Genomic DNA, 230,686 nt, shown 5'->3' with positions numbered 1-230,686 from the left:
TGAATGCGGGTGTTCATTTCGATGAAATAGAACTCGCCGTCCTCGTAGAGGAATTCGATGGTACCAACGCCGACATACTTCATCTCGCGCATCGCCTTGGCGCAGATCTCACCGATCCGCGCGCGGGCCTGCTTCGAAATGATCGGCGAGGGGCTTTCCTCCCAGACCTTCTGGTGGCGGCGCTGCAGCGAGCAGTCGCGCTCGCCGAGATGGATCGCGCCGCCGCGGCCGTCGCCAAGAATCTGGATTTCGATGTGGCGGGGCTTTGCGAGATACTTTTCCAGATAGACCGAGCCGTCGCCGAACGCGGCCTTGGCTTCGTTGCTCGCGGTGGTGAGCGCCATCATCAGGTCGGCCTCGGTGTGGGCGACCTTCATGCCGCGTCCGCCGCCACCGGCCGCCGCCTTCACGAGAACCGGGAAGCCGATCTTCTTGGCGATCGCCATCGCCTCGTCGTTCGGGGTGACGCTGCCGTCAGAGCCCGGCACCACGGGAATGCCGAGGCGCTTGGCGGTCTTCTTGGCTTCGATCTTGTCGCCCATGGTGCGGATGTGCTCCGCCTTGGGGCCGATGAAGTCGACGCCGTGCTCGGTGAGGATTTCGGCGAAGCGGGCGTTCTCGGAGAGAAAGCCGTAGCCGGGATGCACCGCGTCCGCGCCGGTGATCTCGCAGGCCGCAAGCAGCGCCGGAATGTTGAGGTAGCTGTCCTTCGCCGCCGGCGGGCCGATGCACACGCTCTCGTCGGCGAGGCGCACATGCATCGCGTTGGCATCGGCGGTGGAGTGGACCGCCACGGTGGCGATGCCGAGTTCCTTGCAGGCGCGCAATACGCGCAAGGCGATCTCGCCACGGTTGGCAATCAGAATCTTGTCGAACATCGTGCCTGCCTTCTCGTCACCTCAAGGTGCCCTGCGGCTGTCGCCTGGAAGGTGAGGCCGCTGCCTTCGGCGCGGACCTTGCCGCGCAACGAGGAGCGACGCCGTTGTTTATTCAATAATGACGAGAGGCTCGCCGAACTCGATCGGCTGGCCGTCCTCGACGAGAATCTGGGTGACCGTGCCGGTGCGCGGCGAGGGGATCTGGTTCATCGTCTTCATCGCCTCGATGATGAGGAGCGTGTCGCCGGCCTTCACCTTGGCGCCGACATCGATGAAGGGCTTTGCGCCGGGCTCGGCCGCGAGATAGGCGGTGCCGACCATCGGCGAGGGCACCATGCCGGGGTGCTTCGCGACATCGATCACCGGAGCGGCCGCCGGTGCTGCCGCAGCATTCGCCGCCGGAGCAGCAGACGCCACCGCGACGGGCGCCATCGGTACGCTTGCGGCGACCGTGACGTTACGCGCGATGCGCACGCGCAGGCCCGCACGCTCGACCTCGATTTCGGTCAGGTTGGATTCGTCCAGCAGCGTTGCGAGATCGCGGATGAGCTTGCGCTCATCGGTATGCTCGGTGCTGGGGCTGGCTTTGTCTTGCGGCTCACGCGCCATGTTGTCGGATTCCAGAGATGATTTGAGAACAGTCGATGTCAGGTTTTCGCGGCAAGACCGATCCGGGCTGCGAGACCCAGGATCGCGAGCCTGTAGCCCTCGATTCCGAACCCGCACAACGTCGCGAAAGCGGCTTTTGCGATAAAGGATTGGTGGCGGAAACGCTCGCGTGCATAGACGTTCGAGACGTGGACTTCAACCGTCGGAATTTGCACGCCGACGATGGCGTCGTGGATCGCGACCGAGGTGTGCGAGTAGCCGCCGCCGTTGATGATGAGGCCTGCCGCCTGCTTCTTCGCCGCCTCATGGATGAGGTCGACGATTTCGCCTTCGCGGTTGGTCTGGTGACAAACCGCTTCGAGGCCGAAGCGCGCAGCGGTTTCGCGGCACAGTGCCTCGACATCGGCGAGCGTGTGGTGGCCGTAGATGTCGGGTTCGCGTGTGCCGAGTAGATTGAGGTTCGGACCGTTGAGAACGTAAATGGTCTTGGTCATCCGAATGTCGATCCCTGAAACGGCCCTGTACGCCAAAAAAGCGAAGCGGTGTCAGGGGTTATAGGTAATAAGGGGAAGTGAGGGAAGCCCTCGATGCAGACTGTGCACCCTCTAATGCCCCTGAAAACGAGCAAAAATATGCGGGAATCCCGTGAAAACCGTTGGTTAACCAACACGGGGAATGACCTGCGGCCCGTTCGGCGGGAAAGTGCCGTCACGGGGCGGGTCGTCCCGTGACAGCGAGTCGGAAGAGGGGATGCGGCCGGGTCGGCCCGGCGGCATCGTTGAAACAGGAAGGGCTCAGCAGCTTTCCTTGCCGCAGCGGGCCATCGAGACCTTCTTGGTCAGTTCTGCCAACCCGACCGCACCGACCACGACCTCCTTGCCGATCACGTAGCTCGGCGTGCCGGTGAGGCCCATATCCTCGGCGATCTTGAAGTTTTCCTTCAGCGTCTCGTTGATCTGCGGGCTTGCCATATCCTTCTCGATCCGGGCCACGTCGAGTCCGACATCCTTGGCAGCGGCAAGCGCACGTGCCTTGTCGGCCTGACCGTGACCGCCGAGCAGCTTGCGGTGGAAGTCGAGATACTTCTTGCCCGTGGGGTCCTGCATCTTCACGGCGATCGCGACGCGCGCGGCTTCGACCGAACCGGGGCTCAGCACAGGGAAGTCCTTCAGCGTCACGCGCAGGTTCGGATCGAAGTTCATGAGATCGAGCATGTCGGTCATGGCGCGCTTGCAGTAGCCGCAGTTGTAATCGAAGAACTCGACGAAATTGACGTCGCCCTTCGGATTTCCGAGCACCACGCTGTTGGGCGAGTTGAAGAGCGCCTTGGCGTGCTTGTCGACGGCGGCCTTCTGCTTCTGCGTTTCGGCGACGGCCTGGCGCTTGCCGAGTTCGGCGGACACTTCTTCCAGCACTTCAGGGTGCGCGAGCAGGTAGTTGCGAACGATGGATTCGATGTCCTTCCGCTGGGCATCGGTGAACGACTGCGCCGAAGCGGCGACGGGAAGGCTCACGGCAAACGCGAGAGCGAGCGGTACGAGCAGACGAAGAGGGCGCATGAAAACTCCTTTGGGCCGGTGACGGACCGGCATCAGTTCTTGACCGGCTTGGTGTTGACGATGTCGTCGGCGCGCACCCAGCCGGGCGAGCCGATCGGAAAACGGGTCTTGGCGCGCGAGGCGAGGTCGCGGGCAGTCTTGTGGTCGCCGCGCAGATAGGCGGCCTGTGCGGAGGCGAGGTCGGCCTGCGCGAGGTCGCCCTTGCGGCCATAGGCCATCGCGATCTGCATGTAGCCGAGAGGAACTTCAGGCTCGCGCGCCAGCGCACCCTTGAGAATCGTAATGGCCTCGTCTGCGTAGGCCTTATTATCGGAGGCGACCAGCGCCTGACCAAGTAACATCTCAATGAGCGGCGAACGTTGCGACAATTGGACGGCCTTGCGCAGCGGCGGGATGGCCTCCGCCGGCCGGCCGCCCTCCAGCAATGCCTGACCCTTCAGTTCGTAGAAATAAGGATTGGCGGGCTCCACCTTGATCAGGCCGTCGATCTGGGGGATCGCGTTGTTCAGGTTGCCGTGGCGATAGGCGGCGATGGCACGCGCGTAGCGGGCGGGCAGGCTGTTGTCGGAGGCGGGATAGCGGCGATAGACCGTTTCCGGCCGCTCCATGAAGCCGGAGACCTTTGCCCGCATCATCTCATGGCGATGCATCAGCGCGGGCGCATCTTTCTTGTCCCAGTAGGGGCTCGACCTGGCGAGGCCCGCGAGCGCCTCGACGCGTTCGGCCGGCATCGGGTGCGACTGCATGTAGGGATCGGCGCCGTAGGCCGAGAACAGGCTGTCGCTCTGGAAGCGCTTGAAGGTCTCGTACATGCCCTTGGCCGACTGACCGGTGGCGTTGAGGAATTTGACGCCGGCCTTGTCGGCGCTTTCTTCCTGCTGGCGTTGATAGGACAGCAACGTGCGCATGATCATGCTCTGTGGGGCGGCGACAGCGGCCGCGCCACCGGCACCGATGCCGGAGCGTCCGCCCGCAACCGCGGCGCCGATGCCGAGCAGCATCGCGACGATCATCTGGGTCTGCGCGTTGGCGAGCTGCTGGCGCATTTTCGCGAGATGTCCGCCCGCGAGATGGCCGGTCTCGTGCGCGAGCACGCCGATGATCTGGTTCGGCGTCTCCGATTTTAAGAGCGCACCGTAGTTGACGAAGATGCGGCGTCCGTCGGCGACGAAGGCGTTGAAGCCCGCGTCGTTGATAATGACGACCTGGATGTTCTGCTTCTCGAGGCCTGCCGCGCGCAGGATCGGCCGCGAGTAATCGCGCAGCAACTGCTCGGTCTCGGCGTCGCGCAGCAGAGGCGGCCCCTTCTGCTTCGCCGACTGCGCGAAGGCGGGAGCTGCCGGCCAGCTCGCGAGCAGAAGCGCAGCCGACGCGAGCGTCGCGATCGTACGGCGGGTGCGGCTTGCCCGAAACGGCTCGGTGCGGAGGGAAAGGCTAAGTTCCGTCATGGCGCGGTGGCTGGCAGTCCGGTTTTAGAGGCTGTCGCGGGAGCGTTGGAGCCCGGCGGCGGCGCGTGATAAGACCCCGTTCAACGGACGGAATGCGGCGGGAGCACGGCGGGTGAAGGAACCCCTGCGCGGACCGCTTTTCCGTCTTTTCGATAATGGGCATAGCAGATTCATGCGGGATGGGAGAGTGCGGCCGGCGGCGGAGCTTTTGACGGCCTCGCGCCGTGGCGACGTTCCGCCATTCATGGTGATGGACGTGATGGCGGCGGCGGCCCGGATCGAGGCTGCGGGCGGCCATGTGATCCATATGGAAGTCGGCCAGCCGGCGTCACCGGCGCCTGCCACGGCGCGGGCGGCAGCCAGGGCGGCGATCGATGCCGGGCGGCTCGATTACACCTCTGCGCTCGGTCTGCTGTCGCTGCGCCAGCGCATCGCGCGCTACTATCGCGACAGCCATGAACTCGACGTCGACCCCGAGCGGATCGTCGTCACCACCGGCTCGTCGAACGCCTTCATCCTCGCCTTCCTCACGCTGTTCGAACCGGGTGACCGCGTGGCGGTGACGTTGCCGGGCTATCCGCCGTATCGCCATATCCTGAGCGCGCTCGGCTGCGAGGTGGTGCCGATCGAGACCACGGCCGCAACACGACACGCGCTCAGCGGTGAGATGCTGTTGGCTGCGCACCGCAAGACACCCTTGAAAGGTGTGCTGGTTGCAAGCCCCGCCAATCCGACCGGCACGATGATGAGCCGCGAAGCAATGGCCGAGCTGATGGATGCGGCGGCGAGCGAGAACATTCGCTTCATCTCCGACGAGATTTATCACGGTCTCGATTATGCATTCCCGGCAACGACCGCGGCGGCGCTGTCGGACGATGCGCTCGTCATCAATTCATTCTCGAAGTATTTCTGCATGACCGGCTGGCGCGTCGGCTGGATGGTGGTGCCCGCGCCGCTGGTGCGGGCGGTCGAGCGTCTGCAGCAGAACCTCGCGATCTCCGTGCCGACGCTGTCGCAGATCGCGGCCGAGGCGGCGTTCGACGGCACCGCCGAGATGGACGCGATCAAGCACGGCTATCAGGACAACCGCCGCCTTCTGATAGAGGGCCTGCCGCGCGCGGGTCTCGACAGTTTTCTGCCCGCCGACGGCGCGTTCTATCTTTATGCGGACGTCTCGCGTTTCACCGATGACAGCTTCGATTTCGCACGGCGCATGCTGGAAGAGGCGCATGTCGCGGCAACGCCCGGCATCGATTTCGATCCGGTGCACGGCAAGTCGTTCCTGCGCTTCTGCTACGCAGGTTCACGGGCGGAAACGGAAGAGGCGATCGCGCGCATCACGCAGTGGCTGAGGCGCTGAGTTCACCTCTCCCCGTCGGGGAGAAGTGAGGAGCAGGGCGGCTCACAAGAAAAACCCGGCTCAAGGAAGCTGTCCTTGGCCGGGTTTTATTTGTGTGATGCGGTGCGCGGTTATTCCGACCGGCGTGACCACCAGCCCCTACGGCGCGGCGCGGAGGGAGCGGGCTCCGGCTCGGCAGGCGGCATCTCGTTGCTTGAGGCTAGCTCGTTTGATGCGGACTCGCTCGGCGTAGTCTCAACCGGCGCAGGCGCTGCAGCCTGTTCTTCAGTTGCGGCAGCAGCCGGAGCAGCCTCCGTTGCAGGTGCGGTGTCGGCTACGGGCGGCTCGCCGAAGAAGAAGCTCACCTTCTCGCGCACGGTGGAGCGGCGCGGGGCCTTGTCTTCCTCATGCGCGGGGGCGTCAGCCTCCGGTGCGGCGGCTGTCGGCGCGGTGGCTGCCGGTGCGGGCGTGCTTTCGTTTTCCGTTGCGATCGGCACGGAGATGTCGGGCTGCGGCGCATCGAAGGACGGCATGCTGAGATTGTGCGGCGTGCCTTCGTCTGCGGATGCTTCACCGGCCTCTGTATCTGCCTCGCCTGCGGTAGCAGTCGCCTCGTCACCATTGCCGTTTCCATTGCCACGACGGCGGCGACCACCACGGCGGCCACGGCGGCGCGGACGGCGCTCGCCATTCTCCTCGCCGCGCGCGGAAGCGGCTTCGGAATCCTCCTCGCCATCTTCGCTGGCCTCAGCCTGCGTATCCTCGCCGGTGGATGCTTCGCCCTCGGCGGACTGCGCGGATGCCTCGCGGCCTTCACCACGTCCGCGGCCACGACGGCGACGACGCCGGCGGCGATTGCCGTCCTCGTTTTCGCCCTGAGCATCAGCCGTCTCGGTGTCGCCGTTCTCGGCGCTTTCGGTTTCAGTCTCTTCCTCGAAGAACTCTTCCTCGGCGTCGAACTCCTCGACCTCGACGGGCTGCGCGGCAACGCGCGCGGCCAGAAGTGCCTTGGCGGCTTCGACGGTGTGGACCTGCTCGCCGCGCTCGATGACGAATGCCTGCTGGCCGCCCACGGTCGGATCGGCGATCACCGCGAGCGTGACCTGGAAGGCTTCCTCGAGGTCGCGCAGGTGGCCGCGCTTGTGGTTCAGAACGTAGAGCGCGACGTCGGTGCGGGTGCGCACCGTGTAATTGTGCGTGCCGCTCTTCATCAGTTGCTCTTCGAGGCTGCGCAGCAATTGCAGCGCGACCGAAGCGACGGAGCGGACGTGGCCGATGCCGCCACAGGTCGGGCAGGGCTCGGTCGAGCTTTCCAGCACGCTGGCGCGGATGCGCTGGCGCGACATTTCCAGAAGGCCGAAATGCGAGATGCGGCCGACCTGGATGCGGGCGCGATCCTGCCGCAAGCAGTCGGAGAGCTTGCGTTCGACCGCGCGGTTGTTGCGCTTCTCGTCCATGTCGATGAAGTCGATGACGATGAGGCCCGCGAGATCGCGCAGCCGCAACTGCCGCGCGACTTCCTCGGCGGCTTCGAGATTGGTCTTGAGCGCGGTGTCCTCGATGTGATGCTCACGCGTCGAGCGGCCGGAGTTGACGTCGATCGAAACCAACGCTTCGGTCTGATTGATGACGAGGTAGCCGCCGGAGCGCAGTGTTACGACCGGCGAGAACATCGCGTCCAACTGGCTCTCGACGCCCATGCGCGAGAACAGCGGCTGGTTGTCGCGATAGAGCTTCACCGCCCGCACGTTGGAAGGCATCAGCATCTTCATGAAGTCGCGCGCTTCATGGTAGCCCTCTTCGCCGGACACCAGAACTTCGTCGATCTCCTTGTTGTAGAGATCGCGCAGCGAGCGCTTGATGAGCGAGCCTTCCTCGTAGACGAGGGTGGGGGCCTGCGACTTCAGCGTGAGGTCGCGCACCGTCTCCCACATGCGGATGAGGTATTCGAAGTCGCGCTTGATTTCCGGCTTGGTGCGCGAGGCGCCTGCCGTGCGCAGGATGATGCCCATGCCTTCCGGCACGTCGAGGTCCTGCACCACGTCCTTGAGGCGGTTGCGGTCCTGCGCCGAGGTGATCTTGCGGCTGATGCCGCCGCCACGCGCGGTGTTCGGCATCAACACGGCATAGCGGCCGGCGAGCGAAAGATAGGTCGTGAGCGCCGCGCCCTTGTTGCCGCGCTCTTCCTTGACGACCTGCACCAGCATCACCTGGCGGCGCTTGATGACTTCCTGAATCTTGTACTGGCGGCGCGGGCGGAAGGTGCGCTCCGGCACTTCCTCAAGCGCATCGTCGCCACCGACGGATTCGACCTGCTCGTCTTCCTCGCCGTCGCTGTCGTCGTCCTCGTCGCTGTCGGAGGCCGCATCCTCGCTGGCGTGCTCGGCGTCGGCGTGCTCCTCATGGGTCTCACCGGCGTGCTCGCCATTGTCGTCATCGTGATCATGATCGTCGTTGTGGTCGTGGTCATGCGCGTCGTCATGACCATGATCGTCATGACCGTGATCGTCGTGATGGTCTTCCGCCGTCGCAGGCGCGTCGTCGACCGTCTCCGGATAGTCGAAGGTGGGATCGTCGATGCCTTCGTCGGCCTGATCGCCGTAATCATTGCCCTCGATCGAGGGCAGGGGGCGGCCCGGTGCGCTCGGCACCACGGAGGGCGCAACGGTCGCGGGCGTCACCGTCTCGTCGGTGGGCTCGTCGTCGTAGCCGTAGCCGCCGAACGGCTGCGGCTCGGTGGAATCGTGCGGGAACGCCGGCGGCGCCTCGGTCGCGGGCGCGCTGTCCTCAACGATGGCGCTGCGCACGCGCTCGCCATGGCTGCGGCGGCGCGAGCTGCGGTGGCGCGAGCGGCGGCGGCTGGCGCGGTTTTCGTTTTCTTCCTCGGCCTCGCGGTGCGCGCGCTCGTCGGCCTCGATCAACGCCTGCCGGTCGGCGACGGGGATCTGGTAGTAGTCGGGATGGATTTCGCTGAAGGCGAGGAACCCGTGGCGATTGCCACCGTACTCGATGAACGCGGCCTGGAGCGAAGGCTCCACGCGCGTGACCTTGGCGAGATAGATGTTGCCGCGAAGCTGCTTGCGTTGCGCGGATTCGAAATCAAACTCTTCGACGCGGTTGCCGCGGACCACAACGACCCGGGTCTCCTCCGGGTGGGTGGCGTCGATCAACATTTTGTTCGGCATTTCGGAACTCATGACGGCGGACGCCAGGCGTGGCGGCGAGCGCTGGGCGCGCGGCCGGACGGCAGAACGGTCCACCTGATTCGGGGGTGAGGGGAAGGCCAAACCGCCTGGCGATGCCCCGCGCCGAATCCAGGGCAGACGTTTTCCGTCGCGCAAGATCGTCGCGTCGGATTGTCGGGAGACCTGGAAGGACCTCGCTGGAGGAGGTCCGGATCGGCGTAACAGTGTGGCGCATCTAAGCGGCGGCCCGTCTAAATCATGCGGCAGCGACGTGCTGCCTGTCTGCCAACGGACCCAGCAGGAGCTGGGTTCACTCAAAGCCGATAAGGCGTTGCGGGCGCCGCTGGGGCGGTTCGCGTCCTTGCGGCCGCGAGCCCGTTGCCGTCTGGCTTCCTGTTCTCCCGGGCCTCAATCGGCCGTCCCTGAAACCCGGCCGCGCGCTGCGCTGGCTGGAGAGGGGTCGATCAATACACCGAACCCTGAAGCGCTAAGCCATTATGGCCTTCAAGCTTTTCGGGGAGAGTGCCGGACCGGGAGCTGAACGCGATACAACCGGAAGTTCAAAACCGTTAGCATGCAAAACATACGGACATCGGAGCCTTCTGGCAAGGGAGCGTCAAGCGAGCGTCACGTCCCTGCAACAGAGGGCGGTAATCGTGAGGAGGCGGGTAAGGTCTGGTTAACCGTCCAGTCCTATTGGGATAGAAGGTAAGTCCGGAGGCGGGGAACTCTTTGAAACGCCGGACAAGAATCCGTGTTTTGCAGGCAATCGCCGGCCTTATGGCCGTAGCGGTCTATGCCGGTGTGCCGTCCGCCCAGGCGGTCGAGACCGTGCCGCCACGCCCGGAAGTTGCAGCCGTCCTTCCTGTCGCCTCCGACGCGCGGGTCGCGGGTGACGAGCGAGCCGCCCGGTTCATCCTCGACCTCGACCGCAAGATCGAGGCCCGCAGCTTCATCCTCACCGACCCGTATCGCGTGGTGCTCGATCTGCCCCAGGTGGCGTTCCGCCTTCCGGAGGGGACCGGCAAGAGCGGCCGCGGGCTCGTGCGGGCGTTCCGCTACGGCATGGTGATGCCCGGCGCCTCCCGCATCGTCATGGACCTCGCGGGCCCGGCCAGGATCGAAAAGGCCTATGCGCTCGATGCGGCGAACGGCCAGCCGGCGCGGTTCGTCGTCGAGGTTGCCGCCTCTGATGCGGCAACCGCCAAGCGCGAGGCGCGCGAGAACGCCGCTCCTGCGTTGCGCCCGACGATTGTTGCCAATGCAAGCCCCGATGCGCCGATCCCGCCGCAGGAGGATAAAGTCACCGACAGCCGCCCCGTGATCGTGCTCGATCCGGGCCATGGCGGCATCGACAACGGCACCGCCGCGGCGAGCGGGGAGAACGAGAAGGACATCGTCCTGTCGTTCGCCATGGCGTTGCGCGAGCGCATCGAGAAGTCCGGCAAGTATCGGGTGGTGATGACGCGCGACGACGATACCTTCGTGGCGCTCGCCGATCGGGTGAAGGTCGCCCGCAACCACACTGCCGCGCTGTTCGTCTCGATCCACGCCGACGCATTACCGAAGCGGGAAGGCGATGCGCAGGGCGCCACGATCTACACGCTCTCGGATCGCGCCTCCGACGCCGAGGCCGAGCGGCTCGCCGAATCGGAAAACAAGGCCGACGCCATTGCCGGTATCGACCTCACCGAGGAGCCGACCGAGGTCGCGGATATCCTGATCGACCTCACTCAGCGCGAAACCCGAGCCTTTTCAACGCGCTTTGCCAAAACCCTGATGCGCGAGATGAAGGCGGTGGCGCGGATGCACAAGCACCCGCTGAAGTCCGCCGGGTTCCGGGTTCTCAAGGCGCATGACGTACCTTCGGTGCTGATCGAACTCGGCTACGTCTCGAACCGGGGCGACCTGCACAATCTCGTTTCCGCAAGCTGGCGCGAGAAGATGGCCGGTTCCGTTGCCTCAGCGATTGATGCTTTCTTCGGCGAAAGCCGTGGCAAGGATACCACCCGAATCAACGCAAGTGCCTCCGCAGCCGCGAAGCGGTGAGCGAGCCCTAGTTTGGCCACAGCGTCCGCTTTATAGAGAGCGTCAGAACAATGAGGCGTGCGCGGGTGCCGTCATGATATGGTCCCGCCGCGATCCGCCCGCGGACCGACATTGCCCCGGCGCGAAGGCTTTTAACTGAAAACGGATTGAGAATGCGGTTCTTCGTGCGCTTTCTGGGGTTCCTGTTCGCCGCCGGAACGATCCTGTTTCTGGTCGGCGTCAGCGCGGTCGCGGGCCTGTTGTGGCACTATTCCAAGGACCTGCCGGACTACACCCAGCTCAAGAACTATGAGCCGCCGGTGATGACGCGCGTCCACGCGGCCGATGGCTCGCTGCTCGCCGAATACGCCAAGGAGCGCCGTCTCTATCTGCCGATCCAGGCGATCCCGAAGCGGGTCATCAATGCGTTCCTCGCGGCCGAGGACAAGAACTTCTACGAGCACGGCGGCATCGACTTCACCGGCATGGCGCGTGCAGCGATTCTCTACGCGCAGAACTACGGCTCGAACCGCCGCCCGCAGGGCGCGTCCACCATCACCCAGCAGGTCGCGAAGAACTTCCTGCTGACGAACGAGGTCTCCTTCACCCGCAAGATCAAGGAAGCCTTGCTGGCAATGCGCATCGAGCGCACCTACAGCAAGGAGAAGATCCTCGAGCTTTACCTCAACGAGATCTATCTCGGCCTTGGCGCCTATGGCATCGCCGCCGCCTCGCTCGTCTACTTCGACAAGTCGGTGAACGAGCTCACGGTGTCGGAGGCGGCCTATCTCGCCGCGCTGCCGAAGGCGCCCGCGCTGCTTCACCCGGTCCGCAACCACGATCGCGCGATTGAGCGCCGCAATTACGTGATCGACCGGTTGGTCGAGAACGGCTGGATCAAGCAGTCGGAAGCCGCCACCGCGCGCAAGGACCCGCTCGCCGTCACGAGCCGCAGCAGTGCCGCGCACATCTTCGCGGGCGAATACTTCGCCGAGGAAATCCGCCGCGACATCTTCGAGCGCTACGGCGAGAAGAAGCTGTACGAAGGCGGTCTGTCGGTGCGCGCGACGCTCGACCCCAAACTGCAGGTCGCAGCCCGTCGCGCGATGGTGAAGGGCCTCGTCAATTACGACGAGTCGGTCGGCTGGCGCGGGCCGGTGAACAAGATCGATCTGTCCGGCGATTGGGGCGTGAAGCTCGCCGAGGTGAAGGCGCTCTCCGACGTCTCGCCGTGGCGGATGGCGGTGGTGCTGGAGGCCAACGACCAGTCCGCCCGCATCGGCTTCCAGCCGGGCCGCGAATTGGGCGGCGCGATCTCCAAGGTCCGCGACACCGGCCTCATCACCATGGACGGTGTGCGTTGGGCCAAGCCCGCGACAGGCCCGAACCGCTACAAGGCGCCGACCAAGCTGACGCAGGTGCTTGCTCCGGGTGACGTCATTTATGTCGACCCGCTGCTCGCCAAGGACGGCAAGGTGGTGGAGGGGCAGTATCGACTCCGCCAGATTCCGGACGTCTCGGGCGGCCTCGTCGTCATGGATCCGAACACCGGCCGCGTGCTGGCGATGACCGGTGGCTTCTCGTTCGACCAGAGCCAGTTCAACCGCGCGACGCAGGCCTATCGTCAGCCGGGCTCGTCCTTCAAGCCGATCGTCTATTCGACCGCGCTCGACAACGGCTACACGCCGTCGAGCATCGTGGTCGACGCGCCGATCGAGATCGATCAGGGTTCGGGCAATGTCTGGCGGCCGGAGAACTATTCGACCGGCAAGTATTACGGCCCGCAGACGCTGCGCTTCGGTCTCGAGCGCTCCGTCAACAACATGACGGTACGGCTCGCGCAGGATATCGGCATGCCGATCATCGGCGAGTACGCCAAGCGCTTCGGCGTCTATGATGAACTGCCGAACTATCTTTCCTATGCGCTCGGTGCCGGCGAGACGACGGTCATGCGTATGGTCGCGGCCTATTCGATGATCGCCAACGGCGGCAAGCGCGTGAAGCCGACACTGATCGACCGCATTCAGGACCGCTTCGGCCACACCATCTACAAGCACGACCAGCGCGAATGTCGTGGCTGCGACGCGCCGGAAGGTTGGCACAACCAGCCCGAGCCGACGCTTGTCGACCGCCGCGAGCAGGTGCTCGACCCGATGACGGCCTACCAGATCACCTCGATGATGGAAGGCGTGGTCCAGCGCGGCACCGCGACCATCGTGCGTGAGGTCGGCAAGCCGATTGCGGGCAAGACCGGCACCACCAACGACGAGAAAGATGCCTGGTTCATCGGCTTCTCACCCGACATCGTGGTTGGCCTCTACATCGGTTACGACAAGCCGCGCGGCCTCGGGCGCGGCGGCACCGGCGGCCATCTCGCGGCGCCGGTCGCGAAGGATTTCCTGAAAGTCGTGCTGGCCGACAAGCCTGCCGTACCGTTCCGCGTTCCCGCCGGTATCAAGCTGATCCGCGTCGATCTCAAGAGCGGCATGCGCGCCGGACCGGGCGAGGGCGGCCGCACCATCCTCGAGGCCTTCAAGCCGGGCACCGCGCCGCCTGACAACTACGCCGCGATCGGCGTCGTCGACGGCAGCGGGCAGGTGCTCACCGTGTCGCCCGATGCAGATCGCGCCATCATGCGGCCCGGCACCGGCGGCCTCTACTGACCCCGGATTGCATCGCGAGAGCGCAGCGGTTAAGTCCTGCCCGGACTTGGCGCTGCGCGCGCCGAATCGTTGCCGTTTGAGTTTGAGAAAAGAAAACAGAGCTCCCGATGCGTCCTGAAATCGAACGCCTTGTCGAAGAGATCAAGCAGTCAGTCGGGCTGCTGAGGAGGCATCTTTGACGTCGATGCCGCAACCGCGCGCCTTGCCGAACTGAACAACCTCGCCGAGGATCCGAATCTCTGGGACGATCCGCAGAAGGCCCAGAAGCTGATGCAGGAGCGCACTTCGCTCGAAAATCAGCTTGGCGGCATCGGGCGGACCGAGCGCGAACTCGAAGACCAGATCGGGCTGATCGAACTCGGCGAAGCGGAGAACGACGCCGCCGTCGTTGCTGAAGCCGAGGCGGCGCTTGCGGCGCTCAAGAAGGACGTCGCGCGTCAGGAGCTTGAAGCGCTGCTTTCCGGCGAAGCCGACAGGTTCGACACCTATCTCGAAGTCCATGCCGGTGCGGGTGGCACCGAGAGCCAGGACTGGGCCTCGATGCTGCTGCGCATGTATACGCGCTGGGCCGAGCGCAAGGGCTTCAAGGTCGAGTTTCTCGAAGAGACCCAGGGCGAAGAAGCGGGCATCAAGTCCGCGACGATCCAGATCAGCGGCCACAACGCCTATGGCTGGCTCAAGACCGAGGCGGGCGTGCATCGTCTCGTGCGTATCTCGCCCTACGATTCAAACGCGCGGCGGCACACGTCGTTTTCGAGCATCGCGATTTTCCCGGTGGTCGATAACTCGATCAAGATCGACATCAACGAATCCGATGTGCGCGTCGACACCATGCGTTCGGGCGGCGCGGGCGGCCAGCACGTCAACAAGACCGAATCCGCGGTGCGCCTCACGCATATCCCGACCGGTGTTGCCGTGGTCTGTCAGGCTGGCCGTTCGCAGCACAAGAACCGCGCGCAGGCGTGGGACATGCTGCGTGCGCGCCTCTACGAGATCGAGCTGAAGAAGCGCGAGGAGCAGGCTGCTGCCGATCAGGCCGCCAAGACCGATATCGGCTGGGGCCACCAGATTCGCTCCTATGTGCTGCAGCCCTATCAGATGGTGAAGGACCTGCGCACCGGCGTGCAGACCTCGGACACCTCAGGCGTGCTCGACGGCGACCTCGACGAGTTCATGGCCGCGACGCTCGCGCAGAAAGCATTCGGCACCGCGCCCGGCGAGATCGAGGACGTGGACTAATCTGCGCGATGCGCGGAGCCGAGATCGAAGGCTAACGGGCGCGATGCGCGCCCGTCACATTGGCCGGTGCTCCTAATATTTGGCGCGATCCGGCATCTTGCGAAACTCCAGCCATACCTTCTGGGCTTCGGCCTGCATCATCTGCTGAGGATGCAGCGTGCGCTGGGCGTAGGGCTTCTTCATATCGATGCTGATATTTGAATCGTCGAACAGGTCCGCATAATCGGTCCACGCGGCCGCATAATAGATTTTGTCGATGCGCGCCCAGTAGGCGGTTGCGTAGCACATCGGGCAACATTCGCAGCTCGTGAAAAGCGTTGCGCCGCGCAGGTTGGGCGCACCGATCTTCTTGCACGCAATGCGGATGGCATTGACTTCGGCATGCGCCGACGGGTCGTTGTCGCGCAAGACGCTGTTGCCGCTCGCGGCAAGCACCTCTCCGTCACGGACGACGACGGCCCCGAACGGCCCGCCGGTTTTGTCGACAATGCCGGCCTGCCGCATGGTCTGGATCGCCAGCGCCATGTGCTTGCGATCCTGCTCCGTGATTTTCGATTTCGCGCGAGCCTTCGCAGGCTTGGCGATCGCCTCGTTGCCGACCATCGTTGCGGCGGCAAGGCCGGCGCCGGCGGCCAGAAAATTCCGGCGGTGAACCACGCGGGCGGACGAAAACAGCGCATCAATCGATTTGTCTACACTCATTTCCGCTCCGGTGATTCGAGATATCTCGCTCGTCGTTTCGACGACTCGAAGCATTCGCAATTTTCCAAAACGAGTCAATTGAAGGCGGCTCTTGCACTCCGCCGACACCGGCGTGCCGTAGCAACCAGACCGCCGACACCGCCAGGCATCCCCTTTTCGCGGGGTACCGTGCTCCCCAAACGCTGTTTAGCGTGATGACGAATTAGGCCCGGCGCTGCTGCCCGGGCGCCATTCATGTTGGGGGATCATTGCGATATGACGGGCAACATCCGGAAATCTCGGACGCAATCTCGGATCTGGCTACTGGCCGGTTTAATCGCCCTGTCGGCGGTCGCCGCCGCGCAGGCACAGCCCCACACCGCATCGGCCGTGGACATCACGCCGTTCAAGGCGGTCTACAAACTCGACTTCGGCCCGTCGAACGACAAGTCTCCGTTCAAGAGCGGGCAGGGCCGCCTCACCATCGAATTCACCGGCAGCCGTTGCACGGACTATCGGCTGATCCGCATCGTGAATGCCAGGCTGAATACCATCGGCGAACCGCTCACCATTCAGTCGGAGGCGACGTTTGCTGAAAACGCCGCCAGCAGCCAACTCGCCTTCAGCATGGTGGAGAGAAACAACGGCAAGGTCTCGCGGCAGTACAATTTGATCGCCCGCAAGAACGACAGTGGCGGGGCTACCGTCAGGTCCGGCAGCTTGCCCGGCGGCAAGGCCGATCTGCCGAGAGGCACGCTGTTTCCGATCGAGCATGAGCGTGCGGTGATCGCCGCGGCGTCGGCGGGCAACAAGACGCTGGCGACAACCTTCTACAATCCCGAAGAGTCGATCGGGAATATCGAGCAGATGTCCTACACGTTCGGTCCTGAAAGCAAGAACGCCCTGCCGAAGGGCCATCCCGCCGATATCGAGGCGCTGCGAAACCAGACGCGGCAGCGTGTTCAGGCGATCTTCCGGACCCAGAAGACCGGAAAAATCCGGGTCCGCGAAAGCATGACCTCGTTCAACAACGGCATTCTCACCGTCTCGGACGCACTCTTCGAGCAATTGCGGATCAAGGCCAGCCTGCAGTCGCTGACGATGCTGCCAAAGCAGGCCTGCTCATAAAGCAGTTCTGCGTAAACATCGTATCTGACCGAGTGGGCGAGGCGCCTAGCCCTGTCCGAAGCGGGCACCGGCGCGCAGGAAGCGCTGCGGGTCGACGGCTTCGCCATCGATCCGGGTCTCGTAGTGCAGATGCGGGCCTGTTGAGCGGCCGGTGGAGCCGACTTCGCCGACAACATCACCGATGCGCACCGTCTCACCGACCTTCACCTTGATCGCGGAGAGGTGTCCGTAGCGGGTCGACAGCCCGTTGCCGTGATCGATCTCGACCATGCGGCCATAGCCGCCGGACCAGCTTGCATTGATGACCTTGCCGTTCGCGGTAGCGCGGACCGGATCGCCGGTCGAGCCGCGGAAATCGAGGCCGCTGTGCATCGCGGGCCGTCCCATGAAGGGATCGTTGCGCACGCCGAAGCCGGAGGAGAGTTCGATCGCGCCGACCACCGGTTTGCGATAGGGGACCATCGCCAGCGTGTAGTTGAGCTTGTCGGCTTGCGCGCGGGACTGCGCCACACGATAAAGTTGCTTGTCGAAGTCGCTGGCGTTCGCGGCAGGCGCGCGGACCGGAATATAGGGGCCGCCGACATGGCCCCTTGGAGTGGCGGCTTCGAGCTTGGCGAGATTGAGCCCGAGGTCGGAGATCAGCCCGCGCACGCGCTTGATGCGGCCGTCGTATCGGCCCTCGGCGGCGTTGAGGCTCGCGGTCTGGCGATGCTCGATCTTGTCGAGCGAGGCTTCGAGTTTTCGCACCATCGCCTCCGGCACGCGCTGGCGGCCGTTGCGTGCATGGGCGCTGCCGAACATCGACCAGCGTGACCCGAGGCTTGCTTCACGTTCCGCTGGAACTGTCGAAGGCGGTGCGATGTCGTTGATTGGAGATGGCTTCGGCGTCCCGCGCGTGGTGCGGGACGGACGGATCGAGCCGGTCGCGGCATTGTCGGGCAGCGCCATCAGCGCATTGGTGCGGGATTCCAGCGCACTCTGCCGCTGCAGGATGCGGGCGAGCTTCTGGTCGTATTCCTCCTGATCGAGCAACTGCCGGCTGGTGGTGCGGTCGATCCGCGACCGCAGCTCGGCGATGCGATCTTCATAGGCGTATTGCATCTCGGCCTGCCGCGCGATCAGGCGCGTCAGCACGTCGTCGCGGAAGGCGAAATAGGTCGCGGTCGCGGCCGACCACGCGCCCATCAGGATGATGGAGCCGGTGATGATCCAGAACACGACCGGCCCGATGCGGACCTGCTTGCCGCCATGGACGAGCGCATAGCCGCGCGACTGGCCCCGCTGCGGAGGCGGTGGGGCATTGCGGGCAGGCGGAGGTGGCCGCCGGGGCATTCCCCGCCCATCGTCATGAGGGTGATGATGAGGGGCGTATTCGTAGGAACGGTAGGGCGGCGACATCGGAACTCCTGAGCCGGCCAAACGAGAGGCACGGCTGCCGGGAGCGATCTGACATCGTCATGGTTAAAATTCAGGAAAGCGCATCGCGAATGGTTGAAAGAACAGCCTCCGCATGGCCCGGCACTTTGACGTTGCGCCAGACCCGCACGACCCGGCCGTTCTCGTCGATCAGAACCGTTGTCCGAACAACGCCCATGAAGGTCTTTCCGTACAAGGACTTTTCAGCCCACACGCCATACGCCTCGAGCATCGCCAGCGTCTCGTCGGAGGCGAGCGCCACCTTGAGGTTGTTCTTGGCGCGGAAGCGCTGCAGCGCCGCCTGCGGATCGGCGGAGACGCCGAGGACCGCGGCGCCCTGCCGCTCGAACTGCGGCGCGAGACGGCTGAAGTCGTTGGCCTCGATGGTGCAGCCAGGCGTTCCGGCGCGCGGGTAGAAGAACAGGACAAGCTTGCGGCCGGCAAAGTCCTTCAGCGCGACGGTGCTGCCGTCATCCCGGGGAATGCGGAACGCGGGTGCGCGCTTGCCCTCGACAAGGACCGGATCGGCGGCTTTGGCGGCTGCGCCGGTGGCGCGTGCGGGTGCCTTGCGGGGTGCGACAGGGCTGCGCGCGGCAGCCTTTGTCACCCCGGTTTTGGAGGCGGCTGTCTTGCGCGACACCGTAGCCGCGGCCTTGGGTGTTTTCTTGATTGTTTTCTTGGGCATACGCCTTCCTTTCGTCGTTTTCGACCGTCAATTGAGGATGCAGGGCACGCTGCAGGATCGGACATGCCGGTCTGTGCGCGAGGCGATTTGCCGCCGGACACTGCCAGCCCATTTTGCCAGCCCAATTCCGCTGGCGCTGAGATACACTGACACGGGATTCTCCGCGCCCGCGTTGGACGGGACAGATAACACACGGGATTCGCCGCATGCCGCGCTCTGAGCCTCCCTTTCCGGTGACTCGGACCGTCGTGGCAGCCGATCGATGTTCAACGCCCAAATGTTCAACGCCTAAGTGAGGCAATGCAAGACTTCCAGCCTCAGAAAGCATCGCGATCTCAAGCGGACCAGTCGGATGCGGCTCAGGCGAAGGCAGGCCGGGCGGGCGCTCCGGGCTGGCAGGACGAGTGTTGCGATGAGGCAAGGCGGCTTCTGAAGCGCCGCCGTGTCGGCATGCGCGTCGGTGCGCCGTTCGTGAGGTTCGGGCACCGCATTCTCGATACCGTCTGGCTGCGGCGGACGCTGGCGACGTTCGGTGTGCTCGCGCTGGTGTTCGGCGTCGGCTTCTTCGGCCTGTGGCTGCGCCTCGGCGCCGGGCCGATCAACCTCGATTTTGTCACCCCGTGGCTCGCCTCTGCCATCGAGGAGAACCTCGGCCGCAATCATACCGTCGAAGTCGGCGGTACCCAGATCGAGCGCGCGGGGCGCATCCGCGTCGCGGTGCGGCTGCGCGACATCGTGGTGCGTGACGCCAACAAGGCGATCGTCGCGACCGCGCCGAAGGCTGAGGTGCGGCTCTCCGGCATGGCGCTCCTGTTCGGCACGCTGCGTGCCGAGACGCTGCGGCTCGTCGATGCCGGGCTGGCGGTACGGATTACGCCGGACGGCGAGATCATCGTCTCGACCGCGGGCACCATGCAGCCGCTCGCAACCGGCCGGGTGCCGGTGAAACCGCTGGTGATCGCACCCTCGGAGAGTACACCCGCACCAGCAAGCGCGCCGGACGAGACCGGCCAGCCGCAGGTCGCAGTGGCGTCCGCGCCCGGGCTGCTCGCGGTGATGGACTGGCTCGACACGCTTGGCTCCAAGGGGCTCGACGGCCAGAGCCTCAACGAGATCGGCCTGCGCAACGGCTCGCTGATCGTCGACGACCAGCAGAGCAAGACCGAATTTTCCTTCGAGCACATCAACCTCAGCCTGCGCCGGCCGTCGTCCGGCGGCGTAACGCTCACCGTCGGTGAGGACGGCCCGGACGCGTGGTCGCTGCGGGTCGGTGTCGGCGCGCCGGAGAATGGCGTGCGGCCGGTCCACTTCGTCGCCAACAAGGTGCCGACCCAGAACCTCATTCTGGCGGCGCGGCTCAAGGACTTCACCTACACCACCGCCGGGATGCCGCTCAGCGGCGAGATCAAGGGCGAGGTCGGCCGCGACGGCCTGCCGACCTATCTCGCCGGCACGCTCTCGATCGGCAAGGGCGACATCATCGACCGCAGCACGCCCGACTATCCGATGCCGATCGACCGTTTCGACGTGCGGCTTGATTGGGACGCGAGCCGCCGCGTTATGGTCGCGCCATTCCAGGTCACCTCGGGCGCGAACCGCGTTACCTCGCTGGCGCATCTCGAAGCGCCGAACGGCCACACACCGAACTGGCAGCTCGGCCTGTCAGGCGGCACCATCGTGCTGGCCGGGCCGAAGGGCGAGAACCCGGTGATCTTCAATCGCATCGCGGTCAGGCTGCGCTTCGACACCGAGCATCGCCGCGTGCTGATGACCCAATGCGATATCAGCAACGGCGAGGTCGGCGTCGCGGGCTCCGGTGCGGTCGATTATTCGATGCCGGCTGCGCAGGTGCAGCTTGGCCTTGCGACCACGGCCATGCCAGCCTCGACGCTGAAGAACATCTGGCCGATCCTGATCGCGCCGGAGGTGCGCGAATGGCTGATCGACCGCGTCAACAACGGCACACTTCAGCATCTCGACATCGCGGTGAATGCGCCGATCCGAACGCTCGCGCGTGGCGGTCCGCCGATCCCGGACGAGGGGCTGTCGGTCGATTTCTCCGCATCAGGTGTCGAACTCTATCCGCTCGATGAATTGCCTGTGGTCCACAACGCCGATCTGAAGGGCCATGTCAGCGGCCGCACAGTGAAGGTGACGATCGGGCAGGGCAGCGTCGATACGCCCGCGGGCCGCAAGCTCGCCGTCTCCGATGTTCTGTTCCAGGTCCCGGATCTGGTGCCGAAGCCCGCACCTGCGAGCGTGCGCTTCCGCCTCGACGGCCCGGTGCCGGCGGCCGCCGAGATCCTGCAGTCGGATCGGCTGAAGGACGTCAGCGGCGATGCGATCGATCCCGCCACCAGCAAGGGCAACATCGCGGCGGTGATCACGCTCAACATGCCGTTGAAGACCGCGCTCACCAAGGAGGAGACGAAATACTCCGTCAGCGTCGATCTCGGCGGCGTATCGATCGACAAGCTCGCGATGAACCAGAAGCTCGAGGCGAATGCGCTGAAGCTTGTCGCCGACAATCAGGGCTATCGCGTCAAGGGCGACGTCAAGATCGCGGGCCAGCCCGCTTCGCTCGACTATCACAAGAGCACCGAGGGCGACGCGGACATCCGCCTTGCGGCGACGCTCGATGACAATGCACGCGCGCGGCTCGGCATCGATCTCGGCGCCAGCGTGTCGGGGCCGATCCCGGTGAAGATCATCGGCAAGATCGGCGGCGACAACAACAGCAAGCTCGGTGTCGAGGCCGACCTCACGCCCGCCAAGATCGACAACATCCTGCCGGGCTGGACCAAACTCGCGGGCAAGACGACCCGCATGACCTTTAACGTGGTGCAGAAGCCGCAAGGCACGCGCTTCGAGGACGTGGTGGTCGAGGGCAGCGGCACCTCGATCAAGGGCACGGTTGAGGTCGATCAGAACAACGATCTCGTCAGCGCGGTCTTTCCGACCTTCTCGCCGTCTGAGGGCGACAAGGCCTCGCTCAGGGCCGAGCGCGGCAACGACGGCGTGTTGAAGGTCACTTTCCGCGGCGAGGTGTTCGATGGCCGCAGTTTCATCAAGAGCGCGCTGTCGGGCAGTTCCAGCAGCAGCAAGAGCAAGTCGAGCGTGAAGCTCGACGATTTCGATGTCGACGCCAGGCTCGGTGCGATTGCAGGCTTCTACGGCGAGGCGCTGCGCAGCGTCGATCTCAAGCTCTCGCGCCGTGGCGGCACGATCCGCACTTTCGCACTGTCCGGTAAGCTCGGACGCGACACGGCGCTCAGCGGCAGTCTGCGCTCGCGCGGGCAGGGGCGTGACGTGCTCTATGTCGAGACCAAGGACGCAGGCGCGCTGTTCCGCTTCTCCGACACCTATTCCAAGATGGTCGGCGGTCAGATGTGGGTTGCGATGGACACGCCTTCGGCCGACTCCGCGCCGCAGGAAGGCCTCCTCAACGTCACAGACTTTGTAGTGAAAGGTGAGGCCGCGTTGGACCGCGTCGTCAACAATGGCGGCGCTGCCAACTCGCGGGGCATTCAGTTTTCGCGCATGCGCACCGAGTTCACCCGCCAGACCGGCCAGCTTCGGATCAAGGATGGTGTGGTGCGCGGGCCCGCGGTGGGCGCGACCATCGAGGGCGATATCAACTACGCCGCGAACCAGGTGCGCATGAGCGGCACCTTTGTGCCGATGTACGGGCTCAACAATATGTTCGGGCAGATTCCGATCGTCGGCCTCGTGCTCGGCGGCGGCAGCAACGAAGGCCTGATCGGCGTGACCTATGAAGTCGTGGGCACGCCGGGCGCGCCGGTGCTGCGCGTCAACCCGATCTCGGCGCTGGCGCCGGGCCTCACGCGCAAGATCTTCGAGTTCGGCACCGGGCGGCAGAATGGCCCGCCCGATTTCCCGGAATAAATCTCAGACTGATTTCGTATTAATCCCGTCACTGCTGTGCGAATTGATTTATCCGCTGATTGATCCCGCAGCGGGGACCTCCTTCACCTCTCCCCAACGGGGAGAGGGAGCGCGGTGCGTTCCCATCGCAACACGAGCGGCTTCAAAGACTAATTTCAGACCGGCTTCAGCAGAATATGACGCTTCTTGCCGAGCGAGAGCTTGATGACGCCCTCCGGTGTCAGCGCAGCCGGGGTGAGAGCCATCTTGTCATCGGTCACCGGCTTGTCGTTGACGCGCAGGCCGCCGCCCTTGATCTGACGCCGCGCCTCGCCGTTGGAGGCGACAAGGCCGGCCTTCACGAACAGAGCAACCACGCCCGCGCCAGCCTCGAGTTCGGCTTGCGGAATCTCGAACGTCGGCAGGTTCTCCGCAATCGCGCCTTCCTCGAACGTGCGCCGCGCGGTTTCGGCCGCTTCCTCGGCCGCTTCGCGGCCGTGCACGACGGCGGTCGCCTCCGTGGCGAGGATCTTCTTCGCCTCGTTGATTTCGGCTCCGCCGAGCTTTTCCAGCTTGGCGATTTCGTCGAGCGGCAGGCGCGTGAACACCTTGAGGAAGCGGCCGACATCGGCGTCCTCGGTGTTGCGGAAGTACTGCCAGAAATCATACGGGCTGAAGAGTTCGCCGTTGAGCCACACCGCACCCTTCGCGCTCTTGCCCATCTTCGCGCCGGAGGCGGTGGTGAGAAGCGGCGTGGTCAGCGCGTAAAGCTGCGGGCCGCCCATGCGGTGACTGAGGTCGACACCGTTGATGATGTTGCCCCACTGATCGGAGCCGCCCATCTGCAGGATGCAACCGTAACGGCGGTTGATCTCGACGAAGTCGTAGCCCTGCATGATCATGTAGTTGAATTCCAGAAACGACAGCGACTGCTCGCGGTCGAGCCGCAGCTTCACGCTGTCGAACGAGAGCATGCGATTGACGGAGAAGTAGCGGCCGACGTCGCGCAGGAACGAGACGTAGTTGAGCTTCAGCAGCCAGTCGGCGTTGTTGATCATCAGGGCGTCGGTCGGCCCGTCGCCATACCGCAGGATGCGGCCGAAGATTTTCTTGATGCCCTCGATGTTGGAGGCAATGGTCGCCTCGTCGAGCAGTTTGCGCTGGTCGTCGCGGAACGAAGGATCGCCCACCATCGAGGTGCCGCCGCCCATCAGCGTGATCGGCCGGTGCCCGGTCTGCTGCAGCCAGTAGAGCATCGTCACCGAGATCAGGTTGCCGATGTGCAGACTGGTCGCGGTGGCGTCATAGCCGACATAGGCGGTGATCGGCCCCTTGGTGCAGGCGTCGTCGAGGCCCTCGGCATCGGAAATCTGGTGAATCAGCCCGCGCTGTTCCAGGACATTGAGAAAATCGGACTTGTAGACGGTCATGCGCGGCTCTTCGACGATTGGCGAGTTGGGGATTTAGCGATTTTTAGCGGCTCCGTGGTGTATCAGGTCCGGGACTCAATTCAACCGGAGGCGCGCCATGCAGAACGCGATCGGCCTGATGAGCGGCACCTCGCTCGACGGCGTCGATGTTGCCTGGCTGCGGACCGACGGCGAGCGGATCGGCGAGTTCGGCCCCACCGGCTATCGGCCTTATACCGAGGCGGAGCGGGCGGTGTTACGCGCGGCACTCGACGATGCGCCGCGGATCAGGGAGCGGCATGAGCGGCCCGACGCGGTGGCTGAGGCCGATGATCTCGTCACCCGCGCCCATGCCGAGGCGGTGGAGGCTTTTCTCACCGAGCATGGAATCGACCGCGGCAGCGTCGATGTCGTCGGCTTTCACGGCCAGACCGTTCTGCATCGTCCGCACGAGTGCCTTACGGTTCAGATCGGCGATGGCCGGGCACTTGCGAAGGCGTTGAGGCTGCCGGTGGTGTATGACTTCCGCGCGGCCGACGTGGCTTCCGGCGGGCAGGGGGCGCCGCTGGTGCCGGTCTATCATCGCGCGCTGCTACGGCTTGCCGATTGCGCGATGCCGGCCGCCATCGTCAATATCGGCGGCGTCGCCAACATCACCTATGACGACGGTGAAAACCTCGTCGCCTGCGACACCGGCCCCGGCAATGCGCTGCTCGACGATTACCTGTTGCGGCACACCGGACAGGCGATGGACCGTGACGGCGCGCTCGCCGCGCAAGGTGAGGTCGATGCCGTCTGGATTGCGCGGGCGCTGACGCGGCCATTCTTTGCGGCGTCGTTGCCGAAGTCGCTCGACCGCAACGACTTCGCTGCGTTGAATGTCGAAGGCATGACACTTGAGGATGGCGCAGCGACGCTCACCGCTTTCACCGCGGCTGCGATCGCGCGGATCGTGCCGCTGCTGCCGGGGAGGCCAGTGACATGGATCGTGGTCGGCGGCGGTGCCAACAATCCGACCCTGATGCGGATGCTCGCGGAGCAGATCGCACCGAGTCCGGTGATGACCGGGCACGATCTCGGCTGGCAGAACGATGCGATCGAGGCGCAGGCTTTCGCTTACCTCGCGGTGCGCAGCCTCAAGAAATTGCCGCTGACTTATCCCGGAACGACGGGCATTTCCTCGCCGCTGTCAGGTGGCGTACTGGCGCTGCCTTCGTGAATTCGACGAGACTGGATTTTACCGGACGTTCGCAAGCCGCATGTCGAGATAGGACGTGATCGTCTCCATCAGCGGCTCGAGCCGATCCTGGAAGAAGTGGTTGGCGCCGGGGATGACCTGCTGCTCGATCACGATGCCCTTCTGGGTCTTCAGCTTCTCGACCAGCGTGTTGACGTCCTTCGCGGGCGCGACGATGTCCTTGTCGCCGTGCACGATCAGGCCCGACGAGGGACAGGGCGCGAGGAACGAGAAGTCGTAGCGGTTCGGCTCCGGTGCGATCGAGATGAAGCCTTCGACCTCTGGTCGGCGCATCAGGAGTTGCATGCCGATCCACGCGCCGAACGAGAAGCCCGCGACCCAGCAGGCGCGTGCTTCGGGATTGATGGTCTGTGCCCAGTCGAGCGCCGCCGCCGCATCGGAGAGTTCGCCGGTGCCGTGATCGAACGAGCCCTGGCTGCGGCCGACGCCGCGGAAGTTGAATCGCAGAACCGAGAAGCCGCGCGCGACGAAAGAGTAATACACCTGATAAACGATCGGGTGATTCATGTTACCCTGGAACTGCGGATGCGGATGCAGCACCATCGCGATCGGAGCGTTCTTCTGCTTCGCGGGATGGTAGCGTCCCTCAAGGCGGCCTGCGGGGCCGGTGAAAATAACTTCAGGCATCTTTGTCCCTAGATATGCTCGTTCAGCGCTGTACCCGCCAAACCCCTCATCGCAGCCCGATGACACAATGCTGCCATGCTAACGGAAGCCACTCGATTGCGAGGCCGACTTCTAACATGGGTGGCAGGTGAAAAAGCAAGCAGATTGCGCCGCGCCCGGCTGCGTCGGGCCGGAAAATGACGACAGAGCAATGAGTTGATGTGATGGTTGGTGCGGCTGGACGACAAATGGCAAAAACACGCGTCTATCTCGACTGGAACGCCACAGCGCCGATGCGTCCGCAGGCCAAGGCAGCGATGCTGCAGGCCATGGACCTGCAGGGGAATCCATCCTCGGTTCACGCCGAAGGCCGCGCTGCGCGGAAGATCATCGAAGATGCCCGCGCCAACATTGCCAAAGCAGTTGGCGCACGCAGTGCCGATGTGGTCTTCACCTCCGGGGGAACCGAGGCCAATGCGCTTGCGCTGGTGCCCGGCCTGCGCCGCAATGGCGATGTGGCGACGCGACTTATTGTCTCCGCCATCGAGCATTCGTCCGTGCGATCCGGCGGCCGATTCCCGGTCGAGGATGTCCAAACCGCTCCGGTGACGTCTTCCGGTGTAGTCGATCTTGAGCGGCTGAGGACTTTGCTCGCGGACGGCGCGCCGGCGCTGGTCTCGGTGATGCTTGCTAATAACGAGACCGGAGCGATCCAGCCGATCGCGGAGATCGCGGAACTCGTCCATGCCGCCCATGGCATCCTGCATGTCGATGCGGTTCAGGGATTTGGGAAGATCGATATTGATATCAATGCATTGAACATCGATCTTCTATCGATTTCTGCACATAAAATCGGTGGTTCCAAGGGCACCGGAGCGCTGATCCTGACCGAGCGCCTTGCCGGTTATGAGCCGTTGATCGCCGCCGGAGGTCAGGAGAAGGGTCGCAGGGGCGGAACCGAGAATCTGCCTGGGATTGCAGCGTTTGGCGCCGCTGTGGCCGCTCATCTTGACGCTGGCGCCGCCGCAATGGCGCGAATGCAGAAGCTCCGGGCGAAGCTCGAAACGGGCCTTCAGGCGGTAACGCCTGAAATGACTGTCTTTTCCAGCGATGTTCCGCGGCTGCCGAACACCACCTTGTTCTCGGCCCCCGGCATGAAGGCGGAAACCGCTGTGATCGCCTTCGATCTGGAGGGCATGGCGGTGTCCTCCGGTTCGGCTTGTTCCTCCGGAAAGGTCCATGCCTCGCCCGTTCTGACGGCAATGGGCGTGGCGCCCGAGACAGCGCAGGGAGCCGTGCGTCTTAGTCTGGGCTGGGACACCACGGAAGCAGAGATTCAATACCTTCTGGAGGCTTGGAGATCGCTCTCGAACGTATTAGTTAGAAGTTCAGATGTGGTTGGTTGAACCGTTCTAAAAAATGGGTAATAACAGGAACGGAAGATATTAGCGACATCAAGTCGTCCACTGCGGTCCTTGAAACCGCGAGCGGAGAAGTAAAATGCCAGCCGTTCAGGAGACGGTCGATCGGGTTCGCCAGATCGACGTCGACCAGTACCGTTATGGGTTTGAGACCCAGATCGAATCGGAAAAGGCCGCTCGAGGCCTGACTGAAGACACTATCCGGTTCATCTCAGCGAAAAAGGACGAACCCGATTGGATGCTGCAGTGGCGGCTGGATGCGTTCCGCCGCTGGCAGACCATGGAAGAGCCGACCTGGGCGCGTGTCGACTACCCGAAGATCGACTACCAATCGCTCTACTACTACGCCGCGCCGAAGCAGAAGAAGGCGATCGCCTCGCTCGACGAGATCGATCCGGAGATTCTCAAGACCTATGAGAAGCTCGGTATTCCGCTGCGCGAAGTCGAAATCCTCGAAGGCGTGGTGCGCAAGGATGAAGAGGGCAACGAGGTTGCCGAGCGTCGCGTCGCGGTCGACGCGGTGTTCGACTCGGTCTCGGTTGCGACCACTTTCCAGGCCGAGCTGAAGAAGGCCGGCGTGATCTTCATGCCGATCTCGCACGCGATCCGCGAGCACCCTGAATTGGTGAAGAAATATCTCGGCAGTGTGGTGCCGACCTCCGACAACTACTTCGCGACGCTGAACTCGGCCGTGTTCTCCGACGGCTCGTTCGTGTACGTGCCGCCGGGCGTGCGTTGCCCGATGGAGCTGTCGACCTATTTCCGCATCAACGAGAAGAACACCGGCCAGTTCGAGCGCACGCTGATCATTGCCGACAAGGGTTCTTACGTCAGCTACCTCGAAGGCTGCACCGCGCCGCAGCGCGACGAGAACCAGTTGCATGCCGCGGTCGTTGAATTGATCGCGCATGATGACGCCGAGATCAAATACTCGACGGTGCAGAACTGGTATCCGGGCGACTCGGAAGGCAAGGGCGGCATCTACAACTTCGTCACCAAGCGTGGCGACTGCCGCGGCAAGAACTCCAAGATTTCGTGGACGCAGGTGGAGACCGGCTCCGCGATCACCTGGAAGTATCCGAGCTGCATCCTGCGTGGCGACAACTCGCGCGGCGAGTTCTATTCGATCGCGATTTCCAACGGATATCAGCAGGTCGACTCCGGCACCAAGATGATCCATCTCGGCAAGAACACCACGAGCCGGATCATCTCGAAGGGCATCGCGGCGGGCGTGTCGCAGAACACCTACCGTGGCCTCGTCACCGCACATCGCAAGGCGACGGGTGCGCGCAACTTCACCGCCTGTGACTCGCTTCTGATCGGCGATCGATGTGGTGCGCACACCGTGCCGTATATCGAGTCGAAGAATTCATCGACGCAGTTCGAGCATGAGGCGACCACCTCGAAGATCTCCGAGGACATGCTGTTCTATTGCGTGCAGCGCGGCCTCTCTCAGGAGGAGGCGGTGGCACTCGTCGTCAACGGCTTCGTACGCGACGTGCTGCAGCAGTTGCCGATGGAATTCGCCGTGGAAGCACAGAAACTGATTTCGATCTCGCTGGAAGGAAGTGTGGGATGACCGCGTTGTTGCAAGTCAAGGGCCTCAAGGTTCAGGTCGAGGACAACGAGATTCTGCATGGTCTCGATCTCACGGTGAACGCGGGCGAAGTCCACGCGATCATGGGGCCGAATGGCTCGGGCAAATCGACGCTCTCCCACGTCATCGCCGGCAAGCCGGGCTATGAAGTGACGGGCGGCGAAATCCTGTTCAAGGGCGAAGATCTTCTCGCGATGGAGCCGGACGAGCGCGCCGCCAAGGGCGTGTTTCTCGCGTTCCAGTATCCGATGGAAATTCCGGGCGTCGCCACCATGACGTTCCTGCGCACGGCGCTGAATGCGCAGCGCAAGGCGCGCGGCGAGGCCGAGCTTTCAACGCCGGAATTTCTGAAGAAGGTGCGTGAGGTGTCGGCGCGGCTCAACGTGCCGCAGGACATGCTCAAGCGCGGCGTCAATGTCGGCTTCTCCGGCGGTGAGAAGAAGCGCAACGAAGTGCTGCAGATGGCGCTGTTTGAGCCGAGCCTGTGCATCCTCGACGAGATGGATTCGGGTCTCGATATCGACGCGCTGCGTGTTGCGGCCGATGGCGTTAACGCGCTGCGCTCGAAAGACCGCGCCATGGTCGTCATCACCCACTATCAGCGGCTACTCAATTACATCGTCCCCGACTTTGTGCACGTGATGTCGAAGGGGCGCGTCGTGAAGAGCGGCAGCAAGGATCTCGCCCTGGAGCTTGAGAAGTCTGGCTATGCGCAGTTCGAAGAGAAGGCGGCATAAGTGAGCATCATGATGAACATTGCAGCGACGGCGGCGGCGGGAACACCGCCGGCTGACGTGTTTGCTGCCGCACGCGATCGCTTGCCGGGCGAGGGCCCGGTCGCGACCGCGCGGAAGGCGGCCTTCGAGGATTTCACCTCGCGCGGCCTGCCGCATCGCCGGATCGAAGAGTGGAAGTATACAGACCTGCGTGCACTGCTGCGCGCCGTCGCGCCGCTTGCACCGGTGCCCGGTGATGCAGCTTTGGCGCTTGCTGCAAAGGCGCAGGCGGCGATCGGCATCGAGAATGCCACCCGGCTGACGCTGGTTGATGGTGTGCTCGCGCCGAAGCTCTCCGACCTCGCATTGCTTCCCAAGGGTGTTCGCGTTCGCTCGCTGCGTGAGTCGCTTGCGGCCGGTGCCGTCGATCTTCTCAAGACGACGTTCGCGGCTGACGCAATGATTTCGTTCAACGGCGCGATGGCCACGGATGGCGTGCTCGTCGAGGTTGACGATGGTGTCATCCTCGAACGGCCGCTTTATATCGCGCATGTCGCGACTGCATCGTCTGCATCGTCTGTGACTCGCTCAAAGATTGCGATCGGCAAGAAGGCGTGCGTCACGCTCGTCGAGAGTTTTGTCGCGGCCGGCGCTACCGCCTATCAGGTCCACGATCAGGTCGACATCTCGGTCGGCGATGATTCCGAGCTGCAGCACATCCGCCTGATGGAGGATGCGCGCGACGCGGCGAATATCACGACGGCGGCCTTCACGCTCGGTGCTCGCGTCAAGCTCAACACCTTCGGTCTCAATCAGGGCGCTGCAGTAAGCCGCTATCAGGGCTTCATCAGCTTCCTCGGGGAAGACAGCGAGCTCTCGACCAACGGCGTCAACCTTCTCGGGGGCCGCCGTCACGCCGACACGACTCTCGTCGTCAACCACGCTGTGCCGAATTGCACCAGCCGCGAGATTTTCCGCGCTGTGCTCGACGATCAGTCCCGCTCCGTGTTTCAAGGGCGGATCATCGTGCAGCAGGACGCACAGAAGACCGACGGCAAGATGATGACGCGGGCGCTTCTCCTGTCCGACGAGGCCGAAGCCGACAACAAGCCGGAACTGGAGATTTTCGCTGACGACGTGGCCTGCGGCCATGGTGCGACGGCGGGCGCGCTCGACGAGGAACTGTTGTTCTATCTGCGCGCGCGCGGTCTGCCTGAGAACGAGGCGCAGTCGCTGTTGATCTCCGCCTTCGTTGGCGAGGCGATTGAATCCATTGTCGACGACGGTTTGCGAGAGCTTGCGATCACAACCGCCGAGCGTTGGCTCGCGGCGCGAGGCTGATGATGCATCCGGCGGTGACCAACGGCTCCTACGACGTCGACCGGATTCGCGCGGACTTCCCGGCGCTCGCGACCAAAGTGTACGGCAAGCCGCTCATCTATCTCGACAACGCGGCCTCCGCGCAGAAGCCGAATGCCGTTCTGGACCGGATGACGCAGGCGTATCATTCTGAGTACGCCAACGTGCATCGCGGGCTGCACTATCTCGCCAATGCTGCGACGGATGCTTATGAGGGCGGCCGCACCAAGGTTGCTGCCTTCCTCAACGCCGCGCGTCGGGAAGAGATCATCTTTACCCGCAACGCGACCGAGGCGATCAACCTCGTTGCGTCCTCGTGGGGCGAGCCGAATATCAAGGAGGGCGATGAAATCGTCCTCTCGATCATGGAGCATCACTCCAACATCATCCCGTGGCATTTCCTGCGCGAGCGCCAGGGTGCGGTGCTGAAGTGGGCGCCGGTCGATGACGAAGGTAACTTCCTGATCGAGGAGTTCGAGAAGCTTCTCACAGCGAAGACCAAGCTTGTCGCCATCACCCAGATGTCGAACGCGCTCGGCACCGTGGTGCCGGTGAAAGAGGTCGTGCGGATCGCGCATGCGCGCGGCATTCCGGTGCTGGTCGATGGCAGCCAGGCCGCGGTGCACATGACGGTCGACGTGCAGGACATCGATTGCGACTTCTACGTCTGCACAGGCCACAAGATTTACGGCCCCACCGGGATCGGCGCGCTCTACGCCAAATACGATCACCTCGTTGCGATGCGCCCCTATAACGGCGGCGGCGAAATGATCCGTGAGGTGGCGCAGGATTGGGTCACCTATGGTGATCCGCCTCACAAGTTCGAGGCCGGCACGCCGGCGATCGTCGAGGCGATCGGGTTTGGCGCCGCCATCGACTACGTCAACTCCATCGGCAAGGAGCGGATCGCCGCGCACGAGCACGACCTTCTGACCTATGCAACCGGGCGGCTGCGGGAGATCAACTCGCTGCGGCTGATCGGGACTGCGAGGAACAAGGGGCCGGTGATCTCGTTCGAGATGAAGGGCGCGCACCCGCATGATGTCGCGACCGTGATCGACCGCTCGGGCATTGCCGTGCGGGCCGGCACGCATTGCGTGATGCCGCTTCTGGAGCGATTCAACGTGACGGCGACCTGCCGCGCCTCGTTCGGGATGTATAATACCCGGGCAGAGGTCGACCAATTGGCGCAGGCGCTGGTCAAGGCAGGAGAGCTATTCTCATGAGCGAAGCGGATTCAACGGAGAAGCCGGCTCAGGACACGACGGATGTCCGCGTCGACACCACCTCGGCCTTGTCGCCGGAGGAAACTGAGCGACTCGGCGCCGATATCGTGGCGGCGCTGAAGACGGTGTATGACCCGGAAATTCCGGCCGACATCTATGAGCTCGGCCTCATCTACAAGGTCGACATCAAGGATGACCGCGCCGTCTCCGTGCAGATGACGCTGACGACGCCGAATTGCCCTGCGGCGGGCGAACTGCCGACCTTTGTAGAGAACGCGTTGGCGAGCGTGCCGGGTGTCGGCGCCGTCAACGTCAGCGTGATCTGGGAGCCGCCGTGGACGCCTGACCGGATGTCGGACGAGGCACGCCTCGTCCTCAACATGTGGTGAATTGGACGAATCGGGAATTTCTGGCGTGATCACCAGGTCACGCTTGGTATCGTGAGCATTGAAATGCGGAGGGACGTCGCCAAATGACGGGTATGAGCCCTGACACTCCCGCAACGGGCGCCAAGCCGATCCGGCCGCGCCCACAAGTGATGCGCCTCACCGAGGCTGCTGCGAGCCGCGTTCGCGAACTTGCCTCGCGTGCGGACTCGGAGATCATCGGCCTGCGGGTCGGTATCAAGAACGGTGGCTGCGCCGGGATGGAATACACCGTCGAGTACGCTCACGACGTTCGCCCGACCGACGAAGTGGTCGAGGACAAGGGCGTGAAGATCCTCGTCGATCCGAAGGCCGTGCTGTTCCTGCTCGGCACCGAGATGGACTTCAAGGTCGACAAGATGGCGGCGCAGTTCGTGTTCAACAACCCGAACCAGACGGGCGCCTGCGGCTGCGGGGAATCCGTGCAGCTTACGCCAGCGAAGGCCGACGGCTAGAGCATTCCACTAGACGGCTCGACGCATTATCTCGTCAGGCCACCTGAATCCGGACATTCGGTGTGAATTCGGGGTCTGCTTCGCAGATCACGCGATTGCGGCCGTGCCGCTTGGCGGCATAGAGGCAGGCGTCGGCGCGGTCGATCAGAGCGGGGGCGTCGTCGCCGGGCCGGAAGGTCGAAACGCCGGCGGAGATTGTGACGCGACCGAGGATTTCGCCGGTCGACTTCTTCTTGAGCTGCTTTGACATCACGGCGCGGCGGATGTTGTCGGCAACAGCCAAAGCCTGACGCATCGAGGTGTTCGGTAAGATGACCACGAACTCCTCGCCGCCATAGCGCGCGGTCAGGTCCTGACCCTTGATGTTGGCTTTCAATGCGAGCGCCACCAGGCGAAGCACCTGGTCGCCGGTGAGGTGGCCGTAATTGTCGTTGAACGACTTGAAGTGATCGATGTCGACCATCAGCAGCGACAGCGGCTCGTCATGATGGCTTGCGTGCTCCACCGCGGATTCCAGCGCGCGATCGAAATATTTGCGATTGCCGAGAGACGTGAGAGGGTCGGTCAGGCTCTCGGTGCGGATCGCTTCAAGGCTGTCCTGCAGGCTGGCGATCTCGAGGCGTGACGTGGCGAGCCGCGCCTCCAGCGCCTTGTTGGTGAGGCTCATCTCCCGCGTCGATTGAAGAAGCGCGTGAACGATCAGATTGATCTGCGCCTTGTCCTTCGCCTTGACGAGACGCTTGCTTGCGCTGTCGAGGTCCTCGCTGAAAGAACCCGTCATACCGACCGCGTCGGTGATGAGACTCATCACGTCGTCGATCTCGTTGATGACGCGTGATCCGACCTTGTCGATGCGGTCGGTCATTCGGGTCGGCGACAGATAGGTTTCGTGGATCTGTTCGAGATCGGCCTCGGTCAGCCGGCCGTTGTGCTGCAACGTCTCGTTGATGACCTTGTTGAGCTCGATGTTGTAGCCGGTCGCGTAGACGTACCAGATTTCGTAATTGCGAGGGATCGCACTCTGGCGCAGGGACTTGATCTGGCCCAACGCCACTTCGGCGAACGCGAGGGTGCGCTCGTGTTCTTCAAGAAGACTGATCACGCGTCCGCATCCCTCGGCAGCTTTCTGCAGCCGGCAAAGTCATAAAAGAATGCCGGCACGATAGGGGACGTTCGTGAAGGAGGCGTAAACACGCCTCGTAACTTATCTTGCGCGGGCGCGGATAGGGCGGAGCAGAAATGCCGGAAGGTGCGAGTGATCGGCTGGCTCCGACTGATGATCTTGCACTGCAGCAGCCATGGGGATGCGTCCGAGCGAGGGAGGCTGCGCCGCAGGTGCCTTGGCAGCGGGCCGCGGCGAACCATTGGCAGGCTTGGAAGCGGTCTTCTCGCGCTGCCGCGTACGCTGGCCGCCGCGCCGTGATTTGCGCGGAGCGGAGCGGGACTCGCTCGCCTGTTCACCATCCTCGTGCGATGAGGCTGACGACGGGGCACTGCCTTCCGCGTGCGGGATCGACTGGCCGATCAGCTTCTCGATCGCGAGGATCGATTTCTGGTCGGTGGGCGATACGATCGAGATCGCGGTGCCGAGCCGGCCGGCGCGGCCGGTGCGGCCGATGCGGTGAACGTAGTCGTCGGGATGATAGGGGACGTCGAAGTTGAAGACGTGGCTCACTTCCGGAATGTCGAGGCCGCGGGCGGCAACGTCGGAAGCGACAAGAAGCGGCAACTCACCTTTGCGGAACTGATCGAGCGCAGTCATGCGCGCGCTCTGGTCCATGTCGCCGTGCAGCGCGGCGGCGCCGAAGCCGTGCTTCTGCAGCGACTTGTGCAGGATCGCGACGTCGCGCTTGCGGTTGCAGAAGATGATGGCGTTCTTCAAATCCTTGGCATCGCGCAGAAGCTGGCGAAGGAGTTCGCGCTTTGCATGCGCGTCGCTGCCGATGCCGATCTGGGACTGGGTGACCGTGGTTGCGGTCGAAGCGGGGCGCGAAATCTCGACCTTCTCGGGATTGTGCAGGAAGGTCTCGGTGATGCGGCGGATTTCCGGCGGCATCGTCGCGGTGAAGAACAGGGTCTGGCGGGTGAACGGGACGAGCTTGCAGATGCGCTCGATGTCCGGGATGAAGCCCATGTCGAGCATGCGGTCGGCTTCGTCGATCACCAGCATTTCGACGCCGGTCAGCAACAGCTTGCCGCGCTCGGTATGGTCGAGCAGGCGGCCCGGCGTCGCGATCAGGATATCGACGCCGCGCATCAGCTTGGCATCCTGGTCGCCGAACGACATGCCGCCGATCAGGAGCGCGATGTTGAGTTTCTGGCCGGCGCAATAGTGATCGATGTTCTCCTGCACCTGTGCGGCGAGTTCGCGCGTGGGCTCGAGAATGAGCGTGCGGGGCATGCGGGCGCGGGCGCGGCCCTTTTCCAGCATCGTCAGCATCGGCAGCACGAACGCCGCCGTCTTGCCGGTGCCGGTCTGGGCGATGCCGAGAACGTCGCGCCGGGCGAGGACGTGGGGAATAGCTTGTTCTTGAATGGGGGTGGGGGTGGTGTAGCCGGTGGCGGCAACCGCAGCGAGGACCTTTTCGGAAAGGCCGAGATGAGAAAAGGACATTGAGCCTCTACACGAGATCGCCGTTCGGACTTCTCGGGGATACTGCCGCGCTCAACCCCGGAACGGCATGCAGTCATGCACGGGGATGATCGTCTCGCGGACAAGCGGCAAATCAGGTCGCGTTTTCGACTCTGGCCGCATGCCCGGAACATAGGGGGGAATCGTTCAAAGTCAATAAATTTGGCGGGAAACAGCCTGAAACCCTTAATATTTATTGTTTTTGGGCCATTCTGGCGCCTCTTGCGTTGTCCGGGATGACCGGTTCCTGAGGGAGAAACCAGGCTATGAGCGAGGAACTTCCCCAAGTGTCCGAAGGGCTATCATCCCCTGTAACCGAACAGCATGTGCAGTGCTGCGTCGTAGGCGGCGGCCCGGCCGGGATGATGCTCGGCTATCTCCTCGGCCGCGCCGGCATCAAAACCCTCGTTTTGGAGAAACATGCCGATTTCTTCCGCGATTTTCGCGGTGACACCGTGCATCCGTCGACGCTGGAGGTGATGGACGAACTCGGGCTGCTGGATGACTTTCTCAAGGTCCCGCATGACGAGGTGAGGCAGCTCGAAGCGCAGGTTGGGACAACGTCTATCCGCATGGCGGACCTGACGCGGATCGAGACGCGTTGCCCGTTCATCGCCTTCATGCCGCAATGGGATTTTCTGAATTTCATCGACACGCAGGGCCGGCGCTATCCCGCGCTTGAGGTGCGCAAGAATGCTGAGGCGACTGACCTGCTGTTTGATGGCGATCGCGTGAGTGGTGTCGTCGCGCGGACGCCGCAGGGCGATCTGCGCCTTACGGCTGACCTTACGGTTGCTTGCGACGGGCGGCATTCGCGCATGCGCGAGCAGGCCGGGATGACGGTCGAGAACATCGGCGCGCCGATGGACGTGCTCTGGTTCAAGGCAGGCAAGGCCGAGCGGGCTGGCGGGAGTGTCTTCGCCCGCATTCAGGCCGGCCAGATGATGGTGATGCTCGACCGCGGCGATTACTGGCAGTGTGCCTATGTGATCGCCAAGAACGGCTATGAGGCGGTGAAGGCGAAAGGGCTCGATGCGTTTCGTGGGAATATCGTGCGCCTCGCGCCGATCCTGCGCGAGAGCGTCGGCGACGTCAGGAGTTGGGACGACGTCAAGCTTCTGTCGGTGAGGATCGATCGCCTGACCCAGTGGGCTCGGAACGGTTTTCTATGCATCGGCGATGCCGCGCATGCGATGTCGCCGGTCGGCGGTGTCGGCGTTAATCTTGCCGTGCAGGATGCGGTCGCCGCGGCGAACCTGTTGCACGATAAGTTCGGCGCCAGTGGTCCATCGCTCGACGATCTCAACAGTGTGCAGGCGCGACGCTCGTTCCCGGTGAAGGTGACGCAGGCGGTTCAGGTGATGGTGCAGAACCGGTTGATTGATCGCGCCATCTCCGAGCAGGATTTCTCGCCGCCTTTGATGATGCGGATCATCGGCCGTTCACCCTGGCTTCAGAGACTCATTGCGCGTGGCGTCGGCATCGGCGTCCGGCCTGAGCATGTTCACTCGCCGGAAAGAGCGCCCGCGTCGTCGGTTTCTGATTAGACGTCGAGCAGTTCTTCTGGCGCGAACTCTGCACGTTCGGTGATGAACTCGAAGCGTGCTTCAGCCTTGCTGCCCATCAGCCGCTCCACCGATTTGGCGGTGCTGTCGCGCTCTTCGGTGGCAAGCACGACGCGCAAGAGCGTGCGCTTGGCGGGCGCCATCGTCGTTTCCTTGAGCTGATTGGGCATCATCTCGCCAAGGCCTTTAAATCGGCCGATCTCGACCTTGGCGTTGGCGTGGAATTCCTTTTTCAGAAGTTCATCGCGATGCGCTTCATCGCGTGCGTAGAGCGTCTTGCTGCCGTGCGTCAGGCGATAGAGCGGCGGCACGGCGAGATAAAGGTGTCCGTTGTCGATTAGTTTCGGCATCTGCCGGTAGAAGAAGGTGATGAGCAGCGATGCGATGTGCGCGCCGTCGACGTCGGCGTCGGTCATGATGATGATGCGCGAATAGCGCAAATCCTCTTCGCGATAGTTCGCACCGGTGCCGGCGCCGATCGCCTGGATCAGATCGGAGAGCTGTGCGTTGGCAGCCATCTTGTCGCGCGTGGCCGAGGCGACGTTGAGGATCTTGCCGCGCAACGGCAGGATGGCCTGCGTTTTGCGATCACGCGCCTGCTTGGCGCTGCCGCCTGCGGAATCGCCCTCGACGATGAAGAGCTCCGAGCCTTCGGCTGCTGTGTTGGTGCAGTCGGCGAGCTTGCCCGGCAGGCGCAGCTTCTTCACCGCGGTCTTGCGCGAGATTTCCTTCTCGGCGCGACGGCGCAGCCGCTCATCGGCGCGCTCGATGATGAATTCGAGAAGCTTGTTGGCCTGCGTCGGATTGCCGGACAGCCAGTGGTCGAACGGGTCCTTCACCGCCTGCTCGACGATGCGCTGCGCTTCGGCGGTCGCGAGGCGGTCCTTGGTCTGTCCCTGAAATTCCGGCTCGCGCACGAATACCGACAGCATCACGGCCGCGCCGACCATCACGTCTTCCGAGGTGATGGAGGAGGCTTTCTTGCCTTGGCCGGTGCGCTCGGCGTGATCGCGAATGCCACGCAGCAGTGCGCTGCGCATGCCGGTTTCATGCGTGCCGCCGTCGGGCGTCGGCACGGTGTTGGTGTAGGACGACATGAAGCCGTCGGCGTCGGCGGTCCATGCCACCGCCCATTCGCAGGCGCCATGCGCGCCGTTGCGACCTGTCTTGCCGGCGAAAATGTCGGGATGCACCAGCGTGTCGGCATGAACGGCGGCGGCGAGATAATCCTTCAGGCCGCCGGGGAAGTGGAACGTGTCCTCAGCCGGCACGCTGTCGAGGCCCTTGAGAAGTTCGGGTGCGCAGCGCCAGCGGATTTCGACGCCACCGAACAGATAGGCTTTCGAGCGTGCCATCTGGAATAGGCGCTGTGGCTTGAAGACCGCCTTGTTGCCGAAGATCTCCGTGTCGGGCTTGAAGCGCACCGACGTGCCACGGCGGTTATGGACCTTGCCAAGCTCCTCGAGCTTGCCCTTCGGCTTGCCGCGCTCGAAAGTCATCCGATAAAGCTTCTGATTGCGCGCGACCTCGACGATGAGTTCGGAGGAGAGTGCGTTCACCACCGACACACCGACGCCGTGCAGGCCCCCCGAGGTCTCGTAGACCTTGGAGTCGAACTTGCCGCCCGCGTGGAGCGTGCACATGATGATTTCGAGTGCCGACTTGTTCTTGAACTTTGGATGCGGATCGACCGGAATGCCGCGACCGTTGTCGACGACGGTGAGATAGCCGTCCGCGCCGAGCGAAACCTCGATGAAGCTCGCATGGCCAGCGAGCGCTTCGTCCATCGAGTTGTCGATCACCTCTGCAAAGAGATGGTGAAGCGCCTTCTCATCGGTTCCACCGATGTACATTCCGGGCCGGCGACGGACCGGTTCCAGCCCTTCCAAGACTTCGATATCGGCTGCGGTGTAACCGCCCTCAGCACTCGTTGTGCGCGCGGGGGGTGCGGCGGAGCCGCGCGGCGCGCGGCCGCCCGAGCCAAACAGATCACTGTCAGGTTTCGCGGAGGATGAAGATTTTTCGTTTTTTTTCAGAGGCTTCGACATTGGTGACAAGTTGGATGGCGTGCAGGGGCACGAATCATTGATACGCACTATGACATGAAGGACGTGACAATGTGGCGGGCAACCCTCATCTAGGCAGAGGTGCGCCGCATAGGGCAGAGGTCCCCGGTGTCGGGCCCCAGCTATATCCATTGGCGCGGGGCGCGCGAAAGAGGGACGTGAATGGCACTGGAAGCGATGGTTCGGGACGTCGTCGAATTCGTCCGCGAACATCAGGTCTGGGCTGCGCCGATCGTCGGCGCGCTGGCATTCGGTGAATCGCTCGCCTTCGTTTCTCTCGTCATTCCCGCCTGGAGCGCGCTGATCGGTATCGGCGCGATGGTCGGCGCAAGCGACATCAAATTCTGGCCGGTCTGGGTCGCGGCCGCGCTCGGGGCGGCGCTTGGTGACTGGCTGTCATATTGGTTCGGCTATACCTTCAAAGGCAGCGTCAAGCGGATGTGGCCGCTGTCGCGCTATCCGGAGATGCTGCCGCGCGCCGAGCGGTTCGTCAGCAAATGGGGCGTGCCGGGAATTTTCATCGGCAGGTTCTTCGGGCCGCTGCGCGCCGCCGTGCCGCTAGTCGCCGGTATCTTCGAGATGCCGTATTGGCATTTCCAGATTGCGAACTTCTCGTCCGCCTTCGTCTGGTCGGCGACGCTGCTCCTGTTCGGGGATGCGCTCTCGCGCATTGCCGCCTGGTTCTTTGCGATGATCTGAGCGGCAGGCGCGCCTGCCGGATCCGGCGAAGGGCGGGCGCCCACTTGACCCTGTACCACGGGGGTTTTATATGCGCGGCCATGATCAACGTTGCCACCAGAACCATCCGTCGTCGCCGCTTCGCAATCTAGCGGCGGGTCGCGTTTGTTGATCCTCATGCCGCAGGAAATGTTCGCGGCGTCTTGTCTCTTTCCTCAAATCGCCGTACCGCCTTTCCCGCGCACTGTCGGATAAGGACTATCGTCATGGCTGAAAAGAAGAAGATCGGCATTCTCGGTGCTTCCGGTTACACCGGTGCGGAGCTCGTGCGCCTCCTGCTGCGCCACCCGCGTGTCGAAATCGTCCTTCTGACGGCCGACCGTCGCGCCGGGCACAAGATGGGCGACGTGTTTCCGCAATTCGCACCCTATGATCTGCCGCAGCTCGTCTCGATCGACAGCGTCGATTGGGCGGCGGCGAAGCTCGACCTCGTGTTCTGCGCACTTCCGCACGCGACGACGCAGACGGTCCTGAAAGATCTGCTCTCCAAGGCACCGGAGACGAAAGTGGTGGACCTGTCCGCCGACTTCCGCCTGCAGGACCCTGCCGTCTATGCGAAGTGGTACGGGCACGAGCATCACGCGCTCGATCTCCAGCAGGAGGCGGTCTACGGCCTTACTGAGATTTATCGGCGCGACGTGAAGAAGGCGCGGCTCGTCGCCAACCCCGGCTGCTATACGACCTGTGCGCAGTTGCCGCTCATTCCGCTTCTCAAGGCCAAGGCGATCGAGAGCGACGAGATCGTGATCGACGCGAAGTCCGGCATGACCGGAGCCGGGCGCTCGGCCAAGGAAGAGATGCTGTTCTCGGAAGTCTCGGAGGGCTTTCACGCCTATGGCGTTGGTCACCATCGCCATATGTCTGAGCTCGATCAGGAGTTCTCCAAGGCGGCTGGCAAGGACGTACTGGTGACGTTCACGCCGCACCTCACGCCAATGAACCGCGGCATCTATTCGACGATCTATGTGCGCGGTCGGCGCGGCAAGACCGCGCGAGACCTTCATGAGACGCTGTCCAAGCAGTACGAGAAGGACCCGTTCGTCTACGTGCTGCCGTTCGGCAAGACACCGAATTCCCGCCATGTGCGCGGCTCGAACATGACGTTCATCGGCGTGGCCGAGGATCGCAAGCCGGGCCGCGCGATCATCGTCTCGACCCTCGACAACCTCACCAAGGGCGCGTCGGGGCAGGCGGTGCAGAACATGAATGTCATGCTCGGCTTTGCCGAGACACTCGGTCTCGACCAGCCGGCACTATCGTCGTGATGTGAAAAGAGCCGCTTAAGCGGCTCTTTTTTATTCTCAGAAGATGCGGAAGATCGCGAGCGCGAGAACCGCCTGCGCAAGGAAGCCGACCACGAAGGTCAGCGTCCGCAGCACCGGCACGCCGAGCGCGTAGATGATGGCGTGGGCAAGCCGCGACCAGAAATAGACTGCACAGGCGAGCACCGTCCATTTGCTCGAATAATCGATCGCGTTCAGGATCAGCACCAGCGGCGCGAAGATCGCCAGATTTTCGACTGCGTTGTCGTGGGCGAAGATCAGGCGGTTCGCCCATTCGGCGTGTGGCTTGTCGTTGCGTGCGGGGTTGGCCATCGCGCCGCCGAGGCCGCGTATCTGGCAGCGGTTGATGATGTAGGGGACCCACAACAGGCCGGTCAAAATCACCGTCAGTGTCAGCCAGAACAGCTCGCGCGTCATCGCTTCATCCTTTCCTGCCGTTGCGGAGGGTCTCCGCCGGCGCCGATCCTAGCTGAGCGGCTGGGCCGGGCAACTAAACGACAGGTGAGGGTGATCGGCGGGATGGTCAGATCCGCATGCGGACGTAGCTGCCGGGCGCATCTTCGAGGACGGGAAGGGACTCACCAGGGACGCGGGCCGGCGCGGTTTCCGCGTCCAGGCTTTCGATCCAGGCGCGCCAGTCTGGCCACCACGATCCCGAATGTTCGGTCGCGCCCTTGAGCCAGTCGTCGACCGTCTCGGTGTCGATCCTGTCATTGGTCCAGTACTGATACTTGCCGGAGGCGGGTGGATTGACGACGCCGGCGATGTGGCCCGAGCCGCTGAGCACGAAGCGGACCGGGCCGCCGAAGAACTGCGAGCCGTACAGCACTGATTGCGCCGGGGCGATATGATCGTCCTTCGTCGCGAGATTGTAGATCGGCGTCTTGATCTTCGACAAATCGAGCCGGGTATTGTCGAGCACCATGGTGCCGGCCGACAGCCGGTTTTCCAGATAGCAGTTGCGCAAATAGAACGAATGGTTCGCGGCCGGCATGCGCGTCGCGTCGGAATTCCAGAACAGAAGGTCGAAGCTCGAAGGCTCCTTGCCCTTCAGGTAATTGGAAATGACGTAGGGCCAGATCAGGTCGTTTGAGCGCAGCATGTTGAAGGCCATCGCCATGCGCGTACCGTGCAGGACACCGGTCTGCTGCATGTCGCGGTCGAGCGCGGCCAACTGACTCTCGTCGATATAGACCATGAGGTCGCCGGCATGGGTGAAGTCGACCTGCGCCGCCATGAAGGTCGCGGATGCGGTGCGCACCCGCCGCTTCTCCGCAAGCCAGGCGAGCGTCGAGGCGAGCAGGGTGCCGCCGATGCAATAGCCGATGGCATGGACCTTCATCTCGCCGGTCGCTTTCTCGATCACGTCCATTGCGGCGAGTGGGCCCTCCCGCATGTAGTCCTCGAAGGTCTTGCCGCCGAGCGATCGGTCCGGGTTGATCCAGGAGATCACGAACACGGTGAGCCCCTGCTCGACCAGCCACTTGATCATCGACTTCTGTGGCGTGAGATCGAGGATGTAGTACTTGTTGATCCACGGTGGCACGATCAGCACCGGCGTGCGCAACACCTGCTCGGTTGCAGGCTCATACTGGATGAGCTGCATCACCTCGTTCTGAAAGATCACCTTGCCGGGCGTCCGCGCGAGATCCTTGCCGATTTCGAATGTGCCGCCCGATTGCCGGATCTTCAGCGTGCCGCCGCCGGCCTCGATGTCCTCGGCGAGCATTCGCATGCCGCGGAATAGATTGTCGCCGCTGCTTGCAATGGTTTCCCGCAACACTTCCGGGTTGGTCAGCACGAAGTTCGACGGTGCAAAGGCATTGGTGAGCACCTGAACGTAGAACTCTGCCTTCTTGCGGGTATGCGGGTCGAGGCCCTCAGCATCCTCGACGAGTTCGTTCGCCCATTTCGTGGTGAGCAGATAAAGCTGCAGGATGAAATCGAAGAAGTGATTCGATTTCCATTCCGGGTCCTGAAAGCGCTTGTCTTTTGGGGCTGGCGTAATCGCCGGCTCTTCCTCGGCGCCAGCGAGCCTGCGGGAAAATTGCCCCCACAGTTCGAGATAGGATTTGCCGAGCCGCATCTGCATGTCGCCGGCGCGCTCGGCATCCGCGAGCCAATACTCCGCGACCTCGGCGAAGGTCTTGATGACCTCGCCCATCTCGCCCGGTGCGCGATTGTTGATGTCGCCGCTCTCGCGCGGTTTCAGGAAGGCCGCGAGGGCCTTGCCGCCGCTTTCCATGGCGCGGGCGACATTGAAGGCAAAGGCGTCAGCGTCGAAGGGCTTCGTCGTCGGGGCGTCGGGGAGTTGCTCGCTCATTCGCGCGACATATCCGTTTGGCGAAGCAGAAGGGCCTGCTTCGTTGTCAGTTAATCGGGCTTTCTTTCCAATAGCTATATGCGTTGCAACACGTCTTGGTTCGGACATATTCGCGCGGCATTGCGCCCTCTCAAGGCCGCCGGAAATTTAACGTTTTTTCGGGGAGAGTGTTCGCTGGTTAGTAGCGGGACTTATGCCTTGCGCAGATAACGAGGTTGGAGCGAGTGCGATTGCAGCGACGCCATGGAAGGCGCCTTGGGGTAGGCGCAACCCTCGCGCTGGGCCTGTTGCTCGGAGCCTGCGCGGGCCATGTGGGTGACATGCCTGTGGTCGGCCTGCCGGCCAACACGCCCGCACGGCCGGCTGTCGCGCCGGACTATCTGCCGGTCAACGATACGCCGCCGCCGCGCGAGCAGGGCGTGCTGTCGGTGGAGGAGCGGGCGCAGCTCACGCGGGACCTGACGGCGGCGCGAGAGCGGCAGCATGGGACGCGGGCGACCCCTTCGAAGGCCCGCCCTTCAAAATTGCCATCAGATTGAATTTCCGGGCCTTCGGGCGGTGGCGTGGGGCATGGTTCGTGTTAGAAGATGTGATCGCGTCCTCAGCTGATTTGCCGCCTGGGGGCCCTTAACCGGGGCTCGGAGCCTTGAATCCATGGAAGAATTCTACCGCATTCGCCGTTTGCCACCCTACGTCTTCGAGCAGGTGAATCGGGCCAAGGCCGCCGCGCGCAACGCAGGCGCCGACATCATCGATCTGGGTATGGGGAACCCGGATCTTTCAGCTCCGCCGCATGTGCTGGAGAAGCTGAAGGAAACGCTCGGCAAGCCCCGGACCGACCGCTATTCCGCCTCGAAGGGCATCCCCGGCCTGCGCCGCGCTCAGGCCGCCTATTACGAGCGCCGCTTCGGGGTGAAGCTCAATCCCGAGACCCAGATCGTTGCGACGCTGGGCTCGAAAGAGGGCTTTGCCAACATGGCGCAGGCGATCACCTCGCCGGGCGACGTGGTGCTGGTGCCAAACCCCAGCTATCCGATTCATGCCTTCGGCTTCCTGATGGCGGGCGGGGTGATCCGCTCGGTCCCGGCCGAGCCGACGCCGGAGCTTTTCCGTCACCTCGAGCGCGCCATCATCCATTCGATCCCGAAGCCGATCGCGATGGTGGTCTGCTATCCGTCGAACCCGACGGCCTATGTCGCCTCGCTCGATTTCTATCGTGACCTCGTTGCGTTCGCGAAGAAGCACGAGGTCTTCATCCTCTCCGACCTCGCTTACTCGGAATTGTATTACGACGGCGAGCCGCCGCCCTCGGTGCTGCAGGTGCCGGGTGCGATCGACATCACCGTCGAATTCACCTCGATGTCGAAGACGTTCTCTATGGCCGGCTGGCGCATGGGTTTTGCGGTCGGCAACGATCGCCTGATCGCGGCGCTGACGCGGGTGAAGTCATATCTCGACTACGGGGCGTTCACGCCGATTCAGGTCGCGGCGGTCGCGGCGCTGAACGGCCCGCAGGACTGCATCCAGGAGATGCGTGACACCTATCATCGGCGACGCGATGCGATGGTCGAAGCCTTCGGCCGCGCCGGCTGGGACATCCCGCCACCGGCGGCGTCGATGTTCGCCTGGGCGCCGCTGCCGGAGAAATTCCGCAACATCGGCAGCATGGATTTTGCCACCCTGATGGTCGAGAAGTCGGGCGTCGTGGTCTCGCCCGGCGTCGCCTTCGGCGAGCATGGCGAAGGCTATGTCCGCATCGCCATGGTCGAGAATGAGCAGCGCATCCGGCAGGCAGCGCGGAATATCCGCCGCTTTCTTGAAGCCGGCGTTGAAACATTGCACAACGTGGTTCCTCTCGCCAACCGGCGCTAACTCATCCGGCAGGTTTTATAGATATGGTCGCTCCGCTTAGAGTGGGGATTGCGGGGCTCGGCACTGTGGGCGCCGAGGTCGTGGGTCTGATCGAACGGCAGAAACGCACGTTGTCGCTGCGTTGCGGGCGCTCGGTGCGCGTCGTTGCCGTCTCCGCCCGCTCGAAAGCGAAGAAGCGCAACGTCGATCTTTCCGGCATTGCCTGGGCGAAGAACGCGCTTGCGATCGCGACTGATCCGAAGGTTGATGTGTTTGTCGAACTGATGGGCGGGGTGGGCGATCCCGCGCTGTCCGCAATCGAGGCGGCGCTGCGAAGCGGCAAGTCGGTCGTGACCGCCAACAAGGCGCTGATTGCGAAACATGGCTCGCGCCTTGCCATGCTTGCGGAAAAGCATGGCGGCGCACTGAACTATGAGGCGGCCGTCGGCGCCGCCATTCCCATCGTCAAGACATTGCGCGAAGGCCTTGCCGGCACCGGCATCGATCGCGTCTACGGCATCCTCAACGGCACCTGCAATTACATCCTGACGCGGATGGAGCAGGAGGGGCTGTCGTTTGCAGAATGTTTGAAGGATGCGCAGCGGCTCGGCTACGCCGAAGCCAATCCGTCGTTCGACGTCGATGGTCACGATACGGCGCAGAAGCTTGCGATCCTTGCGAGCCTCGCGTTCGGCACCAAGGTCAACCAGAGCGCGGTGTATGTCGAAGGCATCTCGTCGATTGCGCCGGAAGATCTACGGGCCGCGCAAGAACTCGGCTATCGTGTCAAGCTGCTCGGCGTTGCGGTCAAGACCGAAACCGGCATCGAACAGCGCGTGCATCCGACCATGGTGCCGCGCATCTCTTCTATCGCGCAGGTAATGGACGTCACCAATGCTGTCACAATTGACGGCGAAGGTATTCCGCCGATCACGCTGGTAGGTCCCGGCGCAGGTGGCGCTGCGACCGCTTCGGCGGTGGTGGCCGATATCGCCGACATCGCGCGCGGTGTGCGGGCGTTGCCGTTCGGCCGTCCGGTTGCAAAGCTGAAGGCGACGGCGAAGGCGCCGATGCGGCGGCACGAGGGCGGCTACTACATCCGTCTGATGGCGCGCGACTTGACCGGAACCGCGGCAACGATCGCCAAGCGGCTTGCCGAGCAGAAGATTTCGATCGAGTCGATCGTGCAGCGGCACCCCAATGGTGGCGCGGCGTCGGTAAACGGCAAGTCGCAGCCGGTACCGGTGATCCTGATCACCTATGCGACGACGGAAGACGCCGTGCGCCGCGCCTTGCAGGCTGTGAAGCAGGACCGCGTCATCACTGGCCGGCCGCAGGTGATCCGGATCGAGAAGAATTGAGATTTGAGAGTATCAGAGACATGCTGCCGTGAAGCGGCATACGATTGAGGAGCTTAACTGATGTCGACCATTTCCGTTCCGCCGCAGCTCTTGCTTGAACGCATCCTGACGCTGGAAATCGTGCGTGTGACGGAGCGCGCGGCGGTGTCGGCGGCGCGCCTGCGCGGCCACGGCAACGAGAAGGGCGCCGATCAGGCCGCGGTTGACGCGATGCGGCGCGAACTCAACAAGATTCCGATCAAGGGCACTGTGGTGATCGGCGAGGGCGAGCGCGACGAGGCGCCGATGCTGTTCATCGGCGAGAAGGTCGGCGCGGAATTCGGACCCGATGTCGATATCGCCGTCGACCCGCTGGAAGGCACCACGCTGTGCGCCAAGAACATGCCGGGCTCGATCGCCACGATGGCGATGGCCGAGGGCGGCACGCTTCTCAACGCGCCTGATGTCTACATGCAGAAGATTGCGATCGGCCCCGGCTACGCCAAGAACGTGATCGATATCGACGCACCGCCAGCCGAAAACATTCGCCGCCTCGCGCGCGCCAAGGACGTGCATCCCTCCGCGATCACCGCGCTGGTGCTGGACCGCCCGCGCCATGCCGAAATCATCAATGCGATCCGCTCGACCGGCGCTGCCGTGCGCCTCATCACCGACGGTGACGTCGCAGGCGTGATCCACACCGCAGACCCGGAGAACACCGGGGTCGATATTTATATCGGTACCGGTGGCGCGCCGGAGGGCGTGCTTGCGGCCTCGGCGCTGCGTTGCATCGGCGGCCAGATGCAGTGCCGCCTCATCCTCGACACCGACGAGAAGCGCGAACGCGCCGCCAAGATGGGGATCAAGGACCCGTCCATGATCTACGGTATCGAAGACATGGTGAAGGGCGACTGCCTGTTCTCGGCAACCGGCGTAACCGACGGTTCGCTGCTGTCGGGTGTCAAATTCCGCAAGAACACCATCGAGACCGAAACCGTGGTGATGCGCTCCGTCACCGGCACGGTGCGCTACATCAAGGCCGAGCACCGCCAACTCGAGAAATTCCACCTCGACTGATCGTGAAGGGACACAGCGATGCCTGACGTGAAAGCTCTGCTGTTCGACACGTTCGGCACGCTCGTTGATTGGCGTGGCAGCCTGATCGCCGACTTCACGGCGTGGGGTAAAGAACGGGGCATCAATGCCGACTGGGCGGCGTTGGTTGATGGCTGGCGCGGCGCTTACCGCCCGTCGATGGACGAGGTGCGCCGCCATCCCGAGCGCGGCTTTCTCACCCTCGATGAGTTGCAGCGCCGCTCCATTGAGCCGCTTGCTGCAAGCCTTGGCATCACAGGCTTGACCGCTGCCGACTACGATCATCTCACGCTCGGCTGGCATCGCTTGAAGCCGTGGCCGGACAGTGTGTCCGGGCTTACACGGCTGAAGACCAAGTTCATCATTTCACCGTTGTCGAACGGCAACGTCGCGCTGATGACGAATTTGTCCAAGCACGCCGGTCTGCCATGGGACGTGATCCTGTGCGCCGAAATCTTCCAGCGCTACAAGCCGGACCCGGAGGTTTATCGTGGTGCGGTGAAGCTGCTCGGGCTGGAGCCGCAACAGGTCATGCTGGTCGCGGCGCACAACTACGATCTGATTGCCGCACGCGCCTGCGGGCTCAAAACCGGCTTCGTGCCGCGCGTCACCGAATACGGCCCGCACCAGAAAGAGGATTTCGAGGCCGCCAGTGACTGGGACTATGTGGTCACGGATATCAACGATCTTGCGGGCAGACTGGGTTGCTGACGAGGCAATTTTCGCGAATCATTGCATCGCCTTCGCGTGGTTCCTATCTGCCTTCAACACATGACACCTCCCGCCACCGCATTGCCCATTGAGACGCCGCACGCCTTTCTCGGCGTGAAGCGCTCGGCCACGGGTAAGCTGTGGCGTGACCGGTTAGACGTGCGCGGTGCCGCGCAGGCATTGGCTATCGCGCAACGTCATCAGTTGCCGGAGATGCTGGCGCGGATCATTGCGGGCCGCGGCATCGACATCGATGCGGTGGAGGATTTTCTCGATCCGACCATTCGCAAGCTGTTGCCCGATCCCTCGACCGTCACGCAGATGGAAGCTGCGGCCAAGCGCCTCGCAGACGCGGTGATGCGCGGCGAGATGGTCGCGATCTTCGGCGACTACGACGTTGATGGCGCAACGTCGTCGGCGCTGCTCGCCTGGCATCTGCGCCATTGCGGGCTCGATCCGTTAATCCACATTCCGGATCGCATTTTCGAAGGCTACGGCCCGAACGTCGACGCGATCCGTATGCTGTCGTCACGCGGCGCGAAGCTTCTCGTCACGGTCGATTGCGGCACCACGAGCCTTGAGCCGCTCGCGGAAGCACGCAAGCTCGGCATGGACGTGGTGGTGATCGATCATCATCAATGCAACGATGAATTGCCGACCGTCAACGCGATCGTCAATCCGAACCGGCCGGATGATTTGTCCGGGCTCGGTCATCTTGCGGCGGTCGGCCTTGTCTTCGTCACGCTCGTTGCCGTGAACCGCGAATTGCGTGTGCGTAATTTCTGGACGGCGGAGCGGCCGGAGCCGAACCTTCTCGACATGCTGCATCATGTGGCGCTTGGTACCGTGGCCGACGTGGCGCCGCTGGTTGGGCTCAACCGCGCCTTCGTCGCCAAGGGGCTGATCGCGATGCGGCGGCGTGACCATGTCGGCCACACCGCCTTGATGGATGTGGCGCGGCTGAACGGGCCGCCGGAAGCCTGGCATCTCGGCTTCATGCTCGGCCCGCGCATCAATGCCGGCGGGCGTATCGGCCGGGCCGATCTCGGCGTGCAACTGCTTCTCGAAGGCGACGTATCGGAGGCGGCGCGGATCGCGGCGGAACTCGATCGCCTCAATGTCGAGCGGCGTTTGATCGAACAGGCGGCGGAGCAGCAGGCGGAAGCGGAGGCGCTTGCCGCTCTCGGGCTGGAGGACAAAGGCGCGGTGATTGTCACTGCCGCCGAAGGGTGGCACCCGGGCGTCGTAGGCCTCGTCGCCTCGCGTCTGAAGGAGAAGTTTTCGCGCCCTGCGTTTGCCGTGGCGCTGGAGCCGGGGGGGATCGGCACCGGCTCGGGCCGTTCGATTGCAGGCGTCGATCTCGGCAAGGCGGTGCGTGGTGCCGTCTCTGAAGGCTTGCTGATGAAGGGCGGAGGTCACGCCATGGCGGCGGGCGTCACGCTGAAGAAAGACCGGCTTGCGGAATTCCGCGCCTATCTCGAGGGCGTGCTGGCAGAGGATGTCGCGCGGGCGCGGCATCTCGATGAGTTATTTGTCGACGGCGCTGTGAGTGCGCGCGCTGTTACCACCGATTTTGTCGCAACACTCAATCGTGCGGGGCCGTTCGGCACCGGCAATCCGGAACCGATGATGGCGCTGCCGTCACATCAGTTGGTCTATGCCGACGAGGTTGGCGGCGCACATCTGCGGGTGCGGCTGAAGTCCGGCGACGGTGCGTTCGTCAACGGCATCGCGTTTCGCGCGGTCGGCCAGAAGCTCGGCAACGCGCTCACCGACAATCGCGGACAGGTCGTCCACGTTGCGGGCTCGCTCAGCATCGATCGCTGGCAGGGCGCCGAGCGCGTGCAGTTTCGGATTTGCGATGTCGCCGTGCCAGAGCGCGAGCCAGTCGCGATCCGCTGACGTTGTCATTGCGAGGAGCGTTAGCGAAGCAATCCAGCTCTTTCTAGCGGTTCTGGATTGCTTCGCTCCGCTCGCAATGACGGAATCTTTGCGGTTACAGCCCCTGCCGCAGCCGCGCCAGCACTTTCAGTCCGGCATAGCCGTCGGGCGTAAGACCGGCACGGGTCTGAAAATCCTTCACCGCCTTCATGGTGTCGTTGCCGACACGGCCATCGGTGCCGCCGGTGTCGAACCCGGCTTTGGTCAGGCGTGTCTGTACTTCCTGGATTTCGGCAAGTGTCAGCGCGCGCTCCGAACCAGGGAAGGGTTGCCGGAACGGGCCTGCGCCCAATATGCGGTCGCCGAGATGGACGATGGCGAGCGCGTAGTTCATCGACGGATTGTAGCTTCTCACCGCAAAGAAATTCGGCCCGATCAGAAATGACGGGCCACCCGCGACCGGTGTCCACAGCCGCGCCTTGTCGTTCGGGCGCTGAAACGGCAGACCATCGGCGCGCGTCACGCCTGCGGCCGCCCACTGCGCATAGCTGCGGTTTTCCTGTCCGGAGCCACCGTTGCTGCCGGTGACCTCATAACCCCAATGCTCGTTGCGGTGATACTTGCCGCGCTTGACGAGGTAGCGTGCGGTCGAGCCCAGCGCATCGTCCGGTCTGCCAAACGGTGAGACGCGGCCGTCGCCATCATAATCGAAGCCGACATTGAGCCAGACTTCCGGCATCCATTGCGTGTGACCCATCGCGCCAGCCCACGAGCCGCGCATTTCCTCCGGCGTGCTCCAGCCACGCTCGACGATGCGCAGCGCGTTGATGAGCTCGGTCTCCCAATAGGCCTTGCGGCGTGGCTCTCGCCATGCGAGCGCGGCGAGCGAAGGAAAAATCGGCCGCATGTGGTTCTTCTGCACGAGCGGATCGCCATAGGCACTCTCGACGCCCCAGAGCGCGAGCAATGTGCCGCGCTCGACGCCGAAGTCGCGTTCGATGCGAGAGAACAGCGCACCATGCTGGCGCAGCGCGTCCTTGCCGTTCGTCACGCGCCAGTCGGAGACACGGCGGTTGATGTATTGCCAGAGCTGCTCCTTGAACTCGGGTTGATTGCGCAGCTTGGCGAACACGCTCATGTCGGGCTCGATCCGGCCCATGACGCGTGAATAGGTCGTGTTCGAGACGCCCTTGGCTGCAGCCTTGGCGTGGAACGCATCCCGCCACTGCTCGAAACCTTGCGGCGCGGCGCGGCCGGGCAAAGGCGTGAATGCGACTGCTCCCGCGCCAAGCAGCAAGCTGCGGCGGGTCAGTGCAAGTGGCAACAGGGAATCGTCATCAGCCATCTACCCAGTCTAACCGAGCAATGCCCAAGCCCAAACCGTATCAGGTGAGGCGGTGGGACGGGGGAACCTTGGTCGCCTCACTGAGCATTGTCTGCTGTGACGCTCTTCCGGAGCGCCGGAGCGAGCGTGAAGGCCGCATGATGAACCTGCGGCGAATAATATCGCAGCCTGCTGTTGATGGGCGCAAACCGCTCATCGAGCGTTGCCAGCGGCGGGCACAGGGCAGCAGCCGATGGGCCTGCGGCAATCAGCGCGAGTTGGCCGTGGGCGTAGGTCGGGACCGGGGCGAGGAAAGGCTTTGCCGCACCGAAATGCACGCCGAGCCGCCGGCAAATTTGATCGAGGTCGGCGGGCCGGAAAAACGGCGTGCCGCTTTGCAGAACCACCAGCCCACCCGCGCGCAGCAAGGCGCGGCAGTTGGCATAGAACGCATCGGAGAACAGCGCCTCACCGGGGCCCACCGGGTCGGTTGAATCGATGATCACCACATCGAATTGCCGGTCGGCATTGGCGACGTATTTGAGTCCGTCCTCGATCCGCACCGAGACGCGCGGATCATCGAATGCGCCTGCCGACACGGCGGGAAAATAGCGCTTCGACAATTCGATGACCTGCGGGTCGATCTCGACCAGCACCGCATTGTCGACCGGTTGCTTGAGAACCTCCTTCAACGTTCCGCCGTCGCCGCCGCCGATGACCAGCACGTCTTTCGCGGCACCATGTGCGGTCAGCGGCACATGAGCCATCATCTCGTGATAGACGTGATTGTCGAGATCGGTCAGTTGCACGACGCCATCGAGCGCCATGACATTGCCGAACGTCTCGTTCCTGAAGATCAGAACGTCCTGATAGTCGGTGCGGCCCTGATACAAGGTCTCCTCGACGGTGAGAGCCTGCGCATGACCTTGATACATCGTCTCCTGAAAAATGGTCACGGCATCAGTCCTCGTTTGTGCTCGGCCAGAACCAGCTTGCCCGGCGTGAAGGCGAGGCGCAGCACATCGATCGCCTTGTGGGGACTCGCCTTGCCGCACATGAAGATATCGAGTGCGGCATAGGCGTGTTCCGGCCATGTGTGGATCGAGATGTGGCTTTCCGCGAGGATCCCAACACCTGTGATGCCGCCGGTCGGTGTGAAGCTATGGAGATCGATGCTCAGGAGCGTGGCGCCGGCGGCTTCGGTTGCTTGCCGCAGCGCGTTTTCGACGATCTCGAGATTGTCGAGGTTCGATGCCTGCCAAAGATCGAGAATGAGGTGGGTGCCTGCAAAGCGTAGACCCTCGCGCTCGACGAAACCGTCGTAATCGGCGTTGTCGTTGAACGCGATGCTGGTCTTCGCGGTAGGGTGTGCCTCGCTCTTGTCCACGCAAGGCTTGTGCTCCACGCTGGACTCGCGCGCATGCGTCCATCCGTTCGGATGGGTTTCGGTGCCATGAGAATGGCTATTCCGGCGCGCGTCCGAGTTGCGCAGAGCGATTTTCTTCATTCAGTTCTCCATTTTTGACAGAACGGAGCCGGCTTGCGCCGGCGCAATAGGCGATAAAGCGGCTCGCCGCGCTGAGCACGGCGCCACCACTGAAAGGGATTGCGGGAATTCGGGCTGCATGGCCGCAAGCGCGCCGTTGCACGAACGCGCGCTTTAACGCGGGGATTTCAGCCTGGCGTGGTTGCTGGCTTTAGCCGCCGCAACCAACTTGCCGTGTCAGGCAGCGCTCGGCCCGGGATCGTCGCCGCCACTGAAATCCTCCCGTCCGTGTATCGGCGGTTTTTTCGGCACGGCCGGAGATTTCGTCGGAGGTGTTTGCGAAGTGCGCGGAAATAGCCGATGGACATTGTCCTTTTGAACCTTGCCGTTCGAGGTGGCGTTTGCGGTCAAAGGATCTTTGCCGGGATGAACTGACATGGCTCGTACCTCCTTGAGCGGGTGAAGGGACCTCAACTGTCCATGGGGGCACGCGAAGTAGGGTGATGCGGTGCATCCTCCGCGTAGTGAAGCGGTGCAGCGCTGGCGCTGCGTTCGCTTTTCAACCCTAGCCTGTAAAGGCAGGCACATCGGCCTATCGGGCGATTTTGGGTCCGGCGTAACGTGTTGCCTGACCCGCGCGCATAGGTTCGCGATCCCGCGAATGTCTGCGCAAGTCAAAGCTATGCATTTTATCGGTGATGTCAAACACCTGCGCGGCCGCCGCGAGACATGCGCGCCGGCCGTGTTTTTATCAGGCGAATTTAGTCCTTCGCGCGCTCGACGTAGGAGCCGTCTTCCGTCATCACCACGATACGGGTGCCGACGCCGATATGCGGCGGCACAGCGGAGCGCACGCCATTCGACAGCACGGCGGGCTTGTAGGACGACGATGCAGTCTGTCCCTTCGTCACCGGCTCGGTTTCCACAACCTCAAGCGTAATGCGCTGGGGCAGGGTGATCGCCACCGCGACGCCCTCGTGAATTGCGAGCTTCACGGTGAGATTTTCGGAGAGATACGGCGCGGCAGTGCCGACGACGTCCTTCGGCACCATGAGCTGCTCGTAGCTCTCGTTGTTCATGAAGTGGAAGCCGTCATCGTCCGCGTAGAGGAAGTTGTAATCGTGATCCTCGACATGAGCGCGCTCGACCTGATCGGTGGTCTTGTAGCGCTCCGAGATCTTCACACCGTCGCTGATTCGACGCATTTCGATCTGGCTCACCGGCGTGCCCTTACCGGGATGGATATTCTCCGCGCTCAGGACCACGTATAGCTTGCCGTCCTGGTCGATGATATTGCCTTTGCGGATTGAGCTTGCGATGACTCTCACGGATCGGTTCCCTAATGTCAGAAGGCGGCGCCGGGCCCGTTGCGGGCTGCGGCCGGCCAAAAAGGCCATTTCGGGCCGCAACATACTGATTTGGACCGCTGATACCAGCCCCAAGAGCCCCATAGGCGCCCTCAGGGGCCAATTTTGCTGATGATGGTTCCCTCAAAAGCCTCGCCCTGGTGGGACCGGGAGCGCCACCAGGATCGCCAGCCGTTCCTGCGCCAGCGTGCGGCCATCACCCGCACGGTACGGGATTGGTTTGCGGCGGAGGGCTTTGTCGAGGTCGAGACCGGGATTCTGCAGGTCTCACCGGGGAACGAGACCCACCTTCACGCTTTGCGCGCCGAGGGGCTGGGCGGCAGCGGGCAGACCTCGCTCTACATGCGGACGTCGCCCGAATTCGCCTGCAAGAAGCTGCTCGCGGCCGGCGAGGAGAGAATCGTCGAGTTTGCCAAAGTCTTCCGTGGCCGCGAGGATAGTCCTCTGCATTTGACCGAATTCACGATGCTCGAATGGTACCGGGCGGGTGCGCCGTATGCGACGATCACGGACGATTGCGCGGCTGTGGTTGCACGCGCTGCAGAGGCGGCTTGCACGCGGCGCTTTGCGTTTCGCGGCAAGACGCTCGACCCGTTCGCGCCGCCCGAGCGGCTGACGGTTGCGGAGGCGTTCCAGCGCTTCGCCAGCCTTGATCTTCTCGCCACCGTCGAGGGCAATCGCGGTAATCGCGATGCGCTGGCGGCGATGGCTGCCTCCATCACGCGGGTCAGCAATGACGACGACTGGTCGGATATTTTCAGCAAGGTGCTGACCGAGCATGTCGAGCCGAAGCTAGGCGAGGGGCGGCTGACGATCCTGTTTGATTATCCCTCGCCCGAGGCCGCGCTGGCGCGAACCTCGCCGCAGGATGCACGCGTCGCGGAGCGGTTCGAGGTCTATGGCTGCGGCGTCGAACTCGCGAATGGATTCGGTGAGCTGAACGATGCCGCTGAGCAGCGCCGCCGTTTTGCGGGCGCGATGGACGAGAAGGAGCGCCGCTATGGCGAACGCTATCCGCTCGATGAGGATTTTCTCGCAGCGCTTGCACAGATGCCGGAAGCTTCCGGCGTCGCGCTTGGTTTCGACCGGCTGGTGATGCTGGCGAGCGGCGCAACGCGGCTCGATCAGGTCGTATGGGCGCCGCTGTCGTGAAGCCTGCAACCACATTGCGCCAGCCGGCCGAACTCGCCGCGCATAACCTCGTGTCACAGGACGCGTTACAGGGCCTCGAAGCGGTCGCAAAGCGCTATGCGATTGCGATTACGCCTGCGGTTGCGGAATTGATAGACCCCAACGATCCGAACGATCCGATCGCGCGGCAGTATGTGCCAAGTCCGCAGGAATTGCAGTCCGAGACGATCGAGCGCGTCGATCCGATCGGCGACCGCGCGCATTCGCCGGTCGAAGGCATTGTGCATCGCTATCCCGACCGTGTGCTGCTCAAGCTCGTGCATGTCTGCGCGGTCTATTGCCGTTTCTGCTTCCGCCGCGAAATGGTGGGTCCGGGGAAAGAGACGGCATTGTCGGATGCCGCTTACACCAAGGCGATCGATTACATCCGCACGCATCCGGAAATCTGGGAGGTGATCCTCACCGGCGGCGATCCACTGATGCTCTCCGCGCGGCGGCTGAAAGAGATCACGGCCGACCTCGCAGCAATCCCGCATGTGCGGATCGTGCGCTTTCATACCCGCGTGCCGATCGCGGACCCAGAGCGCGTGACGGATGAGGTGGCGGACGCCTTGCGTCACCCCGATGTCACGACATGGGTCGCGGTCCATGCCAATCATCCGCGCGAACTGACGCCGACGGCTCGCGCGGCCTGCGCGCGGTTGATCGATCGCGGCATTCCTCTGGTCAGCCAGTCGGTGTTGCTGCGAGGCGTCAACGATACGGTCGAGACGCTGACGGCGCTGATGCGCGCCTTCGTCGAGTGCCGGATCAAGCCTTATTACCTGCATCATGGCGATCTCGCGCCCGGCACCGCGCACCTGCGCACGTCTCTGGAGGAGGGCGAGGCGCTGATGCGAAAATTGCGAGGATACGTCTCTGGCCTGTGCCAGCCGGACTATGTGCTCGATATTCCGGGCGGCTTTGGCAAGATTCCGGTCGGGCCGGTCTATCTATCGCCCGAGGGTGCTGGACCTACGCAGCGAAGGCGGCTGCTGGATTATTGCGGTGAGGTCCATGTCTACCCGCCGGAATAGCTTTGCTAATTCTCAGCTATGGCGAGGCTACCGCCAAGCCCGTCCATCTGTCGCACCAGTGTGAAGTAAGTGGCTGCAACCCGAGCGGCTTGTGGACTATTGTAGAAGTGTGCACTTTTTCTATCTGTCGGCGTAATCTGGCCGGCGGAGGAAAGAAAGGAGTCGCCATGCGGACATCGATGATAACGGCTGGGTCGTTCTCTGCGGTGGTGATGGCTCTCGCTTTAGCCACGGCGCCCGGCTCGTTTGCGCAAAGCAACGCGGCGGGAGGGGGAGCCGGTTCGGGCCTCAATGCGCCCGCCAACCCCACGGTTCCACCCTCGCTCGGCAGTGGCGTCATGCAGGCGCCGGTCGGCCATCTGCAGCCGCGGCGCGATCCCAACGCCGTCGAGGCGCCTTATCAGGCGACCGCCGAGGAAAAGGCGCTCGATCGCAAGATCAAGAGCATCTGCCGGGGCTGCTGAACGGCCTTTCAGAACGAAGCTGAGCAGGGTGCTTGCCGCTGCGGCGAAACGCCATTATACGTTCCGAGCCTCGCGCCGGGCCGCTACTCCGGTCTTGGCAAAAGCGCACGGATCGGCCTGCCTAACCTGTTGATCCTGTAAGAGTTTCCAGCGAACCCGGCCGCATCTGCCTTGCGGACAAGGACCGCGGGATTCGCTCCCTTCGTCTATCGGTTAGGACGCCACCCTTTCACGGTGGAGAGAGCGGTTCGATTCCGCTAGGGAGCGCCACTTTTCCATTTCCAGATCATGAACGTTTGGCCGACGGCTCGCGCGTAGGCGATCCTGACTGTGCGAGGTGCGTGATTGCCTTGCGACGGAATTTAAGCACCGCCGCCGTGGCGTGATCACGATCAAATCCGGACTGATGCGATCTGGTTATCATGAAAGCTGTCGTGGCGGCTCATGTAGAGCCGCTCACGCATTTTCGAATGCGCTGCTCAAGGCAGAGAAACTATGCGCCGTGCATCGTGAAAGCGAGCAACGTTTTGATCGTGCGGTCAGCAGAAAAACAAAATGGCCTTGAACTCAGCAATGTCTGATCGCAAACGGCCGAGGCTCGTTGTCGGCATCACAGGCGCGTCGGGTGCAATTTACGGCGTGCGTCTTCTCGAATTGCTGAAAGACAACGGGATTGAGACGCATCTCATTATCTCCAGGGCCGCCACGATCACGATCCCCTATGAGACCAATTTGAAGATCTCCGAGATTGAATCGCTCGCCACGGTTGTTCATCCGATCGACGATGTTGGGGCTACCTGTTCGAGCGGTTCATTCCGTACTTTGGGCATGATCGTTGCGCCGTGCTCGATCAAGACGATGTCCGAAATCGCCACGGGCACGACCGGCAATCTGATTGCCCGCGCCGCGGATGTTGCGTTGAAGGAGCGGCGGCGCGTGGTCTTGCTGTTGCGGGAAACGCCGCTACACCTTGGCCACATCCGCTCGATGGCGGCTGTGACGGAAGCCGGTGCGATCGTCTATCCGCCGGTGCCCGCATTCTATGCCCGGCCTCGAACGCTCGAGGAGATGGTCGACCACACCCTCGGCCGGGTGCTCGATCTCTTCGATCTCGATGTGGGGGCCGTCAAGGCGTGGGCCGGCGGAAAATCCCGGCCGGATGCCTCATCACCCTGACGCCTCATCGGCCTGACGCGGCTCTTATTCATCGAACGGCTGGTTTCGGAGGAGTTGCCTTTTTGGTCGCCGCTTTGATAAGCGAAAAGGCATGTCGCAGCCTGTCGCTTTCAGAAAGTCTCTTTGCCTCGCGTTGCTCGTGCCGGCCATCCTTTTGGCGGCAGTCAGCCTGTCACGGGCCGAGCCGGCGACGGTGCGTTGTGTGATGGCGCCCGATGCCACCTCGGCTCGTATCGTGGTCACCAACCCGCTCGCGACGGAAGCCTCGTGTCAGGCGACATGCACCTTCGAGACAGCGATCCACGACGACAAGCCGCGGATCGTTTGCACCGGCCCGGTCGCGGCGAAGCAGGAGACCGAGCTTTGCGTCATGCGGGCAAAAACGAACCCGCTTTTGCGGCTCATCGAAAGCTCGGCCGACTGCCGCAAGCTGTAACGAAAAGCCCCGCCAAAGCGGGGCTTTTGTTTACCGTCCGAAGAACAGCCATAAAAGAATGATAATCGGAATCGGCACTCCCAAGAGCCATAGCAATAGTCCGCGAGCCATACTGTCCTCCTCGTTGCTGTTTGCTGGCAGACGAACGTGGAGGTGAAGTGCAAGTTCCGGCGTCGGTGCGTTGCGCTTACCAGTGACCGATATTTTTCATCGACGCCCACGGCTCCTGAGGCGGCAATGGATCGCCCTTCTGCAGCAGCTCGATCGACTGCAGATCGGGTGAGCGGATAAAGGCCATCTGGCCGTCACGCGGCGGGCGGTTGATGACAATGCCGAGCTTGGAGATGCGCTCGCAGGTCGCGTAGATATCATCGACCTCGTAGGCGAGATGCCCGAAGAAGCGATCCTCGCCATAGGTTTCCTCATCCCAGTTGTAAGTGAGCTCGATCGTCGGCGCGACGCGTCCCTTCGACTGCTTCACGAGATCTTCATCTTCGGGTGCGCAGAGGAAGACGAGGGTGAAGCGGCCGGCTTCGTTCTCCGTGCGGCGGACTTCCTTCATGTCCAGCGCGCCGCAGAAGAACTTCAGCGCGGTGTCGAGATTGCGGACACGAAGCATGGTGTGCAGATAGCGCATCTTGAATATTCCGGTTGAGGTCGGGAGGAAGCGAAGAACGCCTGATGTATAGCCTCGGCGCGTCCGATTGAAGAGCGCCGGCGGCGGGGCGACGATGAAAAGCCCTGCCAGCGGGGGGACTGGGCAGGGCTCTTCTGAGAACGAAGCCTGGGGGAGCTTCTGGCACAACAACACGCGTATCGCGGGTTGGTTCCGCCAGTTTCGCCTAAAGTGATAAAATTATGTTCTTCGCAAATGGAGCGGATTTACCGGCGGGATGACCGGGCGTGTGCCCGGTGCAGCCGGGCCGGTCGCGCATCGTCCTGGTGGACAGGCTTGCGGGTGGGGGCGCTGCCTTCGGCGGGCTGATCGGGCGGGCACGGCTCGATGCGGTAGTCTTCATCGAGAACCTGCTTCGGCTCGTCCTTTTCCTCGTCCGCGGGCAACTCGATCACAAGGCCCGCTTCTTCGGCTTCCTTCCAGACCTCCTGTGGGGTGCTGTAGGCTTTGCTGATCTGTTCTCCGTTGGTGAATAACGCATAAGGCATGATCGGTCCTCCGCGGGCACTAACGCAGTCGCTTTTTCGCAGTTCCGCCAGCAAGGCTGTCGTGCCTGCGCTGCATGCGGGGCACCTCTGATATCCGCGAAGATCTGAGTTCGATGCAGGCAAGCTGTTCACAGCTTCGGCCGAACCGGTTTTTGGGCTTTCCCGCATAAGCTGGAATGTTATCGTTCCAACACACGAATCGCTGCGCTTTGTCGGTGAATCACATCGATCGGCGCAATCCAGCCGGGTCTGTCACGCAGGGCCGGTAGAGTGGGGCCCGGGGTCATGGGGACGGACAATTTCGAGTCCAAACGGCTTGCCGAGCAACAGCTCGGAGTCGGGTCGAATTCTAAACCCACCTCGAACGAATTTGCCATGCCGCATAGTCGGGATGCAGCCGATGCGTTCGCTGCACTCGGCGATGGCGTCGGTGCCAATCTCGTTGAGCTGAGCGGCGTCATCAAATGGTTCGACGCCTCGAAGGGCTACGGCTTCATCGTCCCGGACAACGGCCTGCCGGACATCCTTCTGCACGTCACCGTCCTGCGGCGCGACGGCTACCAGACCGCCTATGAGGGCGCGCGCCTCATCTGCGAGTGCGTGCAGCGGCAGAAGGGCTATCAGGCCTTCCGCATTCTCTCGATGGACGAGTCGACGGCCATCCACCCGGCGCAGATGCTGCCGCCGCGTACCCATGTCAGCGTCACGCCGACGAGCGGGCTCGAGCGGGCCCAGGTGAAGTGGTTCAACCGGCTGCGCGGGTTCGGCTTCGTCTCCTGCGGCGAGGGGACACCGGACATCTTCGTCCACATGGAAACGCTGCGCCGCTACGGCATGACCGAGCTTCGCCCCGGCCAGTATGTGCTGGTCCGCTATGGGCCGGGCTCCAAGGGCCTGATGGCGGCGGAGATTCAGCCTGAGCTTGGCGCGGGCGGTCTGTCGTCCCACTGACGTATCCTCGATCTGACTTTCGGGCAGGCTGGCGTGCCGTGAGCTGGCGCGAGGTGATGGCGTGACACGCTGCTGTCGCGCGCCGGCAACTTATCCCTTCGATTTCGCCCCCAAGCTACGCCACGCCAACGTGATGGCGAGACGGCTGACGTTCGGCTGCCGATTTGCTATGGCCCCGCGGGACTGGAAGCGAGGCAGGCGATGGCGTTTGGATTGTCGAAGGCACGGGCAGGGCGGACGGCTACGGTTCTAGTTGCGGTCTCGGCCGCCTTCGGTCTTGTGCTTGGCCTAGGCCTGGACTTTGGGCCCACCCTCGATCGCGGCTCGGTGCCCGGCATGAGGACCGCTGAGGCCGCCGGCACCGAGACGCTCGAGATCGTCACCAAATCGGGGGTGAAGGTCTACAGCGTCGAGGTCGCAAGGACCGTGGCCGAGCGGGAGAAGGGCCTCATGTTCCGCAAGGAACTGCCGCAGGGCCGGGGCATGCTGTTTGATTTTTCGCCGCAACAGCACGTTTCGATGTGGATGAAGAACACCTATGTCTCGCTGGACATGATCTTCATTCAGGAGGATGGCCGGATCCTGCGGATCGCCGAGAACACCGAGCCGTTATCGGAGCGGATTATTTCGTCCGGCGGGCCGGTGAAGGCCGTGCTGGAATTGGTGGCGGGAACCGCCCGGAAGGACGGGCTCGCACCGGGCGACCGGGTTGCAGGCCCCTTGTTCGGGCGGCGTTAAGCGGTCGGCACGAGAGTATTTCAGGCCATCACGCCCGGCTTGCTGGGGTGTTGCGAACAGTGTAACCACGGGCCTTTCGGGGTATAGCGTAGCCTGGTAGCGCGGCGGTTTTGGGTACCGCAGGTCGGAGGTTCGAATCCTCCTGCCCCGACCACTTCATCCTAAGCCTGAAGTTTTCGTGCTTTGCCGTTGAGGCAACAGCATTTCCAGAATGCGGTCGTGTGTCTCCGCCGTCGTGCGGATATCGAACTGCGCGAGAGCTCGTGCGTGACCCTCAGCGGCCAGTCGGTCGCGCTCGGCTTCATTGCCGATCAGCCGCTCAACGGCATCCGAGATTTCAGGCGCGCCGACCCGGGGCAGAGAGAGCGCGTGTTCGCCGCTGACCTCCCGCAAGCCTCCATTCCCTGACGAGATCACGGCAGCACCTCCGGCGTGCGCCTCGAGCGCGGTGCGGCCGAAGGTTTCGCGGAGGCGGGAGGAAATCACGGCAATCGCCGCCCGCTCGTTCCAGGCCTTCACCGTTGCGAAGGGGGCACCGATCAGAAACTCGGCCTGCGGCCCGAGCGGAGCGAGCACGCGTCGGACGTGTTCGGCATAGGCGCGCTGGTCCTCGGCGGCGCTCAGAATGAATACGGCTCTCCAGCCCGGATGCCGGGGCAAGGTCGCGGCGAGGGCGTTCGCGGCTTCGAGAATGCCTTTCTCCGGGATCGCACGCCCGACCACCAGTACGACCTTTTCGCGGGTCGGTGCCGGATGCCATTCCGCCAGGTCGAGGCCGTTCGGCACCACATGGCGCGGCGTCGTCACGAGCGGCCAGGTATCGCGGAAGGCGCGTTCGTGGTCGTGGCTGACGAAGATGAGGCCGCGCAACTCTGCAAACGCGGTGCGGCGGCGGATGCGCTCGACGGCGCTCCTCGGCTGGCGGATCGGATTATGCAGATGCAGCACCACGGGCGCGCTGAGGCGGCGGGCGAGGAAGGCGGCTGTACCGAGATGCTCCTGCACGGAAATGACGTCCGGCGCGATCCTGTTGATGGCCTGTATCAGGCGGGGCAGCCGGAATAGCGAATGGTCGAACGAACCCATCGGTCGCGCCACATAGGCGATCCCCTCGAAGGGGTGATCAATCGGATCGCCGATCACGGTCGTCCCGGCGCGGAAGCGGCTATGCCAGATCAGGTCGCGCACGCTGAGGTCGATCGACGTCGCGCGCCGGTCGCCGAAATACATCGCGCGTGGATTGACGACCAGAACCTTCGCCATCCGGAAGGACGTGCTCCGCCTTGAACGTAGCGCCCAACCCGGGCGGGGGGCCTGATCAGCCCTTCGTGTACAAGACGGCAGGTGCGGCCGGGTCGACCGCGCGCCGATTGACCGTGCAGGCGATCGCCGCGTCCTTGCGCAGGAAAAGCTGGGCTTCGTTTTGCAGGCCATCGAACCAGACGCCGTGCCCGGCATAGCGATAGCCGATCCCCATCGGGATCAACCGCATCCGGACGTTGTTACGGGGCGCGAGCGTCAGCGTCCCGGTCACGACGTCCCCGTCGGAGCTGATCGCCCGCGGGCAGAATGGGTAATCGCGGCCGTTGTCGCAGCTCAGGACGAAGTCGGCGCATCCGGCCTGGGCCGGAGACGTGGTGCAAGCAATTGAAAAGCCGAGAGCAAACAGGGCGGACGTTGCAATAAAAAGGCGATGAATAGACATCGTAAAATCCCCCACCTACACGTCCTTTAGCCGAACCTCGAGCCGGCAACAAGCAGGCGTTAACGAAGCTTAACAGCCGGATCGCGTTTGGGTTGTGGGCGCCACTTAACCTAAACACCCACAAAAAGCTGGCGTTTTGTCTGCGATTCCTTGACGCCACTCTGTTAGAAAGGGAGTATTCAGCTTAATGATTTCTTAATTTTTTGGGCGGCCGGCCCCCATGGCCGCGGGAGGCATTGATGAACGAGCGCGTTTGGATCGCACAGGCGAATAGTGTCCCCGTTCAGACTGACACTCCTCTCAAAGTTGTAACGGTCGTGAAGCCTGGCAGCGAGCAGGCGATCACCATCGATCTCGGCTTCGGTCAAAAAACCAAGCTCGATCTGTCTTCGATTGCGAACGAGAAGATGACGATGGTGCATGTCGGCACCAAGCTCATCATTCTCTTCGACAACCATTCGACAGTGACGATTGAGCCGTTCTTCGATTTAACGGGCAAGCCGCTCGCCGATCTCGATGTCGCACTCGGTGCGCGCGACATCACCGGTCAGGAATTCGCCTCGCTGTTTCCGATCACTGACGATCAGTCGGTGCTGCCTGCAGCCGGCAACGGTGCTGGCCCCGCAAGCGGTGCGGATTTTCACACGGTGTCGGTCGAGGCGTTCACCACGAACTCGCCGCTCGCGCTGCTGGGGCAGGAGAACCTCGGCACATTCCAGACAACGTCGCCGCTCGGCCCTCAGATTCAGCAGGACTTCGCCCCGACACTGACCGGTGCGTTTTCGCCGATCACTATTCTCGAAGCCAATCTCGATACGCATCAGGACGGAAGCGATCTCGCATCAGGTGCGCGGACAGGTACGCGCCCGAATGAAAGCGGTGAAACGGCGACGGCCAGCGGTGTCACCTTCACCGCCGGAAGTCAGCCGATCGACATCGTGTTCGGAGATATGGCCGCGGCCGTCGTCAAGGACGAAGCCGGCAACACGCTGACGATCACATGGGTTCTTTCGCCGAACGGCACGCACGTTGAAGGCTTCCTGCCCGGAGGCAATCAACCGGCGATCATCATTCAGCTTGGCGACGGCACCACCGCCGCGAACCACACCGATGCTAACGGCACGATTTCGCCCATCATCACCGTCACGTTGACGGATGCGTTTCCGCATGTTGGCGGCGCGGCGGACAACAGCATCACCATCACCGGGATTTCCGTTGTCGGCATCGACAGCGTGCCTGCGTCGGACGGCACGCGCCAGAGCGTTTCGACAACGCTCGAGATCCACATTACGGACGACGCGCCGGTGCTGCTGCCGGGCCAGGGCGGCGACCCAACGCCTCACGTTGACGATCAGATCGTCGGCGAGGATGGCCTCACGGGCGCGAACAAGAGCAACGGCAGCTTCGATGCGCAGGATAATGCCGGCTCCGGCAACGTCGCACTGAACGTGGACTGGGGCGCGGACGACAGCATCCGCACCGGCGTGGATGACGGCCGGACTTTGTCTTTCAACATGGCTAACGGCAAGCCGCTCGACGGATCGGGCCATGAGCTCGCGCTGACGTCGGACGGTGTTGATCTGCAGTACGTCGTGACCGACCTCGTAAACGGTGGCCAGCAACTCGATGCCTATCGTGGCGACGTGCACGATGCCTCCACGCTGATCTTCACGGTCACGCTGGACCCGACCTCGCAGCATGGCTCCTACAGCTTCACGCTGAGCGGCAATCTCGATCACGCCTCGAGCGGAGACGGCAACGATGCGCTGCCGCTCGACTTCGGACTGACGGCGACCGACAGCGACGGCGACCCCGTCGGCACGCACTTCACGGTGAAGGTGCAGGACGACACGCCGACGGCGGGCACGGCGGAAAATACGCACGTCAACGAGGACGATCTTTTTGACGGCACCGACCTTATCAAGGAGCCGCGCACGGTTCACGGCGATCTCGAAGTGCACTGGGGCGCGGATGACGGCGCTGCACGCCACATCCTGATGGCGACAGACGGATTGCCGAGCGGCCTGACCTCGGATGGCGTGGCGATCGATTACCAGACGACGGTGGATGCGGCCGGCTACGCCGTCGTGATGGCGTACAAGCACGGTGGCTCGCCGAATGCGGCGTCGGATCAGGTGTTCAGCCTGACCTTCAGCGAGGACGGTTCGGGCACCTATACGTTCAGGTTGCTGGGCAACCTCGACCACGCCGAGAACTCGAACAGCCAGGAACTGGTGTTCAAGGTGGACGCCTACGACAGCGACGGCGATCCCGTGACGCAGACCTTTACGGTCGATGTCGCGGACGATCAGCCGTTTGCGATCGGCACGATCCTGACGCGCACGGTGGAGGAAGAAGAGCTTCAAGGCGGCAACGAAGATACGCGCGGTGCGGGCGACGGCGACTTTGACGTGCTCGGATTCCCGGTCGATGTGACGACAGCGCATGCCGACGGCCTGCTGAATATCGTGTGGGGCGCGGACAGCGCCAATGTGAACAGCAACGGCGGCTTCGACGGGACGCAGGTTGCAGGCGACCGCTCTGTGGTGTTCGGCCGTGCGGGTGGCGATCATTACGTTGCGGACGGCGTGCTCGACGCAGCAGGGGCCTCGCAGTTCCTGAGCGTCAGCGGCGGCGGTGCGAGCCTTGCGACGCTGACCTCGGGCGGCGTTGCACTTCAGTATGTGCTATCGGACAATGGCACGGTGCTGACCGCCTATGCCGGCGCGACGCACGATGCGGCTCATGCCGTGTTCCAGGTGACGCTGTCGGATACCGGCGTCGGATCGTATGACTTCCAGCTTCTCGGTGTACTGGATCATCCGACCCACGGCACCAGCGCCAGCCAGGAAGACACGCTGTCGTTCAACTTCACCTTCACCGCGCGTGACGGCGACGGCGACGTGGCGCAGAACAATTTCATCGTCAACATCATCGACGACAGCCCGGTCGCGGCGACCGGCACGGCGTCGAAGGTGGAGGACGAATCCCTGCACGGCGGCAACAACGAGAACGAGACGCCGAACCTCGCGGCATCCGTCACCGGTGTTTCGCTGAACATCGCCTGGGGCGCCGACAACGCCAATCCGACCGATCACGGTGGTCTCGGCGATCGCTCGGTTGCGTTCAGCAACAGCAACGTCGCGGTGAGCGGCGCCTTCAACGGCACGACGCTGACCTCGCTCGGCCAGACTGTGTCCTACACCGTTCTCTCCGACGGCCAACTGGTCGGCTATACCGGCTCGTCGGCGCCGACTTCGGTCACCGGCAGCAATGTCGTGTTTTATGTCTCGCTGTCGGACCAGAACAACGGCGAGTACAACTTCACGCTGGTGAAGCCGCTCGATCAGTCCGCGGGCGGCGGCGAAAATAGCCTCACCCTGACATTCAACTACACCGCGACGGATTCCGACGGGGATACGTCGAACAGCCAGTTCAAGGTGACGGTGGTTGACGACGTTCCCACGCTCGATTCCACGCCGATTCCGACGCGCACGGTTGAGGAGGAGCAGTGGGTCGTTGTCGGAGCCGGCAACGAGGACAACAATGGCGCGGGCGATGCCGACCACGTCGATTTGAATTTTCCCTTCATTCACGACGATACCACCGAGAAGGCGACCGGATCGCTCGGTATCAACTGGGGCGCGGACAACGCCAACGACAACAACGGCGAACCGGGCGACCGCTCGGTGCAGTTCGTCAATGTCGCCGACCCGGCAGGCCTGACCTCGCGCGGCGAGGCCGTGCATTACAAGGTATTCACGGTCAACGGCGAGCAGACGCTGGTCGCCTATACCGGTACCGCTCCGACAACGCTGCCGACATCGATCCAGGCGGCGATCGCCGCGGGTGTCGTGTTCACGGTCGCGCTCTCGGATATGAGCGCGCACGGCAGCTACACGTTCACGCTGATCGATGTGCTGGATCAGCACGGCGCCGGCGAAGACACGCTGGAGCTGAACTTCAAGTTCACGGCGACCGACAGCGACGGCGACACCACGGCGCCGGGCTCGTTCCAGATCAATGTGATCGACGACACGCCGCTTGCGGCGGGCACGATTGCACCGCGCTTTGTCGAGGAAGAGGAGCTTGGCAACGGCAACGAGGACACGAAGGGGGCCGGTGACAGCGATATCAGCGTGCTCGGCCACCTTGTGGATGTGACGACGGCGCATGCCGATGGTCTGTTGAACATCGCGTGGGGCGGCGACGATTCCAACAAGCTCGGCAATGTGGGCTTCAATGGCACGCAGGCCTATGGCGACCGCTCCGTGGTGTTCGGCGGCGATGGTGGCGCGTATATCGCGGACGGCACCATCAGCGCGGCGACCGCGTCGCAGTTCGTGAACGTTGGCGGGATGGCGCTTGCCGACCTGACGTCGGGCGGGGTTGCGCTCTCCTATGTCCTGTCGGGCAGTGGTACGGTGCTGACCGCCTATGCGGGCGATCCGGCACTCGGTCACAAGGTGTTCACCGTGACACTGTCGGATGCCGGCAGCGGATCGTATGACTTCCAGCTTCAGGGCGTGTTGGACCATCCGGTGACGGGCAGCAGCGCGAACCAGGAAGATGTACTGAAGTTCGACTTCACCTTCACGGCGCGCGACAGCGATGGCGACATCGTGCAAAACAACTTTGTCGTCAACGTCATCGACGACAGCCCGACCATCACCATCGCCAACGTCCAGAAGGGCGCCGTCGACGAGGATGCGCTGGGCGGCAATGCAGGCGATTCCTATCCGATGGGCTCGGTGCCCGGCGAACTGTCCGGCGTGTTGCCCGTGCTGCCCGGCAACAAGCTCGGCATTGCCGGTGACATCGACGCGACGGATACGGCTCACGGCACGCTCGGCGTCAACTGGGGCGCCGACGATGGTGCCGCGCGGACTCTCACGTTCGATCAGTCGAGTTTGCCGACCGGGCTCATGTCCGGCCACGCGGACGTGCACATCTGGATTTCCGATGATGGCGCGACGCTGAAGGGTTATACTGGCCCGGTCAGTTCGTCGGAGCCGGCCGATCCGGTCTTCACCGTCACGCTCGATGCGAGCGCGCCCAATGGCGCCTACACCTTCGTTCTCCATCACCCGCTGGATGAGGACGTTGCCAATCAGGAAGACAGCATCGATCTGACGTTCGGCTTCATCGCCACGGATTCGGACGGCGATACCGCATCGAGCCATTTCAGCGTCACGGTCAACGACGACGCGCCGACCGCGAGCTATCTCGGCCTGCAGGCGATCCAGGAAAGCGTCGACGCGAACGGTGACTTCAATGCCATCGTCCGCACCGGCACGCTGCCGTTCCATGCGGGTGCCGATGGGGCGACCGTGACCGACTTGCTCTATCGGTTCTCCGGTTCTCCCAACAAGGTCGCCGACGCCGATGCAGCAACGTTCACTTCGCTGCCGATGACCTCGGGCGGCCTGCCGGTCACGATTACCCATACCGTTGTTGGCGGCGTCATCACGCTGACCGGTGAAACGACCGAAGGACCGGTCTTTACCTTCGAAGTCACGGCGGACGGTCATTACACCTACACGCAGTCCGGGCCGATCGATCATCCCGATCATGGCATCGACGGCAGCGAAGCCGGCACGTCCGACGGCGTCGTCCTGACGTTCGACTACATCGTCACGGATCGCGATGGCGATCACGCCACCAATGCGATCAACATCAGGATCAACGACAGCGGCCCGACGTTGAACGGGGCGGATACGGATCATTATGTCGAGGAGGAGCAACAGATCGTTGTCGGCCCCGGCAACGAGGACAGCAACGGCACGGGCGATGCCGACCACATCGATTTCATCTTCCCGTTCATCCATGACGACACGACGCAGACGACGAGCGGGCACCTGCACATCGGCTGGGGCGCTGACGATGCCAACAGCAATGCGGGCAGCGGCCCCAATGGCACACAGGTCAATGGCGACCGCTCGGTCGATTTCGCCAATGTGGTGGCGGACCCTGCCGATCTGACCTCGCGTGGCGAGGCGGTGCATTACAAGGTCTACGAGGTCGCCGGGGGCGAGGTGCTGGTGGCCTATACCGGCGCCACCGCGCCTTCGGGCGTGCCGGGTTCGACCAACGCTGCGATCGCGGCGCATGTGGTGTTCATGGTGGGGCTGTCGGATGCGGGTGACGGCGCCTACACCTTCACGCTGATCGACGTGCTGGATCAGCACGGCGCAGGCGAGGACGCGCTGCCGCTGACCTTCCAGTACACGGCAACCGACAGCGACGGCGACACCACGGCGCCGGGTTCGTTCACGGTGAATGTGATCGACGACATGCCGGTTGCGGCGGGCACGATCGTGCCGCGCTTTGTCGAGGAAGAGGAGCTTGGCAACGGCAACGAGGATACTAAGGGCACCGGTGACGGCGACTTCAGCGTGCTTGGCCATCTTGTGGATGTGACGACCGCGCATGCCGGTGGCCTGTTGAACATCGCCTGGGGCGGCGACGATTCCAACGATGTCACCAAGGTGGGATTCAACGGCACGCAGGCCTATGGCGACCGCTCCGTGGTGTTCGGCGGCACGGGCGGCGCGCACATTCTCGATGGCGCGATCACCGCCGCAACGGCGTCGCAGTTCATGAGCGTCAGCGGGATGGCGCTTGCCGACCTGACCTCGGGCGGCGTTGCACTCGAATATGCGCTCGCAGACCACGGCACGAAACTCGTTGCGTATGCGGGCGACCCCGCAAATGTGGTGTTCACGGTGACGCTGTCGGATACCGGCAGCGGCTCATACAACTTCGTGCTGAACGGTACGCTGGATCACCCTGTCAAAGGCACCAACGCAAGCCAGGAAGACGTCCTGTCGTTCGACTTCACCTTCACGGCGCGCGACAGTGACGGCGACATCGTCCAGAACAACTTCGTCGTCAACGTGATCGACGACAGCCCGACCATCGGAGACGCGGTGCCGATGGCCGTGGTCGACGAGGACGGTCTGCTGAAAACGCGCGGCGATCAGGTCAACGGGAACGGTGATACCCAGTTGGGCGATGCCGACGTGCCGGATAGCGATGGCGACGGCAACGAGGCGACGGCGACCGGCTACCTCAATATCAAGTGGGGTGCCGACAGCTATGATGTCAACGACACGAGCGATACGTCCGGCTTCACGCAGGATGGCGTCGGCCGCAGCGTCACCTTCACGAATACCAACGTCGGTATCACCGGCGGATTGCTGAAATCGCATGGCGACGATGTCGTGTTCTCGCTGGAGAACAACGGCACCAAGCTCGTCGGCAAGGCGACGCATGAGGGTGTCGAGCGCACGGTGATCGAGGTCACGCTGTCGGATGATGGCGCCGGCGCGTTCCGTGTCGTCCTGCAGGATGCGCTCGATCACGCAAAGGGCGCCAACGAGAACGACATCACCCTTACGTTCAACTACACCGCGGCGGATGCCGACGGCGATGTCGCGCGCGGCTCGTTCAAGGTGCTGGTGGACGACGATGTGCCGGTGCTCACCGGTCAGACCGCGACAAGCTCGGTGAACGAAGCCGATATGTTCACGTTGACGACGGTGTCCTCCCACTCCCTCGACTTCTCCTCGACGGGGCTGGGCGCGGCCCATCTTCAAGCTGGCGGCGGCGCGGGTGTTGGAGTCATCTCCCATGACGGGAATTCCAACCTGCAGGGACCGGATTCGGCGACCGGCGCAAAAGAACTGATCCTGGAGGCGGACAGCGGCACGACGTTCACACTCGGCAGCGTCGCGATCGGCCTGTACGGGGCGGCCAGCCCGTGGGTCAGCGAGCCCACGACCGTCACCCTTATTGGTTACGACGCGGACGGCCACATCGTCGCGACCGCGACGTTCGACGCACAAAGCGTCGGCGGCAATCCGGCGGCGGTGATCACGAGCATCTTCGATAGCGCGTCATCGGACCCGGACCAGAAGTTTGTGGACGTCGAAATTTCGAAGCTCGTGATCCAGGCGCCGGAGGGCTTTGCCGGGCGCGTAGTGATCGACGATCTTGCGATCATCGAAACCACGACGACGATCACCACGACACCGCACGCCGTGGACACGGTTGTCGACCTGACGCAGCTTGTCGATATGGGGGCGGATGCGCCTGGAACGTGGAGCCTGGCGACCTTCACCGAGCAGGCAGTGACCTTCACCCAGGGGAATTCCGTCGACCCCGCAGCTTATGGCGGCGTGTCGATCACCATATCGTCGGATGGCCATGTCATTACTGCCATGGCTGGTGCAGAGGTGATTTTCACCTTGACGCTGTCAACGGACGGGCAGGCGACCTTCAAGCTGTTGCAGCCAATCGATGGCGGCACGCTGCGCTCGATCGATTTCTCCCAGTTCATCACCGTGACGGATTCCGACGGAGACCCGCTGACGCTGGGAAGCGGTGATTTCGTCATTGATGTCAAATCGACGAACCATGAACCTGCGGTGTCGGCGGAGATGATCTCCGTGGACGAAGCAGGACTGCCTGCCGGCTCAAGCCACGATGGCAGCAACATCAATACCGGTACGATCGCCCTCAATCCGGGCGATGGACCCTCGCATGTCACGATCGACGGCGTGCTCGTCACGCACGCAGGTCAGGAATTTCTAAGCTCAGGTGGCCTCGGCACCCTGACGATCATCAGCATTACGGCGACCGCAATCGGCTACAGCTATGAGCTGAATACAAATACGTCAGGCGACGATACATCTGACAGCTTTAGTGTCGTTATCACAGATGCCGACCACAACGCAGATGCAGCCACGCTGACGATCGATATCGTCGACGATACGCCGAGCGCATCTCCCGATTTTGCATCGGTTGGCGTTGGCGTGGAGGCGACTGGCAACGTCATAACCGGCGATACCAGCCCGGCGCATGTGGGTGTGGATACGTTGGGTGCGGACGGTGCGCATGTCACCCAGGTGATGGGATACAACGGGTTGATCGATGCGACGCTCGATCCCGTCACCAATGTGTTCGAGGTGCAGGGTCAGTACGGCACGCTCGTCATCGATAAAGATGGGAACTACACCTACACCCGCAACTCATCCGCCACCGGTGCCGGAACGGATACGTTCACTTACACCCTGACAGATGGCGACACCGACCACTCTTCGGCGGTTCTGACGATCAGTCTCGATGCGAACAATCAGGCACCGTCTCATAACACGACCAATATCATTGTTGACCAACACGACGCATCGGCATTTCTGATTCCCGTGGCTGCCCTGTTGTGGAATCAAACCGATCCTGAAGGGGATACGCTAAGTGTGACGGGCGTGTCTGGATCTCATGTTTCGCTATCGAGCGATGGTCAAACGATAAGCTTTCAGCTGACCGGCAATGCGCCCCAGTCGGGAGATTTCACTTACACGATCTCCGATGGACATAACTCGGTTACCGCTACAGCTCATGTGACCAGGGTCGACACCTGGAAGGATGGTCCGAACGCGCTGGTCAGCACGGACGATGCACAGATCATTATTGAAAATAATGACCATCTGTCGGGAGTGAATCTTTACGGTTATGGCGGCGCTGACGTTCTCATCAACAACATCGGAGGCAGTAATCTACATGCAGACTCTGCCTATTATCCCGATCTCGGGTCCGACACCTCGCCGAATCTTTTGATTGGCGGGGCTGCGTCAGACCAGCTCTTTGGCGGCAAGGGTGACGACACGCTTATTGGCGGGGGAAGTGGCGATAACCTTTTCGGTGATCTCGGCAATGACACGCTTATTGGAGGTCTCGGAAAAGACAATCTGTACGGCGGCCGTGGCGCTGATACGTTTGTGTTTGCCGAATTCGGCTCGTCCAATGTCGATACCATTCACGATTATAATCGTGGTTCAGGCTCGTTTGATGCGAGCGAGGGTGACAGAATCGACTTGTCCGGCCTTCTCGATAGCGTGTTCAGCGCGCCTGGGTCTCACAATGCGAGCGACTACGTTCGGGTTACGGATGTGAGCGGAAGCGCAATGCTTCAGGTTGATGTCCACGGTAGTGGTAGCAATTGGCAGAATGTCGCCACACTGACCGGTGTTAGCGCGGGAGAATCCATCAAGGTTATCCTGGACGACCATGCCATCCATCAGGCAACCATCTCCGCTATGGTGTAAGAGCACTCCATGTGAAAGAAAGAACGGCCGCCTGATGGGCGGCCGTTCTGCTTTGAGGCAACGAAGGTTGCTCACATCAACAGGGGTCGTTCGCCGATCGCGCCGCCCGCGGGTGTGGCGGCGGTGTCCGAGCCGGTCCATGCCATCGTCCCCAGCGCATCGGTTGCGGGTGATGCATCGGAAGCGCCATCCGTGTCGCGGTTTGCATAGGGCACGGCAAAAAGCTGCACACCGCGTTCGTTGATCGCGAACAACGGCGTGAACGACGAGATTTCGCTGTCTTCACGCAGCCGCGCGCTACGGTTGTCCATGATGAGCCACTTGTCCTCGTGGCGAACGGCAAGCACGGCGTGGTCCTGCCGCACCGCGCGGTCACGCACCAGAACGAGGCGCAGTGTCTCCGCGGCGTATCCGGCCTCGCGCAAGGCGGCGTATTTGGCGATGGCATAATCCTCGCAGTCGCCTGCGCCGGTCGTGAATGACGCCAGCGCCGAACTCCAGCGGTCGGGCACGCCGTGCTGCATGGTGTCGTTGACGTAACGGATCGAGAGATTGACGCCCTGATTGATATCCTCGAGCTGCGCGCGGCCGCTCTTTGCCTTGGCCGATGTCACGAGGCGCGCAAACCGCGCGGCGGCGGGAGAGCAGGTGGCCGCGTCATAGCTGCAGCGGGCAAGACTGTCATGGTCCTTTGCCATATCGGCGGCAACGCCGCGCCATTTGCGCCACAGCGTGCCTTCCGGCGCGCGGAAGACGAAGAGGCCGAACGGCTCAGGGCCGACTGTCGGCGTGATCTGGATCGGCGGTGTATCGGTTGCAATGCCGTCCGGCGTGAGTGCTGCGAGTTCGACGTCGCCGACGGTGTCACGACTGGTGTTAGTCGTCGGCTTGCCGTTGCGCTGGGCGTCGAGCTTGGCGAGCACACCGTTGATGGTGAAGAATTTGGCCTGCGGCGCGGCAAGGGGCGCTTCGTCGAAGCGCAGGACATGATCGCTTGCGCGCACATCGCGCGCGCCGGCCTTCGTTTCCGTGACCGTACCCGCGAGCCACAGCACGCTGCCCAGCAAGACCGCGCCGGCGGCGAGCGGCTTCGACGCTTTCAAAGTCGACGACATTCTGACGTCCCGTGTTGCGGGACTTGCGGTCGTCGTTGTTGCGGCGATCCTGCATCCCGTCTTTTCGGGACCAGTGATACGGGCGTGCCGCTTCGCAGCGGTTAAATCGGCTTAACCTGCGCGGCTATTGTCGCAAGCGCGGTCAATCGCGGCTTTGCAAAGCCGCTCGGATTTAACCGAACAATTTCCTTAAAATTTGAACGAAGTTGGGTTCACGGGGCTGGCGTCAGTGTTCGCGTAATGCCTCGTCGCGCAACATGCGCGCGGGCTTGAGCATGTAGTCGAGCACCGACTTCTCGCCGGTCTGCACTTCCACCGTTGCGACCATGCCGGGAATGATCGGGAGCGGGTTTTCCGTGCTGCCGAGGTGGTTCTTCTCGGTGCGGATGATGACGCGATAGAAGCTCTCGCCCTTCTCGCCGCGTTGATCGGATTTCTCGTCAACGATGGAATCGGCGCTGATGCGCTCGACCTTGCCCTTCAGAGAACCGTAGACCGAGGAATCATAAGCGGTGATCTTCACCACCGCATTCTGCTGCGGACGGATGAAGGCGATATCCTGCGGGCGGATGCGTCCCTCGACCAGAAGCGTGTCGTCGAGCGGCACGATATCCATCAGGTTGGCGCCGGGCTGCACCACGGCACCGACCGTGGTGACGTTGAGCTTGTTGATGATGCCATTGACGGGCGATTTGAGATCGGCGCGCCGCACACGGTCTTGTGCTGACTTGGTGGTTTCCTCCAGCACGGCGAGGTCGGCGCGCGATTTTGCCAGATCTTCCTCGGCCTGAGAGCGGAAAGCGGCGCGCGCATTGGCGATGCGCGATTGCGTCTCCGCCAACTGCCCGCGCATGTCGGACGCCTGACGCTGCAGCCGGAGCATCTCGATCTCGGGCACGACCTTCTGCGTATACAGGTGACGGGTGAGTTCGACCTCACGGCTCAGTAGTTTTAAAGACTCCGTCAGCCGCGTCTCCTGCTGGGCGAGCACGTCGATATCCTGCGCGAGCTTCTGGGCCCGGGCGTCGAATACATTCTGTTCGGTCTGCACGATCTGCGGCGCGCGCTCGGCGAGCGCTTCCGGGAAGGAAGGTTTCGGCAGGCCCTGCACCTCGGCTTCGAGGCGAGCGACGCGCGCGGCATTGGCAAGGCGACGCTCACGCACCTCGCCGAGATCGGCAAGGAACTTGGTGTCGTCGATCCGCATCAGCACCTGGCCCTGTTTGACGATATCGCCTTCCTGCACCAGGATTTCCTGCACGATGCCGCCTTCGAGGCTCTGCACCACCTGCAATTGCCGCGAGGGAATGACGCGGGCGTTGCCGCGCTTCACTTCGTCGAGCACCGCGAAGTGCGCCCAGATCACGCCGACGACCAGAAGCGCAATGCTGGTGGCGAGCAGGATCAAGGAGGCACGCGGCGTCTTGAGCTCCGCCGCCGCGCGAACATCGTTGGCGAACGAGAAGTCAGAGCTTTGCATGGGGCGCCGGTTGCGGATGCGGTTTGGCGGCGGGGTGCGCCTTGGTGTTCTGCAGGCGCGCGATGACAAGATCGCGCGGGCCGTCGAGAACGAGCTTGCCCTGTTCGAACACCAGAAGGCGATCGACCAGCGAGAGCAGGGAGAAGCGGTGCGTGGACACGATGATGGTGATGTCGCGCTGCTTCAGCGTCTTCAGCCGCTCGAGGAATTCAGCTTCGCTGCGGGTGTCAAAATGCGCGGTTGGCTCGTCGAGGAACAGCACCTTCGGCTTGCGGATCAGCGCACGCGCCAGCCCGATTGCTTGCTTCTGGCCGCCTGAGAGGCTGCGGCCGCCCTCGGCAATCGGCAGGTCGTAGCCGAGCGGATGGTGTGCGGCGAACTGCTCGACGCCGGCTAACTGTGCGGCTTCGATGATCTCCGCATCTGTCGCCGCCGGGTAACCGAGTGCGATGTTGTCACGGAGCTTGCCGAAGAACAGGTCGGTATCCTGCAGCACGAAGCCGACGCCGCGCCGCAGATCGGCCGGATCGAACTGCCGCAGATCGACGCCGTCCATCAGCACGCGGCCTTCATCGGGCTGATAGAAGCCGGAGATCAGGCGGCCGACCGTGGTCTTGCCGGAGCCGATGCGGCCGATGATACCGACGCGTTCGCCCGGATTGATCCGGAAGGACACGCCGTCGAGCGCGTTCACCGAGGCGTTCGGATACTTGAAGCGCACGCCGTCGAAGGTGATGGATTCACCCTTCACCTCGCGCGCAATGAAGGTGCGCCCGATCGGCCGTTCGCGTTCCAGCGCCATCAGCGTGTCGATGGCGCGCATCGACACGATGGTCTGCGTCGCGCGGGTGATGACGGTCGCGATCCCTGCGATCGGCGCGAGCACGCGGCCGCCCAGCATATTGGCGGCGATCAGCGCGCCCATCGACAGCTTGCCGTCGAGGATGAGGAAGACGCCGACCACGATCATCATCATGCTGGTGAGCTGCTGCGCCGTGCTCGCGGCGGTGAGTGACAGCGTCGACCAGAAGTGCACGTCCTCGCCCGAGCGTGCGGTCGCGGCGACCGAGCGCTCCCATGCGTTCTGCATCTTGGCCTCGGCGCCGGAAGCGCGGACGGTTTCGATGTAGGACAGGCTTTCGACCAGCACGCCGTGGCGGGCGGAGGATTCAGCCTGCAGACGATTGACGGCGTCGTTGAGCGGGCGCTGCAGGATGACGCCGACCAGGATCATGATCGGCAGCACGATCAGCGGAATCCAGGCGAGCGGCCCGGCGATGAGGAAGAGAACGATAATGAAAAGCAGCGCGAACAGCAGGTCCGTCGCTGAGACCACGGTGCCGGATGTGAAGAAGTCACGCACCGCCTCGAAGTCGCGCATCTGGTTGGCGAGAATGCCGACCGATTGCGGGCGCTGCGCCATCTTGATCGACAGGATGTGCTCGAAGATCTCGGCGGCAAGCACCACGTCGATCTTCTTGCCGGTGATGTCGATGATGCGCGCGCGCACCGTACGCAGCACGAAGTCGAACACGATTGCGAGGCCGAGGCCGATCGCGAGCGCGATCAGCGAGGGAATGGCGCCGTTCGGCACCACGCGGTCGTAGACGTTCATCACGAATAGGGGTGCTGCGAGCGCCAGCATGTTGACGATGAAGGCGGCGAGAGCGACATGGCGATAGTTCGCGCCGAAGCGGCGCACCACCGACCAGAACCAGTGCGTGCCCGGCACGCCGCCCGCCGCGGCGACGCGGTCCGTCGTCATCGTGGAGGGCCGGAGCAGGAATGCGTAGCCGAGGTAGTCGCGCTCGATCTCCTGGATCGAATGCCGTTCGCGCTTGCGGGTCGATGGATCGACGATCTCGACGGACGTGCCGTCGGTTGCCGTCAGCACGCGTGTGGTGCGGTTGTTGAACACGAGCACCGCGGGCAAGACCAGCGAGGGAATGTCGCCGAGCGCACGCTTGACCGCTTCGACCTCGAGGCCCGCGCGGCCTGCGGCGCGCGCAAACAGGTTCGGCGTGAGGGCGTTGTTTTCGATCGGGAGGCCGGCGATCAACGCATCGCGGGTGATGGCGCGGCCATGATGAGCGGCGATGTAGAGCAGCGCGTCGGAAAAGGAATCGTGCTCCGGCGGCATGTCGACAAGCGGCGACTGGACCGGTTGCCCGGACTGGATCGTTTCGCGCGCCTGCAGATTCACAGTTGTGGTCCTTCGAAAGGGCCTGTCTTGGCAGTCAAATGTTCTGCCGCTTTTGGCGATGACGCTCCGGCCTCATTCACGGGGTCCGGACTAAAAAGCTCTGGCTGCACGAACCGCTGGCGATCCGATTATCCGAGTATTTAAATAGTATTTTAGCTTTTCTGCGGCCGAAGGAGTTAACCGAATCTGCGTTTCTACGGTTAGCCTTACGGATTAGTCTTAATGCGCCGGATTAGTATTAACGCACACTTCGCGTGGCCATGTTGAACCAGTCGGGCGTCACGATGTGATTGTCGCTGAACTCCACCGTGGCGAAGGACAGCGCCCGTCCTGAAGTTCCCTCGATTGAGGAACGCGTGTCCACCGGCCGGGGAGCCTGGCGGTTTGGCTGCAGCCAGGTCGGATTGCCCTGGATCGTCGGGGTCGTGGACCAGGTTTGCCAGCGTTCGCCGGAGTTCACGATCGCGCCTGCCTCTGGCGTATAGGGAACCGCCGTGGGCGCACCAGCGGCGTTGATCGGGTTCGATCCCGTCGGCGGCAGCTTGAAGACGAACGGCGTGAGCTTGATCGGGAACGGGCCGAAGGCGAGGTGGTCGAGCGGCGCTGCCTCAACCGGCGGTGGCGCCTTCAGATAGTCGAGGAGGGTGCCCATCGCCGCGAGGAGCTGGTAGTCGGCGAAGACGATGACGCCGCGCGCCGAGGTGAGCGACACCGCAGCGTTGAAGTACTGGTTCTCGGCATTGAGCAGGTCGATCAGCGAGCGCTGGCCGAGCTCATATTCCTTGCGATAGGCGTCGATCGCCTTGCGGTCGGCGGCGAGCTGACGGGTCAGGGCGGCGGCGCGGGACACGGTGATGGTGCGCGCGGACCAGGCCTTGTCGATCGATTCAAGAGCGTCGCGCTGCAGCCTTGCGTGGCGCATGGTCTGCTCGTTGTAGCGCTCCGCCATTTCGGTGCGCCGCCAGGTATCCTGACCGCCACGGAAGATGTCCCACGACATCACGACCTTGCCGGAGACGTCGTCGCGACGGCCGACATAGGTGTTGGAGTTGATGCCGCGCGAGGCACGGCCTTCGAGCGACACGGTCGGCACGAACGCGCCGGCGGTCGAATGGAACGCATGGCGCGCGGCGTCGGTGTCGGCCTGCGCGGCCTGCAGCGTTGCGTTGTGGCGAACGGCAACGGCGAGCGAGGCATCCTTGCTCGGCGGCATGCCCCGCAGCGGGCCGGGGAAGCGCAGGTTGAAGGCTTCGAGGCCCACGACCTTGCGATACTTTGCGCGAGCGTCTTCCTGGCTGCGTTCGAATTCGGCAAGCGCAGCCTTGGCCGATTCCACGCGCTCCAGCGCCTGCTGCAGATCGCCCTCGCCGGAGCGGCCGCCTTCGTAGCGGGAGCGGACGTTGCTGAAGATGCTCTGGTGGTTGGCGACGTTCTGCCGTGCGAGCTCGACGAGGCGGGCGTAGCGGACGACATCGATATAGGCTTCGGCGGCGTCGAGCGCGATCAGCTCGGTGCGCTCACGCACACGATAGGCGGAGGCGTTGACGCGCGCGGTCTGGCGCCAGACGTCGTTGATCGAGGCGAAGCCATCGAACAGCAACTGGCGGATGACGACGGAACCTTCGCGGCCGTGCATCCATGTGCCGCTGCCGGTCGGTGCGGGCACGACGTTTTGCGTAAACCGCTCCGGGCCTGCGTTAGCCTCGAGACGGATCTGGGGAAGCAGCGTGCCTTGCGTCTGCCGCAGCTCGCTTTCCGTCGCGCGGCGATTCGCTGACGCTTCGCCAACACCGGGATTCGTTTGAATGGCCTGTCGCAGCGCATCGTTGATCGAGAAAGGTTCCGCATGAGCAGCGGACAAGCCAAGCGCAAGCGCAAGCAATGACGTCGTGAAAATAAATTTCATAAAAAAAATCCCCAGGTAACTAAATCTTAACCTGCGGCCAAAAGGGGCACAATCGGAATTAAAGACGAGACTTTGTCGAAAATCGAGTTGCACCAAAGGAAACAACAGTAATATCAATGTATTATATGTATAAATAGGACGAAATATCTTGGTCATATAAGAATATCGTCGATTTATGTTTGTTGATCGTAGTAAATACCGGAAATTCCCTTCAAGATAGACCTCTTAAGAGCCGATAAGAGCAGCCATCACGCCGCGAGTAGTGTGGTTCTGCGGTGACAGCCGATACGAATCGGTTGCAAACGAGGTCTGTGACAACCGCGGCCGTTTTTCACCGCGTGGGCGCGGCCGAATTAGATATCCCGGCCTTTGAGATTCGCAGGCCCCACCGTGATGGTGATCTCCTGCTTCTCGGTGCGGCCGTTGGGATAGGTGACGCTCAACGTCAGACGGTCGTTGCCGGCGAAGTGCGGCTTGGAGCGATAGATGCCGATAAAGGCCGGCACCTCGAGCGCCATGCAGTTCTTGTAGTTGGTGAGCGAGATGCGGGCGCGTTTCACCGTCGCGGTGCCGTTCTCGGGCCGCACCAGCATCTGGATCGAGGGCAGCGCGCCCGAACTGCAGTTTGCCTGCACGTTGACGTAGATGCCGATGCGGATGTCCTTGCCGCTGTCGCCCTTGGCCGTTCGCTGAACGGTCGAGCTCTGCGCTGCGGCGGGCAGGGCGAACGCTAACGAGAGAAGCGAAAGGCAGGCGAACCATCGCGCGAGTCGCGATGCCGTTGAGCCTGATGTTATGCGCCTTCGCATGGATGCGTCCCGTAGGGGGCTTCCTATAGCGCAGCCAAGCAAAGTCCGTCCATCAATTTGCCGTTGGTGGCCGCGGCTGTGCGGGCTGTGGCGGCAGCAGCGGCTTGTCCTGCCGCTTCGACCAGTTTCCGTAATAGGCAACCGCCGTCATGATTGCGAGACCCGCGACGCTGACGCCGATCTGGCTCCAGATGGTGCCGGCGCTCATCATCAGAACGAAGTGTGCAGCGAACGACAGGAAGATGCCGACGCAGAACACTTGCAGCGATTGCTGGCCGCTCTTGATGAGAGGATCGAAGCCGATCCATTTCAGGCCCGCCCAGTCCTTGCGGATGAAGCGTGTCACCAGAAACGCTAGCGCCATGAAATGCAGGAAGCGGTAGGGCGCGAGGTTCGTCTTGTCGTTCGGATTGAACGTCTCGACGAGCCATGCCGGAAACAGCGCGCCGACGGCCGGGAAGCGGCCGGCAAGCGTCATCGGCAGCGCGAAGATAAGATAGAGCGCCGCGAGCCACAGGAGCGGTGTCAGGCGCGCGGCGACACGCACTTCGCGGATTCCCGCAAGCGCGATCCATGCGCCGAACACGAACAATAGTTGCCAGCAGAACGGATTGAAGTACCAGACGCCGGTCGGATAGGCCGACAGGTTCCAGCCGTGTTGCCGGGCCATGACGTAGAGCGCGAGCGAGCCCGTCATGGTGAGGTTCGGCCAGCGCAGCAACAGCCAGAGCACCGGCCCGAAGCAGGCCATCAGCACGATATAAAGCGGCAGCACATCGAGATTGAGCGGCTTGAAACGCAGCAGAAGCCCCTGCGTCATGGTCTCGATCGGGTTCTCGACGATGCCCGCGATGTTGAATTCGTGGATGATGTCGGGGTCGGAATAGCGCAGCGCCACCCAGCCGATTGCGGCGACGTAGATCACGAACAGCAGAACGTGCGCGACGTAGAGCTGCCACACTCGTTTGAACAGCCGCGTCACGCCGACGATGAAGCCGCGCTGGATCATCATCCGCGCGTAGACGAAGGAGGCGGTGTAGCCCGAGATGAAAACGAACAGATCGGCGGCGTCGCTGAAGCCGTAATTGCGCGTGGTGATCCAGTTCACCGCGTTGTTCGGAATGTGGTCGAGGTAGATCGCCCAGTTGGCGACACCCCGAAACAGGTCGAGGCGAAGGTCGCGGCCTTTCGGGATATTTCTGATGGTTTTCATCGGGATGGCGTCTCGAAGCCGTCAGGGCCGGGGGACGGAAGGGCGGGCCGGCACGGATTGTTACGCAACCGGAGTGCGGTTATATAGGGAGCCGCGCGGCCGCAAAAACAGCCGCGATCACCTGAATTTGCAAAGCCCCGATTTCAAGACCCAACTCAAGGCTCCGTGCGACCATGACAGCCCGTATCTTCAAGCCCGCCAAGAATGCCATGCAGTCCGGCAAGGCGCGGACCAAGGAATGGCAGCTCGATTTCGAGCCGGAAGTGCCGCGCGTGGTCGAGCCGCTGATGGGCTGGACGAGTTCGTCCGACATGAAGCAGCAGGTGAGCCTGCACTTTGTGACCAAGGAAGAGGCCATCGCCTATTGCGAGGCGAATGGCATCGCCTATGAGGTGGCCGAGCCGAAGGACTCGATCCGCCGCCGTGTCGCCTATGCGGACAACTTCGCCTTCCGCCGCAGCGAGCCCTGGACGCATTAAAGCAGGGACGGCCGACGCTAGCCGTCGACGCTGACGATGCTTTCGTTGGCGTGCGGACGCATCTGCAAGCGGAACAGGAGCGGATGTGATCGCCGCCGATAAATACGATGCATTGCGCGATTACCTGAAAGAGCGGACCGACGCCGAGTTCGTGCTTTCCTTCGAGGAGATCGAGGAGATCCTCGGTTTTGCGCTGTCGCGCAGTTCGCAGCGTGCGCGCTGGTGGGAGAAGGAACGCAATCCGCAGGATGCCATGCCGCAGCGGAATGCCATTCGCGACGGCGGCTATGAGGCGACGCGCCTTCCGGACGGCACCGGGGTGCGTTTCCGGCGGCTTGGCATCAAGCGAACCTACCGGCGGTAGCGGCGCGGGCGAGGCCGCTCCGGAGCCGGGTGCCGAAGGCTTCGCGGTGAGGAAAAAATCGTTCAAAGCAGACCGGCGGTTACTGGCGGTTCAGCCCCCGGATGGTATGAAACCAGCACGGTCCCGTAGCTCAACTGGATAGAGTAGCGGATTTCTACTCCGCGGGTTGCAGGTTCGAATCCTGCCGGGATCGCCATCAAAAATGCCCGTTAATACGGACTTCTTCCATTTTCTGCTTTGTGTTTGTGTTGCGGGTTGGCGTTACGTAATCCTTGTAAATCAAGGGCTTCGCGATTAGTCCTGACGTTGCCCGCAACATGGGTGCAACATTAAGATTCCAGTTCCGTTCTGGTGTCGGGACATGAAACAGCCCGCCGGCGAGCGTCACGCGGAGCACCGGTGCTACCATTTGGTAGGATATCTTTGCCGCGCAGTAAACGCGGCCTTATTTCATTGGGTATTTTATGACCAACGCACGTGATGCAGCCATCGTGTATGGCGTTTACATCAACCCAACAGCAAATTGGCGCAGCCTTATTGAGGCACAGCTTAAAGACGTTTCCCAGTTTGGCGTTCTCTCGGCGTGCGACCTATATGTGAGCGTAACAAACCCTTCCAGTACAGAAGGTGTGATGGAGTTTTTCAAAGGACTTCATCTACCGATTAAAAACCTAGAAATTTATACTGAGAACAGATTTGAATATCCTGCAATTGCTCGCGTATGGGATATTGCGGTCAGCTCGTCAAACTACAAATACATTGGATATTTGCATACTAAGGGAATGAGCTACGCCAAAAAGGAGCGAGACAGGCTCGAAGCAGCACTAACGTTCCACACTTTTTCACAATGGCAGAAAATCTTTCGGCTCTTTGAGAGCAATCCCTCAATAGAGAAAATTGGAGTATTTCCTGCGTACGATGGCGAGCTTAGGGGCTGGATATGGTTCAATTTTTGGTGGTCACGGGCGAAGTATATACGCAACTTACCAAAGCCAGCCGTTGATCCGAACAGGTACTATTACGAGGGATGGTTGTCTCGCCAAGCTCAAACGGACAATAACACATACTCACTTTTATCAGATGATTTCTCGTCATACACTGCCTATGAAGCGGTGGAACATCTGCGCGACCTTCGATGGAAAGCTCGATACGGTGTGCTTTATAGACTTCGGAAGTCCGCTCAATATTTACGCGACATTCGAAGGTTGTGGTAGAGGCGCGTGACTTCGAAACTTCTAAAAATAATCAGAGCTGTTACCGGGCGCGATTTCTCATCGAAGTATTGCAAGACTGCGAGTCTAGGATTGGAAGTCTTTTCCTCACCTGATGACACGCGCTTCGCTCAGATTTTTTCTCAACACTCAGGCCGCTTTGTTGCGAAGTGGGATCAGTACCTGCCGGTCTATGACGATTATATCGGTGGGGCCCTTGAGATATTCGGACCATCACTCAAGCTTCTCGAGATCGGAGTTTTCGACGGAGGCTCGTTAGAACTTTGACGGAAGTATCTCGGCAATGACGCTACAATTTTCGGGATTGATATTGATCCGAGATGCGCTTCGTTATTCGATCCGCCCAACCAAGTCAGGATTGGGTCGCAGGAAGATCCCGCTTTCTTGGATGCGATTGTAGATGAAATGGGTGGTATACAAGTCGTTCTTGATGACGGTTCCCACTTTGGACGTCACCAAGAGGCAAGCTTTAAACATCTATTCCCCAAGCTTCCTGACGGCGGACTTTATATCATTGAGGACCTACACGCAGCATACTGGCCTTCGTTCGAAGGAGGCTATCGGAAGGCAGGAACTGGGATTGAGATGATAAAGTCTCTCATCGGCGACATGCATCACAATTATCATGATGAGAAGATTGGGTTCTCACGCTCGATAGCAAGCCTGCATGTTTTCGACAGCATTACAGTTATTCAAAAACGACGACCTCTGAGGTTCAGGTCGTGTAACGCTGGTAAGAAAGAGTAATTTTTATACGATGCGCCATGATGTGATTGGGCGCGCAAAGGCAGTTTAATTATGAGCAGACTCAGCCAGCCTTCGTTAGGCTGACGTTGATTTCTATGCCAAGCAGCTAAGTTTGTCACAAAGCGCTGACGCCGACCGGCTTGGCAAACTCAATACCTCCAGGAATGGAAGCTGGTTTGTCCGAGCGAGACACCGGTAAAAAGTCCCGCTCATGGCGAGCCGATCAAGATTCCTAACTTTATTTTTCCAAGTGGTTCGAGCCAGGTCGAAAGCCATTCAAACTTGGTCGTCATAATCTCGGCCCGATCTTGATTCTGGCTGGCCTGTCCGGAATCGGACCCCTCGAATCCTGCCGGGATCGCCATTTCCCTGAAAAATCGATTTAAGATCAAGCAGACAGAGCAATAAAACTCATCTTCCTGCAAAACTTGAATTGTCTCGCTGCATACCGCCGTATCGGGGCGTGACCGATCGGCTTTTACCTCGCCTTTCGTGCGCCCGCGCGATGGCTCTGCTGAAAACGATCTATTTTCGCGAGCTGTTCTGTTCCCGAAACGGGACAAACCATGGTGCGAGCGGGCACCAATGAGGGGCCGTTTGGCAACACTTGCGGCCTTTGTGCAACGCCCAGTCCCCGGGCGATTGTCGCCTAAGTGGTTTCATCGTATGCGAAACTCATGATCGATATGGTGCAGCGCCGCGGATTTGGTCGCCCGCCGGCCCCCGAGAACGAGGGCGGCAGGCTCACGCCGGTGCTCGACGCCGTTTCGCGGACGCATACCCGCGCGATCGCCTTTCTCGTGGCCTGCGGCTTCCTGTTTTTCCTGCCGGGCCTGTTCAACATCGGTCCGATCGATCGCGACGAGGCGCGCTTTGCGCAGGCCTCGAAGCAGATGGTCGAAACGGGTGATCTGGTCGACATCCGCTTCCAGGACGAGGTCCGCTACAAGAAGCCGGTCGGGATTTACTGGCTGCAGTCGGCCGCCGTTCAGACGGCATCGAAGCTCGGCCTGCCGAATTCGCAGATCCGCATCTGGCTCTATCGCGTGCCGTCGCTGTTCGGTGCGATCGGCGCCGTGCTCCTGACCTACTGGACGGCGCTCGCCTTCGTCACGCGGCGTGGTGCGGTGCTCGCGGGGCTTGCGATGTGCAGTTCGGTGCTGCTCGGCATCGAGGCGCGGCTTGCAACGACCGATGCCGTTTTGCTTCTCACCACGACGGCCGTGATGGGCGCGCTCGCGCGTGTCTATCTCTCGTGGCAGCGCGGCGAGGCGTTCGTGCGCGGCGCGTGGGCCATGCCCGCTATCTTCTGGACCGCGGTGGCGGCGAGCGTTCTGGTAAAAGGCCCACTGATCTTTCTGATTGTCGGCCTCACCATCGTGACGCTCGGCGTCTTCGACCGCTCGGTGCAGTGGCTGCGGCGGCTTCGTCCGGTGCCGGGACTGATCTGGATGCTGATCCTGATCGTGCCGTGGTTCGTCGCGATCTATCTGAAGTCCGGCGGCTCGTTCTTCACCAATTCCGTCGGCGGCGACATGCTGAGCAAGGTGGCGGCGGCGCAGGAGTCTCACGGCGCGCCGCCCGGCCTCTATTTCATTTTGTTCTGGGTGACGTTCTGGCCGGCCTCGACGCTCGCGGGCGTGGCCGCGCCCGCGGTGTGGCGGGCGAGGCGCGAGCCCGGCGCGCAATTCCTGCTCGCCTGGCTGGTGCCGACCTGGATCGTTTTCGAACTCATCATCACCAAGCTGCCGCACTATGTGTTGCCGCTTTATCCCGCCATCGCAATCCTGATCGTCGGCGCGCTGCAAAGCCATGCGCTGTCGCGCTGGTCGTGGATCGTGCGCGGTGCTGCGTGGTGGTTCGTGTTTCCGGCCATCGTTGCGGTCGGCGCGATCGTGCTGAGCATCTCGGTGCTGAAGCAGCCGGTGTTTGCGGCGTGGCCGTTCGGCGCGGCCGCGATGGTGTTCGGGCTGTTCGCCTGGTGGATGTATGACGACGCCAATGCGGAGCGCTCGGTGCTCAACGGCGCGTTGGCCTCGCTTGCGCTAAGTGCCTGCGTGTTCGGCATCGTGTTGCCGGCGCTGACGCCGCTGTTTCCGAGCGTGCAGATTGCGCGCGCGCTCCGCAATGTCGAGTGCAAGGGCCCGCTTGCCGCCGCCGCGGGCTATCAGGAGCCGAGCCTTGTCTTCATGGTCGGCACCCAGACGCTGCTGACCAACGGTAGCGGCGCGGCTGACTTCCTGCAGCAGGGAAGCTGCCGGTTTGCACTTGTGGAGTCGCGCGACGAGAGGGCGTTCGCCCAGCGTGCCGAGGCGATCGGCTTGCGCTACTCCATCGTGAAACGGATCGAGGGTTACAACATCTCGCAAGGCCGCGATGTGTCGATTGCCGTGTTCACCTCTGAGTGGGATCACTGACGTGACGGCGCGCCGCCTTCGCTCATGAACCTCTCGCACACCATGGCGACTGCCTCGCGTGGCGTGGCGCGGCTGTTCGGGCCGCCCGCGCATGAGCATCGCTTTGCGGCCCGGCGCAGGCTTGCACGTCATACACTGTGGGCGGTGACGCTTGGCGGGATCGCGCTGCTGGCGCTGATGGCCGTCATCGATGTGCCGGAAATCCGCCTGATGCCGCCGCGCGGCACCTCCTCGCTATGGCCGGTCCGCATCATCACCGACTTCGGCAAGACGCGTTATGTCCTGACGGTGCTCGGCGCCGGCACCTGCGCTGCAGTTCTTGTAAGCATGGTCCTGAAAGGGCAGGCGGCAGCCCGGATGCTCGGCCTTTCCGGGCGGCTGGCCTTTCTGTTCCTCGCGGGCGCGGTCCCTGCAATGATCGGCGAAATCCTGAAAGGCGTGATCGGGCGCGGGCGGCCGTTCGTCGGCGGCGCACCTGACGCGTTTCATTATAATCCGTTCGCCTGGACCGAGGCCTATGCAAGCCTGCCGTCCGGCCACGCGATCACGGCGTTCGCGTTGGCTTTCGCGGTGTCGGCGCTGGCGCCACGATGGGCGGTGCTGATGTGGGTCTATGCGGGGCTGATTGCGGTGAGCCGCCTCGTTCTGCTCGCGCATCACCCAAGCGACGTACTTGCCGGTGCCATTGTCGGCATCATCGGCGCAATGGCGGTGCGTTACTGGTTTGCCGCCCGCAATCTCATCTTCACAATCGGCCCGGATGGTGCCGTCAAGCCGGTATCCGAAGGGCAGGCCGTCGCTTGAAGGGGGTTGCCCGCGGGCGTTACGGCTCATAAAAGCGCCGGACATGCGGGCCGCCCGGCGTAGGCGGTGCCGGAGCAAGGAACGATGATCGAAACATTGCCATCCGTGAGCAGCGTCGAACCGGCGGTATCGGTTGTCGTCCCTGTCCGTAACGAGGAAAACAATATCGGGCCGCTGATCGACGAGATCGACACCGCGCTCGGCAAGCAGTGGCCCTACGAGATCATCTACGTCAACGACGGCTCCACTGATGGCACAGGCGATCGGTTGGCGCAGCGTGCGCAGGGGCGGAACAACCTTCGCCAGATCCGCCATGAGAAATCGGCCGGTCAGTCGGCTGCGGTGCGGACCGGCGTGCGCGCGGCGCGTGGCGCGATCGTCGTGACGCTCGACGGCGACGGGCAGAACAATCCCGCATTTCTTCCCGCGCTGATCCTCGCGATCGAGCAGGGCGAGGGCAAAGTCGGGCTTGCGGCCGGGCAAAGGGTCGGCCGGCAGGACACGACGTTCAAGAAATGGCAGTCGCGTGTCGCCAACGCCGTGCGCAACGCCATCCTCAAGGACGGCACCCGCGACACCGGTTGCGGGCTGAAAGGCTTTCGCCGCGAGGTGTTTCTGGCGCTGCCTTATTTCGACGGGCTGCATCGGTTTCTCCCGGCGCTGGTGCGCCGCGAGGGCTATGACATCGTCTATGTCGATGTGATCGACCGGCCGCGCCGCTCGGGCGTGTCCAATTACGGCTTCTTTGACCGGCTATGGGTCGGCGTGATGGACCTCGCCGGGGTATGGTGGCTGATCCATCGCAAGAAGTCAAAACCGGTGGCGACCGAGGTTCGCTGATGCTGATCCAGTTCGGCCAGGCGTTTCACGATTATCTGTACGATGTGTTCGTCGCCAAGTTTGATTTCTGGCTGGCGTTCGGGCTCATCGCGCAGCTTCTGTTCACCGCGCGTTTCCTCGTGCAGTGGATTTCGAGCGAACGCGCCGGGCAGAGCGTGGTGCCGATGGCGTTCTGGTTCTTCTCGATGGGCGGCGGCGTGATGACGCTGATCTACGGCATCGCCAAGCGTGAGCCGATCATCATCCTCGGCCAGTCGCTCGCGACCGTGATCTACATCCGCAACATCATGCTGATTTTGAAGAATCGCGCGCGCGCCTCGAAGACGCTCGATAATTAGAGCTTTGACGCGTTTTCTTCACGCGAACCGGTTTCCACTTCGCTTGAAAACGCTTTAGACCTGACGCGCGGCGTTGAAGGCGGCAAAGCCGTTCTCGAGATCGGCCTTGAGGTCGTCGAGATCTTCAAGCCCGATATGCAGGCGCAGCGTCGGTCCGCCCGGCGCCCATGCTGTTGCCGTACGATATTCGCTGCAGTCGAACGGCACGACGAGGCTTTCAAACCCGCCCCACGAATAGCCCATGCCGAACAGCGTGAGCGTATCGAGGAACGCATCGACCGCTTTCGCCGTCGTCGGTTTCAGTACGACACTGAAAAGGCCGCTCGCGCCGGTGAAGTCGCGTTTCCAGATCGCATGACCGGGATCGCTCTCAAGCGCGGGATAGAGCACACGATCCACTTCCGGCCGTGCCGCGAACCATTTCGCCATTGCGAGCGCGGACGCCTGATGTTGCGCGAGTCGCACCTTGAGTGTGCGCAGACCCCGCAGTGCAAGAAACACATCGTCGGGTCCGCAGCAGACGCCGAGCAGGCGGATCGAGTCCAGCACCAGTGGCCATCCGACCTTGTTGGCGGCGATGGTGCCGAACATGATGTCGGAGTGGCCTCCGATATATTTCGTCGCGGCTTGAATCGAAATGTCCACGCCCTGATCGAGCGAGCGATGATAGAGTGGCGTCGCCCAGGTGTTGTCGTCGATCACCAGCGCGCCCTTGCTGTGGGCGATCCCGGCAATCGCGGGAATGTCGCTCATCTCGAAGGACTGCGAACCCGGGGCCTCGACGAGCACGGCGCGGGTGTTGGGCTTGAACAGCGTCGCAATGCCGCTGCCGATCAAGGGATCGAAATAGGTCGTCTCGACGCCGTAGCGCGCCAGCATGCCGTCGCAGAACGAGCGCGTCGGGCGATAGGCATTGTCGGTCACCAGAAGGTGATCGCCTGCCTTCAAAACGGCAAGCAGCGCGGTGGTGATGGCGGCGACGCCGGAAGGCGCAAGACCGACGCCGGCGCAATTGTCGCCTTCGAGCGCCATCAGCGCCTCGCGCAGCGCCTTGGTGGTCGGTGTTCCGTGGCGGCCATATTGATATTCGCCGCGATGGGCATGGATATCCGCGGCGGTCGGATAGAGCACCGTCGAGCCACGCACCACGGGCGGATTGATAAAGCCGCGCTGCGCTGCCGTGTCGCGCCCCGCGGTCACGAGGGTCGTTGCGGTGCGGTGGCGGGGAGGTTTTGTGCCGGACGGGGTTTTCATCGCATGCAATAAGGCGTCCGCCGCAACAAAGGTCAACCCCCGCATGAACCTGCGGAAATTCGCGCCGGGATGCCCCGTGGACGGGCAGGGGCCGGATATTGGCCAGCCGTGCGGAGACGTGTATCAGGGACGGGCGCGTTTCACAGCCGGAAAGGTCTTTTCATGAAATATGGATGGTTCGGTATCGTGATGACCTCGCTGATCGTCGGAGGTCTTGCGCCGGCAAGTGCGCAGACGCTGAAGACGATCAAGGACCGCGGCGTGCTGAGCTGCGGCGTCAGCCAGGGCTTGCCCGGCTTTTCCGCGCCCGACGACACCGGCAAATGGAGCGGCCTCGATGTCGACTTCTGCCGGGCGCTGTCTGCTGCAATTTTCAACGACCCGCTCAAGGTGAAATTCGTTCCGCTCTCCGCCAAGGATCGCTTCACGGCGCTGCAGTCGGGCGAGATCGATGTGCTGTCGCGCAACACGACATGGAGCATGTCGCGCGATACCTCGCTCGGGCTGAACTTCACTGCGGTGATGTATTACGACGGGCAGGGCTTTCTGGTCCGCAAGTCGCTGAAGGTGAACTCGGCGCTCGAACTCAACGGCGCATCGGTCTGTGTGCAGACCGGCACCACCAACGAGCAGAACCTTGCAGATTACTTCCGCGCCAACGGAATGAAATATGAAGTGGTGGCGTTCGCGACCGCCGACGAAACCATGAAGGCTTATGAATCCGGCCGCTGCGATGCATTCACCTCCGACGTCTCGCAGCTTTATGCCGAACGCCTGAAGCTCACCGTGCCGGACGATCATGCGGTGCTGCCGGACATCATCTCCAAGGAACCGCTCGGGCCGGTGGTTCGTCACGGCGACGACCAGTGGTTCGACATCGTGAAGTGGACGCTGTTCGCGCTTCTCAACGCCGAGGAGCTTGCGGTGACGCAGAAGAACGTCGGCGACATGGTGAAGTCCAACAAGCCGGAGATTGCGCGGCTGCTTGGCTCCGACGGCAATTTCGGCGAGCAACTCGGCCTCACCAAGGATTGGGTGGTGCGGATCGTGAAGGCGGTCGGCAATTACGGCGAGTCGTTCGATCGGAACGTCGGTGCCGGCTCCAAGCTGCGGATCTCGCGCGGACTGAACAAGCTCTGGAATCAGGGCGGCATCCAGTACGCGCCGCCAGTCCGCTGATCTGCGGACGGTGACGATGGCAGCCGCGCCGCGTCCGCCTCCGTTCCGGCCACTCGCGCGCCTCTCGCGCATCCTGTCCGGTGGCACCGGCTGGAAGGGCATGGTCGGGCAGGTCGTGTTCGCGGCGCTGCTCGCGTGGCTCGCTTACGACATCGTCACCAACGCGCAGGCGAACCTGCAGGCGCAGCGCGTCGCATCGGGCTTCGGCTTCCTGTCGAGTTCGGCAGGCTTCGGCGTCAGTCAGGCGCTGATTTCCTACTCGGAAGCCGACAGCTACTTTCGGGTGTTTGAGGTCGGCCTGCTCAACACGCTGCTCGTCTCCGCAATCGGCATCGTGTTTGCGACCGTGATCGGCTTTGCGGTCGCGATCGCGCGGCTGTCGCCGAACTGGCTGCTGGCGCGGCTTGCCGCCGGTTATGTCGAAGTGATCCGCAACCTGCCGCTCTTGTTTCAACTGCTGTTCTGGTATCTCGCTGTGCTGGCTGCGCTGCCAAACCCGCGCCAGAGTCTGTCGGTGTTCGGCGTCGCATTCCTCAACAATCGCGGCTTCGTGGTGCCGCAGATGCTGGCTGAGCCCGGCGCTCGTGTTTTCATGGTGGCGATTGTCGTTGCGATCATCGCCTCGCTGGCGATGGTGATTGTCGCGCGGCGGCGGCTTTATCGCCGAGGTGAGCGGCTGCGCATCTGGCCGTTCGTGCTGGTGCTTCTCATCGGGCTGCCGCTTCTCAGCATCGTGCTGTTCGGCGCACCAGTGCGGTTCGATATGCCCGTGCTGCGCGGCTTCAACTTTGCGGGCGGCATGCGGATCACGACGGAGCTTGTTGCGCTTGCGATTTCGCTGTCGACCTACACCGCAGCCTTCATTGCGGAAGTGGTGCGCGGCGGTCTCTTGGCGGTGCCGAAGGGGCAGACGGAGGCGGGCGCCTCGCTCGGCCTGTCGCGCGGGGCGATCCTGCGGCTCGTCATTATTCCGCAGGCGATGCGGGTCATCCTGCCGCCACTGACCAATCAGTATCTCAACCTCATCAAGAACTCCTCGCTCGCGGTCGCGATCGGCTATCCCGACCTGTTCTCGGTGTTCGCAGGCACGGCGCTGAGCCAGACCGGGCAGGCGGTCGAGATCATTGCCATGACGATGGCGGTCTATCTCGCGATCTCGCTGGTGACGAGCGCGATCATGAATTTCTACGGCTGGCGTATCGACCGGAGCCTGCGCGCATGAGCAATGGCACCGACACGAACTTCGTGCGTGGCGCGCTCGCTCCCGAGCGGCAGCCGCCGGTCGTCACCACCGGCATCATCGGCTTGATGCGCACGCGGCTGTTCAATTCGCCGACCAACATTCTTCTGACGTTGATCAGCGCGGTGGTGTTGTGGTTGTTGCTGGTACCGACCATCCGCTTTCTGTTTATCGATGCGGTGTGGCAGGGCAGCGACCGCACTGCTTGCCTCGCGGAAAACGCAGGCCATCCGGTCGGCGCGTGCTGGCCGTTCATCCAGGCGAAGTTCACGCAGCTGATCTACGGCTTCTATCCCGAGGATCAGCGCTGGCGCGCCAATCTGACATTTGCGCTGGCCGTGCTGTTGCTCGCGCCGCTACTGGTGCCGAAAATCCCGCACAAGGCGCTCAACGCCGCATTGTTCTTCATCGCGTTCCCGTTCCTCGCCTTCTTCCTGCTCCATGGCGGCGGGCTCGACGGCTTCGCGTTCTACTGGATCGCCGAATTGTTCGGCGCGGCGTGGACACCCTCGCTCACGCGCTTCTGGTTCGACTTCAGCATGACGGCGGCGTTCGTCACGATGGCCATGCTGTGGTTTGGCGGCGGCTGGCCGAACGGTCGGCGCGCCGCGCTGTCATCCGCACTGACGTTCGCCGGGATTGCCGTCGTCATCGTCGCGCTGCGGCTCGATCAGGGCGGGCTGCCGATTGTCGATACGCGGCAATGGGGCGGCCTGCTGGTGACGCTCGTTGTCTCCGTCACCGGCATTGTCGCGTCGATGCCGGTCGGCATTGCGCTTGCGCTCGGGCGTACCTCGCGCATTCCGCTGCTGCGCGCCTTCTCGGTGATGTTCATCGAATTCTGGCGCGGCGTGCCGCTGATTACCGTGCTGTTCTTCGCGACCTACATGCTGCCGCTGTTTCTGCCGGGCGATTTCACCATCGACGCGCTGGTGCGCGTGCTGGTCGGCATTGCGCTGTTCGCGGGCGCCTACAACGCCGAAGTCATTCGCGGCGGGCTGCTCGCGATCCCGCGCGGACAACGCGAGGCGGCGAATGCGCTTGGCCTGTCTTACTGGAAGACGACCGGCCTTATCGTGCTGCCGCAGGCGCTGCGGCATGTCATTCCAAGCCTCGTCAACAGTTTCATCGCGCTGTTCAAGGACACCACGCTCGTTCTCATCGTCGCGCTGTTCGATTTGCTCGGCCAGTTGCGTGCGACATTTGCCGATCCCGTCTGGGCGACGCCGACGACGCTGTTCACCGGCTTTGCTTTCACCGGCATCATCTACTGGATAGGCTGCTTTGCGATGTCGCGTTATTCGTTGTTCGTCGAGCGCCGCCTCGATCCGCACCGCCGCTAACCGGAGTTTGTATGGCCGCCGATCCGATCATCCGCATCGAGAAGCTGAACAAATGGTTCGGCGCTTTCCACGTTCTGCGCGATATCGATCTGTCCGTCGCGCGGCGGGAGCGGATCGTGATCTGCGGGCCGTCGGGTTCGGGCAAATCGACGTTGATCCGCTGCATCAATGCGCTGGAAGAATTTCAGGAAGGAACCGTTACCGTCGACGGCATCGAGCTTGGCCCCAACCTCAAGCGTGTCGACGAAGTCCGCCGCGAGATCGGCATGGTGTTCCAGAGCTTCAATCTGTTTCCGCATCTGACCGTGCTGGAGAACTGCACGCTGGCGCCGATCTGGGTTCGCAATATGCCGCAGAAAGAGGCCGAGGCGGCGGCGATGCGTTATCTCGAACGGGTACGGATTCCCGAACAGGCGCACAAATATCCGGGGCAGATTTCCGGCGGCCAGCAGCAGCGCGTGGCGATTGCGCGTGCGCTGACGATGAATCCGAAGGTGATGCTGTTCGACGAGCCGACCTCGGCGCTCGATCCGGAAATGGTCAAGGAGGTGCTCGACACCATCGTCGACCTCGCCAATGACGGCATGACCATGCTGGTCGTCACGCATGAAATGGGGTTTGCCCGCGAGGTCGCCGACCGCGTGGTGTTCATGGATATGGGGCAGGTGATCGAAGTCAACGCGCCGGACGAGTTTTTCAGCCACCCGCGCCATGAGCGGACGAAGCTGTTCTTGAGTCAGATTTTGCGGTGAGTATCCGCGACACGGTCATTCCGGACAGGTCGCGCAGCGGGCTGATCCGGAATCTCGAAGGATTTGTCCGAAGCCATTCGGAGATTCCGGGTTCGCGCGCAAATGCGCGCGTCCCGGAATGACGTAAAATCAGACCTTCTCGTAAGGCACGCTGATCGCGCTGGTCTTCTCCAGCCACTCCGGCACCGGCAAATTCTTCGAGCGCATGAAGTCCGGGTTGAACAGCTTCGACTGGTAGCGCGTGCCGTAGTCGCATAGCACCGTCACGATGGTGTGGCCGGGGCCGAGCTCCTTCGCCATGCGGATCGCGCCCGCGATGTTGATGCCCGACGAGCCGCCGAGGCACAGCCCCTCATGCTCGAGGAGATCGAACACGATCTGCACCGCTTCCGCGTCCTGAATCTGATAGGCACGATCGATCGGCGCGCCTTCGAGATTGGCGGTGATGCGGCTCTGGCCGATGCCTTCGGTGATCGATGAGCCCTCGGCCTTGAGAACGCCCGTGGTGTAGTAGCTGTAGAGCGAAGCGCCCATCGGGTCGGCGAGGCCGATCTGGATTTTGGGGTTCTTCGCCTTGAGGCCCATCGCCGTGCCCGCGAGCGTGCCGCCGGTGCCGACTGCTGAGACGAAGCCGTCGACCTTGCCGTCGGTCTGCTCCCAGATTTCCGGCGCCGTCGTCTCGATATGCGCCACGCGGTTCGCGACATTATCGAACTGGTTGGCCCACACCGCGCCGTTCGGCTCGCTCTTCGCAAGCTGCTCGGCGAGGCGGCCCGACAGGCGGACGTAATTGTTCGGGTTGGAATAGGGTGCGGCCGGCACTTCGACGAGCTGTGCGCCGCATAGCCGCAGCATGTCCTTCTTTTCCTGGCTCTGCGTCTCCGGAATGACGATCACGGTGCGGAAGCCGAGCGCATTGGCGACCAGCGCCAGCCCGATCCCGGTATTGCCCGCGGTGCCTTCGACGATCAGGCCGCCGGGCTTCAACGTGCCGCGCTCCATCGCGTCGCGGATCATGAACAGCGCCGCGCGGTCTTTCACCGATTGTCCGGGGTTCATGAACTCGGCTTTGCCGAGAATGTTGCAGCCAGTCTCCTCGGACGCGCGCTTGAGCTTGATGAGCGGCGTGTTGCCGATGGCTTCGATGACGTCTTGACGGATTTGCATGGGGATCAGACAGAAAAGGAAAGGGTCAGTTCAACCTAGTCGCCGTTGCGCGGGTCGACAAGCCTGCCGGTGAGATGCTGCTCTGTGAAGAAATGGATGTGTGAACAGGCACATTCATGCCTCGCATGTCGCGCGCGGCATGCCGCAGCCTGCGAATCACTGCCCTCGCGGTAATGCGGTTAGAGGCTGATGTCCGGTGAGTGGTGGCCTGATCCGGAACCGAAAAGGGACATGCGGCGGAGAGGCCGCCGGATGGGGCCGTTGGCACGGGCTCATCGGTCACAATCCGATGAAATCTTGGTAAGAATCCCTGTTTTTGCAGGTGGCGACAGCAGACCTTCGCGCCATTTCCGGGCATAACGGACACTCAACGCATGCGTGCGGCCGATTCAGGGCCGCCGGAATGGATGATCCGGCGCCAGGGGAGCCGTTGCAGAGGATGGGTCAACTGGCGCTTGGGTTCGGATCAAGGGGTTGGGGTGACGTGCTGCCACGGCACGCGGCGCACCTCCGTGCCCTGCGCATCTCCGCCACGCGTGTCTGCGCGGCCGGTGCGGTCGCAGTCCTGCTTGCAGGCTGCATCATGAAGCAGGACCTGCCGGACCTCGCGCTCGATATTCCGGTTGCGTACCAGAAGGACGCCACGCCGCAACGGCAGGACGCGCCGCCCACGCTCGACTGGTGGCGCGGCTTCCGCTCGGCCGAACTCACGCAGTTGATGGAGGAGGCGCAACGCGTCAACCTCGATATCACTGCCGCGACCGCACGCCTTCTGCAGGCCGATGCGATGACGCGCACGGCAGGCGCGGCGCTACTGCCGACACTCGATGCCAATGCATCCGCGACGCGCTCGAAATCGTCATCCGGCTATCTCAACAATGGCACCGTTGCCGCTCGCGGGACGATCAACACCTATTCGACCTCGCTCAGCGCGAGCTACGAGATCGACCTGTGGGGCAAGAACCGCGACGCGCTGCTCGCCGCTGAAGAGAGCGCCAATGCGAGCCGCTACGATCGCGACACCGTAGCGCTGACGGCGATGGCGAGTGTTGCCAATGCCTACTTCCAGGTGCTGGCGGCCCAGGACCGGATCGCGACTGCCGAGCGCAATATCGCGAGCGCCAAGCGCATCTATGACGCGATCAAGGCGCGGGTCGATGCGGGCACGGGCTCCGACCTCGATCTTGCTCAGCAGGAAAGCCTGCTGGCCAACCAGCGTGCGGCGGTGCCGCCGTTGCGGCAGACGCTGACGCAGAACCTCAACATCCTCGCGACGCTGGTGGCGCGGCCGCCGGAGCGCGTGCACATTCGCGGCGGCTCGCTTGGGCGTGTTTCGGCGCCGCGCGTCACGCCGGGCCTGCCGTCCGAACTTTTGATCCAGCGCCCGGACATCCGCCGTCAGGAGGCGCAGTTGGCCTCGGCGACCGCGAATGTCGGCAGCGCGCGGGCGCAGTTCTTTCCGAGCATTCAGTTGACCGGGCAAGGCGGCTACCAGAGCGCGGCGCTGTCGGCCCTGTTCATGCCGCAATCGGCGTTCTTCAACCTGGCTGCGGGACTGACGCAGCCGATCTTTGACGCTGGCCGCATCCAGGCCAATTTCGATCTGACCAAGGCGCAGCAGGACGAGTTGCTGCAGACCTATCGCAAGACGGTGATCTCGGCGTTCTCGGACGTCAACACCGCGCTCGACGCGATCCGGCAGACGGCGCAACGCCTGCGGCTGCAACGCGTGGTGGTGGCCTCCTCGCGGCGGGCGTTCAAGCTGTCGGAGGATCAGTTACGGGCGGGCACGGCCGACATCATCACCGTGCTGAATACGCAGCAGACCCTGTTTCAGGCGGAGGATACCCTGCTGCAGGCGCAACTTGCGTGGCTGCAATCCTATGTCAGCCTGTTCCAGGCGCTGGGCGGCGGCTGGGAACCGAGAGTGGAGCAGAGAACGGTGACGACGATGAGGGAGCCCGGGAATGCTCTTTAAGCCAGGCGAGAATGGCAAGGTGAGCGAAAGCGTCGCGCGGGTCGCCGGCGGCGCGCGGCGGCGCACGGTCTCGCTTTTCATCGCGCTCGTGATCGTGGCGGGGCTCGGCTATCTCGGCTGGTCGCGGTTCTATGGCGGCAGCCAGGATGCCGCTCACATGCGCTTCGACATGGCGGTGCCGGTGCTCGCGGCGACGCCCAAGGTCGAGGACGTGCCGGTTTATCTCGACGGCGTCGGTCAGGTGCGCGCGCTCAACACCGTGACCGTTCGCGCGCAGGTCGATGGCAAGCTTCTGAAGGTGAATTTCGTCGAAGGACAGGACGTCAAGGCGGGCGATGTGCTGGCCGAGATCGATCCGGTGATCTACCAGGCGCAGTACGATCAGGCCGTCGCCAAGAAGGCGCAGGACGAGGCGCAGCTTGCCAATGCGCGGCTCGACCTCAAGCGCTACGAGCAGTTGGCCGCCTCCAAGGCGGGCTCCGCGCAGCAGGCCGACACCCAGAAGGCGACTGTCGCCCAGCTCGAGGCGCTGGTGAAGTCCGATCAGGCCGCGATCGACAACGCGCAGGCGACGCTCGGCTACACCAAGGTGATCGCGCCGCTGTCGGGCCGTACCGGCTTGCGGCAGGTCGATCCGGGCAACATCATCCATGCCTCCGACGCCACGGGCGTCGTGGTGTTGACGCAGTTGCAGCCGATCGCCGTACAGTTCAGCCTGCCACAGCAGGAGATCAACCGCGTCAACACGGCCTCCGCCAAGGGGCAGCTTGCCGTCGATGTGTTCGGCGAGGATGGCCGCACCGTGGTCGATACCGGTATCATGCGCACCATCGACAATCAGGTCGATCCCACGACCGGTACGGTGAAGGTGAAGGCGGAATTCCCGAATGCCGGGCACAAGCTCTGGCCGGGGCAGTTCGTCAATGTCCGCCTCAAGGTCGAAACGCTGCCGCAGGCGCTGACGGTGCCGACCGCTGCCGTGCAGCGCGGGCCATCCGGCACGTTCAGCTATGTGATCGGCGAGGACAACACGGTCACCGCCAAGCCGGTGACCGTGACGCAGCAGAGCGAGACCACCGCGGTGATCGCAAAGGGCCTTGCGCCGACCGACCGCGTGGTGACGACCGGCTTCGCCAATCTTTCCGACGGCTCCAAGGTGGTGATCGGCAGCGAGGACACCGTGCCGACGCAGGACCTTGCCCCGCGCAAACGTGAGCCGCGCGGCGGGAAGGGCGGCAAGGGTCCACGGTGAGGCGCGCATGAGCGTTTCCGAACCATTCATCCGCAGACCGATTGCCACCTCGCTCCTGGGGCTCGCGCTCTTGATCGGCGGTGCGCTCGGCTATTGGTGGATGCCGGTGTCGTCGCTGCCGCAGGTCGATTTCCCGACCGTGCAGGTAACGACGCGGCTACCCGGCGCAAGCCCGGACGTGGCAGCCTCGCTCCTCACCGCGCCGCTCGAGCGCCAACTCGGGCAAATCCCGTCGCTGTCGTCGATGACATCGACGAGTTCGTTCGGTGTCAGCCAGATTTCGCTGCAGTTCGATCTCAACCGCGACATCGACGGCGCGACGCAGGACGTGCAGGCCGCAATCAACGCCGCCGCCGGCGTGCTGCCGAAGAACCTGCCGTACCCGCCGACCTACGCCAAGGTGAACCCGGCCGATGCGCCGGTGATGACGCTCGCGCTCACCTCCGACACCATTTCGGTGCGCGCGATGAGCGACCTCGCTGACTCGCTGATGGCGCAGCGGCTGGCGCAGATCACCGGCGTTGGTCGCGTCTCGGTGCTGGGCGGTCTCAAGCCCGCGGTGCGGGTGCAGGCCGACCTCGCGCGCCTTGCCGCCTACGGCATCGGCATGGAGGATCTGCGCGCGGCGATTGCCGGGGCAAACGTCTCCGGACCGAAGGGCTCGCTCGACGGCAAGCAGCAGGCCTACACCATCGCCGCCAATGACCAGTTGATTGGCGCCGAAGCCTACAAGGACGTCATCATCGCCTATCGCAACAATGCGCCGGTGACGGTGGGCGATGTGTCCGAGCTCGTTGACGGGCTCGAGAACGACAAGACCGGCGGCTGGTACAAGAACAAGCCTGCCGTCATCATCGATATCCAGCGCCAGCCCGGCGCCAACGTCATCGACGTCGTCGAGCAGATCCGCAAGGAAATCCCCAAGCTGCAGCAGGCGATCCCGGCGGGCGTCACCCTCACCATCGTCAGCGACCGCACGGTGACGATCCGCGCCTCGGTGCACGACGTGCAGTTCACGCTGGTGCTGAGCGTCATTCTGGTAACGCTGGTGGTGTTGCTGTTCCTGCGGTCGATCCGCGCCACGATCATCGCGGGCGTCGCGCTGCCGCTATCGCTGATCACAAGCTTCGGCGTGATGTGGTTCGCGGGCTTCAGCCTAGATAACCTCTCGCTGATGGCGCTGACCGTCGGCACCGGCTTCGTGGTCGACGATGCCATCGTGATGATCGAGAACATCGTCCGTCACATGGAGAACGGCGAAACGGCGATGGAGGGCGCGCTGCGCGGCGCACGCGAGATCGGCTTCACCGTGATTTCGCTCACCGTGTCGCTGATCGCGGTGTTCATTCCGCTGCTCTTCATGTCCGGCCTTGTCGGGCGCATGTTCCGCGAATTCGCACTGACGCTGACGATCGCGGTCATCACCTCGGCCGTGGTCTCGCTGACGCTGACGCCGATGATGTGCTCGCGACTCTTGAAGCGCCACGGCGAGGAATGGGAAGTGCCGGGCCTGCGCGCGGTCAGCGACTTCATCGATCGCTCCATCGAATTCTATCACCGCACGCTGCTCGTCGTGCTCGCGCATCAGCGACTGACGCTGTTCGTGGTGTTCCTCACGGTGATCGCGACCACCGCGCTCTATGTGATCGCGCCGAAAGGATTCCTGCCACTGCAGGACACCGCCTCCATCGTCGCGGTGACGGAAGCCGGGCAGGACGTTTCCTTTGCCGAGATGCAAGTGCGCCAGACAGCGGTGTCGAACGCAATCCAGTCCGACCCCGATGTCACGGGCCTCGTGTCGAGCATCGGTGCCGGCGCGGTCAACCCCACGCCGAATGTCGGGCGTATCACCATCAATCTCACGCCGCGAAGCGAGCGCAAGGCCGATGTCACCGGCGTGATCGCACGGCTGAAGCAGCGTGTCGCCGCTGTGCCGGGCATTTCGGTCTATTTCCAGCCGGTGCAGGACATTCAGATCAGCACCAAGTCGAGCCGCTCGCAGTATCAATACACGCTGACCGGCACCGACCGTGGCGAGGTGGTGAAGTGGTCGAATGCGCTGGTGCGCGAGATGCAGCGTAATCGGATCTTCCGCGATGTCTCATCCGAGGCGCAGGAGGGCGGCCTGCGCGCCGCGCTTAGCGTCGACCGCCAGCGCGCGGGCCAGCTCGGCGTGTCGCTGCAGGCGGTCAACGACACGTTGAACGACGCCTTCAGCCAGCGGCAGATTTCCACCATCTACGGCCAGGCCAACCAGTATCGCGTGGTGCTGGAAGCAAAGCCCGAGGACCAGCGCGACCCGAACATCCTCTCGAAGCTTTATGTGCCGGGCGCGGCGAACGCCACCGGCGGCGGCACCGCGCAAGTGCCGATCTCCGCAGTCGCGACGCTGACGCGGACCACCGCGCCGCTTGCGATCTCGCATCAGGCGCAGTTTCCGGCCGTGTCGCTGAGCTTCAACCTCGCGCCCGGCGAGGCGCTGGGTGACGCGGTTGATGCCCTGCACAGAATCGAGAAGCAGATCGGTATGCCGGGCAACATCACCGGGCTTTATTCCGGCGACGCGGCCGAATTCGCCCGTTCGCTCGCCGGGCAGCCGTGGCTCATCATCGCCGCCATCGTCACGATCTATATCGTGCTCGGCGTGCTCTATGAGAGCTACATCCACCCGATCACCATTCTCTCGACGCTGCCCTCGGCCGGCGTGGGCGCGATCCTCGCGCTGATGCTGTGCGGACAGGACCTCTCGGTCATCGGCCTGATCGGCATCATTCTCTTGATGGGTATCGTCAAGAAAAACGCGATCATGATGATCGACTTCGCGCTGGAGGCGGAGCGCCATGAGGGGCTGTCCGCCTACGATGCCATCGTCAAGGCGTGCCTGTTGCGCTTCCGTCCGATCATGATGACGACGCTCGCTGCGCTGTTCGGCGCGTTGCCGCTGGCGCTCGAGACTGGCACCGGATCGGAGCTGCGCTTTCCGCTCGGCGTGTCGATTGTTGGCGGCCTGATCGTCAGCCAGATCCTCACCCTTTACACCACGCCGGTGATCTATCTCGCGCTCGACCGCATCAATCGTCGGCTGGAAAGCGCTGTGCCGCTCGCCGGGCAATACCCGTCGCCTCCGGTTGCGGGCGCGACGGAGGGCATGCAGTAGATGTCGATCTCCGAGCCCTTCATTCGCAGGCCGGTCGGCACCACGCTGCTGGCGATCGGCCTGTTTCTGGTGGGCGCCGTCGCCTATGTGAACCTGCCGGTTGCGAGCATCCCGAACGTCGATTTTCCGATGATCCGAATCTCGGCCTCGCGGCCCGGAGCCGATCCGTCGGTGATGGCGGCGACCGTGGCGGCGCCGCTGGAACGCAGGCTCGGCGAGATTGCGGGCGTCGATCAGATCACGTCGTCGAGTTCGCTCGGTTCGACGAGTATCCAGATGCAGTTCGCCATCGGCCGCAGCATCGACAAGGCGGCGCGCGACGTGCAGGCGGCGATCAATGCGTCGCTTGCTGATCTGCCGAGCGACCTGCCGTCACTGCCGAACGTGCGCAAGGCGAACACAGCGGCGACACCGGTCTTCATTATCGCGCTGACGTCGAAAACAATGTCGCCAAGCGCGATCTACGATATCGCCGATACCGTGATCGCGCAGCGGATCGCGCAGGTGCCGGGCGTGGGCGAGGTGACGGTGAGCGGTGCCGATCAGCCCGCGATCCGGGTGCAGATGAATCCGATGCTGCTCGCCAATGCGGGGATTTCCACCGAGCAGGTGCGCGCCGCCATCGTCGGCGCCAACGCCTTCGGCCCGATCGGCATGTTCGACGGCGGCCGTCAGGGCGAAACGCTCGGCCTCAATCCGCAGATGCGTACGGCTGCGGAACTGAAGAACATCGTCATCAAGGCCTCGAACGGTAATTTCATCCGCCTCTCGGACGTCGCAACCGTGATCGATGCGACGCGTTCCAGCCGCTCCATCGCCTGGTTCAACAAGCAGCCCGCGGTGCTGCTGCAGATCACCAAGCAGAGCGATGCCAACGTCATCGACACCGTGGACCGGATCAAGGACCTGCTGCCCCAGCTCAAGCAGTGGATTCCGGCAGGCGTCGAGGTTTCGACGCTGACGGACCGCACCGGCACGATTCGCGCCAGTGTCGAGGACATGCAGTGGACGCTCGGCGCGACCGCGCTTCTGGTGATGGCGGTCGTGTTCATATTCCTGCGGCGCGGCGTGCCGACCATCGCCGCCGGTGTGTCCGTGCCGCTGGCGCTGGCCGGCACCTGCGCGGGCATGTGGGCGGCCGGGTTTTCCATCGACAACCTGTCGCTGATGGCGCTCGCGATCTCGATCGGCTTCGTCGTCGACGATGCCATCGTCATGATCGAGAACATGCACCGCAATCTGGAGCAGGGCATGACGCCCGCGCGCGCGGCGCTGGAGGGCGCCAAGCAGATCGGATTCACGGTGCTGTCAATCAGCCTGTCATTGATTGCAGCGTTCACGCCGCTGATCTTCATGGAAGGCATCGTCGGGAGGCTGCTGCGCGAGTTCTCGCTGACGCTCGTGTTCGCCATCGCGGTTTCGACGGTTGTGTCGTTGACCGTGACGCCTATGATTTGCGCGCAGTACATCAAACACGCGCATAACGAGAAGGAGAACCGCTTCGATCGGCTGGTCGAGGGCGTGCTGTCGCGCGTGCTGCGGTTCTATGAACGCAGCCTGCGTGCCGTCCTGAAGATGCCGATCCTGACGATCCTTGTCTTCTTCACGAGCATCGCGCTCACCGTGGTGCTATACGCCAAGCTGCCGAAGGGCTATTTCCCGACCGACGACAGCGGCTTTATCTTCGGTTCGACGCGTGCCTCGGCGGATATTTCGTTTCAGGCGATGCTGCCGCTGCAGCAGCGCGTGGCCGATATCGTGATGGCCGACCCCGCCGTCGCCACCATCGGTTCTTCGCTCGGCGGAAGTTCATTCCTGGGTGGCTCCAACCGCGGCACGATGTTTATCGCGCTGAAGCCGCCGGAGGAACGCGGCGGCGTCAGTACCGCGCTGGTGATCGACCGGCTGCGGCGCGAGCTCGGAAAAATTCCGGGCATCCGGCTGTTCATGGTGGCGGCGCAGGACATTCGCGCGGGCGGCCGGCAGAGCGATTCCAATTACCAGTACACGCTGGCAAGTGCCGACCTCGACCTGCTGCGAAAATGGGGTCCGCTGGTTGCGAAGCGGATGGAGACGGTTGAGGGCATCACCGACATTTCGAGTGACTCTGATCCCGGCGGACTGCAGTTGAATCTTAAGATTGATCGCAAGATGGCGGCGAGCGTCGGCGCCGATATTCAGGATATCGATAACGCGCTGAACAACGCTTTTGCGCAGCGGCAGATTTCCTACGTCTACACCCAGCGCAACCAGTACCAGATCATTCTTGAAGTCGCCCCGCAGTTTCAGGGCGATCCAGCCAGCCTCGCGCATATCTATGTCGCGGGTGCCAACAACACGCAGGTGCCGCTGTCCACGCTGGTGCATATGAGCCGTGGGCTTGCGCCGCTCGCGGTGCGGCATTCGGCATCGTTCCCCTCGACGACGATCTCGTTCAACACGCTGCCCGACGTGCCGCTTGAGACCGCGACGGAAAACATCCGGCGCGCTGTCGCCGAGTTGCACATGCCGGAGGGTATTCGCGGCACGTTCGAGGGCAACGCGGCCGACAGCCAGAAGGCGGCGAGCCGCCAGCCGCTGCTCATCCTCGGCGCGCTGGTTGCGGTTTATATCGTGCTGGGCGTGCTCTACGAGAGCCTCGCGCATCCGCTGACGATCATCTCGACGCTGCCGCCCGCGGGCCTCGGCGCACTGCTTGCTCTACTCGTAACCGGATTGCCGCTGACGGTGATCGCCTTCGTCGGCATCATTTTGCTTATCGGTATCGTCAAGAAGAACGGCATCATGATCGTGGACTTCGCGCTTGAAGGCGAGCGGCAGCACGGCATGAATTCGGAGGAGGCGATCTTTGCCGCGAGCCTCGCGCGATTCCGCCCGATCATCATGACGACGATGGCGGCCTTGCTCGCGGCGGTGCCGCTCGTGCTTGCGACCGGTCCCGGCACCGAGTTGCGCCGGCCGCTCGGCGTCACCATCATCGGCGGCCTGATCGTGTCGCAGATCCTCACGCTTTACACGACGCCGGTGATCTATCTGCTGATCGATCGGGCGCGACTCTGGATACGCGGCGAGTCCCGGCTGGGGCCGGGCGCCGTTCCGGCGGAATAGGGGCGCACAATGCCGGACACAATTCTGCCATCGCAACTGGACGCCGTTCCTGAATGCCCGGACTGCGGCAAGCCGGAGCCGTTTTGCATCTGCAACGGCGTCGATCCGGTCGAGAACCGCATCGACGTTTTGATTCTGCAACACCCGCAGGAGCAGGACCGGCTTCTCGGCACCGCACGCCTCACCGCGCGGATGCTGTCGAAGGCAACGTTGAAGATCGGCCTGTCGTGGCCGAGCCTGTCGAAGGCGCTGGGGCGCGAGGTCGATCCTGCACACTGGGCAGTACTCTATCTTGGCTCCGCCAAGGTGGCCGATCTCGTGACGGATCGCGACGTCGTCGCGATCGATCGCAAGGGCGATCTGGAGCCGTCGCAAACGGCCGTGCTGCGAGGGATCGAAGGCGTGATCGTGCTCGATGGCACATGGAGCCAGGCGAAGGCGCTGTGGTGGCGCAACGCGTGGATGCTGAAGTGTCAGCGCGTCATCCTCGGGCCGCAACAATTGTCGCTTTACGGAAAACTGCGCCGCGAGCCACGCCGCGATGGTCTGTCGACCATCGAGGCCACGGGGCTTCTCCTGACGCATCTCGAAAAGCGGCCGGAAATTGCGGACGCGTTGTTCGGCGCGTTCGACCGGATGCTCACGACCTACCGCGAGGCGGTGAAGGCTCACCCGGAATTTCTGCCGAAACCGCGGCCGAAGCGCGACTGGCGGCGTGGACGCAAGCCGGTGCGACGGAAATCGTAGAGTTTCCGTCTTACGAGACGGTCACGCGCGGACTTGATCCGCACATTCATCCTACAAGAAAGATGGATTGCCGGGTCAAGCCCGGCAATGACGCTCGGAGAATTAGTGTCGTTTCACCCGCGCGCGAAACGGCCGATCTGTGCCTGATAGGCGGGATCCCTGTGGCAGGTATCCGAGATGAGCCCGTGCAAGCTCGATGCAAGATGCCCATCGATCTCGTGGGCCAACGCGAGCTTGAGGTAGCGGACCGCTTCGCGCGGCCGCTCCGCGAGTTGCGTAGCAATCGCCAGCGCATCGGATAACAGCGCGTCGGCTTCCGTGACTTTCGTGATCGCACCCATCGTCAGCGCCTCACTTGCATCAAAACGGCGACCGCTCAGCATCAACTCGGCTGCGCGACCCTGACCGATCAACTTCGGCAGGCGCTGGATCGCGCCGAAAGCGGGCACGCCGCCGAGCGCGATTTCCGGTAAACCAAAAACTGTCCCGGTGCTGGCGATGCGGATGTCGCAGGCGAGCGCGAGTTCGAATCCGCCGCCCAGCACATAGCCGTGCAGGGCAACGACAGACGGGATCGGCGATCGCGCAAGCCGGTCGAGCGTCGACCATGCTTTTTCGACGAAGCGTCGCTTCTCCGCGCCGGTGAGCTTCTTCACGGTGTCGAGGTCGGCACCGGCACAGAAGGCTTTCGCACCTTCGCCGGAAATCACGATCGCGCCTTGTGTTCCGCTTTGTTCGACTCGGGCGATCTCGGCAAGGAACACATCAAACGTCGCGTCATCGAGTGCGTTGAGAACCTTCGGGCGGTTGAGCTTGAGATGCGTGACGGGGCCGATATCGGCGACGGCGAGGGACGAGGACATTCCGCTAGTTCCGCATTGCTGAAAATGGTGAGCGTGACGCGCCGACGGTAACGGCGGAACGCTGTTGCGTACGAACTACAAAAACTCAACCAACACGGATTTTTTGTTGTTTGCCGCTCCGGCTTGCGACTGAAAATCTGTTGCAGCCCGATCTCCGGTTCAGCATGGCCGTCGAGGTGCGGTGCTGGAGGACGATGATGAAACCTTTGGCAGGTTTGAAGGTTCTGGACTTGACCCGGTTCTTCGCCGGACCGTTTTGTACGATGCTTCTTGGTGATCACGGCGCCGATGTCGTGAAGGTCGAATCGCCCGGCGGTGGCGACCAGACCCGCCGTCAGGGGCCTCCGTTCAAGGCGGAGAACGGCATGACCTTCTTTGCCGGCAACCGCAACAAGCGCTCGCTCGTGCTCGATGCCAAGACCGAAGAAGGCCGCGATCTTCTGTTTCAGCTTGCCTCGCGCGCTGACGTTGTCGTCGAGAACTTCCGTCCGCCGGTGCTGAAACGCCTCGGCATCGATTACGAGCGGGTTTCCGCTGCAAACCCCGGCGTGATCTACGCATCTCTCTCCGCACTCGGGCCGGATGGTCCGCAGGGCGATCGCGGCGGGTTCGACATTACCGTTCAGGCCGAATTCGGCTTCATGAGCATCAGCGGCGAGAAGAATGGGAAGTCGATCAAGCAGGGCACTTCGGTGTTCGATCTCGTCACCGGCCTTTACGCGTATAGCGGCATCGTCACGGCTCTGTTGCAGCGCAAGGAGACCGGGCGCGGCCAGCGTGTCGAGACAAGCCTGATGGAATCTCAGGTGAGCTTCCTCGTCGATGCGGCGATGGAGTATCTGATTGCCGGTAAGGTGCGCGAGAAGTGGGGCTCCGAGCATTCGCAGATCGTGCCCTACAAGGTGTTTTCAACCCGTGACGGCGAGGTGGTGATCGGCGCCGGCTACCAGACGGTGTACGAGCCGTTCGTCCGCGCCATCGGCCGTGAGGATCTCATCACCGACCCGCGTTTCGCCACGCTTGCTGTGCGCGTCGAGAACCGTGATGAGATGTATCGCATTCTCGATGAGGAAATTGCGAAATACACCAACGCCGAGATCATCGCACTGCTCGATAAGGCGACCGTGCCGAATGCACCGGTGAACAACGTCGCGCAGGTGTTCAGCCACCCGCAGCTTCTGCATCGCAAGATGCTGCTGTCGCTCGATCACCCGCAATACGGTTCAGTGCCGACGATCGGCCCGGCAGTGAAATATTCCGGTTTCGACGTCGCAGAAGGCTGGCGTGCGCCACCGCTCCTCAATGAGGGCGCGGAAAGCGTGATCGAGGACTGGCTCGGCAACAGCGAGCCCCGCAAGGCCGCGCACGCGGTCCGATCCTGACGCAAGCCGCTTGCCTGCCTCCTGCGCGGAGACGGGCTTTTCATTTCACGAAACGCCTCAACGGACAAGAATCATGGATTTTGCAATCGCAGAAGAAGACAAGATGGCTGTCGAAAGCCTCAAGCGCTGCGTCGAAGCCGAAGTGCTGCCGCTGACCAAGGGCAAGTGCGACAAGGCGTTCTCGCCTGAACTCGCGCATCAGCTTATGAGCATTCTCAATCCGTATGGCATCGGCGCGGGTTGGCTGCCCGAAGATGGCGGCGGCATGGGCTTGAGTTATATGACGAGCGGAATGCTCTACGGCGAACTGGCGCGGCTTGCGCCGGACGTTGCTGGCCTTGCCTATGTCAGCGAAGGTGCCGCGATGAAAATCTATCGCCGCGGCACGGCGGAGCAGAAGGCTCGCTATCTGCCGGGCATGGCCGAGGGCCGCATCATCGGCTGCGGCGCGGTGACGGAGCCTGGCACCGGCTCCAACGTCCGGCAGTTGCGGACGAGAGCAGTGCGCGACGGCGAGGGCTGGCGGCTCAGCGGCGAAAAGATGTTCATCTCCAACGCGACGGTTGCCGATATCTCGACCGTGCTCGCCCGCACCGGCGAGAACGAGTTCGGAATCTTCATTCTCGATCGCTCCGTTCACAAGTTCGAATCCGGAGAGCTGGAAAAGCTTGGCCTCAACGGCTGGTCGTTCGGCTCGATCACGCTCGACAATGTCTATATCGGCGACGAATTCCGTTTGGGTGATGGCACGTCGGGACTGTCGGAGGCGATGTCGGGGTTTGAGCGCGCCCGCGCCTGGGTGGCGGTCATCAGCTCGGGCATTGCGCGCGCCGCACTCGACGATGCAATCCGCTATGCGACCGAGCGCGACCAGTTCGGTGTGCCGATCGCGACCCATCAGCTCGTGCAGCAATTGCTGGCCGATATGGCCTGTGAGACCGAGGCGATGCAGCTTCTCACCTACAAGGCGCTTGCGGCGCTTGATGCAGGCGGGCGCTGCGACCTGCCGACCTCGATGGCGAAGGTCTATGCCTCCGAGGCCGCGGTACGGGTCGCCTCCCGTGCGATTCAGGTTCATGGCGCCTGTGGGGTGACGCGCGAGTTTCCGGTTGAGCGCCACTTCCGCAATGCGCGGATGCTTACCATTCCGGACGGCACCACGCAGATCAACCAGCTCATCATCGGGCGCGAGTTGACCGAGATCCCGGCGTTTCTTGGTGCGGCGGGCCGCAAGACCAAGCCGCGGTCGGCCGCGGCATGAGCAAGCGCACGGGGCCGCTCGCCGGTGTGAAGTTCATCGAGATGCCGGCCATCGGCCCAGGGCCGATGTGCGGCATGCTGCTCGCCGACCTCGGCGCCGACGTGCTGCGCATCGAGCGGCCGGAACGTGCGGACATCGGCATCGAGCGGCCGCTCGAGACCAACTTCATCATGCGTGGGCGCACTACCATCAAGCTCGATCTCAAGAAGCCTGAAGGTGTCGCGCTTGTCTTGCGTCTCATCCGCGAGGCGGATGGCCTGATCGAAGGATTCCGGCCGGGTGTGATGGAGCGGCTTGGGCTTGGGCCCGAACCCTGCCTCGCCGCCAATCCAAAACTGGTCTACGGCCGCATCACCGGCTGGGGACAAAGTGGGCCGCTTGCGAAGACCGCGGGTCACGATCTGAATTATATCGCCCTCACGGGCGCGCTTCATGCCATGGGCCGCAAGGGCGAAGCGCCGCCGGTGCCGCTCAACTTAATTGGTGACTTTGGCGGCGGTGCGCTGTTTCTCGCGCTCGGCCTGCTGGCCGGTATTCTCGAGGCGCGGCAGTCGGGCAAGGGGCAGGTGGTCGATGCCGCGATCGTCGATGGCGTCGCCGCGATGCTCACCTCGATCAACGGCCTGATGGCTTGCGGCGTGTCCTCGCAGGAGCGCGGCACCAACATTCTGGATTCCGGCGCCTACTTCTACGACGCCTACCAATGCGCCGATGGCGGTTATGTCGCGGTCGGCCCCATCGAGAAGCGGTTTCACGCGCAGTTTCTGGAAAAGCTCGGCCTCAGCGTGGCCGAGATGCCAGCCCAGGACGATCAGGCGCGATGGCCGGAAGGGCGCGAGCGGCTGCGGGCGATATTTCTCACACGCCCGCGCGACGAATGGGCATACCTGTTTGCCGGAACCGATGCCTGCGTGACGCCGGTGTTGTCACTCCAAGAATCTTTTACCGATCCACACATGACGGCGCGCGGCTCGTATGTCGATGTCGCGGGCTATCGTCAGGCTGCGCCGGCGCCGCGCTTCAGCCGGACCGTGCCGGATCGGCCCGCGCCGCCTGCACCCGCGCGCGATGCGGATGCCTTGTCAGGCTGGCTGACTGAGGCCGAGTGCAGCGCTCTGCGGGAAGCCGGGACGATCGTTTATCCCTGAAGGCTGCAGCGCTGCGGCCTTCACCGGCTCGCGCTTGGTGTTCACTTCGCTCAACAGCCATTCGCGGAACGGCTGGAAGAACGGGTGCATCTCGGTCGAGGCCGGCCGGATCAGATGGAACGGGCAGGACGCAGGCTTGCTGTCCGGAAAGGCGATGGTGAGGCTGCCCGCGCTGAACTCACGCTGCAGCAGTTCCTCCAGGCCGATGGCAATGCCGCCGCCCGCGATCGCCGCTTCATACATCAGCTTCGAGCTTTCAAAGCGCTGGCCGCGGAATGGATCGATCCGCATATTGCCGTTCGCTTCCGCCCAGCGCCGCCAGTCGTTCGGGCGTGTTTCGGAGTGGAGCAGGCTGTGGCCCCACTCATCGTCATCGGAGGCAAGCGTGGTGGCGGGCAGATAGTTCGGGCTGCACACTGGGACCAGATTCGCCATAAACAGTTTTTCGCTCATGCGCGGCGCGTATTCGAGACGATCACTCAAAATCGCGGCATCAATTCCCGATTTCTCGAAATCTATATCGTGCGTATGCGTTGTCACAAACTTGAGTTCGAGGCCGGCAGACTCACGCGCGAATTTTGACCAGCGCGGAATCAACCAGTCGATGATGAAAGTCGGATAGGCGCAGACGACGAGCGGACGATGCGCGCGCTGCGCCGCGAGGTTTTGCGTTGCCAGCGCGATCTGATCGAAAACATTGCCGAGATGCGCGAGATAATACTGCCCGTCCTTGGTCAGTGTAATCTGGCGATGCGAGCGATGAAACAGTGCGCAGCCGAGGTGATCCTCGAGCGACTTGATGCTGCGGCTGACGGCGGCAGGCGTGACGAACAACTCCGCCGCGGCGTCGTTGAAACTGCCAACGCGAGCGGCGGTCACGAATGTACGCAACGCATTCAAAGGTGGCAGTCGCGGGTCCACGTGATAAGGCCCTCACGCAACAAAAACTCAATCGAACGATAAGTATTAGTCGTTTGTCAGTCAAGCATCGCCTTGGAAGTATCCCTGAACGGTCAGTTAAGTAGCGTCTCGTGTTAGCGGTCCGATGTATCGGCTCATCACGCGGAGGAACTTCAAGTGGCACGGCGCGACATAGCGTTCTATGCGGGCTTATCGATCGCTTTGTGCGATGCTGTGCTTCGCTTGATCTGCCGCAACGTTTTCACGTGCGGCCAATTAATCGTTTCACATATCACTGACAGGTGCGCGCACGACCAAATTGGTTGCGATATGCGCTCGCTCGCTCTCGCGCGCGGAACGATAGGCCGCTCTGGTATCGTGCATACCAGAGCGCTTCACCGGTCATCTGGAGCACATGCATGAAGCGGCCGCTCGAAGGCGTCAGGGTTCTCGATCTTTCGCGCATTCTTGCGGGGCCGAGCTGCACGCAGATTCTCGGCGACCTCGGTGCCGACGTTATCAAGATCGAGCGGCCGGGTGCGGGCGACGATACGCGAAGCTGGGGCCCGCCATTCCTGACTGACGAGAATGGTGAGCCGACCCGCGAGAGCGCGTACTTCCTGTCCATCAATCGCAACAAGCGCTCGGTGACGGTCGACATCACGACCGACGACGGCAAGGCGATCCTCTACGATCTGATCGAGAAGAGCGACGTGCTGGTCGAGAACTTCAAGGTCGGCGATCTCGATAAGCGCGGATTCGGATGGGAGCAGGTGCACGCGCGCGCGCCCTCGCTCGTTTATTGCTCGATCACGGGATACGGGCAGACCGGTCCGTATGCGCCGCAGCCCGGTTACGATTTCATCATTCAAGGCATGGGCGGCTTGATGAGCATCACCGGTGAGCCGGATGGCGAGCCGATGAAGGTCGCGGTGCCGATCGCCGACATCATGTCGGGTATGTATGCGACCGTCTCGATTCTCGCCGCGCTGCGCGAGCGGGAGAAAGAAGGCATTGGCCGCCGGATCGATATCTCGCTGCTCGATTGCCAGGTGGCGTGGCTTTACAATCAGGTCTCGAATTTTCTGGTCGATGGTCTGGAGCCGAAACGCTTCGGCAACGCGCATCCCAACATCGTGCCGTATCAGACCTTCGCCACGGCAGATGGTCACGTTAATCTCGGCGTCGGCAACGACGCGCAGTTCTTCCGCCTCTGCAGCCTGATTGAGCGGCCGGACCTGCGGCTCGACCCGCGCTTCGCTTCCAACACGCTGCGCCTCAAGCACCGCAAGGAACTCATCACCGAGATCGGCGCGGCCTTTACCCAGCGCACCTCGGCGTATTGGCTCCACATGTGCCGGCAGGAGCAGGTGCCGTGCGGCCCGATCCATTCGATCCCCGAGGTGTTTGAGGATCCGCAGGTGAAAGCACGTGGCGTGCTCGCCGAAGTTAAACACTCCGCGACGGGGGAAAAGCCCGTGCGGCTCTTGCGGTCGCCGATCCGGATGTCCGGTGTTGATCTCGGCGTTCGCCGCGCGCCGCCGATGCTGGGCGAGCACACCAATGAAGTGCTCGGCAACGATCTCGGCTACTCCGAGGCGAAGATTGCCGCCCTGCACGACAAGGGGGTGGTGTGATGCCGGTCCGCCACGACACCGTTGCCCGTTCTGCGCGCGAAGTCGACGTGCTTCGCGAGGTAGACGTCGTGGTGGCGGGCGGCGGCGCTGCGGGCGTTGCTGCCGCGGTGTGTGCGGCAAGGGCGGGCGCATCCGTCGTGTTGCTCGAGCGCAATGGTTTCCTCGGCGGCACGATGACGTCGACATCGCTCGGCGGCATTTGCGGGCTTTACTCTTTGATCGACGGCGAGCCGGTGCAGATGGTGCACGGCTTTGCCGAAGAGGTGCGGGACAGGCTCGATCGCGCGGGCGGCATCCGCGGCGCGTTGCCGTGGCTGCAGACGGCGTCGCTGCCCTACGACCTCTTCATCATGAAATCCGTGCTCGACGATCTCGCCGAGACGGAGCGCCTCACGGTGCTCTATCAGGCGCGGCTCGTTGAAGCAGGTGTCGAGGATGGACGTATCCGCCACGTCATCGTGCGCGGTCGGGGCGGGTTGTTTGCCATCCGTGCCAATGCGTTCATCGATTGCACCGGCGACGGCGAACTCGCGGCCATGGCCGGCGTCGCCACCGAATACGATCGGGCGTCGCTGCAGTTTCCAACCGCCATGTTCCGCATGGGTGGTGTCGATACCACCGTTGCGATGAAGGTACCGCGCGATGAAATGCACCGGTTGCTCGAACAGGCGGTGACGGACGGCTACGATCTGCCGCGCACGGCAGGCGGGATCTATTCGGTGCGCGATGGTATCGTTCACCTCAACATCACCAAGGTGAAGGTTGACGGCCACACGCCCGATACGTTCGATCCGATTGAGTTGAGCGAAGCCGAGCGCGAGGGGCGTCGCCAGGCACGGCTCTATCTTGAAGTATTCCGCCGTTACGTTCCGGGCTACGCCAACGCCTATATTCTCGATACCGGCGCCGAACTCGGCATCCGCGAGACCCGCCGCATCGTCGGCCCGCACGTTCTCACCTCGGACGATGTGCTCAAGGAGCGGAAGTTCGACGATGCCATTGCTGCGAATTGCTGGCCGATCGAGGATCACGGCGGCGGTCGTTCCACGCGCTGGGTCTGGCTCAGCCCCGGCGGCTACAATCATATTCCGTATCGCGCGCTGCTGCCGATGGGGGTGCGTAATCTTCTGGTCGCGGGCCGCTGTCTGTCGTCGACCCACGATGCGCAAGCCGCCATTCGCGTCACCGCAAACTGTTTCTCGACCGGACAGGCTGCCGGCCTTGCGGCCGTGATGGCCGGAAGCGGCGACATGGCTTCGGTCGATATCAAATCATTGCAAGCGGCATTGAAGGCTGGCGGCGTCAACCTGGCGCCGATGCCGGAAACCGCCAACGCATAAGAAGAAAGACAATAATAATGTCCCGGGAGAACATTCGTCTGCGCAGCAACTTCAAGCCGGGCACCACGGCGTGGGCGGTGCGGCGCGCGCAGTGGAAGGCGTTGGGGCTCTCCGACGCGGATATGGAAAAGCCGAAGATCGCGATCGTCAACACGTCGTCCGAGCTGTCGATCTGTTTCAGCCATCTCGACGGCGTGAGCGACCGGCTCAAGGCCGCGATCCGCGACAACGGCGGCATTCCTTTTGAAATCCGCACCACCGCACCGAGTGACTTCATTCACGGCGCGGCCAAGGGCGCGCGCTATATCCTGCCGAGCCGTGATCTGATCGCGAGTGATATCGAAGTGTCCGTTGAAGGGCCGATGCTGGATGGCATGGTGTGCCTTGCCTCCTGCGACAAGACCACGCCGGGCCAGTTGATGGCGGCTGGGCGGCTCGACATTCCGACAATCTTCATCCTCGGCGGCTATCAGGGGCACGGCAGCTACGGCGGCACCGAGATCGATATCGAGGATGTGTTTGAAAATGTCGGTAAGGTCGTGACCGGCGAACTGGCGCTGTCCGATCTGAGCGGCATGGCGGATCATGCGATTGCCGGTCCCGGTGTCTGCGCGGGCCTCGGCACGGCGAACTCGATGCACCTTGTGTGCGAGGCGCTTGGCCTGGCGCTGCCTGGCAGTGCGCCGGTACGGGCCAATAGCCCTGCGATGCTGCAGCAGATCGACAAGGCCGCTCGCCGCATCGTCGAGATGGTCGGCGAGGGGCTCACACCACGCAAGATCATGACGGCAGAGTCGTTTACGAACGCGGCGGCGCTGGTGCTCGCACTCAGTGGTTCGGCGAACTGCGTACGGCACTTGCAGGCCGTTGCAGACGAAGCACAGGTCGACGTCGATCTCTATGCGCTCGTCGATACGCTTGGTCCGAAGGTCCCGCTTCTCTGCGCCGTGCGGCCAAATGGCAACGCGCGGGTTGAAGATCTCGAGCGTTCCGGCGGCGGTCGCGCCGTGATGAAGCGGATCGAAAGCCTGATCCATCGTGACGCGCTGACGGTGACGGGAAAAAGTTGGGGCGAGGAGCTTGCCAATTACGAGGTGCCGGACGGTATCATCCGGACGCTCGACGATCCGGTGTCGCGCACGCCCGCACTGGTGACGCTGCGCGGTTCCCTCGCACCTGACGGCTCGCTTCTCAAGCTTGGCACTGCGGAAGGGCACAAGCTCAGCTTCCGCGGCCCGGCCCGAACCTTCAATTCGCAAGAGGCTGCAATCGACGGTCTCGGCGGCACGATCAAGGCCGGCGACGTTGTCGTGCTGCGTTACCTCGGGCCGCGCGGCGGCCCCGGCCTTGCGTCGGCCTCGTGGTTTGTCGCAGCGCTGAACGGCGCGGGATTTGGTGAGACGGTTGCCGTGGTGACGGATGGCCAGCTTTCCGGATTGAATCGCGGCATCGCCGTCAATCAGGTGGCGCCGGAAGCTTTCGAGGGCGGGCCGCTCGCGCTCGTCGAGGACGGCGACATGATCGAAATCGATGTTGCCGCGCGCTCCATCTCGCTTCTGGTGGATGAAGCCGTTCTCACGAAAAGACAGGACAAGCTTGTGAGCCCGCCGCCCGCCGGCGAGCGCGGCTGGCTGTCGGTTTTCCAGCGGCTCGCAAAGCCAATCTACAAAGGAGCAACACTGACGCCGGACTGACCAACCGCCGTCGAATAAAAATATAAAAGGTCTGTGGAGGAATGAATGAGAAAACTTTTGAAGCTATGTTTGGGGGCGGCCGTCATCATGACGCCGTCTGTTCTATCGTCTCAGGCCTGGAGCGCGCCGACCGACGTTACGATCGTGCTCGAAACCCAGCCTGACCAGCTTGACCCTTGCCAATCGTCGAAATCTCAAGTCGGCAAGGTCATCAAGCAGAACGTGGTCGAGACTCTGACCGAGATCAGCCCTGAAAACGGTAAGATCACGCCGCGTCTTGCAACCGAGTGGAAGCAGGTGGATGATCTGACATGGCGATTCAAGCTGCGTCAGGGTGTCAAGTTCCACGACGGCACGCCGTTCAACGCCGCCGCCGTGAAGTATTCGGTGGAGCGGACTCTCGACAAGGCGATCGATTGCGAGATCCGCGTCAAGTATTTCGGCGGCATCGACATCACGGCGACGCCGATCAACGATTACGAGATCGAGTTCAAGACCAAGACCCCGCAGCCGATTCTGCCGACGCTGATGGGTACGGTCGTCGCTATGTCGACCGCAACGCCGATGGGCAAGATCACACGCGAGCCGATCGGCACCGGCCCCTATAAGCTTGCCCAGTGGGTGCCAGGCCAACAGATCGTGCTTGAGCGCACCAATGATTATTGGGGATCCAAGCCGAAGGTGACGAAGGCGACCTATATCTGGCGCTCGGAGTCGGCCGTGCGCGCAGCCATGGTTGCCTCCGGCGAGGCGGATATCTCGCCGAACGTCGCCGTGCAGGATGCGACCGATCCGTCGATGGATTTCAGCTTCCTGAACTCGGAGACCTCACGTTTGCGTATCGATGCGGCCATCCCGCCACTCAACGACGTGCGGGTCCGGCTTGCGCTCAACTACGCGACCGACCGCGAGGGCATGAAGGGCACCATCTTCAGCAAGCAGGTGATCGCCTCGACCCAGCACGTTGTGCCCGGCATCAACGGTCATAACCCCGACCTCAAGCCGTATCCTTACGATCCGGCCAAGGCGAAGGCCCTCCTGAAGGAAGCCAAGGCTGCCGGCACGCCGATCGATCGCGAGATCGTGCTGGTTGGCCGCTACAACCTTTACCCCAACTCCGAGGAATCGGTGCAGGCGCTGCAGGCGATGTACGAGGCGGTGGGTCTGAAGGTGAAGCTGAGGATGACGGAAGCAGCCGAATGGTACAAGCTTCTGTTCAAGCCTTTCGCGGATAATCGTCAGCCGACCCTGTTCCAGGAACAGCACGACAACAATAATGGCGACGCGGTGTTCACCATCTATGTGAAGTACCACTCGCAGGGCGGTCAATCGACGATCAACGATCCCGAACTCGACAAGCTGATCGACGAGGCCGGAAAGTCGACGGGTGAAAAGCGCACGAAGCTGTATCAGGAAGCTTTCAAGCGGATTCACGAAGTGGACGTTCCGGATGTCTCGCTGTTCCACATGGTTGGCTTCACCCGTGTGAACAAGAGACTGGACTTCCGTCCGTCGATCGCCACCAATTCCGAACTTCAGTTGAGCCTCATCGGGTTCAAGTAAGTCCGGGGTTTAAGGGAGCGGGTGCGGCCTCCAAGGCCGCACCCGTGTCTGGAGGAAGGGGTCCTCATGACGGGTTATATTCTGCGCCGCGGCGGACAAAGTCTGCTCGCCTTTCTCTTTCTGCTGGTGCTGGTGTTTTTCCTGGCACGCATGACAGGCGATCCGACCAACCTGTTTCTGCCGATGGACGCGCCGATGGATCAGCGCATCGCCTTCGCAGAGCGCCATGGGTTCAATGCGCCCATGTATGTGCAGTTCGGTCGCTACATCTACGACATGCTGCACTTTGACTTCGGAGAATCGATTTTCCAGGGCCGTCCGGCAATGGACGCCGCTCTCAACGCGTTTCCGGTGACGCTGAGGCTTGCTTTCGTCACCATGATTCTCGCGATGTTCTTCTCCATCCTGATCGGTTCGCTGTCGGCGTTCCGGCCGGGCGGGGTGTTCGACCGCGTCGCCAGCATGATCACGATCACCAGCGCGAGCGCGCCCGACTTCTGGGTGGCGATCGTTGCGATCCTCGTCTTCGCCGTCTCGCTAGGCCTGCTGCCGACGTCGGGCATGGGATCGATCTGGCATTGGATCTTGCCTGTCGGCGTTCTCCTGATCCGGCCGCTCGGGCTGATGACGCAGGTGGTGCGCGCCTCGATGATCGGTGCGCTCGCCTCGCCCTACGTCAAGACGGCGCGTGCGAAGGGAGCCGGCAGCCGCCGCATCATTTTCCTGCATGCGTTGCGTAACTCGCTGCTGACGGTCGTCACCGTCGCCGGCGATCAGGCCGCCGCGCTCATCAACGGTGCCGTCGTGGTCGAGACGGTGTTCGGCTGGCCGGGCATCGGCAATCTGATGATCAGCGCCATCAAGCAGCGCGACTTCGCCGTGGTGCAGGCCTGCATCCTGCTGACCGCCTTCGCGATCTTTGTGATGAACATCCTGATCGATTTTGCCTACACGCGGATCGATCCGCGGGTCCGGACGAGCTGAGGTCATCATGAAAGCACGAGGCATGTTCAAGCTTCTCCTTCAGGACAAGCTCGCTTTAGCCGCCGCCATCTACATGGTGTTCATCTGTCTGGTCGCGCTGGTTGGCCCCGAGCTACTCGGCAAGGCTGCGGTTTCGATCAATCTGCGCGCACGCAATGCGCATCCGTTCCACCTCGAATCCGGCTGGCTCTATGTGCTCGGTTCGGATTCGCTCGGGCGCAGCATCCTCGCCCGCATCATCGTGGCGTCGCGCAACACGATCGGCATCGCAGCCGGATCGCTGCTCGCCTCGATGCTGGTTGGCGGTTGCATCGGGCTTGTTGCGGGCTTGAGCCGCGGCGCGCTCGGACAGATCATCATGCGCGCGATGGATATCGTCATGAGCTTCCCGTCGCTCCTGATGGCGCTGATCGTTCTTTACGTTCTCGGCCCCGATCCCATCAATATCGTGATCGTGCTCGCGATCACCCGCCTGCCGGTCTATGTGCGTACCGCGCGTGCGGAGGCACTTGAAATCCGGGAGCGGGCGTTCGTCTCGGCCGCGCGGGTGATGGGAGCAGGGCGCATGCACCTTGCGATCCGCCACATCGCGCCGCTCGTGCTGCCGACGCTTCTCGTGATTGGGGCGCTCGACTTCGCCTATCTGATGCTGGCCGAGTCCGCGCTCTCGTTCCTCGGCATGGGCGTGCAGCCGCCCGCGATCACCTGGGGCCTGATGGTCGCGGAGGGCCGCAGCTATCTCAACATCGCGTGGTGGCTCGCATTCTGGCCGGGCCTCGCCATCATGATTACGGCGCTGTGCGCCAATCTTCTTGCGGGATGGTTCCGCGTCGCCAACGATCCGGCGTTGCGCGCGAGCCTCAAGACGAAGGCGGTTATCAATGCGTGATGAATCGAAACCACTGCTCGAGGTCGAGAATCTCACCATCGATTTCGCAACCGAGAACGGCTGGTTCAAGGCTGTGCGCGATATCAGCTTCTCGATTGGTCGCAACGAATCCGTGGCGGTGATCGGGGAAAGCGGGTCGGGCAAGAGCGTTACCGCCAATGCCGTTCTCGGGCTGCTCGATTGCCCGCCGGGTCGCATCACCAAAGGCAGCATCCGCTTCAACGGCGAAGACCTGCTGACGATGCCGATCGAGAAGCGACGCAAGCTTTACGGCCGCCGCCTCGCCATGGTGTTTCAGGACCCGCTGATTCACCTTAATCCTGTCTATCCGATCGGCTGGCAGATTTCCGAGGTGTGTCGCATCCACGGCATGTCGAAGGCCGATGCTGATGCGCGGACGCTTGAACTCCTCAAGCGCGTCGATATTCCCGACCCGCAGAGCCGGGTGCTTCAATATCCGCACCAGTTTTCTGGCGGCCAGCGCCAGCGCATCATGATCGCCATGGCGATGGCGTTCGCGCCCGATCTTCTGATCGCGGACGAACCCACCACGGCGCTTGACGTTACCGTGCAGGCGCAGATCCTCGAACTGCTGCGCGATCTGCGGGCCGAAACGGGCATGTCGCTGATGATGATCACCCATGATCTCGGTGTCGCGGCCGACATCGCTGACCGCGTGCTGGTGATGAAGAAGGGGGAGATCGTCGAGCGCGGCACCACGGCAGGTGTCTTTGCCGCCCCGCAGCATCCCTATACGCGCCAGCTTCTGGCCGATCGCTCGGAGGAATATCGCTCGGCAAAGCCGGTCGCGCCGGACCCGCTTCTCAAGGTGAGTAACCTCGACATCAGCTACGGTCCGTTCCGCGCGGTCAAGAACGTCAATCTGAGTGTCGGAAAAGGCGAGATCGTCGGCGTCGTGGGCGAATCCGGCTCCGGCAAGTCCTCGCTTGCAGGCGCGGTTCTGGGCTTGCGCGATATCAGCAACGGCTCGGTGGAGTTCTACGGCAAGGATATCCGCAAGCTCGGCAAGGGCGAGTTGAAGGATTACAACCGTTCGGTGCAGGCGGTGTTTCAGGACCCGTATAGTTCGCTCAACCCGCGCATGACTGTGCTCGCCATTCTCTCCGAACCGTGGGAGCTGCATCCCGATGTCATGCCGAAGGCGAAGCGCGCCGAGCGTGCGGCCGAATTGCTCGAAATGGTCGGCCTTTCGCGCGCCGATCTGGTCAAGTATCCCAACGAGTTCTCGGGCGGCCAGCGCCAGCGCATCGCCATCGCGCGTGCGCTCGCACTCGACCCGGAGTTGATCGTGTGCGACGAGGCGGTCTCCGCGCTCGACATGACGATCCAGGCGCAGGTGATCGCGCTGCTCGCCGAATTGCGGACAAAGCTGAAGCTGTCCTATTTGTTCATCGCTCACGACCTCACGCTTGTTCGCAAATTTGCCGACCGCGTGGTGGTGATGAAGAACGGCGAGGTGGTGGAAGAGGGCGATTCCGAGACTGTTTTCGCGAACCCGTCGCATCCCTACACGCGCAGGTTGGTCGATTCGAGTCCGGTCCCCGATCCCGCTTTGCAAAAGCAGCGTCGTGCGCAGCTGATGACTGCCTGAGATCAAGCGGCTCTATTCCGCACTGCACTTCGACATCGAACGACAAGACGCCGGCGATTGCATTCATTCGCCGGCGTCTTTCGTTTAATCAGGATGCGCGTAACGCAAACCTGTCCAACAGCGATCGCGAGGGATGGCGCCTGCGAATCGCGCGGTGCCGCCGTATCGTTCATGCGACATTAACGGTGCGACGATCGGACAGCGATATCGCGGTACGATGTATGTCCGTTTTTGATTCAGATCAGTCCGCTGCATCCCGACTCACGATCATGCTCACGACGAATCAAAAAAATACGGTGTGGGAAATGCCAGTTGATATTGCTGCTCTTGTTGGTTTCCAGCCAGCCGATACGGCCAGCTTGCGCGCGTTGAAGGCCGATTTGACCAAAAGCCAGGAAGCCATCATCGGCGCGTTCTATGAACGCGTGCTCGATGTGCCGGCCTTCCGGGACATGATCGACGAGACCTGCAAGCGGGAGAAATACGATCTCAACGGCTTCATTGCGCACCTCAACGACGTGCAGTTTCGCCATTGGCAAAGATTCTTCGATGGCACACCGGACGAGACGTTCATGAAGACCGCGCGCCAGATCGGCGTCGTGCATGAAAAATGCCTCCTCACCAACGATCTGCATGTGGCGAGCTCTGCCGTCCTGCTGGAGAAGCTTCTTGCGGTCGCCGTCGATCACTACATCGCCGAATCCGAAGAGACGGCGAAGGTGAAGGATGCGCTCGCCGCGATCGTGCGCATGTTCTTCATCGATCTGGCGCAGGCGATCTCGGCCTACGACACCGCAGCGGCCGTGACGATGTACAAGCAGGTGTCCGAGCCGTTGCTCGAGGCGTTTGAGCGCGAAGTGGCGAAGGAGCTTGGGTCGATGGCTGGAGCCGCCGCCGAACTCGACGGCACGATCAAGAGTTTTGCCGACCTCAACAAGGGCAACATCCAGCGCTGTCAGGACACGGTGTCGAGCATCGGCAACCTCGCGACAAGCCTCAATGAGCTTGGGCAGATTACCCGCCATATCGAGAATTTCGTCAAAGTCATCAGCGACGTCTCGCGCAAAACCAAGCTGCTCGCGCTGAATGCCGCCATCGAAGCGGGGCGCAGCGGCGAGTACGGACGCGGCTTCAACGTGGTGGCGAGCGAGGTGAAGGCGCTTGCCAATGAGGCGGAGGAGGCGGCGCAGAAGGTCGCGGTGCAAGCCGGCGAAATCCGTGCGGCCATCGTCGCGGCGCAGGCCAATGTTGATGAATCCGAAAAGTTGGTCCTCGCCATCGACAGCGGCGTCGCCGAGGAGCAGGCGTCGCTTGAGACCCAGTGTGCGGCCGTTGGCGAAATCTCGAACAACCTGGCTGTGGTCTCCGAGAGTGCCCGCGAGCTGCGTGGCCGCTTCAAGGCCATCAACACCGCATGACGCGGGGCTAAGGCGGATTTCGGAAATCCATCAACTGCGGCAGGCGTGTCGGCCGTCGGCTATGTGCGGCATTCTCACCCGCATGGGCGAATCGGCCGTTGCAAATGGGCCGCCTACAATAAGTCATTTGCAATAAGTCTTGGGCTTGTTTAGAGAAACAGCCCTTGGGGCCACGTGGCGGAGTGGTTACGCAACGGTCTGCAAAACCGTGTACACCAGTTCAATTCTGGTCGTGGCCTCCAATCCTTCCCTTTCAGGGGTTCCATTCCGGCACAGAATCTCGCCGGTTGGCGATGTCATTGGGCGGGATAGGATTTTCTGCGGGCAAGACACTAAGCCTGCACGACTTTTAGCTTGCAGAAGCTGGAGCCTTTGTTATATCGGCCCCCGACTGCGCGGCAGTATTCCTCGGTAGCTCAGCGGTAGAGCATTCGACTGTTAATCGAATGGTCGCTGGTTCGAATCCAGCCCGGGGAGCCAGCGCATCAAAGCCCCACAATCCAGCCGACCGACAGCGCGAGCCCGCGCTGGCTTGCGGCTGTTTCGCGGAAGATTCCTATAGCGCTTCAGGTTTACTCGGAATCGTCATGCGCGGGCTTGACCCGCGCATCCATCAAAAAAAGAGTCTTTTCAAGAAGATGGATTGCCGGGTCGAGCCCGGCAATGACAAATCTCGTTTCCATCAAAAGTGCAAACACTCTAGCTGGATGCTCGCCTGAACACCGCGCCGTAATGGTAAGGCGAGACGTCGACCAGTTTGTGCAGCTTGAAACCGGCCGGCTCGACAGTCGCAACGGCCGCCTCCGGCGACATGCGCAGGGCTGTCAGTGGCCCGCGAGGCTTACCCAGAACCGTCGTGTCCTCGCGCGGCCTGTCGTGCCAGTTGATGACCGTGAACAGCCCGTCCGGTTCGAGCGCATCGTGGACAGCGCGGGCGAGGCGGGTGTGGTCCGGTGCACCATGAAAGGTGTTTGCCAGAAACACATGATCCACCGGCTTTCCGACCGCCGCTGCAATGTCGTAGGCGTCGCTCGTCACGAAATGCCCGCTCGCGACGCCGGCTTCTTTCAATCTAATCCGCGCCAGGTCGAGAAGCTGCGGATCGAGATCGATAGCGATCACGGCTGCAGCGATTCGCGCGATCTGAAGTGTGAACCAGCCGTCACCGCTGCACAGGTCGGCGACGCGCATGCCTGGCTCTATACCGACATCGGCAAGGACCTTGGCGGGATCGGGCCAAAGGACCTCCCACCAGTCCGGGTCGGGCATCCGCGCGCTTTGGAAGAATCCGGCTTGCGTCGCGCTGCTGTCAGGCACTTTTTCAGGCGCCCTTGGAGCGCTTTTCGATCCGGTCGGCCGCGTCGATCAGAGCTTGCCCGAAATCGCGGACGTCATCGGCGCTGCTGATGATGAGCTGGAGCGAGCCGCTCGGGCGGGTCTGGTCGTCGCCCTGCATCATGAAGGGCAGCCGCAGCGCGAGCGCCCGGTTTTCCACCACCCGCGTCTCGTAGCCGACCAGTGGGAACACGATGATGTTGCCCTTGTCGTCCTTGGTCCACGCGTCATCCATCGCCATCGTCCTGATTTCTGGCCGGCATCCGGCCGGGGATCTGTTCCGTGGCGGTTGTTGAGGGATTTCGGCGGTTTTCGCAAGCGCCAGAGCATTGCGCGGGGCGCTTGCGTTTCTCATTTCCTTGCCTCAAAGATGCCCCGGCGTGGCCCTGCTGGCCGCATTCTACCGTTGAGGATGACGATGCCTGATGCTCTGACTTCCCGCTGGAACATGGTCGATTCCCAGGTTCGCACCGCCGATGTCACGGATCTGCGCCTGATCGAGGCCATGCGGGCGACCCCGCGCGAGGCATTTCTTCCCGAGAGCCAGAAGGCGCTTGCCTATCTCGATCGCGACATCGCCCTCGACGGTGAGGACAATGTTTATCTCATCAAGCCGATGGTGCTCGGCCGGCTGCTGCAGGCTGCCGATATCGAGCCGACCGATCGGGTTCTGGTGACAGGCGGCGCAGCCGGTTATGCGGCAGCGCTGGCGGGTCGTCTCGGGGCTGAGGTCGTCGCGGTCTGTGCCAATGACAAGGTCGCCGCGGCAAGCCGCTCGGCGCTCGAGGCTAGCGGCCTCTCCAATATCACGGTCACGGCGGGCGAGGCCGGGCAGGGCGATGCTGCCAGGGGGCCTTACGACGTCATCGTGCTCCATGGCGCGACCGAGGTGGTTCCGCAGGCCCTCTATGACCAGATCAAGCCCGGCGGACGCCTCGTCGGCGTGTTCGCGCAATCTGTGCCCTCGCGCGCCACCCTCGTGACCCGCTCGGAGGCAGATTTTGGCGCCCGGACCCTGTTCGACGCCGCTGCACCCGTTCTTCCCGGCCTTAAGCGGTTGCCGGGCTTTACATTTTGAGTGACGGAGGATTTTGCGCCTTAGCCTTTCGGGTGTGACCTAGAAGACCCAACAAGCGAAGCTTTTGTTAGTAAACACTCACAAGTGCTTACGCAGGCCCTCCGGGACGAATATGTTGCGAGCCGAACTGGATTCGGCGAGAGTTGGGAGTCCGGTTTTCTTGCGTAAATCCAATTACGTAAGACGATGTTGGAAGGGACCTAATGCGTTTTTCAGGGAAAGCCTGGCGTCTGGCGCTGGCCGCAAGCGCGGCCCCCGTGCTGCTTTTCGCTGCGACTCCGGTTTTGGCGGAAACTATCGAAGCGGCGCTTGTGCGCGCCTATCAGGACAACCCTCAGCTTAATGCGCAGCGCGCTTCGGTGCGCGCGACTGACGAAAACGTGCCTCAAGCACTGTCCGGTTATCGTCCCAAAGTGGCGGTGACGGCGAGCGCCGGTACGCAATATCAGGACATCGTCACCAAGCAGACCGTAAACGGCGTGGTGCAGCGGCAGAACCTCTCCGGCGTGAATGCACCGCGCAGCTTCGGCGCGACCATTTCGCAAACTCTTTACAACGGCGGGCAGACAGCAAACCGCACCCGCGCCGCGGAAAGCCAGGTTTCGGCTGCGCGCGAGGGCTTGCGCGTGCTCGAGCAGAGCGTGCTGCTCGCGGCCGCCACGATCTACATGGATTACTTGCGCGACTCCGCGATTGTTGAAGTCCAGCGCAGCAACGTCAATGTGCTGGAGCAGACGCTGAAGCAGACGCAGGATCGCTTCAACGTCGGCGAAGTGACGCGCACCGACGTGGCGCAGTCGCAGGCGCAGTTGGCTGCCGGACGCACCCAGTTGCTCGCTGCGGAATCAACGCTGACGACAACGCGCGCCAACTTCCGCCGCATCATCGGCAGCGATCCGCAGAACCCGCAGCCGGGTTCGCCCGTCGACCGCTATCTGCCGAAGTCCCTCGCGCAGGCCATCAACATGGGCCTCGTCGAGAACCCGAACGTCACCGCTGCGATGTACGGCATCGACGTCAGCCACCTGCAGGTCAAGGTGGCGGAGGGCGCGCTGTTTCCGACCTTGACGCTGCAGGGCGCCGTTCAGCACTCGAACGAAACCACCGTGACGACCTACCAGCAGTTCGGCGCATCGGCGACGGCACAGCTCACGGTTCCGATCTATCAGGGCGGCTCCGAGTATTCGCTGATCCGCCAGTCGAAAGAAACGCTGGCGCAGCAGCGCCTCAACCTCGATCAGGTTCGCGACCAGACCCGCGCGACCGTCGCGCAGAGCTGGGGTCAGTTGACCGCCACCAAGTCGCAGGTCGCCTCGGCTCAGGCGCAGGTAACGGCGTCCGAGATCGCACTCAACGGTGTACGCGAAGAGGCCCGCGTCGGTCAGCGCACCACGCTCGACGTCTTGAACGCGCAGCAGGCGCTGGTGAACGCACGCATCGCGCTCGTCACCGCGCAGCATGATCGCGTGGTCGCGTCCTACACCGTGCTGAACGCGGTCGGCCGGCTCTCGCCGGTGACGCTGAAGCTCCGCGCCACGATCTATGATCCGTCCGTGCACTATCATCAGGTGCGGGATAGCTGGGCGGGCGTGCGCACACCGGACGGCCGCTGAGCCCTCACTCCGCTGTGGGAAGCGGCCGGTTTCCGGGCCGGTTGCTTGCAATCAATTACCGCCCTGACGTACCTTGGAAGGGGAGCTGCGTGACGATTCGCAGCAGTGGCGTGCGGCTTTCCTGACGGGGAAGCCGATGATGTGGGGTCGGAGATGAATCAACCGGCAAAGGCGCAAGAGCCTTCAATGGAAGAGATTCTTGCGTCGATCAGGCGCATCATCTCCGATGACGACGCCAAGCCGGCTGCTGCTCCCGCTGAAGCTGCGCCTCCGCCGCAGGCAGCAGCCAAACCCGCGACACCGGCACCGAAGCCCGAGCCTGCGCTCAAGTCCGAGCCCGCGCCCGCCGCGAAGAACAGCCAGGAAGACATCGATGCGATGCTGGCGAGCTTCGATGCGCCGGCTGCTGCTGCGCCTGCACCGGCCGAACCGGAGCCCGAAGAGGCTGAGGATGTCTTTGAGTTGACCGAGCAGATGGCGGTGCCTGCAGCCGCGCCGGAGACCTTTCAGAAGGTCGAACCGCAGGACGACGATCTCGAATTCACCGAAGCGCCGCCCGCGCCCGTCGCCGCCGCACCGGTGGCGGAGGAGCCGCAGGTCCTGAGCGGCGCCACCGCGAAGGCCGTGGAATCGGCGTTCAATTCGCTCGCGACCACCGTGCTGACCAACAACGCCCGCACGCTCGAGGATCTCGTCAAGGAAATGCTGCGGCCGATGCTCAAGTCTTGGCTCGACGACAATCTGCCAACCCTGGTCGAGCGCATCGTCAAGGCGGAAATCGAGCGGGTCGCGCGCGGCCGCTAAGGAGCCAGCCAAGGCAGCGGCCATTGCGGACTTGACGCACACAGGCAGGCCGCTAAAGCCTCATCTGCGCTATAATCGCATCCTACCTTCGTTCGACAAGCGGGCCGCTTCCTGTGCCCGCGCTCCATGATTGTACCCGTGATGATCGAGAAAAATTACCAGCCTGCCGAAATCGAGCCGCGCATCCGCGAGGCATGGGACGCCGCGGAAGCCTTCAAGGCTGGCCGCCCGGAGCGCCGCGAGGCTGAGCCGTTCACGATCGTCATTCCGCCGCCGAACGTCACCGGCTCGCTGCACATGGGGCACGCGCTCAACAACACGCTGCAGGACATCCTGTGCCGGTTCGAGCGCATGCGCGGGCGCGATGTGCTGTGGCAGCCCGGCACCGATCATGCCGGCATCGCGACGCAGATGGTGGTCGAGCGCCAGCTTGCCGCGCGCAAGGAGCCGACGCGCCGCGAGATGGGACGCGAAGCATTCCTCGATCGCGTCTGGCAGTGGAAGGCGGAATCCGGCGACACCATCGTCAACCAGTTGAAGCGGTTAGGGGCCTCCTGCGATTGGTCGCGCGAGCGCTTCACCATGGACGAGGGACTGTCGCGCGCCGTCGCCAAGGTGTTCTGCACGCTCTATGCTGAAGGCCTGATCTACAAGGACAAGCGTCTGGTCAACTGGGACCCGAAGCTGCTTACCGCGATCTCCGATCTCGAAGTGCAGCAGGTCGAGGTCAAGGGGCATCTCTGGCACCTGCGCTATCCTTACGAGGACAAGACCTTCAATCCGGACGATCCATCGACCTACATCGTGGTTGCGACGACGCGGCCGGAAACGATGCTGGGCGACAGTGCGGTCGCGGTGAACCCGGCCGACGATCGCTATCGCAACGTTGTCGGCCTGAATGTCGTGCTGCCTTTAGTCGGCCGCAGGATTCCGATTGTTGCCGATGACTATTCCGATCCGGAGAAGGGCTCTGGCGCGGTGAAGATCACGCCGGCGCACGACTTCAACGACTTCGAGGTCGGCAGGCGCCACAAGCTGCCGCAGATCAACATCCTCGATATCGAAGGACGCCTCGCGCTCGCTGATAACGACGACTATCGCAAGGACATCGAGCAGAGCGGCCTCGACCTGATCGCGGAGCTGCACGGCGTGGAGCGCTTTGCCGCACGCCGCGAGATCGTCGCGCGTCTCGAGCAACAGGGCTATCTCGAGAAGATCGAGCCCAACACGCACATGGTGCCGCATGGCGACCGTTCGGGCGTCGTGATCGAGCCGTTCCTCACCGACCAGTGGTACGTCGACGCCAAGACGCTCGCCGCGCCCGCGATTGCGGCCGTGCGCAACGGCGAAACCTCGTTCGTGCCAAAGAACTGGGAAAAGACCTATTTCGAGTGGATGGAGAACATCCAGCCCTGGTGCATCTCACGCCAGCTCTGGTGGGGCCATCAGATTCCCGCATGGTACGGCCCGGACGGAAAAGTGTTCGTCGCCGAGACGGAAGAAGAGGCGGTCGGCAAGGCGCTTGCCTATTACCTCGAGGAAGGCGTCATCGACGACGATCAGGCGCACGATATGGCGGTCGATCCCGCCAAGCGCGACGAGTTCATCACGCGCGATGAGGACGTGCTCGACACCTGGTTCTCCTCGGCGCTGTGGCCGTTCTCGACGCTCGGCTGGCCGGACACCGACAAGGAGGTGAAGCGCTATTATCCTACGAGCGTTCTCGTCACCGGCTTCGACATTATTTTCTTCTGGGTCGCCCGGATGATGATGATGGGCCTGCACTTCATGAACGATGTGCCGTTCCCGACGGTCTACATCCACGCGCTCGTCCGCGACGAGAAGGGCGCGAAGATGTCGAAGTCGAAAGGCAACGTCATCGATCCGCTGCATCTGATCGACGAATACGGCGCCGATGCGCTGCGCTTTACGCTTGCCGCGATGGCGGCGCAGGGCCGTGATATCAAGCTCGCCACCAGCCGCGTCGAGGGTTACCGCAACTTCGCGACCAAGCTGTGGAACGCCTCGCGCTTTGCCGAGATGAATGGCTGCGCACTGGCGAAAGGTTTTGATGCCACGCGCTGCAAGGAGACGTTGAACCGCTGGATCGCACACGAGACCTCGCATGCGACGCATGAAGTGACCGAGGCGATCCGCGCGTATCGCTTCAACGATGCGGCGGGCGCGATGTATCGTTTCGTCTGGAACGTCTATTGCGACTGGTATCTCGAATTGGCCAAGCCCGTGCTGCTCGGCCCGGACAGCGAGGCGAAGCGCGAGACGCAGGCAGCGGTTGCGTGGGCGCGCGACGAGATCCTCAAGCTGCTGCACCCGTTCATGCCCTACATCACCGAGGAGCTGTGGGCCGTCACCGCTCCGCGCGACAACGTGCTGGCGCTCGCCGCATGGCCAATTCAGCCCGACGACGAGATCGCGCTCGAAGCCTCGATGCAGGCGGCGATGGCGGGCGATCCGCTTGCGGTGCCGGTGATGACGTCGTCGGCCTTGAAGGCTGAGGCGTTCTCCGATCCGAAGGCGGAAGCCGAGATCGGCTGGCTGATCGATCTCGTCACCGCGATCCGCTCGGTCCGTGCCGAGATGAACATCGCCCCGGCGACGCTGTTTCCGTTGATCCTCGTCAACGCCTCGAAAGAGTTGCAGGCGCGCGCGCAACGCTGGAGCGACGTCATCAAGCGCATGGCGCGCGTTGCCGAGATTTCGTTCGATGCGGCGGCCCCACAAGGCTCGCTTCAATTGCTGGTGCGTGGCGAAGTTGCGGCGATTCCGCTCAAGGGCGTGATCGATCTCGCGGCCGAGAAAACCCGGCTCGAAAAAGAGCTGGGCAAGGCGGACGCCGATATCGCGCGCGTCGATGCCAAGCTCGGCAACGAGAAGTTCGTCGCTAACGCACCGGAAGAGGTGATCGACGAGCAGCGCGAGAAGCGCGAGGAGGCGGTCACCCGCCGCACCAAGATCGTCGAGGCGATCGAGCGGCTGAAGGCGGCGGGGTAATAAATTCACCCCCAAATGGCTTCCTTTTATTTCCGACTCCGGTCGCGGCGACTTTCACCTCTCCCCGGTGGGGAGAGGTGGACCCAAATCCCGCTTGCGATGAGCGGCTAGATTTTCGGAAACGGCTTGCTCAGAAACCGCGAGCCCTTCACGCCGTAGCGCCAGGGCAGGTCGGCCGCCTTGGTGATGCCGACGCGGACGCCGGAGGCGATCTCCGGCACCTCGGTGCGGGCATAGATCTCGATCGGCGAAGCATCGAGCGCGCAGCCGTTATGCTTGATGCTGACCGCCAGCGCCGCGCAGACTTTGCCGGGCCCCGAGCACAATGTGCGCTCGTCCCGCAGGCTGCGCCGCCGCCGCATCGCGGCCAACCCCTGCGTCGGTTCGATCGCCCGGATCAGCACCGCCGCTGCGGAGCCTTCCGCCTCGCAGACGAAATTCATGCACCAGTGGATGCCGTAGGAGCGGTAGACGTAGAGATGCCCCGGCGGGCCGAACATCACCTGCGTGCGGGGCGTCACCCCGCGATAGGAATGCGCGGCCGGTTCGGTGTGATGGTAGGCCTCGACCTCGACGATAGTCCCGCCGACGCCATCGACGAGCAGGGTTGCGCCGATCAGCTCCGGCGCAATTTCATGAACGCTGCGAGCGAAGAAACTGCGCTTTAATTGCTTGCCGAGCGGGGGACGGCTGTCAGAGGCGGGCATTTGGCAGAAAAGTCGGGGCTGGGAGACGGTCAAGCGGGCATGCGCGGCGCATGGAAACATGATAGATGTAAGCCTAACTCTCCGGGCCGGGTTGCCGCAATCACCGTGTGACCCTACCTTTGAAAAAAGCGCGTAAAGCCGCGCTTTAGCGGAAAACGCGCAAAGCCGCGCGATGCGGACACAGACGGGTTCTTGATGGTCACGTTGATCGACACGATTTCGGAGCGGCAGGTGCGGCCGCGCCACCCCGAAAAGGCCCACCGTCCCGACGCGATCTCTCCGCCGAAACCCGACTGGATTCGCGTTCGCGCGCCGACCTCGCGCGGCTATGCCAACACCCGCAACATCGTGAAAGAGAACGGCCTCGTCACCGTCTGCGAGGAGGCCGGCTGCCCGAACATCGGCGAGTGCTGGGACAAGAAGCACGCGACCTTCATGATCATGGGTGACACCTGCACGCGCGCTTGTGCGTTCTGCAATGTGCGAACCGGCCTGCCGGACGGGCTCGACCCTGATGAGCCCGCGCATGTCGCGCTCGCGGTGCAGAAGCTCGGCCTCGCGCATGTCGTCATCACCTCGGTCGATCGCGACGATCTCGCCGATGGTGGTGCTGCGCATTTCGCCGCGACCATTGCCGCGATCCGCGAGAGCTGCCCGACCACAACGATCGAAATCCTGACGCCGGATTTCCTGCGCAAGGAGGGCGCGCTCGAAGTCGTGGTCGCGGCGAAGCCCGACGTGTTCAACCACAATCTCGAAACCGTGCCGTCGCGCTACCAGAGTGTGCGGCCTGGCGCGCGCTACTTCCATTCGGTGCGGCTCCTGCAGCGGGTCAAGGAAATCGATCCCACCATCTTCACCAAGTCCGGCATCATGGTCGGCCTCGGCGAGGAGCGGCACGAGGTGCTGCAGGTGATGGACGACCTGCGCTCGGCCGATGTCGATTTTCTTACTATCGGGCAGTATCTGCAACCGACGCTGAAGCATCATGCGGTGATGCGCTACGTCACGCCGGAAGAATTCGACGGCTATGAACGCATTGCCTTCACCAAGGGTTTCCTCATGGTGTCGGCGAGCCCGCTGACGCGCTCGTCGCATCATGCGGGCGAAGACTTTGCGCGGTTGAAGGCCGCGCGTGAAGCCAAGTTGCAATCCGCAGGCTGATGCCGCAATTCGCCAACAAACGCCGCGTCCGTCACAGCGCCTCGAAGATGTTCGATCTCGTCGCCGATGTCGAACGCTATCCGCAATTCGTGCCGCTGTGCCAGTCGTTGAAGATACGTGGGCGCACTCAGAATCCGGACGGCACCGAAACCATCGTCGCCGACATGGGTGTCTCGTTTCAGCTCGTGCGCGAAAATTTTACCAGCCGCGTCACGCTCGACCGGCCGAATTTGAAGATCACGGTTGAGTATCTGAAAGGCCCGTTCAGCCGGCTGCAGAACCGCTGGACATTCGAGCCGAAGGGCGAGGACGCCTGTGACGTGAATTTCTTCATCGCCTACGAGTTCAAGAGTCGGATGCTCGCGGTTTTGATGGGCGCGATGTTTGACGCCGCTTTCCAGAAGTTCGCGTCGGCTTTCGAGAAGCGCGCGGATGCAGTCTATGGGGCGCCGCGCGCGCGCGTTTGACCGGCGTCTTCGGCCCGCGCGCCATCTCCGTCAGCATTTTCAAAGCTTCGATCACGGACTTCTGCCGGACGTTCTCGCGCCCGATGGCGCCGAAGCGCTGTTCGCGATGGATGATGCGCCCGTCGCGAGCCGCGACCGCGAAGTGCACAAGGCCGACCGGCTTACCCCGCGTCGCGCCGCCGGGCCCGGCAATGCCGGTGATGGCAACGGCGAGATCGACATCGGCATGTTCGAGCGCGCCGAACGCCATCGCGATCGCGACTTCCTTGCTGACAGCGCCGAAGGTGTCGAGCTTCGCCTTTTCGACGCCGATCATGGTGTGCTTGGCTTCGTTGGAGTAGGTGACGAAGCCGCGATCGACAACATCGGAGGAGCCGGGCACTTCGGTCAGTGCCGCGGCGACGAGACCGCCGGTGCAGGACTCGGCGGTCGCGATCTTGAGTTTGCGCATCCGGCAGAGATCGAGGAGGGAGCGGGACAACGCCCGTGTGGCGCTGTCGCTCATATCAGTTGCTCCCGGAGAGATCGTCGGCATCCGCCCACGGCAGGCGGATGGTGGCGGCGGCGGTGGCCGCGATGCCTTCCTGGCGGCCGGTGAAGCCGAGCCGCTCGCTGGTCGTCGCCTTCACCGCAATGCGTGATACCGGCAGGCCGGTGATCTCGGCAATCCTGGTGCGCATGGTCTCGCGCAAGGGGCCGACCTTCGGCGCTTCGCAGATCAGCGTGACTTCGAGATGCGCGATGCGCCCGCCGCGCTGCTTCACGAGGTCGACGGCATAGATCAGGAACTGGTCGGATGCCGCGCCCTTCCACTTCGGATCGCTCGGCGGGAAGTGCGAGCCGATATCACCATCCGCCAGCGCGCCGAGAATGGCGTCGACCAGCGCGTGCAGGCCGACGTCGCCGTCGGAGTGAGCGAGGAAGCCGCGATGGAACGGTACCTTCACGCCGCACAGCCACAGATGGTCGCCGTCGCCGAAAGCATGCACATCGTAGCCGGTGCCGGTGCGGACATCGCCAAGCGCTGCGGCAAGGCGGATTTCCTCGCGGGAGAAGTCTTCAGGTGTCGTCAATTTCATGTTGGCAGCATCGCCTTGAAAGGTTGCGACCGTCAATCCTGCCCATTCGGCAAGCGCGGAATCATCGGTGAAATCGTCGCGGCCCTCGCGTGCGGCACGGCGATGCGCCTCAAGTATCGTATCGAACGCGAACGCCTGGGGGGTCTGTGCGATGCGCAGCACTGCACGGTTCGGCGTATCTTCCACGAGCCCGGTGTCGCCCACGCGCTTCACGGTGTCGTTGACCGCGATCACGGGAATGGCTGCGCCGGTCGTAAGCGCGGTGTCGATCGCGCGCGAGATGACATCCTGGGTGATGAAAGCGCGCGCGGCGTCGTGGATCAGCACGACGTCCGGCGCATCGGCCGCGAGCGCCTCGAGCCCGGCGCGCACCGACTGCTGGCGCGTCGCGCCGCCGCTGACAGCGGGGCGAAAGGTGAGGCCGCGCGTCGCCTCGGCAAACAGCGTGGCGTCGTCAGCATGGCGCACCGGCTGAACCGCTGAGATGCCGGGATGGGTGCAGAACGGGGCCATGGCGCGGGCCAGCACGCTCTGGCCGCCCAGCGTCCGATATTGCTTGGGGCTGCCGGCTCCGGCGCGGAGCCCGCGTCCGCCGGCAACAATGATGGCGGCTGCTCGTTTGGAAGAGGGCATTGAACTCGCAACGAAAATGGAAATCCGCGCGCTCATTATCACAAGCGGAGGCGGATTCGGCAGGATTCTGGTCCCGCTGGGGATGGAGAGGCAGTTCCGCCGATTACCGTCTGAAAATGCTGCGCTGCACTTGTGCTTTTAGCGGATTTGTCTAATCTGCAGGCAGATCGGTGTTTTGCCTATTTAATATGCGGACACTCAACAGGCTTTCAGGCGGACGAGCACGACAGTGAGCGAAAACGTGTCCCAGACGGCGGGATTCCGGATCGGCGATATCGATATCGCCAATCGCGTGCTGCTTGCGCCGATGTCGGGCATCACCGATGCGCCGCTCCGGCGCGTTGCGGCCCGCCTCGGTGCGGGCCTTGTCGTCTCCGAGATGACCGCGAGCGACGATCTTGCCCGCGGCCGGCCGATGTCAGTCCTGCGCTGCGAGGCGTCGGGCGTCGGGCCGCATGTCGTGCAGCTTGCGGGCTGTGAGACGAAATGGATGGCGGAGGGTGCGCGCATTGCCGAGGGCGGCGGCGCCGATATCATCGACATCAACATGGGCTGCCCGGCGCGGCACGTCACCGGCGGGCAATCCGGCTCGGCACTGATGCGCGATCTCGATCACGCGATGGCGTTGATCGAGGCGACGATCGCAGCCGTGAAGGTGCCGGTGACGCTGAAGATGCGACTCGGCTGGGACCATGCCTCGCTGAATGCGCCGGAGCTTGCGCGCCGTTCTGAGGTCGCCGGCATCCGCATGGTGACGGTGCATGGCCGCACTCGCTGCCAGTTCTACAAGGGCGAGGCGGACTGGCAGGCTGTTCGCGCAGTACGTGAAGCAATCCGCATACCGCTTGTCGTCAACGGTGATATTGCGACTTATGACGATGCTGTCGAGGCGCTTGCGGCCTCCGGTGCCGACGCGGTGATGATTGGCCGTGGCGCGCAGGGACGACCATGGCTGCCGGGGCAGATCGGACGGCGCCTCGCGGGTGGCGCTTCCGAAACCGACCCGGCGCTCGATGTGCAGCTTGGCTATTTGCGTACGCTCTACGACGACATCCTCTCCCATTACGGCGCGCGCATCGGCCTTCGCCACGCGCGCAAGCATCTCGGCTGGGGGCTTGAGGCCGCCGAGCAGACGGCGGGAGCAGGGGCCGCTGCGCTCAAGGCGTGGCGCGGCAAGATCCTCACCAGCGAGCGGCCTGAGGAAGTGCACGGCTTGCTCGGCGAAGCGTTCGAGGCTTTCGCGGGGAGTGCTGCCGCATGACGCTCACTCCGGCGCGAAGCACCATCGAGGCGGCCAATGACGCGATCCTGAACGCGCTGCCGAATCCGGTGATGCTGATTGCGCCGGACGGCCGGGTTGCCGATGCCAATATGGCGGCGGAGGCGTTTTTCGAGACCTCGGTGCAGCACCTCAAGCGGCAGGCGCTGAAAGATTTCATCCCGTTCGGAAGCCCGCTACTCGGGTTGATCGATCAGGTCCGCCGTAGCGGCAACGCCGTCAACGAATACAAGGTCGATCTCTCGACACCACGGATCGGCGTCGACCGCCAGGTCGATATCCACGCCGCGCCCTTGCCGGAGCGGCCGGGCCATATCGTCGTCATGCTGCAGGGCCGCAGCATTGCCGACAAGATGGATCGCCAGTTGACCCACCGCAGTGCCGCGCGCTCGGTCACAGCGCTGGCCGCGATGCTGGCCCACGAAATCAAGAATCCGCTGTCGGGCATTCGCGGCGCCGCGCAATTGTTGGAGCAGGTGGCAACGCCCGAGGATCGTGCGCTGACGCGGCTGATCTGCGAGGAGGCCGACCGTATCGTCACGCTGGTCGATCGCATGGAGGTGTTCGGCGATGAGCGCCCGGTTGCGCGCGGGCCGGTCAATATCCATTCGGTGCTCGATCATGTGAAGCGGCTTGCGCAGTCGGGCTTTGCCCGCAACGTGCGCTTCGTCGAGGATTATGACCCCTCGCTGCCGCCGGTGCTCGCAAACCGTGATCAGTTGGTCCAGGTCTTCCTCAATCTGGTGAAAAACGCTGCAGAAGCGGTTGTAACTATTGATGATCCCGAGATCGTGCTGACCACCGCCTTCCGCCCCGGCGTGCGTCTGTCGGTGCCGGGTCAGGCCACACGAGTATCGCTGCCGCTCGAGTTCTGCGTGCGCGACAACGGCCCCGGCGTACCGGACGATCTTCTTCCCAATTTGTTCGATCCGTTCGTGACGACGAAGCCGACCGGCAGCGGGCTCGGCCTTGCGCTGGTTGCCAAGATCATCGGCGATCACGGCGGCATCATCGAATGTGAATCGCAGCCACGCAAAACGGTCTTTCGCGTGCTGCTGCCGATGTTCAATCCACCTCCACCCGCACACGACGGTGAAGCCGAACCGGGAACGGCCTCCACGCGCGACAGCACATGAGGACATGCCATGCCGACAGGTAGCATTCTCGTCGCCGACGACGACACCGCGATCCGCACCGTACTCAATCAGGCGCTGATCCGCGCCGGATACGAGGTCCGCCTGACCGGCAACGCCGCCACGCTGTGGCGCTGGGTCTCGCAGGGCGAGGGCGATCTCATCATCACCGACGTGGTGATGCCCGACGAAAATGCCTTCGACCTGCTGCCGCGGATCAAGAAGCTGCGGCCGAACCTGCCGGTCATCGTCATGAGCGCGCAGAACACGTTCATGACCGCGATCCGCGCCTCCGAGCGCGGCGCCTACGAATATCTGCCGAAGCCCTTCGACCTGAAGGAGCTGATTACGATCGTTGGCCGCGCGTTGGCGGAACCAAAGGAGCGCCCGGCGGGGGGCGCCGATGAGGGCGAGTTCGACGCCATTCCGCTGGTCGGCCGCTCGGCGGCGATGCAGGAGATCTACCGCGTGCTGGCGCGGCTGATGCAGACCGACCTCACCGTAATGATCACGGGCGAGTCCGGCACCGGCAAGGAGCTCGTTGCCCGTGCGCTGCACGATTACGGCAAGCGGCGGAACGGGCCGTTCGTTGCCATCAACATGGCGGCGATCCCGCGCGACCTGATCGAATCCGAACTGTTCGGCCACGAGCGCGGCGCCTTCACCGGCGCCAACACCCGCGCCACCGGCCGCTTCGAGCAGGCGGAAGGCGGCACGCTGTTTCTCGACGAGATCGGCGACATGCCGATGGAGGCGCAGACCCGGCTTCTGCGCGTGCTGCAGCAGGGCGAGTACACCACGGTCGGTGGCCGCACGCCGATCAAGACCGACGTGCGCATCGTCGCAGCCTCGAACAAGGACCTGCGGGTGCTGATCCAGCAGGGCCTGTTCCGTGAAGATTTATTCTTCCGTCTCAATGTCGTGCCGCTCAGACTTCCACCACTACGTGAACGGATCGAGGACCTTCCCGATCTCGTTCGCCACTTCTTCGCGCTGGCGGAGAAGGACGGCCTGCCGCTGAAGAAGCTCGACGCACAGGCGCTGGAGCGGCTGAAGCAGCATCGCTGGCCGGGCAACGTCCGCGAACTGGAGAACCTCGCCCGTCGTCTTGCGGCGCTGTACCCGCAGGACATCATCACCGCGTCGGTCATCGAGGGCGAACTCGCTTCCGCAACCGCGGGTGCGTCGACCGGCGGAACACCGCAGAAGGTGGAAAACCTGTCAGGCGCGGTCGAGAGCTACCTCGCATCGTATTTCGCGGGCTTTCCGAATGCGCTGCCGCCGCCCGGCCTCTATCACCGCATCCTGCGTGAGATCGAGGCGCCGCTGCTCACCGCCGCGCTGGTGGCAACCCGCGGCAACCAGATTCGGGCCGCCGACCTTCTGGGGCTGAACCGCAACACGCTTCGCAAGAAGGTCCGCGACCTCGACATCCAGGTTTATCGGTCAGGCTAGCGGTCTCTAGCGGCCAAGAGCCGCGCGAAGCAATTGCCGTTGGATAGAGGCGCGGTGGCTTTGATCGCGCCTAGGAATTGTCGCAATTCGGCAACATTGTGATATGAATGCACCAGTGATGCGGTTCTGCCGCATCTCGCCGCTTCTCTCACACCCCCAAGGCATGACCGCTTTAGAGACTTCGGCCTCGATCGAACCTCCTATCGCTGAACCGCGGGGCAAGCGGCTGCGCCGGCTCCTGATGCCGATCGCCGTTGCCCTGGCGCTGATCTCTGCCTGCCTGACCTTCGTGGTGCTGACCGGGCTCACCCCGATCGTGCCCACCCATTCGGTGGTCATCACCTTCCTGCTGATCAATGCCGGCACCATCCTGCTGTTGCTCCTGATCATCGGGCGGGAAATCTGGCTGGTGATCCAGGCACGGCGGCGGGGCCGGGCGGCCGCCCGGCTGCACGTCCAGATCGTTGCCCTGTTCTCGGTGATCGCGGTGCTGCCGGCGGTGCTGGTGTCGATCGTCGCCAACGTCACGCTCGACCGCGGCCTCGACCGGCTGTTCTCGGGCCCGACCAAGGCCGTGATCGAGAACTCGCTGACCATCGCCAATGCCTATCTCTACGAGCATGCACAACTGATCCGTGGTGATGTGCTCGGCATGGCGAACGACCTCGCCAACGCGCGCCCACTATGGGACCAGGACCGCCAGAGCTTTCGTGCGGTGCTGACGCAAAACGCCAAGGCGCGCGACCTGCCGGGCGCGATGATTATCGACAAGGACAGCAACGTCCTCGAGACGACTGCGAACGGCGTTGCCCAGAGCTTCACCACGCCGGCTCCGGACTTCCTCGCCAACGTCAATGAGGACGATCCGCAGATCGGCGTGTTCATCCAGCAGAACTACGTCGCCGCCGTGATCCGGCTGCGCGCGTTTCAGGATACATTCCTCTATGTCGCGCGGCTCCTCGATCCGCGCGTGGTGGGGCAATTGCGCCAGACCCAGGCGAGCGTCGCCGAATACAGCGAGCTGGAATCGCGCAAGCTCGGCATTCAGGTCGCGTTTGCGCTGATGTTCACCGTGATCGCGCTCTCGGTCTTGATGTCGGCGGTGCTGATCGGCCTCAATTTCTCCAACCGCCTCGTGGCGCCGATCCGGCGGCTGATGAGCGCGGCGAACCTCGTCTCGACCGGCGACCTGCACGTTCAGGTGCCGGTGATCAAGTCCGAGGGCGACCTCGCCAATCTCGGTGAGACCTTCAACAAGATGACGCAGGAGTTGCGCACCCAGCGCGACGAACTCGTCAGTGCCAGCAACATGATCGACAGCCGCCGCCGCTTCATCGAGGCGGTGTTGTCGTCGGCAAGCGCGGGCATCATCGGGGTCGATGGCAACGGCATCATCGGCATTCTCAACCGCTCGGCAGAAAAGCTGATCGGGCTCGTCGAGACGGAGGCGATCGACCATCCGCTCTCGGATGTGGTACCCGAACTCAACGAGTTGATGGAGAGCGCGAAAAGCGGCTCACACCGCCTGCTGCAGGGTGAAATCGAGATCAACCGCGCGGGCATCGCGCGCAATCTCTCCGTCCGCATCACCGGCGAGCAGTCGGGGCAGGCGCAGGAAGGCTACATCATCACGCTCGACGACATCACCGAACTTGTCTCCGCACAGCGCACCTCGGCGTGGGCCGACGTCGCGCGCCGTATCGCCCACGAGATCAAGAATCCGCTGACCCCGATCCAGCTCTCGGCCGAGCGCATCCGCCGTAAATTCGGCAAGACCATCACAGAGGATCGTGCGATTTTCGACCAGTGCACCGACACCATCGTGCGTCAGGTCGATGACATCCGCCGCATGGTGGATGAATTCTCGAAGTTCGCGCGGATGCCGAAGCCGGTGTTCGAGGGCGAGGACGTCGCCGACACCGTGCGGCAGGCGGTGTTCCTGATGCGCGTCGGCCATCCCGACATCGAGATCGAGGCCGACATCAAGCAGGACCCGATGCGGGCGAATTTCGACCGCCGGCTGATTTCGCAGGCGCTGACCAACATCATCAAGAACGCCACGGAAGCGATCGGCGCGGTGCCGCCGGACGAACTTGGCAAGGGGCGCATTGAAGTCACCGCCGCGCGGGACGGCGATGACGTGCTGATCGACGTGGTCGATAACGGCATCGGCCTGCCCAAGGAAAGCCGCGCGCGGCTTCTCGAGCCTTACGTCACGACCCGCGAAAAGGGCACCGGCCTTGGTCTCGCGATCGTCGGCCGCGTGCTCGAGGATCATGGCGGCAAGATCGAATTGAACGACGCCTCGAACATCAAGCCGGGGCAGAGGGGCGCATGGGTGCGGCTACGCTTTGCCGTCTCCGGTCGCCCGAAAGACAGCGACGTGAAGACCAGCGACACGCCACAAAATACGGAAGCGGAAGTAAGCCATGGCGAATGACATTCTGATCGTTGACGACGAAGCCGACATCCGCGACCTCGTCGCCGGTATTCTCGATGACGAGGGCTACAAGACCCGCACGGCGCGCGACAGCGACTCCGCACTTGCGGAGATCGCGACGCGCCGGCCGAACCTGATCTTCCTCGATATCTGGATGCAGGGCAGCAAGCTCGACGGGCTGCAGCTTCTTGAACAGATCAAGAAGGATCATGCCGATGTTCCGGTCGTGATGATCTCCGGCCATGGCAACATCGAAACCGCCGTCGCTGCGATCAAGCGCGGCGCCTACGACTTCATCGAGAAGCCGTTCAAGGCGGATCGTCTCGTGCTGGTTGCCACCCGCGCGCTGGAGAACTCACGGCTGAAGCGCGAGGTGCGCGAGCTAAAACAGCTTGCACCGGCTTCGAACACGCTGGTCGGAAAATCGCCGTGCATGAACCAGTTGCGCCAGACCATCGACCGCGCCGGCAAGGCCAACAGCCGCATTCTCATCGTCGGGCCGTCGGGTGCGGGTAAGGAGCTTGTCGCGCGCACGCTGCATAATCTGTCGAGCCGCGCAGGCGGGCCGTTTGTCGTCATCAACGCCGCAACGATTACGCCAGAGCGCATGGAGGTCGAACTGTTCGGCGTCGAGCTCGCCGATGGCGAGACCGGCCGCAAGGCGGGCGCGCTTGAAGAGGCGCATGGCGGCACGCTCTTTATCGATGAAATCGCCGATATGCCGCGCGAGACGCAGAACAAGATTCTGCGCGTGCTGGTCGATCAGACCTTCCAGCGCGCCGGCGGCACCAACAAGGTCAACGTCGATGTGCGGATCATTTCGTCCACCTCGCGCAATCTCGAAGCGGAGATTGCGGAAGGGCGCTTCCGCGAGGATCTCTACCATCGGCTCTCGGTGGTGCCGATCCGGGTGCCGCCGCTGTCGGAGCGGCGCGAGGATATCCCCGAACTCGTCGATTACTTCATGGACCAGATTTCGAGCACGACCGGCCTGCCGAAGCGCCGGATCGGCGAGGACGCGATGGCGGTGCTGCAATCGCATGTCTGGCCGGGCAACGTCCGCCAGTTGCGCAACAATATCGAGCGCGTGATGATTTTGGCCGGCGGCGATCCGGAAGCGACCATCACCGCGGACATGCTGCCGCAGGACGTCGGCTCGATGATCCCGGCGATGCCGACCGGCGTCAACGGCGAGCACATCATGGGGCTGTCGTTGCGCGAGGCCCGCGAGGTGTTCGAGCGCGACTATCTGATTGCGCAGATCAGCCGCTTTTCCGGTAACATCTCGCGCACGGCGGAATTCGTCGGCATGGAGCGCTCGGCGCTGCATCGCAAGCTCAAGGCGCTGGGAGTCGGCTGACACATGGCCCGTATCGCTTACGTCAACGGCCGCTATCTCGATCTGCGCGAGGCGTCCGTCAATATAGAGGATCGCGGCTATCAGTTTTCAGACGGTATCTACGAGGTCTGCGAAATCCGCGACGGCGCGCTCGTCGACTGGCCGCGTCATCGCGCACGGTTGAAGCGTTCGCTCGGCGAAGTACGGATCGCGATGCCGATGGGCGAGGCGGCGCTGACCGCCGTGCTGCATGAGGTGATGCGGCGCAATCGCGTCCATTACGGGCTGATCTATCTGCAGGTCACGCGCGGCGTGGCCCATCGCGAGCATTCCTTCCCGTCTCCGTCTGTGAAGCCGAGTCTCGTGGTCACCGCGAAGAATCTCAGCTTCGCGAAGAACGAGGCGCAGGCCGCGCACGGCATCGCCGTCATCACCCTGCCGGAGAATCGCTGGCCGCGGGTCGATATCAAATCGGTCGCGCTGCTGCCGAACGTGCTCGCCAAGCAGCAGGCCAAGGAGCAGGGGGCCTATGAGGCCTGGTTCGTCGACCGCGACGGATTCGTCACCGAAGGTTCATCCAGCAACGCCTGGATCGTGACCAAATCCGGCACCATCGTCACGCGTTCGGCCGACAGCGGCATCCTGCCCGGCATCACCCGGGCCGTGTTGCAGGAAGTGCTGGCGGCGCTGCAGATGCGATTCGAGGAACGTCCGTTCACGCCGCAGGAGGCGGAAGAAGCTGCGGAAGCATTCGTGACGGCCGCGACCCAGATCGTGATGCCGGTGGTCAAGATCGACGGCAAGCCGATTGGCAACGGCGTACCGGGGCCGATCGCCGCCAAGCTCCGCAGCCATTTTCACGGTTTTTCGACATTTTCTTGATTTTCCAGCGGATTTCCCCGGCATCACGGGTGAACTGGTCTTGCCTATCCTCCGGGGCTGTCTTTTAATGCACCGCAGCACCCGGAGGAGGTTTCGGGGGGCGCAGCTCGCTCGCGCGAATGCGGACGGGAGATAACAAGAACCAGCTACGACTGCGGAAAAAATAACAATGGCAGCCGACCGCGCACAAAATCTGCAAGACACGTTTCTCAATCATGTTCGCAAATCGAAAACCCCGCTGACGATTTTCCTCGTCAACGGCGTCAAGTTGCAGGGCATTGTCACCTGGTTTGACAATTTCTGCCTGCTGCTGCGGCGGGATGGGCACTCGCAGCTTGTCTACAAGCACGCGATTTCGACCATCATGCCCGGCGCACCGATTTCGCTGTTCGAGGGCGGCGAGGACACTCCAGCTTGAGGACCCTGATTGGACCCGCGTAGCTTCGGCGGGGCAGCCGACCGGCCGGGTTCTGGGGGACCGGCGCAGGGGCAGACGACGGGCCGCGTGCTTGTTGTCGGCCCGTATCTTCGTGCGCGCCGCGGCAGCGCCGACATTGCCACTATAGGCTCCGATGCCGTGCGCGATCCGCAAGCCCGCCTCGATGAGGCTGCCGGTCTTGCGCGTGCGATCGACCTTACGGTTGCGGAGGCGCTGATCGCGCCGCTGTCCGAAATCCGCCCGGCGACTTATCTCGGCAAGGGCAAGGTCGAAGACATTCTCGGCCTCATCAAGGCGCACGACGTCGATCTCGTGGTGATGGATTGCGCGTTGTCGCCGATCCAGCAGCGCAATCTCGAGAAGGAATGGAACGCCAAGGTGCTCGACCGCACCGGCCTCATTCTCGAAATCTTCGGCCGTCGCGCCAAGACCCGCGAAGGCACGCTGCAGGTCGAACTCGCGCATCTGATCTATCAGCGCAGCCGCCTCGTCCGCTCATGGACGCATCTGGAGCGTCAGCGTGGCGGCTTCGGATTCATGGGCGGCCCGGGCGAAACGCAAATCGAGGCCGACCGCCGCATGATCGGCGAGCGCATCACGCGGATCGAAAATGATCTGAAGAAGGTTCAAGCGACGCGGCGGCTGCATCGTGCCGGGCGCAAGCGCGTGCCGTATCGTGTCGTCGCGCTCGTCGGTTACACCAACGCCGGCAAGTCGACGCTGTTCAATCGCTTGACGCGCGCCGACGTGCAGGCTGCCGACATGCTGTTTGCGACGCTCGATCCGACGCTGCGCGCATTACGATTGCCGCATGGCGGCAAAGCGATGATCTCCGACACCGTGGGGTTCATCTCGGACCTTCCGACCATGCTGGTCGCGGCCTTCCGCGCGACGCTGGAAGAAGTGATCGAGGCCGACGTCATCCTGCATGTGCGCGATATCTCGCACGAGGATGCCGAAGCGCAGGAGCGCGATGTCGATCACGTGCTGCGGCAGTTGGGGATCGGCACGGAGTCCGGCCATCGCATCATCGAGGTCTGGAACAAGATCGATTGTTTTTCGCCCGAGGAGCGCGAAAACCTCGCACGCATCGCCGCGCGCCGGCCCGCGGATCATCCGTGCTTTCTGGTGTCGGCGGAGACCGGCGAGGGGATCGACGCGCTGCTTGCGGCAATCGAGGAACGGCTCGCCGCCCTGCGCACCGTTCTCGAACTGCGCATCGATGCCGCCGACGGAGAGGGCATCAGCTGGATTCACCGCAATGCCGAGGTGCTGGAAAAGACGCTCGACGACGACCATTTCGACATGGTGATCCGCGTCGATGAAACCAAGCGCGATACAGCCATTGCGCGGTTTCAGGCCGTGCCACGCGAGGCGTAGGGCTCTTCTGATACGGATGTGCCCCGGATGCAGTGCAGCGCGTAGCGATGCATTGCTGATCCGGGGCCGTTCTACATTCAACATTTATGATGGTCCCGGTTCTGCGAGGCAGCGCTTCACGCTGCGTCGCGCCCGGGACATAAGGGTAACTACTCCTTCTCCGCCTGCTTTGCCTCGCACCACAGCGCTTCCATCTCATCGAGCGTCGCTGCACCGAGCGCCTTGCCGCGTTTTGCCAGTTCCTGCTCGATGTAGCCAAAGCGCCGCTCGAATTTTGTGGAGGCGGAACGCAACGCCATATCCGGATCGACCTTGGCGTGCCGCGCGAGATTGACCACGGCAAACAGGAGATCGCCGGTCTCCGCCGCGATTTCCCTGGCGTCACCGCCGTCGAGTGCGGCTTCGATCTCGTCGGCTTCCTCGCGGATCTTGGCGAGCACCGCGCGCGGATCGTTCCAGTCGAAGCCGACCGTGCCGGCCTTCTGCTGAAGCGCGAGTGCGTGAGCAAGCGCAGGCTGACCCGTTTTCACCGATGAGAGCAAGGAGGGCTGTTGCACTGGCAGCTCCCCACGTCGTGCAGCGCGTTCGGCTTTCTCTTCCGCCTTGATCCGCTCCCACGCAGCCTTCACCTCGTCCGGCGACATCCGCCCGGCCTCGTCACCGAATACATGCGGATGGCGGCGGACCATCTTGGTGACGACGGCCGCCACCACGTCGGGGAAGGCGAACGCGCCTTGCTCCTCCGCCATGCGGGCGTGATAGACGACCTGCAGCAGAAGATCGCCCAACTCCTCGCGCAGATCGTCGAGGTCATGCCGCGTGATCGCGTCGGCTACCTCGTAAGCTTCCTCGATGGTGTAGGGCGCGATCGTCTCGAACGTCTGCTCCAGATCCCACGGGCAGCCGCCGACAGGCGTTCGCAACGCCGCCATCACTTCAAGGAGAGCAGCAATATCGGTCGGGTTCGAAGGCGGTTTCATGAGGCACCGGAATGATGGCAGATACTCTTTCTATGCCGCATCGGCCCACGCTCGCCCAGTCTCAATCCTGCATCAAACCCCGATATTCCCCGGTTGGCGGCGTCCATCCTGAATGATAGATCGGGTCATGAACAATCCCTTGGATAAGCCCCTCGACGATGCCGCGCTGGTGCTGTTTTCCGGCGGTCAGGATTCCGCAACCTGTCTTGCCTGGGTACTGTCGCGCTTTGCGCGCGTCGAGACGGTCGGCTTCGACTACGGTCAGCGGCACGCGATCGAGCTCGAATGCCGTTCGACGCTGATCGAGAGATTCAAGGCGATCAAGCCGGAGTGGAAGGCGAGGCTCGGCGAGGCGCATACGCTCGCCATTCCAACGCTGGCGGAAATTTCCGATACGGCCCTGACGCGCGACATCGCGATCGAGATGGACAAGGGTGGCCTCCCCAACACGTTCGTGCCCGGCCGCAATCTGCTGTTTCTCACCCTCGCCGCCGCGCTCGGCTATCGACGCGGCATCCGGCACATCGTCGGCGGCATGTGCGAGACGGATTATTCCGGGTATCCGGACTGCCGCGACGAGACGATCAAATCGCTCAACGTCGCGATCAATCAGGGCATGGGGCGCGATTTCGAACTGCACACGCCGTTGATGTGGCGCGACAAGGGGGAGACATGGGCCTTAGCGCATGAGCTTGGCGGCGACGCGCTGGTCGATCTCATCGTGCAGCATTCTCACACATGCTATCTCGGCGAACGCGGCGCGCTGCACGACTGGGGTTATGGCTGCGGCGAATGCCCTGCGTGCCGGTTGCGTGCTGCCGGATGGGCTAAGTACAAAACAGCCTGATTGCATTCAGCGTGGATGCTTGGATGCGTAATAGCGTAGCATGTCCTTGGCGTTGAGCGCCGTTTCGGAGCGGCGGCCGAAGAAGAACACGCCGCTGGCTGCGTCGGATTTCGGGCCGGGCTTGGCAAAATAATCGATGAACCGCAGCCAAAAGAACGGCAGTGCGACGAGCGTCGCAACGCGGGTGTTGAAACCGAGCGACAGCGCGACATAACGGATCGACCAGACCAGCGCCTTGCCGGCCCCGCCGACCGCGCCGGAGTCGATTTCCTCGAAACGGCGGAACAGCCAGCGATGCCCGCTTAACGTAAACCGCGTGAAGTCATAAGCCTGTTCGTGCACCTGCTGGATGAATGGCGTATCGGCATAGACGATGCCGCCGGGTTTCAGGACACGATAGATTTCCGCGACGACAGCGGGCGGATCGAGCACATGCTCAAGGACAGCCTGAATCCAGACCGCATCGAACACCTCGTCACGAAACGGGAGAAAATGTCCGTCGGCGACGACATCCGTGTTGTTGGAGGCATAGACGTCGGTGCCGACGATCTGAATGTGCTCGGTATCGTAAAGAGGATCGGCCCCGGCGCCGATCGCACCGCCGCCGATGACCAAAACAACCGGCGCCTTGTTTTCGCGCTTGAGCAGCTTGACCATCTCTTTCGATTTTTCGGGCGTCACCGGATTGGAGCCGGTCAGCATCCGGCGCACGCGAACGCCGAAACCGCGGCCGGTGTCGTCTCGCTTGAACACCGATCCGCGATCGTCGTCATAGGCCGCGCGCTCGAAGATGCTGCGCTCGAAGTCGATGAGAACGGGTTGGCCGCTGGCGCGCGGAAAACCGCGCCTGGAGAACACGCAGTTCGTGCCTGCACAGCGAATGGGCGTCTCGTGGAGATGAAGTTCCGAATGGCACCGCGGGCAACAGAGCAAATGATTGACGTTGACCGCGCCCGGCTTCGAACAATATCTCAACATAAGAGCCCTCTCTGAAAACACCTCCCGACAACGCAGAAGCGTGAATGGAGTTCGGGAGAAGAGGGCGCTAACTGAGACCCTTGAGCTTTTTGCAGGATGTCGCGGAGGTCGACGATATCTTCACGATATCGAGAACCGAGCGATTGAGCTTGAGATCCCGCTTGCTGAGAAAGCGCAGCGTGCCGCGCGGATTGGATTCGCAGAAGCGCGACAACGTTGCGGCGGTCGCTGCGACGGTATCCTGCTTCGGCGTCACGGCGATGCCGCCGTCTCTCAGCATATAGGCGGCCTTCACGTTCGACATCGTTGCCGTGGCGGAGCAGGTCTTGAACAGATTGGTGTAGGACGTGACCGGCATCGTGAGGTCGCCCGCGCGGCCGCTGAGCAGATATTCACGGCTCTTCGTACAGCCATCGGCGGCCTGAGCTGCCGAGCAGCCGAGACCAAACGCAACACAGATCAGCACCAGCTTTCGCATGAAGCGCACCATGCTCAGTGCATCATCGGGCGATGCGCATCCGCCGGATCGTCGAATATCGGCGCCAATCCGATCAGATCGTGCTCGGGCATCGGATGGGAGAGCGAGGTGTAGGGTAGGCCATAGGTCTGGCCGGCACAGCGGCGCCACGACATCTCGTGCGCATGAAATTTTGCGGCATTCGCAAGGTTGGTCCGCAATTCACCGTCGGCGGCCATTCGCAAGATCGCATCGGCAACAGCGTTCGGTGCAGCGTCTGTCAAAAGCCCAGTCTTGTTGTCGATCACTGCATCGGGAACGCCGCCGATCGCAGTCGCCACGCTCGGCAGCCCGCACGCCGCCGCCTCCAGATAGACGAGACCGAAGCCTTCGACCCGGCCCGACGTATCCGGCACGCCGGTGAGGCAGAAGAAATCCGCGCCGGAATAGAGATCGTGGATTTCCTGATCGGTCAGTGCGCCGAGGAGGCGAACGTCGCATGGCGACCGCTCGACCTTCTCGCGAAACTCCTGCACGTAATCAGCTTCGCCCGGCGGGCCGACCACCAGCCAGGTGATGGATTTACGGATGGACTCTGGCAGACGCTCGAGCGCCGCCAGCGTGAGGTGATGGCCTTTCCGCCGGGTGATGCGCGCAACCGTCACCATCGCGATACGGTTGGCCTCGATCCCGTATTGCCAGCGCGCCTGCACCTTCCGCTTACGCGGACCGAACCAGAAATCGGACACGCCAAGTGATACGGCATTCACCCGCGCACGGTTGACCGGGAAACGATCGCAGAACAGATCGCGGGTAAATCCGCTGTTTGCGACGACCTCCACACGTGGACCGAACACGCCCGCGCCGCGGATCGCAAGCCGCTTCAGCGGCGTCTGGGTCTCGTTGATCTCCGTGCCGTGCACGGTCAGCATCATGCGGCCGTCGATTTGATGACGCGACATCGCAACGGGAATGAAGAACGGCCAATCCGCGGCATGAACGATGTCGTAATAGACCTTGGAAATCTCGCTACGCACGAGCCTGATCTTGGCCGGCAGATCGCGCATCGAATGCAGGCCGCCATGGAAGCGCGACACCTTGAACGGCAGGTTGCTATCGTCGATCGAGCGGCCATAATCCGGCGCAACCACGGTGACCTCGGCGCCAAGCTCCCACGCCGCGGCGGCGACCTCGCGTGCGTAGGTGCCGATGCCGCCATTCGCCGGCGTGAACTCACTGGTGAGCAGCAGAATTTTCACGACGTCCCCTTCGTGATATCAAGCCATGGCGAGCAGATGGCGCGCGTTCTGGATCTCGCGGTGATACCGAAACACGCGCGCCAGTTGAGTGCCCGGCGTGAAGCTTTCGATCGATGTGGCGACGGCTTCCGGCCGTATGCGGCCACTGGCAATGTCGCTGCGGACAGCAACAAAGCGCTCCGCTAGCACCTCGGCCATGTCGTCCAATAACCCATTGCGCGGCACGAGATAACCGCTGATACCATCGTGGATGACGGACTCCAGCTGCGGCAGATGCATCGCAACGACAGGACGGCCGATGGCGAGCGTCTCCAGCACGCAGCGCGGCATGCCTTCGAATTCCGATGTCAGAATTCCGGCATGAGCCGATGCGATGGTTGCAGCGAGACCGGCCGCATCCTTGAAGCCGTGGCGAATGGTGATATCTGCGATATTGCCGAACTCGGCGAACCGCGTCGGGTCGCTGGTGCCGACATAATGGAATTCGAGATGACCGTTGAGCCTGTGGCGCAACCGCGCAAGCGTTCTGAACATCAGCGGCGGCTGTTTGAATTCATCGAGCCGGCCGGCGAAGACCACCCGAAATGGCAAGTCCGTCGAGGGGAAGGGCTGCGGCTCGAAGATGTCAGTGTTCACCCAGGTCCACAGCGTATCGATCTTCTCTTTGCGACTCGGATAGGTTTTCTGCAGACGCTCCGTGATAAACGGATTGACGCACAGAAATTTCTCGCTGGTCGCAATCGCAAACCGCTCGCCCGCATTATGCACGAAGGAATATTTACGCAGCAGCGAGTCCATCTTCAGTTTCGGCACGCCTTCGCCATGCAGCATCTGCACGAACGGAAGGCGCAGGATGACCGGCAGCCACGAGAATTCAACGCGCCGCAGATCGACGGTGCATTTCCGTGCGCGGATCAGCTGCGCGATGCTCCGGAAATTCCGCAACAGCGCCATGAAGAACTGGCCGGTGAGGGAGGAGCGAATGGTTTTCGCAGCCTCGCGCGCCTGCTCATCCGAATAACGCAGGATCGGCATGAAATCGAATTGCCGCCCACGAAAGGTGAGGCGATGAACTTGTCCGACCGCAAGATCACCGATCGAATCGACGCCGATGAACAGAAGATCGGTATCCTGCGGATGAAACGTGATGAAGTCGCGGATATAGGTCTCGAGCCCGCCGACCTTCTGGCCGCGCGGATCGAACGGGTGGATCAAACAGATCTGATAACGGCGACGGATGTTGCGTGCGCGTTGGGCGAGAGTGACGTTGGATGTCATGCAGCGGTCCTTGTGCGAGCACTGATGATTTGGGGAAGCGTTCGGACGAACAGCCGCGGCACCACCACCATGCATTTTGCGTAACGCGGCGCGAGGCGACGCGGGTTTTTCAGCATCCGCCACGCCCATTCCAGACCGACCTTTTGGGTAATGGTCGGTGCGCGCGTTTGTGTCCCCGCGATGAAATCGAGGCCCGCGCCGATGCAGAGAAAGCCGGTGCCTTCCAACTGGTCGAGGCAGCGTGCGGCAAAGACTTCCTGTTTCGGCGCACCAAGCGCCACGAAACACAATCGCGCCCGTGAGCGGCGAATGCTTTCGATGGCAAAATCCGCCTCTGGCGAATAGGGGTCGAAATCAGGTCCGGGTGCAAAGAAACCTGCGAAACGTATGCCTTTGTAGCGCTGTGAAAGGGCTTTCACCGTTTCCGCGAGCGTTACGTTGTTCGAGCCGAGAAGGAAGATCGGCAGGTTTCGCCGCTGAGCCTCCGCGCAAAGCGGCTCGATCAGATCGGCACCCGTGGTGCGTTTGATATGTGTTCCGACCAGCCTGCTGAGAATCACAATCGGAAATCCGTCCGCGGTGACGAACTTTGCGCGCTGATAGGCATTGCGAAAGTCGGAACGCTTTCGAAGCTGCACGACGTGATCGAGATTGAGCGTGCAGACGGAAAAATTTTCCCCCCGTTGAGCCGCATCGATCACCGATGCAATGGCATCCGGCATCGAAGGAACATTGATGGAGACGCCATCGACGTTGAGATTGTGACGCGAGTGTGCCGAAGGCGTGGTCAACATGTCGATCTCCTGATGACAGTTTGTCGGAACTCGCGAACACAACGAACACGCGGGGCGCGTGGAACGAACATCGACATCGATGATGCGTACTCGATGTTCGATCGTCATCAAATTGGACCAATGCGACGCAAGCGTGGCGAGCACTGCAATGCACAGATCACATTTCTTTTCACGTCAGGGAGTCGTCTTCATGCAACACATCACGCGACGCGATATGATCGCAACATGCGCTGGCGCGACAGTTGCTTTGTTGCGCGGGACAGAATCACGATCGTCGATTGGCGAGAGTCTTGGTGATGCAGCTGCAAGCAAGAATGTGATGTTCGGCGCCGCTGCAGCGGAAGCAATCGATCACGATATCGGCTATCGCGACCTCTACATCTCTCAGGCACGGCTCATCACGACAGATACTGCCTTGAAGATGGGCACTGTTGCATCACGGCCGGGCGTGAAGCGCTTCGAGCCCGCGGACAAGCTGTTGCAATTTTGCACGACGAACCGGATCGGTCTGCGAGGTCACTGCGTCATCTGGAACGAGTGGGTTCCGCAATGGGTCCGCAACATGGCGCTTGCCGAGCGGCGATCGTTCTTCGATGGCTACATCGAAGACGTCGTCGGCCGTTATGTCGGCAAGCTGCAATCATGGGACATTGTGAATGAGCCGTTCTGGCCGGGGCACAAGGCGCCGGGCGGATACAGGTTGGGCCCATGGTACGATGCATTCGGAACGGATTATGTCCGCCGTGCTTTCGAGCGGGCAGGCGCTGTCGACAAGGCTACGAAATTCGTTCTTAACGAAGCGCAGACGGAACGCGATGATCCACTCGGACTCGCGGTGCGAGAAGGGCTCCTCAAACTGGTCAAGGAGTTGAAGGATTCCGGTGTTCGTCTGGACGTCGTTGGGCTGCAGGGGCATCTGCAACCGAAATACAAGCACGATCCCGTGCGATTTGCCGATTTCGTTCACAAGCTCAGCGAGCTTGGTGTCGACATCTACATCACGGAATTCGATGTACGGGACGATACGTTTCCGGATGATATCCGTGCTCGCGACGAGCTGGTGGCAAAGACTGCGGAAGCGTTTCTCGACAATGTGCTGCAGATCTCGGCGGTGAAGGCGGTGATCGCCTGGGAGCTTGCCGATCAATATTCGTTCTACACCGATCTCGCCAAGAAGAAGGACCCGTCCGCCGCGCGGCTGCCGCGCCCGCTGCCCTACGATTCGAATCTGCAGAAGAAGCCGCTGTGGTTCGCGATGCAGCGTGCCTTCACCAACGCACGCCGGGCATGATCTAGCTTCGCAAGGGCTGGTGTGCGCGGACGATCCAGAGATGGAACAGGCTCCGCGCATAGAACACGACGAGAGCGGCGGCATAGGTTCCGGCGCCGATTGCGATGTGAAGAGCCAGACCACTGAGGTTGGCGGCTTCAGGCAACCTGTGCAGCACCAGCATCATCAGGGCCGTCGCGATGCCGGATCGCAGCAGGTGCGAGACCGGCAGCGTCAGGCCAAATTTTGTAAAGCCGATGGCGAAGCTCACCGTCGCCGCAGCAAGGGCTGACGCGACTGTCGCCGCCGCGGCGCCGACCAGTCCCCAGCGCTGGATGAAAACAATGCTCAGGATCACGGTGACGATCGCGTCGACCGATGCGACGACAACGATCAGTCGTGTCCGGTTATGCAACAGAAACACCTGATCGCCGAAGTGGGCGCGCAGGCTGCGAATGGCGCCCGCAAGTGCCGACAGTGGCAGGATCGCGAGCGTCGCTGCCTGAAAGGGCGCGGCGATCATCAGGTGGACGATCTCTGCGCGCAGCGAATATATCCCGGCGATGCTCGGCACGAGGATCGCAAACAGAAGCGCGCTATTGTCGGCAAGCTGGCTCATGGCGGCTTTGCTGCCGCCTTGCTCCATGTGCTTCACAGCGAGGGGAAAGGCCGCCGCCGTCACCAGCATTGCGGCAACTGCAGCAGCCCGTTGACCGAGACCATAGCCAACAGCGAACAGACCGGCGGCAGCCACGCCGCGCATATCGTTGAGGATGAAGCGCGAGGCGTTGAGGCCGACCCAACCCAATCCGCCGCCGATGATGATCGGAACGCCGTAATGCAGCGCGTGGCGGAAAATGTCGCGGTCGATCGGCCACACGCGGCTGCTGTAACCGATGAACGGCAACACGATCAGCGCTGCCAGAAGCTGCATCGCGAAATAGCCGATCAACGGCCATTCTGGGTGCGGGCCGAACCAATGGATGAGAAGAAGGCCAAGGAGCAACCCGGCCGACGGCCCGACGATCTGCTGGATGGAATAGATTCCGATCTGTTGCCGCGCCCGGGCGCGCTCGGCGATGTAAAGGTTGAGTGTGCGCGAGATGACGTAGCCGATGCTGGCGGCAAGAAGAAGCGGGCTCGCGTCCGGCGCGATAACCAGTAACACCACGCCGACGATTGCAAGGCTCTGCAGGATGACGGAGATCAGAATGACGAAGCTTTCCGTCGCGTAGAACCGCTGCTCCTCGCCCGCATCCTGATAGCGGCCGAGAAAGCGCAGCGCGTATTGCGACCACCACGACAGAAATCCGATCTGCAGCAGCTCGTGCGACGCAGTAATGAGCGTGATGACACCGAGCGTGTGATCGTTGACGACATGCGTCCAGACGATCATCGCCAGAAGCTGGAACAGCGGGCCGATCACCTGCGCCGGAAGGTAGAGGAGGGTATGTCGCAGCAGCATCGTCAGGCACCCACCCAGCGCAGCATTTTGTTCGGGACGACGCGTCGAATGCAAATCAGCGCAATAACGATCGCGAGCGTCGTCGCCGTGAACGTGACGGCAAAGGCAGTCAACGGCGGCAAACGATCGAACACGCCATTGTCTCGGAGCGCCATGACGATGAAAATGTGCCAGAGATAAATGAAGTAGCTGCCCGAGCCGAGTATTGCGAGCGCGGGCGATGCAAGTCGCAACGTCAGCAAGGTCAGAGCGGCGAGAGACGCGTAGACATAAAACGCCAACGAATCGTAATCCGCCGCGTCGCCGATCTGCCAGAGACGCACGCCGGCATAGATCGCATAGGCCACGACGGTTGCGATGAGGAGAAGCGCCATGTGATTGCGGAGCGTGTCATGCAGCCGGAGCGTTCCGATCAGCAAGCCGAGCGCGAGAAACGCAAACCAGAACGGGATATCCCGCATCCGCACTTCTTCGATGAGAGATGGCGAGAAGTCCGCCTTGATAAGGAGCGGGTCGATGTAGGCGCCGGCCAACAGCCCGAAGGCGATCGCCACGATCAGCCATATCGCAAGGCTGTCACGGCCGCCGCCCGAGATTTTGGCAAACCTGAGCAGCAGCCAGAGCGCTATGGTGCAGCCGACATAAACGAACACATAATAATAGACGAACACGTAGGCGAGGCCGAACCGCGCCAGCGCAACATGCAGCCGATGATCCATATTTGCGTTGTGAAGCGCCATATAAGCGTAGGCGGCGACGAAGACGATCGCATAAGGCACGACAGCCGTTGCGAGGCGGCGGCCGAGCGGAATCTCCGTCTTTCCGGCAGACATCATGCCAGATGCAAACAGGAATATCGGCACGCAAGGCCGCAGCGCCGCATCCAGCATCATCGCCCAGCTCGATGTGAGCGGCTGGGGCAGGGAGTGAATGCCGATCACCATCAGGATCGCAAGGCCCCGCATGCTGTCGATCGTGACGTCACGCGCCCGCGACGCGGGAGCCGCTGCGGCATTGCTCCAACCGATCTGATCGCTGGTCGCGGCCGTCATGGTCACCTGTCGAGCCAAGTCATGCGGAGCACTCCAGTCGGTTAGTGCGTGGCAATCGAACGATCCGAGAGCGTCCCCCGATCACACGCGCGCTCGTGCGCCATGCGTGCGATCAGATCGAGAACGATGTCGCGGTCCGATGCCGCGAGATTGTTCCAGCGCGCAAGATTGGCTCGGGCCTGTCGAACATGGAGCTGTCGCCAGCCGTCTGTTGCGACAAGGCGCGCGATGCTTGCAGCGGCGCCCGTCGGATCGGCCGGGTCGATGTAAAGCCCAGATTGGCCCAGCACCTCGCGGAACACCGCGGCATCCGGCGCGAGAATCGGAAGCCCGCCATACTGAGCCTCGAGGAGGGGAAGCCCCAACCCCTCGTCATGCGACGTGCAGATGAAGACGTCGGCTTTGTCGAGCAGCTCGGTAACACGCGTTGCGGTTTGATAGCCGTGCAGCGTCACGCCTGGAATCTGCGCGAGCTGGTCCCAGTCGGGTCCCCAGCCACGCCGTCCGATAATATCGAGCGTCGCATCGGCAAAACCCCGATCACGAAGCGCGATCAGAATGCGCCCTGCTGCCACAAGGTTCTTGCGAGGCTCGACCGTGCCGAGCGCGATGAGACGAAGGGGAGAGGTTTGCGTGCTACGCACCGCACGTGAGTTATCCGCGAGATTGAACACGTTGCGCACGGAGGGGCGGTAGAGTGTGATCTCCGCATCGCGGCGGCAATATTGCCGAAGCCGCTCGCGCGTTGTCGCGGAGTTGGTGAGAAATCGCGGATAGGTTTTGAGCGCGAGTTTGAACGGTACGGCCATATACAACCGTGCGCGATGATTGAGGTCGTCGCGGCGGGAAATCAGAAAATCATCGTGAAAATAAGGCAGAACGCGCGATGCAAACGGGCGCAGCAACGGGCTTGGTGGAAACCCCGGACAAAGCAGAACGGACTTCGATGCTGCGAGCCGCGCCGGGAGCCCCAGCGTCTGCCGTGCGATCATCTGCCGTGTGCCTTGTGCCGTCACTGGCGTAATCGGCAATGGCGCGAGCGCGTCCTGCGAGAACAGTTCGAGCGTGATCCGTTCAAGGCCGGTCACATGCCGCCCCAGATGGGTATGATCGACATAGATCGTCATTCCACGCACCTCATCGCACGCCGTACGCCGCCGCAAATCGTGGCGACACTCTGCTTCGTTGAATTTGATGGCGCTCAGCCTGTCGTTCCTTCGGCAGCAGCAGCGTGATGAGAACGACGAATTGAGCCAATTGAATGTTCTTCGATGAGAAACTGACGGAGCTTGCCGCGATCATCAGCATCAGAAGATAGATTGCCCACACGCCGCGATCGGATCTGCGCGTGAGATCGATGAAGAAGCAGAGAAGACCGATCGTCAGCAGGGCGGTGTGCACGAGGCCGAACTGTGTGACGCACGAGATCCAGAAATTCTCAATGCCGTAGTTCAGCCCGAGTTGCGATTGCAGCGCGGTGATCCGGTTAGGGTCGGCGCCAAGAATGAGTTCCGTCCAGTCGAGATAGGACAACAGGTGCAGCGTCGCGAACCGCGCCAGCGCGCTGCCTTTGTCCGACGAGAACCGCATCAGCATCTTGTCGAAAATGCCGGAGTCGAACGCGATAGCTACCGCGCCCGCAAGCAGGGAGACGATGCACATCGCCACGATGATGCCGAGTAACGAAATCCGGCCGCCGAAAGCGAGGCGAAGGCTCTTCCATCCGAGAAGAGCGCCGATCACGAACAGCGTGGTAATGAGCGCCGTGCGGCCACCGAACGCCATCAGCGACACAAAGCAAAATGCAGTCACCGGCAGCCTGATGGCGGAGGGAAGAATCGCCGGGCGCACGACAAGCGTCATCACGTAAGCCGCGATCAGGCCGGATGCGGTCAGCGGATGGCCGAGCAGGGCGGCGGAGCGCCATTCGCCGTACACAACAATGTCACCCACGGTCAGCGGGATCAGCCGATTGCCGGAGAAATACTCGTAATAGCCGAGCACGACGTTGAGCAGAATGCCGGCGTGAAACGCGAGGGCCAGCACACGACGTTGCGAGGCGGTGAGCTGCCAGACGACCAGGCAGATCATCGGCGGCAGCAGAAACGAATCGATGATGGTCGTGAACGGCCGCTTGAGAACGACGATCTGAAAGAACAGTGCAATCCAGCACAGGAACAGAACAAATGTTAGCCGTGCGCCTGCGAGGCTCGACAGCAGGCCGTTGATCGGATTGCCGTGGCGGATCAGACACAGCGCGAAGGCGAGAAAGACGCAGTAGCTCGCAACGTGAACCTTCTCAAGGAAAATGCCGCCGCTGGTGACGTAGTGCACCTTCAGATTGGTCAGCATCGACGAGGACAGGCCGAGCAAGGCAATGATAGCGAGCAGCATCAGCCCGACGATTGCGGCGTCGATCAATCCCGCAACCGTGGCCGATGTATCGCTGACAGGCCTGTGTGCGCGCAGGCGCGCCGGATGATGAAGGGCAACGGCCCTCGCAGGCGCCTGTTGCGGGAACATTGTCGTTCGCAGCTTCAATGCGCCGCTCCGCTGGCCGCCGCAGCAGAAGCGACGTAGGGCTTCAGATAGGCCGAGCTTCGATAGTAGTCGTAGAAGCGCAGGCGGCTCAGATCGACCTGCGTGAGAACAGTGCCGAGAATCCGATCCGAGACCGGCTCAAGCAGTTCCATCGTGTGCAGCAGAATTTCCTTTGGCGTCTGGTCCCACGCCAGCGCCAGCACGATCCGATCCGCAAGCTCGGCCAAGGCGCGTCCATCGACCAGCGGGATCAAGGGCGGTGAGTCGATGATGATCAGTTCGTAATGAACGCGCAGCCGATCGAGGACCGTGACGATCTCCTCGGAGAACATCAGTTCGGTGATGGTGTTGTCGTTGTCGCAAACGGTTGCCGGCAGAATCGACAGCCCCGAACTGCGATCGAACAGGATCGCCCGCTCCAGCGGAATCTCACCGGTCGCGACCTGCATCAGGCCGGCATTGGCGCGCGGGCTCACGGCACGCGTCAGACCCGGATTGCGCAGGTCCCCATCGATCAGCAGCGTTTTCACGCCAAGCGAGGCGAACGACAAAGCAAGGTTCGAGGCAAATGTCGTTTTGCCTTCGCTATCCAGCGCGGAAGTGACGAGCACGACCTTCGCGGATTGCGTCCGCAGCACACGCTGGATGGAGAGCCGCGCGGCGCGAACCGCCTCGGCGAAGAAGGTGCCGGGCTCCTCGATGGCGTAGCGCATTAGGGGCGGCTGCAGCGAAGGCGGCAGCAGCCGCATGATGTTCGGATCATAGCCTTTGAGATCGAAGCGCCCTCGCTTGGCGCGGCTTGCAAGCTCGCGCGCACCGATCCGGGGGATGGCGGCGAGCGCCGGCACGCCGGAGATTGCTTCGGCCTGTTCCAGCGTCTTGATGCGGCTGTCGAGATAATCGAGCAGCAGCGCCAGCACCAGGCCACCGCCGCCGCCGAGCACGATGGCGAGGCCCAGAATCAGGAGCGTCTTTGGCGAGGAGGGCTTCAGCGGAATCGAAGCCCTCGTGACGATGCGCGAATCCGGCATCTCCAGGCTTTCCTGAGACGAGGTTTCCTTCGCGCGCGCCAGATACGACTCATAAAGTGTGCGATTGGCTTCAGCCTCGCGCTGCAGCTCGTGGAGCCGAACCTGCGCCTGCCCGGATTCGCTCGAGACGTTCTGCAACTGATCGAGACTGTCCTGCAGCGATTTCTCGCGCGATTTCGCCACGTCGTAATCATGCGCCGTGCTTTGCAGGATGCGCTTGATCTCCTGATCGATCAGCTTCTGCGTATCCTTGAGCTGCGCGTGCACGCTCGCCACCAGCGGATGGCGCGGGCCATATTTGCTGGTGAGGTCGGCCTCGCTCTTGGCGATGTCGGCGTATTGCGTGCGCAGCTTGGTGATGATGTCGGATGAGATCGCGGCATTGATACCGCCGGGGTCGCCGCCGGATTTCGAGAGCTGCTGCACCTGTTCGAACTTTGCCCGCGCCTCGGCCGCGTCGGACCGGGCGGCGATCAGTTTGTTGTTCAGGTCGGTGATCTGTTGATCGTTGAGGGTTACGCCCTGCGAGACGGAGAGGTTGTTCGCGGAACGGAAATCCTCGACCGCTCTCTCGGAGGTGACAACGCGGGCTTTCAACGAATCCAACTGACTGTTCAGCCATTTCGCGGCGGTGCGTGTGACGTCGAACTTGGTCCGAATCTGCTCGTCGAGATAGGCATCCGCCACAGCGTTGGCGATCGTCGCTGCCTTGCGTGGGGATTTCGAGCTGACATTGATGTCGACCAGAAAGGTCGTCCCCTGACGCACGACCTTCAAACGTTTTCGAAGAATGTCGACCGAGCGCGTCTGCGCCGCATTGTCGGGTGCTGCTTCATCGCTGCTGGCGCTGAAAAGGCTGCCGATAAGGCGTTTGATCGGATCGAGCAAGCCCGGCGTGGGCGAGAATTCGGGATCGTCGGTCAGCTTCAGCTTGTCGATAACGCGCTGGAGCGTCGCAACCGACTGGATCAGAAGCACCTGGCTTTCGATGGTCGCGTCGTCGGTGCCGTAGCTCGAGAGCACCTGCTGGGTGTTGTCCGTGACGTTGGCATGGCGTGGATCGATCACGACCGTCGACGTCGCGGTGTAGAGCGTCGTCGCCAGCAGAATATAGATGAGCGCAAGGCCGATGGTTCCAGCCGCGAGATAACAGATCGCCGACCAGCGCCGGCGAAGAATGCGGCCGATCTCACGAAGATCGACGGTCGGGCCGGCAGCATCCTCGATGGCCATGCCGATTTGCTCGGGCCTGTGCACCGCCAGCTCTTCAGAATTGCGCTGTAACATTGACGCCTACCAGATGTTTCTCGTAGCTGAATGTCGGGATGTCGCTCTTGCGATCGGTATAGCGGTGATAGACCGACACCGACGAGAAGCGATTGAGCATGTATTTCACGCGCGCATCGGTCGACGTGACGTTGTCCTTGCGCGTCTGCCCGAAGAAGCGATCGGTCTCATAGCCGCCGGCAAGCGAAATCACGACGTTGCGCAGCAGCTCGTAATCCGCACCGAGCTGAAAGGCGTTGGCGAGAACGCCGTTAGAACTGGTGTCGGAAGTTTCCGTCACGAGCTGTTCGGCCCTTGCGCGAATGTCGAGCAGGCGCGTCGGTCGCCACAGCAGGCTCGCATGATAGGACGGCCCGGAGATCGTGCCGATGGTGGGATCGTCGAACTGCTGGCTGACATAGCCGCCGCCGATTTCGCCGCTCAGCAAATTCGCGCGCCCGAGGGTGACGCCGGAGAGGGCGCGATAGCCGCTGGAATCGAGCGTATGGCCGGGTGTGCCGCGCACCTCGCGCTGGTTGCCCTCAACAGAGGCGAACCAGCCGAGGAACGGCGAGAACGCATAATCGAGCCGGCCACGGACGGTGTAGATCTGGCCGTCGCGCCCGTCCTGATTGATGATGCTGCCGTCCTGCGCCTGCGTCGATTGATAATCGTAGGACTTGACGCCCATGCCGATCGAGGCTGCAAGGCGATTGAATTCCTTGCGAACAGCGATGTCGCCCGAGAACAGGTTATACGGTGTGGGCGATATTGCGTTGACCGGCGAGCTCAGCGTTCCGACGCCTTCGTTCAGATGCGCGACCTGAAAGCTTCCCAGCACCTTGAGATCGCGCGCGACGTCGAGCCAGCCGCTGCCCTTCAGGCTGATGTTGTCCTGATTGAGGCTCGAGAACTGATTGTAGATCATCGACTGCGCATCGAGCTTCAGGTCGATGCCATGCCGTTCCCACAACGTATGCGCGCGCAGCTTCGGCTCGACGACGGCTGCGATATCCGAATGCTTTGTCGTGCTCGAGGAGAACACGTTGCTGTCGAAGAACCCGCCGCCGAGAAGCGAGGGGTTGAACATCCAGGAGCCATAACGAATGCCGACCGGCTCATAGCCCGGCTGCTGCCTGTTTCTCACCGGCATATCCTCCGGCGGAACGGGATCACTGTTGTCCGGATCGCGGAAATCGGGGAGGGGCGTCGGTGCGAACACCTGCAAGGCATTCCACGGCGGCGCCACATCCTCGTTGTTAAGCGGGATGGCCTGCGCGTTGGCCTGCGAGACGAACAGCATGAAGAATGCCGTCGCCGTCGCAACGAAGCAGACAGCGCGATCTTCCGAGATCGCCAACCATGCACGGCCGCCAAAAGCATCCGAGACCAGACCCGCCTTGATACGCTTCATTACTCATCCCTTGCGGGAAACACGCACATCCGTTGCCGCTCAAACACTGAGCGGCGTTACACAATCATGCCGAGATAGTTTGAGGTGCTTGTGTCAGACGTCCCGCTTGTCATGAGATGACCCTCTCGTTGACAAATCTGGTTTCTAACGCACCACGTCAGATAAGTTTCGCAGTGCGGAAGAAGATTACGGCAAAGGGACGAGAGTATGGCCACACGACGAAACTCGCGTGGCAATGCGCGTGATCAGAACACGCATTGTATAAGTCAGAAATATCGCTCGGGAATACGGATGTTATCGCCGGGATAAACGAGAACAGGCGCGTTGAGCGAATATTCTTCTTCGACACCCACACCTGCACGACGCAAATAGACTTTGCGTTCGTTGGCGCGATAGGTGAAGCCGCCTGCAGCGGCAACTGCATCGAGAATGGTCAGGCCGACCTTGTAGGGATATTCGCCGCTGTTCTTCACTTCGCCCAAAATGTAGTAGGGGCGGTAAGTTGCAACGTCGACATTGACGCGCGGGTCGCGCACGATGCCTTTTGCAAGAGCAGCACGAATGGCGCCCTCAAGCTGCCCGGTCGTTTTGCCCGCGGCCTGCACACGGCCTGCCAATGGAATCGACACCTTGCCGTTGCTGTCGACTTCGTATTCGCCCGTGATGTCCGGTTCGCCATAGACCTTGACGCGGACCTTGTCGTTCGGGCCGAGGCGGTAAGGACCAGATGGCGTGTACGATGTCTCGGCATACGCGACCGGATTCAACGCAAAGAGAGAAAGAGCAAAGGCCGCGAGAACAAGCAACGTCGTTCGTGGCACCAGAATGCGGAACTTCATTATCTGTCTCCGGAACATCGTGGAACGAGCGGCCACAGTTATCGGAGGAATTTTGGCGAAACCATGTGGAGGAGAGTTCCCCGCTACAGCACGGTGACCTTTGTGCCTTCGATCGCAACGCAGGTGAGCACGCCGGACATCCACGCGCCGGTGTCGATATTGATTCTGTTCGTCAGCAATTCAGGATGAGGAACCGGCGTGTGCCCGTGCACGACAAGCGGGCCATGGCTTTGTTTGAAATCCAGAAATTCGTCGCGGATCCACAGGAGGTCATGCACGGATTGCTGCTCCAGCGGAATTCCGGGCCGCAACCCTGCGTGCACAAAAAGAAAGTCACCGCATGAGAAACTGTTTTGCAGGCAGCGGAGAAACAGGCGATGCGCTTCCGGAAACACATCGCGCAGCCGGCGATGGATGTGGAACTCGGAGGTGCTTAGTTCGGATTGGGACAAGCCATAGGACTGAAGTGTCGTGAAAGCTCCGACATGCATCCACGGATGCAGCCCGGCCGGATCAGCGAGAAAGACTTCCAGCAGCGCTTCGTGGTTGCCGCGCAGGCAAATGGCGCGTCGTTGTGCAATTCGCCATGCCAGCGTCTCGATCACGGCTTTTGATTCCGGGCCGCGGTCAATGTAATCGCCGATATAGACTTCAATCGCATGCGTAATGGGTCGGCGGGCGCGATCATCCTCGATCCGCAGAATCACATCGCTCAGAAGATCAGCTCGGCCATGAATGTCGCCGACGGCATAGATCCGGGTCTCGGGAGGAAGGGCAGGGTCTGAAAATCTTGGCTCGACCAGTTCGTTCTGACGGATCAAGGGTGTGTTCCGATTCGAACCAGCGACAGGCAGATCGCCTGCCGGATCAAACGCTTAAAAAAAGAAGTAGCGGACTGCAAGGGCAATCACAATCCAGGCGACGATGTTGGCCAGGATCAATTGATTGCGCAGTCTTCGGTCACGCCCTTCGTTCAAAAACGACTCGCCTTGATTACGAGAAAGCATCGCAGGCTCTCTTGCTGCCGATGAGAAGGGCATCGGCTCGTCCGCTTCTTTCTCTTTTGAAAGTCCTGTCATCGCTTTCGACGTCGCTTTCAAGGGCTTGACTGCTCAGATTCGACGATAATTGTTGCTCATTAGCGTTCCGTGAACGAGATATTTCGACGTCGAGCTTTCATTTGTCCCGATCGCTGTAGAGAAAACGGCGTTTCTTTTTGGAATGCTTTCAGCGTTTCGCAATTTGCATGACGGTGTCTGCAATCTCGCAACGGAACAATTTCGCACTCAGCGTAACGCGCTCTCCTCAAACCGGAATTTTCGCAGTGCACGATGTTGCCCATGTCGCGTCGCAACCATGTCACGGTTGAGCGTGCCGCTCGCCGTAATTTACTCACGAAGTTACGAAAACTTTGAATCCAAGTTGATGCTTCGCGCTGCCTGCACTGTCGCGCTTCGCAGGTGCGAACATATCGTGAGAGACACGGAGAGACCACGCAATGGTTTCGACTGCTACGGCACGTTACGAGAATCAGGACAGCAACGTCGCGTCTCTGTGGAAAAACAGACGCTTTATCTCGGCGCGCCCGGTCGAATATGTCGGCCATGGCGCGTACAGGAAGAAACATTCGGTGCGGTTGTCACGGCGGGAACCCGCCGCGGCCTTCTCAAAGCGCGCGTTCGACATCACCGCCGCGAGCCTTGCGCTGTTGTTCTTCGCGCCGATGCTGATCGCGATCTCGATTGCGATCAAGGCGAGTTCGCCGGGGCCGATTCTGTTTCATCAGTATCGCTATGGCTACCGCAACCGCCGCTTCAAGATTTACAAGTTCCGCTCGATGCGCACCGACACCGGCGATCGCAGCGGTATCAGGCAGACGGTGCAGGGCGATCCGCGCGTCACGCGGGTCGGACGCATCCTGCGCAAGACCAGCCTGGATGAAATTCCGCAGCTCATCAACGTCATCAAAGGCGACATGTCGCTGGTCGGCCCGCGGCCGCATGTGCCGGGCATGCTGGCTGCCAACGTCCTCTACGAGGATCTGGTGCCCTATTACTTCCAGCGTCACATCGCGCGCCCCGGCATCACCGGCCTTGCGCAGGTGAGCGGCTGCCGCGGCAGCACCGCGGAAGCAGGCAGTGCGATTTCGCGGATCGATTACGACCTCGAATATATCGAGAACTGGTCGTTGCGGATGGATGTCATCATCATCCTGCGCACGATACGCCGCGAGTTCATCTCCGGCAGCGGCTACTGATCGAACCTTCACACTCACGTTGCAGCAAGAGGGGAGCGGACATGATTCCGACGAACAAACCTATTGTGCCTGTGCTTCTGTCGGGAGGCACCGGCTCGCGGCTGTGGCCGCTCTCCCGCGAGGCGTATCCCAAGCAGCTTCTGTCACTGCTGGGCGAGAAGACGCTGCTGCAACAGACGGCTCTGCGGACCTCCGACAATGCGATGTTCACGAGCCCGATGGTGGTTGCCAACGCCGAGCATCGCTTCGCCATCGGCGAGCAGTTGCGCGAAGCGGGTATCGACGATGCCCGGATCATTCTCGAGCCGATCGGGCGCAACACGGCGCCGGCCGTGGCCGTCGCCGCACTGGTGGCGATGGAACGCGACCCGGACGCGATCATTCTGGCAACGCCGGTGGATCACTGGATCGGCAACCGCGCCGCATTCCTTGAAGCCGTCGAGGCGGGATGGCAGGCGGCACAGGACGGCAAGCTCGTGTTGTTCGGCGTGCGCCCGACCCATCCGGCAACGGGATTCGGCTACATCCGCACCGGCAAGGAACTCTCGAAGGATTCTGCCGTGCACGCGGTTGCGGGCTTCGTCGAGAAGCCTGATGCGGTAACCGCCGAGCAATATCTCACCAGCGGCGATTATGTCTGGAACAGCGGCATCTTCCTGCTGCCGGCCAGGCAGTTCATCAAGGAATTGCAGGGGCATGCGCCGGAAGTTCTGGCTGCTGCACGCGACGCGATTGCGGACGCAACCACCGATCTCGATTTCCTGCGCCTCGACGAGGCGGCGTTCGGCTGTTCGCCGTCGATCTCGATCGACTATGCGGTGATGGAGCATACGGAGCAGGGCGCCGTCGTTGTCGCGGATTTTGAGTGGAACGACATCGGAAGCTGGTCGGCGCTCTGGAGCGTCGCCGCCAAGAACCCGGCCGAGAATGTCGAGATCGGCGACGTCATCTCGGAAGATTCCAAGGGCTGCTATCTGCGCGGCGAAGGTCCGCTCGTCGCCGCCCTCGGCGTGGAGAACCTCGTCATCACCGCCACGCCGGATGTCGTCCTCGTCACCACCCGCGGGCGCGATCAGGACGTCGGCAAGCTGGTGCGGCGCCTCAAGGCCAACGGGCACCAGTCGGCGACCCAGACGCCGAATGTGCATCGCCCCTGGGGCTACTATCAGTCGATCCATGCCGGTGAGCGCTTTCAGGTCAAGCGCATCACCGTCAATCCCGGCGCGAAACTTTCGCTGCAGAAGCACTACCATCGCGCCGAGCATTGGGTCGTCGTCAACGGCACGGCCATCGTGACGCGCGACGACGAGGAAATCCTGCTGCGGGAAAACGAGTCGATCTTCGTGCCGCTCGGCTGCATGCACCGGCTCGAAAATCCGGGCAGGGTGCCGCTCAACCTCATCGAGGTGCAGTCCGGCGCCTACCTTGGCGAAGACGACATCGTGCGCGTGCAGGACATCTACGCCCGCGTCTGAGGCGCACACAGCGAGCAGGTGGCCCGGCGATGGAGCAAGGGCCACCGCTAACCTTTTTCCCTCCCAGCGGCGACCCTCTCCGCCCGCAAATTTCAACCATCACTGAAGCTGTCACGCGCATGTGCCAGCAATCTCATCAGGATCACTCTCAATGCGTATCGCAATGATCGGGGCTGGCTATGTCGGCCTGGTGTCCGGCGCGTGCTTCTCCGATTTCGGCCATCAGGTCGTGTGTGTCGACACCGACACGGCCAAGGTCGAGGCCCTCAACAACGGCGAGATTCCCATCTTCGAGCCGGGCCTCGACGAACTCGTGGCGCAGAACCGGAAGCAGGGCCGCCTGAGCTTTGTCGGCGATATCGGGCAGGCCGCGAGAGATGCGGACGTGATCTTCATCGCGGTCGGCACGCCGTCGCGCCGCGGCGACGGCCACGCCGATCTGAGCTACGTCTACGCGGCGGCAAAGGACATCACCGCGTCGCTGAAAAAGTTCACCGTGATCGTGACGAAATCCACGGTGCCGGTCGGCACCGGCGACGAGGTCGAGACGATCATCCGCGAGGCGCGGCCGGATGCGGAATTCGCCGTGGTGTCGAACCCGGAATTCCTGCGGGAAGGGGCCGCCATTCGTGATTTCAAGCATCCGGACCGCATCGTGATCGGCACCAGCGACGAGCGTGCCCGCAGGGTGATGAGCGAGGTCTACCGCCCGCTTCATCTCAATGCCTCGCCGATCCTCTATACCGACCGTCGCACCGCCGAGCTGACCAAATACGCGGCCAATTCCTTCCTCGCCACCAAAGTCACTTTCATCAATGAAATCGCAGATCTGGCGGAGAAAGTTGGTGCGAATGTTCAAGATGTCGCGCGCGGAATAGGGCTCGACAACCGCATCGGCATGAAGTTCCTGCACGCCGGTCCGGGCTTCGGCGGCTCGTGCTTTCCCAAGGATACGATGGCGCTCATCAAGACGGCGCAGGACAATGAATCGCCGGTGCGCATCGTCGAGACGGTCGTGGCCGTCAACGATCAGCGCAAGCGTGCGATGGCCCGCAAGGTCGCCAATGCGTTCGGCGGCAATCTGCGCGGCAAGGCCGTGGCGGTGCTCGGCGTGACGTTCAAGCCCAACACCGACGACATGCGCGACGCGCCGTCGATTCCGCTGATCACGGCGCTGCAGGACATGGGCGCGGAGATCCGGGTCTACGATCCGGTCGGCATGGAGCAGGCCAGGCGCGTGTTCGAGAACGTCACGTTCTGCGACAGCCCGTATGAATGCGCCAAGGCGTGCCACGCGCTCGTCATCGTGACGGAATGGGAGCAGTTCCGGGCGCTCGATCTCAAGGCGCTGTCGGCGACGATGGCGACGCCGGTCGTGGTCGACCTGCGCAACATCTATTCGCCGGAGGACGTGACCCGGAGCGGGCTTCTGTATTGCGGCGTCGGCCGGCCGCAACCGGCGGCGTATTAGTACAGGTCGGTTGACGACGGATCATCATCGGTTGTCATGGCATGGCTCTTTGGCCGGGCTCTTCGTCCGGCCATCCACGTCTTTGCTTTGGTGAGTGAGATTCGTGAGGCGTGGATGCCGGGCATAAGACCGTGAATGGCGGTCGAGGGAAGCGGTTCAGCGGCTATCAGGACCATGGCCCGCATAGCCATCCTTGATTCGCATAAGGTATATTATGGAATATATTTGTATTGGGAGATTTGACGGAATTCCAAAGTCTTGCGCCGGTTGGCTCAGGCTTGGTCCGAACCCGGCGTGATATCGAGCCGCATTCCGTCATAGCCCGGCACCACGCCCGCCGGCAGTCTGTGGCGCAGATCCTCGTAGTCGATATCGGCGTGCATGTTGGTGATCACGGCACGGCGCGGCTTGAAACGCGCGATCGACGCAAGCGCGTCGTCGACGCAGAAATGGCTCGAATGCGGCTTGTAGCGCAGGCCGTCGACGACCCACAGATCGAGGTTCTCGAGCGCGGCAAAGCTCTCGGGCGGAATGCCGTTGAGGTCGGGCGTGTAGGCGGCGTTGCCGATCCGATAGCCGAGCGCCGGGATTTTGCCGTGGTCGACCCAGAAGGCCGTCAGCGTGATCGGGCCGCCCTTCCCGTCGATCGTATGGCTTTCACCGGCCTCGACCGAGCGACGCTCGAGGATCGGCGGATAGTCACTGCCGAGCGGCGAGCGGAAGCAATAGGAGAACCGTTGGTCGACGTCGTTGGCCGTGCACTGATTCATGTAGGTCGGAATGCGGCTGCGCTGGTGCATCACCACGGAGCGCAAATCGTCCATGCCATGGGTCTGGTCGGCGTGCTCGTGGGTCAGGAACACCGCATCGATGTGCCCGACATTGGCGTCGATGAGCTGCTCGCGCAGGTCCGGCGAGGTGTCGATCACCACGCGCGTGATGCCGGTATCGCTCGTTCGCTCGACCATGGCCGAGCAGCGGCGGCGGCGGTTCTTCGGGTTCGTGGGATCGCAGGCGCCCCAGCCAAGCGCTGGACGCGGCACACCGGCGGACGATCCGCTGCCGAGAATGGTGAAGACGAGGCTCATGCGGCAGTCGTATCCGGGTGTGGGACTTTGTTGAAGAACCGGAAGAAGTTTTCCGTGGTCTGGCGGGAAATCTCGTCGAACGACACGCCGCGCAACTCGGCCAGCGCCTTCGCCGTTTCAGTGACGAAAGACGGCTCGTTGCGCTTGCCGCGATATTTGCCGGGAGCAAGGAAGGGCGCGTCGGTCTCCACCATGATGCGGTCGAGCGGAATTTCGGCCGCGACATCGCGCACGTTCTGCGAGTTCCTGAAGGTCAGAATGCCGGTGAACGACACATAGAGCCCGTGAGCGACGGCTTTCTTCGCCAGCGCCAGTCCGCCGGTGTAGCAATGCAGAACCGCGCGGAAGGCGCCCTTCTCCATTTCCTCGTCGAGGATGCGGCCGCAATCCTCATCCGCCTCGCGGGTGTGGATCACCAGCGGCAGGCCGGTTTCACGCGCCGCCGCGATGTGAGTGCGGAAGCCGCGCGCCTGCGCCTCCGGCGAGGAGTTCTTGTAGAAATAATCGAGCCCCGCCTCGCCGAACGCCACGGCTTTGGGATGGCACGACAGTTCGATCAATTCCTCGACCGGAATGCCGTCTTCCTCGTCGGCCTGATGCGGATGCGTGCCGACCGAGAAATAGACGCTCGGATAGCGCTCGGCGATCGCGCGCAGTCCATCGACGCGCTTCACCCGCGTCGAGATCGTGACGATGCGCTTGACGTCAGCCGCCTCGGCACGCGCGACGACGGCGTCGAGCTCATCGCCGTAATCCGGAAAATCGAGATGGCAGTGACTATCGACGAGCATCAGGCTTTGCCGGCAGGTTCGGTCGGTTCAACGTAACGTGGGAAAACCGGCGCGGGCGGCGGAAGTTGCGTGCCCGGCTTGATGCGGGTCGCAAGCGAGGCGAAATAGCGGGCCTCCGGCGCGATGGCGAGGCTGTCGAGCATCTTCGTCATCGCGCCCGGCATTGCGGGCTGTGCCAGGATGGCGATCTGGCGCACGACTTCGGCGGTGACGTAAAGCACCGTCTTCTGGCGCGCAGGATCGGTCTTGGCGAGCGACCAGGGCGCTTCGCCCGCGAAATAGCGATTGGCCTCGGCGACCACCGTCCAGATCTCGTTGAGTGCGACATGAATCTGCTGCGTCGCCATTGCCTCGCGGGTCTGCGCCAGCATGGCATCGGCCTGCGCAAGGATCGCCTTGTCGGCGTCGCTGAAAGCGCCCGGCTCCGGCACGATGCCGCCGTGCTGCTTGCCGATCATCGACAATGAGCGTTGCGCAAGATTGCCGAGATCGTTGGCGAGGTCGGCATTGGTGCGCGCCACGATCGCCTCGTGATTGTAGTTGCCGTCCTGCCCGAACGGCACTTCACGCAGCAGGAAATAGCGGAGCTGATCGACGCCGTACTGGTTCGCAAGCTCGAACGGATCGACGACGTTGCCGACCGACTTCGACATCTTCTCGCCGCGGTTGAACAGGAAGCCATGCGCATAGACGCGCTTCGGTACGGCGATGCCGGCCGACATCAGGAACGCCGGCCAATACACCGCGTGAAAGCGGATGATGTCCTTGCCGATAACATGCACGTCGGCCGGCCAGTATTTCCAGTTGGCATCCGCCTCGTCGGGGAAGTTGATGCCGGTGATGTAGTTCGTCAGCGCGTCGACCCACACATACATGACGTGCTCTGGATCGTCCGGCACCTTCACGCCCCAGTCGAAGGTCGTGCGCGAGATCGACAGATCCTTGAGGCCGCCCTTGACGAACGACACCACCTCGTTGCGGCGCACGTCGGGACCAATGAATTCCGGATGCTGTTCGTAGAGCGCGAGCAGCTTGTCCTGATAGGCGGAGAGCTTGAAGAAGTAGCTCTTCTCTTCCACCCACTCGACGGGCGTGCCTTGCGGGCCGCGGCGCACCTTGTCGTCACCAACGACGGTTTCGTCCTCGGCGTAATAGGCCTCATCACGAACCGAATACCAGCCGGCATAGCTCGACAGATAGATGTCGCCATTGGCGGCCATGCGACGCCAGATTTCCTGCGTCGAGTCGTGATGCGCGACTTCCGAGGTGCGGATGAAACGGTCGAACGAGATGTTGAGCCGCCGGTCCATGTCTTTGAACCGCGCCGCGTTGCGCGTCGCGAGTTCGGCCGGTGTCATGCCCTCTTTCTGCGCGGTCTGAATCATCTTCAGGCCGTGCTCGTCGGTACCGGTCAGAAAGAACACATCCATGCCATCGAGACGCTGAAAGCGCGCGAGCGCATCGGTCGCAATCGCTTCATAAGCGTGGCCGATGTGCGGAGCGCCGTTCGGATAGGCAATCGCAGTCGTGATGTAATAGCGAGAACGGGCGGGAGACTCTGCTTTCGCCATGCGTGCGAAGGCCTTTCATTGGTCTTGATCGGGATGGTCCGGCGCGGCACCGCCGCAGGTCAGGCGGCGGCTTCGGCGAGCCACCCAAATACCGAAAACACCAGCGGTTTTCGCTCCAAATTGAATGATTCCGTATCGCGGGCGGCCTTGCCCATCTTTTCCCATACCTCGGCAAAGCGCGCAAGGCGCGGCAAATCCGACTGCAATTCATCGTCCCGCAACCGCGCCGACAGCCAGCGTTCGATCGTCTCGATCACAGTGCGTAGCGCCGCACGATCGTTGAGCGGCAGCGCATCGCCGAGTGCATGCAAAGCGCGATGGTCGAGTTGCGGCAGGATGTCGAGGAGAGCGGTTGTGCGCTGCTGCAGCCCGAGCGCCTCGCCGCCCATCAGCGTCAGCGTGTGGGCAACACTGCCCTCCGCCGTCTCCGCCGCTTCGCGCAACGCCTGATCGGATGGATCGATCTGCAGCGCTTCCGCGGCGGCGGCGATCACCTCTTCCGTCGCGAGCGAGCGCAGCATCAGTTTGCGGCAACGCGATTGGATCGTGGCGAGCACGCGCGAAGGCATGTTGCTGACAAGGAGAAACAGCGAGCGCGCGGGCGGCTCTTCGAGGATTTTCAGGAGCGCGTTGGAGGCGTTGGCATTGAGCTCATCGACGGTGTCGACGATGCAGACGCGCCAGCCTTCCGCCGCCGCCGTCGAGCCGAAAAACGAAATCGTCTCGCGTGACTCGTCAACCGTGATGACGCTGCGCATCACGCCCTTGTCGTTGGCGCTGCGCTCGAGCGTCAGCATGCCGCCATGGCTTCCGGCCGCGATCTGCCGCGCCACGGGATACGGGGCATCGACCTGCAGCGAGACGGCCTCCTGCACTTTGGCGGACGCGGGATCGGGATTGGCGAGGACGAAGCGCGCCATGCGATAGGCCAGCGTCGCCTTGCCGATGCCCTGCACGCCGCCGATCAGCCAGGCATGCGGAATGTGCCCGCTCTTGTAGGCGGTGAGCAGCGCAGCCTCTGCTGCCGCATGACCATAAAGAGATATCGTCTCGCGCGGATGCGGTGCGGCGATCGTTTCGGCCGATTGGTTTCGCGGGCTCATGCGCGCGCCCTCGCAGGCAGAGCGGATGCGAGGCGGTGCTGCATCGTCTCCCAGATGCGCTCGGAAACCGTTGCGGCATCCGCATTGGCATCGACGACGGCGCAGCGTTTGGGATTGTCGGCCGCAATCTTGCGATAAGCATCGCGCAAGCTCTCGTGGAAGGACAAACTTTCCTGCTCGAACCTGTCGGCAACCGCCTTGCCGCGCCGCTTGATCGCACGATGCAGGCCGACCGCAACCGGCACGTCCAGAATGAGCGTCAGGTCGGGTTCGAGATCGCCGATGGTCGCGTGCGTGAGCGCCTCGATAAACGCCGCATCCACCTTCCCGGCCGCGCCCTGATAGGCCGCCGTCGAGTCGGTGAAACGGTCGCACAGCACCCACACGCCCTTTTTCAATGCAGGCTCGATCACCTGATGCACATGGTCGTCACGCGCGGCAGCAAACAGCAGCGTTTCGGCATCGGCGCCAAGCAGCTTGCCGACGCCCGACAGCAGAAGATGGCGGACGATTTCCGCACCGGGTGAGCCACCCGGCTCGCGCGTCACCAGCGTTTCGATGCCCTGCCCCTTGAGGCGCTCGGCCAGCAACTGGATCTGGGTGGATTTGCCCGAGCCCTCGCCGCCCTCGAACGTGATAAAGCGGCCTCTGCCGGGGCGGGCTCTGGTCGCACGCTTTGCCATGACTACAGCTTCACCATGGCTAGAGCTTCTCGATGCCTGAACGCAGCAGGCCGATCGCAAGTTCGCTCGCGCCGTCGAACGCGCGTTGCGTGAGCGAGCCGGTGCCGACGGACTCGCTGGCATAGAGCGGCACTTCCAGCGCGAGGTTGCCGTTGCGCCAGACCTTGATCGCGCCGATCCGGTCGCCGCTCTGCACCGGCGCACGTACGGGGCCCTTGTAGATGATCCGCGCATTGATCTTGTCGGAGCCGTTCCGCTGCACCATCACGCCGACCGGCTCGTTCGCATGCAGCGCGATACGGCCGGTGTCGCCGCCGAACACCTTGCCGTAGCCGACGGTCTGGTTCGCCTCGAACAGCGTGCGGGTCTCGAAATTCTTGAAGCCCCACTCCAGCAGCCGCTTGGCGGCGGCCGCACGATCTGCCGCGTCGCTAAGCCCGTTAACGACCACAACGAGGCGCGTGCCGTTCTGCACCGCCGAGCCGACCATGCCGAAGCCGCCCTCCTTGGTGTAGCCGGTCTTGAGGCCGTCGGCGCCATCGAGCGAGGCCAGCAGCGGATTGCGGTTCTGCTGGCGGATCTTGTTCCAGGTGAATTCGCGCTCGCCGAACAGCTTGTAAAGATCCGGATAGGTCAGGATCAGATGCCGCGCGAGATGGCCGAGTTCGCGCACCGACATCTTGTTATCCGGGTCCGGCAGGCCGTTGGTGTTGCCGAAGGTCGAGCGCGCAAGGCCGATCTCGCGGGCGCGCGCCTGCATCTTCGCGACGAACGCGCTTTCGCTACCGGCATAGCCTTCCGCAAGCGCGATGCAGGAATCGTTGCCGCTCTGGATCGCAAGGCCATGCAGCAGATCGTCGACGCTGACGATGCTGTGGATCGCCGCGAACATGGTCGAGCCGCCGGACGGTGCACCGCCGCGGCGCCAGGCGTTCTCGCTGATCCGGTATTCGTCCGTCAGCTTGATCTCGCCCTTGGCGAGCGCGTGGAAGATGACCTCCGCGGTCATCAGCTTCATCATGCTCGATGGCGCACGCAGCTCGTCGGCATTCTTCTCGAACAGGACGCTGCCGGTCTTGGCCTCGATGAGGATCGCGGTCGGCGCATCGGTGTCGATGCCGCCCTCTTCCTTCTTCACCGCGCCCTGAACGCTGTGATTGGCAGCGTAAACCGGCGCGACAATGAGACCGGCAGCCACCAGTAGCCCTGCGCAAACGCGGCCGAGCCACGCCGCGACATGCGGCATTTGTCCTGTGATTCCCGTGGTTTCGGTTCGCAGCGCCATGTCCGGATCCATGCCCGGCTTGTATCAGGTGAGGCAGGGCCAAACAACGGAGCGCGGCGGGAACTCCCCTGCGGAGCGGGCCCTTCGGCCGGTTACGGCCTCAAACCTTCGCGACCTCAGTAAAGGCCGCGTCCTGCTCCCGGATCGGCTTGCTCGGCATAGCTGTCGGCCTGATAGCCGGCGCGGAGCCCCGAGGTTGCAGCGACGTCGGTGCTGCCGAGGCTGTAGGGCCGCTCGGCCGGGAGCGGCACGTCCGCCCGCACCCCGTGCGAGGTGGGCATTTGCGGCACGAACGGTGCCGCCGATGCGATGCGGATGCTGGAGGGCGCAGGCGCCGGCTGGTTGGTGCGCAGCGTGGCGACAAGAAGCGCGTCGTCCGATCCCTCGAGCGGCGCCCGGCCGACATACTCGACCCGCACGCGGGCCACGCCATGGCCCCGGAAGTCGAGCAGTGTCGCCGCGCGGTGCGAAACGTCGATGATCCGGTTGCCGTGATACGGGCCGCGATCGTTGACGCGCACGATCAGTGATTTGCCGTTCGCGGTGTTGGTGACGCGGACATAGCTCGGCATCGGCAGCGTCGGATGCGCCGCCGTGAGCGAGGTCATGTCGAACACTTCGCCATTTGCGGTGAGACGACCATGGAAATCGTCGCCGTACCAGGACGCGAGGCCATCGGCGCGGTAATTGAGATTCTCTTCCGGCACATAGGTGCGGCCGGCGACCTTGTAGGGCTTGCCGACGCGGTAAGTGCCGCCGCCCTTCGGGACCGGCTGGTCGAAATCGACCACCCGCGGGCTCGACGACACGCCGTATTTCGGGTCGAATCGGTTGGCGAATTTACCGGGCGCGCAATTGGCGAGCAGCAGGCACACGCCGGCACCCAGCATGAGCTGGCAAACGCGGCGTGCCGCTTGTCGGTCGATCATCCCCATCAGCGTCCGTCAGTCTCTCTTGGCGCCCGCCCGGCACCATCGGCTGCAATGCAGCATAAACTATGGCAGCAACATCTGAAATGGGGGTAGCCGCACTTGGTAAACCGAAGGTTGCCACGCCTATCTTGGCTTCCGTCCGGCGTTCACAGAATGCCTGCGATTTGAGCGCGGCCCTTGAGATGGCTCAAGCGCGGGCGCATGCTGCAATCCTAGACTTTGCGAGTGATGACCATGTCCCTCTCAGACACCATTGCGACCGTGATCGGCCCCGACAGCCAGGCGATCCAGTCGCTGTTCGAAGCCCAGATCAACGAGTGGCGCGCGGCCGGCATCAAGGCGGTCGGCCTGCTCGGCGAAGCGCATGCGCTGCCGAATCGCAGTTGCGCCGCGGGCTTCCTGCGCGACATCACGACCGACGAGCGGTTCGCGATGTACCTCGCCACACCGCCTGCCAATACGTCGTGCCACCTCGCTGCCGACGGCGTCGAGGCCGCGTGCAAGGCCCTGCTCGGCCAGATCGAGGACTGCGACGTCGTCGTGCTGAGCAAGTTCGGCAAGCTGGAAGAAGCAGGCGGCGGCCTGCGTCCCGCCTTCGAGGTGGCCGCATTGGCCGGAAAGCCGATCCTGACCACCGTCTCCGAGAAGCACCGCGACGCCTGGGCGGCATTCACCGGCGGCACCACGATGATCCCGGATACCCGCGCGGCGATCCAGTCCTGGTGGGAAGGGCTGAAGACCGACGACACCATCACGGCTTAAGCGGCGGACGTATCGGGCCTGAGAATTCCCGGCACGGGTTTGAGGACATAAAGGTTCCGAACCTGAGATCGATCCTGCCCCGCCCTCCTTCGACCTCGCGTTGACGCAGCCCTGCGGCGTGCCCTAAACAGGCGCGGTTCTAACGGACAGCGCTGGAAGGGTGGCCGAGTGGTTTAAGGCACCGGTCTTGAAAACCGGCGTGGGTGCAAGCCCACCGTGGGTTCGAATCCCACCCCTTCCGCCAGGAAATCATATTATCTAGTTGATTTTATTGCACAATATTAGATTGATGTGATGTCATTCCTAACCTGATTCCTAATCAGGGCATTGGATAGAAAGCCCGTCAGCTACGCGCTGACGGGCCGTGGCTGTCAAGCTGCCGCGATCTCACGAGCATTTACCTGAATCTTCGCAAAGCCCTTTTGCAGCTCTCGCGTTTGAGCCTCCAGCGAGTCGATTAAGAATAGAAGCTCCTCGCCGTGCGAGGTCTTATCGGTCACGACATGATCGTGCGCCTCGCTTCCAATCATCCTCGCGCACGTCGCGATGCGCAGAATCGCGAGGCCGATGTCGTTCAGATCCTTTATCGGTGTCATCGTGAAACCCTCCCAGATGCTGACGCCGCTTCGACTTCCGCCAGCACAGTTTCGAAGAAATCATTCATCTCATCGCGAACACGATTGGCGACCCACAACGCTCGGGCATAAGCCTCCTCGTGCTGGCGACCTTGGGACGAACCCAGATCGCAAACGAGAGCAGCCAGCAGGGCGGTTGCAGTGGCGAGTTCGGCAGCTGGCATTTCCAGATGGTCGAGGCTCATCGCGCCGCCCCCTTCCGCCGAACGCGCATAACGGTTTGGGTTTTAGGCTCATCTTTCCGAGGCACGCCAAGCACGCGGCAGCCGCGATACACCGCGCCTCCGGTTTTCGACCGTGGGCGCTTCTTACGCACCGGGCCGAGGCCTTCCTCGAAATCGCCAGAGGAATAGCCCGATCCGCCGTGGAAGTGGGCGGAGGCCTGATTCGAATTATCGGTCCATCCGAGGGAAGGTTCGTCGTCGACGTCCGGCTCCAAATCGGAGTCATCCATCTCCCGGTCATCGCCGGCATTGGCGTCGGCCGTGAAATTCGGGCCGACCTGCGTGGGATTATAAAAATCCTCAGTGAATCCGAGCGAAGGCTCGGCGTCTGGGTCTTCGAACTGGTCCAAATGGTCGACCAGGATACTGATGATCTTCTCGACTTGCCGACGTGACGGGCGCTTGGGTGTGGTATTGGTTGCGGTAGCCATGTTGCGCTCCTCTAAGCGTGGCCTGGTTAGGGCCGGGTCGAGCGTTCCAGCGCTTGCCCGGCTCGCCAATTTATGGCACCATCAAATCATGAAGTCAACATTAAATAGCGCTAAAAAACGCAAAAAAGGGAGGCCGCCTGTAGAGTCTATGGCGGTCAATGTGCGCCTGCCTATGGACGCGGTTTCGGAAATAGACGACTGGCGCCGCCGCCAAGACGATCTGCCTGGTAGGCCGGAAGCGATCAGGCGATTGGTCGAGTTGGGTCTGAAGGTGAAACGGTAAAGCCACTGCGATCTCTCGCGTGGAATATTATTTCGGCGGGTGTAACTGCCCGCGAGCCAACGCGCGTATTTTCAATCGTTTCGCAATATTCTTTTGTCGGCTAGAGGTATGAGGAGAATAGTCCGCGTGCGAATGAGCGGGATTCTTTGGCACGCCATTCGTCCCATCGAGCGGACTTGAATGACAATCAATCGCCTCATATCCGAATTCCGCCACCGTCAAACCAAAGACGGCCGACGATTGGAACCCGCCATTTACGTAATTCACGTGCGCATCTTCGGCAGAGACTATCGAGGAGCGGTCAACCGACAACAAGTTTTGATCTTTGTCCGTCGGCTTGAAGGGTTGGCTCGATGGCACACCATTTTCGTAGAAACGCGGGTGTACCTGCCTAAACAGAACCTCGGCACCATCAATCAGCTTATCACCCATCCCGTTAACCCTTAACTCCTCGATCAAAGGCAGCAATAAAATCACTCTCTAGATTGGCGAATTTCGTAGGTTCTAGCTCTTCATCGCTGTCAATCTTGACGCCATACATCTCGATTTCTCCGCTCGGAAGAAACTCAACCGAAATGTCCCAACCGTTTGTTTCAAACTCAAATAAGATTCCCCCATCCTCGGTGGGGTAAATCCGGTATTGTTTAGCGAGAAACGGCCTCTTCGCAATAAAACGAGTGGCGACATCGATTGCGTTCGAGGAAATGGACAATCCATTCCCGTCACGCCAACCAGGTGGCAGGCTTTGAAGCTCGGAAAGTCGAGAACTGCATCTCAACAAGTCTTCACCTATCTCAGCATCAATAAGCCCAACATCGAAAACATTGACGATGCTTCTAAGTCTGTCGTCATTGTCCATTTCGATTTGCAAATCCAATTGGACTTGCGCGTCAATGCTTCCGTCGAACTCGTCCCTCACTCGATCTGCATCGACAGGAATGTTAATCTCGCCGTGTTCTTTCGTGGAGACAACAATATGTCCGGAGCCGTCATCGTTCGCGACTGACCCGCACAGATGTCCGATGCTTTCAAAGCGGGCTTGGTAAGTTTCTCGCACTCTTGTTATCAACGCTTTACGGCGATGACTGTCGAGATAGATGACATTGCCGTCGGCGCTTTTTGTTCCGAGAAACTCAATTCGTTCATCATGCCGCAAGCCAGAACCAAGACGATTTAAGGCCCGGATATGCTCCGACGAAAGTGATTTTGGAAAACGTTGGTGCCCAGCCTCGTCGATCAAGTTGACAACGCTATCGAATGACCCGTGGATGACCTCAAGCAACTTATCGCCGAATCCTGGCAAGCTCCTCTGAGCAGTGTCGCGGCTCCATGTAAGGTTTGGCACTGCGCTGCCGTCTTCGATATCGACAAGATCGAAGGATATACTTTTGTCGAATCCCTTCGGAACCCGCTTGCGGTCGTTGGCGTTCCGCCACTCTTCCTTCGCAAAAGCGACTAACAGGTCTCTGAATGCCGGCAGGTCTAATAAAACATCCACGGGAAGCCGGGCACCGTTAAAACGGCTCCCAACATATCGCAGCTTGAATGTTGTTTCGTCTGCCATTTCGGCCATAGCAACAATGACCTAGCGCGTCTGCCAAGTTTTGCCAACGAGAATCAGCAGCGAATATTAACCGATTGTTTGAGGAAGTCTCCCGCTGCCCTGCAGCCGATCCGTCTGAGCGCATTTGACCCACATCCGCGGTCATCATGCATTAAACCCCGCCAGTGCTTCCTGCCACCCATCATCGTCATAGAGGCTCGTCACCGCCCCCTCACCCCATCACCCTCCTCCGCTTCGCGTCCTGCACTGCAGATACCACGCGCGCCGGCAGATCCGCCTTTAGCGCCGCGAGTTGCCCCTCTACCCGCGCCAACCCCTCGCGATCGGCGCCGCGCGCATCGATGCTGATCGGCATGGACACAGACACAGACGATTGCGTACTAGCCGCCTGAGTGGAAACATCCGGCAACGACGTCATGCGACGGAGCACGTCATTCGGAATAACCTGCGCACCGCGCGGGATATTCAGAAGCTCAGGGCCTTTCTCTCCAACAATTGACAATCCACCAGGCGCGCTATTGGTGCCGGAAGCGAACATGGGGAATGACTGTGCCCCGACCATAAACGAGCCAGGTGCAGAACCGCCCTTGAACAGGTTGGCCAGCGCGCCACCCAACCCGCCGCTTCCGCCAAACGCCGCGCTCCAAAGGTTGTCCGCGGCCATCTGCATCAACTTGTCGGCAATCTTCCCAAGTGCGTTGACACCGGCCGTGCGCAGCGCGTCCATCGCCGTTGCGCCGTTGCGGATCTGCTGGGCGAAATCTTGGAAGGCACCGCGATTGGTGTCCTGAAGCGTGCGCGAGATATCGGTCAGCGCATTGTTCATGCGCAACGCCGCGGCTTCACTACTGGCAAGAGCGGCGGGTACATTGTTTCCGTAAATGCTCGCGAGCTGCCGAGCGATCTGCGTGTCTTCTGGGGTGAGGAATGCCGTCTGCTTCCCGAAGCTAATCTCGCTCGCAACCTTGGCACGCGCGAGACCTTCAGCTGCTGCGCCCGCCTCCTTTGCAAGCCCGTTAATTCTAGTGCGCAACGCTTCTGTTACCGGAATGCCGGCCTGCTGTGCCGCAACCATAAGGGTGGCCTGCGCACGAAACTCGGCGAGAGCATTCGCGCCCAGACCCACTGCTTTAGTGTCGGCTTCCGTCCTCGCAGTATGTCGCGCCAGAGCATCCGCTGCGGTGTCAAATGCGTTCGCTGGTGCAGGCGTACTCTTACCGCCAGGCACCCTCGATTTGTCGCCGCGCACCGCCTCAACGATCTCCGTCGTTTCCTTCATAGAGCGAACGACGTTCTGGTAATTCTGCATCGCCACGCGGAGTTTATCGAAGCGCGCAGCGGCGGCCAACTCGCCCTTATCGGTGATCAGATCATCGGGGCGGGAGTTAAGACCCAGGCTCTCAGTTAGGTCGGAGAGCTTCTTCCAGATCGACGCATTGCCGCCGGCTGCAAGCCAGTCCGGCGCTTCCTTTAGCGCCGAATACAGCGAGGTCGCCAAGCCAACTGCCTGCGCGAGGCGCTCAGTAATTCCTACCCAGCTTTCATGATAGTTCGTTCCGGCTATTGCTAGGTCGTCTTGAATCGGCCTCCACTTTTCCGCGAGGACCTTTTGCGCGGCCTCCATGCGCTGCTTCAGTTCGATCGCGCGGCCAAGGTCAGCGTCAGATATGATCTGCGTCTGCTTCATCGCGTCCGCTCGTTTGAGCATCTGGTCAAGATAGCCAGAGTCGGTGCGTAGCGCGTCCTGCACCTTTGAACCAAACACGCTAGCAAGATCGATCGCGGCCAAACGTTCGCCTGACTGCATGGCCTGATTTATTAGCGAAACCGTGGCGCGCAGACGACCCTCGGAGTCGTTAGATCCAGCCAGCTCCGCAATACCCGTGTTGCCCTGGAAGTTGCCGGCCTTCGACAACTGATCGATGCGCTGCTGTAGATTTGAACCGCCGAGCTTTGGAGTGGACTCCGCGTTGAAACGCTTAAGCGACTCTGTAAGGTCGTCGATCTTCACGGTTGTGGTAGCCGCGCCCTTCGTCGCGCGCTGGAAAAATTCGGTAGAGAAGCCGGAAGCATTCGCCTCGTCGGCAACCTTGTTGAACTCTGCTATTCGGACTTTTGCCAGATCTGTCGCGTACGCCATCAAGCGAAATGCGTCGCGAACGGCCGTAATGCCGAGCGCGATCGGTCCGAGCACGCCGAGCACCCGCCCAAACGCAAGCGCAGCGCCGCCCGCCGCCCCTTGCGATGCCAACCAAGACGCCGACATCTGCAACCCTTGCTTCGCGACAGCGATCGTAGCCGAGCGCGCGATGTCGCTAGTCTTTTCCATCTGGCGCTGGAACTGCGTAATATCCGCGCTGACAGGAATCCGAAGTGATGGCGCGGCCATGTTTACGCGGCCTCCTGCGCACCAACGAAGAGCGCGGAGATAACTTCGCTTGCGATCAGTGCGTTCGCAGCCAGAGGTTTGCTGGTGACGTGTTCTGCCACCAGGCGGAACGCCTCATCTACCGACGTGCCGCCGCCAATAAGGCCAAGCGCAATTACGTTCTCAATATCGGCAATGCTGTACTCAGAATTAATAAACCTCTTAAGGCAGGCTGCCGGTGTCGGTCCATACTGTCCTTCGAGCGGCGGGCGACCCTGAAATTTCATCAATAGCGACAGGTTGCGCAGATCATGGCTACCGGCGATCGTGGAAAGCACGTCCGCGGAATTGAGATTGAAAGTGCGTAATTCGCCGGCAAATTGAATCTGGCGCGCGCATTCATTGGTGGTGATATCGGTCATTTCAAAACCTCTTCGACTGCTTTGGTAATGTTGTCGGTGATTTCCGGCTCCATGCGTCGGGCCGTATTGTAGAAGAATGGCTGCGCGGGTTTTTTCCGCGTTCCGTATTCAACGAATAACGCATAGTCCGCCTCTCCATGCGGGCCGCGTTCGCCGTGGATGGTTTCGTCACCGCCTGCGGTGACTTCCAGTGTCAAGTCTCGCTTGGTTCGACGAACCTTCACGCTATCGCGCAACTTTCCTGTATCCACTGGCGCGGCGGCCTTGATGGCATCTGCGAGCCGGTCCGCTTCGACCTTAATGGCCGTCGCCAGTTGACGTTTAAGCGTTATAGGCAGTTGGCCGATTTGCTTTTGGAATGACTGAAGATCGTCTCGCAGCGTTACATCTCCACTAAAGCAGGCACGCGTTCGCGCGCCGCGGAGGCGTTGGGCATCGGGGTTTCCTGATGTTTCCAGAGGTTCGAGACTAAATATCGACTTGCGATCCGCCTTGATCAGAAGCAGATTGGTCGCATGTTTTGGCTTATTTTATAGGAGATTTGCGGTGCAGATCGCCTTCGTTACTTTCAACGCCGACCCCAAACATAGCAAAGCTGTCAGAAACGCCATCGAAAACGCAAGCACGCTCGCATCATCAGATTCGGGCTATTCGGTCTCGGTCCTGCACCACGTCCCGCTCAAGAACAACAGGGACCCCAACCTTCGCTACGTTCGCCTTGGTCAGCCGACCGGCTCTTTTACGTCGAGATACAGGCACTTTATCAATGAAGTTGATCAACGAGCCTCCGCGAAGTGCTTCAACGTCGTTTACGCAATAGTTCCCGTTCTCCGCTGCGGGCTCTACGAGCCTTATGACGGGTTGGTGCAGGAAGTCAGCGGGCTACCAAAATTTCTTTCGTTGATTGGCGGCCCCTTCAATCGAAGACGGCAACTTCTTGCGGAAGTAGAGCGCGAGATGCTTGCACAGCAAGAGCCTCCATTTATCGTCTGCCACAACATACGAATGGCTTGCCGAATCAAATCCACCTTTAACTTTGACCGCATCGCAGTCATTCCGCGAGCGAATCGCAAGAGATAGTGGCTTATGCGGGCGCCAACACAGTTGTGGGATCTTCACCAATCGCAATAATAATCGCTTTCATCTCCGGATCATCAGCGTTCACCCAAGGCTTGTCTGGAGCATTCCATCGAAGGCGTTGCCCCACTGTTGCTATAGCAAATGCCAGTTCAGACTTGGCATCACCAAGACGAGATAGAATGATGCTTTTCTCTATCCGATGATACGGGGGCACGCTCTGCTCGCGAAACAATGTAATTAAGTCATTCATTGTCGTTCCGCGGGCAAGCTTGGTGAGTCTTTCTTGAGGTACGGTGTCCGATGGAACGTATGATTGCGTTTCGCTTGAAAAAGCCTGACCTTGCGATTCTTCGAAAACGTAATACCAATTTCTCGGTGTGAAGGGCGTGTCCATCCCTATGTTCTCCAGCCGTTGCTCGCCGTCGTGCCATTGGCATTTCCTGGCGGATAGGACGATGCGGGTTGACCGCCGGTCACAATGCCACCGCCTTCGATCGCACTTGATCGCAGAGCCGTAACTGAGCCGGTTACGCTGTAAGTGTTTCCATAGATATCGATAACGCCAGTCCGCCAGGAGAAGGCGAAAGCGCTCCCGAAAGTCGGATTGCCTGAAATACTTACAGTGACCCCATTAATGAGAATGAGACCTCCGTACACAGATTCGTTGTGGGTGGTGCCACCACCAGTGATTGAGTAGTTGCCGCTTCCTGTAATCCGTGCGGCCGGACCACTAGCCACGATGTGGCCTGAGTTCGCTGCAGATCCGAACACTAAATTTGAAAAAACAATCAGACCAACGCCGGAGTTTAGAAGAAGGACGCCGCTAGTTGTGGACTGCAGCTTCATGTCTTTGACAGTCAACTGACCGGGGAGCGTTCCAGTGTTGTAAACAGCGTTCGCGCTCGTAACGGAAACCAGAACGTTCGAAGGTGTTGTAGCGTTTCCCTGAATGACAATTTGGCCACCGCCAGTCCAAGGCGCTGAAAATCCAAAGGCATTCGTGTATGTGCCGTCTGCGAGCTGGATAGTGACGGTGTAACCTGCCAAATCCAGCTTCGAAACAATCGTGTTGATCGCTTTCTGAACTGTTAGGAATGCGCCGCCGCTGGTGTTTAAAAGACCGTTATTGCTGTCGCTACCGTCAGTTCGAACATAATATGTGCGGTTGGCCGCCAGCGCCTCCCGAATCCAGCCAGCCGACACAAGCCACGACGCAAGCGTTGCCTTCAAATTCGCCCATGTGAGCTTCTTTAGCCCCCAAGAAGCCGCGCTATCGACCAGCGGGATTTCGTCTGCATCGACAGGAGTGGCTTTGCTGCTGGCTGCGTGAGTGTCGCCAGCGATGTCGCCACCACCGGCAGGCGGATCAATCCATTGAGTATCGTTGTCAGTATCGCTTGCCTTCGCGAGCACCTGACCCGTGGTGCCGCCGGCGGGGACACCTAGACCATCTGTCCCATCGTCGCCAGGAGCGCCGGGAGTTCCAGGATTCCCCTGCTCTCCCTTAAGTCCAAACCCGAGCGACACCCAATCGAGCGGCGAGCCTGACAACTCATAGACGTCGAGCCCCGCGCTATCAGTATCAAGCCACAGCGAGTTGGGCGGATAATCAGTCGTTGGCTCCGCGTCTTGCACCAGCCACGTCGCGCCATCCGCTCCCGGCCCACCCGGCGCTCCCGGCTGCTCGACCCAAGCACCTTCTGTGTAGAGCCATGTCGTCCATGGTAGGGGCAAGTAGCGGATAGCCTTCTGGCCCTCTTGCGGATCAGAAATGATCTGCTCGTCAGGGCCATCGGCATTATCCGGGACAGTGTAAGTAATCCCGGGATCGCCAACCCTCGAAAAATACTGCCGAACCAGAAGGTTCGTCGCGGCCGGGTTGTAGCGATCCGCGGAGTCGCGTGCGATGGCGTAAGCCGACACATCGTCGAGCGCGACCGGGAACGCATAGACCAGCGTCGCGGCGCCGGTGCCGTCAATAGATGCGATCGGCACCTGATAGCCGCCGGCTGAGAACGTATCTCCAGCCGCTGCGCCACCAGCACCGTTGATGACGATCCCGCTGAACACAAGCCTGGTCGCATCGCCCGGATCGGTCGAAACCGTGCCGCCTGTAATAAAGCCGCCGAAAATAGTCATTACGACCTCAAGAATGCAAGCTGAGCAGCGTTGAGTCGATCAGCGACAATGATCCTGCCCTTCCAGTCTGGATGGATATTGACAAACTCGTCGACGAGAAGATCTTTGATTTCGTTCGGCACCTCACACTCGAAGCCGAGAACGAGCGACTGCTGTGCATTTGCTGTCTTCATGAGATTTTCGATCTCAGAAATTTTCATTGCATTCCCTAAATGAAATAGTTTCGAATCCGAAAGATCATCTCAATCGAGCAGATCATCGGGCTCTTCTTCCGGTTCCCACGCCACTTTTGACGCGTCGGCCGGCGTGGCGCCCATCGAAGATAGGCAAAGGCGCAATAGCGACATGGCTTGAACGCCAACCTCTTCGCCGCTCGCGAGACGGGCTCGCACCACGGATGCGATCTCCACCAACCCGCGATGCGAATAGTTCAGCCACGGAGCTTCCGCTTCGAACGTGCGCCATGCATTCGATTGCGCATTCGTCATCCACTTCGGCGCTTTGCCTAGCGGAGCAGCGGTGGGTTCGTTACGATTACGGTGGCGTTCCGGGTGTACGAGGTCGCGACCCTCGATGATGGCTTTTGACTTTGGAAGGCGTTGCCTCGGCAATTCTAACCCTCATTTTTTGAAACGGAGATGCGCGCGAAGTGGGATGGGACCGGCAGTTGAAAGGCTCGCGCCGAGACTTTTGCGGCTGCCCCGTCACCCGAACGGCTCTGTTGCTGTTAAAGGTAGGAACACCCCGGCGCACTGCCGAAACAGTGGGGTCTCGCCGGGGCGCTGCTCGTGATCGCGCGCGCATGTCTGACAAGCCGGCGGCACGCGCACGATCTTTCCGGCCGAAGCTGACCGTTAGGATTGCCGCCAGCTAGCCGGAAATTACGTGCCTGTGTAGAGATCACCGACGATGAATGCGTCTGGCCGGAACACAGCCAAGGCAAGACGAGACTCGATCCGAACCGAAACAAGGTTCTGCTCAAAGTCTTTGTCGTTCTCGGTGGAGATCATGACTTCGACGTCCATGCGGTCGAAGATCGATGCACCATCCTGGAATGCACCGGCAAGGAATTCGCCCGGGGCCATCGCGTTGGTCGCTACGATGTTGACGCTCCACAACCGCGGATCGGTGAGTCCGAACGGCGACTGGCCGGAGATATAACGGCCCTCTTCATCCTTGACGCCTGTAATGCGGCGCCAGTCGCGCTTATTCAGCACGACACCATTGACCGGAATTTCCGAGTCTTCGGCCTGACTTATCGCCTCCAGAATGCGGTCAATCGGCGTCTCATGAGCAATAGTGAACTGCGGCGAGAAAGCCGTTGCCTGAGGAATTATACCGTTCAGGTTCTGACCAACGCCATTACCGGTGAGAAGCTGCTGTTCCTCTTTAAACTGCAGCCCATAGACGCCTCGCCGATTGATGTAGCCAGCCAGCGCCGGAGCGTCGTCCAGGATCTGACGGCTGCATTTAAACATGTGCGCGATCGTGCGCACGGGAGTCGATTGCAGCTCGAAGGTCAGGTTGCTGTAGGGTTTACCCTGGCCTTCCGTTACCGGACGCGCCTGGTTATCGAAGGCGGTCTCCCGCGGCCATTCAATCGTGTTCGAAGTGGTGCGCGCCTTGTTGAGCAGATCGCGGACCCGGAGTTCACGCTGGTGAGGCGTGACGATTTCGCCGACGCGATGCGCTGGAACCAAGCTGGTACCATTCGAAGTATTGTTACCAACAGAGGCCGGCGCAGAGGTGATCGCCGCAGCCTCGTCGCCGACGAACTTCACCGTGGCGCGACCGCGAAAATCAGACGAAAGCCGCTTCACCTCATCGCTGGCAATGACCATATCACCCAGCGATTTTTCGCTGCGGGAAATGTAGTTGTCATTGTCGGGCAGCCGAGCCCATCGCTTCTCAAGCTCGCCAACTCGCGTCTCGATGCTGGAACGCATGTCGCTCACCGCGGTGGCAATCTCGCCGATCTTTGTAGCAAGTTCAGTCAATGTTAGTTTCCTCATAAATGCCGCGCCATTGCGGCTTGGTTGCGCCGTAGCGCTTAGACCACTGCCGCCCTTAGGCTGGACAGCGCATTATCGAGATCGACGTCGCCGTCGTCGTCGAATTGATAGAGTGCTGTAATCCTTTCGGGATGGGCGGCCCAACTCAGTGTGTTGCGCGCCCACATTGGAACGGGCCAGCCTTCGGCTCGATAGCGATCTCGGACATTGGCCGCCTTTACCACCTGCTCATGTCGGACGAGCAAGCATTCGTTCCGCAAACGCTTCCTCGCATCTGCAACGGCAGCAGCAAACTCGTGCGTATCGCCGACCTTCATCCGCCACGGATCTTCAGGGTGGCGGCGCGCTTCTTCGCGCACCTCGCGCTCGGCCGCGGCTATCATTACTTCATGGTTTACAAATTTAGACATAGGGTGTCCTTCAGTTCAAAGCTGCGGCCAACCGGCCAACGGCGACCTGTTCATCCGCGGCGCGCTCATCTGCACCGCGAAACTCCAGCGCAAGTCCTGCCAACTGCGCACCGGGCACCACGATCTGCTTTGCCGCACCATCGGCATGCGGCGCGCCAAACCGCAGATGGTGGCCGGATGATACAATCGTCGCGCCTGCCGGTTGAAGTTGCAGGATAAGGGCCTGATGCATGATGCCGGTGATCTCAACACGGCCGGACATGATGCCGTCCAGTACATCGCCGAGCGCGACTCCGGTATCGGTGCGGAGTGATTCAAATTCCTGAACCGTGGCAGCGGCACTACCAAGCCCCCGATCAGCCACAGCGGCCAGGAGCAACCGCGAAAGTTCCAGACTGCCAAGGTCGGGGCGGTCGGAGCCGCGCGCCATCGGCAGTAGGCCGGCCTCACTCACTCGTTGCACCAGCGCCTCGACGCGGCTCAGCGATAAGCCAAGTCGACGCGCGACGACGGAACACGCTTCACTCTTGCGCATCGTATTTTCCGTTTCTGAAAGTTAGTTGAGGAAGTGCAAAAGCCGATGCGCGTACATCCGGCGTCATCGGAAAAGGTGACGCCGGGATCGAACCGGCGCCTGAAGTTTTGCACGTCACGTCGAAGGCCCCATCGCTGCGGCCTTCAAATGAATACGGTCCAGCACCTGGGACGAGGGACTTACGCCGCCATCTTTTCAACGTCAGCCAATGCCTGCAGCGCAGCGTCTTGGGCAGCCACCGCTTTACGCTCCGCATGTTTGGTACTCCCCCAGCCGTTTGCGGCAGCGATCTCGCGCGCCGTGAGTCCGGCAAGGGACAAGTTCAACACCCGAGCGTGCTCGCCCAACGCCGCATCAATGCGCGGCGCATCGATCGTTTCCACGACCTGTCGCTCGACCAAGTCGTGACCACCCTCAACGCCGCCCTGCTTTGCTCTTGGGTTGCTGTGAACACGGTAAGCGAGAAATTCAGCGCCCTTCGCAATGACGGTCACGTAGCGTGGAATTCTGCAGGCCGGATACAGGCCCGCGTTTGCCCAAGCAGTGTCGAAATCAATACCTGTGCCTACGCCAGCGCGATCAATGTCCGCGCGGCGGTTCTCATTCGCAGCACCCATCGCCTGCACCCAGTGCGCCGCGCGCTGCCTCCGGTAATCCTCGCCGTGACTGTTGCACTCAACGTAGCCGGATCGCTCCGGAAAGCCGCCGCTCCCGCGAATAGAAAGATGTCGCGCGTTATCATCATGGCGTTCTTGTTCAGATTTTCGACGCGATCCTTTCGGCTGCCGGAATAGTTCTGCGGTGGGCCGCCACCTCCCGTCGCTGCCGCGCCATTCGGAGATCACCACGCCGTCGCGCCGGATATTGCGCTCAGAGGCCGCGGCAAGTTCCGCAGGTGTGATCGGCCCCACGCCTATTCTGGCGGCGATCGCATTCCGTGCGGCAACGGTCACCATCTCGTCCGGCGACGGGCGGATTTCAACCACGCGATCTGCCTGCGGCTTGCCAGCCTCGGGCATGCCGTCCTCCGCACTCAGCCATGTTGGCACGGTCACGACGGTCCCATAACGGACTAGCCGTGCTAGATCATCTGTTCGTCCTGCGCGGGCAAGACGGATTGCGAGCGGAATGGCCGCGGTGGTTTTGCGGGCCTGATTATCATTGTCGTGCTTGGGCATGGTGCCCTCCGTGTGTGCTGTCAGCCGTCTTGGTGCGGCTTGTGTGATCTTTTTAAAACTCGCGGGCGCGCGTCTGTTTGGGTGGGCCCGGTAGCAGTCTTGGGCGCCTCCAGACTTTTTCGCGCGACCATGTTTTCTCTGCCATTTTGGCCGCGGAAAAGTTTTCCTGGAATGGCCGGTCACCAGCGTGAGGCGGGAGACTTCTGGGTGTGCCCTTCCGCGTTATTCCGCGATAATCCGCGTTATTCCGCATCGTTTCCGCGTTGTGTAAACCACGTCCGCATTCCGCGTTTTCCGCATCCCCCTTTAGGGGGTGCGGAAACACGGAGACGCGGGTCAGTCATCCGGTGCAGCATTTGCCCATTCACCGACCACCAGAAACGAGCGCTCGTCACCGTTGGCATTCTTACGGCGTTCAACCTTTAGCGCTCCACTCGCCTTCCATGCCTTTAGGCACGTCTTTGCCCGCTCTTTATCCTTTTGGTCATCGAGGTTGAGGTTCATCACGCTGGCCACCGCGTATCCGGCCCATCGATCACCGGACCGGATGCTATCCATCCACTCCGCGGCGGCTATCTCTCGCTGGACGGCCAGCAGGTCGCTTGCCGTTACTCCAGCCATCGTATCCGGCCATTGCCACGACGTAACGACACCGATGTGGTCCGATTGGCGCTCTCGGGTATCATTACCAAGGTCCACGCTGACGAGTTTGAACCATCGAGATTTGTCTTCTCGGGGCGCCATGTTTGCCTTTGCGTCGGTCGCCCGGAAGTAGAGGTGGCGGTTCTCTACACTGGCCTTGTTGGCCTCATCTTGCGTCATCGGGTTGAGAGCGATCGCAGATCTGGCAGCGCTGATAAGAGCGACGCCTCCGCGAGCCGATTCCGCAGTAACCTCGTTGGCGCCCACCTTTCTGGCGTGATGGACCAACTCGACCGCACAATTCGTTCGGTCAATTATTGGCGCCCAAAAGCGCTTCACGACAGCATCCATGGCCATGTTGTCGTTTTCGGTAACGGCGTGAGAAGACACGAATGGATCAATGATAACGACATCGATCTTGTTGGCTATAATTGTCTCAATCATCGCACCCATAACAGGCACGGCAATTTTGGTACCGTCTCTGGTCTGTGTTGCCGATATGATTTGTTGCTCGCGACCAGAATCTACAAAGAGCCAGCCGTCCAATTCTTCCGGCACAATATCGTAAAGGACGCAGGCGGCTGCTAGGCGACGATCCATCTCTTCGCGAGGATCCTCACCGTTCCAGAACCAAACACGGGCGCGTTCATGCACCGTTTCATTCAGAAGATCGCGGCCAGTTGCCATCGACAAGGCTTCGACGATCTTTTTGGACGTCTTACCCACGCCGCCCGGCGAGACTGTCACTGATACATAACCGCGAATATAGTGCGTTTCGTATACCCATTGCCTTGGCGGGATAGAGCGGGGATCCTTAAACTTCCAGGGCGTGGCGCGAAGGAGCGGAGTATTGTCGTTCGTCGGCTTTGGCGGCACCTCGGCTTCAACGAACGTGCTGCCGGGTTGAGACTTCCACTTTAGCGGTGCCATTACGCGGCCTCCATTTCATCGGCGAAATCAGCACCGATCTCGGAAGGCGCAACGATCTCAATTTCTTTCTCTGCTTGGTGCCAACGACGACCGCACGCATTTGCCGCCGACATGCCGGCGTGGTCGCGGTCGGCGAAGATGGTCAAGCACTCGATGCCCGAAAGAACCGGGAAGTTTTGCATGGTTCCTGCACTTAGGCAGGCCCATATCGGCGTGAAGCCCGTAGCGAGTGCCGTCTCGATACCTTCGCCGATTGCCAACCCAAGGGTTACATCGTCGTCTGCGCTCAGCCGCACCACCGCGCCACGCGCTCGGCCATACATCTTACGGCCGGTCTTGCGGCCGTCTGCGTCCAGGTATGTGCAGTGCACGCCGGTCGGCTCCGCGGTGATGGCGTCAGTCATCAACGCCACCATGCTCCGGTCGTTCACGCGGTAGCGGATTGCGTCGCCGTTATAGGTCAGGCCGCGCGACGCGAGATATCGCTCGGCAAGCGTTCCGGCGATCGGGATGGCGTGCTCCCATCGCATCAGCGCGGAGCGGATGCGCGCAGGCTCGTCGTCATCGCGTTCGCGCAGTCGGATGATGGGCTTATCGTCGTTGGCTGGCTGGCGCTTCCAATCGCTCGGAAGTCCGAGGCGTTCGCGGATGAAGTCCTTACATTCCCGCCAATCATCACCCGCGAAGCTGGTGACGCTGAAGGTGCCGTCTGGCCTGAACTTGACCTTGAGGCTGCGATCCTTACGGCTGTGAGCGGGACCAGGGCAGAGGATGCACCGATTACTGATGACGTCGCCGCCGAGGGCGTCGGCGAGATTATGAAGCGAGTTCATTCTGGGTCTGAAGCTCCACTAGGGATTTAAGGGCGAGTTCGGCAAGCGCCTTGTTGAATGGCGCGCTGAATCCGGCGACACGTTCATTGAACGCGTTCGGTGCACAGACATGCGCTGGCTCTTCGCCACGCTGACGAAGCGCCAAGTTATAGAGACGAAGGTGACCGTTTAGCTGAAGATCGAAACGCGCAAGCGTTGCCGAGCCCGGTGGCGCCGGACGGATTGCTAATATTCGCAATGGTCTGGTCCTAGTTGACTACGGGTGCACATGGCTAAAGCCAGTGGTACGATTCGGCGGCTGGGGTGCCGCTTCGATTATTGTCGTTGGCGGCCAGCGGGAGGTGCTCCATCACGCCACCTCCCGCATCTTGACGTTGTCGTTCGCCGCACGCGCAGCGATGCGGGCGGCGATCCAGTCATTGATTTCGTTACGAACAAAGGCGACCCTTCGGTCACCCAAAGGCACGGCGGCGGGGAATTTCCCGTCGACGCGATATCGATTGATCATTGTGCGGGAGAGCGACGTCATGGCGACGACGCTCTTCATCGAGACGAGCGCAGGCTCGTCCGAGGACGGATTCAGAGTCATGGATTTTTGTGGTCAGGGATGAGGCTGTTGTCAGCCAATTGACCGATAGCGCCGCCCGCTCCCCAGTGCACGCACGGAAGCGAATTTAAGGCCGTCACGCTTGGGGGCTAACGCCCCTAGGCTCCAGTAATATAGGACAACATAGCCGCCATGGTCAAGGACTATGGTGAAATTATTTTCCACTTACTAAATATTGTGCCCAGGCCGCCATAAGTTCCCGCCGCCGCTTAAGGGCATCCCCTCGCCTGTACGCTCTCTCCGTCTCGTCGCCAACCAGATGCGCCAGCGCCGCCTCGGCCAATTCTCTTGGAAAATCCGTGGCATCGCCGGCCCAGTCTCGAAACGAGGACCGGAAGCCATGGACGGTGGCGTCCACCTCCAGCCGCCGCAGCACCGCTGATAGGGACATGTCGGAAAGCGGCCGATCGTCTCGGAAGCCCGGAAAGATAAAGTCAGAGGTGCGCACTTTTTTCACGGCCTCAAGGATTTCCAGCGCGCGCGAGACTAACGGGACTCGGTGCTCCCTGCCCCCTTTCATGCGCTCGGCGGGGATAATCCAAACGTCGTCCCAAATCTCAGACCATGTTGCGCCGCGCGTCTCGCCCGATCGGGCCGCCGTTAGAATCGTGAATTCGACAGATAGAGCGGAAATCGAACTCATCGCCCTCAGCCGCTTCATAAAGGCTGGCACCTCTTTGTAGGGCAAGGCCTTGTGATGACCCCGCTGGAGCTTCTCGGGCTTGGACAACAACTCTGATAAATGGCCGCGCCATCGTGCGGGGTTTTCGCCAGTGCGCTCACCAGCCGCCTTAGCGGCATCTAGGACGCGCTCAATCCGGCCACGGATGCGACGGGCGGTTTCGGGCTTGGTCTTCCAGATGGGGCGTATCACCTTCAGCACGTCATCGGTGGCCACGTCGGCAACGGGAATCTTGCGCAGCGACGCACAGTAGTCGTGCTTGGCCTTGATCGGCTTACCATCCTTGTCGATCTTGCTGGTTACGCCCAGCAACGTCATGCGCCATTGATCCCGGTGCTTCTCGTTGCGCCAGCCCTCCGCCATGCCCTCAACCCACTCGGCGGCGAAAGCGCCGAACGTCCGGCTGGTTGCGCGGCGGGAGGATAGCTCCGTGAAGGGATCGCCGCCGCGCCCAAGGATGGCACGGACTTCGTCCGCCTTGTCGCGTGCAGCAGCGAGCGAAACTTGCCCCGTACCGGTCCCGAATGGGCCGAGTCCCATCTCCCGCCGCCGACCGCTACGGATGAAAACGAAAACGAAGCTCTTATTTCCGTTGGGGCTCGTCTGCAGATAGAGACCGTCACCGTCTGCCAGCTTTCCGGCCTTGCGGCGCGCATTGCATTGAGTGGTGGTGAGCCTGTTGCGCGCCATAGCCGTTCCTAATCTCTTTCCTAATCTAGGCGGTTGCCAGCATGGGCGACCATATTGGCAACCTAAGCGGAAAGGCTAGGAAAACAAGAGTTTTTGAGATTTCCGGTTGTCGCTATGGACAGTAAAAACATGGGATGGGCGGACACCCCTTCCGCCATCAGCCATTGAAATCATTGAATAAAGTGCCGTTTTTGTCGGTCTAACATAACCAATCGCATAACGGTGGAAAAGACCCGCGCCGGTTAAAGCACGGGCCATCTTCGCGGCTTCAGTGCTTAACGATGTCACTGTCCTGGACCAAGACCAGCAGTTCGTTCGCGCGGTGTAAGATGCTCTCCTGCAATATTTCCGACTGAGCATTGCGTTCGCCCATCCCTTCAATTCGGCCATCGCTCAAGAGGGTCTGCTGCAGTTTTAGAAGCTCGTTCAGCTTCACGATTTCATGCTCCACGACAACCTGCCGGATTTTCTCACGGACAAACGGTGTTTTGGTTTCGGTGTTAGTTTCTGACATAAATGCAATCCCCATTTCCGGCTGGGACTATTCGCCAGCCGAAAACCGTGATAACACAGATTTCAATGAAACGTCAAACCGTGATAACACAGAAAAGGCGCGGGCCTCCCGCCACCGGCAAGGGTACGCTCGTAGGCGTTCGGCTTCAGCCTGACGATCTGGAAGCGGTTGACTCGTGGATTGCAAAACACGACGACGCGCCGACAAGGCCGGAGGCCATCCGCACGCTGCTGCGCAAAGGGCTAGCCAAGGGCAAGTGACAGAACCCGGCACCATAGGCATTTGGATCGCAATCTATGCGGCCTGCGTTTCAACCGGCGCATTACTGATTCAATTCCGAAACTGGCTGACGAGTGGACCGCGCTTGCGAATGTCCGTCATATCGGATGGCCTAGTAGTCGGCGGTGATCCGGAGTTTGACGAGCGCGACCTTGTCATCGTGAACGCTACAAACGTTGGCACGTCAGCCACCATGATTACCAACCTCGCCATCGAAGAGCGTTACCCCTTCTATTATTTCTGGAGGCGAAGAGCGATCAGCAGTTATGTGGTGACTAACCCTCAACTGAAGGGCTATCCGCGCAACATTCCGCAGCTTCTAGAGCCGGCGCACCAATGGACTGGCGTTATCCGATCGAGGCCGGATATTCTGCCGAATTTACGGAATGGCGATTATTACGCATTGGTGCAAACGAGTTTCAAAAACCGGCCGTACAGAAAACGGATCGGGCCGATAAAACCCAAAGCCTGAGGCGCGCCTAGACGAATGGGCTGCGCTTCAGCCCGACAAACCATCACGGTCAGAGTCCATCCGCAGGCTTGTGGAAATCGGCCTCTTGCCAAAAGGTTAGTTTCCAGTCTCCCTTCAACCTGAGGTAGGCTATGCAGGCTGGGAGAAAACCATCGTGAAAATCAAGTTTGTTGCTGCTATTTCTGCGGCCCTCGCCGCGTGTCGGACGGATTGATTGCGTTTGAACGAGAGGCGTTTCCGTGGCCACCTTTTTTAATGAGTATTTCGGAATCGATGCGGGAACGCTAGATAGTTGCGGTGCCCTGAACATTTCGATCGTTAATGACCTTCCCTTATTTATCGATCCCTTCCTGCTGTTTAACAGCGAGAAGGATGAGTACCGCACCCTTCACGACTCGATGATCGATTACCTAGTATTCCTCCGCGATCGATCTGCGAAGGGGGCGATCAGCGATGCGCTGCTATCGAGCTGGTACTGCTTCAGTGAGGTGAAGCAGAACTGGCTCGGTTTCTCGATTAGCGGCAACGGCGGGACCGGACTCGGGATGGATTTCGCTCGGGCCTTACACAGTAATCTGCACAGCTTGTTCTCAGACTTCGGCGAGGAAGGAATCACCGAGGGAAGCCACTTGGAAAAGGTGTGCTTGATCTCCGATGGTGTCGGACGCGACAACATCAGCGATTTCACGACTAATCTAATTAAGGATTATCTGTGTCGATATACTGAAAAGTTCGCTGCGCAGCACCTGAAGCCTAACGACGTGCGGCAGGTGGCTGTAGAGAAGACTCGATTCAATTACGAGACCGAGACATGGGAGCGAACCACATATGCACTGCCGTGGGTTAATGGTGATTTCGTCATCCTGACTCCGAAGGATATCCTGACCAGAGATGAAAACTGGATCAACAAAGGCGATTTGGTTGGCGACTTTCAGGAAATTCCGACAGCCATTCCAGATTCACAGCTACGGGCGCAGGTTGAGAATTATTTCCACAAGATCCTTGATAGACCCGGTCGTCGACGCCGTCCCAGCGCGAAAGAGCGTTCGGAAGCTGCCAGAAGAACTTTGTTAGAATTCCCGCAGCTCATCGATTACTACATCAAGTTGAAGGAACAGCGCGGAGACGAAGCTGCAGACCTCAGCGCCGAGAAGGTACTTGCAACCGAATACATATTCATCCGGCAGATCGCCGAAATTCAAAACACCCTGCTTCATAAGACCGCCTTCTACGGAACCGGCGGCGGCACCTATGAAGAGGCGCATGCCCGTGTCCGCTATCTGAAGGATGCCATCGAGAGCAAGGGCGGACACCGGCTATTTTATCACGACGGAAAACCAATTCAGCGGGAAAAGGACCTTCAAATCCTTTATCGCCTAGTCTGGTTCGGGACGCCTTCAGATGTTGGCACCGAGGCGAACGATGGCAGAGGGCCAGTTGACTTCAAAATCTCACGAGGTGCCGACGACAAAACACTTGTCGAAATGAAGCTGGCAAAGAATACACAGCTAGAACGAAACCTTGAGAAGCAAGTACCGATTTACCAAGCCGCGAGCGATGCGAAAAACGCGATTAAGGTGATTATCTATTTCAGTATTGCTGAACTTCGTAAGGTCAATGCAATTTTGAAGAAACTTAAACTGACAGACAGTAAGGATATCGTGCTTATCGATGCGCGCGACGACAACAAACCATCGGGCTCTAAGGCTTGATTTGTATGCTCGGACACTCTGTCCCCAAAATTGAGCGCGTCGAAGTGCGCCAGGAAACTGTCCTATCCTTCAAGTCTGAATCCGAATTTACCTCGCTTGCCGTCTCCCTGATGGTTGAAACCGCAAGCTATTGTTGCGTTGCTGCAGGAACCATGGGGGCCGAACCGACATGGGATCGAGACAAGGCAGCGGTTGGTGGCAACATGGTCCGCCAATATAAGCTACTCGACTCCTTTCTCGATCAGGTTTGCCAACGTCGAGACGAAACCAGCATGATACTGGCGAGGCTTGTTTTCGAGACAACTGTCAATATTCGATTTCTAATAAAGAATTTTTCCAAGTCATTGATTGATTCTTACGTTGCATATTCCCTGCGACATGAGCGGAAGCTGAGAGACAAAATCCGCAAAGCCATTCACGCACGCAACGGAGTTGTCCTTCCGATCGAAGACCGAATGCTTCAGTCTATCGAGCGTGCCGCCAAAAGCGCTCGGATTGCGCTAGACGAGATCGACTTGAAAGACAAACGGCCATGGGGCGGGAAAAACACTTTTGACAAAGCGCGGGATGTTGATCTCGAAGAATTGTATCTGGCAGCATTCGGCGGCGGCTCTCATAGCATCCACGGGAATTGGCAGGAAATCTATGCGAACCACGTTGAGTGGGATGGCGAAGCTAACTTCGAACCTAAACTGAACTGGCGCACTCCGAGACCGCAGATGGTCACCACGTTGGCGCTAGTCATCAACGAGACGCTTAAAATTTACTTTCAGTTTATCGGTGAAGACGAATTAAGCGACCATTTTACCCCGCTATTGGATGACCTCCGAAGTCGAGTAGTCGAACTGATCGACGCTCACGAACGGTACCTCAGCACAAAACACTGGCCAGCAATTTGAGGCGATAAATGACTATCGAGCGTCTATAACGGCCTTGCGTATTGACATGGCTTCCGATGCTGAGACACCGAGATCGATCGAGAGCTTAAAGAATTCGTCAGCGGCGAATTCGCGCTCCAAACCCGATTGCCGATACAGCGTGCGCGCTTTCCGTGATAAGTCGTAAGCATCGCCGGAAGAGACATATTCCCCACAGTCTTTGATCGCTTGGCTAAACGAAGAGACGATCGGTTCTGGAAGATTCGCGCCGAACAGGAAGTAGCGCAGGTGCTTTAAAAAATTGTTGTGGCGTATCGTTTCTTCGAAATCACGACCGTTACGTTTAAAGATATCGAACCGCGACCCTTTCATTCTTCCTGTTCTATAGTTGGGATCGAGAAAATATTTGAGTCTCTGCGCTGGAACCGCTTTTCTATCCAGAAGTGATTTTGTCAATGCAGCGGCGATCTCACTATTCCGCTTCCAATCGTCGTGGTCCGTTACCTTCGACTGGTCTAGCTCAAGGTTAGATAGCCATTCCTGCTCTTTCTGTGTCAATTCAATCTGCATGCGCGCCCTCATTCAATAACGCATCATACGTCCAGACGCTCTATCGTCAAACCTCGGCATTTAGGCTGATCAAGAGTTAAGTCCCTCCAACGCCTTCTCCCACTCAGGATCGTCGTAAAGCGATGTCACCGAAGCGCTGCCGCCAGACGACGCCCGGTTGACCGCCATGGCCGACGCTTGTGCGCCATCGATGGAAAGCCATTTCTTTTGCTTGGTGAAGCGAACGATATGCCCAGCCGGATTGGTTTCAGCCTGGACGTTGGCAAAACAGAATCTCAACACCGGATGGCCTCCATGCCGGAAGCGTTTCGCAACGATCGCCCGCTCAAGTTCTGCAATGGCGGGCATCATCGATAGGCTACCTTGCCGGTGTTCGATCGCTGGGTAGCCATCCTCAAGCAGGTTGTTCATGATGTTGCGCGCCATCGCGGGATCGAAAGCGATTTCCTGGACGCTGTAGGTTTCGCAGAGTTCGCGAACCTTGTTTTCGACGGTGCGAAAGTCGATCACGTTGCCGGGTGTGGCAGTAATCAAGCCTTCCTCAGCCCAACGGATGTAAGGTGCGCCGGTTGATTCCTGTCGCTGCCGCAGATTGTCGCGCGGACAAAAAAACCACGGCACGGCAACGTAGCCGTCGCCCTCACGGAACGCCGCAATGATAACCGTCAAGTCGGTACTGCTCGACAAGTCCGCCGCCAGCCAGCATTCCCCACCTTCAAGGGCGGTTAGATCGATCGGTTCGGCGCCTTCATCATAGGTCGCCATGTCGACAAACGGACTCGACGAGTGGTCCGGCCAGAAGTTCAAATGATACTGTTTGAAGGCGTCTTGATCTGAGGGGCGGCTCTCAGCCTCACGCGCCATCGCACGCAAGCCCTTGATGTCAGGATAGCCAAGCGCCAGACCGGGATTGACTTCGTGCCAGACCGCCTCATCTTTCCAATCCGCGCCCTTATCCGGTTCGAACAACACCGGGAGGAATGTCGGATCCTCTATCTCGCCAGACGCAACACGTTTGGCGTATTCGTAAATATCGAACGCCAGATTCTCTTGGCCGCGGCCCGCCGTGGTCGTGATGACGTGCAATGACTCTGAGGTCTTTGCCAGAGAGGTTCGCAGCGCCTCCCATAGGTCGCGTTTCTTCCACGCATGGATTTCATCCGACAACAGGAAGTTTACCGTCCTGCCGTGTTGTGTCGCGCCGTCGCTGGAGATGGCCTCGTATGTCGCGCCCTTGCGGACGTGTTGAATCTTGTAGGTGCCGGGCCGGAGCTTTAGCTTTTTTGCAATGATCGGGTCGGCGTGAATGATGCCGGTCGCTTCGTCATACGCAATGCGAGCCTGTTTGGCGTCGGCTGCTGCGGATACGGTCTGGCCGTTCGGTACGCGTTCCGCGCCGAAGGTATGCAGACAAACGAGCGCAGCACCGATCGAGGTTTTGCGCGCGCCGCGTGGCACCATGGCGAAAACGGTTCGGACCTGACGTTGGCCATCAGCATCGCGCGGGCCATAAATGCGCCGCACCAGCCGCTCAACCCATGGGTCGAGTTGGAACGCTCGGCCTGCAAGCCGCGACTTCGGATGCTTAAGTGCGCGCAGAAAATCCACCGCACGTTGGCCGTAGCCAAGCGGGTCTGCTATTTCGCTGTCATCAAAGAGCCAGGCGGGACGCATTAAAGCTCGTCAGTCTCACATAGGATATCGGCAAATGCCTTGCGCGTGTCCGGCGTAACGGCGCGAATGTTGTACTCGCTATCGGTGCGGACATTCCGCAAGCGCCATGTGCCCTCTACTTCAGCGAGCGCAGATTGCCAGCGCACGGTAATCACAAGGGTCTGCGTGCCCTGCAAGCGGCCAGCCAAGACGGTTTCGCCAGCCTTCAAAACCTTGATGGCGGCACGCGCCTGGAACTGTGCAACCCATTCCGTCGTTGAACCGCCGGCACCGTCACTGACGGAAACCTGTTTTAGCAGTTCAACGTTCTCGCGTAAGTCGCCGGCTGTGGTCATTACAAATCCATCGCATTGTCTTCGTCATCGTCATGCGTTCCGGCACGGCTGCGACTGGCTGGCGTCAATCCTAATTCAGCGGACCAACGGCGGGACTCCGCGGTGGCCTCGCGCAACGTTGCGAAAGCAGGATGACGTTTGATTTCGCCCAGCCGGTTTTCGACATAGGCGCCATCCTTCGCGATGGCAGCACGCGCATCCTTGATGTCGGACGCGGCCTCGCAGAAGCGCTCAACGGCGTGCATATCGGCCGGAGACAAGACACGCCGCTCAACAAGCACCGGCAGAACGCGCCGCCATTCAATCTTGGCGTCGGTAGACATTGCTTTAGGCGGTTGCGGTACAGTGCGGATGGCGTCCGAGATGGGCTGTGGTTCGGCCTTGCGCCCTCGCGTATGATGACTCATCCGAAATTCCAACTGCGAATCTGGTTGATGATGTCCCGCGCACCATACGGAATCTCGCGCAGAGTTACGTCAATCGAGGTTTCCCGGCGCTCATACCAAGACGACGCAATTAGCAAGGTCGCCTGTTTCAGGTCGCGCGATGGTTCGGAGGGCGGACTATCACCTTCGGGATCGTCGACAAGGAACGGACGAATGAAGTCCGTTGCGGAGTCGAGATACCCTTCAATAAGGTCATCATCGTCATCAAACCCGATGCGTGCATGGGCTTTGAATTCTTCAAGTGTTGCGTAACTCATTGTTTAAAAGTCCATTTTAGGGACTGGCCCAATTCAACGTTTTCGCGAGCGATGCTGGGACGTCGGTACTAGCCGGTCGATGGCAAAACGAGACCCACGCCCCGGCGGCATGATGCTGCGAACGTCGCGGCGCGTGGTGCGTTAGTATTTCGTGGATGCAACGCGCTGCCATCAATCAGAGGGCTTATCAGTGGCCTTGCTAATGGCTCTACCGAAGCTGCCATCAAAGCGCGCTGTCTTGCGGCCATGGCATACGGCGCACATGCTCTGAAGGTTGGTTACGTCCAGCCTGCGGTGCGGAGCGCGACGAATGGACTCAATGTGATCCACCAGTGTTGCATCGTCACCGCAACCAACACAGCTTGGATGCTCAGCCAACCACGCATCACGTAACTCTCTCCATGCTGCATCGTATCCACGCTGTGGTGCTGTTGGCCTGAGCTTGTCAGCATTGGCCTTCCTCAGTTGTGCACATTGGCACCGCTTGCCGGCTGCCACCACGCGACCACATGAGCAAAGGCGTGGCGCTGCGTAAGGCACTAGCGAGCACGATGGCAGAAGTACCAGCCAGAGGACTCAAGCGCGTCTATCAATTGCTCTGCTAAGCTGTCGTCAGCACCGCGTGACGCCAGCAGCATCTTGATAATCTCGATCGGCTTTCGGATAGTCATGCGAACCCCTCAGAAACGGCGGGGGAATCCACCATCGCGGATTCCCCCTTGGTTGCGCGCGTTCAGCACATCACGTCACGCGCAGCCATAACGGTTACGCTACCGGCTTGTCCGCGGCGTTGCCCTTCACCACGAGGGCACCAGCAACAATCGAGGTGCCAGAGGTCTTGGTGATCACGGCTCGGATATAGCGCTTGTTACCGATATATCCGGCCTTATAGACGGACGTGGCGGCAAGGCTGGTAGGCAGCGTGCCGGTTAGGTCGTCGGCCACAACGTCAGTGAAGTCGCCATCGGTGGTCGTGTCCGACTCCTGAACCTTCACCACGTATAGGCCGGCACTGGTAATCGCACCGGTATTGACGACAACCGCCGCGCTGTTGAAACCGAACAGATCGACTGCAGTTCCCTTGGTGGTCGCAGCATAGTCAACGGGAGCAAGCGTCTGGTCGACGCCAATGTTATTCGCGATATCGCGCATTACTGTTTATCCTTATTGAAAGAGAAGTGAGCGGGCCGAAGCCCGCTCGTTGATGACTTAGGAGGTCGCGCACTTAATCTTGCGGAGCGCCTCGGCAAGCACCAGCGCACCACCGGTACGACGACGGGCATGGAAGCGAACCACGCCAGAGGTTGCCTGGCTGTACGGGTCGCGCATGATCGAGAGGTTCAAGCGGTCATAGATTCGGTAGGCATCGGAAACCGAGCCGAACAAGATGGGCTCGGCTGCACTGCCGATGTCATCCATGGTCGGATCCTCAATCAAAGGACGGCCAAGGATCGTCGCCGGGTCTCCCTGCGCGAGGCCGGGCTGCCAGAGATACGCTCCCGTCGAGCCATCCTTGAGCTTGCGAACCGCTGCGATCGTCTTCGAATTCATCAACCAGACACCGCGATTGCGGTAGTAAGCCGGCAGCGAATAGAAGGCGTCAATCAGGGTGTCAGCCGGAGCTGAACCAAGCGTCGAAGCATTGCCGGTGGCTGTATAGGCAACGCCAGCAGCCGTCATGATGCCAACCGGTTTCTTTACGCCGTCGCCCTGCGAGAAGCCTGAGCCTTCAAGCCGGCCAAACTCTTCCGAGAGGTCCGACGCAACTTCCGACTCCACGTTAACCGCGGCGTCTTCAAGCAGACGCTGCGACACGTCAACGTAACAGGCCATCTCATGGATCGGTACTTCGATCTGCCCATAGCTGGACTCGGTCCCAGTGCGGGTTTCGGTTTCACCAACCCACGAGCCAGTCGGCCGGCCGGTACGCTTTGGCAGCAGAACCTCGCCGCTCGACGTCGAGCCAACGCGCGCCGCCTGACGGATCGGGGACATTTCAACAATGCCCTTGACGACTTCCGCGCTGAATTCGGCAGGCGCCAGATAACCGCCCGAGGTATCGTCGGCAACGCGCAGCGTCTTGATTTCGTCGGGCTGCAGCGTTTCCTTGCCGCGGCGAAGATAACCAGTGAACGCCTTGCGCTCGTCGCTGATCTCGTCCTTTTTCTCAGTGTGGATGGCGGGACGATTGATCTTCGTCTCGATTTCATCGAGGCGCTTGGTAATATCGGCAACCGGTGCGGTGGCCTTCTTCACGTCTTCCGTAAGAGCGGTCAGCGCCGACTTGACTTCAACGATGGACGGATCGCCTTCGTCGACGTCAGCCGCAGATTTGGTCTCAAGAAAATGAAAGGTCATTGTAGTCCTAACTATTGATGGAGGTACGCGCAGAATTGATGGCGTCGACTAGCGCGCGGAACGTTGTCGGGCCGTTGGATTTGACGGCCTCAACCGTCGCTGAAGGCAGCATTGGAAAAGTGACCACGCTGATTTCGTGCAACTCGACTTCGTCGAGCATTCGAGTGCCCTTGGCTTTATCGAACCGGGCAGACTTGGTGCGGTATCCGATCGACAATCCATCGAGCGCACCCGCCTTCAATAGAGCGTGGGTTTCACGCCCCTTGACGGTATCGAGTACCAACCGGCCGGAAACGCGCAGCCCTTTGGTGTCCTCAACAATCTCGGTCCAGACTCCAATTGGTTCGGTTTGGTCATGCTCTCTCAGCATCTTCACCCGCGAAGCAGATTTTTGCTTCAGGCTCTTGGTGAATGCGCCACGAGTAACAATGTCCCGGCCCAGGTCGGTGATACCGAACAAGGAAGCGTAGCCGGAGAATACGCCGTCATCGCCAACAGATTTAACGTCTAGCTGGACGACGCCAGTCTCGAGATTCTTCAAGCCGCGGATTCCTTCGGAGGTTGAATGTTGTCGTTCGCCGGTTGCTTGCCGGATGTCGTAAACGGGTTTTGCAATTCATCACCGCCAGCGAGCGGTGGCAGATTTTCCCGTTTGCGAACGTCGTTCGCAGTCATGACACCCATGCTGCGGAATTGGCTGTAAGCCGTAGCGCGCACCGCGGTATCGGCGCGGAGCAAATCATCGACGATGAATTCAAAGCTATATTGCGAACGTTCTTCCTTCGTCAGAAGGGTCCGCGCATAAGCGTCCGTCCAGCCGCGCAACCATGGCAGCATGCAAGTCTGCAAGAATTGCAGATTGAGTTGTTCCGTGTTCGACCACGTAGCCCGCGACAAGTCCGACAACATGGTTGCCGGTACGCGCGTCAGCCGCGCAATCTCATTGATTGCGAAATTGCGTTGCTCTTGGTGTTGTGCCTCAACCGACGTAAACGCAATCGGAGTATATTCCGCCTCGTTATCGACAACCGCAACGCCACCGCTACTGTCGCCGCCGTGCGCTGATTTCCACGATTGCGCTACGCGTCCGGCAGCAGTTGCATTTAGTGTTCCCTTGAAAGAAAGAATACCACCGGGCCTGGAATTGTTTTTGAAAAGGCGAGCGGCAGTACGTTCAAGCAAGATGCCTAAGCCGATTGCATCGCGTCCGGCCTGCAACAAACCGAGTCCGCGTTTTCCGTCAAGCGACGGCGATTGCAGATGAATGATTTCGTCGGTCGTGTAGTTCTGCGTCCCGATACGGTACGACGGCCTGTTGATGTTATCGAACTCAACAACCATCGAATGTCGGGGAATATGAAGTATCTCGGTAGGCTTGCCGTTGGCCTTGCCAACGAAACCAAAACCATCACCGTGCAAAACGGCATCGATCGTGATTTGCTGCCGAACCTGGCCCGCAGATTGCCAATCGTTCGCCATGTCGTGCACGAGCGCGTAGGCTGGGTGCGAGTCGTCTGGCTGCTTGCCTTCACCGACTACCTTGTTAAGTTTACAAGGCAGCATGCGAGTGGTTTCACTGATAAGCGAATAGGCAGCATTCACCGGGGAAAAGTGCGCTGCAGTTTCCGCCGTAATGGTCACGCCACTAGCAGAAGACGAAAACAACCCCATGAGCGCTGCCCATGAGGTTGAATCGCAATCGGTCAGTTCGGATTTGGTCTCCGCCACCGGAGCCGATTTACGCGAGAACCAACCCACTAGGCGGCCCTCCAACTGCGAATAGTCGACTCGTGTTCAATGGCGCCAGCAGCGCTCCAAGAAGATTGCAACGACGTTGCCTCTTGAAAATCAACGAGGTCGTCAGTGTGGACAGATCGCAAATTGATATCTCCGTCGTGGCCGATCCAGACAATCTCGGCGTCGCTACCGTTAATGGATGCGACCTTCACCAGCCGGCCGCGATAGGCCGCTGGCGCGTTCACGCGAATTGTCATCAGGGCCTAATAGTGTTGGATTTGGCAGGGAGAGGCGATCGTGTCGCCTACGCAATATCTGGACTCGCCATCACCGTGCGACGGCGCATCTAGCGAGGTGATCGCAAGGCTGTTTCCCAAAGCGCGCTTGCGGATATCGTTGTTGGCCTTTTTGTTCTTCAGGTCCGCTTTCGTTAGCCGGCCTTCTAGCACAGCTAAGACGAACTCTTGCGCAAGGTCGTGGCGATCATATCGTTGCGACTTAAAGCGATTGAAGCCAGCGGCGAAATTCTTATCGGCCAGCAGCGACGCGAGCAACATACGAGGTTCGGTCGGGTCTTTAATGTAGCGGAGATAATGGGTACTCGCACTGTGCGAACTATACGCGCGGTCGAGGCGTGCTCGAAATTTCGGATCATTCCTCGCGCGTCGTTGTAGCGAGCCATTCCTCGGCAAATCCGCGCGGCGCAGCGCAGTGGCAAGGTCTGGGGCGGTCGATCGTGCAATTAGTGCAATTGCCTTGTCAAACTCAGCCTCGGTGAAATCCTTGCGCCTCGGCTTTACCTTGATCGTCGTGCTTCGAATACCAAGCACCTTGGCGCGCTTCACCATGGCAGCGACGTAAGCCGGGCGCTTATTGGGGTTCGCGAGAAGCCATTCGGTTAGACGGTCGCCATTGATGCCCAACTCTTTGCCGGCGGTGACTGCACTGTGACCTTCCGCAATCAACTTAATCAATGCATCGAAGTTCGCCGCGATGCGGTCGAGACTTGGCCTGCCCTTGGCGTGCCGAACCGCAGCAATCTCTGCCGCGCGCTCTGGACGGTTTTGCAGATACCGGGACCACGCCGCATCGGAGGGTGCACCGGGCACCGTAAGTGTCGCCTGACGATCTGACATGCCGGACGCGATAGCCGCCTTAATGGCGGCAAAGCATTTATCAGCCTTCGGGACTGGACCTGGCAATGGGACCGTTCTGCGAACATGAAAAGGTGGGCGCCCCAAGGCTCTCCCTTGGCATAGCGCCCAGACCGCCAGCGTTGCGCATGACGGCTAGGGCAAAAAGTCGCGATGCAATATCTCGCGAATTTCTATTGCCCTCGTACTTATGAGGCGACGGGCAGGATTTTTTCAGTCTCAGGCGGCAATCTGCAAATATTTCTGAACCGCCATCTCGACGTAGCTTTCGGCCTTGGCGCGACTAACGCCGATGGCGTCGGCAATTTCGCCTGTCGTCGAGTCGCCGGCAGCCATATCAAGCAGCGTGCAGACGGCGGGTCCGAGCCGTGCGCGGATACGCTTGGTGTCGATGGCGTTAGCTATTTTTTCCTCTTCGCCCATATCATCAACCGCCCAATCGGGTGCCGCAGAGGAATGCTGTCGGTCAAAGACAGTCTCGCCCGCGATGGCGCGCCACTCGCCTTTTACGGGCTTACCGTCATCGTCGCGAGAGGTGACGACATACACCTCCTGCGTCTCTTCCCGGTAATGATTGCCGGGCTCTCTCTTCTCAGCCTCAACCGCCGCCACGATAGTGTCGGCATCCAGAACATCACGCTCAACGGTTTCCGTATGGTCGAAGTCCACCGTTCTATTGTCGTTTGCTGCACTTAGGCGCGGCATCGTGTTTCGGACCTGCCAACCAACGAGGCCGGTCACGAGCTCGAGTTTGCCGGCCTTATGGAGCCGTCGTCCCTGCGGCCATGAGCCACCCTGATAAGCGCGTTCGCCAGCGGTGGCCTGCTCCGCTACCAGCTTGCGGTGCTCTTCCGGACTGCGCGGCTGGTTGTCGTTGGCGTGATTCATGTCAGGTCGTTTCCTGTTTTTATTTGCCCGTGGTGCCGCTCCATCAAAGGAGCGCGCGCCTTCGGGCGCTATGGGGTTATAGGGGTGTGTGCGAGTACCCGTTGGAAGGCGTTGGAAGCGAATAAAATCAATGAGTTAGTCCACCGTTGGAAGTTACCGTAATTGGTGTGCGAACATCAATGATTTCAACGACTTACAAAACCGTTGGAAGGCGTTGGAAGGTGGGTTGGAATCAGCCGTCGTCGGCACCTCCAAAGTCTTCCGCCGAAACAATCAAACGGCTGAACCGACGCGAGGCCGGTCCCTCCTGCACAATCTTGATGACGCCGGAGTCCAGCAACCGCTGCATCGCCAGCTCCATGTCGCGGACCTTCACACCCTTTGCGTCGGGGTGCTTCTGAATCATACGCGGTGCAAACGATGGCGACTTGTTCGGGCTTGGCCGCTGGCCCGTCCGGTTCAGCTTCGACAGAACGGCAAGAAACACCTTGTCGTTGCGACCGTTTATCAATCCGTCAGCAACCCCCGGTTTGCTCGGGTCGTGCAGAACGAACGAGCCGTCCTGCCATTCAAGATACGTCTCATCACCGATTTTGCCGTAGTTGCTCTTCACGGTTTTCAAAACGCGAATGTCACCTTCACCGCTGGTAAGATAGAGGCGCGAACGGACACTGTTATTCCAAGCGGTCGAGCCGCTGTAGCCGCTGCCGGACGCCATGCCGGCCACGGACGGATGCGCCAGCAACAGAACCGCACAGTTGCGGCCAATAGCCAACTTGCGAAGCATCGCAACGAAATGGCGGACTTGCGCTCGCTTTACTTCGTCACCACCAAACAAGTCAGCGGCAGTGTCGAGAACGACAAGGCCGGGCTTCCAATCCTGCACAAATGTGTCAACACGGCTCCATAGCGAGGTCGCTTTCATGTTGCCCTTAGAATCTGGCTCGGAAAGGAGTGCGTCCATATCAGCCAGCGGAAGAATGCGAAGGTCCGTCAACTCGGACATTTTTGCGCTGTGTGCTGTGGCGATATCATCCAGACGACGGTGAAATTCTTCAGCCTCGTCTTCGGCGCCGACGTAAAGCACTCGCCCTGGCCGGGGTCGCAAGCCTAGAGTCTCAATCGCCAGAGCAGACGCCGCGCCAATCTGCAAACCCAAAAGTGATTTGCCTACACCACCGTCACCGGACAGCAGCGTTACTTGCCGATGCGGAATGAGGCCGGTCAGAAACCACTCGCGACCCTTTGCGACGGTGCCATGCCACTCTGATGGGTCGACTAACGGGAAAGGCGCGAGAGGGTTTATCGGCATTATGCCGCCACCCTCCGGGGCGAACTTCGGAGCGCCATCTAGTACGCCCATGAACACGTCGCCGGAAACTTCTTCAACCACCGCGCCCGCGATTCGCCAGAACGGTCCAGTTGAAAGCGCCCGGTGCGCGATGTCATCAAAGACAAGTTCGCCGCGCTGGCCGGGTAAAAGCTGCTCACGCTGGAATTTTTCGAGATACTCGCGTTCCTCGTCTGCCGTCAGTTTCGGCTTGGTGCTGGCGAGTGTTGATGCTGCGGAAGGCTCGTTGTCATTGGCTGCAACCGGTTCATTGACCGCCTTCGGTTCGGGCCGATACCGAACCTCGCCGCCGCCGGCGGCACGCTGCAGATCCTCGATGATGAATACAGCGTCGGAAGGATCACCCTGCAGTTGGCGATGCACGACCGTTTCGCCGTCCTCAGACAGATATGACAGGAAGACGTTGTTGTGATTGCCGACGCGCCGGTCCTTGTATTTCCAATCGTCAGTGTAGACGACGCCGTTCGAAATATCGTCGGATTCACGTTCACGTCGCAGAGCCTCGCCGATGGTTTCCATCGTGAGGCTAGCGATATCCAGATCAGGATCGAGCGGCACATAGATGTCGCCGTCGAGTATAGCCCCCATCTGGTCGACCTTGTCGGATCGAGTGAGGTCGGCCGGATCGAAAGATTTAGCTTGCAATGCGTTCAAGGCATGCGCCTCCGGTAAGGGACTTCTGAATTTCCGCGATCGCGGTACGATCGAACGCGGTGTTTCGCGCATAGGCGCGGATGCTGCCGTCATGTGTCCGAACGATCTTGACGTCGAACATGCGGATGCCAGGAGCGGCTTCGATTTCAGCAAAGCCGATTGTGCCGCCACCGGATGGTGCCGGTCGGTAATTCAAAATTCTCATAATGGTCTCTAAGGGGAGTTTTTCGGCGCACCCGGCAGAGGGCCAGTCATGCAGTAGTTCGCCCCGGCCAAAGCCAAGGCGATGATGCATCAGTCGGTATCGTCTTCCGCTTCGCGCGTAACGAAGGCGGCCATTTCCTTCCGCTTTTGCGGGTCTTCAATACGAATCATGCCTTGGATAACCAAGAGCGATGCAGCGCCATCGGAGTCGAAACCAACGGCGCATAGTTGGCTGATGGCGTCCTCGACGATCTCGCGCGTCTTGGAGTTCTTATATTTGCCGACCTCGATCATGCAGCCTCCCGCTTACGGTTGTTATCGTTCGCACCGCGTTTCGCGATACGCGCGTCAATCCACGCTTCGACTTCCTCTCGGACAAACGCGATTCTCCGAGGTCCAAGCTCAACGGCTTCAACGAACACGCCGTCATCGCGCAAGGCATTCACCATTGAACGAGACATACTCGTCATGGCGCAGACAGTCTTGATGGAAACCAGCCGCGGCTGGGCAACAGGAATATGCTGGGGGGACATTCAGGAACCCTTGTCAGGGTTGCGGTGCGACCGCGTAAGCGCTCGGCGAGGAAAAAGGGCCAATCACGCTGACAGCGTCGGCATTGCCGATGCATACCCTACATATAGCGCTCGAATGTCATAAATGTCAACATCTAGTCCACATTTATTTGTCGGTATTTAGATACCTTTCCCACGCATCCATCAGTTTCCTACGCTGGGCGAGAGCGGTGCTTCGCCGATAGGCGCGCTCGGTTTCGTCCCCGACCGCATGCGCCAATGCCATTTCCGCTATGTCGCGTGGAAATTTCGTCTTGTCGCCGGCCCAGTCCCGAAACGTCGATCGTAGCCCGTGGAGAGTCGCGGCCTTATCTGGCGATGCCAACCGTAGCGCCTTCACCATTGCGGTATCGCTGATCGGCTTACTGTCTTGTGCACCGCCGAAGATATAATCGCCGGTTGCCCGTTGCCTCATGGCCTCGACGATCTGGAGCGCGCGGGCTGTGAGCGGGACGATATGCTCCTTACCCGCCTTCATCCTCTCGGCGGGGACGGTCCATGTTTTGGCCTTCACGTCCACCTCTGCGAAGGTCGAGTACCGGGCCTCGCCCGACCGAGCCACCGTCAGCGCTATAAACTCCACCGCTCGCGCCGCCGTACCCGAAGAATGCCGCAGCGCCTCGATCGTCTGGGGCGCGTCCGCATAGGCCAGCGCGGCATGGTGGCCGCGCGATAACTTTTGGCGCTTGGGCATTACCTTCTCAAGCAAACCTCCCCACCGGGCCGGATTCCCAGCCGAGCGCCACTCATGGGCGATTGCGTAGTCGATCACCGCTTGAATGCGGGACCGCAGACGTGCCGCCGTCTCGGGCCGTTCGGCCCAGTGTGGCAGGATACAGTCTTTAACGTCGCCCATCACGATATCAGCCACCGGCAGACGGTGCAGCGGCTTGGCGTACGTCCGCAGCGTCATCTTCCATTGCTCAGCGTGCTTGGGGTTGGTCCACTCGGATTCCTTGGCCGTGAGCAGTTGCTCCATCACCTCGCCAAACGTCTTCGGTTTGATCGCGTTTCGCGATGCGCGGGGATCCTCACCTCGGGCGAGTTGCTGCCGGATTGCGTCGGCCTTCTCTCGGGCCAGCGGCAGCGAAACCGGTGCGGTGCCTTGTCCATATCCACCAAGCCCGATCTCATTACGCTGTTGACCGCGGCGATACACGAACAGCCAGTTGCGGCTGCCGGTCTTTTGGACTCGAATGAATAGGCCGTCACCGTCGCCGTATATTCCCGGCTTGGAAATCGCCTTGATCTTCGTTTCGCTCAGCTTGTTACGGGCCATTTTCTCTGCCGGTTGTCATAACCACCATACCGGCATTACTGACTTTAGTGCTTTTTTACAAGGCAATCGGACGATAAAACCACTAAGGTTGGGTTTCCAGCGGACACCCCTTCCGCCACTTGGGCCTCAGGCCCTCCGACGCTGCCGTGCTGCGAGGCAGTCAGACGCACCCTTTCTACTTTTCATTGCTCCAACGCGCCTGCTCTCCCGATGGTTGCTAGCCTCTATTGGTATGAGTACGTTGACTGTTGCAATTCTGATGTGGGGCGCGCGGGATATGATTGTCCGGAGGCTTTCAGAGCTTAAACAAGCGGGAGTATGGAAAGACTTTTGCGCTTCAGAGGATTTGCAATTAGCTCCCCGCACTTTGATCTATGGGTTTAATGGTTCCGGAAAGACCACCTTATCTAGAGTGTTTTCGTCGATAGAACGGGGAAACTTAGAAGATCGGTTACCAAAAGAAACCACCTTTAAAATCGAAACGTCAGACGGAACGATTGTTACGCAAGACCCTATCTCAAACCCGTTTGGGAATAATCTTCTGGTTTTCAATACGGACTTCGTATCCAGAAATTTTGAATGGGATGCTAGTAGCACAAAGGGAATTGCCTATCTGAGCGAAAAGAAGGTCGGTGCTCGTAAAGAATATGATGAGATAACACCGAAGCTTTTGGCCGCGAAACAGAAAACTAAGGCAAAGGAGAGCGCTAAGAGAAAGGCTGACAAGGACTTGTCAGACTTTAAAACTCGAGTGGCCCGTAATATCCGCGAGGTGGCCTCTTCAAGCAGCTACACACAGTCCTACGACGCGCGGAAGATTCAGGGGCACTATTCAAAAGTATCCTTTGGCCCGGAGAAAAAGCTGCCCGAAGATAAACTCAAAATGCATCAAGGGCTTCTTACTCAACGGGAACCGCTCCCAAGCCTTGCTTTTTCCCCAAGTCTCCCTGAGGGGCTGGCCAATTGGTTCAAAGCTAGTCAGTCGCTTCTCACACAAAGTGTTTCAGGAATCGCTCTGAATGAGTTTGAAGCGCATTCGAATGTTCTTCGGTGGGTAGAAGAAGGGCTTCACTACCATGACGAGCACGGCGTGTCGGACTGTCTTCTTTGCGGCAATCTTTTTTCGGAGGATCGCAGAGCTCGGCTCCGAGTTTTGTTCGACAAATCGTGGACCGACGCACTGAGATCTTTGGAAGATGCCGTGAAGCGCGGGCAGGAGCACCAACAGGATCTAAGAGAGTTTTATCGTTCCATCCCCAAGGAAGTTGAGATTACCGCAGAGGAACGGAAATTTTTTGCCAAGAGCCGGGCGCTTATGGAGACGGCCATTAAGCAGATCGGTGTGTATGTCGGAGAACTTCTCAAAGGCTTGGAAGCGAGAATTGCAAACCCCACCAAAGCAGGGGTGGTTGCGGGGGAAATTGCAAGCTTTGACTTCGACAACTGGCTCACAGAATACGCGACCATCGAGGCAGTCTTGGCGGCGGCCGTGCAGAAGCACAATGACGCCTTTGTAAGCTTTGCAGCAATGCAAAAAGACGCGTTCACGAAAATCGAAGCCCACGTCTTGGCGACTAATCAAAGTGAATGGGACCGTCTTCAGAAGGCTGTCGAAGGTGCTGAGACGGAGCAGACAACCGCGCAAACAGAAGAGAAAAGCCTTTTTGACCACCAACTGGCACTTCGCAACGACTTGCAAGACAACGGTGTCGGCGCAGACAAAATGAACGAGCTCATTTGGGCTTACCTTGGGCATAAGGAACTTCGCCTTGTTGCAGAAGATGGCGGATACAAAATTTTTCGCCCAAACGGGAGGCCTGCGACAGAACTAAGCGAAGGGGAACGTACGGCTGTTTCCTTCTGCTATTTTTTGACTCTGCTGGCCGCCGAGGGCCGTGAAGCTGAAGACCTGGTACTGGTTATTGATGATCCGATATCGAGCCTCGATACCACGGCTCGGACTTTCGCTTACAGCCTGATGACACGCATGACCAAAAAGTGCGCTCAGGTCATCGTTCTTACCCACAACACAAGCTTTATGAACATGGTGAAGCGTGAGTTTCAAAACTTGCAGAAACGAGATGAAACCAAAAAGGTGGCGGCACTCCTATCGCTTGATTGTCGGGCCTCGGGAGATGGAAATGACCGCGTCACCTCGCTCATACTTATGCACAAGCTGCTTGTGAATTATGATAGTGAATATCACTATCTTTTCAGCATAGTTCAGGACGCGGCGCAGAAGAAGACGACCGACTATATGTTTCTACTTCCAAACGCGACCCGCAAGCTCCTTGAGATGTTCGCCACCTTCTGTTCTCCAGGGCAATCCAATTTTGCTGGTGCGCTTGGGGATCACCACGAGGCAGTGAAAGATAAGCTCGACGTTCGGGCCCTCGAACGCCTCGTTCAAATTGAGTCTCACGGTACAATTGATGGGCTTAGCACCCTACCAGACCTTACGTTGGAAGAAGCCATCCGCGCGGCCGATGCAGGTATCAACTTCATCAAGGAGGTCGGAAAGGATCATTACAAGAAGATGGTGAAGGCCTGCACTTGAGCAGAGAACTGCTGCTTAAGAAAGCTATAGGGTAGATAGTACTCCTTCGGGCCCAGTGTGTCCCGCTGTATGCCGCCGATAGCTTCCCATGGCGGAAATCGTCATTCTCTTGGGTGGTGTAACCAAGCTTACCGGCTGCATTGTTTGGAGGTTGCATGGCGAATGCTTTTCCACATGGCACCGTCCACAGAGCACGCGAAGATCTTCAAGCCGCCTTGCGAACTGATGAGAAAGTCTTTGCGCTGTGGGAGAGCCTGACGCCGCTTGGCCGTAACGAGTTCATCTGCTGGGTGGACGACGCAAAGCAAGCAAAGACGCGCCAGCGCCGCATCGAGCGGACCTGTGAGGAATTGCTGGAGGGCAAGAAGCGCCCCTGCTGCTGGGCGGGCTGCATTCATCGCACCGACAAGGCGCCCAGCCGATGGCAGCAGGCCGTCTTGATTGATGGGAAGAGGAAGAAAGGCCGCAAACCGGCCTGAGCGAACGTCCCTTTCGCTTTTATCGGACAGCCGCGGGCGGCTCGCCGCTGAAGCTAGCGTCGACGTCGTTCGCATCGCTAACGCACAATCAATCCTGCGAGAGCTCTGATCGCATCACTCCGCCGCCACGGAGCTTGGCTGCCCGCCCTCGCGATATTCGCGCCACGCCTGTCGCAAAATCTGCGCCGATGAGGTCAGGAAAATTCCTGCCATGAGCCCGGCAACGATGAGATCGGGCCAGGCCGTCGCCGTTCCCCACACGCCGAGTGCCGCGCCCATCACCGCCACGTTGCCGATGGCGTCATTGCGCGAGCAAAGCCAGACGGAGCGCACATTGGCGTCGCCGTCTTTGTAGCGCATCAGCAGCAACACCGATGCGAGATTGGCGGCAAGCGCCAGGAACGCGATCGCCCCCATCACTTCGGCGCTCGGCATGCCGACCACGAGTGTCCGGTAGATCGTGGAGCCGAACACCCAGAGACCCATCACGCTCAGCGACAGTCCCTTGAACAGCGCGGCCGTTGCACGCGCGCGCAACGATGCGCCAATGACCGCGAGGCTGAGGCCATAGGTGACCGTATCGCCGAGAAAATCCAGCGCGTCGGCTTGCAGCGCCTGTGACTGCGCCATCCGGCCCGCGATCATCTCGGTGAAGAACATCGCACCGTTGATGGAAATCACGATCCAGAGCACGCGTTTGTAGCGCGCGTCCATGCCGTCGAAGACCGGCACGCCTTCGGAGCACCCGCATGTGTCGCGATGTTGCTGCCCCGCATGCTGCTTCGGAAGGTTCAATGGCGGCGGGGCGCAGCAGGCGCTCGCCTGGTCATTGCAGCAGTGATCGGCCATCGCGTGTCTCCTTTTCCAGAGGCACGCTAATCCCTATAGTCACTAGAGGTTCAAGAGGCTTGATAAGCTCAAAGGCTTGGGATGAATCTTTCGATCGGCGAACTGTCGCAGCGGACTGACGTCAAGGTGCCGACCATCCGCTATTACGAGCGGATCGGCCTTTTGCCCCAACCGCCCCGCACCCAAGGCCAGCAACGGCGCTTCGGCAACGACGCCGTGGCCCGCCTCACCTTCATTCGTCATGCGCGCGAGTTGGGCTTTGACCTCGACGCCATTCGCACGCTCCTGCTTCTTCAGGACGATCCGGATCAGCCTTGTGCCGTGGCCGATGAGATCGCGAAGGCGCGTCTGGTGGAGGTTGAAAAGCGCATCGCGGCGCTCACGAGTTTGAAGGCGGAGCTATCCCGGATGATCGCGGAATGTGCATGCGGCCGGGTGGCCGAATGCCGGATCATCGAAACGCTGGCCGATGGAAGCCATGACCATGGCCCACTGGCCAAGGGCTAACTCAGCGTTTCTATATTTCCAGTAAAATCAATAGCCTGCACGCAGCCCGAGACATGTGTTCGCGCGGCAGGTTGTCACGTCGAGAAGCCCCGAACTTTCCGGTTATTGCTTCGGCCTTAACAGAACCGCCGGAGCAATCATGACGGGAAGCGCGACGACTGAAACCCAGTACGGAACTCCGGAGCGTATCGGAGAGCGGCTTGGGCACGCTTTTCTGATCGCCCTTCTGGTCTATCTGGCGCTGGGGCTGGCCGGCTTCCTGCGATAGGAGCCTCGCCGGCAGTTTTCTCTACGTTCCGCTGTTCGGCAGGAGCAGTCCGCTCGCTGGGCGGCCATGCGCGGCTGAGGGCTGTCGCGCATTTCGGGGAATGCTGTCGCCAGATCCGCGACCACCTTCCGCCCGGTGAATGGCACCGCTACCGGCGATTTTTCGTGACCTCTCCGTAACGACGTTCGCGTTTCGAGCGATGCCCGTGCCGTCGCCTCAGCGCGCGGTTGCGCCGCCGTCCGCTGTTCACCCTCATCATGTCTCGTACAGCGATACAACGGTAGCGCGGTAGCCAGCTTAAGATGCATCGGTGGTGCATTTTTGGCACAGCGCGTGGATGAAAACAGCCGAATCCATTTTGCAACATTGCCGTGCGTCATAATGAATGTTTTGAGCATTAGATCGCAAAACGATCTATGTCCGAGAGCCCTGAAGACGAGGGACGTCTGCTCTCGGGCGCAATATGACGAGGGACTTGAGAATGACGAAAGTAACCGGACCCCAGAAACTGGGGCCGCTGACGCCGCTTGTCGGCGAATGGGAAGGCGATGTCGGGGTCGATCTGTCGTACCACAACAAGGACGACATCACGGGCGAGACCACCTATTTCGAGAAGGCCTGGTTCAAGCCGATTCCGGTGCAGGAAAACGGCCGTCAGGAGCTATGGGGCCTGCACTACGGCATGACCGCATGGCGCCATGGCGAGGAAGCGATGGACCCGTTCCACGACGAGCTCGGCTTCCTGTTGTGGGACAAGACAAACTGCGAGGTGATGCGCACCGTGGTGTTCGGCCGCGGTATCGCAATTCTCGCCGGCAGCAGCGCCAAACTCGGCGACAAGGTTTTGACGTTCGATGCAAAGCCCGGCGCGCCGCACTACGGCATCCTGCAGAATAAATATTTGCTGGAGCGCGCGGAAATCCGCGACTTCAAGAGCACCTTCACCATCAACGATGACGGCACCTTCAGCTACACGTCCGATCTTCTCCTGAAGCTCGCGGCGACCGGCGAGGAGATGCACCACACCGACAAGAACACGCTTCGTCGCGTCAAGCGCTATCACCCGAGCGTCGAACACGCCTGAGTCCGATACGCCTGACGAACCGGGCTATCATTGGTCTTTGAAAAATTGGCCGGGGGGTGACGAACCGCCCGGCCATTTCTTATTCCGCCCTTATTCTTCCGCTCTGCCCGCGCCGTCTCCGCGCTGACGTCAGATGACGCGCACCGTGCCCATCATACCGCCGGCCTGATGCTCGAGCACATGGCAGTGAAACATCCAGTCACCGGGGTTATCGGCGACGAACGCCACCTCGACACGCTCGCGCGGCGCGACCAACACCGTGTCCCGCCACTCGCGATGCCTAGTCGGCACGCCGTTGCGGCTCAGCACGCGGAACGCATGGCCGTGAAGGTGCATCGGGTGCCACCACGCCGTCTCGTTTTCCATGGCAAGGATATGCGAGGTGCCGCGCTTCAGCGTCGCCATCGGCTCATGCACATGCTCGGTCGAGGCCACGCCGTTGATTGCCCAGATCAGCCCATGCCGCAGCATGGTGCGGATATCCATCGTCTCGCCGCCGACTTGTGCCGAAGCCATCTGCCCCATCATGCCGCCGCCCAGCACCACGTCATGGCGTTGCGCCGTGGCGAGGTCCGGCTCGGGCACCGGGTTATGTGGAAGCGCGATCGCATCGGTGCGCGGCTCGGCGCGCAGCGGCTTGTCGGCGTAGACCATGTGAAACAGCCGGAATTCCTGCTGCTGGTAAAACGAGTCCATCACCTTGAAGCGGCTGCCCGGCGCGGCGGTCATATCGATCACGAGATCGACGCGCATCGCCGGCCCGATCACGACCTGCCCCTTTTCCGGCGCATGCGGCGTAACCGGATGGCCATCCATCGCCACGATGGTCGGCGCATGGCCCTCGAAGGTGAGGCCGAAGATGCGCGCGTTTGACGTGTTGATGAGCCGCAGCCGGATGCGCTCGCCGCTTCGCACCTCGAACGTCTCCGGCGAGATGCCGTTGACGGTGATGAAATTGCCGATGCGGCCCGCATGACTCATATCATGCATGTTGCCGAAATCGTTGCTGATCGAGGCATCCTTGAGAAGGCGCCAGTCGTTGAGCGCCCAGGTGATATCGCGATCGACCGCGATCGGCTCACGCTCCTCGACGATGAACGGACCGGAGAGGCCGCGGCCGACCTGCACCGAGCTGCGCGAATGCGGGTGATACCAGAACGTCCCGGCATCGACGCAATCGAACTCGTAGGTGAAGCTGTCGCCGGTTGCGATCGGCTTCTGGGTGAGATGCGGAACGCCGTCCATCGCGTTCGGCAGCCGCAGCCCATGCCAATGCACGGTGGTCTCCTCCGCCAACCCGTTCTTCACGACGATGCGGACACGCTCGCCCTGCTTGACGCGGATCTCAGGCCCCGGCACCTGCCCGTTATACTCCCACACCTCGGTTGACGGGATGACGTCGGCGGCGAATGAGGTTCTGCCCTGCGCGGCCGTCAGTTTGAATTCCTTCACTGCCGGCATCTGCGCGAACGCCGCGCGCGGCAGCGTCGCGGCTGCGGCAAGGGCGGCGCTGCCGGTGAGGAACGAGCGGCGGCGCATAGTGGTCAGGTGACGGAACGGCATGAAAATGTCCTCACGGGAGGGCATGGCGGTCAATGGTGCGCGGATCGTACCGGGCGCGGGTAGAGTATTCAATTGCCCGCCGATAGAGGCGATGCCGCACCGGCGTGCGCCCTAAACGAGCCCTGCCAGCGCGATCACGCGAGCCAGAGCAGCCGGTCGACCGGCACCGTCACCTCGACCGCCGAGCCGATCTCCATCAGCGATGCGCCGGAGCGGAATGGCGCGTCGATCCAGATGTGGCTCGCGCCCGCCTTCACGCCGTAGCGCACCGTGCTGCCGAGGAATTCCCGTTCCACGATCTCGCCCGGCATTGTGGGGCCGCCCGGTTCGGATTGCCCCTTCAGCGCAAGTTGCGTGTCCTGCGGGCGGAACACCGGCTTCATGCCCGGCGTCACCGCAAGCCCGCGCGGGACCGGCAGGATGATGCCGAGGTCGGACTGGTATCCGGCACCGGTGAACTTGCCTTCGATGACGTTTGCCGTTCCGAGAAACTGCGCGACGAACAGGTTGGCCGGGTGTTCGTAGAGCTCGGTCGGCGTGCCGACCTGCTGCACCTTACCCTCGTTCATCACAGCGACGCGATCGCAGATCGTATTCGCCTCCTCCTGATCGTGCGTCACGATCACGGTGGTGAGGCCGAGCGACTTCTGCAGCGCACGCAATTCGCGGCGCACCTGCACGCGCAATTTCGCATCCAGATTCGACAGCGGCTCGTCGAGCAACAGAATCTTCGGCTCGATGGCGATGGTCCGCGCCAGCGCCACGCGCTGCTGCTGCCCGCCCGAGAGTTGCGACGGGCGGCGGTCGATCTGGCTCGTCAGCCCGACGAAGGTCAGTGCTGCCTCGACCCGCCGCTTGATCTCGGCGCGCGGCAACCGCCGCTCGCGCAGGCCGAACGCGACGTTGTCGCCGACGGTCATATGCGGCCACAGCGCGTAGGACTGGAACACCATGCCGACATCGCGCTTCCATGGCGGCAGCCGCGAGATGTCCTTGCCGTCCACCAGAACGACGCCCTGCCGCGCATCGGCAAAGCCCGCGATCAGTCGCAGCAAGGTGGTCTTGCCGCAGCCGGAGGGGCCGAGCAGCGCGAACAGTTCGCCCGGCCGGATGTCGAGATTGATGCCGTCAAGAACGACATTGTCGCCATAGGCCGCGCTGACATTGTCGATCTTGAGATCGACCGCCTTGACGGCCAGCCCTTGCGGCTTGCCCGCCTGAGGATCGGCGATCTGGGACTGGGTGATGGTATCTGCCAAGAGTGTCCCCCGCGCTTACGAAAGGTGGCCGGTCTTCGTGCGGCGCTCGCGCTCGATGACATATTGCGACGCGACCGTGGAGATTGCCACAATGACGACGGCGATGACGCCAAGCGCCGCGCCTGCCCCGCGACCCGAGGCCGACTGCATGAAGACGTAGAGGCCATAGGCGAGCGGCGCATCCTCGTTCGCCTGCACCAGCATCAGCGTGGCGGAGAGCTCGACCGCCGCTGTTGCGAAACTCGTGATGAAGCCCGCCATGATGCCGCCGGTCATCAGCGGCACGACGATGCGGCGCACGGTGGAGGCCTTGGTCGCGCCGAGGTTTTCCGCCGCCTCCTCGAGTGAGGCCGAAATCTGCTGGAGCGCCGCGTAGCACGCGCGCAACGCATAAGGCAGGCGGCGGATCGCCAATGCGATCACGATCACGATCCAGAACGCGGCGAGCGGCGTGCCATCCCATAGCGGAATGCCGTAGAACGCGCGCAGATAGCCGATGCCGAGCACGACGCCGGGAATGGCGAGCGCCGCCATCGCCAGCAGATCGAGCCCCCGCGCACCCATCAGTTTCGAGCGCAACACCAGATAGGAGATCGCGGTGCCGATCACGATATCGATCAGGCCCGCGAGCGAGGCATAGAGCAGCGTGTTCTTGATGTAGATCGAGCTTTCGCCGAACACGCGCGCGTAGTGCGCCGTGGTGTAGCCGTCGGGCAGCGGCGAGAACGACCAGATCGTCGCAAACGACAACAACACCAGACCGAAATGCGGTGCCAGCACCAGCAGGATGATCACCGTCAGCAGCAGATAGGCGAGCGCCATTTCCAGCGGCCGCAGCTTCCGCTTGGCGATGCCACCGCCGCCACGCTGGGTGGTGGCGTAATCGACGTTGCGGGTCGCAAGCGACGACACCCACATCGAGGCGACCGATGCGACGATTAGCACGACGGAAATCACATAGCCCATCGGGTCGGCGATACCGATCGAGGTGACGCGCAGATAGGCCTGCGGCGCAAGCATATCTTTCACATTGAGAAGAAGCGGCGTCGCGAGATCGTCGAACACTTTCACGAACACGAGCGAGGCGCCGGCGACATAACCCGGCAGCGCCAACGGAAACACGATGCGCCGGAACAGCCGCAACCCGTGCGAGCCGAGATTCTGTGCCGCCTCCTCCATCGAGCGATCGACGTTTCGCAGCGCCGCGGAGAGATTGATGAGGATGAACGGGAAATAATGGATCGACTGAACGAAGATGACGCCGTTCAGCCCTTCCATGAAGCCGAGCTTGAAGCCGAGCCAGTCGTCCAGCAGCAGGTTCACGGTGCCGTTGCGGCCGAAGAACAGTTGCAGCGCCACAGCGCCGACGAAGGGCGGCATGATCAGCGGCAGAAAACCGAGGATCTGGATCACGCCCGCACCACGGAACGTGAAGCGCGAGGTGAAGTAGGCGAGCGGCAGCGCGAGGATCGATGCGCCGACGACCGCCATCGCCGAGACGTAGAACGAATTCCAGAACGAGCGGATGAACAGATCGGTCCGCGCGAAATCGACGAAGTTCGCCAGCGTGAACGCGCCGGTGCCCTTTTCGGTGAAGGCGACCCAGATGACGGTTGCGACCGGCCAGACCAGGAAGCAGATCAGAAACGCGAGGATCAGGAGCGCAATGCTGGCCTGACCCCACGACGTGCCACTGAAGGCACGGGACAGGAATGTCCCGCGCCGTTCCTGTTGTAAGCCGACGGCGGTCATGCGCGACGTCGTCCGAACTTATTTGGCAAGCTTCAGGGCTTCATCCGCCTTGGCGCGGGCCTTTGCATTGTTCTCCTTTGCAAAGGTCGCCCATTGCTGCTCGAGCTCGGCCTGCCGCACGCCCTTCTCCTTCTTCTTGCCGCCGGAGAATGCACCGACGATCTCGGAGGACGATGCCTGTTCCTCGGTGATCGGCATCGCTTCCATCAGGCCGCGCGCCTCCTTCAGAAGCGCCTCGCCCTGCGGGTTCGGCTTTTTCGCAAGCGCCGTAGCGGCAGTGTCGATCGCCTTCTTGGTTTGTTTCAGATCGGCGATCTGGAAGGTAATGGTCTGGTCGAACAGCGCATCGACCACGTCGTTGCGCGATTCCGATTTCTTGACGTCGAACTTCACCATCGAGTTCAGGCGCGGATCGGTGAAGGGGTTCGGATAGTCCTTCGGAGCCTTGCTGTAGACCGCCGGGTTGACCGGCAGGCGGCGGATGCCCGGATCGAACAACAGGTTCTGCCCGGCTTCCGACAGCAGGAATTCGATAAAGGCTTCGGCGCCCGCCTTGTTCGGCGCATTCGCGACGACCGCAATGTTGGCCGGGACGATCGCCGTCACGCTCGGATAGATGAATTTCACCGGGAAGCCCGTCGCCTGCGAGGAGAAGGCGAAGAAGTCGATGACGATGCCGTAGCCGACCTGACCGGAGTTCACGCCATCCGGCACGCCAAACGAACGCTCGGTGACTTCACGGAAGTTGCCGGCCATCTCGCGGATAGTGCCCCATCCCTTGGCCCAGCCCTCGCCCTGCAACACCGTCTCGATGGTGAGATGCGTGGTGCCGGAGCGCGACGGAGCCGCGATCGAGACGTGATCGAAATACGCGGGTGCTGCGAGGTCCTGCCACTCCTTCGGCTCGGGCAGCTTGTTGGCCTTCACGTAGCGCTCATTCCACATGATGCCGTAGCCCGACGCGGCGAAACCGAAATAGTAGCCGTCGGGATCGTTGATCGGGAATTGCCCGATCTTCTCCGGGATTCCGGTCGCCTTGGGCTTATAGACCTGCAGCAGCGACTTCGCCTTCAGCGCCTCGAACGCATCCGGCGCAGAGGCCCAGAACAGATCGACCTGATTGTTGGACTTGGTCTCTTCCAGGAATTTGACGCCCGCATGGGTATTGCGGTTCTGCACGTCGAGCGTGACGCCGGGGTTCGCCTTCTCGAAAGCCTTCTTGATCGGGCCGGTCAGATCCTTCGAGTAGGAGGTGACGACGCTGACTTTTCCCGAGATCGCCTGTGCCTGAGCCCCTAACGGCCACCCAAGCACCATGACTGCTGCGAAAATCTGAGCAAACTGAATGCGCTTCACGCTGTGCCTCCTGTCGAAACGTCCGACCTCCCGGCCTTGTCACAAAACTGTAAGCTTGGCCGCCGAACCTGACCAATAGACTTTTCGGTATGCTGCGTCGCAACGAAGCCGTTGTGATATTCGCAGTTGTCGACAGGAATATTTTTAGCGGAATTATATCGCCTCAGGCACCGGGTTGCGGCGCGGGCGCGGCATCCGGCCCTTCCGGCACTTGGGACGGGTCTTCGGTGACCGCTTCCGGCTCCTCAGGCGGTTTCTCGAACAGCCCCTGAATGAAGACGAAGAAGACCGGCACCATCAAGAGCGCGAGAATCGCGACCGCGATCATGCCGCCCATCACGCCGGTGCCGAGCGCCTGCTGGCTGAGGCCGCCGGCGCCATGCGCCACCACCATAGGCAGCACGCCACAAACGAAGGCAAAGCCCGTCATCAGGATCGGCCGGAACCGCAGGTGGCAGGCTTCCAGCGTCGCCGTGAGCAGCGACTTGCCTTCCTTCTCGCGCAGGTCCTTCGCGAACTCGATGATGAGGATCGCGTCCTTGGCCGCGAGTCCGATGATGGTGATGAGGCCCACGGTGAAATAGACGCCGTTCGGCAATCCGCGCAGCGACGAGGCCACGACCGAACCGAGCAGGCCGAGCGGAATGGTCAGCAGCACCGCGATCGGGATGGTCCAGCTCTCATAGAGCGCGGCGAGACACAAGAATACGACCAGCACCGACAACGCGAGCAGGAACGGCGCCTGCGAGCCGGAGAGCTTCTCCTGCAGCGACTGCCCGCTCCATTCATAGCCGAACCCGCGCGGCAACAGATCCGCAAGGCGCTCCATCTCGGCGATGGCATCGCCGCTGGTGAAGCCCGCTTTCGCCTCGCCGCTGATGCGCACCGTCGGGTAGTAGTTGAAACCGGCAATCTGCGACGGGCCCACGCCCCATTCGATGGTCGCGAACGACGACAGCGGCACCAGATGGCCCTGACTGTTCTTGACATTGTATTTGAGAATGTCGGCAGGGTTCATGCGGTCCATCGCGTCCGCCTGGACGATCACGCGCTGCATGCGCCCCTTGTTCGGGAAGTTGTTGATGTAGGCCGATCCGAGATTGGTCGAGATCGTGTTGTTGACCTCGGCAAAGGAAATGCCGAAGGCACTCGCCTTCTCGCGGTCCACCATCAGGTTGACCACGGGCCCTTCCGGCAGACCTTCGATATAGACCTTCTGCAGGATCGAACCCGCATTGGCGTCGGCGACGAGCTTCCGCGCCGCATCGAGCAGCGCGATGTAGCCCTTCTGCCCGCGATCCTGCAGGCGGAAGCTGAAGCCGCTGGAGTTGCCGAGATTGTCGATCGGCGGCGGCTGCTGCGCGGTGATCTTGGCGTCGCGGACGCGCGCCATGTGCTTGTTGATGTCGTTGACGATCGCCTCGGCGGAATCCTTCGCCCCGCGCTCGGACCAGTCCTTCAGCGTGATGAAGGCCTGCGCGGTGTTGATGCCCTGCCCGAGGAAACTGAAGCCGGTGAGGAACGTCACGTCCTGAATGCCGTCGCGGGTCTCGAGGTACTGCTCGACGCTCTCGACGGCGGCGCGGGTGCGTTCGAACGAGGAGTTCGACGGCGTCTGCACGTCGACGGTAATGAAGCCCTGATCGTCGATCGGCAGGAAGCCGCCCGGCATTCTCGAGAACGTAAATCCGACGGCCGCGACCACGGCGACGTAGACGATCATCACCCGCCCCTTGCGGGCGAGCGACCAGCTCACGGTCTTGATGTATTGCCCGCGCGTGGTGTCGAGCGTGTTGTTGAACCAGCCGAACACGCCCTTGCGGCGGATGCTGTGCCCCGCCTTCGGCGGCTTGAGCAGCGTCGCGCACAGCGCCGGCGTCAGCGACAGCGCCATCAGTGCCGAGAAGCCGATCGCGGCCACCATCGTCACCGAGAACTGGCGGTAGATGATGCCGACCGAGCCCGGGAAGAACGCCATCGGCACAAACACGGCCATCAGCACCAGCGTGATGCCGATGATCGCGCCGGTGATCTGCGTCATCGCCTTGCGGGTGGCTTCCTTCGGCGGCAGCCCCTCCTCGACCATGATGCGCTCGACGTTCTCCACGACGACGATGGCGTCGTCCACGAGAATGCCGATCGCCATCACCATGGCGAACAGCGTCAGCATGTTGATGGAATAGCCGAACAACAGAAGCGCCGCGCAAGCGCCGAGCAGCGCGACAGGCACGACGATGGTCGGGATGAAGGTGTAGCGGATGTTCTGCAGGAACAGGAACATCACGATGAAGACGAGCACCACGGCTTCCGCGAGCGTCTGCAGCACCTTGGTGATGGCTGCGTTCACCACGGGCGTGATGTTGTAGGGAATGTCGTAGGCGATGTTGGCCGGGAAGAACTTCGAGAGTTCTTTCATCTTGGCTTCGACCGCCGCCGCGGTCGCGAGCGCGTTGCCGGTCGGCGCCAGCATGACCGAGAGGCCTGCCGTCGGCTTGCCGTTCAGCCGCGTGGTGAACTGATAGCCCATGCCGCCGATCTCGATGCGGGCGACGTCGCGCAGCCGCACGACCGAGCCGTCGGCGTTCGCATGCAGCACGATGGAGCCGAATTCATCGGGGGTCGAGAGCTGGCCCTTGACGAGAACGAGCGCGGACACCTTCTGCCCCCGCACGCTCGGCTCCGCGCCGAGACTGCCGGAGGCGACCTGCGCGTTCTGCGCCGCGATCGCCTTGGTGACGTCGTCGGAGGTGAGGTTGTATCCGATCAGCTTTTCCGGATCGACCCAGATGCGCAGCGACTGCTCGGTCGAATAGAGCTTGGCGCGGCCGACACCCGGGATGCGGCGGATTTCGCCCATGACGTTGCGCACCATGAAGTCGCCAAGCGCCACTTCATCGAGGCTGCCGTCGGTCGAGCGCAGCGTGATGATCTGCAGCATCGCGCTCGATGCTTCCTCGACCAGAATGCCCTGCTGGATCACCGCAGGCGGCAATCGCGCCTCGACGCGCTTGATGCGGTTCTGCACGTCGACCGAGGCGATGGTCGTGTCCGTTCCCGGCTGGAAATTCGCGAGAATTTCCACCTCGCCGAGTGAGTCGCTGGTGGATTCGAAGTTCAGAATGCCGGAGGCGCCGTTGAGTTCTTCTTCGATCAGCCGCGTGACGCTGTTGTAGAGTTCTTCAGGCGATGCGCCGGGGTAGCTCGTGCCGATCGCGATCGACGGAGGTGCGATGATCGGATACTGCGCGATGGCCAGCAGCGGAATGGAGATCGCGCCGATCAAGCAAATGAACAGCGCAATCACCCACGCGAAGATCGGGCGCTCGATGAAAAATGCGGGCATCGGACGTCAGTTGAACGAGGCTGACGAAGCGGCGTCGCTCACCTTGGTGTCGTCCATCGAGACCGGCCTGACCCGGTCGCCTGCGACGAACTTCTGGAAGCCCTCGACCACAACCTGATCGCCGGACTTCAGCCCCTCGCTCACCAGCCAGCGGCCACCCTGAAGGTCGGTGGTGCGGATCGACTGCTTGGCGACGCGACCATCGGGCTTGACGACAAATACTTCGCTGCCGCCATTGGCGGTGCGCTGCACGGCCTGCTCCGGTACGGCGATGGCATCCTTGTCGATGCCCTGCTCGATCATCACGCGCACATACATGCCCGGCAGCAGTTCGCCGTTCGGATTGGGAAACTCGCCGCGCAGCGTGACCTGCCCGGTCGAGGCATCGACCTTGGCTTCGGAGAACAACAGCTTGCCGTCGAGCGGATAGGCGCGGCCATCAACCACGAGCCGTACCTTCGCGGCATTCTCGCTCACTTCCTCGAGCTCGCCGCTCTCGAGCGCGGCGCGCAGCTTGTTGAGATCGCCGACCGACTGGGTGAAGTCGGCGTAGATCGGATCGAGCTGACGGATGGTCGCGAGATTGGTGGTGTCGTTCGCGGTGACGAGCGCGCCCTCGCTCACCAGCGCGGCGCCGATCCGGCCCTTGATGGGCGCGCGGATCGTTGCGTAATCGAGATTGAGCTTGGCGCGCGCGACCTCGGCCTTGCGCGCGGCAAGGTCAGCCTCGGCCTGGCGCTTGGCGCCGACGGCCTTCTCGTTCTCGGCGGTGGAGGCGACGTGCTGGGAGGCAAGCATCTCGATGCGGTTGGCCTGTCTGGAGGCCTGATCGAGCACCGCCTCGGCCTTCGCCTGCGCCGCTTCCTGCGCCTTCACCTCGACCTCGAACGGCCGCGGATCGATTTCATAGAGTGCGTCCCCCGCCTCGACATCGCTGCCCTGGCGGAAAAGCCGGCCGACGATGATTCCGGAGACGCGCGGACGAACCTCGGCAACGCGTACCGGTGCGATGCGGCCCGGCAGTTCGCGCACGACGGTGAAGGATTCTTCCTGCACGCGAACGATGGAGACTTCTGGAGGTGTATCCGCAACGGCGGGAGCTTTATCGTTACAACCGGCTAAAAGCGAACTTCCAACGATCAAACAAGCAATAGCGACGACAGGATTCGTCATGACTGAAACAGATTCCCGATTTTGCGGATTCGTGTGCCCGGCAGGGTTGAAATCGCAATGCAGCATCTTTGTGGCAATGGGCTAAAACGTCACTGATCTCCCTGCGACATATGGGATCATCTATCGGTTAACCGAAAATAAAGGCCGTCAATATTGGCGAATACACACGCTATGTTGAGCGCATGATTGCGTCTCGCACATGCCAGCCTTGAATTCGATTACGCCGCGATCAGGCAGCCAAGAAGCATTCTAAATTGATGCCGCTCAAACTCCGCTGATGCTGCGGGAGCACATGAGTCGCTTGCTCATGCAAGAACACATCCTCACGCAAAAAATGAACGCATCCGTTTAAGGCCATCGCCGAGCGGGTTTCTTGCACATCGCCTTTGCTGCTTACCGAACCAGCCTGTTGTTTGTGCGTGCGCTCGCGCCCCGACAAGTCGCGGCCGTCTCCCCGATTGAGAACTTTTTCCTTGCGAATGATTAGCGTCAGCAAACATGGCGATTGATCGCGCTCGGACGTTCCCTTAAGCACGCGAAGACAATCCGCGTGGTTCCCATGTCCATTCCCATGAAACTGGCCGCCGTCAGCATCGCGGTCGGTTGCCTCGTGCTGGCGCTGAAATACGTTGCCTATTACGTCACCGGCAGCGTCGCGCTTTATTCCGATGCGCTGGAAAGCGTCATCAACGTCGCGACCGCTATCGCCGCGTTCGTCGCGGTACAGGTCAGCGCCACGCCGCCCGACGCCAATCACCCTTACGGCCACCACAAGGCGGAGTATCTCTCCGCGATTGTCGAGGGCGTACTGATTCTGGTCGCGGCGATCTCGATCCTCTACGCGTCCTATCGGGGCATTCTGCACCCCAGGCCGCTCGACGCGCCCTTCACCGGCCTGCTGTTCAATGCAGGTGCGACTGGTCTAAATGCCGTCTGGTATTTCGTGCTCAGGAAGTACGGACGGAAGCACCGCTCGCCCGCGCTCACCGCCGATGCGCAGCACCTGTGGACCGACGTCATCACCTCGATCGGTGTGCTTGCCGGTGTCGCGCTGGTGTGGGCGACGGACATTCCCGTTCTCGACCCGCTGATCGCCGCGGTGATTGCGCTCAACATCCTGTGGACCGGCTGGAAGCTGATGCGCTCCTCGGTCGGCGGCCTGATGGACGAGGTCGTGCCGGACAATACGCTGGCGAAAATTACCGAGATTATCTCGGCCAACGCCGATGGCGCGCTGGAAGCTCATGACCTGCGCACCCGCCACGCGGGCCGCGCGATCTTCCTCGACTTCCATCTTGTGGTGCCGGGCGAAATGACGGTGTCGGAATCGCATCGGGTGTGCGACCGGATCGAGGCCGCGTTGCGCAAGGAGATTCCGGACATCACCATTTCGATCCATGTCGAGCCGGAAGAAAAGGCCAAGCATCCGGGCGGCGTGCCGGTCGTGCGATAGCGGCCCTGCGCCTTCAAGCCATTTACAGTTGCTGTGCGGGGCTGGATCGAACGAGGCTGTCGATCCGCTGCGCCAGCACGGCTGCCTCCGGGCGCTCCTCTGCCACGCTGAGAACTTCCGGCAACACCGCCGCAAGATCGACCGTGAGACTGCCGTCACATGTCGGCTTGATTAATCGATCGACGATCACGTGCCAGTTCGCGACACTGCGGTGATAGGCAGGCCCCTCGCTTTCGACGAGATCGGCACTGCGCACCACATGGATCACCGCGCCGGGCTGAATACGGTGAACGCGATCGATCATGTGCAGCCAGCGCTCGACCCATGCATTCTCGATCTTCGCGCGCTGCGAATATTTGCGGACGTAGCGCAACAGATTCCACATCCTGGTCCAGCGGCGGCGCAATCCGCCTCGCGCGGCGAAATGCAGCCCCACGGTGCGATCCGACCAACCGAGCCGGGACAGCACCTTGCAGATGCGGTCAGCCACGCGCGGCGGCAGCAGCCCGACAAGATCGCAAAGGCAGAAAACGTGCCGAACGCTTTCCGCCCCACTCTCACCGCTCTCCACCAAAGCCGCCTGCGCCGCGCCCGGCGGATCGATATAGCGCATCCGGCGGTCGAGCCGCAGTGCGATATCGGAAAGAAACGCGGGCGGTGTCTTGTCCGGCCCCGCATAACGCGCGAGCCGGCTGAGATAGAGAAGCGCGTAGTCGGGGTCCTGATAGGCCATCAGGCTTGCGACCGCACGCTGCGCGATCTCCGCCGTTTCCGGCTGCAGATATGGCGCTAACTCTTCCAGCCGTTTTTCCGCCACCCACGGCCGCCGCGAGGCAGCGCCAAAATAGCGCTCTTTCAACAGCCGGAAGTCGACGGGTAGTTTCATGACGCGGGCTTTCCACTCAGGGCCGCGACCTGCGCTTCGAGTTTGCCGACGTTCTGGAACAGCCGTGCGCTGACAAGCCGCAGGAAGTAGAAACCGAACTCCGGATTCTGCACGTAGAGTTCTTCCACCTTCTGGTAGCTAACGCCGAGCACGACGCCGTCCTCCAGACATTCCAGCGTTTGCGTGCGGGCATTGTCGGGCGAGAGCATGCCGAACTCGCCGACGATGGCACCGATTGGCAACTCGATGCCGGATTCGACGAGGCGATAGCGGCCACTGACGATATAAAACATCTCGGTCGCCGGCTCGTGCTTGTAGAACAGCACCTCGCCCGCACGACAACGCCGCTCGGTCATGAACGGCTTCAGCCAGTTCATCGATAGGTTGCTGT

The 230,686-nt window shown here is 61.7% G+C and carries 196 protein-coding genes, 6 tRNA genes and 1 pseudogene (2 of these 203 running past the window's edge); 94 read left to right on the top strand and 109 right to left on the bottom strand.

Annotated elements, in window-relative coordinates; genetic code table 11:
- The 5 genes from accC to OCA5_RS10265 all read right to left on the bottom strand — a co-directional run.
- Positions 1 to 878: the 5' portion of an acetyl-CoA carboxylase biotin carboxylase subunit gene (accC, locus tag OCA5_RS10285; protein WP_012563126.1), read on the bottom strand. 478 nt of this gene lie to the left of the window's left edge; only the first 878 of its 1,356 coding nucleotides appear in the window; it begins with the start codon at positions 876 to 878; the stop codon falls past the left edge of the window.
- A 108-nt stretch (positions 879 to 986) separates the two neighbouring features.
- Positions 987 to 1,487, bottom strand: a complete 501-nt coding sequence (gene accB, locus OCA5_RS10280) for an acetyl-CoA carboxylase biotin carboxyl carrier protein (RefSeq protein ID WP_012563127.1) — start codon at positions 1,485 to 1,487, stop codon at positions 987 to 989.
- 38 nt (positions 1,488 to 1,525) lie between these two features.
- Positions 1,526 to 1,981 carry a type II 3-dehydroquinate dehydratase gene (aroQ, locus tag OCA5_RS10275; protein ID WP_012563128.1) on the bottom strand — a complete coding sequence of 152 codons (456 nt, stop codon included), beginning with the start codon at positions 1,979 to 1,981 and terminating at the stop codon, positions 1,526 to 1,528.
- A gap of 300 nt (positions 1,982 to 2,281) precedes the next feature.
- Positions 2,282 to 3,046, bottom strand: coding sequence for a DsbA family protein (locus OCA5_RS10270; RefSeq protein WP_012563129.1), 765 nt, complete (start codon positions 3,044 to 3,046; stop codon positions 2,282 to 2,284).
- A gap of 32 nt (positions 3,047 to 3,078) precedes the next feature.
- On the bottom strand, positions 3,079 to 4,494 hold the full coding sequence (locus OCA5_RS10265) for a M48 family metalloprotease (RefSeq protein ID WP_012563130.1): 1,416 nt from the start codon (positions 4,492 to 4,494) through the stop codon (positions 3,079 to 3,081).
- Positions 4,495 to 4,666: 172 nt separating this feature from the next.
- On the opposite strand from OCA5_RS10265, the gene OCA5_RS10260 reads away from it, so the two are divergent.
- The gene (locus tag OCA5_RS10260; protein ID WP_013913148.1) at positions 4,667 to 5,854 is read left to right on the top strand and encodes a pyridoxal phosphate-dependent aminotransferase; all 1,188 of its coding nucleotides are present in this window, start codon (positions 4,667 to 4,669) and stop codon (positions 5,852 to 5,854) included.
- A gap of 110 nt (positions 5,855 to 5,964) precedes the next feature.
- On the opposite strand, the gene OCA5_RS10255 is transcribed toward OCA5_RS10260, so the two are convergent.
- Entirely contained in the window at positions 5,965 to 9,018 is a 3,054-nt protein-coding gene (locus OCA5_RS10255) for an Rne/Rng family ribonuclease (protein ID WP_013913147.1), read from the bottom strand.
- Positions 9,019 to 9,798: 780 nt separating this feature from the next.
- Between OCA5_RS10255 and OCA5_RS10250 the strand changes: the two genes are divergently transcribed.
- From OCA5_RS10250 to prfB, 3 genes are all read left to right on the top strand, one after another.
- Positions 9,799 to 11,067, top strand: a complete 1,269-nt coding sequence (locus OCA5_RS10250; RefSeq protein ID WP_012563133.1) for an N-acetylmuramoyl-L-alanine amidase — start codon at positions 9,799 to 9,801, stop codon at positions 11,065 to 11,067.
- 152 nt (positions 11,068 to 11,219) lie between these two features.
- Positions 11,220 to 13,709, top strand: a complete 2,490-nt coding sequence (locus tag OCA5_RS10245) for a penicillin-binding protein 1A (protein WP_012563134.1) — start codon at positions 11,220 to 11,222, stop codon at positions 13,707 to 13,709.
- 107 nt (positions 13,710 to 13,816) lie between these two features.
- A protein-coding gene (prfB, locus tag OCA5_RS10240) for a peptide chain release factor 2 (protein WP_148261427.1) occupies positions 13,817 to 14,948 on the top strand; the annotation gives its coding sequence in 2 pieces (ribosomal slippage) (positions 13,817 to 13,885 and positions 13,887 to 14,948; 1,131 coding nt in all).
- A 72-nt stretch (positions 14,949 to 15,020) separates the two neighbouring features.
- Here the strand turns inward: prfB and OCA5_RS10235 are convergent.
- Complete coding sequence (locus OCA5_RS10235) at positions 15,021 to 15,650, bottom strand: nucleoside deaminase (RefSeq protein WP_013913146.1); 630 nt, start codon at positions 15,648 to 15,650, stop codon at positions 15,021 to 15,023.
- A gap of 255 nt (positions 15,651 to 15,905) precedes the next feature.
- Between OCA5_RS10235 and OCA5_RS10230 the strand changes: the two genes are divergently transcribed.
- A complete protein-coding gene (locus tag OCA5_RS10230) occupies positions 15,906 to 16,757 on the top strand; it encodes an EipB family protein (RefSeq protein ID WP_012563137.1) in 852 nt (283 codons plus the stop codon).
- Between the two features lie 45 nt (positions 16,758 to 16,802).
- Here the strand turns inward: OCA5_RS10230 and OCA5_RS10225 are convergent, their stop codons facing one another.
- Both OCA5_RS10225 and OCA5_RS10220 read right to left on the bottom strand, forming a co-directional pair.
- Entirely contained in the window at positions 16,803 to 18,155 is a 1,353-nt protein-coding gene (locus OCA5_RS10225) for a M23 family metallopeptidase (protein WP_013913145.1), read from the bottom strand.
- Between the two features lie 70 nt (positions 18,156 to 18,225).
- Positions 18,226 to 18,858 (bottom strand): peroxiredoxin, encoded by a 633-nt coding sequence (locus OCA5_RS10220; RefSeq protein WP_012563139.1) that lies wholly within the window; start codon positions 18,856 to 18,858, stop codon positions 18,226 to 18,228.
- Between the two features lie 300 nt (positions 18,859 to 19,158).
- Here OCA5_RS10220 and OCA5_RS10215 point away from each other — a divergent pair, with 300 nt between their 5' ends.
- A complete protein-coding gene (locus tag OCA5_RS10215) occupies positions 19,159 to 22,764 on the top strand; it encodes a YhdP family protein (protein ID WP_013913144.1) in 3,606 nt (1,201 codons plus the stop codon).
- Positions 22,765 to 22,919: 155 nt separating this feature from the next.
- Here OCA5_RS10215 and tyrS read toward each other — a convergent pair whose 3' ends face one another.
- Positions 22,920 to 24,173 carry a tyrosine--tRNA ligase gene (gene tyrS, locus OCA5_RS10210; RefSeq protein ID WP_012563142.1) on the bottom strand — a complete coding sequence of 418 codons (1,254 nt, stop codon included), beginning with the start codon at positions 24,171 to 24,173 and terminating at the stop codon, positions 22,920 to 22,922.
- Positions 24,174 to 24,270: 97 nt separating this feature from the next.
- Here tyrS and OCA5_RS10205 point away from each other — a divergent pair, with 97 nt between their 5' ends.
- Positions 24,271 to 25,371: an anhydro-N-acetylmuramic acid kinase gene (locus OCA5_RS10205; protein ID WP_012563143.1), complete on the top strand. Its 1,101-nt coding sequence runs from the start codon at positions 24,271 to 24,273 to the stop codon at positions 25,369 to 25,371.
- 18 nt (positions 25,372 to 25,389) lie between these two features.
- On the opposite strand, the gene OCA5_RS10200 is transcribed toward OCA5_RS10205, so the two are convergent.
- Positions 25,390 to 26,037 (bottom strand): alpha/beta hydrolase, encoded by a 648-nt coding sequence (locus OCA5_RS10200; protein WP_012563144.1) that lies wholly within the window; start codon positions 26,035 to 26,037, stop codon positions 25,390 to 25,392.
- Between the two features lie 203 nt (positions 26,038 to 26,240).
- On the opposite strand from OCA5_RS10200, the gene OCA5_RS10195 reads away from it, so the two are divergent.
- The 7 genes from OCA5_RS10195 to OCA5_RS10165 all read left to right on the top strand — a co-directional run bounded on the left by OCA5_RS10195 (position 26,241) and on the right by OCA5_RS10165 (position 33,215).
- Positions 26,241 to 27,422 (top strand): cysteine desulfurase family protein, encoded by a 1,182-nt coding sequence (locus OCA5_RS10195; RefSeq protein ID WP_012563145.1) that lies wholly within the window; start codon positions 26,241 to 26,243, stop codon positions 27,420 to 27,422.
- 94 nt (positions 27,423 to 27,516) lie between these two features.
- Positions 27,517 to 29,016 carry a Fe-S cluster assembly protein SufB gene (sufB, locus tag OCA5_RS10190; RefSeq protein WP_012563146.1) on the top strand — a complete coding sequence of 500 codons (1,500 nt, stop codon included), beginning with the start codon at positions 27,517 to 27,519 and terminating at the stop codon, positions 29,014 to 29,016.
- Complete coding sequence (gene sufC / locus OCA5_RS10185) at positions 29,013 to 29,771, top strand: Fe-S cluster assembly ATPase SufC (protein ID WP_012563147.1); 759 nt, start codon at positions 29,013 to 29,015, stop codon at positions 29,769 to 29,771. Before sufB ends, sufC begins: the two co-directional genes overlap by 4 nt.
- Positions 29,772 to 29,780: 9 nt before the next feature.
- Positions 29,781 to 31,091, top strand: a complete 1,311-nt coding sequence (gene sufD, locus OCA5_RS10180) for a Fe-S cluster assembly protein SufD (protein WP_013913142.1) — start codon at positions 29,781 to 29,783, stop codon at positions 31,089 to 31,091.
- Between the two features lie 2 nt (positions 31,092 to 31,093).
- Positions 31,094 to 32,335, top strand: coding sequence for a cysteine desulfurase (locus tag OCA5_RS10175; RefSeq protein WP_012563149.1), 1,242 nt, complete (start codon positions 31,094 to 31,096; stop codon positions 32,333 to 32,335).
- Entirely contained in the window at positions 32,332 to 32,724 is a 393-nt protein-coding gene (locus tag OCA5_RS10170) for an SUF system Fe-S cluster assembly protein (RefSeq protein WP_012563150.1), read from the top strand. The genes OCA5_RS10175 and OCA5_RS10170 overlap by 4 nt, the downstream gene beginning before the upstream one ends.
- A gap of 83 nt (positions 32,725 to 32,807) precedes the next feature.
- Complete coding sequence (locus OCA5_RS10165) at positions 32,808 to 33,215, top strand: HesB/IscA family protein (protein ID WP_012563151.1); 408 nt, start codon at positions 32,808 to 32,810, stop codon at positions 33,213 to 33,215.
- 34 nt (positions 33,216 to 33,249) lie between these two features.
- Here the strand turns inward: OCA5_RS10165 and OCA5_RS10160 are convergent, their stop codons facing one another.
- Complete coding sequence (locus tag OCA5_RS10160) at positions 33,250 to 34,317, bottom strand: GGDEF domain-containing protein (RefSeq protein ID WP_012563152.1); 1,068 nt, start codon at positions 34,315 to 34,317, stop codon at positions 33,250 to 33,252.
- Between the two features lie 102 nt (positions 34,318 to 34,419).
- A complete protein-coding gene (locus OCA5_RS10155; RefSeq protein ID WP_012563153.1) occupies positions 34,420 to 35,829 on the bottom strand; it encodes a DEAD/DEAH box helicase in 1,410 nt (469 codons plus the stop codon).
- 284 nt (positions 35,830 to 36,113) lie between these two features.
- Here OCA5_RS10155 and OCA5_RS10150 point away from each other — a divergent pair, with 284 nt between their 5' ends.
- Positions 36,114 to 37,394: an FAD-dependent oxidoreductase gene (locus tag OCA5_RS10150; RefSeq protein WP_012563154.1), complete on the top strand. Its 1,281-nt coding sequence runs from the start codon at positions 36,114 to 36,116 to the stop codon at positions 37,392 to 37,394.
- On the opposite strand, the gene parE is transcribed toward OCA5_RS10150, so the two are convergent.
- Positions 37,391 to 39,460: a DNA topoisomerase IV subunit B gene (gene parE / locus OCA5_RS10145; RefSeq protein ID WP_012563155.1), complete on the bottom strand. Its 2,070-nt coding sequence runs from the start codon at positions 39,458 to 39,460 to the stop codon at positions 37,391 to 37,393. The two genes, OCA5_RS10150 and parE, sit on opposite strands and share 4 nt — an antisense overlap.
- Positions 39,461 to 39,640: 180 nt before the next feature.
- Between parE and OCA5_RS10140 the strand changes: the two genes are divergently transcribed.
- Together OCA5_RS10140 and argC are read left to right on the top strand one after the other, a co-directional pair.
- Positions 39,641 to 40,177, top strand: a complete 537-nt coding sequence (locus OCA5_RS10140) for a DedA family protein (RefSeq protein ID WP_012563156.1) — start codon at positions 39,641 to 39,643, stop codon at positions 40,175 to 40,177.
- Between the two features lie 245 nt (positions 40,178 to 40,422).
- Positions 40,423 to 41,481, top strand: a complete 1,059-nt coding sequence (gene argC, locus OCA5_RS10135) for an N-acetyl-gamma-glutamyl-phosphate reductase (RefSeq protein ID WP_012563157.1) — start codon at positions 40,423 to 40,425, stop codon at positions 41,479 to 41,481.
- Between the two features lie 36 nt (positions 41,482 to 41,517).
- Here argC and OCA5_RS10130 read toward each other — a convergent pair whose 3' ends face one another.
- Entirely contained in the window at positions 41,518 to 41,916 is a 399-nt protein-coding gene (locus OCA5_RS10130; protein ID WP_012563158.1) for an MAPEG family protein, read from the bottom strand.
- Positions 41,917 to 42,022: 106 nt separating this feature from the next.
- Positions 42,023 to 43,822 (bottom strand): PHA/PHB synthase family protein, encoded by a 1,800-nt coding sequence (locus OCA5_RS10125; RefSeq protein ID WP_012563159.1) that lies wholly within the window; start codon positions 43,820 to 43,822, stop codon positions 42,023 to 42,025.
- A 320-nt stretch (positions 43,823 to 44,142) separates the two neighbouring features.
- On the opposite strand from OCA5_RS10125, the gene OCA5_RS10120 reads away from it, so the two are divergent.
- The 6 genes from OCA5_RS10120 (at position 44,143) to recJ (ending at position 50,721) form a co-directional block, all read left to right on the top strand.
- Entirely contained in the window at positions 44,143 to 44,361 is a 219-nt protein-coding gene (locus OCA5_RS10120) for a hypothetical protein (protein WP_340622484.1), read from the top strand.
- 115 nt (positions 44,362 to 44,476) lie between these two features.
- Positions 44,477 to 45,694, top strand: coding sequence for an LL-diaminopimelate aminotransferase (locus OCA5_RS10115; protein WP_012563162.1), 1,218 nt, complete (start codon positions 44,477 to 44,479; stop codon positions 45,692 to 45,694).
- Positions 45,695 to 45,717: 23 nt separating this feature from the next.
- The gene (locus OCA5_RS10110; protein ID WP_012563163.1) at positions 45,718 to 47,034 is read left to right on the top strand and encodes a homoserine dehydrogenase; all 1,317 of its coding nucleotides are present in this window, start codon (positions 45,718 to 45,720) and stop codon (positions 47,032 to 47,034) included.
- Between the two features lie 60 nt (positions 47,035 to 47,094).
- Complete coding sequence (gene glpX / locus OCA5_RS10105; RefSeq protein ID WP_012563164.1) at positions 47,095 to 48,090, top strand: class II fructose-bisphosphatase; 996 nt, start codon at positions 47,095 to 47,097, stop codon at positions 48,088 to 48,090.
- An 18-nt stretch (positions 48,091 to 48,108) separates the two neighbouring features.
- Complete coding sequence (locus tag OCA5_RS10100; RefSeq protein WP_012563165.1) at positions 48,109 to 48,819, top strand: haloacid dehalogenase type II; 711 nt, start codon at positions 48,109 to 48,111, stop codon at positions 48,817 to 48,819.
- Positions 48,820 to 48,879: 60 nt separating this feature from the next.
- Entirely contained in the window at positions 48,880 to 50,721 is a 1,842-nt protein-coding gene (gene recJ, locus OCA5_RS10095) for a single-stranded-DNA-specific exonuclease RecJ (protein WP_012563166.1), read from the top strand.
- Between the two features lie 94 nt (positions 50,722 to 50,815).
- Here the strand turns inward: recJ and OCA5_RS10090 are convergent, their stop codons facing one another.
- From OCA5_RS10090 to efp, 4 genes are all read right to left on the bottom strand, one after another.
- The gene (locus tag OCA5_RS10090; RefSeq protein WP_012563167.1) at positions 50,816 to 52,045 is read right to left on the bottom strand and encodes a lytic murein transglycosylase; all 1,230 of its coding nucleotides are present in this window, start codon (positions 52,043 to 52,045) and stop codon (positions 50,816 to 50,818) included.
- Between the two features lie 77 nt (positions 52,046 to 52,122).
- Entirely contained in the window at positions 52,123 to 52,980 is an 858-nt protein-coding gene (gene speE / locus OCA5_RS10085) for a polyamine aminopropyltransferase (protein WP_012563168.1), read from the bottom strand.
- Positions 52,977 to 53,531: an adenosylmethionine decarboxylase gene (speD, locus tag OCA5_RS10080; protein WP_012563169.1), complete on the bottom strand. Its 555-nt coding sequence runs from the start codon at positions 53,529 to 53,531 to the stop codon at positions 52,977 to 52,979. Before speD ends, speE begins: the two co-directional genes overlap by 4 nt.
- 740 nt (positions 53,532 to 54,271) lie before the next feature.
- The gene (gene efp / locus OCA5_RS10075; RefSeq protein WP_012563171.1) at positions 54,272 to 54,838 is read right to left on the bottom strand and encodes an elongation factor P; all 567 of its coding nucleotides are present in this window, start codon (positions 54,836 to 54,838) and stop codon (positions 54,272 to 54,274) included.
- Positions 54,839 to 54,988: 150 nt separating this feature from the next.
- Between efp and epmA the strand changes: the two genes are divergently transcribed.
- The 6 genes from epmA (at position 54,989) to OCA5_RS10045 (ending at position 59,160) form a co-directional block, all read left to right on the top strand.
- Positions 54,989 to 56,029 carry an EF-P lysine aminoacylase EpmA gene (epmA, locus tag OCA5_RS10070; protein ID WP_012563172.1) on the top strand — a complete coding sequence of 347 codons (1,041 nt, stop codon included), beginning with the start codon at positions 54,989 to 54,991 and terminating at the stop codon, positions 56,027 to 56,029.
- Positions 56,011 to 57,084, top strand: coding sequence for a lysine-2,3-aminomutase-like protein (locus tag OCA5_RS10065; RefSeq protein WP_012563173.1), 1,074 nt, complete (start codon positions 56,011 to 56,013; stop codon positions 57,082 to 57,084). Before epmA ends, OCA5_RS10065 begins: the two co-directional genes overlap by 19 nt.
- 167 nt (positions 57,085 to 57,251) lie before the next feature.
- Complete coding sequence (locus OCA5_RS10060) at positions 57,252 to 57,548, top strand: hypothetical protein (RefSeq protein ID WP_013913139.1); 297 nt, start codon at positions 57,252 to 57,254, stop codon at positions 57,546 to 57,548.
- Positions 57,549 to 57,743: 195 nt separating this feature from the next.
- A tRNA-Glu gene (locus OCA5_RS10055) sits at positions 57,744 to 57,818 on the top strand.
- Between the two features lie 303 nt (positions 57,819 to 58,121).
- Positions 58,122 to 58,724: a UbiX family flavin prenyltransferase gene (locus tag OCA5_RS10050; RefSeq protein ID WP_012563175.1), complete on the top strand. Its 603-nt coding sequence runs from the start codon at positions 58,122 to 58,124 to the stop codon at positions 58,722 to 58,724.
- A 91-nt stretch (positions 58,725 to 58,815) separates the two neighbouring features.
- Positions 58,816 to 59,160 carry a hypothetical protein gene (locus tag OCA5_RS10045; RefSeq protein ID WP_013913137.1) on the top strand — a complete coding sequence of 115 codons (345 nt, stop codon included), beginning with the start codon at positions 58,816 to 58,818 and terminating at the stop codon, positions 59,158 to 59,160.
- Positions 59,161 to 59,347: 187 nt separating this feature from the next.
- Here the strand turns inward: OCA5_RS10045 and OCA5_RS10040 are convergent, their stop codons facing one another.
- Both OCA5_RS10040 and OCA5_RS18825 read right to left on the bottom strand, forming a co-directional pair.
- Positions 59,348 to 59,797, bottom strand: coding sequence for a VOC family protein (locus OCA5_RS10040; RefSeq protein WP_012563177.1), 450 nt, complete (start codon positions 59,795 to 59,797; stop codon positions 59,348 to 59,350).
- 245 nt (positions 59,798 to 60,042) lie between these two features.
- Positions 60,043 to 60,324 carry a hypothetical protein gene (locus OCA5_RS18825; protein ID WP_012563178.1) on the bottom strand — a complete coding sequence of 94 codons (282 nt, stop codon included), beginning with the start codon at positions 60,322 to 60,324 and terminating at the stop codon, positions 60,043 to 60,045.
- A gap of 285 nt (positions 60,325 to 60,609) precedes the next feature.
- On the opposite strand from OCA5_RS18825, the gene OCA5_RS10030 reads away from it, so the two are divergent.
- The 3 genes from OCA5_RS10030 (at position 60,610) to OCA5_RS10020 (ending at position 62,167) form a co-directional block, all read left to right on the top strand.
- Positions 60,610 to 61,275: a cold-shock protein gene (locus OCA5_RS10030; RefSeq protein WP_013913136.1), complete on the top strand. Its 666-nt coding sequence runs from the start codon at positions 60,610 to 60,612 to the stop codon at positions 61,273 to 61,275.
- Positions 61,276 to 61,476: 201 nt separating this feature from the next.
- Positions 61,477 to 62,013 carry a DUF192 domain-containing protein gene (locus OCA5_RS10025; RefSeq protein ID WP_013913135.1) on the top strand — a complete coding sequence of 179 codons (537 nt, stop codon included), beginning with the start codon at positions 61,477 to 61,479 and terminating at the stop codon, positions 62,011 to 62,013.
- Between the two features lie 77 nt (positions 62,014 to 62,090).
- Positions 62,091 to 62,167: transfer RNA gene (locus tag OCA5_RS10020), tRNA-Pro, on the top strand.
- 2 nt (positions 62,168 to 62,169) lie between these two features.
- On the opposite strand, the gene OCA5_RS10015 is transcribed toward OCA5_RS10020, so the two are convergent.
- Together OCA5_RS10015 and OCA5_RS10010 are read right to left on the bottom strand one after the other, a co-directional pair.
- Positions 62,170 to 63,276, bottom strand: a complete 1,107-nt coding sequence (locus tag OCA5_RS10015; protein ID WP_012563181.1) for a glycosyltransferase family 4 protein — start codon at positions 63,274 to 63,276, stop codon at positions 62,170 to 62,172.
- Positions 63,277 to 63,331: 55 nt separating this feature from the next.
- Entirely contained in the window at positions 63,332 to 63,718 is a 387-nt protein-coding gene (locus tag OCA5_RS10010) for a hypothetical protein (RefSeq protein ID WP_012563182.1), read from the bottom strand.
- A gap of 239 nt (positions 63,719 to 63,957) precedes the next feature.
- Here OCA5_RS10010 and OCA5_RS10005 point away from each other — a divergent pair, with 239 nt between their 5' ends.
- Positions 63,958 to 73,824, top strand: coding sequence for a T1SS-143 repeat domain-containing protein (locus OCA5_RS10005; RefSeq protein ID WP_012563183.1), 9,867 nt, complete (start codon positions 63,958 to 63,960; stop codon positions 73,822 to 73,824).
- A gap of 71 nt (positions 73,825 to 73,895) precedes the next feature.
- Here the strand turns inward: OCA5_RS10005 and OCA5_RS10000 are convergent, their stop codons facing one another.
- The 6 genes from OCA5_RS10000 to OCA5_RS09975 form a co-directional block, all read right to left on the bottom strand.
- On the bottom strand, positions 73,896 to 74,939 hold the full coding sequence (locus OCA5_RS10000; RefSeq protein WP_012563184.1) for a transglutaminase-like cysteine peptidase: 1,044 nt from the start codon (positions 74,937 to 74,939) through the stop codon (positions 73,896 to 73,898).
- A gap of 226 nt (positions 74,940 to 75,165) precedes the next feature.
- The gene (locus OCA5_RS09995) at positions 75,166 to 76,419 is read right to left on the bottom strand and encodes an HlyD family type I secretion periplasmic adaptor subunit (protein ID WP_012563185.1); all 1,254 of its coding nucleotides are present in this window, start codon (positions 76,417 to 76,419) and stop codon (positions 75,166 to 75,168) included.
- The gene (locus tag OCA5_RS09990) at positions 76,406 to 78,622 is read right to left on the bottom strand and encodes a type I secretion system permease/ATPase (RefSeq protein WP_012563186.1); all 2,217 of its coding nucleotides are present in this window, start codon (positions 78,620 to 78,622) and stop codon (positions 76,406 to 76,408) included. Before OCA5_RS09990 ends, OCA5_RS09995 begins: the two co-directional genes overlap by 14 nt.
- A gap of 238 nt (positions 78,623 to 78,860) precedes the next feature.
- Complete coding sequence (locus OCA5_RS09985) at positions 78,861 to 80,528, bottom strand: TolC family outer membrane protein (RefSeq protein ID WP_012563187.1); 1,668 nt, start codon at positions 80,526 to 80,528, stop codon at positions 78,861 to 78,863.
- Positions 80,529 to 80,881: 353 nt separating this feature from the next.
- Positions 80,882 to 81,337, bottom strand: a complete 456-nt coding sequence (locus OCA5_RS09980; RefSeq protein ID WP_012563188.1) for a hypothetical protein — start codon at positions 81,335 to 81,337, stop codon at positions 80,882 to 80,884.
- A gap of 52 nt (positions 81,338 to 81,389) precedes the next feature.
- Positions 81,390 to 82,550: an OpgC family protein gene (locus OCA5_RS09975; RefSeq protein ID WP_012563189.1), complete on the bottom strand. Its 1,161-nt coding sequence runs from the start codon at positions 82,548 to 82,550 to the stop codon at positions 81,390 to 81,392.
- A 173-nt stretch (positions 82,551 to 82,723) separates the two neighbouring features.
- Here OCA5_RS09975 and OCA5_RS09970 point away from each other — a divergent pair, with 173 nt between their 5' ends.
- From OCA5_RS09970 to OCA5_RS09925, 8 genes are all read left to right on the top strand, one after another.
- Entirely contained in the window at positions 82,724 to 83,029 is a 306-nt protein-coding gene (locus tag OCA5_RS09970; protein WP_012563190.1) for an ETC complex I subunit, read from the top strand.
- Positions 83,030 to 83,114: 85 nt separating this feature from the next.
- Positions 83,115 to 83,393: a DUF7662 domain-containing protein gene (locus OCA5_RS09965; RefSeq protein ID WP_012563191.1), complete on the top strand. Its 279-nt coding sequence runs from the start codon at positions 83,115 to 83,117 to the stop codon at positions 83,391 to 83,393.
- 119 nt (positions 83,394 to 83,512) lie between these two features.
- Positions 83,513 to 83,589 (top strand) — tRNA-Arg (locus tag OCA5_RS09960).
- 268 nt (positions 83,590 to 83,857) lie between these two features.
- On the top strand, positions 83,858 to 84,607 hold the full coding sequence (locus tag OCA5_RS18815; protein WP_013913133.1) for a hypothetical protein: 750 nt from the start codon (positions 83,858 to 83,860) through the stop codon (positions 84,605 to 84,607).
- 1,442 nt (positions 84,608 to 86,049) lie between these two features.
- Complete coding sequence (locus tag OCA5_RS09940) at positions 86,050 to 87,789, top strand: ArnT family glycosyltransferase (protein ID WP_013913130.1); 1,740 nt, start codon at positions 86,050 to 86,052, stop codon at positions 87,787 to 87,789.
- Positions 87,790 to 87,813: 24 nt separating this feature from the next.
- Positions 87,814 to 88,593: a phosphatase PAP2 family protein gene (locus tag OCA5_RS09935; protein WP_012563196.1), complete on the top strand. Its 780-nt coding sequence runs from the start codon at positions 87,814 to 87,816 to the stop codon at positions 88,591 to 88,593.
- A gap of 84 nt (positions 88,594 to 88,677) precedes the next feature.
- Positions 88,678 to 89,433, top strand: coding sequence for a glycosyltransferase family 2 protein (locus tag OCA5_RS09930; RefSeq protein ID WP_012563197.1), 756 nt, complete (start codon positions 88,678 to 88,680; stop codon positions 89,431 to 89,433).
- Entirely contained in the window at positions 89,433 to 89,771 is a 339-nt protein-coding gene (locus OCA5_RS09925) for a lipid-A-disaccharide synthase N-terminal domain-containing protein (protein WP_012563198.1), read from the top strand. The genes OCA5_RS09930 and OCA5_RS09925 overlap by 1 nt, the downstream gene beginning before the upstream one ends.
- Positions 89,772 to 89,825: 54 nt before the next feature.
- On the opposite strand, the gene metC is transcribed toward OCA5_RS09925, so the two are convergent.
- On the bottom strand, positions 89,826 to 91,025 hold the full coding sequence (metC, locus tag OCA5_RS09920; RefSeq protein ID WP_013913129.1) for a cystathionine beta-lyase: 1,200 nt from the start codon (positions 91,023 to 91,025) through the stop codon (positions 89,826 to 89,828).
- Positions 91,026 to 91,187: 162 nt separating this feature from the next.
- Between metC and OCA5_RS09915 the strand changes: the two genes are divergently transcribed.
- Genes OCA5_RS09915 through OCA5_RS09900 form a run of 4 tightly spaced genes read left to right on the top strand, consistent with a single transcriptional unit; the run spans position 91,188 to position 95,539 of the window.
- On the top strand, positions 91,188 to 92,204 hold the full coding sequence (locus OCA5_RS09915) for an amino acid ABC transporter substrate-binding protein (RefSeq protein ID WP_012563200.1): 1,017 nt from the start codon (positions 91,188 to 91,190) through the stop codon (positions 92,202 to 92,204).
- A 16-nt stretch (positions 92,205 to 92,220) separates the two neighbouring features.
- Positions 92,221 to 93,426, top strand: a complete 1,206-nt coding sequence (locus tag OCA5_RS09910; protein ID WP_012563201.1) for an amino acid ABC transporter permease — start codon at positions 92,221 to 92,223, stop codon at positions 93,424 to 93,426.
- Positions 93,423 to 94,787: an amino acid ABC transporter permease gene (locus tag OCA5_RS09905; protein ID WP_012563202.1), complete on the top strand. Its 1,365-nt coding sequence runs from the start codon at positions 93,423 to 93,425 to the stop codon at positions 94,785 to 94,787. The genes OCA5_RS09910 and OCA5_RS09905 overlap by 4 nt, the downstream gene beginning before the upstream one ends.
- An 11-nt stretch (positions 94,788 to 94,798) precedes the next feature.
- Positions 94,799 to 95,539, top strand: a complete 741-nt coding sequence (locus OCA5_RS09900) for an amino acid ABC transporter ATP-binding protein (protein ID WP_012563203.1) — start codon at positions 94,799 to 94,801, stop codon at positions 95,537 to 95,539.
- A gap of 129 nt (positions 95,540 to 95,668) precedes the next feature.
- Here OCA5_RS09900 and OCA5_RS09895 read toward each other — a convergent pair whose 3' ends face one another.
- The gene (locus OCA5_RS09895; RefSeq protein ID WP_012563205.1) at positions 95,669 to 96,706 is read right to left on the bottom strand and encodes a cysteine synthase A; all 1,038 of its coding nucleotides are present in this window, start codon (positions 96,704 to 96,706) and stop codon (positions 95,669 to 95,671) included.
- A 439-nt stretch (positions 96,707 to 97,145) separates the two neighbouring features.
- Between OCA5_RS09895 and OCA5_RS09890 the strand changes: the two genes are divergently transcribed.
- The 5 genes from OCA5_RS09890 to OCA5_RS09870 are packed head-to-tail and all read left to right on the top strand — an operon-like array spanning position 97,146 to position 106,948.
- Positions 97,146 to 98,684, top strand: coding sequence for an efflux transporter outer membrane subunit (locus tag OCA5_RS09890; protein ID WP_012563206.1), 1,539 nt, complete (start codon positions 97,146 to 97,148; stop codon positions 98,682 to 98,684).
- Positions 98,674 to 99,936: an efflux RND transporter periplasmic adaptor subunit gene (locus OCA5_RS09885; protein ID WP_012563207.1), complete on the top strand. Its 1,263-nt coding sequence runs from the start codon at positions 98,674 to 98,676 to the stop codon at positions 99,934 to 99,936. Before OCA5_RS09890 ends, OCA5_RS09885 begins: the two co-directional genes overlap by 11 nt.
- 7 nt (positions 99,937 to 99,943) lie before the next feature.
- Positions 99,944 to 103,093: an efflux RND transporter permease subunit gene (locus OCA5_RS09880; protein ID WP_012563208.1), complete on the top strand. Its 3,150-nt coding sequence runs from the start codon at positions 99,944 to 99,946 to the stop codon at positions 103,091 to 103,093.
- A complete protein-coding gene (locus tag OCA5_RS09875) occupies positions 103,094 to 106,201 on the top strand; it encodes an efflux RND transporter permease subunit (RefSeq protein ID WP_012563209.1) in 3,108 nt (1,035 codons plus the stop codon).
- A 9-nt stretch (positions 106,202 to 106,210) separates the two neighbouring features.
- Positions 106,211 to 106,948, top strand: a complete 738-nt coding sequence (locus tag OCA5_RS09870; RefSeq protein WP_012563210.1) for a tRNA-uridine aminocarboxypropyltransferase — start codon at positions 106,211 to 106,213, stop codon at positions 106,946 to 106,948.
- 113 nt (positions 106,949 to 107,061) lie between these two features.
- Here the strand turns inward: OCA5_RS09870 and OCA5_RS09865 are convergent, their stop codons facing one another.
- Positions 107,062 to 107,811 (bottom strand): enoyl-CoA hydratase/isomerase family protein, encoded by a 750-nt coding sequence (locus OCA5_RS09865; RefSeq protein WP_012563211.1) that lies wholly within the window; start codon positions 107,809 to 107,811, stop codon positions 107,062 to 107,064.
- Between the two features lie 164 nt (positions 107,812 to 107,975).
- On the opposite strand from OCA5_RS09865, the gene OCA5_RS09860 reads away from it, so the two are divergent.
- The 3 genes from OCA5_RS09860 to OCA5_RS09850 all read left to right on the top strand — a co-directional run bounded on the left by OCA5_RS09860 (position 107,976) and on the right by OCA5_RS09850 (position 111,602).
- A complete protein-coding gene (locus tag OCA5_RS09860; RefSeq protein ID WP_340622490.1) occupies positions 107,976 to 109,193 on the top strand; it encodes a CaiB/BaiF CoA transferase family protein in 1,218 nt (405 codons plus the stop codon).
- A 73-nt stretch (positions 109,194 to 109,266) separates the two neighbouring features.
- On the top strand, positions 109,267 to 110,454 hold the full coding sequence (locus OCA5_RS09855) for an acyl-CoA dehydrogenase family protein (RefSeq protein WP_012563213.1): 1,188 nt from the start codon (positions 109,267 to 109,269) through the stop codon (positions 110,452 to 110,454).
- Positions 110,451 to 111,602, top strand: a complete 1,152-nt coding sequence (locus tag OCA5_RS09850; protein WP_012563214.1) for a CaiB/BaiF CoA transferase family protein — start codon at positions 110,451 to 110,453, stop codon at positions 111,600 to 111,602. Before OCA5_RS09855 ends, OCA5_RS09850 begins: the two co-directional genes overlap by 4 nt.
- Here the strand turns inward: OCA5_RS09850 and OCA5_RS09845 are convergent.
- Complete coding sequence (locus OCA5_RS09845; RefSeq protein WP_013913127.1) at positions 111,537 to 112,523, bottom strand: LysR family transcriptional regulator; 987 nt, start codon at positions 112,521 to 112,523, stop codon at positions 111,537 to 111,539. The two genes, OCA5_RS09850 and OCA5_RS09845, sit on opposite strands and share 66 nt — an antisense overlap.
- Positions 112,524 to 112,921: 398 nt before the next feature.
- On the opposite strand from OCA5_RS09845, the gene OCA5_RS09840 reads away from it, so the two are divergent.
- The 10 genes from OCA5_RS09840 to OCA5_RS09795 all read left to right on the top strand — a co-directional run bounded on the left by OCA5_RS09840 (position 112,922) and on the right by OCA5_RS09795 (position 124,119).
- Positions 112,922 to 114,139: a CaiB/BaiF CoA transferase family protein gene (locus tag OCA5_RS09840; RefSeq protein WP_012563217.1), complete on the top strand. Its 1,218-nt coding sequence runs from the start codon at positions 112,922 to 112,924 to the stop codon at positions 114,137 to 114,139.
- On the top strand, positions 114,139 to 115,479 hold the full coding sequence (locus OCA5_RS09835) for an FAD-dependent oxidoreductase (protein ID WP_013913126.1): 1,341 nt from the start codon (positions 114,139 to 114,141) through the stop codon (positions 115,477 to 115,479). The genes OCA5_RS09840 and OCA5_RS09835 overlap by 1 nt, the downstream gene beginning before the upstream one ends.
- Positions 115,480 to 115,496: 17 nt before the next feature.
- On the top strand, positions 115,497 to 117,173 hold the full coding sequence (ilvD, locus tag OCA5_RS09830; protein ID WP_012563219.1) for a dihydroxy-acid dehydratase: 1,677 nt from the start codon (positions 115,497 to 115,499) through the stop codon (positions 117,171 to 117,173).
- Between the two features lie 45 nt (positions 117,174 to 117,218).
- Positions 117,219 to 118,736 (top strand): ABC transporter substrate-binding protein, encoded by a 1,518-nt coding sequence (locus OCA5_RS09825; RefSeq protein WP_012563220.1) that lies wholly within the window; start codon positions 117,219 to 117,221, stop codon positions 118,734 to 118,736.
- A 66-nt stretch (positions 118,737 to 118,802) separates the two neighbouring features.
- A complete protein-coding gene (locus OCA5_RS09820) occupies positions 118,803 to 119,720 on the top strand; it encodes an ABC transporter permease (protein ID WP_012563221.1) in 918 nt (305 codons plus the stop codon).
- A 7-nt stretch (positions 119,721 to 119,727) separates the two neighbouring features.
- Complete coding sequence (locus OCA5_RS09815) at positions 119,728 to 120,609, top strand: ABC transporter permease (RefSeq protein ID WP_013913124.1); 882 nt, start codon at positions 119,728 to 119,730, stop codon at positions 120,607 to 120,609.
- Positions 120,602 to 122,221 carry an ABC transporter ATP-binding protein gene (locus OCA5_RS09810; RefSeq protein WP_012563223.1) on the top strand — a complete coding sequence of 540 codons (1,620 nt, stop codon included), beginning with the start codon at positions 120,602 to 120,604 and terminating at the stop codon, positions 122,219 to 122,221. The genes OCA5_RS09815 and OCA5_RS09810 overlap by 8 nt, the downstream gene beginning before the upstream one ends.
- A 305-nt stretch (positions 122,222 to 122,526) precedes the next feature.
- Complete coding sequence (locus OCA5_RS09805; RefSeq protein ID WP_013913123.1) at positions 122,527 to 123,639, top strand: globin-coupled sensor protein; 1,113 nt, start codon at positions 122,527 to 122,529, stop codon at positions 123,637 to 123,639.
- A gap of 168 nt (positions 123,640 to 123,807) precedes the next feature.
- A tRNA-Cys gene (locus OCA5_RS09800) sits at positions 123,808 to 123,881 on the top strand.
- A 163-nt stretch (positions 123,882 to 124,044) separates the two neighbouring features.
- Positions 124,045 to 124,119 (top strand) — tRNA-Asn (locus OCA5_RS09795).
- A gap of 219 nt (positions 124,120 to 124,338) precedes the next feature.
- Here the strand turns inward: OCA5_RS09795 and OCA5_RS09790 are convergent.
- Both OCA5_RS09790 and OCA5_RS09785 read right to left on the bottom strand, forming a co-directional pair.
- Positions 124,339 to 124,956: a class I SAM-dependent methyltransferase gene (locus tag OCA5_RS09790; protein WP_012563226.1), complete on the bottom strand. Its 618-nt coding sequence runs from the start codon at positions 124,954 to 124,956 to the stop codon at positions 124,339 to 124,341.
- A gap of 4 nt (positions 124,957 to 124,960) precedes the next feature.
- Complete coding sequence (locus OCA5_RS09785; RefSeq protein WP_244396057.1) at positions 124,961 to 125,209, bottom strand: chemotaxis protein; 249 nt, start codon at positions 125,207 to 125,209, stop codon at positions 124,961 to 124,963.
- A gap of 183 nt (positions 125,210 to 125,392) precedes the next feature.
- Between OCA5_RS09785 and OCA5_RS09780 the strand changes: the two genes are divergently transcribed.
- The 4 genes from OCA5_RS09780 (at position 125,393) to OCA5_RS09765 (ending at position 131,481) form a co-directional block, all read left to right on the top strand.
- Positions 125,393 to 126,052, top strand: a complete 660-nt coding sequence (locus OCA5_RS09780) for a protein-L-isoaspartate O-methyltransferase family protein (protein WP_012563228.1) — start codon at positions 125,393 to 125,395, stop codon at positions 126,050 to 126,052.
- A 203-nt stretch (positions 126,053 to 126,255) separates the two neighbouring features.
- On the top strand, positions 126,256 to 127,665 hold the full coding sequence (locus tag OCA5_RS09775; protein ID WP_012563229.1) for a TolC family outer membrane protein: 1,410 nt from the start codon (positions 126,256 to 126,258) through the stop codon (positions 127,663 to 127,665).
- Positions 127,666 to 127,818: 153 nt separating this feature from the next.
- Positions 127,819 to 128,469, top strand: a complete 651-nt coding sequence (locus OCA5_RS09770) for a PopZ family protein (protein ID WP_012563230.1) — start codon at positions 127,819 to 127,821, stop codon at positions 128,467 to 128,469.
- Positions 128,470 to 128,610: 141 nt separating this feature from the next.
- Positions 128,611 to 131,481 (top strand): valine--tRNA ligase, encoded by a 2,871-nt coding sequence (locus tag OCA5_RS09765; protein ID WP_012563231.1) that lies wholly within the window; start codon positions 128,611 to 128,613, stop codon positions 131,479 to 131,481.
- 107 nt (positions 131,482 to 131,588) lie between these two features.
- Here the strand turns inward: OCA5_RS09765 and OCA5_RS09760 are convergent, their stop codons facing one another.
- Positions 131,589 to 132,188: a DNA-3-methyladenine glycosylase gene (locus tag OCA5_RS09760; protein ID WP_012563232.1), complete on the bottom strand. Its 600-nt coding sequence runs from the start codon at positions 132,186 to 132,188 to the stop codon at positions 131,589 to 131,591.
- A gap of 195 nt (positions 132,189 to 132,383) precedes the next feature.
- Between OCA5_RS09760 and lipA the strand changes: the two genes are divergently transcribed.
- Positions 132,384 to 133,352 carry a lipoyl synthase gene (lipA, locus tag OCA5_RS09755; protein ID WP_012563233.1) on the top strand — a complete coding sequence of 323 codons (969 nt, stop codon included), beginning with the start codon at positions 132,384 to 132,386 and terminating at the stop codon, positions 133,350 to 133,352.
- Positions 133,352 to 133,819, top strand: a complete 468-nt coding sequence (locus OCA5_RS09750; RefSeq protein ID WP_013913119.1) for a type II toxin-antitoxin system RatA family toxin — start codon at positions 133,352 to 133,354, stop codon at positions 133,817 to 133,819. Before lipA ends, OCA5_RS09750 begins: the two co-directional genes overlap by 1 nt.
- 34 nt (positions 133,820 to 133,853) lie before the next feature.
- Here the strand turns inward: OCA5_RS09750 and OCA5_RS19485 are convergent.
- Both OCA5_RS19485 and OCA5_RS09745 read right to left on the bottom strand, forming a co-directional pair.
- Positions 133,854 to 134,324 (bottom strand): annotated as a pseudogene (locus tag OCA5_RS19485) (CinA family protein); the annotation flags it as partial.
- Position 134,325: 1 nt separating this feature from the next.
- Positions 134,326 to 135,531 (bottom strand): bifunctional 2-C-methyl-D-erythritol 4-phosphate cytidylyltransferase/2-C-methyl-D-erythritol 2,4-cyclodiphosphate synthase, encoded by a 1,206-nt coding sequence (locus OCA5_RS09745; RefSeq protein WP_013913118.1) that lies wholly within the window; start codon positions 135,529 to 135,531, stop codon positions 134,326 to 134,328.
- Positions 135,532 to 135,760: 229 nt separating this feature from the next.
- On the opposite strand from OCA5_RS09745, the gene dusB reads away from it, so the two are divergent.
- From dusB to hflX, 8 genes are all read left to right on the top strand, one after another.
- Complete coding sequence (gene dusB / locus OCA5_RS09740) at positions 135,761 to 136,792, top strand: tRNA dihydrouridine synthase DusB (protein WP_012563236.1); 1,032 nt, start codon at positions 135,761 to 135,763, stop codon at positions 136,790 to 136,792.
- Positions 136,789 to 137,946 carry a two-component system sensor histidine kinase NtrB gene (locus OCA5_RS09735; RefSeq protein WP_012563237.1) on the top strand — a complete coding sequence of 386 codons (1,158 nt, stop codon included), beginning with the start codon at positions 136,789 to 136,791 and terminating at the stop codon, positions 137,944 to 137,946. The genes dusB and OCA5_RS09735 overlap by 4 nt, the downstream gene beginning before the upstream one ends.
- 9 nt (positions 137,947 to 137,955) lie before the next feature.
- Positions 137,956 to 139,398, top strand: a complete 1,443-nt coding sequence (gene ntrC, locus OCA5_RS09730) for a nitrogen regulation protein NR(I) (RefSeq protein ID WP_012563238.1) — start codon at positions 137,956 to 137,958, stop codon at positions 139,396 to 139,398.
- A gap of 163 nt (positions 139,399 to 139,561) precedes the next feature.
- Positions 139,562 to 141,838 (top strand): sensor histidine kinase NtrY-like, encoded by a 2,277-nt coding sequence (locus OCA5_RS09725; protein ID WP_013913117.1) that lies wholly within the window; start codon positions 139,562 to 139,564, stop codon positions 141,836 to 141,838.
- Positions 141,828 to 143,198, top strand: a complete 1,371-nt coding sequence (gene ntrX / locus OCA5_RS09720) for a nitrogen assimilation response regulator NtrX (protein ID WP_012563240.1) — start codon at positions 141,828 to 141,830, stop codon at positions 143,196 to 143,198. Before OCA5_RS09725 ends, ntrX begins: the two co-directional genes overlap by 11 nt.
- A 3-nt stretch (positions 143,199 to 143,201) precedes the next feature.
- The gene (locus OCA5_RS09715) at positions 143,202 to 144,059 is read left to right on the top strand and encodes a D-amino-acid transaminase (RefSeq protein ID WP_012563241.1); all 858 of its coding nucleotides are present in this window, start codon (positions 143,202 to 143,204) and stop codon (positions 144,057 to 144,059) included.
- 169 nt (positions 144,060 to 144,228) lie between these two features.
- Positions 144,229 to 144,477: an RNA chaperone Hfq gene (hfq, locus tag OCA5_RS09710; RefSeq protein ID WP_012563242.1), complete on the top strand. Its 249-nt coding sequence runs from the start codon at positions 144,229 to 144,231 to the stop codon at positions 144,475 to 144,477.
- A gap of 9 nt (positions 144,478 to 144,486) precedes the next feature.
- On the top strand, positions 144,487 to 145,878 hold the full coding sequence (gene hflX / locus OCA5_RS09705; protein WP_013913116.1) for a GTPase HflX: 1,392 nt from the start codon (positions 144,487 to 144,489) through the stop codon (positions 145,876 to 145,878).
- A gap of 149 nt (positions 145,879 to 146,027) precedes the next feature.
- On the opposite strand, the gene mazG is transcribed toward hflX, so the two are convergent.
- Entirely contained in the window at positions 146,028 to 146,858 is an 831-nt protein-coding gene (gene mazG / locus OCA5_RS09700) for a nucleoside triphosphate pyrophosphohydrolase (RefSeq protein ID WP_012563244.1), read from the bottom strand.
- 127 nt (positions 146,859 to 146,985) lie between these two features.
- On the opposite strand from mazG, the gene queC reads away from it, so the two are divergent.
- A complete protein-coding gene (gene queC / locus OCA5_RS09695; RefSeq protein WP_012563245.1) occupies positions 146,986 to 147,705 on the top strand; it encodes a 7-cyano-7-deazaguanine synthase QueC in 720 nt (239 codons plus the stop codon).
- Positions 147,706 to 147,711: 6 nt separating this feature from the next.
- Here queC and OCA5_RS09690 read toward each other — a convergent pair whose 3' ends face one another.
- From OCA5_RS09690 to OCA5_RS09670, 5 genes are all read right to left on the bottom strand, one after another.
- On the bottom strand, positions 147,712 to 148,563 hold the full coding sequence (locus tag OCA5_RS09690) for a class I SAM-dependent methyltransferase (protein ID WP_012563246.1): 852 nt from the start codon (positions 148,561 to 148,563) through the stop codon (positions 147,712 to 147,714).
- A gap of 187 nt (positions 148,564 to 148,750) precedes the next feature.
- On the bottom strand, positions 148,751 to 149,173 hold the full coding sequence (locus tag OCA5_RS09685; RefSeq protein WP_012563247.1) for a hypothetical protein: 423 nt from the start codon (positions 149,171 to 149,173) through the stop codon (positions 148,751 to 148,753).
- A 2-nt stretch (positions 149,174 to 149,175) separates the two neighbouring features.
- The gene (locus OCA5_RS09680; RefSeq protein ID WP_012563248.1) at positions 149,176 to 150,399 is read right to left on the bottom strand and encodes a glycosyltransferase family 4 protein; all 1,224 of its coding nucleotides are present in this window, start codon (positions 150,397 to 150,399) and stop codon (positions 149,176 to 149,178) included.
- An 18-nt stretch (positions 150,400 to 150,417) separates the two neighbouring features.
- On the bottom strand, positions 150,418 to 151,677 hold the full coding sequence (locus tag OCA5_RS09675) for a glycosyltransferase family 4 protein (RefSeq protein WP_012563249.1): 1,260 nt from the start codon (positions 151,675 to 151,677) through the stop codon (positions 150,418 to 150,420).
- A complete protein-coding gene (locus OCA5_RS09670; RefSeq protein WP_012563250.1) occupies positions 151,674 to 152,471 on the bottom strand; it encodes a WecB/TagA/CpsF family glycosyltransferase in 798 nt (265 codons plus the stop codon). The genes OCA5_RS09675 and OCA5_RS09670 overlap by 4 nt, the downstream gene beginning before the upstream one ends.
- 319 nt (positions 152,472 to 152,790) lie before the next feature.
- Between OCA5_RS09670 and OCA5_RS09665 the strand changes: the two genes are divergently transcribed.
- On the top strand, positions 152,791 to 153,762 hold the full coding sequence (locus tag OCA5_RS09665) for an endo-1,4-beta-xylanase (RefSeq protein WP_244396058.1): 972 nt from the start codon (positions 152,791 to 152,793) through the stop codon (positions 153,760 to 153,762).
- A gap of 1 nt (position 153,763) precedes the next feature.
- Here the strand turns inward: OCA5_RS09665 and OCA5_RS09660 are convergent, their stop codons facing one another.
- The 9 genes from OCA5_RS09660 to OCA5_RS09620 form a co-directional block, all read right to left on the bottom strand.
- Positions 153,764 to 155,206: a lipopolysaccharide biosynthesis protein gene (locus OCA5_RS09660; protein WP_012563252.1), complete on the bottom strand. Its 1,443-nt coding sequence runs from the start codon at positions 155,204 to 155,206 to the stop codon at positions 153,764 to 153,766.
- Positions 155,207 to 155,208: 2 nt separating this feature from the next.
- A complete protein-coding gene (locus tag OCA5_RS09655; protein WP_012563253.1) occupies positions 155,209 to 156,258 on the bottom strand; it encodes an acyltransferase family protein in 1,050 nt (349 codons plus the stop codon).
- 41 nt (positions 156,259 to 156,299) lie between these two features.
- On the bottom strand, positions 156,300 to 157,385 hold the full coding sequence (locus tag OCA5_RS09650) for a glycosyltransferase (RefSeq protein WP_012563254.1): 1,086 nt from the start codon (positions 157,383 to 157,385) through the stop codon (positions 156,300 to 156,302).
- A gap of 10 nt (positions 157,386 to 157,395) precedes the next feature.
- Positions 157,396 to 158,781 carry a VpsF family polysaccharide biosynthesis protein gene (locus tag OCA5_RS09645; RefSeq protein ID WP_012563255.1) on the bottom strand — a complete coding sequence of 462 codons (1,386 nt, stop codon included), beginning with the start codon at positions 158,779 to 158,781 and terminating at the stop codon, positions 157,396 to 157,398.
- Positions 158,782 to 158,795: 14 nt separating this feature from the next.
- A complete protein-coding gene (locus OCA5_RS09640; protein WP_012563256.1) occupies positions 158,796 to 161,063 on the bottom strand; it encodes a GumC family protein in 2,268 nt (755 codons plus the stop codon).
- A gap of 34 nt (positions 161,064 to 161,097) precedes the next feature.
- On the bottom strand, positions 161,098 to 162,510 hold the full coding sequence (locus OCA5_RS09635) for an outer membrane beta-barrel protein (RefSeq protein ID WP_012563257.1): 1,413 nt from the start codon (positions 162,508 to 162,510) through the stop codon (positions 161,098 to 161,100).
- 266 nt (positions 162,511 to 162,776) lie between these two features.
- Positions 162,777 to 163,349, bottom strand: a complete 573-nt coding sequence (locus OCA5_RS09630; RefSeq protein ID WP_012563258.1) for a polysaccharide biosynthesis/export family protein — start codon at positions 163,347 to 163,349, stop codon at positions 162,777 to 162,779.
- Between the two features lie 83 nt (positions 163,350 to 163,432).
- Positions 163,433 to 164,170: a metallophosphoesterase family protein gene (locus tag OCA5_RS09625; RefSeq protein WP_012563259.1), complete on the bottom strand. Its 738-nt coding sequence runs from the start codon at positions 164,168 to 164,170 to the stop codon at positions 163,433 to 163,435.
- Between the two features lie 54 nt (positions 164,171 to 164,224).
- Complete coding sequence (locus tag OCA5_RS09620; RefSeq protein ID WP_012563260.1) at positions 164,225 to 164,449, bottom strand: hypothetical protein; 225 nt, start codon at positions 164,447 to 164,449, stop codon at positions 164,225 to 164,227.
- Positions 164,450 to 164,847: 398 nt separating this feature from the next.
- Here OCA5_RS09620 and OCA5_RS09615 point away from each other — a divergent pair, with 398 nt between their 5' ends.
- The 3 genes from OCA5_RS09615 (at position 164,848) to OCA5_RS09605 (ending at position 168,552) form a co-directional block, all read left to right on the top strand.
- Positions 164,848 to 165,606, top strand: coding sequence for an exopolysaccharide biosynthesis polyprenyl glycosylphosphotransferase (locus tag OCA5_RS09615; protein WP_012563261.1), 759 nt, complete (start codon positions 164,848 to 164,850; stop codon positions 165,604 to 165,606).
- A 41-nt stretch (positions 165,607 to 165,647) separates the two neighbouring features.
- Positions 165,648 to 167,081, top strand: coding sequence for a mannose-1-phosphate guanylyltransferase/mannose-6-phosphate isomerase (locus tag OCA5_RS09610; RefSeq protein ID WP_012563262.1), 1,434 nt, complete (start codon positions 165,648 to 165,650; stop codon positions 167,079 to 167,081).
- Between the two features lie 151 nt (positions 167,082 to 167,232).
- Positions 167,233 to 168,552, top strand: a complete 1,320-nt coding sequence (locus tag OCA5_RS09605) for a UDP-glucose dehydrogenase family protein (RefSeq protein ID WP_012563263.1) — start codon at positions 167,233 to 167,235, stop codon at positions 168,550 to 168,552.
- A 272-nt stretch (positions 168,553 to 168,824) separates the two neighbouring features.
- On the opposite strand, the gene OCA5_RS09600 is transcribed toward OCA5_RS09605, so the two are convergent.
- The 7 genes from OCA5_RS09600 to OCA5_RS09570 form a co-directional block, all read right to left on the bottom strand.
- The gene (locus OCA5_RS09600) at positions 168,825 to 169,640 is read right to left on the bottom strand and encodes an MBL fold metallo-hydrolase (protein WP_012563265.1); all 816 of its coding nucleotides are present in this window, start codon (positions 169,638 to 169,640) and stop codon (positions 168,825 to 168,827) included.
- Positions 169,637 to 170,431: a TatD family hydrolase gene (locus OCA5_RS09595; protein ID WP_012563266.1), complete on the bottom strand. Its 795-nt coding sequence runs from the start codon at positions 170,429 to 170,431 to the stop codon at positions 169,637 to 169,639. The genes OCA5_RS09600 and OCA5_RS09595 overlap by 4 nt, the downstream gene beginning before the upstream one ends.
- Positions 170,431 to 172,002 carry a methionine--tRNA ligase gene (gene metG / locus OCA5_RS09590; RefSeq protein WP_012563267.1) on the bottom strand — a complete coding sequence of 524 codons (1,572 nt, stop codon included), beginning with the start codon at positions 172,000 to 172,002 and terminating at the stop codon, positions 170,431 to 170,433. The genes OCA5_RS09595 and metG overlap by 1 nt, the downstream gene beginning before the upstream one ends.
- A 59-nt stretch (positions 172,003 to 172,061) precedes the next feature.
- On the bottom strand, positions 172,062 to 173,105 hold the full coding sequence (locus OCA5_RS09585; protein WP_012563268.1) for a DNA polymerase III subunit delta': 1,044 nt from the start codon (positions 173,103 to 173,105) through the stop codon (positions 172,062 to 172,064).
- Positions 173,102 to 173,788: a dTMP kinase gene (gene tmk, locus OCA5_RS09580; protein WP_012563269.1), complete on the bottom strand. Its 687-nt coding sequence runs from the start codon at positions 173,786 to 173,788 to the stop codon at positions 173,102 to 173,104. Before tmk ends, OCA5_RS09585 begins: the two co-directional genes overlap by 4 nt.
- Before the next feature lie 19 nt (positions 173,789 to 173,807).
- Positions 173,808 to 175,034, bottom strand: a complete 1,227-nt coding sequence (locus tag OCA5_RS09575) for a D-alanyl-D-alanine carboxypeptidase family protein (RefSeq protein ID WP_013913110.1) — start codon at positions 175,032 to 175,034, stop codon at positions 173,808 to 173,810.
- A gap of 155 nt (positions 175,035 to 175,189) precedes the next feature.
- Positions 175,190 to 176,002 (bottom strand): septal ring lytic transglycosylase RlpA family protein, encoded by an 813-nt coding sequence (locus tag OCA5_RS09570; RefSeq protein WP_012563271.1) that lies wholly within the window; start codon positions 176,000 to 176,002, stop codon positions 175,190 to 175,192.
- A gap of 237 nt (positions 176,003 to 176,239) precedes the next feature.
- Here OCA5_RS09570 and OCA5_RS09565 point away from each other — a divergent pair, with 237 nt between their 5' ends.
- Both OCA5_RS09565 and OCA5_RS09560 read left to right on the top strand, forming a co-directional pair.
- The gene (locus tag OCA5_RS09565; protein WP_012563272.1) at positions 176,240 to 176,767 is read left to right on the top strand and encodes a DUF2478 domain-containing protein; all 528 of its coding nucleotides are present in this window, start codon (positions 176,240 to 176,242) and stop codon (positions 176,765 to 176,767) included.
- A 154-nt stretch (positions 176,768 to 176,921) separates the two neighbouring features.
- Positions 176,922 to 177,011: transfer RNA gene (locus OCA5_RS09560), tRNA-Ser, on the top strand.
- A 127-nt stretch (positions 177,012 to 177,138) separates the two neighbouring features.
- On the opposite strand, the gene OCA5_RS09555 is transcribed toward OCA5_RS09560, so the two are convergent.
- The 8 genes from OCA5_RS09555 to OCA5_RS18790 form a co-directional block, all read right to left on the bottom strand.
- Entirely contained in the window at positions 177,139 to 177,363 is a 225-nt protein-coding gene (locus OCA5_RS09555) for a hypothetical protein (protein ID WP_012563273.1), read from the bottom strand.
- The gene (locus tag OCA5_RS09550; protein WP_012563274.1) at positions 177,360 to 177,587 is read right to left on the bottom strand and encodes a hypothetical protein; all 228 of its coding nucleotides are present in this window, start codon (positions 177,585 to 177,587) and stop codon (positions 177,360 to 177,362) included. Before OCA5_RS09550 ends, OCA5_RS09555 begins: the two co-directional genes overlap by 4 nt.
- Positions 177,584 to 178,057: a hypothetical protein gene (locus OCA5_RS18800; RefSeq protein ID WP_012563275.1), complete on the bottom strand. Its 474-nt coding sequence runs from the start codon at positions 178,055 to 178,057 to the stop codon at positions 177,584 to 177,586. The genes OCA5_RS09550 and OCA5_RS18800 overlap by 4 nt, the downstream gene beginning before the upstream one ends.
- A 310-nt stretch (positions 178,058 to 178,367) precedes the next feature.
- Positions 178,368 to 178,772 (bottom strand): hypothetical protein, encoded by a 405-nt coding sequence (locus OCA5_RS18795; protein ID WP_013913107.1) that lies wholly within the window; start codon positions 178,770 to 178,772, stop codon positions 178,368 to 178,370.
- Between the two features lie 4 nt (positions 178,773 to 178,776).
- Positions 178,777 to 179,913, bottom strand: a complete 1,137-nt coding sequence (locus tag OCA5_RS09540; protein WP_013913106.1) for a hypothetical protein — start codon at positions 179,911 to 179,913, stop codon at positions 178,777 to 178,779.
- Positions 179,914 to 180,115: 202 nt separating this feature from the next.
- Complete coding sequence (locus OCA5_RS09535; protein WP_012563277.1) at positions 180,116 to 182,293, bottom strand: hypothetical protein; 2,178 nt, start codon at positions 182,291 to 182,293, stop codon at positions 180,116 to 180,118.
- 2 nt (positions 182,294 to 182,295) lie between these two features.
- A complete protein-coding gene (locus OCA5_RS09530; protein WP_012563278.1) occupies positions 182,296 to 182,694 on the bottom strand; it encodes a gene transfer agent family protein in 399 nt (132 codons plus the stop codon).
- Positions 182,691 to 183,074, bottom strand: a complete 384-nt coding sequence (locus tag OCA5_RS18790; RefSeq protein WP_081434673.1) for an HK97-gp10 family putative phage morphogenesis protein — start codon at positions 183,072 to 183,074, stop codon at positions 182,691 to 182,693. Before OCA5_RS18790 ends, OCA5_RS09530 begins: the two co-directional genes overlap by 4 nt.
- A 166-nt stretch (positions 183,075 to 183,240) precedes the next feature.
- Here OCA5_RS18790 and OCA5_RS09520 point away from each other — a divergent pair, with 166 nt between their 5' ends.
- Positions 183,241 to 183,774, top strand: a complete 534-nt coding sequence (locus tag OCA5_RS09520) for a hypothetical protein (RefSeq protein ID WP_013913105.1) — start codon at positions 183,241 to 183,243, stop codon at positions 183,772 to 183,774.
- A gap of 4 nt (positions 183,775 to 183,778) precedes the next feature.
- On the opposite strand, the gene OCA5_RS18785 is transcribed toward OCA5_RS09520, so the two are convergent.
- From OCA5_RS18785 to OCA5_RS09460, 13 genes are all read right to left on the bottom strand, one after another.
- On the bottom strand, positions 183,779 to 184,168 hold the full coding sequence (locus tag OCA5_RS18785; RefSeq protein WP_013913104.1) for a hypothetical protein: 390 nt from the start codon (positions 184,166 to 184,168) through the stop codon (positions 183,779 to 183,781).
- A gap of 2 nt (positions 184,169 to 184,170) precedes the next feature.
- Positions 184,171 to 185,913: an autotransporter outer membrane beta-barrel domain-containing protein gene (locus OCA5_RS09515; protein ID WP_012563281.1), complete on the bottom strand. Its 1,743-nt coding sequence runs from the start codon at positions 185,911 to 185,913 to the stop codon at positions 184,171 to 184,173.
- Positions 185,913 to 186,086 (bottom strand): hypothetical protein, encoded by a 174-nt coding sequence (locus tag OCA5_RS09510; RefSeq protein WP_244396059.1) that lies wholly within the window; start codon positions 186,084 to 186,086, stop codon positions 185,913 to 185,915. Before OCA5_RS09510 ends, OCA5_RS09515 begins: the two co-directional genes overlap by 1 nt.
- Positions 186,087 to 186,155: 69 nt before the next feature.
- Positions 186,156 to 186,524 (bottom strand): hypothetical protein, encoded by a 369-nt coding sequence (locus tag OCA5_RS09505; RefSeq protein ID WP_013913103.1) that lies wholly within the window; start codon positions 186,522 to 186,524, stop codon positions 186,156 to 186,158.
- Positions 186,525 to 186,794: 270 nt separating this feature from the next.
- Positions 186,795 to 187,910 carry a phage major capsid protein gene (locus OCA5_RS09500; protein WP_012563284.1) on the bottom strand — a complete coding sequence of 372 codons (1,116 nt, stop codon included), beginning with the start codon at positions 187,908 to 187,910 and terminating at the stop codon, positions 186,795 to 186,797.
- A 53-nt stretch (positions 187,911 to 187,963) separates the two neighbouring features.
- On the bottom strand, positions 187,964 to 188,335 hold the full coding sequence (locus OCA5_RS09495; RefSeq protein ID WP_013913101.1) for a hypothetical protein: 372 nt from the start codon (positions 188,333 to 188,335) through the stop codon (positions 187,964 to 187,966).
- Positions 188,336 to 188,345: 10 nt separating this feature from the next.
- Entirely contained in the window at positions 188,346 to 188,870 is a 525-nt protein-coding gene (locus OCA5_RS09490; protein ID WP_012563286.1) for a hypothetical protein, read from the bottom strand.
- A 179-nt stretch (positions 188,871 to 189,049) separates the two neighbouring features.
- Entirely contained in the window at positions 189,050 to 190,048 is a 999-nt protein-coding gene (locus tag OCA5_RS09485; protein ID WP_013913100.1) for a hypothetical protein, read from the bottom strand.
- A gap of 336 nt (positions 190,049 to 190,384) precedes the next feature.
- A complete protein-coding gene (locus tag OCA5_RS09480) occupies positions 190,385 to 191,620 on the bottom strand; it encodes an AAA family ATPase (RefSeq protein WP_012563288.1) in 1,236 nt (411 codons plus the stop codon).
- Positions 191,620 to 192,453 carry a DUF7146 domain-containing protein gene (locus OCA5_RS09475; RefSeq protein ID WP_012563289.1) on the bottom strand — a complete coding sequence of 278 codons (834 nt, stop codon included), beginning with the start codon at positions 192,451 to 192,453 and terminating at the stop codon, positions 191,620 to 191,622. The genes OCA5_RS09480 and OCA5_RS09475 overlap by 1 nt, the downstream gene beginning before the upstream one ends.
- 349 nt (positions 192,454 to 192,802) lie before the next feature.
- Positions 192,803 to 193,000 carry a helix-turn-helix transcriptional regulator gene (locus OCA5_RS09470; protein ID WP_422836351.1) on the bottom strand — a complete coding sequence of 66 codons (198 nt, stop codon included), beginning with the start codon at positions 192,998 to 193,000 and terminating at the stop codon, positions 192,803 to 192,805.
- A gap of 214 nt (positions 193,001 to 193,214) precedes the next feature.
- Positions 193,215 to 194,432: a tyrosine-type recombinase/integrase gene (locus OCA5_RS09465; RefSeq protein WP_012563292.1), complete on the bottom strand. Its 1,218-nt coding sequence runs from the start codon at positions 194,430 to 194,432 to the stop codon at positions 193,215 to 193,217.
- 268 nt (positions 194,433 to 194,700) lie between these two features.
- On the bottom strand, positions 194,701 to 194,946 hold the full coding sequence (locus tag OCA5_RS09460) for a hypothetical protein (protein WP_012563293.1): 246 nt from the start codon (positions 194,944 to 194,946) through the stop codon (positions 194,701 to 194,703).
- Positions 194,947 to 195,121: 175 nt separating this feature from the next.
- Here OCA5_RS09460 and OCA5_RS09450 point away from each other — a divergent pair, with 175 nt between their 5' ends.
- The 3 genes from OCA5_RS09450 to OCA5_RS09440 all read left to right on the top strand — a co-directional run bounded on the left by OCA5_RS09450 (position 195,122) and on the right by OCA5_RS09440 (position 198,308).
- Complete coding sequence (locus OCA5_RS09450; protein WP_013913099.1) at positions 195,122 to 195,697, top strand: hypothetical protein; 576 nt, start codon at positions 195,122 to 195,124, stop codon at positions 195,695 to 195,697.
- 239 nt (positions 195,698 to 195,936) lie between these two features.
- Positions 195,937 to 197,409 carry a hypothetical protein gene (locus OCA5_RS09445; protein ID WP_012563296.1) on the top strand — a complete coding sequence of 491 codons (1,473 nt, stop codon included), beginning with the start codon at positions 195,937 to 195,939 and terminating at the stop codon, positions 197,407 to 197,409.
- Between the two features lie 5 nt (positions 197,410 to 197,414).
- Positions 197,415 to 198,308: a DUF5677 domain-containing protein gene (locus OCA5_RS09440; RefSeq protein ID WP_013913098.1), complete on the top strand. Its 894-nt coding sequence runs from the start codon at positions 197,415 to 197,417 to the stop codon at positions 198,306 to 198,308.
- 12 nt (positions 198,309 to 198,320) lie between these two features.
- Here OCA5_RS09440 and OCA5_RS09435 read toward each other — a convergent pair whose 3' ends face one another.
- From OCA5_RS09435 to OCA5_RS09355, 17 genes are all read right to left on the bottom strand, one after another.
- Positions 198,321 to 198,857: a hypothetical protein gene (locus tag OCA5_RS09435; RefSeq protein WP_013913097.1), complete on the bottom strand. Its 537-nt coding sequence runs from the start codon at positions 198,855 to 198,857 to the stop codon at positions 198,321 to 198,323.
- Positions 198,858 to 198,926: 69 nt separating this feature from the next.
- Positions 198,927 to 200,531, bottom strand: a complete 1,605-nt coding sequence (locus OCA5_RS09430) for a terminase large subunit (RefSeq protein ID WP_012563299.1) — start codon at positions 200,529 to 200,531, stop codon at positions 198,927 to 198,929.
- Positions 200,531 to 200,866, bottom strand: coding sequence for a phage head closure protein (locus OCA5_RS09425; protein WP_012563300.1), 336 nt, complete (start codon positions 200,864 to 200,866; stop codon positions 200,531 to 200,533). The genes OCA5_RS09430 and OCA5_RS09425 overlap by 1 nt, the downstream gene beginning before the upstream one ends.
- Entirely contained in the window at positions 200,866 to 201,273 is a 408-nt protein-coding gene (locus tag OCA5_RS09420; RefSeq protein WP_013913096.1) for a phage terminase small subunit P27 family, read from the bottom strand. Before OCA5_RS09420 ends, OCA5_RS09425 begins: the two co-directional genes overlap by 1 nt.
- On the bottom strand, positions 201,270 to 201,569 hold the full coding sequence (locus tag OCA5_RS09415) for a head-tail connector protein (protein ID WP_012563302.1): 300 nt from the start codon (positions 201,567 to 201,569) through the stop codon (positions 201,270 to 201,272). Before OCA5_RS09415 ends, OCA5_RS09420 begins: the two co-directional genes overlap by 4 nt.
- Before the next feature lie 171 nt (positions 201,570 to 201,740).
- Positions 201,741 to 201,899 (bottom strand): HNH endonuclease, encoded by a 159-nt coding sequence (locus OCA5_RS19480; protein WP_244396197.1) that lies wholly within the window; start codon positions 201,897 to 201,899, stop codon positions 201,741 to 201,743.
- A gap of 435 nt (positions 201,900 to 202,334) precedes the next feature.
- Positions 202,335 to 202,721 (bottom strand): hypothetical protein, encoded by a 387-nt coding sequence (locus OCA5_RS09405; protein ID WP_012563305.1) that lies wholly within the window; start codon positions 202,719 to 202,721, stop codon positions 202,335 to 202,337.
- 57 nt (positions 202,722 to 202,778) lie between these two features.
- Positions 202,779 to 203,927 (bottom strand): phage major capsid protein, encoded by a 1,149-nt coding sequence (locus tag OCA5_RS09400; RefSeq protein WP_012563306.1) that lies wholly within the window; start codon positions 203,925 to 203,927, stop codon positions 202,779 to 202,781.
- A gap of 7 nt (positions 203,928 to 203,934) precedes the next feature.
- Positions 203,935 to 204,468: an HK97 family phage prohead protease gene (locus OCA5_RS09395; RefSeq protein ID WP_011508938.1), complete on the bottom strand. Its 534-nt coding sequence runs from the start codon at positions 204,466 to 204,468 to the stop codon at positions 203,935 to 203,937.
- Positions 204,465 to 205,685: a phage portal protein gene (locus OCA5_RS09390; RefSeq protein WP_012563307.1), complete on the bottom strand. Its 1,221-nt coding sequence runs from the start codon at positions 205,683 to 205,685 to the stop codon at positions 204,465 to 204,467. Before OCA5_RS09390 ends, OCA5_RS09395 begins: the two co-directional genes overlap by 4 nt.
- Before the next feature lie 242 nt (positions 205,686 to 205,927).
- Positions 205,928 to 206,800, bottom strand: coding sequence for a hypothetical protein (locus tag OCA5_RS09380; RefSeq protein ID WP_012563309.1), 873 nt, complete (start codon positions 206,798 to 206,800; stop codon positions 205,928 to 205,930).
- A gap of 237 nt (positions 206,801 to 207,037) precedes the next feature.
- Entirely contained in the window at positions 207,038 to 207,706 is a 669-nt protein-coding gene (locus tag OCA5_RS09375) for a hypothetical protein (RefSeq protein ID WP_012563310.1), read from the bottom strand.
- A gap of 232 nt (positions 207,707 to 207,938) precedes the next feature.
- Positions 207,939 to 209,711, bottom strand: a complete 1,773-nt coding sequence (locus OCA5_RS09370) for an AAA family ATPase (RefSeq protein ID WP_012563311.1) — start codon at positions 209,709 to 209,711, stop codon at positions 207,939 to 207,941.
- Positions 209,692 to 210,006 carry a hypothetical protein gene (locus tag OCA5_RS19145; RefSeq protein ID WP_162096601.1) on the bottom strand — a complete coding sequence of 105 codons (315 nt, stop codon included), beginning with the start codon at positions 210,004 to 210,006 and terminating at the stop codon, positions 209,692 to 209,694. Before OCA5_RS19145 ends, OCA5_RS09370 begins: the two co-directional genes overlap by 20 nt.
- Positions 210,006 to 210,209 (bottom strand): hypothetical protein, encoded by a 204-nt coding sequence (locus OCA5_RS09365; protein ID WP_012563313.1) that lies wholly within the window; start codon positions 210,207 to 210,209, stop codon positions 210,006 to 210,008. Before OCA5_RS09365 ends, OCA5_RS19145 begins: the two co-directional genes overlap by 1 nt.
- Positions 210,206 to 210,448 (bottom strand): helix-turn-helix transcriptional regulator, encoded by a 243-nt coding sequence (locus tag OCA5_RS09360; protein ID WP_013913091.1) that lies wholly within the window; start codon positions 210,446 to 210,448, stop codon positions 210,206 to 210,208. Before OCA5_RS09360 ends, OCA5_RS09365 begins: the two co-directional genes overlap by 4 nt.
- A 145-nt stretch (positions 210,449 to 210,593) precedes the next feature.
- A complete protein-coding gene (locus tag OCA5_RS09355; RefSeq protein WP_012563314.1) occupies positions 210,594 to 211,766 on the bottom strand; it encodes a tyrosine-type recombinase/integrase in 1,173 nt (390 codons plus the stop codon).
- A gap of 232 nt (positions 211,767 to 211,998) precedes the next feature.
- Here OCA5_RS09355 and OCA5_RS09350 point away from each other — a divergent pair, with 232 nt between their 5' ends.
- Both OCA5_RS09350 and OCA5_RS09345 read left to right on the top strand, forming a co-directional pair.
- Positions 211,999 to 214,323 carry an AAA family ATPase gene (locus OCA5_RS09350; protein WP_244396061.1) on the top strand — a complete coding sequence of 775 codons (2,325 nt, stop codon included), beginning with the start codon at positions 211,999 to 212,001 and terminating at the stop codon, positions 214,321 to 214,323.
- A 155-nt stretch (positions 214,324 to 214,478) separates the two neighbouring features.
- A complete protein-coding gene (locus OCA5_RS09345) occupies positions 214,479 to 214,802 on the top strand; it encodes a YdeI/OmpD-associated family protein (RefSeq protein ID WP_012563316.1) in 324 nt (107 codons plus the stop codon).
- Positions 214,803 to 214,916: 114 nt separating this feature from the next.
- Here the strand turns inward: OCA5_RS09345 and OCA5_RS09340 are convergent, their stop codons facing one another.
- Positions 214,917 to 215,651: a cation efflux transmembrane domain-containing protein gene (locus tag OCA5_RS09340; protein WP_012563317.1), complete on the bottom strand. Its 735-nt coding sequence runs from the start codon at positions 215,649 to 215,651 to the stop codon at positions 214,917 to 214,919.
- Between the two features lie 81 nt (positions 215,652 to 215,732).
- Between OCA5_RS09340 and OCA5_RS09335 the strand changes: the two genes are divergently transcribed.
- From OCA5_RS09335 to OCA5_RS09330, 3 genes are all read left to right on the top strand, one after another.
- Positions 215,733 to 216,158, top strand: a complete 426-nt coding sequence (locus OCA5_RS09335; protein ID WP_012563318.1) for a MerR family transcriptional regulator — start codon at positions 215,733 to 215,735, stop codon at positions 216,156 to 216,158.
- A 139-nt stretch (positions 216,159 to 216,297) separates the two neighbouring features.
- Positions 216,298 to 216,426, top strand: a complete 129-nt coding sequence (locus tag OCA5_RS19585; RefSeq protein WP_012563319.1) for a hypothetical protein — start codon at positions 216,298 to 216,300, stop codon at positions 216,424 to 216,426.
- Between the two features lie 481 nt (positions 216,427 to 216,907).
- A complete protein-coding gene (locus OCA5_RS09330; protein ID WP_012563320.1) occupies positions 216,908 to 217,510 on the top strand; it encodes a heme-binding beta-barrel domain-containing protein in 603 nt (200 codons plus the stop codon).
- Between the two features lie 129 nt (positions 217,511 to 217,639).
- On the opposite strand, the gene OCA5_RS09325 is transcribed toward OCA5_RS09330, so the two are convergent.
- The 7 genes from OCA5_RS09325 to OCA5_RS19140 form a co-directional block, all read right to left on the bottom strand.
- Entirely contained in the window at positions 217,640 to 219,073 is a 1,434-nt protein-coding gene (locus OCA5_RS09325) for a multicopper oxidase family protein (protein ID WP_012563321.1), read from the bottom strand.
- Between the two features lie 134 nt (positions 219,074 to 219,207).
- A complete protein-coding gene (locus tag OCA5_RS09320) occupies positions 219,208 to 220,332 on the bottom strand; it encodes an ABC transporter ATP-binding protein (protein WP_012563322.1) in 1,125 nt (374 codons plus the stop codon).
- Between the two features lie 15 nt (positions 220,333 to 220,347).
- A complete protein-coding gene (locus tag OCA5_RS09315; RefSeq protein WP_012563323.1) occupies positions 220,348 to 222,084 on the bottom strand; it encodes an ABC transporter permease in 1,737 nt (578 codons plus the stop codon).
- A gap of 18 nt (positions 222,085 to 222,102) precedes the next feature.
- The gene (locus tag OCA5_RS09310) at positions 222,103 to 223,440 is read right to left on the bottom strand and encodes an ABC transporter substrate-binding protein (RefSeq protein ID WP_012563324.1); all 1,338 of its coding nucleotides are present in this window, start codon (positions 223,438 to 223,440) and stop codon (positions 222,103 to 222,105) included.
- Between the two features lie 163 nt (positions 223,441 to 223,603).
- On the bottom strand, positions 223,604 to 226,783 hold the full coding sequence (locus OCA5_RS09305) for a multidrug efflux RND transporter permease subunit (RefSeq protein ID WP_012563325.1): 3,180 nt from the start codon (positions 226,781 to 226,783) through the stop codon (positions 223,604 to 223,606).
- A 6-nt stretch (positions 226,784 to 226,789) separates the two neighbouring features.
- Positions 226,790 to 227,956: an efflux RND transporter periplasmic adaptor subunit gene (locus tag OCA5_RS09300; protein ID WP_012563326.1), complete on the bottom strand. Its 1,167-nt coding sequence runs from the start codon at positions 227,954 to 227,956 to the stop codon at positions 226,790 to 226,792.
- A 229-nt stretch (positions 227,957 to 228,185) separates the two neighbouring features.
- On the bottom strand, positions 228,186 to 228,491 hold the full coding sequence (locus OCA5_RS19140) for a hypothetical protein (RefSeq protein WP_148261424.1): 306 nt from the start codon (positions 228,489 to 228,491) through the stop codon (positions 228,186 to 228,188).
- Between the two features lie 24 nt (positions 228,492 to 228,515).
- On the opposite strand from OCA5_RS19140, the gene OCA5_RS09295 reads away from it, so the two are divergent.
- Positions 228,516 to 229,409, top strand: a complete 894-nt coding sequence (locus tag OCA5_RS09295; protein ID WP_013913086.1) for a cation diffusion facilitator family transporter — start codon at positions 228,516 to 228,518, stop codon at positions 229,407 to 229,409.
- A gap of 22 nt (positions 229,410 to 229,431) precedes the next feature.
- On the opposite strand, the gene OCA5_RS09290 is transcribed toward OCA5_RS09295, so the two are convergent.
- Together OCA5_RS09290 and OCA5_RS09285 are read right to left on the bottom strand one after the other, a co-directional pair.
- On the bottom strand, positions 229,432 to 230,295 hold the full coding sequence (locus OCA5_RS09290) for a DUF6537 domain-containing protein (protein ID WP_012563328.1): 864 nt from the start codon (positions 230,293 to 230,295) through the stop codon (positions 229,432 to 229,434).
- Positions 230,292 to 230,686: the 3' portion of a Crp/Fnr family transcriptional regulator gene (locus OCA5_RS09285; protein WP_012563329.1), read on the bottom strand. It continues 271 nt past the right edge of the window; 395 of the gene's 666 nt are visible here — the last part of the coding sequence; its start codon lies off the right edge, out of view; it ends in the stop codon at positions 230,292 to 230,294. Before OCA5_RS09285 ends, OCA5_RS09290 begins: the two co-directional genes overlap by 4 nt.

Origin of the sequence: Afipia carboxidovorans OM5, from assembly GCF_000218565.1 — a bacterium.
Lineage (GTDB): Bacteria > Pseudomonadota > Alphaproteobacteria > Rhizobiales > Xanthobacteraceae > Afipia > Afipia carboxidovorans.
The sequence above is the reverse complement of the archived record's forward strand: the minus strand, read 5'-3'. Positions and strand labels throughout refer to the sequence as shown.

Coding starts and splice junctions, on each gene's coding strand:
- accB (WP_012563127.1), bottom strand. CDS start 1,487: ATGGCGCGTGAGCCGCAAGACAAAGCCAGCCCCAGCACCGAGCATACC.
- aroQ (WP_012563128.1), bottom strand. CDS start 1,981: ATGACCAAGACCATTTACGTTCTCAACGGTCCGAACCTCAATCTACTC.
- OCA5_RS10270 (WP_012563129.1), bottom strand. CDS start 3,046: ATGCGCCCTCTTCGTCTGCTCGTACCGCTCGCTCTCGCGTTTGCCGTG.
- OCA5_RS10265 (WP_012563130.1), bottom strand. CDS start 4,494: ATGACGGAACTTAGCCTTTCCCTCCGCACCGAGCCGTTTCGGGCAAGC.
- OCA5_RS10260 (WP_013913148.1), top strand. CDS start 4,667: ATGCGGGATGGGAGAGTGCGGCCGGCGGCGGAGCTTTTGACGGCCTCG.
- OCA5_RS10255 (WP_013913147.1), bottom strand. CDS start 9,018: ATGCCGAACAAAATGTTGATCGACGCCACCCACCCGGAGGAGACCCGG.
- OCA5_RS10250 (WP_012563133.1), top strand. CDS start 9,799: ATGGCCGTAGCGGTCTATGCCGGTGTGCCGTCCGCCCAGGCGGTCGAG.
- OCA5_RS10245 (WP_012563134.1), top strand. CDS start 11,220: ATGCGGTTCTTCGTGCGCTTTCTGGGGTTCCTGTTCGCCGCCGGAACG.
- OCA5_RS10235 (WP_013913146.1), bottom strand. CDS start 15,650: ATGAGTGTAGACAAATCGATTGATGCGCTGTTTTCGTCCGCCCGCGTG.
- OCA5_RS10230 (WP_012563137.1), top strand. CDS start 15,906: ATGACGGGCAACATCCGGAAATCTCGGACGCAATCTCGGATCTGGCTA.
- OCA5_RS10225 (WP_013913145.1), bottom strand. CDS start 18,155: ATGTCGCCGCCCTACCGTTCCTACGAATACGCCCCTCATCATCACCCT.
- OCA5_RS10220 (WP_012563139.1), bottom strand. CDS start 18,858: ATGCCCAAGAAAACAATCAAGAAAACACCCAAGGCCGCGGCTACGGTG.
- OCA5_RS10215 (WP_013913144.1), top strand. CDS start 19,159: ATGCAAGACTTCCAGCCTCAGAAAGCATCGCGATCTCAAGCGGACCAG.
- tyrS (WP_012563142.1), bottom strand. CDS start 24,173: ATGACCGTCTACAAGTCCGATTTTCTCAATGTCCTGGAACAGCGCGGG.
- OCA5_RS10205 (WP_012563143.1), top strand. CDS start 24,271: ATGCAGAACGCGATCGGCCTGATGAGCGGCACCTCGCTCGACGGCGTC.
- OCA5_RS10200 (WP_012563144.1), bottom strand. CDS start 26,037: ATGCCTGAAGTTATTTTCACCGGCCCCGCAGGCCGCCTTGAGGGACGC.
- OCA5_RS10195 (WP_012563145.1), top strand. CDS start 26,241: ATGGTTGGTGCGGCTGGACGACAAATGGCAAAAACACGCGTCTATCTC.
- sufB (WP_012563146.1), top strand. CDS start 27,517: ATGCCAGCCGTTCAGGAGACGGTCGATCGGGTTCGCCAGATCGACGTC.
- sufC (WP_012563147.1), top strand. CDS start 29,013: ATGACCGCGTTGTTGCAAGTCAAGGGCCTCAAGGTTCAGGTCGAGGAC.
- sufD (WP_013913142.1), top strand. CDS start 29,781: ATGATGAACATTGCAGCGACGGCGGCGGCGGGAACACCGCCGGCTGAC.
- OCA5_RS10175 (WP_012563149.1), top strand. CDS start 31,094: ATGCATCCGGCGGTGACCAACGGCTCCTACGACGTCGACCGGATTCGC.
- OCA5_RS10170 (WP_012563150.1), top strand. CDS start 32,332: ATGAGCGAAGCGGATTCAACGGAGAAGCCGGCTCAGGACACGACGGAT.
- OCA5_RS10165 (WP_012563151.1), top strand. CDS start 32,808: ATGACGGGTATGAGCCCTGACACTCCCGCAACGGGCGCCAAGCCGATC.
- OCA5_RS10155 (WP_012563153.1), bottom strand. CDS start 35,829: ATGTCCTTTTCTCATCTCGGCCTTTCCGAAAAGGTCCTCGCTGCGGTT.
- OCA5_RS10150 (WP_012563154.1), top strand. CDS start 36,114: ATGAGCGAGGAACTTCCCCAAGTGTCCGAAGGGCTATCATCCCCTGTA.
- parE (WP_012563155.1), bottom strand. CDS start 39,460: ATGTCGAAGCCTCTGAAAAAAAACGAAAAATCTTCATCCTCCGCGAAA.
- OCA5_RS10140 (WP_012563156.1), top strand. CDS start 39,641: ATGGCACTGGAAGCGATGGTTCGGGACGTCGTCGAATTCGTCCGCGAA.
- argC (WP_012563157.1), top strand. CDS start 40,423: ATGGCTGAAAAGAAGAAGATCGGCATTCTCGGTGCTTCCGGTTACACC.
- OCA5_RS10130 (WP_012563158.1), bottom strand. CDS start 41,916: ATGACGCGCGAGCTGTTCTGGCTGACACTGACGGTGATTTTGACCGGC.
- OCA5_RS10125 (WP_012563159.1), bottom strand. CDS start 43,822: ATGAGCGAGCAACTCCCCGACGCCCCGACGACGAAGCCCTTCGACGCT.
- OCA5_RS10120 (WP_340622484.1), top strand. CDS start 44,143: ATGCCTGTGGTCGGCCTGCCGGCCAACACGCCCGCACGGCCGGCTGTC.
- OCA5_RS10115 (WP_012563162.1), top strand. CDS start 44,477: ATGGAAGAATTCTACCGCATTCGCCGTTTGCCACCCTACGTCTTCGAG.
- OCA5_RS10110 (WP_012563163.1), top strand. CDS start 45,718: ATGGTCGCTCCGCTTAGAGTGGGGATTGCGGGGCTCGGCACTGTGGGC.
- glpX (WP_012563164.1), top strand. CDS start 47,095: ATGTCGACCATTTCCGTTCCGCCGCAGCTCTTGCTTGAACGCATCCTG.
- OCA5_RS10100 (WP_012563165.1), top strand. CDS start 48,109: ATGCCTGACGTGAAAGCTCTGCTGTTCGACACGTTCGGCACGCTCGTT.
- recJ (WP_012563166.1), top strand. CDS start 48,880: ATGACACCTCCCGCCACCGCATTGCCCATTGAGACGCCGCACGCCTTT.
- OCA5_RS10090 (WP_012563167.1), bottom strand. CDS start 52,045: ATGGCTGATGACGATTCCCTGTTGCCACTTGCACTGACCCGCCGCAGC.
- speD (WP_012563169.1), bottom strand. CDS start 53,531: ATGAAGAAAATCGCTCTGCGCAACTCGGACGCGCGCCGGAATAGCCAT.
- epmA (WP_012563172.1), top strand. CDS start 54,989: ATGATGGTTCCCTCAAAAGCCTCGCCCTGGTGGGACCGGGAGCGCCAC.
- OCA5_RS10065 (WP_012563173.1), top strand. CDS start 56,011: ATGGGCGCCGCTGTCGTGAAGCCTGCAACCACATTGCGCCAGCCGGCC.
- OCA5_RS10060 (WP_013913139.1), top strand. CDS start 57,252: ATGCGGACATCGATGATAACGGCTGGGTCGTTCTCTGCGGTGGTGATG.
- OCA5_RS10050 (WP_012563175.1), top strand. CDS start 58,122: ATGTCTGATCGCAAACGGCCGAGGCTCGTTGTCGGCATCACAGGCGCG.
- OCA5_RS10045 (WP_013913137.1), top strand. CDS start 58,816: ATGTCGCAGCCTGTCGCTTTCAGAAAGTCTCTTTGCCTCGCGTTGCTC.
- OCA5_RS10040 (WP_012563177.1), bottom strand. CDS start 59,797: ATGCGCTATCTGCACACCATGCTTCGTGTCCGCAATCTCGACACCGCG.
- OCA5_RS18825 (WP_012563178.1), bottom strand. CDS start 60,324: ATGCCTTATGCGTTATTCACCAACGGAGAACAGATCAGCAAAGCCTAC.
- OCA5_RS10030 (WP_013913136.1), top strand. CDS start 60,610: ATGGGGACGGACAATTTCGAGTCCAAACGGCTTGCCGAGCAACAGCTC.
- OCA5_RS10025 (WP_013913135.1), top strand. CDS start 61,477: ATGGCGTTTGGATTGTCGAAGGCACGGGCAGGGCGGACGGCTACGGTT.
- OCA5_RS10015 (WP_012563181.1), bottom strand. CDS start 63,276: ATGGCGAAGGTTCTGGTCGTCAATCCACGCGCGATGTATTTCGGCGAC.
- OCA5_RS10010 (WP_012563182.1), bottom strand. CDS start 63,718: ATGTCTATTCATCGCCTTTTTATTGCAACGTCCGCCCTGTTTGCTCTC.
- OCA5_RS10005 (WP_012563183.1), top strand. CDS start 63,958: ATGAACGAGCGCGTTTGGATCGCACAGGCGAATAGTGTCCCCGTTCAG.
- OCA5_RS10000 (WP_012563184.1), bottom strand. CDS start 74,939: ATGTCGTCGACTTTGAAAGCGTCGAAGCCGCTCGCCGCCGGCGCGGTC.
- OCA5_RS09995 (WP_012563185.1), bottom strand. CDS start 76,419: ATGCAAAGCTCTGACTTCTCGTTCGCCAACGATGTTCGCGCGGCGGCG.
- OCA5_RS09985 (WP_012563187.1), bottom strand. CDS start 80,528: ATGAAATTTATTTTCACGACGTCATTGCTTGCGCTTGCGCTTGGCTTG.
- OCA5_RS09980 (WP_012563188.1), bottom strand. CDS start 81,337: ATGCGAAGGCGCATAACATCAGGCTCAACGGCATCGCGACTCGCGCGA.
- OCA5_RS09975 (WP_012563189.1), bottom strand. CDS start 82,550: ATGAAAACCATCAGAAATATCCCGAAAGGCCGCGACCTTCGCCTCGAC.
- OCA5_RS09970 (WP_012563190.1), top strand. CDS start 82,724: ATGACAGCCCGTATCTTCAAGCCCGCCAAGAATGCCATGCAGTCCGGC.
- OCA5_RS18815 (WP_013913133.1), top strand. CDS start 83,858: ATGACCAACGCACGTGATGCAGCCATCGTGTATGGCGTTTACATCAAC.
- OCA5_RS09940 (WP_013913130.1), top strand. CDS start 86,050: ATGATCGATATGGTGCAGCGCCGCGGATTTGGTCGCCCGCCGGCCCCC.
- OCA5_RS09935 (WP_012563196.1), top strand. CDS start 87,814: ATGAACCTCTCGCACACCATGGCGACTGCCTCGCGTGGCGTGGCGCGG.
- OCA5_RS09930 (WP_012563197.1), top strand. CDS start 88,678: ATGATCGAAACATTGCCATCCGTGAGCAGCGTCGAACCGGCGGTATCG.
- OCA5_RS09925 (WP_012563198.1), top strand. CDS start 89,433: ATGCTGATCCAGTTCGGCCAGGCGTTTCACGATTATCTGTACGATGTG.
- metC (WP_013913129.1), bottom strand. CDS start 91,025: ATGAAAACCCCGTCCGGCACAAAACCTCCCCGCCACCGCACCGCAACG.
- OCA5_RS09915 (WP_012563200.1), top strand. CDS start 91,188: ATGAAATATGGATGGTTCGGTATCGTGATGACCTCGCTGATCGTCGGA.
- OCA5_RS09910 (WP_012563201.1), top strand. CDS start 92,221: ATGGCAGCCGCGCCGCGTCCGCCTCCGTTCCGGCCACTCGCGCGCCTC.
- OCA5_RS09905 (WP_012563202.1), top strand. CDS start 93,423: ATGAGCAATGGCACCGACACGAACTTCGTGCGTGGCGCGCTCGCTCCC.
- OCA5_RS09900 (WP_012563203.1), top strand. CDS start 94,799: ATGGCCGCCGATCCGATCATCCGCATCGAGAAGCTGAACAAATGGTTC.
- OCA5_RS09895 (WP_012563205.1), bottom strand. CDS start 96,706: ATGCAAATCCGTCAAGACGTCATCGAAGCCATCGGCAACACGCCGCTC.
- OCA5_RS09890 (WP_012563206.1), top strand. CDS start 97,146: ATGGGTCAACTGGCGCTTGGGTTCGGATCAAGGGGTTGGGGTGACGTG.
- OCA5_RS09885 (WP_012563207.1), top strand. CDS start 98,674: ATGCTCTTTAAGCCAGGCGAGAATGGCAAGGTGAGCGAAAGCGTCGCG.
- OCA5_RS09880 (WP_012563208.1), top strand. CDS start 99,944: ATGAGCGTTTCCGAACCATTCATCCGCAGACCGATTGCCACCTCGCTC.
- OCA5_RS09875 (WP_012563209.1), top strand. CDS start 103,094: ATGTCGATCTCCGAGCCCTTCATTCGCAGGCCGGTCGGCACCACGCTG.
- OCA5_RS09870 (WP_012563210.1), top strand. CDS start 106,211: ATGCCGGACACAATTCTGCCATCGCAACTGGACGCCGTTCCTGAATGC.
- OCA5_RS09865 (WP_012563211.1), bottom strand. CDS start 107,811: ATGTCCTCGTCCCTCGCCGTCGCCGATATCGGCCCCGTCACGCATCTC.
- OCA5_RS09860 (WP_340622490.1), top strand. CDS start 107,976: ATGGCCGTCGAGGTGCGGTGCTGGAGGACGATGATGAAACCTTTGGCA.
- OCA5_RS09855 (WP_012563213.1), top strand. CDS start 109,267: ATGGATTTTGCAATCGCAGAAGAAGACAAGATGGCTGTCGAAAGCCTC.
- OCA5_RS09850 (WP_012563214.1), top strand. CDS start 110,451: ATGAGCAAGCGCACGGGGCCGCTCGCCGGTGTGAAGTTCATCGAGATG.
- OCA5_RS09840 (WP_012563217.1), top strand. CDS start 112,922: ATGAAGCGGCCGCTCGAAGGCGTCAGGGTTCTCGATCTTTCGCGCATT.
- OCA5_RS09835 (WP_013913126.1), top strand. CDS start 114,139: ATGCCGGTCCGCCACGACACCGTTGCCCGTTCTGCGCGCGAAGTCGAC.
- ilvD (WP_012563219.1), top strand. CDS start 115,497: ATGTCCCGGGAGAACATTCGTCTGCGCAGCAACTTCAAGCCGGGCACC.
- OCA5_RS09825 (WP_012563220.1), top strand. CDS start 117,219: ATGAGAAAACTTTTGAAGCTATGTTTGGGGGCGGCCGTCATCATGACG.
- OCA5_RS09820 (WP_012563221.1), top strand. CDS start 118,803: ATGACGGGTTATATTCTGCGCCGCGGCGGACAAAGTCTGCTCGCCTTT.
- OCA5_RS09815 (WP_013913124.1), top strand. CDS start 119,728: ATGAAAGCACGAGGCATGTTCAAGCTTCTCCTTCAGGACAAGCTCGCT.
- OCA5_RS09810 (WP_012563223.1), top strand. CDS start 120,602: ATGCGTGATGAATCGAAACCACTGCTCGAGGTCGAGAATCTCACCATC.
- OCA5_RS09805 (WP_013913123.1), top strand. CDS start 122,527: ATGCCAGTTGATATTGCTGCTCTTGTTGGTTTCCAGCCAGCCGATACG.
- OCA5_RS09785 (WP_244396057.1), bottom strand. CDS start 125,209: ATGGATGACGCGTGGACCAAGGACGACAAGGGCAACATCATCGTGTTC.
- OCA5_RS09780 (WP_012563228.1), top strand. CDS start 125,393: ATGCCTGATGCTCTGACTTCCCGCTGGAACATGGTCGATTCCCAGGTT.
- OCA5_RS09775 (WP_012563229.1), top strand. CDS start 126,256: ATGCGTTTTTCAGGGAAAGCCTGGCGTCTGGCGCTGGCCGCAAGCGCG.
- OCA5_RS09770 (WP_012563230.1), top strand. CDS start 127,819: ATGAATCAACCGGCAAAGGCGCAAGAGCCTTCAATGGAAGAGATTCTT.
- OCA5_RS09765 (WP_012563231.1), top strand. CDS start 128,611: ATGATCGAGAAAAATTACCAGCCTGCCGAAATCGAGCCGCGCATCCGC.
- OCA5_RS09760 (WP_012563232.1), bottom strand. CDS start 132,188: ATGCCCGCCTCTGACAGCCGTCCCCCGCTCGGCAAGCAATTAAAGCGC.
- lipA (WP_012563233.1), top strand. CDS start 132,384: ATGGTCACGTTGATCGACACGATTTCGGAGCGGCAGGTGCGGCCGCGC.
- OCA5_RS09750 (WP_013913119.1), top strand. CDS start 133,352: ATGCCGCAATTCGCCAACAAACGCCGCGTCCGTCACAGCGCCTCGAAG.
- OCA5_RS09745 (WP_013913118.1), bottom strand. CDS start 135,531: ATGCCCTCTTCCAAACGAGCAGCCGCCATCATTGTTGCCGGCGGACGC.
- OCA5_RS09735 (WP_012563237.1), top strand. CDS start 136,789: ATGACGCTCACTCCGGCGCGAAGCACCATCGAGGCGGCCAATGACGCG.
- ntrC (WP_012563238.1), top strand. CDS start 137,956: ATGCCGACAGGTAGCATTCTCGTCGCCGACGACGACACCGCGATCCGC.
- OCA5_RS09725 (WP_013913117.1), top strand. CDS start 139,562: ATGACCGCTTTAGAGACTTCGGCCTCGATCGAACCTCCTATCGCTGAA.
- ntrX (WP_012563240.1), top strand. CDS start 141,828: ATGGCGAATGACATTCTGATCGTTGACGACGAAGCCGACATCCGCGAC.
- OCA5_RS09715 (WP_012563241.1), top strand. CDS start 143,202: ATGGCCCGTATCGCTTACGTCAACGGCCGCTATCTCGATCTGCGCGAG.
- hfq (WP_012563242.1), top strand. CDS start 144,229: ATGGCAGCCGACCGCGCACAAAATCTGCAAGACACGTTTCTCAATCAT.
- mazG (WP_012563244.1), bottom strand. CDS start 146,858: ATGAAACCGCCTTCGAACCCGACCGATATTGCTGCTCTCCTTGAAGTG.
- queC (WP_012563245.1), top strand. CDS start 146,986: ATGAACAATCCCTTGGATAAGCCCCTCGACGATGCCGCGCTGGTGCTG.
- OCA5_RS09685 (WP_012563247.1), bottom strand. CDS start 149,173: ATGGTGCGCTTCATGCGAAAGCTGGTGCTGATCTGTGTTGCGTTTGGT.
- OCA5_RS09675 (WP_012563249.1), bottom strand. CDS start 151,677: ATGACATCCAACGTCACTCTCGCCCAACGCGCACGCAACATCCGTCGC.
- OCA5_RS09670 (WP_012563250.1), bottom strand. CDS start 152,471: ATGTTGACCACGCCTTCGGCACACTCGCGTCACAATCTCAACGTCGAT.
- OCA5_RS09665 (WP_244396058.1), top strand. CDS start 152,791: ATGTTCGGCGCCGCTGCAGCGGAAGCAATCGATCACGATATCGGCTAT.
- OCA5_RS09660 (WP_012563252.1), bottom strand. CDS start 155,206: ATGCTGCTGCGACATACCCTCCTCTACCTTCCGGCGCAGGTGATCGGC.
- OCA5_RS09655 (WP_012563253.1), bottom strand. CDS start 156,258: ATGACGGCCGCGACCAGCGATCAGATCGGTTGGAGCAATGCCGCAGCG.
- OCA5_RS09650 (WP_012563254.1), bottom strand. CDS start 157,385: ATGACGATCTATGTCGATCATACCCATCTGGGGCGGCATGTGACCGGC.
- OCA5_RS09645 (WP_012563255.1), bottom strand. CDS start 158,781: ATGTTCCCGCAACAGGCGCCTGCGAGGGCCGTTGCCCTTCATCATCCG.
- OCA5_RS09640 (WP_012563256.1), bottom strand. CDS start 161,063: ATGGCCATCGAGGATGCTGCCGGCCCGACCGTCGATCTTCGTGAGATC.
- OCA5_RS09635 (WP_012563257.1), bottom strand. CDS start 162,510: ATGAAGCGTATCAAGGCGGGTCTGGTCTCGGATGCTTTTGGCGGCCGT.
- OCA5_RS09630 (WP_012563258.1), bottom strand. CDS start 163,349: ATGAAGTTCCGCATTCTGGTGCCACGAACGACGTTGCTTGTTCTCGCG.
- OCA5_RS09615 (WP_012563261.1), top strand. CDS start 164,848: ATGGTTTCGACTGCTACGGCACGTTACGAGAATCAGGACAGCAACGTC.
- OCA5_RS09610 (WP_012563262.1), top strand. CDS start 165,648: ATGATTCCGACGAACAAACCTATTGTGCCTGTGCTTCTGTCGGGAGGC.
- OCA5_RS09605 (WP_012563263.1), top strand. CDS start 167,233: ATGCGTATCGCAATGATCGGGGCTGGCTATGTCGGCCTGGTGTCCGGC.
- OCA5_RS09600 (WP_012563265.1), bottom strand. CDS start 169,640: ATGAGCCTCGTCTTCACCATTCTCGGCAGCGGATCGTCCGCCGGTGTG.
- OCA5_RS09595 (WP_012563266.1), bottom strand. CDS start 170,431: ATGCTCGTCGATAGTCACTGCCATCTCGATTTTCCGGATTACGGCGAT.
- metG (WP_012563267.1), bottom strand. CDS start 172,002: ATGGCGAAAGCAGAGTCTCCCGCCCGTTCTCGCTATTACATCACGACT.
- OCA5_RS09585 (WP_012563268.1), bottom strand. CDS start 173,105: ATGAGCCCGCGAAACCAATCGGCCGAAACGATCGCCGCACCGCATCCG.
- tmk (WP_012563269.1), bottom strand. CDS start 173,788: ATGGCAAAGCGTGCGACCAGAGCCCGCCCCGGCAGAGGCCGCTTTATC.
- OCA5_RS09575 (WP_013913110.1), bottom strand. CDS start 175,034: ATGCCGCATGTCGCGGCGTGGCTCGGCCGCGTTTGCGCAGGGCTACTG.
- OCA5_RS09570 (WP_012563271.1), bottom strand. CDS start 176,002: ATGATCGACCGACAAGCGGCACGCCGCGTTTGCCAGCTCATGCTGGGT.
- OCA5_RS09565 (WP_012563272.1), top strand. CDS start 176,240: ATGTCCCTCTCAGACACCATTGCGACCGTGATCGGCCCCGACAGCCAG.
- OCA5_RS09555 (WP_012563273.1), bottom strand. CDS start 177,363: ATGACACCGATAAAGGATCTGAACGACATCGGCCTCGCGATTCTGCGC.
- OCA5_RS09550 (WP_012563274.1), bottom strand. CDS start 177,587: ATGAGCCTCGACCATCTGGAAATGCCAGCTGCCGAACTCGCCACTGCA.
- OCA5_RS18800 (WP_012563275.1), bottom strand. CDS start 178,057: ATGGCTACCGCAACCAATACCACACCCAAGCGCCCGTCACGTCGGCAA.
- OCA5_RS18795 (WP_013913107.1), bottom strand. CDS start 178,772: ATGGGTGATAAGCTGATTGATGGTGCCGAGGTTCTGTTTAGGCAGGTA.
- OCA5_RS09540 (WP_013913106.1), bottom strand. CDS start 179,913: ATGGCCGAAATGGCAGACGAAACAACATTCAAGCTGCGATATGTTGGG.
- OCA5_RS09535 (WP_012563277.1), bottom strand. CDS start 182,293: ATGGCCGCGCCATCACTTCGGATTCCTGTCAGCGCGGATATTACGCAG.
- OCA5_RS09530 (WP_012563278.1), bottom strand. CDS start 182,694: ATGACCGATATCACCACCAATGAATGCGCGCGCCAGATTCAATTTGCC.
- OCA5_RS18785 (WP_013913104.1), bottom strand. CDS start 184,168: ATGGACACGCCCTTCACACCGAGAAATTGGTATTACGTTTTCGAAGAA.
- OCA5_RS09515 (WP_012563281.1), bottom strand. CDS start 185,913: ATGACTATTTTCGGCGGCTTTATTACAGGCGGCACGGTTTCGACCGAT.
- OCA5_RS09510 (WP_244396059.1), bottom strand. CDS start 186,086: ATGAAGACAGCAAATGCACAGCAGTCGCTCGTTCTCGGCTTCGAGTGT.
- OCA5_RS09495 (WP_013913101.1), bottom strand. CDS start 188,335: ATGTCTAAATTTGTAAACCATGAAGTAATGATAGCCGCGGCCGAGCGC.
- OCA5_RS09490 (WP_012563286.1), bottom strand. CDS start 188,870: ATGCGCAAGAGTGAAGCGTGTTCCGTCGTCGCGCGTCGACTTGGCTTA.
- OCA5_RS09485 (WP_013913100.1), bottom strand. CDS start 190,048: ATGCCCAAGCACGACAATGATAATCAGGCCCGCAAAACCACCGCGGCC.
- OCA5_RS09480 (WP_012563288.1), bottom strand. CDS start 191,620: ATGGCACCGCTAAAGTGGAAGTCTCAACCCGGCAGCACGTTCGTTGAA.
- OCA5_RS09475 (WP_012563289.1), bottom strand. CDS start 192,453: ATGAACTCGCTTCATAATCTCGCCGACGCCCTCGGCGGCGACGTCATC.
- OCA5_RS09470 (WP_422836351.1), bottom strand. CDS start 193,000: ATGAAGAGCGTCGTCGCCATGACGTCGCTCTCCCGCACAATGATCAAT.
- OCA5_RS09465 (WP_012563292.1), bottom strand. CDS start 194,432: ATGGCGCGCAACAGGCTCACCACCACTCAATGCAATGCGCGCCGCAAG.
- OCA5_RS09460 (WP_012563293.1), bottom strand. CDS start 194,946: ATGTCAGAAACTAACACCGAAACCAAAACACCGTTTGTCCGTGAGAAA.
- OCA5_RS09440 (WP_013913098.1), top strand. CDS start 197,415: ATGCTCGGACACTCTGTCCCCAAAATTGAGCGCGTCGAAGTGCGCCAG.
- OCA5_RS09435 (WP_013913097.1), bottom strand. CDS start 198,857: ATGCAGATTGAATTGACACAGAAAGAGCAGGAATGGCTATCTAACCTT.
- OCA5_RS09430 (WP_012563299.1), bottom strand. CDS start 200,531: ATGCGTCCCGCCTGGCTCTTTGATGACAGCGAAATAGCAGACCCGCTT.
- OCA5_RS09425 (WP_012563300.1), bottom strand. CDS start 200,866: ATGACCACAGCCGGCGACTTACGCGAGAACGTTGAACTGCTAAAACAG.
- OCA5_RS09420 (WP_013913096.1), bottom strand. CDS start 201,273: ATGAGTCATCATACGCGAGGGCGCAAGGCCGAACCACAGCCCATCTCG.
- OCA5_RS09415 (WP_012563302.1), bottom strand. CDS start 201,569: ATGAGTTACGCAACACTTGAAGAATTCAAAGCCCATGCACGCATCGGG.
- OCA5_RS09405 (WP_012563305.1), bottom strand. CDS start 202,721: ATGCGCGATATCGCGAATAACATTGGCGTCGACCAGACGCTTGCTCCC.
- OCA5_RS09400 (WP_012563306.1), bottom strand. CDS start 203,927: ATGACCTTTCATTTTCTTGAGACCAAATCTGCGGCTGACGTCGACGAA.
- OCA5_RS09380 (WP_012563309.1), bottom strand. CDS start 206,800: ATGTCAGATCGTCAGGCGACACTTACGGTGCCCGGTGCACCCTCCGAT.
- OCA5_RS09375 (WP_012563310.1), bottom strand. CDS start 207,706: ATGAATCACGCCAACGACAACCAGCCGCGCAGTCCGGAAGAGCACCGC.
- OCA5_RS19145 (WP_162096601.1), bottom strand. CDS start 210,006: ATGCATCATCGCCTTGGCTTTGGCCGGGGCGAACTACTGCATGACTGG.
- OCA5_RS09365 (WP_012563313.1), bottom strand. CDS start 210,209: ATGATCGAGGTCGGCAAATATAAGAACTCCAAGACGCGCGAGATCGTC.
- OCA5_RS09360 (WP_013913091.1), bottom strand. CDS start 210,448: ATGTCCCCCCAGCATATTCCTGTTGCCCAGCCGCGGCTGGTTTCCATC.
- OCA5_RS09355 (WP_012563314.1), bottom strand. CDS start 211,766: ATGGCCCGTAACAAGCTGAGCGAAACGAAGATCAAGGCGATTTCCAAG.
- OCA5_RS09350 (WP_244396061.1), top strand. CDS start 211,999: ATGAGTACGTTGACTGTTGCAATTCTGATGTGGGGCGCGCGGGATATG.
- OCA5_RS09345 (WP_012563316.1), top strand. CDS start 214,479: ATGGCGAATGCTTTTCCACATGGCACCGTCCACAGAGCACGCGAAGAT.
- OCA5_RS09340 (WP_012563317.1), bottom strand. CDS start 215,651: ATGGCCGATCACTGCTGCAATGACCAGGCGAGCGCCTGCTGCGCCCCG.
- OCA5_RS09335 (WP_012563318.1), top strand. CDS start 215,733: ATGAATCTTTCGATCGGCGAACTGTCGCAGCGGACTGACGTCAAGGTG.
- OCA5_RS19585 (WP_012563319.1), top strand. CDS start 216,298: ATGACGGGAAGCGCGACGACTGAAACCCAGTACGGAACTCCGGAGCGT.
- OCA5_RS09330 (WP_012563320.1), top strand. CDS start 216,908: ATGACGAAAGTAACCGGACCCCAGAAACTGGGGCCGCTGACGCCGCTT.
- OCA5_RS09325 (WP_012563321.1), bottom strand. CDS start 219,073: ATGCCGTTCCGTCACCTGACCACTATGCGCCGCCGCTCGTTCCTCACC.
- OCA5_RS09315 (WP_012563323.1), bottom strand. CDS start 222,084: ATGACCGCCGTCGGCTTACAACAGGAACGGCGCGGGACATTCCTGTCC.
- OCA5_RS09305 (WP_012563325.1), bottom strand. CDS start 226,783: ATGCCCGCATTTTTCATCGAGCGCCCGATCTTCGCGTGGGTGATTGCG.
- OCA5_RS09300 (WP_012563326.1), bottom strand. CDS start 227,956: ATGACGAATCCTGTCGTCGCTATTGCTTGTTTGATCGTTGGAAGTTCG.
- OCA5_RS09295 (WP_013913086.1), top strand. CDS start 228,516: ATGTCCATTCCCATGAAACTGGCCGCCGTCAGCATCGCGGTCGGTTGC.
- OCA5_RS09290 (WP_012563328.1), bottom strand. CDS start 230,295: ATGAAACTACCCGTCGACTTCCGGCTGTTGAAAGAGCGCTATTTTGGC.